The sequence below is a fragment of the Lentzea sp. NPDC036955 genome (assembly GCF_055608005.1).
Genome location: NZ_JBVJRC010000012.1, coordinates 1 through 222,355, shown reverse-complemented (window position 1 = coordinate 222,355; position 222,355 = coordinate 1). Strand labels below are relative to the sequence as shown.

Here is a 222,355-nt window from a genome sequence, read left to right as displayed (position 1 = left end):
GGCGGCGCCCAGCAGGAACGTGAAGAGCACCGTCGTGATGCCCAGGATCGCACCGACGGAGATGATGATGCCCAGGGCGGGCAGGCCGATGTCGGCGAAGGCCGTGGCGAACGCGGACTCCGCGTCGACGTCCTTGTAGTTGACCATGCCGGTGAGCACGAGGCAGGCCAGCACGTACAGCACCATCGACACGGCGAGCGAGTAGATGATCGCCTTCGGCATGTGCTTCTGGGAGTCCTTCGACTCCTCGGCGGCCGTGGACATCGCGTCGTAGCCGAACACCGCGAAGAACACCGTCGCCGCACCCGTGAGCGCACCCGAGATGCCGAACGGGAAGAACGGGTTGTAGTTGTCGGTGTTGATGTGGAACGCGCCGACGACGACGACCAGCGCCACCACGGCGATCTTGAGGTACACCAGCGTGGTCTCGAAGCGCGCGGCGTTCTTCATGCCCTGGTTCAGCACGAACGCGATCAGCAGGCACAGCAGCACGGCGAACAGGTTCACCTTGTACGTGCCCGCGGCGACGCCGTCGGCCTCGGTGCCCGGTGCGCCCAGCATCCACTGCGGCAGGTGGACGTTCAGCAGCGACAGCAGCTCGGTGAAGTAGCCGGAGATGCCGATCGCGACCACCGCCACGATCGCGGTGTACTCCAGCAGCAGGTCCCAGCCGATGAACCAGCCGACGATCTCGCCGAGCACCGCGTAGCCGTAGGTGTAGGCGCTGCCGGCCTTGGGGATCAGGCCCGCGAACTCCGCGTACGAGAACGCCGCCGCCGCGCTCGCGATACCGGCGATCAGGAACGACACCAGCACCGCGGGACCGGCTGTCTTGTTCGCGACGGCACCGGCGAGCGAGAAGATGCCCGCGCCGATGATGCCGCCGATGCCGATCGCGGTGAGCTGCCACAGGCCCAGCGTTCTGGTGAGCCCGTCGCCCCTGTCCTCGGCGATCCGGTCGATGGGCTTGCGCCGGAAGACGCCCTGTGTGGTCATTGCCTAGCTCCCTTGAAGAGTGGGTCCGGGCGAACCTATTCGGGACCACTGTCACGCGGTTTGTCCGAACCCACCAATCAGGGAACCGATTTTTGGCTTCCGGTGCTGTTTACGGCCTGCTGAACACGATCTTTCCGGCGGTCTCGCCGTCCAGCATCGCCCTGAAGCCCTGCTCGGCGTCCTCGAACCGCAGCTCGGCGCCGATCTGCGGCCTGAGGTCGTTGAGCGCGCAGAACCGGATCAGGTCGCCCAGCTCCTCGCGGGTGCCCATGGTCGAGCCGACCACGCGCAGCTGCAGGAAGAACAGCCGCTGCAGCTCGGCCGCCGACGCGTCACCGGACGTCGCGCCGGAGATGACGACGATGCCGCCGGGCTTGAGCGCCTTCATCGAGTGCGACCAGGTGGCCTTGCCGACGGTCTCGAACACCGCGTCGACCCGTTCCGGCAGGCGGGCACCGGACTCGAAGGTGTCATGGGCGCCGAGGGTCTGCGCCAGAGCGCGCTTCTCCTCGGTGCGGCCGGTGACCCAGACGCGGAACCCGGCCGCGCGGCCGAGCTGGATCAGCGCGGTCGAGACACCGCCGGACGCGCCCTGCACGAGCATCGTCTGACCGGGGCGCAGGCCCGACTTCACGAACAGCATCCGGTACGCGGTCAGCCACGCCGTGCCCATGCACGCGGCCTCGGCGAACGTGAGGTCCGCCGGCTTGGGCAGTGCGTTGCGGGTGGGGACCACGACGTAGTCGGCGAACGTGCCCTGGTGCTTCTCGGTGAGCAGCGTGCGCTTCGGGTCGAGGGTCTCGTCGCCGTCCCAGCCGGGGTCGCCGATGACGGAGTGCAGCACCACCTCGGTGCCGTCGTCGAGGACGCCCGCGCCGTCGCAGCCCAGGACCATCGGGAACTGCTCGGGCTTGATGCCGACCCCGCGCAGCGTCCACAGGTCGTGCATGTTGAGGCTGGCCGCCTTGACCGCGACCCGCACCCACCCGGCGGGCACCTCGGGGTCGGGGCGCTCGCCGACGCGGAGCGAGGCCAGCGGGTTCTCGGGACTGGGTTCTGCTGCGTAAACGGCGAACATGGTTCGCAACATACCCAGCGGCGTCCCCGCCGACCGCCGTGACCCGGGTCACCAGGCTAGGCTCGTGCGGGTGGACGGGCTTTGGCAGTGGTGGGACGGGGTCGAGCTGTGGCTCGTGCAACTGCCCGTCGCCGTGCAGTTCCCCCTCGTGATGGTCGTGGTGCTGCCGCTGTGCCTGGGCGTGGCGCGGCTCGTCGACCGGGTGGCCGACTGGGGTGCCAAGAACCCGGCCTCCCTCGCACCCGAGCCGGAGGACGGGGCCTCCGATCCCGAGTCCGAGAAGGTCGCCGTATGAGTCCCGGTCGTCGCCTCACCGTCGCACTCGTCGGCCTGGTCCTGCTGGTCCTGGTCGGCTGGTTCGTGCGCGACGGCGCATCCGAGCCCGAACCCCGGTCGAGCGCGCCCACCAGCAGCGCGAGCAGTGCGCCCGGCACGGCACCCGCGGTGCCCGGCGCGCAGGAGTCCGGCCTTGAGGTGAAGCCGCTGTCGTCGCTGCCGCCCGAGGCCGCGAAGACGTACAAGCTGATCGGGGGCGAGAGCCCCATGCCGTACCCGAAGAACGACGGCGTGACGTTCGAGAACCGCGAGAAGCGGCTGCCGCAGCACAAGTCCGGGTACTACAAGGAGTACACGGTGCCGACGCCGGGCAGTCCCGACCGCGGCGCGCGCCGGCTCGTGACCGGGGACAAGCGCGAGGTCTACTACACCGGCGACCACTACGCGTCGTTCGTCGTCGTGGACGTGAAGAAGTGAAGCGGCACATCCTCGTTTCGGAGAAGAAGGCCGCCATCGGCGCCATTGCCGAGGCGTTGTCGTTCCCCTCCTGGTTCGGCCAGAACCTGGACGCGTTGTACGACAGCCTGACCGACCTGTCGTGGCTGCCCGCGGGGGAGTACGTGCTGGTCGTGCCCGCAGACCTGGACGCGTCCGTGTCCGAGGTGCTGCGCGACGCGGCGAGGCAGACCGCCGGATCAGGCGACCGGACGCTGCGGGTGGTTCGCACGGAACGGTGACCCGGCCTGCGCGAAAGACGCCGGGACCGCTTTCGCGCAGGGCGTCGTCGAGTGCGCCGCCTGGTTCTGATGTCCGACGTGTCAGTCCTCGGCCGGCACCCAGGACGGCTTGCGCTTCTCGCGGAACGCCGTGATGCCCTCCTGGCCCTCGGGACCGCCGAAGTGCTGCGCCGACAGCGCGAGCATGTCCGCGAACACCTCGCCGAGGTTCGTGGACCGTTCCTGCTGGAGCATCCGCTTGGTCGCGGCGAGCGCGCTCGGTGCGCCCAGCGCGAGCATGTCGGTGTAGCGGCGGACCTCGGCGTCGACGCCGTCGAGCGGCACCGCGGAGTTGAGCAGGCCGATCTCGACCGCGCGGGCGGCGTCGAAGGTCTCGCCGGTGAGGAACAGCTCGTGCGCGGCGCGGGGGAGCAGGCGCGGCAGCACCGTCACCGAGATGACCGCCGGCACCACGCCGATGCGGACCTCGCTGAACGCGAACGTCGCCTCGCGCGCCGCGACCGCGATGTCGCAGGCAGCGACGATGCCGACACCACCCGCGCGAGCAGGGCCGTTCAGCGCGGCGACGACCGGCTTGGGGCTGGTCCAGAGCTGGTCGAGGATCGCGGGGAACTCGTTGACGCCCTGGTCGCCGGCACTCGCACCGGCGGCCTCCTTGAGGTCCATGCCCGAGCAGAACACCGGGCCCGTGTGGGTCAGCACGACCACGCGCACCCCGTCGTCGGCGGCGGTCGCGGTCAGGTGCTCGCGGAGCTCCCGGCGCAGCTGCGCGGACAGGGCGTTGCGGTTGTGGGGGGAGTCCAGCGTGATCGTCGCGATGCCACGCCGCACCTCGTAGTGGACCAGCTCGTCTGCCATGGCGCTGACCTTAGCTGCCGAGTTTCGCCGCGGTGGAACGGCTGCGCGCGGCCCAGTACGAGTGGGCGAACCGCGTCAGTGCGCAGGTCTCCGTGGAGGACCTGCGCACTGACGCTCGACACGATGACCGAGCTGGTCGCTGCTACGTCCTGATGCCCGGCAGGGGGTGGGGCACCGGGGCGGTCAGCCGATCGTCGTGGTCGTCAGGACGGGGCTGGGGTCCGGGTAGCCCTTCGCGGCGGCGTTGACCGGGAACCCGAGCACCGACACGACGGCGGTGAAGGTGAGGCCGGGGGCGTCGTAGCTGCTGCCACCGAGCTTCGTGGTGATCGTGCCGGAGGCGCCGGCCTGCAGGGTGATCGTGACCACCGGCAGCTCGAACGCGGCACCGCCCTTGAGCGGACCGGGCACGGAGAGCACGACGTCGTTGCCGGACAGGGCGATCGCCGGCGTGCCACCCAGCCCGGACCCGCCGGACAGCGACGCGGACCGGAACTTCGAGCCGGCCGGCACCGGCAGCCGCAGCGCGAGCCCCTTGATCTCCCGCACCTGCCGCCCGGCCGCCTCGGACGGCACCTGGTTGGGCGCCGGGTCGACGGTGACCTTGACGACCCCGTTCGGTGCGACGGTGGCCGGTGCGGACGCGCTCACGCCCTGGTCGAGCGTGAAGTCCGACGTCTGCCCGACGGCGGTCGCCCTGAGCTTGAAGGTGATGGTCTGCGGAGCTGCTGACGCGTTCGCGGTGAACACCAGCATCGGTACCAGTAGCAGTGAAGCGACTCCGGCCAGCCTCATGGTCTCTCCCCGTTGAGTGGACGAGGGGCACTCCCAGCACGCGACGTGGTTCTCTGCCTACTCATGAGTAAGTTTCACGTCAACACCTCGCGCCGCACATCCCCCGAACGGCGCTGCGGACCCGATCTCGCGGCGGCGTCCGGAAGTGTCACCCGGAACGGCGAAGGGCGGTCTGCCGCAGCAGACCGCCCTTCGGTTCGTCTTCGCCCTAAGCGGAGCGGGCCACCGGCTGACGGGCCAGGGCCTCGTCGTACCGGTCCAGCACCAGCTGCGCCACCTCGACGTCGTCCCCCAACGGCCGCGCCACCAGCACGTCGGGTCCGGCCAGCGCCGCCACCTTGTCCGGCAGCAGGCCCGGTGCCAGGAACCACGACGCGACGGCGATGCGGCGGGCGCCGCGGGCCTTCAGCCGTTCCACGGCCTCGGGCACGGTCGGCGTGGCGATCGACGCGAACGCCGCCTCCACGCCGGCCCAGCCCGACTCCCGCGCCCACCGCCGGGCGACCCGTGCCACGGCCTCGTTGGCCGGTGCGTGCGAGGAGCCGGCGCCGGCCACGACCACGCCCAGGGACCGGTCGCCGAACGACACGCCGGCCTCCGACAACCGCCGCAGTGCCGCCGACTCCAGCCGCGGGTCCGGTCCGAGCACGTCCGCCACCTCGGCGGGCACGCGCGACTCGGCCACCGCGGCCGGCACGTCCACCCGTGCGTGGAACGCCTTGCCCAGCAACAGGGGGACGACGACGGAGGGCTCGCGCAGCACGTCGTGCAGCCGCGGGGCGCACAGGTCCAGGAACGCCCCGCGCACGTCGAGCTCCGGGCGCAGCGAGCGCACCACGTCCAGCAGCGCGTGGATCGACGCTGCCGAACGCGGGTCGCGGCTGCCGTGCGCCACGGCGATCAGCGGGGTCACAGCGCCCCCGTCAGGCCGCGGGCGCGCAGCACCGCGCGTTCCATCGGGCGGAACAGCAGCAGCTCGATGCCGATGCCCACCAGCAGGATCAGGAAGATCGCCGCGATCACCATGTTGATGTCGTTCAGCGACGACCCGTTGTGCAGGTACTGGCCGAGACCGGTGCCCAGCTGCGGTGACGTGGCGATGATCTCCGCGGCCATCAGCGAGCGCCACGAGAACGCCCAGCCCTGCTTCAGGCCCGCCAGGTAACCGGGCAGAGCGGCGGGCAGCAGGATGTGCCGGGCCGAGGCCAGCCTGCCCGCTCCCAGCGCGCGGCCGACCCGCGGCAGCAGCGGCGGGATCTGGTCGATGCCCGCCACCAGGCCGTTCGCGATCGACGGCACCGAACCCATCAGCACGACGAAGTAGATCGTCGACGGCGTCACGCCGAACCACAGGATCGCGGCCGGCACCCAGGCCACCGACGGCAGCGACTGCAGGCCGGTCAGCAACGACCCGATCGCCGCGCGCACCACCTTGACCTTGGCCACCAGCAGACCCAGCGGGGTCGCGATCAGCACCGCCGCGATGAACCCGAACACCGCGCGGTGCAACGAGGTCCACAGGATGCCGAAGGCCTCGCCGGAGCCGATCGAGCGCACCAGCTCGTTCCACACGTTGACCGGGGCCGGCAGCTGGAACTCCGGCAGGACCGCCGACGCCCACAGCGCCTGCCACACGCCGATGAGCAGGGCGAAGGCGATGATCGGCGGCACGCCGGTCTTCAGGAAGCGGCGCCACACCGGCGGTTTCTGCGTCTCGACGGGGACGTCGAGCGCGTCGAGGCCGGCGCCGACCTTGTCGAGCGTGTCAGGAGGCGTGGCCACTGATGACCTCTCGCAGGTGGGTGTTGATCTCGTCGAGCAGCTCGTCGCGCGAGTCCGCCACGTCCCACTCGCGCACCACGCGACCGGGGCGGGAGGACAGCAGCACGACCCGCTGGCCCAGCCGGACCGCCTCGCGCACGTCGTGCGTGACGAAGATGATCGCGGTGTTCGTGGTCTCCCACACCCGGATCAGCTCGGCCTGCAGCACGTCGCGGGTGATCGCGTCGAGCGCGGCGAACGGCTCGTCCATCAGCAGCAGGGCCGGGGAACCGTCCGCGGCCACGGTGGTGGACGCCAGCGCGCGGGCCAGCGCCACGCGCTGCCGCATGCCGCCGGACAGCTCGTGCGGGCGCTTGTCCGCGACGTCGCCCAGCCGCACCAGCTCCAGCAGCTCCAGCGCCCGCCGCTTGCGCGCCAGGCGGCCGACACCGGCGAACCGCAACGCCAGCTCGACGTTGCGGGCGGCGGTGAGCCACGGCATGAGCGCGGGCTCCTGGAACATGACGGCCGGGCGCGACGTGTTGAGCCGCAGCTCCCCCGCCGTCGCGCCGTCGAGGCCGGCCACGATGTTCAGCAGCGTGCTCTTGCCGCAGCCCGATGCGCCGAGGAGGCACACGAACTCACCGGGCTTGACCTTGAGGTCCACCCCGTCGAGCGCTACCACGGCCGAGCTGCCGTGGCCGAAAACCTTGCGGACCCCGGCCAGTTCGACGGCGGTGTCCACGGTGGACTGGAAAGTGGTCTCGAGCGTGGCGGTCATGTTCGGGTGCCTTCCCCTCGGCTTCGAAGACTACTTCTGGTCCAGTCCGGCTGCTTGCACCTGCGGCTTGCCCTGCGCCTGGAGCACCTTGTTCAGCAGCGTGAAGTCGGCGTACCCGGCGACGTTCGCGGCCTCCTTGGCCACGCCCGCGGTCACGGCGTCCTTCGCGAGCTGCGGGAAGTGCTTGGCCTGCGCGTCGGTGGTGAGCTCGATGTTGTCCCACGCGGCGTCGAGGATCTTGTCGCCGAGCTTCTTGGACGTGAGCTTCTCCAGGGCCGCGTTGGCGGTCTTCTTGGCCTCGTCCCTGTTCGCCTTCGCCCAGTCGATCGCGGCGACGTGGCCCTTCAGCACGGCCTCGACCGTCTCCGGGTGCTCCTGCAGGAACTTCGTCCGCACGATGACCACGGTGGTCGGGAACGCCCCGCCCTCCCACAGGGTCTTCTCGTCCAGCAGCACCTTGCCGCCGCCCTCGGCGACGATGCGCGCCGACCACGGCTGCGGCGCCCACGCGGCCTGGATGTCGCCCTTCTTGAACAGGTCGAGCGAGGCCGCGTTCTCCACGTTCTGCACGGTGACCTGGCCGGTGAGGTTCTTCTCCGCCAGGTACTTCTTCAGCGACACGTCCTGGGTGTTCGCGAGCTGCGGCGTGGCGACGACCTTGCCCTTGAGGTCCTCGATCGAGTTGACCTCGGGCTTCACGACGAGCTGCGCGCCACCGGACGTCGCGCCGGCGATCAGGCGAACGGCCTCGCCCTTCGACTTCGAGTAGGCGTTGATCGCCGGACCGGAGCCGATGTAGGCGATGTCGAGTGACTCGCCGAGCAGGGCGTTGACCTCGTCGGGGCCCGCGTTGAACGTCTGCGTCGTCAGCTTCGTGCCGCCCAGCTCCTTGGCGTACAGGCCCTTTTCGACGCCGATCAGCGCGGCGGCGTGGGTGATGTTCGGGAAGTACCCGAGGCGGACCTCGGCGGCGGCGCCCTTGGACTCGGCGGCGGGGGTGTCACTCGTCCCGGCGCGGCTGCACCCGGAGATGGCGGTCAAGGAGATCAGAGCGACGGCAAGGGCGGACTTGAGGTTCACGGCGGTGTGGCCTTTCAGGGACCGGGGGAGACGAGGGCGTGGTTGTCGGGGGTAGCGGTGCTACCCCCGGTACAGCTCTCCACGCCGTTCTCGAGCAGCGGCAGCGGAGCCCCGACCAGTCCGGCGGCGAGAGTGGAACCGTCACTCGCGTCGATCACCAGGAAGGACCCGGTGCGCCGGCTGAAGCTGTAGTCGTCCAGTGGAACGGGCTCTGCCAGGCGCAGAGCCACTCGGCCGATCTCGTTGAGCTCCAACGCGGCAGGGTGGTCCACACTGGACAGCGTCTGCTCGTCGAAGCGGTCGCGCAGGTCGGTGACCATCGCCTGCACGGTGCGCGTTCCGTGCTTGACGAGGACTCGGGCGCCGGGTCGCAGGGGCTTCTCCGCGAGCCAGCAGAGGGTGGCGTCCAGCTCGTCGGTGACCGTGGGCTCGTTGCCCGCCACCGAGATCAGGTCGCCGCGGGAGATGTCGATGTCGTCGGCCAGCAGCAGCGTGACGGACTGGCCGGCCGCCGCTTCGGCCAGTTCGCCATCTGCCGTGTCGATCTTCGTGACGGTCGAGCGCCTGCCGGAGGGCAGCACGACGACCTCGTCGCCCGGCGTGACCGTGCCCGCCGCGACCAGGCCCGCGTACCCGCGGTAGTCGAGGTGCTCGGCCGTGCGCGGGCGGATCACGTACTGCACCGGGAACCGGAACGGGGCGTCGTGCGGGTCGGGCTCGACCGGAACGGTCTCCAGGTGCTCCAGCAGGGTCGGGCCGGAGTACCAGGGCGTGTTCGCGGACTTCTCCACGACGTTGTCCCCGGCCAGCGCCGACACCGGGATCTCGACGACCGAGTCCTCGGTGTAACCCAGGGCCGTGGCGTGCGCGGTGAACTCCTTGGCGATGCGCGCGAACGTCACCTCGTCGTAGCCCACGAGGTCGATCTTGTTGACCGCCAGCACGAGCCGCGGCACGCCCAGCAGCGCGAGAACCGCCGCGTGGCGCCGGGTCTGCTCGATGACGCCCTTGCGCGCGTCGACCAGCAGCACCGCGAGCTGTGCGGTGGACGCGCCGGTGACGGTGTTGCGGGTGTACTGGACGTGCCCCGGTGTGTCGGCGAGGACGAACGACCGCTTCGGCGTCGCGAAGTACCGGTACGCCACGTCGATCGTGATGCCCTGCTCGCGCTCCGACCGCAGGCCGTCGACCAGCAACGACAGGTCTGGCGTCGCGAGACCGCGGTCGGCGCTCGCGCGGTGCACGGCGTCGAGCGTGTCCGCGAGCACGGACTTGGTGTCGTAGAGCAGCCTGCCCACGAGCGTGGACTTGCCGTCGTCCACGCTGCCCGCGGTGGCCAGCCTCAACAGGTCGCTCATCTAGAAGTACCCCTCCCGCTTGCGGTCTTCCATGGCGGCCTCGGACAGCCGGTCGTCGGCACGGGTCGCGCCGCGCTCGGTCAGCCGGGACGCGGCGACCTCGGCGATCACCGCGTGGATGTCGGCGGCGTCGGACTCGACGGCACCGGTGCAGGAGCCGTCGCCGACCGTGCGGTAGCGGACCACCTTGCGCTGCAACGTCTCACCCTCGCGCGCGGTGCCCCACGGGCCCTCGGCGAGCCACATGCCGTCGCGCAGGAACACCTCGCGTTCGTGCGAGTAGTAGATGTCCGGCAGCTCGATGCCCTCGCGCTCGATGTAGTTCCACACGTCGAGCTCGGTCCAGTTGGACAGCGGGAACACCCGGACGTGCTCACCGGCGCGGTGCCGGCCGTTGTAGAGGTTCCACAGCTCGGGGCGCTGGCGCTTCGGGTCCCACTGGCCGAACGCCGTGCGCAGGCTGAAGATCCGCTCCTTGGCGCGGGCGCGTTCCTCGTCCCGGCGGCCGCCGCCGAAGACCGCGTCGAACCTGTGCTGCGTGATGGAGTCCAGCAGCGGCACGGTCTGCAACGGGTTGCGCGTGCCGTCCGGGCGCTCCTCCAGGCGGCCGTCGTCGATCCAGTCCTGGACCTTCGCGATCTCCAGGCGCAGCCCGTGCCGTGCGACGACGCGGTCGCGGAACTCGATGACCTCGTCGAAGTTGTGCCCGGTGTCGACGTGCAGCAGCGGGAACGGCACCGGTGCCGGGTAGAACGCCTTGATCGCGAGGTGCAGCAGCAGTGTCGAGTCCTTGCCGCCGGAGAAGAGGATCACCGGCCGGTCGAACTCGCCTGCGACCTCGCGGAAGATGTGGACCGCCTCGGACTCGAGGCGTCCCAACGTGTCCAGAGCCAGTGTCATCCGTGCAACCCGCATTCCGTCTTCGACTGACCGGCCCACCGGCCGCTGCGGGCGTCCTGGCCCGGCAGCGGCTTCGACGTGCACGGCAGGCACCCGATGGAGGGGTACCCCTCCTGCACCAACAGGTTCTCCAGAACACCCTTCTCGTGGAGGTAGGCGTTGAACTCGTCGTCCGACCACGGCGCGATCGGGTTGACCTTGACCAGGCCGTTGCGCTCGTCCCACTGCACGATCGGCGTGCCGGCCCGCGTCGGTGCGTCCACCCGGCGCACCCCGGTCACCCAGGCGTCGTACTTCGCGAGCTCCCGCCGCAGCGGCACGACCTTGCGCAGGTGGCAGCACCGGGCCGGGTCGGTCTGGTGCAGCAGGCCGAACTCGCGTTCCTGGTCCTCCACCGACTGTTCGGCGGCGGCGTTCACGATCCGCACCTCCGGGTAGACGACACCGACGGCGTCGCGCACGCCGATCGTCTCCGGGAAGTGGTAGCCGGTCTCCAGGAACAGCACGTCGAAGTTCGGCTTCACCTGCGCGGCGAGGTCGATCAGCACGGCGTCCTGCATGTTGGAGGCGACGACGTAGCTGTCGCCGAACGTCCGCGCGGTCCACTCCAGCGCCTCGATCGCGGTGGCGTTGGCCAGCTCCTCCTGCGCGGCCTCGGCGACGATCTTGAGGTCTTCCTTCAGATCGCTCACTTCTTCACCTCCTGCGGCAGGTTGAGCCCGACGAAACTGACCTTGAAGACACGGCGGCACCCGGTGCACAGCCAGGCGTAGGCGGGTTCCTCCTGCGGGCGGAGGTCCTCATCGCCGCAGTAGGGGCAGTAGAACGGCGTCGCGCGCTCGCTCATCGCAGCGACCCCTCCTCGGCGCGGGCGACCCACTGGGCGAACCGCTCGTCGGTCTCCCGCTGCGCCACGAAGTTCCGCACCACGCGCTCGACGTACTCGGGCAGCTCGGCCGCGGTGACCTTGTGGCCGCGCAGCTTGCGGCCGAACCCTGCGTCGAGGCCGAGGCCGCCGCCCAGGTGCACCTGGAAGCCCTCGACCTGGTTGCCCTCGTCGTCGGTGACGATCTGGCCCTTGAGCCCGATGTCCGCGGTCTGGATGCGGGCGCACGAGTTGGGGCAGCCGTTGATGTGCACGGTGATCGGCGCGGTGACGCCGTCGACGATGTCCTTGAGGTTCGCTTCGAGCTGCGTGACGAGGTCGAGCGCACGGGCCTTGGTCTCGACGATCGCGAGCTTGCAGAACTCGATGCCGGTGCAGGCCATGATCCCCCGCCGCCACGGCGACGGGTCGACCTGCAGGCCGAGCTTCGCGAGGTCGCTCTTGAGCGCCGGCACCGCGGTCTCGGCGACGTCCAGCACGATGATCTTCTGCTGCGGCGTGAACCGGACGCGGCCGGAGCCCGCCCGTTCCGCGATCTTCGCGACCTCGACCAGGACCGAGCCGGAGACGCGGCCCGCGACCGGTGCGGCGCCGACGAAGAACAGGCCGTCCTTCTGCTTGTGCACGCCGATGTGGTCGAGCTGCTGGTCGAGGACCTCCGGCGCGGGGCCGTCGATCATCTTGCGCTTGAGGTACTCGTCCTCCACGACCTGGCGGAACTTCTCCGGACCCCAGTCGGCGACGAGGAACTTGATCCGTGCGCGGTGCCGCAGCCGGCGGTAGCCGTAGTCGCGGAAGACGGAGATGACCGCCTCCCAGACGTCCGGGACCTCGTCGAGCGGCACCCAGGCGCCGAGCCGCTTGCCCAGCATGGGGTTCGTGGACAGGCCGCCGCCGACCCAGAGGTCGAAGCCGGGCCCGTGCTCGGGGTGGTGCACGCCGACGAACGCGACGTCGTGGATCTCGTGCGCGACGTCCTGCAGACCGGAGATGGCGGTCTTGAACTTGCGCGGCAGGTTCGAGAAGCGCGGGTCGCCGATGTAGCGCTCGAGGATCGTGTCGATCGCCGGCTGGCCGTTGACCACCTCGTCCTGCGAGATGCCCGCGACCGGCGACCCGAGGATGACGCGCGGGCTGTCGCCGCACGCCTCCACCGTGGTGAGGCCGACGGCTTCGAGCTGCTGCCAGATCGTGGGGACGTCCTCGATCCGGATCCAGTGGTACTGGATGTTCTGCCGGTCGGTGATGTCCGCGGTGTCGCGGGCGTAGGTCTGCGAGATCTCACCGAGCACCCTGAGCTGCTGCGTGGTGAGCGCGCCACCGTCGCTGCGCACGCGCATCATGAAGAACTCGTCGTCCAGCTCCTCCGGTTCGAGGGTGGCCGTGCGGCCGCCGTCGATGCCGGGCTTGCGCTGGGTGTAGAGGCCGTACCAGCGGAACCGGCCACGCAGGTCGGCCGGGTCGATCGAGTCGAAACCGCCGTGGGCGTAGATGTTCTCGATGCGGGCGCGGACGTTGAGCGGGTTGTCGTCCTTCTTGCTCCGCTCGTTGGGGTTCAGCGGCTCTCGGTAGCCGAGTGCCCACTGCCCCTCGCCGCGACGCTGCTTGGCGCGCGGTGACGTCTGCGGCGAGACCATCGCCATCCTCCGGGGTTTCGAGGCGCTCGGTGCGCGTGCGAGCCCGGAGGTGCTTGTGGTGGGGGCGTCGTCAGCGCGCCGGGCGCCGACGGGAACAAATCAGCGCGCGGTCAGGCCGAACGACGGCACATCGCGCTGGAGACACGACGGAAGTCGACGTGGCGGCGGGCCACGAGGCGGACTCCAGTCGAATGCATGACCTCAGTGTGCATGCCGCCCAGAGCGTGGTCCACCGCCAACCGGATGCTGGGATTGACGAGCGGAGGTTGACATCCTAGGCTGGTTTCACTCCGTAATACTTCTGTCACCGACAGATACTTCCCCTGGTCGAACACCGCCATTCGGGCCGCGTAGGGGACACTGGGGGTCATGCCCTCCGCTTTGCCCGAAGGCGAGCCCGTGCCCGCCGACGGTTCGCTCCCGCCCTCCGCCCTCGCCGGTGTCGGCTCCCGCCCGTTCGGGGTCTACGTGCACGTGCCGTTCTGCGCGACCCGCTGCGGCTACTGCGACTTCAACACCTACACCCCCGGCGAGCTCGGCACGTCCGCCTCGCCCCAGTCGTGGCTGGAGGGCCTGCGCCGCGAGCTCGACCTGGCGGCCTCCGTGCTGGGGACGCCAGTGCCCGCCGAGACCGTGTTCGTCGGCGGTGGCACGCCGTCGTTGCTCGGTGCCTCCGGCCTGGCCGACGTGCTGGACGCGGTGCGCCGGTCGTTCGGCCTGGCTCCCGGTGCCGAGGTCACGACCGAGTCGAACCCGGAGTCGACGTCGCCGTCGTTCTTCGAGGGCATCCGCGCCGCCGGCTACACGCGGGTGTCGCTGGGCATGCAGTCCGCCGCCCGCCACGTGCTGCGGGTGCTCGACCGCAAGCACACCCCCGGCCGTCCGGTCGACGCCGCACGGGAAGCGCGCGCCGCGGGCTTCGACCACGTCAACCTCGACCTGATCTACGGCACACCGGGTGAGCAGCCGGCGGACCTGGCGGCGTCGCTGGACGCCGTGCTCGACGCGGGCGTCGACCACGTCTCCGCCTACGCGCTGATCGTCGAGGACGGCACCGGCCTCGCGCGCCGCATCCGCCGCGGCGACCTGCCGATGCCGGACGACGACGTGCTCGCCTCGTCCTACGAGCTGGTCGACGCGAAGCTGAGCGGCGCCGGGTTCTCCTGGTACGAGGTGTCGAACTGGGCCACCTCGGTGGAGGCGCGGTGCCGGCACAACGTCCTGTACTGGAAGGGCGCCGACTGGTGGGGCTTCGGGCCCGGCGCGCACAGCCACGTCGGCGGCGTCCGCTTCTGGAACGTGAAGCACCCGGCGCGGTACTCGTCGTTGCTGGCCGAGGGGAAGTCCCCGGCGGCGGGCCGGGAGCTGCTCACCGCCGAGGACCGCCGCGTCGAACGCGTGCTGCTGGAGCTGCGGCTCGCCGAGGGCCTGCCGGTCGACGTGCTGGACGCGGCCGGTCGCGAGGAGGCGGAGCAGGCGGTCGCCGACGGCTTGCTGGAGCCGTTCGACGACCGCTGCGTGCTCACCGACCGCGGGCGGCTGCTCGCCGACGCCGTCGTCCGCAGGCTGCTCCCGTAGCTAGCGGGCCACTGGCGGGGGATCAGCCGCCGATCGCCGCCTGTACCGCTGACAGGACGGCAGAGGCGTGCCGGGGTGTGCAGATGAGCAGGTCCGGCAGGTAGGGCTTGGGCCGGTTGTACTCCAGCGGTGAGCCGTCGATGCGGGAGGCGTGCAGGCCCGCCGCGAGCGCGACGCCGACGGGTGCGGCGGAGTCCCACTCCCACTGACCACCGGCGTGCAGGTAGACGTCGGCCTCGCCGCGGACCACCGCCATCGCCTTCGCGCCCGCCGACCCCATCGGCACGAGCTCGGCGCCGAGGGTGTCGGCGACGGGGGCCGCGAACTCGGGGGGTCTGCTGGCGCTCACCACGATCCGCAGCGGGCCGCTGGTCTGGGCGGCCGTGGTGCCGCCGGTCGTGTAGACGGCGTCCAGCGCGGGTTGGGCGACGGCGGCGTCGGTGATGCCGCGGCCGCGCTGCCACAGCGCCACGTGCACGGCCCAGTCCGCGTGGTCGGCCTGCCCGTACTCGCGGGTGCCGTCGAGCGGGTCGACGATCCACACGCGGTCGGCGGACAGACGGGCGGTGTCGTCGTCGCCCTCCTCGGAGAGCACGGCGTCGGCCGGACGGGCCTCGGCGAGGGCCTTGACGAGCAGCTCGTGCGACTGCTCGTCACCGGCCTTGCCGAGCTCCTTGCCGCGCAACGGTCCCCGGCGCAGCTCCTGCAGCAGTTGCCCGGATCTCTCGGCCAGCTCGGCGGCGAGCTCGACATCCGAAGTCATGGCACCTCCTCCTCGGTCAGCGGTTGCGCACGACGAACCCGATCGTCGCCGCGGCCGCCACCATGAACGCGATCAGGCTCAGCGCGATCGGCAGGCCGACCTCGCCGGCCAGGAACCCGATCGTGGGCGGCGCGAGCAGGATGCCCCCGTAGCCGAGCGTCGAAGCGACAGCCACCCCGTTCGGCCCACCGAGCTGACCGGCGCGGGCCATCGCCACCGGGAAGATGTTCGCGAGACCGAGGCCGGTCGCGGCCAGGCCGGCGAACGCCAGCGGCAGGCCGGGGGACAGCGCGGCGACCAGTGTCCCGGCGCACGCGAGCGCACCGCCGATGACGACGACCCTGGTCTGCCCCAGGCGTTCCAGCAGGCGGACACCGGACAGGCGGCCGACGGTCATGGTGCCCTGGACGACGGCGTAGCCCGCGGCGGCCAGGCCCTGGCTCGCGCCGAGGTCGTCGCTCAGGTGCAGCGGGACCCAGCTGTCGAGCGCACCCTGGCTGTAGGCCGCGCACAGGCCGATGAGGCCGAACAGCAGCACACCGGAGGTGAACTTCGGCAGCCGCAGGCCGGTGGCGCCGTCGTCGGCGTGCGAGCTGGGCAGCGGGTGCGCCAGCAGGACCCGGCCGAACCACGCCGTGATCAGCAGGCCGACTGGGGCGAGGAGCAGCATGTGTGCGGTGGGTGTCAGGTGCGAGGCCAGCAGGCCGCCGAGTCCCGCGCCGGCGAGGCTGCCGAGGCTGTTCGCCGCGTGCAGGCTGGGCATGACCGGGCGCTGCACCGCCTCGACGAGGTCGATGGCGACGCTGTTGACCGCCACGTCGATGCCGCCGTACGCGACGCCGAACAGCAGCAGCGACAGGCCGAGCGTCAGCGCCGAGTGCGTGAACGTCGGCAGCACGACGCTGACCGACAGCAGCGCGGCCGTGGCGATGGTGACCTGCCTGCTGCCGAAGCGCTGGCAGAGGCTGCCCGCCACGCTCATGGTGGCGACCGCCGAGCCGGTCATCGCGAAGAGCGCGAGGCCGAGGGCACCGGGTGTGGCCGCTGTCTGGTCCTTGATCGCGGGGATGCGCACCGCCCAGCCGGCGAAGAGGAAGCCGCCGAGCGCGAAGAACATGGTCACCGCGATGCGCAGCTGCACGAGTGCAGCCGGTGCCGGGTTCGTGGTCGTGGATAATTTGTTCATCGGTGGCACAAAATGAGTGTAGGGGCATGACGGAGACGAGGCCAAGGCTGAAGCGGGGGCACGCCGTCCTGGGGCGGGTGCTCTCGCTGGTGCACCTCGGGCAGGTCGCGACACGCGCTGACCTGACCGCTGAGCTGGGCGTTTCCCGCGCGACGACGGGTGCGGTGACCGCCGAGCTGGAGGCGCTGGGACTGATCCACAACGACACCCGTCCGGGGGCACCCGCTACGTCGCGTGGCCGGCCGTCGCACCGGATCGTGCTCGACCCGGACGGCCCGGTCGTGCTGGCGGCGCAGGTGCACGTGGACGGGTTCCGGGTGGCCGTCGTGGGCCTCGGCGGGGTGGTCGTGGCGACCGCGGCCGAGCGCTCGCCGGTCGGCGCCGATCCCGCGGACGTGCTGTCCGCCGTGGTGGGCGCGGGTGCCGAGCTGGTCGGGGGGACCGGCCGGCGGTGCGTGGGCGCCGGTCTGGCCGTGCCGTCCGCGGTGAGCCGCCCCGGCGGGACGGCGTTGAACCCGCTGCACCTGGCGTGGCCGGTCGGCGCGCCGGTGCTGGCCGTCTTCACCGAGCAGGTGCGACGGGCAGGGCTCGCGGTGCCGGCGTTCGTCGCGAACGACGTCAACCTCGCCGCGCTGGCCGAGCACCGGCACGGCGCCGGCCGGGGTGCCACGCACCTGCTGATGACCGCCACCGGGCACCGCGGTGTCGGTGGCGCGTTCGTGGTCGGCGGACAGCTCTACACGGGCAGTTCCGGGCTGTCGATGGAGGTCGGTCATGTCACGGTCAACCCCTCTGGTCGGTGGTGCCACTGCGGCAACCGGGGCTGTCTCGACGTGGAGACCGACCCGATCGGGCTGCTGGAGGCGGCCGGGCGCGAGGTGCGACCGGACGTCGCGCCCCTCGTCCAGGCCGAGGAACTGGTGCGGGACGGGCATCCCGCGGTGCGGGGCGTGGTCGAACGGCTCGCGGTCGGCCTCGCCGGGCTGGTGAACGTGCTGAACCCGGACCGGATCGTGCTCGGCGGGCTGCACGCGGCCCTGCTCGAACGCGATCCGCGGCGGCTGGCCGCGCTGGTCGCCGACCGCGGGCTGTGGGAGCGCAGCGTGCCGCTCGTGCCGGCGGAGCTGGCGCACAACAGCCTGGTCGGGGCCGCGGAGCTGGCGTGGCAGCCGGTGCTCGACGACCCGCTGGGGGTCCTGGGTTAGCACGGCACCCCCAGCGCGCTCGTCACGGACCGGGCCACCGCCGCGGCCTGCGCGCGGATCTCCGGGAACGCCGTCGTCTCCCAGAGGTTCCCGCGCCGCAGCGCACCGAGCGTCCACAGTGGAGCGCCACCGCGCACCCGGCCGTCCGGCAGCGTGTCGAAGCCGAGCCCGAGCGGTCCGGGGGTCGCGTGGCCGTCCGCGAGCAGGCCGGCGACGAGCGGGTCGGGGCAGCGCCGCACGTCGTGGCGCACGCCGGTGCAGTTGACGACGGTGCCCGCCGTGAGCTCGGTCCCGTCGCCCAGCCGCAGGACGACCCCGCCGGGGACCATCCGCACACCGGTGACCCCGGTGCGGTGGGTGCGCAGCTCTCCCGCGCGGCGCAGGCGGACCAGCGTCCGCGCGGTCGTGCCGGGCATGCGGTGCCGGTGGACCTCCCACGACCGCAGGTCCTCCGCGAGGAACCGGGAGCGGTCCGGCAACGGCAGCAGGTCCCACAGCCGCGCGGTGACCGGGCGGAGGCTGTCCAGCGCGGGCCGCCAGTCGCCGTGGCGCCGCAACGACTCCCGCACGTGCGCCGACACCACCCGGCGGACGTCGTCGAGACCGGTGCAGCCGGCGAGCTCCGGTGGCCGCATCGGTTGTGCCGGGCGGTGGCGGCGCGGCAGCAGGCCGGTGCGCGACACGGCGTGCACCACGCGACCGGGCCGGCCGAGCGTCATCGCGAGGTCGACGGCGGTCAGGCCGGTGCCGACCAGCACGACGTCGCGGTCGTCGCGGATGCGCTCCAGCGCGCCGGGAGCCCAGGGGTCCGGCACGAACGCGGCCGAGTCCGGGGTGCCGGTGGGCACCCAGTCGTCGCGGGTGCCGACCGCGCCCAGCGCGAGAACGGCGGCGTCGGCGGTGCGGAAGTCGCCCGCTGCCAACGAGATCCGCACGGCACCGGCGTCGTGGCCGATCCTCGTCGCGCGGTCGCGCACCACCCGCAGCCGGCCGGGGTGGCGGGCCGACACGCCGTCCAGGTGAGCGGCGAGGTAGGCACCGAACACCCGGCGCGGCACGAAGTCCGCCGCCGCCACCCCGGCCCACCGCGCGAAGTCACCGGGGTCGTCCTCCCGCGCGCTCATCTTCCCCGCGGGGACGTTGAGCAGGTGCCGGGGGTCGTCGGTGCGGTAGGCGACCCCGCGCCCGCGTTCCTCGGCCGGGTCGACCAGGCACACGGCGGCACCGCGCTCCAGCAGCCGGGCCGCTGTCGTCACCCCGGCCGCGCCCGCCCCGATCACCGCGATCACGCCGCGCCCACCCCGGCGGGCTGGGCGCACGACAGCGAGCGCACCAGGCTGAGCACCCCGAACCGGGAGCGCCCCTGCGCGGAGGCGGGCCGCACCACGCCGCTGACGAGCAGGCCGCGCACGAGCCGCGCGCAGGTGCTCGGCGGCAGACCGGTGGCGGTCACGGCGTCGGTGACCGACCAGGCGCTGTCGAGCAGCGACAGGCGTTCGAGCAGCACGCGTTCGGCGCCGTCCAGCGCGTCCAGACGTGCCGTGATGCGGTCGCGCAGGCCGTCGAAGAAGCCGAACGGGTCGTCGTTCACCTGGTCGCACAGGGCGTCCGGCTCGTAGACCGCGAGCCACTGCGCGACCGAGGCCAGCACCGCGGGGATGCCGTCGGTGCCGCGGGCGAGCCCGGCCACCGCGTGCAGGTTGGCGTCGGTGAGCCGGAAACCGGGACGGGACTGGCGCGCGTACCGGATGAGCAGCTCGACCGACGGCACCCGCGCGACCTCGGCCGGGTCGGTGTGGCGGTGCGGGACCGCCAGCGGACCCAGCGGGACCACGCGTTCGCCGGGCAGGCGCAGCGGGTCCGCCGCGGTGATCAGGACGCGCACCCGCGGGCAGTCCTGCAGCAGCGCCAGCGCCAGCTCCGGCCGGTGCGCGGTCCAGGAGTCCAGCACGACCAGCGCCGGTTGGTCGGCGATGATCTCGGCCAGCTCACCGGCACCGTGCCCGCGCAGGGCGTCGAGACCGGACCGCAGCACCGCGCCGAGCTGCGCGGGGGCGCGCACCGACGTCGGGTGCAGCGGGTCGGGCGAGGACCACAGCACCGCCAGTCCGTCCATGTCGTGCAGCGCCACCGCCACCTCCAGCGCGAGGCGGGTCTTGCCCACGCCGCCGAGGCCGGTGATCGTGACGAGCCGGTCGCCGCCCGAGCGCAGCGAACCGGCCAGCGCGGCCAGTTCCGCGCGCCGTCCGACGAGCGCGTCGATGGGCGAGGGAGGGGGCATCTCGCTCGTCGCGAACACGAAGCGCAGGTCCTCCGTGGTCACGCGCCGACCCGAGGCCTCCTCGATTTCCGTGTGTTCCCGACTGGTCAGTCCCAGCGCATTGGCCATGAGCCGCACGGTCTCCCTGCGGGGTTGCTGGGAGCTGCCGAGCTCGATGTCCCTAATCGTGCGCACGCTGACGCCCGACAGTTTCGCCAATTGGCGTTGCGTGAGGCGCCTATCTGTTCGGTATTTCCGGAACAGCAAGCCGAGTTGCCGTTGCGTTAAGGAATCCATGCAGACCAGACCCCCGAGTCGTCGGTTGTCGACAGAATGCCGGTCCGGTGTACCGCATCGATTCCGTTTTGGCTCCCCTCACGCTGTGCAACTCGTGGCTGGTATGTACGGGTGAATATTCCACTTCCGTGTTTAAAAGGAACTAATGAAGCTGAATCCAGCACAGGCGGTGCGCTGGGTCGGCATTCTGGGTGAAGTGGAATGATCACCGCTGACATGGGGGGCGGGTGTGGAATTTCGTGTGCTCGGCGCGTTCGAGGCGTGGTCGGGCGGGTCGAGGATCCCGTTGGGCGGTGCACGTGCCGAATGCGTTCTCGCGGTGTTGCTGCTGGAGCGCAACCGTGCGGTCATGGTCGAGCGGCTCGTCGAGGCCGCCTGGGGTGACCAGCCGCCGATGACCGCGGCGACCCAGGTCCGCAAGATCGTCGCGGACCTGCGCAGGCGGCTGCCGGGCGGTGCGGGGCTGATCGTCACCGACGGCGCCGGCTACCGGGCGGTGGTGCAGGACACCCAGACCGATCTCGGGCTGTTCGACCTGCGGGTGCGGCAGGCCCGCGAGGCAGAGGACGCCGCCGGGGTGATCGAGCACCTGACCGCCGCGCTGTCGCTGTGGCGCGGTCCGGCGCTCGCGGGCATCGACAGCCCGGTCGTCCGCGCGGCCGTGGCGGTGCTCGACGAACGCCGGATCGCCGCCGCCGACCAGCTGATGGAGACCAGGCTGGAGCTGGGCGCGGCGCGGGAGCTCGTCGCCGACCTGCGCGCGCTGCTGGACGAGCACCCGCTGCGCGAGACCACCCGCGGCCAGCTGATGCTCGCGCTGTACCGGTCGGGCCGGCAGGCGGACGCCCTGCGGGTCTACGAGGAGGGGCGCCGGCTGCTCGCGGACGAGCTGGGCATCGACCCCGGTCCGGAGCTGATGCAGCTGCACGAACGCATCCTGCGCAACGAGCCGGAGCTCGACACCGCCGTGCACGCGCCGCAGGAGACGGCGGTGCCGCAAGCGTTGCCGTACGACATGACCGACTTCGTGGGCCGGGTGGACGAACAGCGGCGGATCAGCGAGTTCGTCGGCGGCCGGGCCGGCCGGGGGCTGATGATCGTCGCGGTCGACGGGATGGCCGGTGTCGGCAAGACCTCGCTGCTCGTGCACATGGCGCACCGGCTCGCGGACGGCTTCCCGGACGGGCAGTTCTACGTCGACCTGCTCGGGTACGCCGTCGACCGCAAGCCCATGGACCCGGTCGAGGCGCTCGGGACGGTGCTGCGGCAGGCCGGTGTGCCGCGCGACCAGCTGCCCGACGACCTGTCCGCGCGGGCCGTGCTGTGGCGGATGCGCACGGCGGGCCGGCGGATCATGGTGCTGCTGGACAACGTCGTGGACAGCGCGCAGGTCAGGGCGTTGCTGCCGGGGTCGTCCGACGGTCTCGTGATGATCACCAGCCGGTCCCGGCTCACCGGTCTCGACGGCACGCTGTCGTTGTCGCTCGCACCGCCACCCGAGGAGGAGGGGCTGGAGCTGGTCCTCGGCATCCTCGGCGACGACCGGGTCGCCCGCGAACCCGAGGCGGCCCGCGACCTCGTCACCGCCTGCGACCGGCTGCCGCTCGCGATCCGGATCGCCTGCACCCGGCTGCACAACCGGGAGCGCTGGACGATCCGCTACCTCGTCGACCGGCTGCGGGACGAGGAGCGCAAGATGAGCGAGCTCGCGGTCGGCGACCGCAGCGTCGCGGCCGCGATCGGCCTGTCCTACGACGCGCTCGAACCCGGCCACCAGCGGGTGTTCCGGCTGCTCGGCCTGGTGCCCGCGACCGAGGTCGACGTCCACGCCGTCGCGGCGCTCGCCGACATGGCGCTGGGCAGGGCCGAGAGCGTCCTGGAGGACCTGCTGGACGTGCGGCTGGTCGTGCAGCTCGCGCAGGGCCGGTACGGCCTGCACGACCTGGTGCACAGCCTGGCCCGCTCGCTGGTGGGCCGGGTGGAACCGCCGGGGCTGCGCACGATGGCGGTGCACCGGCTGCTCGACTACCAGCTCTGCGCCGCCGGCGCCGCGGCCGACCTGCTGGTGCACCGCCGGGCCCGGCCCCGGCCGCGCTACCTGTACCCGCCCGCGCAGCTGCCCCGGTTGCGCACCAGGAACGACGCGGTGACGTGGTTCGACGCCGAGTGCGGCGGGCTGCTGGCCGCCGTGCGCGGTGCCGCGGCCGACGAGCTGCACGAGCACGTGTGCCACCTTTCCGAGGCGCTGCACCCGTACCTGCGGCTGCGCGGGCGCATGACGGACATGCTGTGGGTGCACGAACAGGCGCTGGAGTCCGCCCGCGCCACCGGTGACCGGACGCTGGAGGGACGGGTCCTGCACCGGCTCGCCACCCCGCACTGGCACTTCGGCCGGCTCGGTCAGGCCCACGAGTGCGCGGACCAGGCGCTCGCCATCGCCGTGGAGGACGGCGACGTGGTGCTGCGCCGGGCAGCAGAGGCCGCGATCGGCAAGCTGCTCAACGAGTTCGGCCGCTTCACCGAGGCGTTGCCCTACCACCGGGCCGCCGCGGAGGACGGGCACCGGCTCGACGTGTCCTGCGAGGTGGCCGTGCTGGTGGACTACGCCTCCGCGCAGGCCGCCGTGCACGACTTCACCGCCGCCCGGCTCACCCTGGACTCCGCGCTGCGCCTGGCGAAGGACAGCGCCTCGCCCGGCGACGAGGGCATCGTGCTCGCCCGCTACGCCGACGTGTGCCGGCGCGAGGGCAGCCTCGACGAGGCGGGGGAGCTCGGGTCGTACGCCTCGGCGTTGTTGCGGTCCCAGGGGAACCAGGCCCAGGCGGCGTGGGCGGCGAACCTGCTCGGGCGCGTGCACTACGACCGCGGCGAGCTGGACGTGGCGCTGGAACGGCACGACCGGGCCCGCAGGCTCGCCGAGGACACCGGGTTCCGGGTGGAGATCGCCCGTGCCCTCGACGGTGCCGCGCGGGTGCTGGCCGACCGGTCCGACACCGGTGGTGCGGCGGAGCGCTGGCGGATCGCGTTGCGGCACTTCGAGGAGATGGGGGTGCCGGAGGCGGCGGTGGTGCGGCAGGGGCTGGCCGCCGTCAGCTGACCGGCCCCGCCGCGGGTCACACCGCCTCGATCAGCCCGACCGCCGCCGTGCCGCCGCTGCCCTCCTCGACCAGCACGAACCCGCCGGTGGCACGGCTGTCGCGGTACCGGTCCGCCACCAGCGGGTCGGCGAACCGCAGCCGGATCGTGCCGATGTCGTTGAGCCCCAGCGACTCCGCGGGCTCGGAGCCGAACGTGCTCACGTTCAGCCGGCTCTCCACCGCCTCGACGACGGCCCGCGACTCGCTGGTGGTGTGCCGCACGACGTACCGCGCGCCCGGTTCCAGCGGGGTGCCGGTCATCCAGCACACGGTCGCCGCCACCGCGGAGGTGACGGTGCCGGGCGTACCGGTGCTGATCATCGCGCCGCGGCCGGCGTCGAGGTCGTCGGCGATGCTGACCACGACGGACTGGCCGGTCGTGGCGCAGGACAGCGGCCCGTCGTAGGTGTCGATCGCGGTGATCGTGGTCTGCCAGCCGCCGGGCTGCACCACCACCGGGTCGCCGACGTGCAGCGTGCCGGAGGCGACCCGCCCGCCGTAGCCGCGGAAGTCGCGGTGCTCCGGCGTGCGCGGCCGGATCACCAGCTGCACCGCGAACCGGCCACCGGGTGAGGGTGCCGGCGGCAGCACCAGGTCCTCCAGGTGCGCGAGCAGCGGAACGCCGCCGTACCAGGGGGTCTCGTCCGACGGGGTCACCACGTTGTCGCCGCGCAGCGCCGAGATCGGGATCGCGGTCCACGAGCTGTCGCAGACCCGCGCGAACTCGGCGACCACCTCGTCGAACACGTCCTCGCGGTAGCCGGCCAGGTCCATCTTGTTCACCGCCAGCACCACGTGCCGGATGCCGAGCAGGCCCGCGATGGCGGTGTGCCGCCGGGACTGCTCGGTCAGGCCGGTCCGCGCGTCCACCAGCACGACGGCGACGTCGGCGGTCGACGCCCCGGTCACCATGTTGCGGGTGTACTGGACGTGCCCCGGTGTGTCGGCGAGGACGAACGACCGCTTCGGCGTCGCGAAGTACCGGTACGCCACGTCGATCGTGATGCCCTGTTCCCGTTCCGCGCGCAGGCCGTCCACCAGCAGCGCGAGGTCGGTCTCCGCGTACCCGCGGCGCCGGCTCGCCGACGTCACGGCCTGGAGCTGGTCGGCGAGCACGGCCTTGGAGTCGTGCAGCAGCCGGCCGATCAGCGTGCTCTTGCCGTCGTCGACGCTGCCCGCCGTCGCTACCCGCAGCAGTCCCGGCATCAGAAGTACCCCTCCCGTTTGCGGTCTTCCATGGCGGCCTCGGAGGCGCGGTCGTCCGCGCGGGTGGCGCCGCGTTCGGTCAGCGTGCTCGCCGCGACCTCGTCGACCACCTCGTCCACAGTGGACGCGTCGGAGCGCACGGCGCCGGTGCACGTGGTGTCGCCGACGGTCCGGTAGCGCACGGTCTCGACGCACACCTCCTCGTTCTCGAATGGAGGTGTGAACGGGGTGACGGCGATGAGCATGCCGTCGCGCCGCACGACCTCCCGCCGGTGCGCGTAGTAGATGGACGGCACCTCGATGCCCTCGCGGCGGATGTAGCCCCACACGTCGAGCTCGGTCCAGTTCGACAGCGGGAACACCCGGACGTGCTCACCGGCGCGGTGCCGGCCGTTGTAGAGGTCCCACAGCTCGGGCCGCTGGTTGCGCGGGTCCCACCGGCCGAACTCGTCGCGCACCGAGAACACCCGTTCCTTCGCGCGGGCCTTCTCCTCGTCGCGCCGCGCCCCGCCGAGCACCGCGGTGAACCGGTGCCCGGCGATGGCGTCGAGCAGCGTGACGGTCTGCAGCGGGTTGCGCAGCTGGCCGGGCTGCTCGGTGACCCGGCCGCGGTCGATCGAGTCCTGCACGGAGGCCACGACCAGCTCGACGCCGAGCTCGGCCACCCTGCGGTCGCGGAACTCGACCACCTCGGGGAAGTTGTGGCCGGTGTCGACGTGCATGACGGGGAACGGGATCTTCCCCGGCCAGCAGGCCTTCTCGGCCAGCCGGAGCATGACGATGGAGTCCTTGCCGCCGCTGAACAGCAGCACCGGCCGGTCGAACGTCGCCACCACCTCCCGCAGGATGTGGATCGACTCGTCCTCCAGGTCGGCGAGCGCGGCCTCCCGGTCGCCCAGCCGGTGGTCCACCGCGGTCAGCGTCATCGCAGCATTCCCTTCTCGCACAGCAGGGCCACCACCGCGTCGGCGCTGTCGTCCACGGTGTTGCCGCGGGTGTCCAGCCGCAGCTCCGGTGCGGGCGGTGGCTCGTAGACGTCGTCGACCCCGGTCAGGCCGCGGATCGCGCCGGCGCGCTGCTGGGCGTACAGGCCCTTCACGTCCCGTTCGGAGCACTCCTCCACGGGCGTCGCGACGTGCACCTCGACGAACGGCGTGCCGCTCGCCTGATGGCGCCTGCGGACCTGGTCGCGGGCCGCGCGGAACGGGGAGATCACCGCGGCGAACACGAGCACGCCGTTGCGCGCCAGCAGGTCCGCGACGAACCCGATGCGGTCGATGTTGGCCTCGCGGTCGGCGCGGGAGAAGCCGAGGCCCGCGGACAGCGTCTGCCGCACCTCGTCCCCGTCGAGCAGCTCGACCCGGCCGGTCGGCAACCGGTCGGCCACCGCCCTGCTGAGCGTGCTCTTGCCCGCGCTGGGCAGGCCGGTGAACCAGACGGTGCCGCCGCCGTTGACGGCGAGCGGCGACGTGTAGCCGGCAACGTGCGTCACCTGTTCCTCCCGGAGGTGTCGGGACCGGTGAAGTGGCGGTCCGTGAAGGCGTTGGTGAACTTCCCGGCCGGGTCGTAGCGGTGCAGCAAGGCCCGGAAGTCCGGCATGCGCTCGTACTCGGCGGTCGCCACGGACGTCTTCGCCCAGTGCGGCCGTGGCGAGAACGGCGCGAGCTGCCGTTCCACGAGCTCCACGACCGGCAGCACGACCGACATGTCGGAGGTCCACGTGAAGTGGATGCTCACCGTCTCGCGGCCGTAGCAGGTGCTCAGCCAGAAGTCGTCGCGCGCCGCCGTGCGGACCTCGCAGATCTGCAGCGCCGGCCGGATCCGCTCGCGCACCTCGCCGAGCGCGCGCAGGGCGGCGACGGCGTCGGTCGCCGGGATCATGTACTCGGACTGCAGCTCGTCACCGGAGCTGCTCGGCGGCTGGTCGGAGCGGAAGTGCGGCAGCCGTTCGAACCACGGCCCCGGCACGCCGCCCTGGGTGGTGCAGCTGACCGGGTCCACGCCGTCGACCGGGTGCCGCGGCCCGTCGGCGGGCACGGCGGTGAACCACGACGGCAGCGTCGCCGGCTCGTCCACGCGTTCCTGCACCCACACCTGCGTGAGCACCGGTTCTCGCCAGTCGGTGAACAGGCACACGCTGTACGCGCACGACATGAGCTCGGCGAAGTGGTCGTCGAGCACCTCCAGCGGCAGGCCCTCGTACACGCGTTGCCGCACCTGGTAGGTCGGCACGAGGTCCAGCGTCAGGTGCGTGACCACGCCCAGCGACCCCAGCCCGACGACGACGCCGGCGAAGTCGGGGTCGTCGCGGCCGATGCCGACGACGTCGCCGTCGGCGGTCACCAGCTCGAGCTCGCGGACCGCCGCGGACAGCACCTGGTTGCGCACGCCCGAGCCGTGCGTGGCCGTCGCGACCGCCCCGCCGACGCTGATGTGCGGCAACGACGCCATCGCCGGCAACGCGAAGCCCGCCGCGTCCAGCCGGGGTGCCAGCTCGGCGTAGCTCAGCCCGGCCGCCACCCGCGCCGTGGCACGGGTGGCGTCGACGTCGACGACGGGCGGCAGGTCGGCCACCGACACCAGCACACCGGGGCAGTCGGCCAGGTCGTTGAACGAGTGGCGGGTGCCCAGCGCCCGCACGCGCCCGGCGTGCGCGACGGTCTTGCGCACCTGCTCGACGGTGGCCGGCCGCACGAACTCGGTCGCGGTGTAGTGGACATTACCGGCCCAGTTGCTGGTCACGGCCCCGCCTCCGCGTCTGCCGGGTCGCCCGCGGTGAGCTTCAGCACGACGCCCTCGTGGTCGCTCAGCTCCAGCGGTCGCAGCGTGACGACGCCCTCGCGGTCGGTCCGGGTGGACAGCTCGACCCGCCCGGCGGCGGCACCGGGCACGTCGAACGCCACCGGGTGGCCGGCGAAGTTCAACGCCACCAGCAGGTCGCCCCGCCGGTAGGCGAACACGTCCGCCGGGCTGTCCAGCGACACGTAGCCGCCGCGCAGCAGGTCCTCGCTGCCGCGCCGGTAGGCGATCAGCCGCCGGTACAGGTTGAGCAGCGACCCGGGGTCGTCCTCCTGTGCCTCGACGTTGACCACGTGCTGGTCGGCGGCCAGCGGCAGCCACGGCGTACCGGTGGTGAACCCGCCGGTGGCGTCCCACTGCATCGGCGTGCGCTGCCCGTCCCGCCCGTCCACGTCCTGCTCCAGGGCGGGCGGGGCGTCGGCCATGCCGATCTCCTCGCCGTAGTAGACGCAGGCGACACCGCGCAGGGTCAACATCATCATCGCGGCGACCGGGGCGTGCTCGGCCCCGTACCGGCTCACGGTCCGCGAGATGTCGTGGGTGGACAACGCGTAGGTGGGCACCGCGTCGGTCCGGGTGTGGGCGATCAGCCCGTCGACGCACGCGCGGAACGCCCTGGCGTCCCACGGCTGCTCCCAGAACGCGATGTGGAACGCCGTCTGCATCCCGTCGCCGCCGAAGTAGGTGGCGAGCCGGGCGTCGTCGCTGATCGGCACCTCGCCCAGCGCGAACCGGTCGCCGTACCCGTCGAGCACGACCCGCATGTCGCGCAGCACGTCGTGCACCTCGGGCAGGTCGAGGTTGCGCTGCCGCACCGAGGGGTGCGTGAAGTGCCGGCGCGCGTGGGCGACCTCCGGCGGGTTGTCGCGCAGCTGCGGGTCCTTCATCAGCCGGTGCGCGACGTCGATGCGGAACCCGTCCACCCCGCGGTCGAGCCAGAACTGCCACACCTTGCGGATCGCCGCGTGCACGTCCGGGTTGCGCCAGTTCAGGTCGGGCTGACCGGGCGTGAAGCTGTGCAGGTAGTACTGCCCGGTCGGCTCGTCGAGCCGCCACGCCGTGCCGCAGCGCTCGAACGCGCTGAGCCAGTTGTTCGGCGGGCCGCCGTCCGGTGCGGGGTCGGCCCAGATGTACCAGTCCCGCCGGGGGTTCGTGCGGTCCGACCGCGACTCCAGGAACCACGGGTGCCGGTCGGACGTGTGGTTCATGACGATGTCGACGACGACCCGGATGCCGCGCTCGTGCGCCGCCGCCACCATCGCGTCGAAGTCGTCCAGCGTCCCGTGGACGGGGTCGACCGACTCGTAGTCGCTGATGTCGTAGCCGAAGTCGGCCTGCGGTGACGGGTAGAACGGCGAGAGCCAGATCGCGTCGGCACCGAGCCGCGCCACGTGGTCCAGCCGGGCGGTGATGCCGGGCAGGTCGCCGATGCCGTCACCGTTCGAGTCGGCGAAGCTGCGCGGGTAGATCTGGTAGAGGACGGCGTCGCGCCACCACTGGCCGCTCATATGTCCACCTTCGTCATGCCTGCCGCGAAGTACCGGTCACCCCGCACGGCACCGGGCGGTGCGACCTCGTCGAGCAGGGCCAGCTCGTCCGCCGACAGCTCCACGTCGAGCGCGCCGGTGTTCTCCTTGAGCCGCACGGAGTTCTTCGTGCCGGGGATGGGGACGACGCCCTGGCGCAGCACCCACGCGATCGCGAGCTGCGCGACCGAGACGCCCTTGGCCCAGGCCAGCTCGGCGACCCGCGCGACGACCTCGTTGTTGTGCGCCAGGTTCTCCGGCTGGAACCGGGGGAGCTGCCGGCGGAAGTCGTCCGGCCGCAGGTCCTCGAACCGGCTGAACCGGCCGGTGAGCATGCCCCGTCCCAGCGGCGAGTAGGCGACGAACCCGATGCCCAGCTCCCGCAGCACGCCGAACAGCTCGGCCTCGGGGTCGCGGCTCACGAGCGAGTACTCGGTCTGCACCGCGGTCACCGGGTGCACGGCGTGCACCCGCCGGACCGTCGCCGGCGCGGCCTCGCAGATGCCCAGGTGCCGGACCTTGCCCTCCCGCACCAGCTCCGCCATGGCACCCCAGGTGTCCTCCAGCGGGACGCCCTTGTCGATGCGGTGCTGGTAGTAGAGGTCGATGTGGTCGACCCCGAGGCGCCGCAACGACCCCTCGCAGGAGGTGCGCACGTACTCCGGGTGGCCATTCACGCCGACGTTGTCGCCCGCGCCGTTCTTGAGGTTGCCGAACTTGGTCGCGATGACGACGTCGTCGCGGCGGCCGCGCACCGCCCGGCCGACCAGCTCCTCGTTGGTGTACGGGCCGTACATGTCCGCGGTGTCCAGGAACGTGACGCCGAGGTCGAGCGCCTCCAGCAACGTGCGCAGCGACTCGGTGTCGTCCCAGGTGTCGTAGAACTGCGACATGCCCATGCAGCCGAGGCCGAGGTCGGACACGACCGGCCCGTTCGCTCCGAGCGCGCGCATCACACCACCTCCACGGTCACGGCGGACCTGATGAGCCCGGCCCAGTCGGTCAGGTGCCGGTCGGGCAGGTAGCACTCGCTCACCCGCCGCCGGGCGCCCTCACCGAGCCGGCGCGCCAGCACCGGGTCGGTGAGCAGCCGCCGGATCAGCGCCGCCGTCGTGACCAGGTCGTGCGGGTCGTCGACGAGCAGGCCGGACTCGCCGTGCACGATCTGCTCGCGCAGCCCGCCGACCGCGCTCGCGACCAGCGGCTTGCCCTTCCACATCGCCTCGGTCGCGGTGAGGCCGAAGCCCTCGGCGATGCTCTTCTGCACCACCGCGGTCGCGTGCCGCTGCAACGCGTTGACCACCAGCGCGTTCTCCCGCAGGTCGGTCATCGGCAGGCAGAGCAGCTGGACGCGCCGGCGGTGCTCGACCGGCAGGGCCTTCCACTGCTCCACGCACTCGTCCCAGAACCGGTGGGCGTCCGGGTCGTCGGCGACACCGACGACGTCCGCGCCCGCCAGCGTGAGGCAGGAGTTCTCGACATCGGCGTCGAGGAACGCCCGCAGCACCCCGGCCATGTCCTTCAGCTCGTCCCACCGCGACACCTGCACCACCATCGGCACGTCGGCCGTTGGCGCGACCTCGCGGACGATGGTCGCCTTGTGCCGCACGGTGACCTGCTCGCCCACGGGCGGACGGATGGTCACCGGGTCCGCGGTGCCCGCGACGATCTCGGTGCGCCGCAGGATCGCAAGCGTTTGCTCGTCCGTGAGCTCCAGGTTCTTGGGGGCGCACGGGTCGATCGACGGCGGGATGATGTGCGGCCGCGGCGCCCAGTCCGGGCAGGCGTTCCGGGTGAGGAACACCGTGGCGTCGGCGTTCTCCACGAACCTGCGCAGGAACGCCCAGCCCTCCTCGGTGTGCTCGTTCGGTTCGTCCGTGCCGATGTGCCTGCGCCACACCGCCGTCGCACCGAGCCTGCGGGCGACGTCGACCAGACCGGCCGGCTGCGCCTCGTGCACGACCACCAGGTCGCCCGGCCGGATCCGGGCCGCGAGCGCGCCGCCTTCCCGCTCGGTCGTCGCGCGGTAGTGCTGCAGCTGCTCCGGTCCCAGCGGCTCGGAGTCGCCGGGCGCGCCGTACAGCCTGGTGCACAACCGCTTCGCGATGGCGAAGAACTCGGCGTCACCGTCGATGACCAGCCAGCGCGTGTCGATCCCGAGTGCGCGGGCCAGCGGCATCAGCGCGTGCAGCAGCTCGGCCACGCCGCCGCCCGCGGCCGTCGAGTTGACGTTCCACACGGTCCGGCCGTGCAGCGCCCTCGACGCCTCCTCCGCGGTGTCCCGCAGCGCTTCCATCCGTTCGTCGCCGAACACCTCCCGGTACGGGGTCAGCGGTGCGGCTCCTATCGCGACCTCATGCACGGGCCACCTCCTCGGGTGCGGCCTTCTTCTGCTGCTCGAAGCCCTCGGTGATCCACACGCCGGACCAGAACTCCGGGTCGGAGGGCAGGACCAGCTCGATCAGCGTCGGCCCTGTCTCCTCGGCGGCCACCTGCAACGCCTGCGCGAACGTCTCCAGCCGGGTGGCGCTGCGGTCGCGGTCGAGCCACTCGCCCAGGTCCACCCGCCAGCTGCGCACGCCCCACGCCTCGGCGATGTCGACGTACCGCATGCCCGCGGCGTTGTCGAGGTACTGGCCGTGGCCCGCGTCGAGCCAGCCCGACGGCCGCGACTGCTTGCGCAACGACACCGCGCCACCGTTGTTGCACACGATGAACGTGACCGGCGCGGACTCCTGCACGGCGGCCGCGAGGCCCTGCACCGAGTTCGTGAAGCCCTGGTCGCCCAGGGTGCAGAACACCTTCGCCGCCGGCTCGCCCAGCGCGAGGCCGGTCGCGATCGTGATGCCGCAGCCGACGAACCCGCCGTGCCCGCCGAACACCCGCAGCCCGTGCGGGAACTGGTCGTAGTCCTCGGCGAGCATGCCGCCGAACATCTGGCTGTCGTCGACCAGCACGGCCCGGCGCCGCGACCGCGCAGCGGCAGCGCCGATCGCCCGTGCCACCCCGGTGCGGATCACGGCGGCCTCCGCCGGCGGCGTCTCCCCCGCGGGAGCGGGCTCGTCGGAGAGCCCGGTGTACCAGCTGCCGTCGAGGTCGGGTGCCTCGTCGGTCAGCTCGCGCAGCGCGGCCACGACGTCACCGGCCACCAGCACGTCACCGGCTTCGAGGTAGCCGTTCTTCTCCACGGCCGCGGGCTTCGTGTTCACCGCGATCTTCGGGCAGTCCGGCAGCGGGCCGACCACCCGCGGGTACATGTTGCGGTCCTCCAGCGTGATCAGCAGGTCGGTCGTGTCGAGCACCGCGCGGTGCATCGGCGACTTCGGGTCGTACCAGCCGATGAACTCCGGCACGTCCGCGGTGTGCAGCCGTTCGAACAGCATCGGGCCGCGGCGGTACTTCACCTGCAGCACCGGTGCTCCGGTGCGGGCGCAGAACGCGGCCAGCGCGGCCTGCACGCCCCGGTGGGTCAGCGCGTAGTCGTCGATCAGCACCGCGGGCCTGCGGGCGACCGCGAGCAGCTCGGCCGCCCGGTTCAGCGCGCCCTCGTCGAACGCGGGCTGCTCGGCGACCGGGATGAGCGGCAGCGCCGTCAGCGGCAGCCACTCCGCCTCGGCCACGTCCTGCGGCAGCGCGAACAGCACCGGCCCGTGCGGGGCCTGGCGGACGTCGTCGATGGCCTGCAACAGCTTCGTGCCGAACTCCTCGACGTAGCCGCGCGGGTCGTCCTTCGGCACGGCACCGAGCTCGAACCACGACTTGGCGAAGTCGCCGGAGGCCGCGATCAGGTCCGGTTCGCCGTGCGGCGGCAGGAACGGCTGCGACCCGGTCGACGGCATGCCGACCACGGCCAGCGTGCCCATCTCGTTGCGGCGCAGGTCCGCCAGCGCACCCAGCGCGTTGGTGAGGCCACGCGCGCCGTGCAGGACCGCCGCACCGGTGCCCGCCTGCAGTCGGCTCGCGCCACCGGCCTGGAACAGCGACTCGCGGTCGCCGCGGCCGTTGACGAGCAGCCCGACCCGCGCCAGCGCGTCGCACAGCGCCAGCTCGGACGTGCCGGCGTAGGCGAACGCGACCCTGGTGCCGCAGCGGTGCAACGCGAGCGCGACGGCCTCGGCGCCGGTGAGCTTGACGTCGTCGTAGTCCGGGATCGCCGCCAGCACCATGTGCTCGATGGCGGACGCGGACCCGCGCAGCACGGCGGCGACGGCCTCGACGAACGCGTCGGTGCCGTGCTCCTGCACCAGGCCGAGGGTGAGGCCGTTGTACGTGCCGGTCGGGCGGCTCAGCAGCGTCCGCACGACGTCGGACACCGTGCCGCCGGAGTTGCAGGCGGTGCGGACCTCGTTGGGGTACAGGCCGAACCCGCTCAGCGCCTCGTAGTCGGGGTGACCGGAGACGACGCTGACGTCGAGCACCAGCGCGCTGTCCTGGTCGAGCTGGTCGAACGGGACGCCGTTGTCCTGGGCGAGCGTGACGTGCAGTTTGTAGAGCCCCGGCAGGTCCGGCACGCGGGTGCGGACGGGCACGCGGGTGACGGCCTCCGGCGGCAGCGACTGGGGGAGCGCCGACCGGATCGGCTGGGTGGGCACCTCGCTGCCGTCGGCGGCGGTCCAGCGGTGCACCACGCGCACCGGGAACGGCGGTGCCGGCGTCAGCACGCCCGCACCGGTGTTGCGCACCAGGCAGTCCAGCGTCAGCAGGCCACCCGCCTCCGCGTCGTCGACGACCGGGCCGTCCAGCGTGATCGAGGCGTGGCACTCGTCCTCGGCCAGCGGGTCGCCGACCGCCCACAGCCGCCGCGGCCGCACGCCGAGCCGGTCGAACATCTGCCACTGGCCCTGCTCGTGCACGCGGGTCTGGTTGGCGCCGAAGCCCTGCCGCGCGCCCTCTACGAGCGCGGCCGGTGCGAGCGCCAGCGCGTAGACCTCGCGGGCGGGCAGGTTCACCACGCCGAGGACCGACCAGTTCGCCCGGTCGACCACCGCGACCGCCGCCGTCTCGACCGAGGTCGCGGCGTGCCGGTGCGGGCTCAGGCCGACGAACAGGTGGTGGCCCGCGGCGACCAGGCCGCGCGGCCAGCCGGGCAGGGCGAGCCTGCGCTGCTGGGTGCGGTCGGTGTCGTCGATCTCGACCAGGTCACCGGTCGCGGAGTCGCAGACCAGCCACGTGCCGTCGGCGTAGTACGGGTTGTGCGGTGCCTTCAGCCCCTCCAGGACCGGTTCGCCGGTCTCCAGGTCGACCACGCGGCCGCTCGCGGGCTTGCCGTTCTCGTCCCAGCCGCGGCGGCGCAGGAACTCGCCGAACCCGCACACGACGGTGCGGTCGCCGTAGCGGGCGAGGCTGTTGAGGTGCCAGCTGTCCGCCTCGCCGGGGGCCTGCCAGCGCCACGCCACCTCACCGTCGGGGCCGACGCACTGCACCTCGTTCTGCATGGTCGCGGCGACCAGCACGTTGCCGTCGACGACGAGGATGTCGTGCGGCGTGGAGACGTTGTCGAGCCGGTGGTAGCGGCGCACCCCCGTCTCGTCGTAGACCACGAGCTCGGCGGGGCTCCCGTCGGCGCTCCACAGGCAGCGGTACAGCAGGCCCTCGCCGGCGCACAGGCCCGAGCTGGAGATCCGGTCGATCTCCTCCACGGCCTCGCCGATCGCGAACAGGCCACCGCCGATCGTGTGGTGCGCGTCGAAGCAGGACGCCAGCAGCCGGTGCCCGTCGGGCAACAGCCCGTCGAGCCCGATCAGCTCCGCGGTGCTCTTCCTGTCGGTCGTGAGACTCATCAGGACTCCTGCCTGTCTCGCGTGGTGGAAAGAACGGTGTCGGCGATCGCCTCCGGGTCGTCCCCGGTGTCGACGACGACGTCGAAGCCGCCGTAGGCCAGCACTGCCTCGCGCTCGGGGTCGGTGCCCGGCAGCGCGACCGCGCGGCGTTCGCCCTGGTGCTTCTGGATCTCCTCGACGGCCGCGGCGATGCGGTCGTGGTCGCGGCCCGCGACCGCCACGTGCGCGGCGGAGGCGGTGAGCCGTTCCGCGACGCCGATCGCGACGTCGTCCGGCAGACCCGTGACGAGCACGACCTGACCGGCCAGCCGCCCGTCGCGGGGGACCAGCTGCGGTTTCATCCGGATCAGCGGCCAGTACTCGTCGGCGGTGCTCTGCTCCTCGGTGAGCGTGACGTAGCCACCGGCCGCGTCGGCGGCGCGGATGACGGTCATCGTCTGTCCGAAGTGGTCGGCGCACAGCCGTGCCTTCGCCGCGTCCGGGCCGGAGCAGACGACACCGATGCCGGGCAGCACGACGACGTGCGGTGCGTCGGTGCGTTTGGTGGTGGGGAAGGAGATGTACCGCTCGAAGACCGCGTTGTACCACTCCTGGTGGCGTTTGATGCCGTCCTCGATGGACTCATCGGGTGCCGGCACGAGCGGTCGGTGGCCGGCGGTGACCACGTGGTCGGGGCAGCCGGGACCCACCTGGCTCAGCTCCGGCCCGCGGGCCGACGAGGCGAACGCGACCGCCTGCTCGCTGCGGTCCACGTGCAGGATCTCGCCGCCCAACGCCTTGCGCAGCACGGGAAGCACCTCGACGAGCACGTCCTCGGGGTGCTCGTGGCGCGGCACGACCTGGCCGCCGAGGTCGGCCGGCCGGCTGATCGCGCGGCGCAGCGCGGCGGTGGACCGGGCGACGGCCTCCAGCGAGTTGCGGTAGCACTGCTCGCTCGTGCCGGCCCAGGTGAAGATGCCGTGGTTGGCGAGCAGGACGAACCGCGCCCGCGGGCTCGACCGGATCTTGCGGCCCAGCTCGCGGGCCACGTCCACGTCGAACTGCCGGTAGTCGAACCAGATGGCCTCCTCGCCGAACTCCTCCTCGGCGTACTTGCGACCGTCCGGGAACGACGTGAGCGCGATGACCGCATCCGGGTGGCAGTGGTCGACGTGCTCGGCCGGGATGAACGCGTGCGTGAGCGTCTCGATGCCGGGCCGCTTCTGGCCGGGCCGCAGCCCGCTCGCGACCAGGAGGTCGACCATCTCGCGCTCGTCCATCGGACCGCCGTCGAGCACCGGCAGCAGGTCGTCCAGCCGCAGCACCGGGAAGTCCTCGTGCGTGGTCACCGCGCCGTCGCAGCCCCACGAGCTCATCCACAGCACCGCGGTGGGCTCGCCGAACTGGTCGGGCGCGACGCCCTTGACCGAGAAGTTGCCGCCGCCCTCCCTGGTGAGCGCCGGATCGGCGCCGACCAGGTGCGAGCGGTAGACCACCTCGTCCGGCCCGACGAGCGCGTCCGCGACGGCGGCGTCCCAGCGGTCCCGCGGCTCCGTGAACAGGTCGGCCGGCACGAACGGCAGCTCGCGCTCCGGCGTGCGCAGGGCGCCACCGCCGAACGAGACCTCACGGAAGTCGCGCACCACCGCGGCGGCACCGGCCGCGCGTACGGCGGCCTCGCGGTGCGGCGGTGCCAGCGCGACGCACGTGGCGCCCGCGGCGACCGCCGAGGTGATGCCGCTGTCGGCGTCCTCGAACACGACGCACCGCTCGACCGGCACGCCGAGCCGGTGCGCGGCGAGCGCGTAGCAGGCCGGGTCCGGCTTGCCGTGCTCCACGTCGGCGGAGGTGACCGTGACGTCGAACTCCAGCCCGAGCTGCCTCAGCACCGCCGCCGCCTTGTACGGCTCGGCACCGGTGACCAGCGCGACCGGCGTCCTGGTCGCGCGCAGCGACCCGAGCAGCGGCAGGACACCGGGGATCGTGGAGTAGTGCAGGGTCTCGTTGTTGACCCGCATCAGCTCGTAGACCTCGGGGTGGCGGTCCGCCGGGATCATCGGGAAGAGCTCGCGCAACGTGTGCAGCGCGCTGCGCCCGTACACGTGCCGGTCCAGGTCCGCCGCGCTGATCGAGAACCCGTGCGAGCGCGCCAGGTCCTGCCAGAAGTCGGCGACCGACGCCTCGGTGTCGACCAGCACCCCGTCCATGTCGAAGAGCACCGCCTCGAACACGGCTCAGCCCCCGTACTCGCCGGCGAAGGCCTGCTCGGCCTCCAGCGCGGCGGGGTGGGCGAGGACCTGGGTGAGCACGCCCAGCGGCGCGGTGACCGCGTCCGCGCCGTCGGCGAACGCCTGGGTGAACTGCCCGGCGTTCTTCACCGACGCCGCGACGATGCGGGTGCTCCCGCGCCGCAGCGCGGCGAGCCGGTGGACGAGGTCGTTGCCGATGCGCGGGTCGCGCCACGCGCGGTCGACGTAGGGGATCACGCTCGCCGCGCCGATCGCCTCGGCGATGATCATGGCGTTGGGCGACTGGGCCGCGGTCAGCGAGACCGGCACGCCCTCGCGCACGAGCCGTTGAGCGAGGACGGCACCGCCGGGGGTCGCCGGCACCTTGAGCACGATGCGCTCCGGTGCGAGCTTCCACGCCTGCAGCGCCTCGTCGAGCAGGTCGCCGTGCGCGCCCGTCGGCTGGTAGTACACCTCGGGGAAGTCGGTCGCGGCCAGCAGCTCGGCCGCGTGCGTGAGCGGGTCGGAGGTGACCTGGCGCAGCAGCGTCGGGTTCGTCGTGACGCCGGTGACGAAGCCGAGCGCTGCCGCGGCGGACACGTCGTTCAGATCAGCGGAGTCCAGCAGGACAGTCATGTGGATCGAAGCCCCCGTGTCGTCGGCAGGTGACTTCGAAGCTACGAACGGGCAGGCCCCTCTCCGGCGGTTCACGGCGGACCTGCCGCCCAACTGCCGCTCCCGCTGCCGTCCTACTTCGACCCGATGTCCAATACATTGGATATCGGCGCCCGAGCCGGCCTGAGGCCTGGTTGAGCCCGGTCACAGCAGCTTCACGGACGTGGCACCCCGCAGGAAACCGGCTGGGTAAACTCGGGAGCAGTGGGACACGGGAGGTGAACAGCGGTGAACTCCGATGAGCGTCGGTTCGAGGTGCTGCGCGCCATCGTCGCCGACTACGTGTCCAACCAGGAGCCCGTCGGGTCGAAGGCCCTGGTCGAGCGGCACAACCTGGGTGTGTCGAGCGCGACCGTGCGCAACGACATGGCCGCGCTGGAGGACGAGGGCCTGATCGCCCAGCCGCACACCAGCGCGGGCCGCGTGCCGACGGACAAGGGCTACCGCCTCTTCGTCGACCGGCTGAGCGAGATCAAGCCGCTCTCGCAGGCCGAGCGGCGGGCCATCCGCAGCTTCCTCGACGGGGCGCTCGACCTCGACGACGTGATGCGCCGCAGCGTGCGGTTGCTCGCCCAGCTGACCAGGCAGGTCGCGGTGATCCAGGTGCCGACCCTGTCGCGTGCGGCCGTGCGGCACCTGGAGGTGCTGCCCATCACACCGGCGCGGCTCATGCTGGTGCTGATCACCGACACCGGCCGCGTCGACCAGCGGATCGTCGAGCTGGGCGACGTCGTCTCCGAACAGGACGTGGCCGACCTGCGCGCGTCGCTGAACCAGGCGATGGCGGGCAAGAAGCTGTCCGACGCGAGCGCCAAGGTCGCCGAGCTGCCCGACGAGATCCGCCAGGACCTGCGCGACCCGATGCTGCGCCTCGCGACGGTGCTGATCGAGACGCTCGTCGAGCACCCGGAGGAACGGCTCGTGCTCGGCGGCACCGCGAACCTCACCCGCAACGTCGCGGACTTCCCCGGCTCGCTGCGCCAGGTGCTGGAGGCGCTGGAGGAGCAGGTCGTGGTGCTGAAGCTCCTGGCCGCCTCGCGCGACCCCGGCCGTGTCATGGTGTACATCGGGGAGGAGAACGAGGCCGCCGAGATGCGCAGCACCTCAGTGGTGTCCATCGGGTACGGCAGCCGCGACAACCCGCTGGGCGGCTTGGGCGTCGTGGGACCGACGCGCATGGACTACCCGGGAACCATGGCGGCCGTCCGCGCGGTCGCCAACTACGTCGGTGAGATCCTGACCGGTCGTTGAACCAGGACTTGTGCTGAAAGATGAACACGAAAGCGAACAAGGTGGCCAGGGATTACTACGGCATCCTCGGTGTGGCGCAGAACGCGACACAGGATGAGATCAAGCGCGCCTACCGCAAGCTCGCAAGGCAGCTGCACCCGGACGTCAATCCCAACGAGGAGGCCCGCTTCAAGGAGGTGACGGCCGCCTACGAGGTGTTGTCGAACCCCGAGAAGCGCCGCGTCGTCGACCTCGGCGGCGACCCGCTCGACTCCGGTGGCGGACGCGGCGGCGGTGACCCGTTCGCGGGCTTCGGCCTCGGCGACATCATGGACGCGTTCTTCGGCGCCTCGGGCGGCGGTGGTGGTGGCCGCGGTCCGCGCAGCCGCGTGCAGCCGGGCTCGGACGCGCTGATCCGCCTCGACATGACGCTGGAGGAGTGCGCCTCCGGCGCCAGCCGCGAGCTGACCGTCGACACCGCGATCCTCTGCGACCGCTGCCACGGCGCCGGCACCGCCGGCGACTCCAAGCCGATCCGCTGCGACACCTGCAACGGCCGCGGCGAGGTCCAGTCCGTGCAGCGTTCGTTCCTCGGCCAGGTCGTCACGTCCCGCCCGTGCCCGGTCTGCCGCGGCTACGGTGAGGTCATCCCCGACCCGTGCCAGCAGTGCGCCGGCGACGGCCGCACCCGCTCGCGCCGCACCATCTCGGTCAACATCCCCGCGGGTGTCGCCGAGGGCATGCGCGTGCGCCTCGCGGGCCAGGGCGAGGTCGGCCCCGGCGGTGGCCCCGCGGGCGACCTGTACGTCGAGGTCGAGGAGCACCCGCACGAGATCTTCGAACGCGACGGCGCCGACCTGCACTGCGTCGTGCAGATCCCGATGACGACCGCCGCGCTCGGCGCCACGCTGCCGCTGAAGACGCTCGACGGCGAGGAGGAGCTGCAGATCGACCCCGGCACGCAGCCCAACACGCAGCTGGTGCTCACCGGCCGCGGCATGCCGAAGCTGCGCTCCACCGGCCGCGTCGACGGCCGCGGCGACCTGCACGTGCACCTCGACGTCGTCGTGCCGACCAAGCTCGACGCGGCCCAGTCCACGCTGCTGCGCGAACTGGCCGAGCTGCGCGGCGAGAGCGAACCGTCCCTGTCGCACAACGGCAAGGGCGGCGGCGGTCTGTTCTCCCGCCTGCGCTCCTCCCGCGGCAACCGGTGACCCTGCCGGTCTTCCTCGTCCCCGCGCTGCCCTCGGGTGAGTCGTTCGTGCTGGACGGCCCCGAGGGCCGGCACGCGGCGACGGTCAAACGGCTGCGCGCCGACGAGGAGCTCGTGCTGTCCGACGGCTCCGGCACCCAGGTCCGCTGCGTCGTCGTGGCGGTCCTGGACAAGGACGCCCTGTCGCTGCGCGTCGTCGAACGCTGGACCGAACCCGAACCGGCCCCCCGCGTCGTCCTCGCCCAGGCGCTCGTGAAGGGCGACCGCGGCGAGCTCGCCGTCGAACTGGCCACCGAGGCCGGCGTCGACGGCGTGCTGCCCTGGCGCGCCGCCCGGTGCGTCGCCAAGTGGGAGGACGGCCCGCGCGGCGCCAAAGCACTGGGCCGCTGGCGGTCCACGGTCCGCGAAGCGGCCAAGCAGGCCCGCCGCGCCCGCGTGCCGTTCGTCGACGAACCGGTCAGCACCGCGCAGCTGGCACAGCGCGTGTCGTCCTCGGCGCTGACGCTCGTGTTGCACGAGAGCGCCACCGACCGGCTCGCCGATGTCGCACTGCCCACCGCAGGGGACGTCCTGCTCGTCGTGGGTCCCGAAGGCGGGATCACCCTCGACGAACTCGACGCGTTGCGATCTTCGGGTGCACGAGTGGTCCGATTGGGCCCAACCGTTCTGCGTGCATCTACCGCCGCAGCCGTTGCTCTTGGTGCCATCGGGGTGCTCACCCCCCGCTGGTGACCCCGATCACTCCCGGGATGAACACCCGATGGATTGGCTTGACGAGAGTTGTAGCGAATCCCAGGCCCTCGGGGTTACCCTTGTCCACAGAGGGGATGATTGGTCTATCCGGAAACGGAGTAGACGATTAGGCCCTTCTGCCCAAAAGACTCGCCGGACACCTCCCCCCTCGGTCCGGCGTCGGCGCCTCGCGGCGAAGCGACCCCCAGGCTTCGGACCGCGGGGCGCCTCCTTATTTCTCCCGCCTCGCGCGCTCGGCGCTGCGCGCCTTCGCCGCTCGGCGAAAGAAGGGTGTTTTTGGGGGCCGAGCCCCCAAACCCCAGCCGGGCGGCTTCGCCCCCGGACCCCCGGACCAGGTGCCTGCTGCCCTCATCTGCTGCCCCTCCTCTGCCGTCCCTCCTCACCCTCACCTGCTCTTTTTGGGCCTTCCCACCTGCCCTTTCCGGCTCGTTTCCCTCTTCGCTGGCGGCAGCCTTACCGTCCTGGCGATTGGCGTAGGTTCGGGTGTGTGCAGCGGATTGCTTACGGTGACCACCCCAGTCAGTTCGGTGAGCTTTACGTTCCTGCAGGGACTGCGGAGGGTGCTGTTGTCGTCATCCACGGTGGTTTTTGGCATCAGCGGTACGGGCTCGAGTTGGGGCGGCCACTTGCCGATGTGCTCGTGCGGCGCGGATTCACCGTGTGGAACGTCGAATATCGGCGCGTCGGCGGTGGCGGTGGGTGGCCGGTAACCGGACAGGACGTGCTGGCCGCCATTGATGCCGTCGACATCGGGCCCGTCGTGACATTGGGGCACAGCGCCGGGGGACACCTCGCCGTGTGGGCCGCCAAGCACAGCGACCGGGTCGTCGGCGCGGTCGCACAGGCCGCGGTCCTCGACTTCACCCGGCACATCACCGCACGGGCGCTGGAGCTGTGCACCGAGGAGCAGTTCGCCGAGGCGTCACCGGCTGCGCTGGTGCCGATCGGCAAACCGGTGGTGTGCGTGCACGGCGACCGCGACGAGGACGTGCCCGTGGAGCAGAGCACCGGGTTCTGCGCCGTGGAGCCGCAGGCGGAGCTCGTCGTCGTCGAGGGCGCCGGGCACATGGACGTGATCACCCCCGGCACGGCGTCCTGGCAGCGGTGCGAGGAGGCGGTCGTCCGGCTGGCGCGCGGCTGCTAGAAAGGGCCGGTGCCGAAGGTTGTCGACCACGAGGAACGCCGCCGCGAGCTGGCCGAGGCCGTCTGGCGCATCGTGCGGCGCGACGGGATCGACCACGCCTCCGTGCGGGCCGTAGCGGCCGAGTCCGGGTGGTCCAGCGGGTCGCTGCGCCACTACTTCCCGACGCAGGACTCGCTGCTGGGCTTCGCGATGGAGCTCGCCTACCGGCGGTTCCTCGCCCGGTTCGAGCAGATCGACCCCGCGCTCGGCAACCGCGAGCGCGTGGCGGCGATCGCCCACGAGATGCTCGCGCTGGACGAGGACCGGCGGGTCGAGGCGGCGGTGCTGCTGTCGTTCCTGCCGCGCGCACTGGTGGAACCGTCGCTGCGCGAGCTGGAGCGCTACGGCACGCGCGAGCTGTACAACGAGGTCGCGCGCGTGTTCGCCGCCGCGGCGGAAGCAGGCGAGCTGCGCGCCGGCGTGGTGCCGTTGAAGGCGGCCCGGAGGTTCATCGCGCTGGTCGACGGGCTCAACGTCCACCACCAGCTCGGGCCCGACGAGCTCACCGCCGAGGAGATGACCGAGGCGGTCGACGACCAGCTGGCCGCCCTGTTCCGCTGAACCCCGCTAGCGTGTGAGCGCATGGCCTGTTTGTTCTGCAGCATCGTCCAAGGCGAGATCCCGGCGACCGTCGTGCACGAGACCGCGACGACGCTGGCGTTCCGCGACATCCACCCCAAGGCACCCGTGCACGTGCTGCTGATCCCGCGCGAGCACGTCCCGCACGCCGTGGCACTCGACCGCGACCAGCTCGGCGACCTCTTCGCCGCCGCGAAGGAGGTCGCCGAGGCCGAGGGCGTCGCGGAGAGCGGCTACCGGCTGCAGTTCAACACCGGGACCGACGGCGGGCAGGAGGTCTTCCACGCCCACCTGCACCTGCTCGGCGGCAAACGCCTCTGACGAGGGGCCTTCCACCCGGGTGGCCTCGCCCCACGACCTCAGACCGTGTGCTTGCTCGAGCTCGACGACCTTCGTGCCGAGGTCGTCGAGTTCGCGATATATCGGATATCGGTGTGGTCAGCTCGCCCGTGTACTGCGGTTCCCGTCGAGTTCCCGCGTCACCCGAGTGCGTGCGAGGCGGGGGCGAAGTAGCGCGACCGGTCACCCGGCACGTCGTCGGCACCGCACACCATCAACGTGCACCCGCCGCCACCCTGCTCGAACCCCCGTCCCCGCAGGAAGGCCGCCACCTCGGCGTCACCGGTGTCCACGCGGACCCGGCCCGCACCGGCGGCCACGTCCACGAGCATCGCGCACGCGACCTCGGCCGACGGCGCGATCAGCGGCCCCACGGTCTCCCCGGCCGGGTTCGGCCGCGTCGCGACGACGCCGTCCGCCGACATCAGCACCCGGTACGGCGACGCCGGGTCGAGCAGCCGCTCCCACAGCAACGGCCGCGTGAACCCGCTCACCTCCTCGTCCAGTGCGGCGAGCACGGGCAGGTCCGCGGGCGTCGCCGGCCGCGTCCTCCCGCTCGCGGGACCGGCGAGCTCGCCCTGGAGCTCGACCGTTGCCCCGACGGGGTGAAAGCCGAGCCGCGCGTACAGCGGCTCACCCATGGCCGTCGCGAACAGCACCGAAGGACTGATGTCCAATACATTGGTCATGAGCTGAGTGCCGATGCCCCTGCGTCCCGCCCACGAACCCACCAGCACACCGCTGATGGCCTGCATCTGCGGGTACGGCGTCGTCACCGCGGTGCCGAGCAACCCGGTCTCGTCGAACGCACCCCACGCCGGCCCCAGCGCGAGCATCAGCTCCCACTGCTCGGGCGTCCAGGCCCAACCCCGGTCCGTGATGAGCTTCATGCAGTCGGGTACGTCGGCGACGGTCAGCCTGCGGATCTCCACAACCGGTGAGCACACACGGTGAGCAATCCGGTAGCCACTCATTTTCGGCCGGACTAGCATCGTGGCCATCAGATCCGAGCGACAGGAAGCAGGCCGGGGCCTCGTGGCCGAAGAAACACAGCAGAGCAACAAGGAAGGTCAGTCCCGGTTCGCCGTGCCCGACGGTGCGGTGCTCAGCCTGCTGGGGTCGCGCGACGAGAACCTCCGCCTCGCCGAGGAACTGCTCGACGCCGACGTCCACGTGCGCGGGAACGAGATCACCCTCTCCGGCGCCCCCGCCGACGTCGCCTTCGCGGAACGCGTGTTCACCGAGCTCGTCACCCTCGCGAGCCGCGGTCAGGCCGTCGACACCAACACCGTCCGCCGCACCGTCGCCATGCTGAGCGCGAACACGGACGAGTCGCCCGCCGAGGTCCTGAGCCTCGACATCATCAGCCGCCGCGGCCGCACCATCCGGCCGAAGACGCTGAACCAGAAGCACTACGTCGACGCCATCGACAAGAACACGATCGTGTTCGGCATCGGCCCCGCGGGCACCGGCAAGACCTACCTCGCCATGGCCAAGGCCGTCCAGGCCCTGCAGGCCAAGCAGGTCAACCGCATCATCCTGACCCGCCCGGCCGTCGAGGCCGGCGAACGCCTCGGCTACCTGCCCGGCACCCTGTACGAGAAGATCGACCCGTACCTGCGCCCGCTCTACGACGCGCTGCACGACATGGTCGACCCGGAGTCGATCCCGCGCCTCACGCAGGCGGGCACGATCGAGGTCGCCCCCCTCGCCTACATGCGCGGCCGCGCCCAGCCGATCTTCACCCCGGTGCTGACCCCGGAGGGCTTCCGGCCGATCGGGTCGCTCCAGGTCGGTGACCTGGTCATCGGCTCGAACGGTGAGCCGACGCCGGTGCTGGGCGTCTACCCGCAGGGGGAGAAGGACGTCTACCGGGTCACGGCCCAGGACGGTTCGTCCACCCTCGCGTGCGGTGAGCACCTGTGGACGGTCCGCACGGCGTCCGACCGCCGCCGCGACAAGCCGTGGCGGGTGCTCCAGACGAAGGAGATGATCGGCAATCTCCGTGCCGCGCACGCACGCCGGTATGAGCTGCCGATGCTCAGTGCGCCGGTGTGCCTGCCGGAACGCGAAGTGCCGATGGACGCGTACGCGCTCGGCCTGCTCATCGGCGACGGGTGCCTCACGGGCGCGACGACGCCGGCGTTCTCGACGGCCGACCCGGCTCTCGCCCTCGCCCTCCAGGTGGCATTGGAACCCGAGGTCGCGGTGGTCCGGAAGAACCGGGTCGACTACACGCTCAAGCGCGTCCGGCAGCCCGGCGACGTGGTCACCATCGCGAACCCGGTGACGAAGGTCATGCGCGAGCTCGGGCTGAACGGCACGCGCTCGCACACCAAGTTCGTACCGGAGGTCTACCTCCACAACAGCGCGGACGTGCGGCTGGCCGTTCTGCAGGGCTTGCTCGACTCCGACGGCGGTCCGGTCACCCAGGCCGAACGGACCTGCCGCATCCAGTACGTGACCACCTCGCCCCGCCTGCGGGACGACGTGGTCGGTCTGGTGCGTTCACTGGGCGGTGTCGCCTACTGGCGGTGCCGTCCCGCAGCCGGCCGCAAGCCCGGCATGGCCAAGGGCCGTGAGGTCGGGTACCGCCACGACGCCTACGTCCTGGACATCCGGCTGCCCGCGGGCGTCGAGCCGTTCCGGCTCGAGCGCAAGCGGGAGAAGTACCACGCCGCCGGTGGCGGTGGGCGTCCGATGCGCTTCATCGACAGCATCGAGCCCGCCGGTCGCACCGAGACGGTCTGCATCCAGGTCGCGGCGCAGGACTCCCTGTACGTGACCGAGGACCACCTGCTCACCCACAACACGCTCAACGACGCGTTCATCATCCTCGACGAGGCGCAGAACACGACGCCCGAGCAGATGAAGATGTTCCTCACCCGCCTGGGCTTCGGCTCCAAGGTCGTCGTGACCGGTGACATCACCCAGGTCGACCTCCCCGGCGGCCAGCGCAGTGGTCTGAGGGTCGTCCAGGAGATCCTCGACGGCGTCGACGACGTGCACTTCTCCGTGCTGACCAGCCAGGACGTGGTGCGCCACCGCCTGGTCGGCGACATCGTCGACGCGTACGAGAAGTGGCAGGTCGACCAGGACGCGCTGGACCAGAACGGGCGGCACCAGGGACCCGGTGCACGGCGGGGGAACCAGCGGCGGGGACGATAGGCGCCGTGAGCATCGAGATCGCCAACGAGTCGGGCGTCGGGGTCGACGAGGGTTCCATCGTCTCCGCCGCCCGCTTCGCGCTGGACCGCATGGGCGTGAGCCCGCTGGCCGAGCTGTCCGTCCTGCTCGTCGAGCTGGACGTCATGGCCGACCTGCACGAGCGCTGGATGGACCTGCCCGGTCCCACGGACGTCATGGCCTTCCCCATGGACGAGCTGGACTCGGCCCGCAGGCCCGACGCGGCGGGGCTCGGTCCCGCGCTGCTCGGGGACATCGTGCTGTGCCCGGCGTTCGCCAAGGACCAGGCCAAGAAGGCGGGCCACGGCCTGCTGGACGAGCTGCACCTGCTGACCGTGCACGGCGTGCTGCACCTGCTCGGCTACGACCACGCCGAGCCGGCCGAGGAACGTGAGATGTTCACGTTGCAGAACCGCATCCTCGCGGACTTCCGCGCGGCGCGGGACGAGGCCGAGCGGGCCGCGCACCAGCGCAGTGCGGATGACAAGGTGCTCGGCGCCGTCGGTCTCGACGAGCAGAAGCCGCTGCAGCACCCCGAAGAAGACTGATCGCGCCAAGAGAGACTGAGAATGAGCGAGAGCCCTGCCGGTCTCCTGCTGCTGGCCGTCGTCCTCGTGCTCGCCGCGGGCCTGTTCGCGTGCGCTGACGCCGCGCTGGGCACCGTGTCGAGTGCGCGGGTGGAAGCACTGCAACGGCAGGGCCGGTGGGGGACCGGCCAGCTGTTGCAGGTGCTCAACGACCGGCCGCGGCACGTCAACCTGTTGCTGCTGCTGCGGCTGTTCTGCGAGCTGTCCGCGACGGTGCTGGTCACGGGCGTGTTCCTGCAGTACGTCGAGGAGGACTGGCTCGCGGCGCTGTACTCGTGCCTGAGCATGCTGGTCGTGTCGTACGTGCTGGTGGGTGTCGGGCCGCGCACGATCGGCCGTCAGCACCCGTACGGCGTGAGCTTGGCCGCGGCGGGCACGGTCCGCCAGCTCGGCCGGGTGCTGGGGCCGTTGTCGAAGCTGCTGATCCTGATCGGCAACGCGATCACGCCGGGCAAGGGGTTCCGCGAGGGCCCGTTCTCCTCCGAGGTGGAGCTGCGCGAGCTCGTCGACATGGCGCAGGAGCGCGGTGTGGTCGACGAGGGCGAGCGGGAGATGATCCACTCGGTGTTCGAGCTGGGTGACACGATCGCCCGCGAGATCATGGTGCCGCGCACCGAGATCGTGTGGATCGAGCAGGCCAAGTCGCTGCGGCAGGCGCTCGCGCTGTCGTTGCGCACCGGCTACACCCGCGTGCCGGTGATCGGGGAGAGCGTCGACGACATCCTGGGCGTGGTGAACCTCAAGGACCTGATGCGGGCGACGCTCGCGGAGGACGAGAACCCCGAGCACGTCGCCGAGCTGATGCGGCCGGTGAGCTTCATCCCGGACACGAAGCCGATCGCGGACCTGCTGCGGGAGATGCAGCTGTCGCGGCGGCACATGGCGATCGTGGTCGACGAGTACGGCGGCACGGCGGGGCTGCTGACGATCGAGGACATCCTCGAGGAGATCGTCGGCGAGATCACCGACGAGTCCGACACCGACGACCGCCCGCCGGTGGAGCACCTGCCCGACGGGACGGTGCGGGTGAGCGCGCGGCTGCCGGTCGACGACCTGGACGCGTTGTTCGGCACCGAGCTCGACGACCACGAGGTGGAGACCGTCGGCGGCCTGCTCGCGCAGCGCCTGGGCCGGGTGCCGCTGCCCGGCACGGAGGCGGAGATCGCCGGTCTGCGCATGCGGGCGGAGGGCGGCAAGGACGAACGCGGCCGCATCAGGGTCACCACGGTGCTGGTGCGCCCGCTGCCCAACCAGGAGGAGAAGGATGACTGACGCCGGTGTCGACGGCCTGGGTGCCGAGGACGCGAAGCTCGTCACGCTCGCGCGGTCGGTGCGTGCGCGCAACGGTGCGGCGGAGGGTGCCGCGGTCCGCGACCTGGACGGGCGCACCTACAACGCGTCCACGGTGTCGTTGCCGTCGTTGCGGCTCACCGCTCTGCAGGCGGCCGTCGCGGCTGCGGTGTCGAGCGGTGCGGAGGGCTTGGAGGCGGCGGTCGTGGTGACCGACGCGGGCGGTCTGGACGAGGCGTCCGTGGCGGCGGTGCGGGATCTCGCGGCAACTGCGCCGGTTTTTCGTGCAACTTCGGCCGGAGAGGTCGCGGACGTGGTGCGCTGACCCCGTGGGCGGGGGAGCCCGCCTGGTACGAGGGGGAAGTGCGGATGAGACGTTTGACCGCTTTGTTCAGCGTGCTCGCGATCGCCGCGGGCACGCTGTTCCTGTCCGGGCCGGTGGCGCACGCGGCCTGGAGCGACTGGACCGGGCACGGCGGGCAGGTGTACGGCACGCCCGCCGTCACGACGTGGGGTCCCGGCCGGCTCGACGTGTTCGCCGTGGGCACCGACTACGCGTTGCGGCACCGGGTGTACGAGAACGGCCGTTGGCACGACTGGGAGTCGCTCGGCGGCTACCTCACGACCTCGCCGTCCGCGGTGGCGTGGGGTCCCGGCCGCATCGACGTGGTGGCCGGTGACGCCGCGGGCGGGGTGCAGCGGCTGGTCTACGACGGCGTGTGGCGCCCGTGGGAGACGCTCGACACCGGCACGTACCGCTACGGCGCGGCGATCTCGTCGCGCGGTCCCGGCCGGCTCGACCTGTTCACCGTCGGCCGCGGCGGCGCCGGGGACACCGGTCTGCACGTGAAGAGCTTCGCCGACGGCACCTGGTCGGGCTGGACCGCGCTGGGCGGCGACCTGGCCTCGACGCCAGCGGCGGTGTCGTGGGACGCGAACCGGGTCGACGTGTTCGCCAAGGGCGCCGACAGCTCGCTGCACCACACGTGGGCCGACAACGGCGTGTGGGGGTCGTGGGAGTCGCTGGGCGGGGGCATCGACCAGGCACCGGGTGTCGCGTCGTGGGCGCCCGGCCGGCTCGACGTGTTCGCCCGCGGCACGGACAACTCGCTCTACCACAAGGCGTTCGACACGGTCTGGCACGCGTGGGAGTGGCACGGCGGGGTGCTGTCGTCCGGTGCCGCCGCGGTGTCGTGGGGCCCGAACCGCATCGACGCCTTCGTGACCGGCAACGACAGCGCGGTGCACCAGAAGGCCTGGTCCTGACGGTCGTGTGCGGCGTGGAATAGCAGATCCCGGGACCGGCGACAACCCCGTTGCCGGTCCCAGGGACAATGGCGGGATGGATGGTTACCGCTCCGGGTTCGCGTGCTTCGTCGGCCGCCCGAACGCAGGGAAGTCGACGCTGACGAACGCGCTGGTGGGCACGAAGGTCGCCATCACGTCGAGCAAGCCGCAGACGACCCGGCACACGATCCGCGGCATCGTGCACCGCGAGGACGGCCAGCTGGTGCTGGTGGACACGCCGGGGCTGCACCGGCCGCGCACGTTGCTGGGTCAGCGCCTGAACGACCTGGTGCGCGAGACGTGGTCGGAGGTCGACGTGGTCGGCTTCTGCGTGCCGGCCGACCAGAAGGTCGGGCCGGGCGACAAGTTCATCGCCGCCGAGCTGGAGAAGGTCGCGAAGCGCACGCCGGTGGTCGGCATCGTCACCAAGACCGACCTGGTGTCGCAGCAGCAGGTGGTGGAGCAGCTGCTCGCGTTGCAGAAGGTCATGGAGTTCGCCGAGATCATCCCGGTGTCGGCGGTCGACGGCTTCCAGGTCGACAAGCTCGGTGACCTGCTGCTGGGCAAGCTGCCGGAGGGCCCGCCGCTGTACCCGGACGGCGACCTGACCGACGAGCCGGAGCAGACGCTGGTCGGCGAGCTGATCCGCGAGGCCGCGCTGGAGGGCGTGCGCGACGAGCTGCCGCACTCCATCGCCGTGGTGGTCGAGGAGATGCTGCCGCGCGAGGGCCGCGACGACCTGATCGACATCCACGCGTTCGTGTTCGTGGAGCGGCCGTCGCAGAAGGCGATCATCCTGGGGCACCGGGGTGAGCGGCTCAAGCAGGTCGGCACGGCCGCGCGCAAGCAGATCGAGGCGCTGCTGGGCACCCGCGTGTACCTGGACCTGCACATCAAGATCGCCAAGGACTGGCAGCGCGACCCGAAGCAGTTGCGCCGCCTGGGCTTCTGATGGCGAACCTGTACCGCGACACCGGGATCGTGCTGCGCGTGCAGAAGCTCGGTGAAGCGGACCGGATCATCACCTTCCTGACCCAGCGGCACGGCAAGCTGCGCGCCGTGGCCAAGGGCGTGCGCCGCACGACGTCGAAGTTCGGCGCGCGGCTGGAGCCGTTCTGCCACGTCGACGCGCAGTTCCACCCCGGCCGTTCGCTCGACATCGTCACGCAGGTGCAGACGCTCGACGCGTTCGGCGTGGGCATCGTGGACGACTACCAGCGCTACACGGCCGCGTGCGCGGTGCTGGAGACCGCCGACCGGCTCACCGCCGAAGAGGGCGAACCGGCCGTGCGGCTGTACCTGCTGGTCGCGGGCGCGCTGCGGGCGTTGGCGGCGGCTGAGCGCGATCCGTCGCTGGTCCTGGACGCGTTCCTGATGCGGGCGATGTCGTTCGCCGGGTGGGCGCCCGCGGTCAACGAGTGCGCGAAGTGCGGTGACCCCGGTCCGCACCGCGCGTTCAGCGTCCAGGCCGGTGGGTCGGTGTGCCCGAACTGCCGCCCGCCGGGGTCCGCGTCGCCGTCGAGCGACACGCTGTCGTTGCTGTCCGCGTTGCTGCACGGGCAGTGGGACGTGGTCGACGGGATTCCGCACCTGGCCCGCCGTGACGCGAGTGGGCTGGTCGCGGCGCACCTGCAGTGGCACCTGGAGCGGCAGCTGCGGTCGTTGCCGTTGGTCGAGCGCAAGGCCCGTGCCGACGAAGGCTAATGTGGCGCCTACCGACAACGGTTTTCGCCCGAGAGGATGCCTGGTCCAATGCTGCGTCGACGTCGTGCCGAGGCTGAGAAGCGCGTGCCGCGCCCGCCGGAGCCGCACCCGTCCGGCGCTGTGCCCCCGGCGATCCCGGCCGAGTTCGTGCCCAAGCACATCGCGATCGTCATGGACGGCAACGGCCGCTGGGCCAACCAGCGCGGCCTGTCCAGGGTCGAGGGCCACAAGCGCGGTGAGCAGGTCGTCGTCGAGGTCGCCAAGGGCGCGATCGAGATGGGTGTGAAGTGGCTGTCGTTGTACGCCTTCTCCACGGAGAACTGGCGCCGCAGCCCGGAAGAGGTCCGCTTCCTGATGGGCTTCTCCCGCGACGTGATCCACCACCGCACCGACGAGCTCGACGAGCTGGGCGTGCGGGTGCGCTGGGCGGGACGCCGGCCGCGGTTGTGGCGCAGCGTCATCAAGGAGCTGGAGGTCGCGGAGGAGCGCACCCGCGACAACGACCGGCTGAACCTCGCGATGTGCATCAACTACGGCGGCCGCGCCGAGATCGGTGACGCCGCCCGCGAGATCGCGCGGCTGGTCGCCGCCGGGCAGCTCAACCCGGAGAAGGTCGACGAGAAGACCCTCGCCCGCTACCTGTACCAGCCCGAGATGCCGGACGTGGACCTGTTCATCCGGCCGTCCGGCGAGCAGCGCACCTCGAACTTCATGCTCTGGCAGTCCGCGTACGCCGAGCTGGTGTTCCAGGACATCCTCTGGCCCGACTTCGACCGCCGCGACCTGTGGCGCGCCTGCGAGAAGTTCGCCGAGCGCGACCGGCGCTTCGGTGGTGCGGTCGACAAGCCCGACTCGGAGGTCTCGTGAACGCGACAGGTGACGCCCTGGAGTCCGCCCGCAAGGCGCTGGAGCTGTTCCACGACGTCGCGGTCGACGACGACGGCGCGCTCAGCTTCCGTCACGGCGACGTGCCGTGCGCGGTGCAGGGCATGGAGCTGGCCGACGGCCTGACCGTTCTCTCGCTGACGTGCGTCGTCGCGTGGGACCTGCCGGCCGACGCCGCCGTCTGGGTGGCGGAACGCGCTGGTCAGGGTCTCTTCGGCACGCTCGGTGTGATCGCGTCCCAGCGCGGTGTCGACGTGATGCTGCGGTACGCGTTCCCGGCGGACGGGCTCAAGCCCGAGCCGCTGAGCACGCTGCTCATGCTCGTCGTCTCGACCGCGTCGCAGGTGCGCGGCGAGCTGCTGTCCCGCTTCTCCTAGCTTTTCAGAAAGGAACCCCTTCCATGGGTGGCGTGATCATTTACGAGCCGGAAGAGGACTCCGAGGTCAACGAGTTCCCGTGGACGGTGACGTTCGAGCCGTCCGGCGGGGAGGAGTGGGACTCCTTCATCTGCGGGCCCTACGAGCGCGACCACGCGGTGGCGCTGGCCGAGGCCGTGGCGCTCGACGACACCGAGGGCGGCGTGCTGGCCGTCGTCGCACCGATGCTGCCGGCGCTGAGCGCGGCCGACGTCATCGCGACGATCGAGGACCTGCGTGAAGCCGCGGCCGAGGAGGACGAGGCCGAGGACGACACCGTCAACGGCACCGCGGTCGACTTCGACGACGAGGAGCTCGTCGAGGAGGAGGCCGAGTTCGCGGAGCCGCCCTCGCCCGAGGAGGTCCGCGCGGGCATGGAGCGCACCTACCGCAGGCTGCTGGACGCGGAATGACGATCACCGGCGAGATCCGCTCGCCGAAGCGCCGCTCCGGCCCGCCTCGGCTGAAGATCACGTCGTTGGAGGTGCTGTGCGGGGTGCTCGTCCTCGCACTGCTCTTCCAGTCCCGGCTCGTCGACCTGCTCGACGTGCCGAAGCTGCGCACCGCCTCGACGGTGTTCGTCGCCATCTGCGTGCAGGCCATGCCGTTCCTGGTGCTGGGCGTGCTGATCTCGGGCGCGATCGCGGCGTTCGTCCCGGCCTCGGTGCTGCGCAGGGCGCTGCCGTCGAAGACGGCGCTGGCGGTCCCGGTCGCGGGTGTCGCGGGCGTGGCGCTGCCGGGCTGCGAGTGCGCGTCGGTGCCGGTGGCGCGGCGGCTCATGCAGCAGGGCGTGGCACCCGCGGTGGCGCTGACGTTCCTGCTCGCGGCCCCCGCCGTGAACCCGATCGTGCTGGTCTCGACGGCGGTGGCGTTCAACGACACCCCGATGATGGTCGTCGCGCGGTTCGCCGGCTCGCTGCTCACGGCGATGGTCATGGGCTGGCTGTGGGTCCGCTTCGGCAAGGCCGAGTGGATCGCGGAGCGGGCGCTGGCCCGTATGAAGGACAACACCGGCGCCAACAGGTGGACCGTTTTCGCCGAGAGCGCGCGGCACGACCTGGTCGACGCCGGCGGGTTCCTCGTGCTCGGCGGCCTGTTCGCGGCGGCGTTCAAGACGTTCGTGCCGGTGGCCTGGATGGAGACCATCGGCGGCCAGATCGTGCTGGGCGTGCTGGTCATGGCAGTCCTGGCGGTCGTGCTGGCGCTGTGCTCGGAGGCCGACGCGTTCGTGGCCGTCGCGTTCTCCGCGCTGCCGCTGCTGCCGCGCCTGGTGTTCCTGGTCGTCGGCCCCGCCGTCGACGTGAAGCTGATCGCCCTGCAGGCGGGTGCGTTCGGCAGGTCCTTCGCCTTCCGCTTCGCACCCGCTACCTTCGTGGTGGCGATCTTGTGCGCGGTCCTGACCGGGGTGGTGCTGCTGTGAGGCGGGAAACCCAGAACATCCTGCTGGTCCTGCTCGGCGGTGCGCTGCTGAAGATCAGCTTCTCGGGCCTGTACCTGCGCTACGTGAAGCCGGGCCTGCTGCCCCTGCTGATCGCGGGCGGCGTGATCATGATCGGCCTGGCGCTGTTCGCGATCGTCCGCGACATCCGCGCGGCCAGGCCGGTCGAGGCCGCGGACCACGACCACGCCGAACACGGTCACGAGCACTCGTCGCGTTCGACGTGGCTGTTGCTGCTGCCGGTGCTCGCCGTGTTCCTGATCTCGCCTCCCGCGCTGGGCGGTGACGTCGTGGGCTCTGCCGCCGACACCAACCAGACGCAGCGCGCCCGCAACCTGCTCGGCGAGCTGCCCTCCGGTGACGTCATCCCGCTGTCGATGACCGAGTTCATCACCCGCACGGCGTGGGACGAGTCCGGCACGCTCGACGGCCGCAAGGTCAAGCTCACCGGCTTCCTGACCCGCGCGGAGGGCTCGACGTACGTGGCCCGCATCGCGATCTCGTGCTGCGCCGCCGACGCCCGCCCGCTCAAGGTGAAGCTGCTCGGCGACGTGCCGGCGCTGCCCGACGAGCAGTGGGTCGAGGTGACCGGCCGGGTGGTGCCGAAGTCGGCGTCGGAGCAGACGTCGTGGGTGCCGAGCTTCACCGTGGAGTCGTCCGACCCGATCGCCGAGCCAGCCGAGCCCTACGAGTCCTGACCGTCCGTTCCCGCGTGCACGCGGGGACCCTTCGTACCCCACAACGGTACGAAAGCTCCCCGCGTGCACTAAGCCGGTGGGCGAGTCGGCCGAGCCCTACGAGAGCTGAGCGGCCGTTCCCGAGTGCACGCGGGGACCTTTCGTACCCCACAACGGTACGAAAGGTCCCCGCGTGCACTGGGCCGGTGGGCTACTTGAGGCCCTTGGCGGTGCACTCCGCGCACGTTCCGAAGATCTCGACGGTGTGCGAGACCTCCGAGAAGCCGTTCTCCGCCGCCACCCGGTCCGCCCACTTCTCGACCGCGGGGCCCTCGACCTCGACGGTGCGGCCGCAGTGGCGGCACACCAGGTGATGGTGGTGGTGGGCGGAGCAGCGGCGGTAGATGGCCTCGCCGGTGTCCGTGCGCAGCACGTCGACCTGGCCCGCGTCGGCCAGCGACTGCAGGGTGCGGTAGACCGTGGTCAGGCCGATGCCCTCGCCGCGACGGCGGAGCTCCTCGTGCAGTTCCTGGGCGCTGCGGAAGTCGTCGAGCTGGTCGAGCAGGTTCGAGACGGCCGTGCGCTGCTTGGTGGACCTGAGTCCGGTCACAACTTCTCCTCGACGTGCGTCACAGCGTCTACCACTATGTGCGCCAGGTGTTCGTCCACGAGCCGATAGACGACCTCGCGGCCATGCCGTTCGCCGTGCACTACGCCCGCTGACTTGAGCACGCGCAGGTGCTGGCTGATGAGCGGCTGCGCGACGCCCAGCGCCTCGACCAGCTCGTGCACGCAACGGTCGTGTTCCTGCAGTTGGAGCACGATGGCGATGCGCACGGGAGCGGCGAGTGCGCGGAGCAGGTCGCCGGCCGCGGCCAGGGTCTGCGCGGAGCGCGGTGGCAGCGGTGCGGGGGCCGCGCGTTCGGGGGAGTGCTCGCCGTGCAGCTGGACGGTCATGGCGGCACACCTCACCTGGTAGGGATTTTCAGAACCAATTCTAGTGCGATGAGGACGAGTACCAGCAGGACCACCACGCGCAACGTGCGGTGAGCTGGGGAAAGAACCTTCCAGGTGGCGGCCAGGAGGGCGACGGCACCGACGATCAGGACGCCCAGCAGCACCGCGCCGACCGTGCCGCCGACCAGGACGCCCGTGACGAACAGGGCGAGCACGGCGAGGAACGCCACCGCCGGGCGCACGCGGGCGAGCGGGCCGTCGCCGGGCAGGAGAGGGCGCTTGGAGTTCACCGTGCCATCCTTGCACCGTGCTGCTCGTGTGCCGGTTCCGCGTGTCCGACCCAGAGGCGTTCACCGCGCGGGTGAGACGCGCCCTCGAGCTCCTGACCGCCCAGCCGGGATGTCTCAGGGGCACATTGGCGCGGTCCACCGACGAGGACGACCGCTGGGTGCTCACGGTGGAGTTCGAGTCCGTGGTCGCCTACCGGCGGGCGATGTCGCCGTTCCCGGTGCGCGAGCACGTGGTGCCGTTGCTGTCCGAGGCGCTGACCGACGAGCCCGCGATGTACGAGCCGACGCTGACCAGCACCGGCGGCGCGGTCGAGGAGCACACGAGCCTGCTCGCCGAGGACGCGTTCACGGTGCGGCTGGGCGAGGCGGCGGGCCCGGCTACGCCTCGGCGATAGCCCGCATCTCCTCGACCCACTCGTCGTGCGAGTCGTGGGGGAGCAGCTCCAGCGCCCTGCGCGCCGCCGCCGCGGCCTCCTCGGTGCGGCCCAGCGCGTGCAGCGTCTTGGCCTTGCCGCTCTCCGCGTACGCCTCCGGCGTCTTCTCGAACGCCTCCAGCGCCTCGTCGAAGCGGCCGTTCTCGAAGTAGTACCAGCCCAGGTTGTTGTGCAGCGGACCCAGCCAGCGGCCCAGCTCCGGGTTGCCCCCGACCAGCTCCAGGCCCTGCTTCGTCCACTTCTCCGGGTCGTCGACCAGCGACGCCATGTGCGCGGCGTCCACGGCCAGCGACAGGTCACCGCGGGTCTTGGCGAGGATGAACGCCGCCACGAACAGCGGTTGCGCCGCCTGCGGGTCACCGGCGGAGCGGTGCAGCCGGCCGCGTTCGAGCAGCACCCGCACACGGCCGGTGGAGTCGGGTGCGATCAGCGCCTCCGCTTCGTCCACGAGCGCGTGACCTGCGGCGAAGTTCTCCCGCAAACCCTCGGCGCGGGCGAGCTGGGTCAGCACCTCCGCCCGCTCGTCGTCGGTGCGCACGTTCTCCAGGAACGCGCGGAACCGCGCCTCGGTGCCGTCGAGGTCGGCGAAGTCCCACAGCTCCCGCAGCCGGTCTTCCATTCGTGCAGGGTAAGGCTCCGGTCGCCCGTTCGGGGCGCGACGTGACGGGCTAGGCTGTGGCCCCCGATTCTCATTCCCCCGTTGGAGTTCGAAGTTGGCCGCCGATCGCATCGAGACCGTTGTCAGCCTCTGCAAGCGCAGGGGGTTCGTCTACCCGTGCGGGGAGATCTACGGCGGTACCCGCTCGGCGTGGGACTACGGCCCCCTGGGCGTGGAGCTCAAGGACAACATCAAGCGCCAGTGGTGGAACTTCATGGTCCGCGGCCGCGAGGACGTCGTCGGCCTGGACTCGTCGGTCATCCTGCCGCGTGACGTGTGGGTCGCCTCCGGTCACGTCGAGGCGTTCGTCGACCCGCTGATCGAGTGCGAGTCGTGCCACAAGCGGTTCCGCGCGGACACCCTGTCCGAGGAGTACGCCGAGCGCACCGGCAAGGAGGTCGCCGAGGGCGACGTCTCCGACGTGCCGTGCCCCAACTGCGGCGTGCGCGGCAAGTACACCGAGCCGAAGATGTTCAACGGCCTGCTCAAGACGCACCTCGGTCCGGTCGAGACCGAGGAGGGCCTGCACTACCTGCGCCCGGAGACCGCGCAGGGCATCTTCACGAACTTCCTGAACGTGCAGACGACCTCGCGCAAGAAGCCGCCGTTCGGCATCGGCCAGATCGGCAAGTCGTTCCGCAACGAGATCACGCCGGGCAACTTCATCTTCCGCACCCGCGAGTTCGAGCAGATGGAGATGGAGTTCTTCGTCGAGCCCGGCACGGACGAGGAGTGGCACCAGTACTGGATCGACGAGCGCACCCGCTGGTACACGGAACTGGGTGTGTCGAAGGAGAACCTGCGCCACTACGAGCACCCGAAGGAGAAGCTGTCGCACTACTCGAAGCGGACCGTCGACATCGAGTACCGCTTCCAGTTCGGCGGCCAGGAGTGGGGCGAGCTCGAGGGCATCGCCAACCGCACCGACTTCGACCTCACCACGCACTCCAACGCCTCGGGTGTCGACCTGTCGTACTTCGACCAGGCCACGAACTCGCGCTACAAGCCGTTCGTCATCGAGCCCGCGGCGGGTGTCGGCCGGCCGATGATGGCGTTCCTGCTGGAGGCCTACACCGAGGACGAGGCCCCGAACGCCAAGGGCGGTGTCGACAAGCGCGTCGTGCTGAAGCTCGACCGCAGGCTCGCACCGGTGAAGGTCGCCGTGCTGCCGTTGTCGCGCAACGCCGACCTCTCGCCGAAGGCCCGTGACCTCGCGACGGACCTGCGCCGCAACTGGAACGTCGACTTCGACGACGCGGGCGCCATCGGCCGCCGCTACCGCCGCCAGGACGAGATCGGCACGCCGTTCTGCGTGACGGTCGACTTCGACACGCTCACCGACCTCGCCGTGACGGTGAGGGAGCGGGACACGATGTCGCAGGAGCGGGTGGCGATGGACCAGCTGGAGTCGTACCTGGCCGCGCGCCTGGTCGGCTGCTGAGCCGCACACGGGTTCCGCGGAGCGGGTCGGGCGTCGAGCCCGGCCCGCTTTCGCGTTGTCCGGGGGTGTTGTGCGCTCGGGCGGGCGACCGGGAACGGTGGGCCGGGTGGGTCGGGGCGGCGGTGGGCGCCGCTGACGCGGGTGGTTGACGTGCACGCCGTGCACGGTGGGATCGTGCTCGCCCACCTGGTGGTGCGCGGGTGCACCGGGAAGCGGCCCTGGCCGGAACCGGAACGGCTCAGCCGTTGACGCCGAGCTTCGCGAGCAGCGCGGTGGTCACGGCGTCGATGGCCTGGCGCGCGGTGGTCCAGGACCCGGTCGGGCTCGTGGTGAGGACGGCGACGGCGTAGCGGTCGTCGAGCACGCCGGCGCTGTGCAGGTAGACGTCGCTGGGCAGGTAGTACATCCAGCCCTGCTTGGCGTACGCGCCGGTGCCGCCGAGCAGGCCGAACGCCTGGTCGAAGCCGTCGGCCGCGGTGGCGGGCGCCGCGGACAGAGCCGTGACGACCGCGTCGCGCACCGGCGAGCTGAGGACGTACCGGTAGAGCCGCACCATGTCGTCGGCCGTGATGACGACCTCGCCCCACTGCGACGGGTCGTCCGGCGCGTGCGTGCCGGTGAGTCCGGCGGCCGCGGCGACGCGACCGATGGCGCCCACGCCGTCGAACCTGGTCCAGAGCACGTCCATCGCGCTGTCGTCGCTCGCGCTCAACGCGCGATGTATCAGTTCGCGGTCCGCGTCGGTCACGGGCTGCTGGAGCGCGTCCACCGCCAGCAGCAGCTTCGACAACGACGCCGAGTAGAACTGCTGCTCGCCCTGCTGCTCGACGAGCTGACCCGTCTTCAGGTCGAGCACCGCGACGCCGACGTCAGACGCACCGCCCGCAGCTACCGCCGCCGATATGTCAGCTGCTGATATATCGGATATCGCCGACGAACCCGTATCCGATATATCGCCGGTAGCTCCGGAGTCCGGGCTGATGTCCAGTACATCAGGTCCACGGAAAACTGATATATCGGATATCGGTTGGCCGTGGGCGAAGCAGGGCGCGGCGTCCGGGACCACGTAGACGGCCGCCGCGATGAGGACGATCAGCAGCCGGCGCACACCTCCAAGGTGTGCCTCACAGCAGGCGGGTGTCGAGCTTTTCCTCCTGTGCGGTTGCTGAAGAAACGTCCCTGGTCACGACGTACGCGCCGCTGCCGGGACGTTCCGCCACGGCCTCGACGAGCTCGGTGCCGCGGTAGAGCAGCCCGGCGCCGTCGTCGGTGCAGTAGGTCGTCGGCAGCACGCCCGCGGCCACCGCCTCGTGGACCTTGGGCCGGCGCTGCTCCTCGGAGTCGTAGTGCACGCCGTTGCCGTAGGGCAGCAGGCCGAGGCCGTTGGTGACGATGCGCAGGTCCGGTCCGAACGAGTCGGTCGCGCCGCCGGTGTGCCAGCAGATCGAGCCCGCGGAGACACCGCTGAGCACGACACCGGCCTCCCACGCCTTGCGGAACACCGGTCCGAGGCCGTGCACCTCCCACACCGCGAGCAGGTTCGCCACCGAACCGCCGCCCACCCACACGACGTCCTGCGCCAGCACGAACGACTCCAGGTCGTCGGTCGGCGGCATCGTGAACAGGTTGAGCACCGACACCTCGACGCCGGCGACGGCACCGGCCTCGACCACGTTGGCGTTCATCGCCCGCTGGTCGCCGCCCGCTGTCCCGACGTGGCAGAACCGCGGCTTGCGCCCCTGCACCCCGGACAGCTCCAGGGCGAAGTGGATCAGCTTGTTGAACTCGAGGTTGGTCCGGCGGCCGGAGCGGTAGCCCCCGGACGTCGCGAGGATGGTCGGCTGCTCAGCAGGCATGACGAAGATCCTCGCAGGGGCGTCAACGCGGGACCCCCGCCGTCTGGGAGCATGCTGGGTGTGCGGACGACCACCCTGAGACCACTCGCCAGGATTCGCCGGATCGTGTTGCGCCTCGTCTTCGGTGCGCTGGTCGTCGGGCTGCTGGTCGTGGGCGGCACGGCGGTCCGCGTGTGGCAGGTCGCGCGGGTGGACGACTGGACGAAGGCCGACATGGCGATCGTCCTGGGCGCCGCGCAGTACAACGGCGTGCCCTCCGACGTGCTCGAAGCCCGCCTGGGACACGCACTCGGGCTCTACCAGGAGGGCGTCGTCCGGTACATCGCCACCACCGGCGGCCGCCAGCCCGGCGACAACTTCACCGAGGGCCAGGTCGGCAAGCTGTGGCTGGTCGAGCGCGGGGTTCCCGAGGACCGGGTGCTGCAGGTAGGCGAGGGCGCGGACACGCTCGGCTCGCTGCGCGCCGTCGCGTCGGTCGCCAAGGAGCGCGACCTCAAGACCGCCGTGATCGTCAGCGACCCGTGGCACTCGCTGCGCGCCCGCACGATGGCCGAGGACGCCGGCCTGCGCGCGTGGACGTCGCCGACCAGGGTCGGCCCGAACGTGCAGACCCGCCAAGCGCAGCTGTTCTACATCAAGCGCGAGACCGGGGCGTTGCTGTACTACCGGCTGATGAAGGCGCACGCAGGCGTGTTCGACGAGCTCAAGCTCCCTAAGATCGGGTGATGGGATACACCGGCCACGACGCGGAGCGCCTGCTCGCGGAAGGACCCAAGAGCGCCGCGCTGCCGGGGGCCCGCACAGAAAAGCGCACCCCGTTCTCCCGCGACCGCGCCCGCGTCCTGCACTCCGCGGCGCTGCGCAGGCTCGCCGGCAAGACCCAGGTCGTCGGCCCTGGTGAGGGCTCCGAGGTCACCGGTGTGCCGCGGACCCGCCTGACGCACTCGCTGGAGGTCGCCCAGATCGGCCGCGGCATCGGCGAGGAGCTCGGCTGCGACCCGGACATCGTCGACACGGCCGGTCTCGCGCACGACATCGGCCACCCGCCGTTCGGGCACAACGGCGAGAGGGCGCTGAACGAGCTCGCGGGCCCGTGCGGTGGTTTTGAGGGGAACGCGCAGACGTTCCGCATCCTCGCCCGCCTCGAACCCAAGTCGCGGCACGGCCTCAACCTCACGCGCGCGGTGCTCGACGCGGCGACGAAGTACCCGTGGCCGCGCATGCCGGGCGTGGTGAAGTTCGGCGCGTACGACGACGACCTCGACGTGTTCGAGTGGATGCGCGCGGGCGCACCGGACCGGGCGAGGTGCATCGAGGCGCAGGTGATGGACTGGTCCGACGACGTCGCGTACTCGGTGCACGACGTCGAGGACGGCGTGCTGGCCCACCGCATCAGCCTCGCCGCGCTCGCCCGCCCCGACGAACGGGCCGCGATCGCCTCGCTGGCCGCGAAGACGTTCTCCGACGAGTCGGTCGCCACGCTGGAGGCCACCGCGCAGCAGCTCGTCGAGCTGCCCGTGATCGCGTACTTCACCGAACACGAGTACGACGGCTCGCTCGGCGCGCAGGTCGCGTTGAAGAACCTCACCAGCGAGCTGGTCGGCCGGTTCGCGAGCGCCGCCGTCACCGCGACCCGCGCCGTGCACGGCGACGGCCCGCTGACCAGGTACGGGGCCGCGCTGGAGGTCCCCGGCCAGGTCGCGGCCGAGGTGGCGCTGCTCAAGGCGATGGCCGTCCGCTACGTCATGAGCGACCCGGCCCGCCTGGCCATGCAGGCCGCGCAACGCGAGCTGATCACCGAGCTCGTCACCCGCCTGCTGCGGCGCCCGGAACTGCTCGACCCCGCGTTCCGCCCGGTGTTCGCCGCCGCCACCACCGACGCGGCCCGGCTGCGCGTCGTGGTCGACCAGGTCGCCCTGCTGACCGACGCGCAGGCCGTGGCCTGGCACCGCGCATCGGCGTAGCTTCGGGGGAACGGGAGACGGGTACCCACCGGGTCCGCGCACCTTGGAGGAGGGTCTTCGTGACCGATCAGGCCGACTTCGCACTGAACCTGCACCGCGTCGCCGTCCCTGATCCCGCCGAGACCGCCTGCTGGTCGCCGTTCTCCGTGGCCAGCGCGCTCGCGCTGGCCCGCGCGGCCGCCGCAGGGCCGACCCGCACCGAGCTCGACGCGCTGCTCGGGGACTTCTCCGACGCCGACTCGCTCGACGTGCCGGAGCTGTCCGTCGCGAACACCCTGTGGGCCGACGACGACCTGACGGTCGACCCGGCCTTCCCGCTGGCGGACTCGGTGCGCCGCACCGCGTTCTCCGACCCGCAGACCGTGCGCAAGCTCGTCAACACCGACGTCGCCGAGACCACCCGCGGCCTGATCCCCGAGCTGCTCGCCGCACCACCGCCCGCGGACGCCGCCGCGATCATCGTCAACGCCCTGTACCTCAAGACCGGCTGGCTGAACGCGTTCCCCGAGGCCGACACCGAGCAGCGCCCGTTCCACGCACCCGGCGGCGACGTCGACGTGCCGACCATGCGGGTCACCGAGAAGTTCCGCTACGCCCACCAGGGCGGCTGGCAGTCGATCGCGCTGCCCGCCGACTCCGGGATCGAGACCGTGGTCCTGCTGCCGGACACCTCGCTCGACCAGCCGCTCGACCCGTCCGTGCTCACCGCGGGCAGCCACGTGCGCCTCGAGCTCTCACTGCCCAAAGTGGACGTCCGGGCGCGGTTCAACCTCAAGGGAACGCTGCGGCGGCTCGGCGTCGAGCGCATGTTCACGCGCGAGGCCGACTTCTCCGGGCTCTCCCCGGACGAGCGGATGTTCGTCGACGACGTGGTGCACGAGGCGGTGCTGCGCCTGGACGAGGAAGGCCTCGAAGGCGCCGCGGCGACCGCGGTCACGTTCCGCACGGTGTCCTTCGAGATCCCGTCCGACCCGGTCGTGGTGACCGTCGACCGGCCGTTCCTGCTCGCCGTCCGCAACGCGCGGTCCGGCGCCGTCTACTTCCTCGCGCAGGTCGCCCGTCCCTGACCAGCCACCCGTGGGCACCATTCGCCCTGTAGGGCGAGCGTTTCGCGCGGCGAGATCATGATCTTGCCCTTACCGTTCTGGCATGACCCAGCACGGTGCCGGTGAGCAGTACGTCGTGCTCGCGGCCGCGGGCGCCACGCGGATCACCTGCTTCAGCGGCGTCACCATCCCGGTCCTGCTGCGCACCGAGTGCTACTCGAAGGCGCTGACGGCCGCGCTCGGGCTCGCACCCACGCCGGAGCTGCTGCGCGACGGCGTGCTGCCGCACTGCGTCTTCTTCATCCACGAGTACGCGCTGCGCACCGTCGTCGGCGGCAACCGGCTGATGGAGGACCAGGTCCTGCACCTGCTGTTCCACGCCCCGTCGATCAGGGTCGTGCCGGCCAGTGCGGGCGGGGCAGCGGCCATCGGGACCGACGTGGCGCTCATCCAGTACGCCCACGAACCTCCGCTCGTCTACCTGGCGAACTGGGTCACGGCCAGCGACACCGCGACCGTCGAACGGTGCGTGTGCGCCTTCCGCCGGTTGCACGACGTGGCGCTCGACAACGAACGCTCCCGCGACCTCCTCATGGAGTACGTGGCCGTCTACGACCGCTAGTTCGGGGTGTTGCGCCGCAGGAAGAGCCGCATCCCGTCCTCGCCGGGCAGCGCGCACAGCAGCAGGCGGACGTTCTGGTGCCGCACCGGGACCGCGCACGAGTCGCCCGCCAGCAGCGTTCCCGCCAGCAGGCCGGCCGACTCGTGGTCGATGTCCAGCACGAAGTCGTTGCTCATGAACTGGACCCTATGAGCTGCCAGGTCCACGACCCAGTCACCCAAAGGTGTCACATTCCGCGGAGCTGCCCCGTCCACCGGCCAGGACGAGGACCAAGGGGGTTCGCCGGTGGGGACGCCTGCCGGACCCCGGCACACTGGGAGACGTGGAGAAGATCACGCTCACCGGTGCGCAGGAGACCATGCTCGCCACGCTGTACGGCAGGGCCCTGGACAGCGAGCGGGCGGCCTCCGTGCTGCACGACGTGGAGGCCCGCCGCGCGGTCGACCGGATCGACTACGACTTCACCAGGACCGGCATGACCACCACCAGCGCCGTCGGCGTCGCCATCAGGGCGAAGGTGCTCGACGACTGGACCGCCGACTTCCTCCGGCGCACCCCGTCGTGCACCGTCCTGCACCTCGCGTGCGGCCTCGACACGCGCGTGCACCGGCTGGACCGGCCCGACACCGTGCGGTGGGTGGACGTCGACCTGCCGGACGTGGTGGCGTTGCGGCACAAGCTGCTGCCGGTGCCGACCGGCGAGTACCGGCTCGTCGCCGGGTCGGTCACCGACGACGGGTGGCTCGACGCCGTGTCGCCGGCCCGCCCGGTCGTCGTCGTGTTCGAGGGCCTGTCGATGTACCTCACCCGTGCCGAGGGGCACGCGCTGGTCCGGCGCGTCACCGAGCGGTTCGAGACCGGCGAGCTGCTGTTCGACGTCTACGGCACGTGGGGGATCAAGCTCCAGCGGCTCGTCCCGGCCGTGCGCAACGCCGGGGCGACGTTGCACTGGGGCGTCGACGACCCGCGCGAGGTCGAGGCGCTGCACCCCGGACTGACCACGGTGGACGCGCTGCGCAGCGTGGACCTGCCGCACCTGGGCGCGTTGCCCAGGTCCGGCAGGGTCCAGCTGAAGCTCGTCAGCGCGATCCCGAAGCTCCGCGACGTCGGGAAGGTGCTGCGGATGCGGTGGTGATCACCCGTGCGGCCACATCGTCAGCCTTCGACGACGAAGTCGAACTTGGCGGTGTACCGGTTGCCCACCAGCGGCCCGAGCGCGACCTCGCACTCGCGGTCGAGGTAGGCGTCGCGCCGGTTCAGCCAGGCCACGTTCATCCCGTACGCCCGCAGGTTGTCCGGGAAGAACAGCTGCGTGGTGAGGATCGGGCCGCCGCGGGCCTGCACCTTCACGTGGATGTGCGGGGTCCGGCCGGGGTAGTCCTTCGGGATGATCGTCTCCAGCACGTAGGCGCCGGAGGCGTTCGTGAACTGGTGGCCGCGCATCTTGAAGGTCGTGTTGTCGTACACGCCGCGGTCGTCGGCCTGCCAGAAGTCCAGCAGGGCGTTCTGGATCGGCGCGCACTTCATCGTGTACACGAACCCGGTGAGGCTCAGCACGATCCCGGTGACACCGGGCGTGCGCAGGTTCGTGCGCTGCGGGGAGTTGCGCTTGAAGTAGGGGCCTTCGATGTTCGACGGGGTGTCGTCGTCATCGACGCAGGTCGGGGTCAGGGGAAGAGGGGCGCTGCGCGCCGTCGTGGTGCCGGCGGCGGTCAGTGCGACCACGGCGGCCGCGCTGGTGGCGGTCGCCAGGAACGCCCGGCGGGTGGGGATCTCGTCGTGTTCGGGCATGTTCGGACTCCGGTGGTTGCAACCCGCGGCAGGGGGGCTTGGGCTGGCCAACTCGTCCGAACGTAAGCGGCGAAACGATCCAGGGACCAGTTGTGGTCCAGACCAAAAAACGCGGTCAGAACACCACGTGGGCGAGCTTGTCCGGGTTCGCCATGTCGTAGACCGCGTGCACCTTGCCGTCGTGCACGGCCATGGTGATCACGCGCCGGGACGCCTCGCCCGTCGTGGCCATGACCACCCCCAGCTCGCCGTTGACGAGCGTGGGCCGCAGCTCCGGCATGCCGTCCCGGTCGAAGCCGTACTTGCGCATGAGGCCGAAGAAGAAGCGGGCGATCTTCTCCGCGCCGGTGACCGTGTGGACCGCGGTGCGCGCCTTGCCGCCGCCGTCGCCGACCATGACCGCCTGCGGGTGCAGCAGGCCCAAGACGGCGTCGATGTCACCGCTCGACATGGCGTGCAGGAACTTCTCCAGCACCTCCTGCTGCTCGGCGAGCGCCGAGCGGGGCGGCGGTTCGGCACCGGCCACGGCCTTGCGCGCACGGGAGGCGTGCTGGCGAGCGGAGGCCTCCGAGACGCCGAGCACGTCGGCGATCTCGCTGAACGGCAGGGAGAACGCGTCGTGCAGCACGAACGCCACGCGCTGGTCGGGCGTGAGCCGGTCGAGCACCACGAGCGCGGCCATGCGCACGCCGTCCGCCTGCACGACCGACGCCAGCGGGTCGTCCGCCTCACCGGTCGTGAGCAGCGGCTCGGGCAGCCACGAGCCCACGTACGTCTCCCGGCGCACGGCCGCCGACCGCAGCCGGTCCAGGCAGATGCGGCTCACGACGGTGGTGAGCCACGCGCGGGCGTCGTCCAGACCCACGGCCTTGGCGAACTTCGGCCACGCCTCCTGCACCGCGTCCTCGGCGTCGGCGACGCTGCCGGTCAGCCGGTAGGCCACGCCGATCAGGTGCGTGCGGTGCAGTGCGAAGACGTCGGCCGCGGTCACGGGGTGCAGTCTGCCACTGCCGGATTTCGGCAGGCCGTAGACTCGGGGTGTGGCAGGACGCATCAGGGAAAGCGACATCGCGTTGGTGCGTGAACGCAGCCGCATCGACGAGGTCGTGGGCGACCAGGTGTCGCTCAAGCGGGCCGGCGGGGGAGCGTTGAAGGGCCTGTGCCCCTTCCACGACGAGAAGACGCCGTCGTTCAACGTGCGCCCGTCGCACGGCACGTTCCACTGCTTCGGCTGCGGCGAGGGCGGCGACGTGATCGCCTTCGTGATGAAGGTCGAGCACCTGTCGTTCGTGGAGGCCGTCGAGCGGCTCGCCGACCGGGCGGGCATCCAGCTCACCTACGAGGGCGGCGGCAACACGATCCAGCGCGACCGGGGCACGCGCAGCCGGCTCATCGAGGCGCACAAGGCGGCCGCCGAGTGGTACGCGGAGCAGCTCGCGACGCCCGAGGCCCAGCCGGCGCGCGAGTTCCTCGCCGAGCGCGGGTTCGACGAGGCAGCGGCGCGCCAGTTCGGCTGCGGCTACGCCCCCGGCGGCTGGGACAAGCTCACCAAACACCTGCTGGGCCGCGGCTTCGAGCTGGCGGAGCTGATCAAGTCGCAGCTGGTCAAGGAGGGTCGCCAGGGCCCGATCGACCGGTTCCACCGGCGGCTGCTGTGGCCGATCAGGGACATCGGCGGCGAGGTCGTCGGCTTCGGCGCGCGGCGGATCTTCGACGACGACCCGATCCAGGCGAAGTACCTCAACACCAGCGAGTCGATGATCTACAAGAAGTCGCAGGTGCTGTTCGGCCTCGACCAGGCCAAGCGGGAGATCGCCAAGCGCAAGCAGGCCGTGATCGTCGAGGGCTACACCGACGTGATGGCCATGCACCTGGCCGGCGTCCCGACCGCGGTCGCCTCGTGCGGCACGGCGTTCGGCACCGACCACATGAACGTGCTGCGCAGGCTGCTGATCGACGACGACGTGAACGGCGAGGTCATCTTCACCTTCGACGGCGACGAGGCCGGCCAGAAGGCGGCGCTGAAGGCGTTCGAGGGCGAGCAGCAGTTCTCCGCGCAGACCTACATCGCGGTGGCGCCCGACGGCATGGACCCGTGCGAGCTGCGGCAGGCCAAGGGCGACGTGGCCGTGCGCGACCTGGTGGCCCGCCGCACGCCGTTGATCGAGTTCGCCATCAAGGCCCAGCTGCGCTCCTACGACCTCGACTCGGTAGACGGCCGCGTGGAGGCGCTGAAGAAGATGGTGCCGTTCGTCGCGCAGATCAAGGACCGCGCCAAGCGCGACGGCTACGCCACGCGCCTGGCCTGGTGGGTGGGCTGGGACGACGAGGCCATGGTCGTGCGCCGGGTGCGCCAGGTCGCGGGCGGCAAGGCCCCGGCCGTGGCGCCGCGCGCGGACCCGAACCAGATGGCGCTGTCCGTCGACGTCGACGGCCCCGCGCGCCCGAACCCGCGCGATCCCCGCCTGGTGCCCGAACGCGAGGTGCTGAAGGTGGCGCTGCGGCTGCCCGAGTACGCGGGCCCGCTGTACGACTCGCTGCCCGACGAGGCGTTCACCGACCCGGCCTACGTGGCTCTGCACCGCGCGATCCGCGCGGCCGGCGGCGCCTCGTCCGGTCTGGCGGGCACGGCGTACCTGGACGCGATCTCGCAGAACTGCTCGCACGCGTCGGTGCGGTCGGTGCTGACGGAGCTGGCCGTGGAACCGCTGGCGGTCAAGCAGGACGACGAGTTCCGCTACGTGTCGATGGTCATCGCGCGCCTGCAGGAGGTGCAGGTGAGCAAGCAGATCGAGGACGTGAAGTCGCGGCTGCGACGCCTGTCCCCGATCAAGGACGCCGACGAGTACCGGGCGCTGTGGGGCGACCTCGTGGCGCTGGAGGAGTACCGCAAGGCACTGCTGCAGCAGAGCGCCGGGGTGCTGTAGATGGGCTTGTGGAAGCGGTTGTTCGGCTCCGGAGCGCCGGACGGGTTCGACGGGACGTTGGAGCCCGAGGAGACCGTGGTGGCGTGGGCCGCCGTCACCGGTGGCGGGCACCTCGTCGTGACGTCGCTGGGGCTGTGGGTGCCGGGACCGCGGCGGATCGGCTGGCACCTGGTCAGCAAGGTGAAGTGGGAGAGCTCGCTGCGGGTCGTGGAGGCCCGCGAAGCCGACGTCGTCGAGTCCGTGGTGCTGCTGGAAGACCTTGCGCCGCAACGGTTCGCGCTGGAGGAACCCGGCCGGGTGATGCGCGCGATCTCGCAGCGGGTCGAGGGGTCGATCCGGCACCGGGAACGCGTGGACCCGCCCGGGGTGTGGGTCCTGCAGCGGAAGGTCCCGGGACGGGACGGGTCGGTGTGGCAGGCCCGCGGTGACGCCGGGGTGGACGAGGCGGCGGTGCGGGCGGCGGTGACGGCGTTCGTCCAGAAGCAGCCGCGTTAGCGCTGCTCACGCGGGGCTGGCGCGCTAGCAGTACGCGTGTACTGTAAGCGGCATGTGGGATCCGGCGCAGTACCTGGCCTTCGCCGATCACCGGGCGCGGCCGTTCTACGAGCTCCTGGCGCGCGTGCGGGCGGAGTCGCCGCGGCGCGTGGTCGACGTGGGCTGCGGCCCCGGCAACCTGACGGTGTCGCTGCGCGAGCGGTGGCCGGGCGCCGTGGTCGAGGCGTTCGACTCGTCGCCGGAGATGGTCGAGGCCGCGCGGCGGGCCGGTGTGGACGCGCGGGTGGACGACGTCACGACCTGGGAGCCGCCGCCCGACACCGACGTCGTGGTGTCCAACGCGGTGCTCCAGTGGATTGCGTCACACCCCGTGATCGCGCAGAGGTGGGCGGCCGTGCTGCCCGAGGGGGCGTGGCTCGCGTTCCAGGTGCCCGGCAACTACGCCGACGCCTCGCACCGGTTGATCCGGGAGGTTGCGGGCGAGCGGCTGGCGCACGTCTTCCGGGCCGAGCAGCCGGTGCTGCAGCCGGTCGAGTACGCCGAGCTGCTGGCCGGCTGCTCCTCCGTGGACGCCTGGGAAACCACGTACGTGCAGCGGCTCTCCGGCGCGGACCCCGTGCTGGAGTGGGTCTCCGGCACGGCGTTGCGGCCGGTGCGGGCCGCGCTGTCCTCTTCGGACTACGACGCGTACGTCGCGGAGCTGGCACCGCAGCTGCGCGAGGCCTACCCGCGGCGAGCCGACGGCACGACGTGGTTCCCGTTCAGGCGGATCTTCGTGATTGCTCAGGTGTGACGACCGTCTCAGGTCACCGGCTGCCCGTTGGACCAGGTGGTGGTCTTCTCCTTGGTCCAGGGCGCCTTCTCCTTGGCGACGTGCGCGGCCTCGACCGACTTCTCCTTGGCGATGTGAGCCGCCTCGAACGCCTTGTCCTTGGCCGTACCAGCGGCTTTGCGCACGGTCGGGCTTTCGGTGAGCCGGTGCCAGGCGCGCACGATCTGGTCGTAGCGCTCCCGCCCGGCCTTCGCTCCGAGCACGTAGCCGACGGCCGCTCCGATCAGCATGGCCTTCATCATCCGGTTCCCTCCCGTAACAGGCCTGGTCAAGTGGTGTTCCTGGGCTAAACGGGGGGTGCCTGCAGAACCCGTTTCCAGCCTCATGTAGAGTTACCCACTGTCAGGAGGAACCAAGCCTGACGGAGACAACAGAACATTCCCCCATAGCTCAATTGGCAGAGCATGCGACTGTTAATCGCAGGGTTACTGGTTCGAGTCCAGTTGGGGGAGCTTCTCAAGACCCTGGTCATCCGACTGGGGTCTTTTGGTTTCGAGACCCATGCGTGACCTTGGGGCCATGCGCTTCGCGAACCTCCGCCGCATCACCTCGCTGGACCCGGTGGCCGACCACCAGGAGGTCCTGCGCATCTCCGCCGGCCTGGAGTTCCCGTGGGACTACCAGAAGGCGCTGGAGTTCGCGCTGTTCCGCACCTACTGCGTCCCCACGATCTCCGGTCTGCTGGAACGCACCGGCGAGTTCGAACGCCGCCCGCAGAAGCGCTACGACGACACCGCCGTGCTGATGGCCGAGCTCGTCGAACACGGCTACGACTCCCCGCGCGGCCGCGAGGCCCTGCGGGTCGTCAACCGCCAGCACGGCCGTTACGACATCTCCAACGACGACATGCGGTACGTGCTCGCCACGTTCATCTACGACCCGATCGACTGGCTTGCCCAGTACGGCTGGCGTCCTCTCTCACGCAACGAACAACTGGCCGCGTTCCACTTCTACCGCGCGGTCGGCGCGCGCATGGGCATCCGCGACATCCCCGCGGACTTCGCCGAGTACCGCGCGTTCAAGAAGGCCTACGAGGACCGGCACTTCGTCTACGCGCCCTCGAACCGCCGCATCGGCCAGTACACCCTGGACCTGTTCTGCTCGTGGTACCCGGCAGCGGTCCGCCCGGCGGTCGCACGGGCCGTGGTCGCGCTGCTCGACCCGTCGATGATCCGCGCGTTCGGCTTCACCGCGGCCCCGGCGTGGCTCAGCGCCCTCGGCCGCTTCGCCCTGCGCACCCGTGCCGCCGTGGTGCGCCACATGCCCGTGCGCCGCACGTTGAAGCTCACGAACGCCCGCAACCGCACCTACCCCGGCTACCCGAGGGGTTACCGGCCCTCGGACCTCGGCGCGAGCTCCAGCACCGCCCGCTGACCGTTCAGCACGAACCCCATCGCCCTCAGGAACTCGACGCCGGGCTCGAAGTCGCTGAGCCCGGCCTGCACCCGCGTGACCGCCGGGAACCGCTCGCGCAGCGCCCTGACCATCTCGCTGCCGATGCCCCACCGCCGCAGGTCGCCCGGCACCAGGAAGAACCCGATGCTCGCGTGCCCCGGCTCCGGGTGATCGACCACCAGGTCCACGAACCCGATCATGCCCTCGGCCTCGGCGACCAGCAGGTGCTTCTGCTCGAACGCGGCCCCCTCCGGCAACGCGTAGAACAACCCCTGCACGTCGCCGGGCCCGGACGGGTGCCCCGTGGTGGCCTGGAACCAGTCGTCGCAGGCGGCGAACAGCCGCAGCACCTCGGCCTCGTCCGCCGGCGTGAAGTCGCGGAGGGTCAAACGCACGCGTGCAGCCTATGTGGCGCTCGCCACGGGGGCGCGCAAGGCCTGATCGGCGTGATCGGTATCCTCCTTCACGCAGTGCGCAGCCGTGCGGACGGCCGCTGCGCGGGGGAAGTAGCTCAGTTGGTCAGAGCAGCGGACTCATAATCCGTCAGGTCGTGGGTTCGAGCCCCACCTTCCCCACCGGTTCGTCTGGCGCGGGTCCGCTGGCGCGGTCGGGTGCTGGTCAGCGCCGGATGGCGTGGAAGGTGGATGACTCCGTGGATGTCCTGGAACCGCGGGAGGAGCAGGTCGACGAGCTGGTGGCCGAGTTCGGTGACTGGGCTGCCGGGCGGGGGCTCGAGGTCGACCTCTTCGTCGTCGAGGCGGCGCTGGACGCACGGGTTCCGCACGTCGAGGTGCTCCTGCTCGAATGGTTCCCGCGGAAGGCCACGCTGGAGCGGCCGCACTGGTCGGGTGTGCTGACCACGCTGCACCACTGGGCCGACTTCCTGACCGCGACCCGCGGTGACGAGGCGTGGAACGGGGGCGAGCTGCACGCGGCGATCGACCGGAGCGCTCCGGAGTTCCTGGCCAGGATGGCGGACGAGCGCAACTACGGGCCGGCGAAGTTCTGGGCGACCCGGATGATCGAGCACGGCGTCGACCCCGAGGACGAGGACGACGTCCGCGACTTCCTGCTGGCGGTTCAGGCCGGTGCGGTCGAGTACGACGAGGACGTGCTGGCCGAGATCATGCGCAGGCACGCGGACGGCGGTGGAGCCGACCTGCTCCTCCCCGAGTTCGGCGGGGGTGCGCCGGGGCCGTTGCCGCCGGTGCCCGTTCCGCCCGATGGCGAGCTCGCGGCACTGGCGGAGGCCACCGGGGTGGTGACCCGGTTGCGGACGTTGGTGACGTGGGTGGGTGCCGGTCGTGCGGTGACGACCACGAAGCACCTGCTCGTGGCGGACGCCCGTGAGCTGGCAGTGCTGCTGGGACTGGACGAGCCGGGTGCGGAACGGGCGCGCGGCAGCGAGGACCTGCCGGAGGTGTCGCTGCTGGTGGCCTGGGCCAGGGCCGTTCGCCTGGTCCGGGTGGTCAAGAGCAGGCTCGTGGCGGTCAAGAGTGCGGCCGGCCTCCTGGACCGGCCGGTGGAGCTGTGGTGGCGGGCGTTCGAGGCGTACGGCGGGCTGGGGCCCGAGGCGTGCGCGCCCGCGAGCCGGCACGAGGCACCCTCTCCGCTCGGGCTGGCGCTGCGGGAGGTGCTGCTGGACCTGTGGCTGGGCCTCTACCCGGCAGGCGGGGCACCGGTACCGGTGGAGCTGCTGGCGGAGAGCGCTCACCACGCGGTGTCCGCGTGGTTCGAGGTCGGCGGGTTGCCGACCGGTGCCCGGGAGGTGATGTGGCGGCGGGATTTCGCCGCTGTGCTCGGGGCCCTGGCGGTGCTGGGGGTGGTCGAGCTGGCGGTGTCCGCGGACGCGGAGGAGCACGCCGAGATCATCGAGCTGTCCGGCAACGATGATCCCGACCTCACCCTCGCCCGGCTGACACCCCTCGGCCGGTGGGCTGTGCAGCGGGCGTTGCGCGCGGAGGGGTTCGACGCGCCGTCCGTGGAGGAGTTCGCGCAGTTCCCGCTGGAGGAGGTGTGCGAGGCGGTGGAGCCCTGCGCACCGGAGGTCGCCGAACCGGTCCTGGCTGCCTGGGTCGCGGCCAGGGACGCCGGGGAGGCGGCGGCCGAGCTCGCGGCGTTCTGCGTGGACGGGCCGTCCGCCGAGGTGCGGCTGCTGGCGTGGGCCGCGCTGGAGCACGCCGGTGCACCGGGTGCGGAGCAGGCCCGCCGGCTGCGCTCCGCAGGAGCGGTGCCGACCGAGTGGCCGGCCGTGGTGAGCTGACCTCCCGCCCGCAGCGCGGTGGGAGTCCACTGAGGACGGACCGTCCGCCTGACCAGGCCCGTCACCCGGCTCCATGCGGGCTCCAGGGCTTGTGACTACCGTGGTCCCGGTGCGAGTGGCGACCTGGAACGTGAACTCCGTCAAGCAACGCGTGCCGAGGCTCTTGCCGTGGCTGGACCAGCGGCAGCCGGACGTGGTGTGCCTGCAGGAGACCAAGCTGGCCGACGACGCCTTCACCGCCCTGCTCGGCGCGGAGCTGGAGCAGCGCGGGTACCGGGTCGCGGTGTTCGGCGAGACGCAGTGGAACGGGGTTGCGATCCTGTCGCGCGTCGGGCTGGAGGACGTGGAGGTCGGTGTCGCCGGTGCGCCGGGGTTCCCGCACCAGGAGGCACGGGCCGTGGCCGCCACGTGTGGTGGTGTGCGGGTGCATTCGCTGTACGTGCCGAACGGGCGTGAGCCGGAGTCGGACCACTACAAGTACAAGCTGGAGTGGCTCGCCGCACTCAGGGACGTGCTCGCAGCCGGGCCGGCGGACGCGCTGGTCTGCGGTGACATCAACATCGCCCCCGCGGACGCCGACGTGTTCGACCCCGACGCCTTCGCCGGGCACACGCACGTGACGGAGCCGGAACGGGCGGCGCTGCGGGCGATCGAGGCGCTCGGGTTCCACGACGTCGTGCGCGAGCGGTGGCCGGACGAGCGGATCTTCAGCTACTGGGACTACCGGGCCGGCATGTTCCACCGCGACCTGGGCATGCGGATCGACCTGGTCCTGGCGAGCGACGGGGTGGCGCCGCGGGCGAAGGCCGCGTGGATCGACCGGCACGCGCGCAAGGGCACCGGGCCGAGCGACCACGCGCCGGTCGTCGTCGACCTCGACGAGGCGCCGGACGGTGACATCGGGCCCGTCGTGCCGCCGCCGTCGGCTCCGGGCGCGAAGAAGAAGGTCAAGCTGCCCCAGGCGAAGTGAGCGGCAGGGCCACGGTGAACGCGGCCCCGCCCTCGGGTGCGGGGCCCGCCGTGATCGTGCCGCCCATCCGGGTGACCAGGCCGTGCACCAGCGCCAGGCCCACACCGGTGCCGACCGGGCGGGTCTGCTGGTAGCGGGCGTGCAGCACGCCGCGGTCGAACGCCACGGGGTAGTCCTCCGGTGCCAGGCCGGGGCCGCCGTCGCGCACCTCCAGCACCGACGACACCGCGAGCACGACCGGGCGGCCCGCGGGCGTCACGCGCAGGGCGTTCTCCAGCAGGCCGTCGATCACCTGGCGCAGCCGCCGGGGGTCCGCGCGCACCACCGGGGAGGCCGTGACGTCGACCGAGAACCGCACGCCGGCCGCGTGGCAGCGGGCGTGCCACACCTCGGCGGCCGAGCGGACCACGGGGACCAGCTCGACGGCGGCGAGGTCGAGGCGGAAGTCGTCGGCGCCCAGGCGGGCCAGGTCGAGCAGGTCGGACACGAGCCGGTCCAGCCGGCGGGCCTCGGACAGGACCACCGCGCCGACCGGGGCCACCTGCTCGCCGGTGACCACGCCGTCGGCCAGCGACTCGGCGAACCCGGTGACGGCGGTCAGCGGCGTGCGCAGCTCGTGCGACACCGACAGCAGGAAGTCGCGCTGCCGGGACTCGCTGCGCTGCAACGCGTCCGCGAGGTCGTTCACCGACCTCGACACCTCGGCCAGCTCGTACGGGCCGGACACCGGCACGCGCAGGTCCCGCCGGCCACCGCTCATCGCGTGCGCGACCCCGGCGACCCGGCGCAACGGCCGCGCCAGCACCGTGCCCAGCGCCAACCCGGCCACGCAGGCCACGACCAACCCGATGGCGAGCGCGAACAGGACGTTGCGGACCAGCGCACGCGCGTTGCCGCCCGTCTCGGTCTCCTGCACCAGCGCGAACCCGCCGCCACCGGACGGCCGCGCCTCGACCAGCAGCCGCCCGCTCGTCTTCGACACCGGTTTCCCGGTGAGGACCTCCTCGGCGTACACGGCGCGTGCGGCCCGCACGGCAGCCTTGTCCTGGCCGGACACCTCACCGGCCGCGGACACCGTGACGATCGCGATGCCCTGCCCCTCCAGCACCTGCTCGACCCGCCTGTTCGACACCTGGCCCGCGACGACGTCGGCCTGGTTCGCCAGGATCTCGCGGCTCACCTCGCGGGAGGTGCTCAGCACCAGGCGCGTGGACACGAACCCGGCGACGAGGACCGCGACGAACGCGACCCCCAGGCACAGCAACGCGATCCGGGTGGCGAGGTTCACGACGCGTCCGCCGAGTAGCCGACGCCGCGCACCGTCCGGATAGGACTGGAGACGCCGAACTTCGCGCGCAGCTGGGCGATGTGCACGTCGACCGTGCGCGTCCCGGCCGCGGACGAGTACCCCCACACCGCGCTCAGCAGCTGCTCGCGGGAGAACACCCGGCGCGGGTGCCGCATCAGGTGGGCGAGCAGGCCGAACTCCGTCGAGGTCAGGGAGACCTCGGCGGAGCCGGCCCACGCGCGGCGTTCCCCGACGTCCAGCCGCACGTCACCCACCCGCAGCGCCTCGGTGGCGGTCGCGGCGGGCGTGGCCCTGCGCAGCACCGTGCGGACCCGCAGCGCGAGCTCGCGCGGGCTGAACGGCTTGGTGACGTAGTCGTCCGCGCCGAGCTCCAGCCCGAGCAGCCGGTCGACCTCGTCGTCGCGCGCGGTCACGAACAGCACCGGTGTCCAGTCGCCCGCCGCCCGCAGCGCGCGGCAGACCTCGATGCCGCTCATCCCCGGCAGGCCCACGTCCAGCACGACCGCGACCGGCGCGAGTGAGCGGACCGCGGCCAGTGCCGCGTCCCCCGCTGCCTCCAGGTGCACGCCGAACCCGTCGCGCCGCAGGTAGAGGGCGACGAGCTCGGCGATCGCCGGTTCGTCCTCCACGACGAGCACCAGGCCACGTTCCACTGCTCACCCCGGTTGGTCGATCTCGGACTCGATGCTGTTCAGCGTCGATTCCACAGCATCGAGGTCGAGGGCCGGCTCCTCACCCCGGCACGCCGTCAGCGAGACCAGCAACGCGAGCGCGGCCACCCACCTCACTTGGCACCGCAGTGCTCGGACTTGAACCTCGCCACCCGCTCACCGGCCTGGCCGAGCCGCACGAGCTGGGCCGCGCGCAGCTTCACCCGCGCGTCCAGCACGTCCGCACGCGCCGTGTTGCCGGCCTTGCGCGCGTCGGCCGCCTTCTGCTCCAGCCACTTGGTCGAGCCGAGCGTCTCGGGCGTGCCGTTGATCCTGTCGGTCAGCGCCTTGACCTTGGCCTCGACCCGCGGCACGCGCTGCTCGCAGATCTTGCGCACCTTCTCCGGGCTGATCGTGACCGGTTCCTGGGCCGACGCGGTGCCCGCGCCGAGCAGCAGCAGTCCGGCCACGACCACGCCGATTCGTGAAATGTCCATGACGCAGAACGATGGCGGCCCGCCGTCAGAGGCAGGTCCGGCGGATGTTCGGGTTCTGCAAAGACCCGGAGGGGTTAGGCCGGGTGGGTGAAGGCGACGGTCTCGCCGAACGCGGCGGGACGGCGCCGGCTGTCCTGCGGCACGTCGAGCAACGCCCAGATGACGTGCCGTCCGCCCCCGGCCGGCGTCTCGCCCATGGTGAAGTTGCAGACGGCGATGGACGCGACGTTGCGCCGCATGGTGTTCCACTGCCTGAGGTCCAGCCGTGCGGTCGTGCGCACCGCCACGGACAACTTGTCACCACGCATGCGCAGCAACAACGAGACCGGCTGCTCGTCCTCGACGTGCGACACGAGCTCCACGGCCAGCTGCGGCGCCACGTCCAGCAACGCCTGCACGCCCCACCGTTCGCACGCGCGCTCGGTGATGCGCTCTGCCACATGCGGCGCACACCGGCACGTGGGCAGCACGGCGTCCACTCGGTCCTCGTGCTGCAAACGGGTCACGTTCGCGAGTGCGGCCTCTGTGGTGGCGTGCAGCGGGATGTGCCGCGGCAGACCGCGCGCCCCCAGCGTCGACCGCAACCGGTGGTCGCCCACGACGAGGCTCAGCGAGATGCCCGGCCAGCGCGCCGCCGACAGCCACACCACGTCGAACACCACGAGCAGCGCGGGCGACTCGGCCACGAGGCCGTCGAGCTCGACGACGACGCCGACCAGCTCCCTGGTGGCGCAGTCGAGCAGCACGTCCTGCACGCGCAGGTACGTGGACCAGTCCAGGCGGCCGGTGAAACGCACCACCAGCACGCCGTTCTGCTCCCGGAGGCCGACGTCGAGACCGTGCGCGGCGGTGTCAGCGGTCATGGTCCTTCCCTCCCCGGAACGCGGGCTCCCACCTCCCACACTGGCTGTCACGACCCGGTCGCCCTAGGGGGTAACTACCCGTGTTCCGGCGTTGGTACCTCCGGGGGACCGCGTTGCAGCGGCCGATCGCACCGACCTAGGGTGCGGTGTGGGCAGCGCACTTTCCCCGAGTCGCAAAGGCAACCTGCCTGCCGACACCACTGCTTTTGTGGGCAGGAAACAGGATGTCGCCGAGGTCAGGAGACTCCTGGCGGAGTCGCGCCTGGTCACCCTGACGGGGGTCGGCGGGGTGGGCAAGACCCGGCTCGCGCTGCGGGCGGCGGCCGAGCTGCGCCGGGCGTTCCCCGACGGCGTGTGGTTCGTGGAGCTGGGCGGGCTGAACGACCCGGACCTGGTCGTGCACACCGTGCTGGAGTCGTTGGGGGTGCACGACGACACGGTCCGCCGGCACCGGACCGTCCTGGTGGAACACCTGCGCGACCGGCAGGTGCTGGTGGTGCTGGACAACTGCGAGCACGTCGTCGGCGCGATCGCCGACCTGGTGGACGGGCTGCTGCGCGGTGTGCCCGGCCTGCGCGTGCTCGCGACCAGCCGGGAACGCCTCGGCGTGGACGGTGAGCACCTGTGGCAGGTCGCGCCGCTGCCGCGGGACCCGGCGCTGGACCTGTTCGCCGAACGCGCGGCCGCCGTCGAGCCGGGGTTCGCGATCACGGCGGCCAACCACGCCGCGGTGAGCCAGATCTGCGCGCTGCTGGGTGGAATCCCACTGGCCATCGAACTGGCCGCGGTGCGGTTGCGGGTGCTGACGCTCGACCACCTGCTGTCCAGGTTGGACGACACGTTCCGGGTGCTGGGCGACGGACGGCGCGGGGGCGACCCGCGGCACCAGACGCTGCAGGCAGCGGTGGACTGGAGCTTCCACCTGTGCACCCGCGCCGAACAGGTGCTGTGGGCGCGCGCGTCGGTGTTCTCCGGCACGTTCGACCTGGAGGCCGCGGAACGGGTGTGCTCCGGTGAGAGCGTGGACACCCACGAGGTCATGCGGTCGCTGGCCGGTCTGGTCGACAAGTCCGTGGTGGTGGCCGAGCAGCACCCGTCCGGCACCCGGTTCCGGTTGCTGGAGCCGTTGCGCCAGTACGGCTTGGACAAGCTGCGCTCCGCCGGGTGCGAGCAGGTGCTGCGCGAACGGCACCGCGACCACTACATCGAGTGGGCCCGGCGGCGCGAGGAGGAGTGGTTCGGCCCGGCCCAGCCGCGGATCTTCGCGCTGACCCACCTGGAGAACGCGAACCTCCGGTCCGCGCTGGACTTCTGCTTCTCCGCCGCCGGTGACCACTGCGTCCACCTCGCCGGCACGCTGTGGTTCTACTGGGCGGGCTGCGGGATGCTCGGCGAGGGCCGGCACTGGCTCGACCGCGCGCTCCAGACGTCCGCGACCGGCCCGGTGCGGGCCAAGGCCCTGTGGGTCAACGGCTACGTGGCCACGTTGCAGGGCGACATCGCCACCTCGGTGCGCATGCTCGACGAGTGCCGCGACTACGCGCGCACGGCCGGTGACGAGTCGGCGCTCGCCTACGCCACCCACCGACTGGCCTGCACCCACCTCGTCGGCGACGACCTGGACCTGGCCGACGAGCTGTTCGAGGAGGCCAGGAGGCGCTACCGCAGCCTCGGCGCGGTCAACAGCCACACCATGCTCGCGGGCATCGAGCTCGCGATCTCCGCTACCTTCCGCCGCGACTTCGCCACCGCGGAACGGCTCTGCGTCGAGGCGAAGGCCGTGGGCGAGGAGCACGGCGAGCTGTGGGCGCAGGCGTACGCCATCTACGTGCTCGCGTTGTGCGCGTGGGCCAGCGGCGACCTCGCGCGGGCGGACGCGCTGGGCCGCGACTGCCTGCGGATCAAGCGCACGTTCCACGACCTGCTCGGCATCGTGCTCGGCATGGAGGTGCTGGCCTGGATCGCCGCCTCGCAGGGCAACGCCCGGCGCGCGGCGACGCTGCTCGGTGCGACCAGCGAGATCTGGCGGTCGGTCGGCTACCCGATGTTCGGCTCCCGCTACTTCGGCACGCCGCACGGGGAGTGCGAGTCGGCGGTCGTCACGGCGCTGGGCGAGGCGGAGTTCCGGGTGGCGTTCCGGCACGGCATGGACCTGGAGCTGGAGGACGCGCTCGCGTTCGCCATCGGTGAGGAGCCGGCGGAACCGGAGCCGGTCGAGCCGCCCACCCCGTTGACCCGCCGCGAGCAGCAGGTGGCCGACCTGATCGCCGGCGGCATGTCGAACAAGGAGATCGCGGCCCGGCTGGTGATCGCGCGGCGGACCGCGGAGGGCCACGTCGAACGCATCCTGCAGAAGCTCGGGTTCACGTCACGGGCGCAGATCGCGACGTGGGTGACCGAACGCCGCACCTGAGCAGCACGGGGGCGCGTTAGTCGACGCAGGGGACGCCGTCGTTCGGTGGGGGTGGTGGGGGAGCGGTCGCCAGCTCGGTGACCTTCGCCCGCACCTTCTCCTGGTCGACGCGGTTCACGTCCTGCCCGCCGACGTGCGCGCCGCCCTCGACCGGCAGCGTGTCGAACCGGACCTCGGACGGCAGCTTCCCGGCCAGCTCGGCCAGGTCTAGGTCCGCGTCGAGCACCACGTCCTGCTTGGCCGTGTCGATCATCGCCGGGACCGCCGCCGGGTCCTTCAGCCGCCGTGCCACGGCCGACAGGAACGCCTGCTGGCGCCGGGTGCGGGCGAGGTCGCCGCCGGGCAGCCCGTGGCGCTGCCGCACGAACGACAGCGCCTGGCCCGCGTCGAGGTGCTGCGGGCCCGCCGGGAAGTCGGCGCCCGACAACGGGTCCGCCGTCGCGTTCCGCAGGCACACGTCCACGCCGCCGAGGCCCTCCGCGATGTGGAAGAAACCGATCAGCGAGATCTCCACGAGGTGGTCGATCGGCTGGTCGAGGAACGCCGACACGGTCTGCACCTGGGCCCGCCGACCGGCTTCGCGGCCCGCGCGTTCCAGCCGGCGCTTGTCCGCCATGCCCGCGGCGCGCAGCCGGTCCTCCTCGGCGATCTTCGCGCGCCCGTAGGCCTCCTTGACCTTGCCCTCACCGCCGGAGGCCAGCGGGACGAGGTTGTCGCGCGGCACGGACATCGCCACGGCCGGACCGGACGCCGGCAGGTGCAGCAGGATCAGCGTGTTCGCGTTGTACCCGCCCCGGTCGCTCTCGCCGGCCTGCAGCCGCCGCAGCACGTCGTCGGGCAGCGGTTCGCCGTGCAGGTCGAGCCGGGTGGTCAGGCCCATGATCAAGACGTTGCGCCCGGACACCGACCGCGGCGCGTCGGCGGCGATGGCGTGGGAGCGCTCCACCCCGGTCGAGATCGTGGTCACCGTCGACCACGCGACGCCCGCCACGACGAGCACCGCGGCGCACACCAGCACCCACGCCGTACGCAGGATCACGTGGCAGGCACGCCGGAAGCGGCCGGCAGAACTCATGAGATCCCCCATCCCCTCGACTATTCTACGTGCTCATGGGGGTGCAGCTGCCGGGTTTGGCGGCGCTCACGATGCTCACGGTGTTCGCCCAGGTGGGTCTCTGGGTGGACGGGGACAACCTCGGGTGGCCCTTCGGCGTCTGGCTGGTGGGGGGCGCCGTGGTCGCCTCGGCGCTCGTGCGCCGGGTGGGGTTGTGGACGGTGGCACCGGCGCCACCGGTCGTCTTCGTCGTCCTCGCCGCGGGCAACGCGGCGTGGCAGCGGCTGGCGACGGGGCAGTCGTTCTGGGGAAGCAGCGAGGAGGTCGCCGCGGCAGCGGTCCCGTGGTTCGTCAACGGGTTCCCGTGGCTCGCGGCATCGGTCGGCGCGGCCGTGGTGGTCGCGGTCGTCCGCACGGTTTCTGGGGGGAATCGGACATGCAGGTCTTCGTCGACGGCAACGGCGGCAGACGGGTAGTGGCGAAGCTGGTCAGCGTGACGCTCGCGGGCGGGCTGGTGGTGTTCGCCGCGGTGGTCGGCGGCACGCTGCTGGCGGTGTGGTGAGGCGCACGCCCCGGTTGCACTGGCTGTCGATCCTGCTCGGGCTCCTGGTGCTGCTGTGCGTGGTGTCGTTCCACGCCCACGCCGCGCTGAGACCCGAGCCGGTGCCCGCACCGCACGCGGTGCACGAGCTGCCCGATCGCACGATCGCGCTGGCGTTCCACGGCGGCCCTGATCCGAAGTGGACACCGCACCTGCTCGACGCGTTGCGGGAGGCCGACGTGAAAGCGACCTTCTTCGTGCTGGGCACGCAGGTCACCCGCAACCCGGAGGTGACGGCCAGGATCGCGGCAGAGGGGCACCGGATCGGCATCGACGGCTTCCGCACCGAGGGCGACTGGGTGAACCCGCTCGACCTCGCGTTCGCGCAGGCCGCGCTCGCCGACGTGCTGGGTGTCCACACGCGACTGGTCGGCGCGCCGGTCGAGGTCGACAGCGGTGACCGCGAGCACCAGGACATCGGCACGCTGGTGCGGATGTCGCTGGCGCAGGGCCGGGGCGTGGTCCGGCTGCACGACGACGGCAGCATCGGCGCGGACATCGCCCGGCAGCTGGCGCGCACCCCCGGCCTGCGGTTCGCGCAGCTCGGGGACGGCGTGACCGCGGCAGGCCCGGCCGAACGCTTCACCGGCGCCGTCACCGGGTGGGCGCAGCGCAACGGGGGTGCGGTCGTCGCGGTGATGGGCACGGCGATCGCCGTGGCGGCACTGCTCGGCATCCTGCGCACGCTGATGCAGCTCGGCCTCGCGCACACCGACCGCCGCCTGCGCCGGGAGAGCGAGCACGCGCCGCCGCCGTGGACAGCGCCACCGGTGTCGGTGATCATCCCGGCGTACAACGAGGCCGTGAACATCGCGGCCACCGTCCGGTCGATCGCCGCGAACGACCACCTCGCCGACGTGGAGGTGGTCGTCGTCGACGACGGCTCGACCGACGGCACCGCCGACCGCGCCGAGGAGCTGGGCCTGCCCGGCGTCACCGTCCTGCGCCAGGACAACCAGGGCAAGCCGGCCGCGCTGAACGCGGGTGTCCGCGCCGCCCGCCACGACGTGCTGGTGCTGCTCGACGGCGACACGGTCTTCGAACCGGACACGATCGGCCAGCTCGTGCAGCCGTTCGCCGACAGCGGGGTCGGCGCGGTGGCGGGCAACGCGAAGGTCGGCAACCGGCAGGGCCTGCTCGGTCGCTGGCAGCACCTGGAGTACTGCGCGGGGTCCAACCTGGACCGGCAGATCCTGCACGCGCTGCGGTGCATCCCGACCGTGCCCGGTGCGGTGGGGGCGTTCCGGCGGTCGGCGCTCACCGACGTCGGCGGCGTGCCGGAGCACACGCTGGCCGAGGACACCGACCTGACGATGGCGGTCACACGGGCGGGCTGGCGGGTGGCGTACCGGCCGCAGGCCAAGGCGTGGACCGAGGCGCCGGTGACCGTGCACGGGCTGTTCCGGCAGCGGTACCGGTGGTCCTACGGCACGTTCCAGGCGATGTGGAAGCACCGCGGCGCGTTGCTGGAGAACGGGCCGATGGGCCGGTTCGGGTTGCTCTACCTGCTGGCGTTCCACCTGCTGCTGCCGCTGCTCGCACCGGTGATGGACCTCTACGTGCTGTACGGGTTCATCGTCGCGGACGCGCCGCTGGCGTTCATCGTGTGGACCGTGTTCCTCCTGCTGCAGACCGCGAGTGCGGGATACGCGCTGCGGCTGGACGGTGAGTCGGTGAAACCGTTGTGGGCGTACCCGTTGCAGCAGGTGGTGTACCGGCAGTTGATGTACGCGGTGGTGATCCAGTCGTTGGTCACGGCCCTGCACGGAACTCAGCTCAGGTGGATGTCGGTCCGGCGCACGGGTCGGCTCGCGGACGCACCCGGCGGTAGCGTGGCCCGCACTTGAGACCGGAGGGGACCAGGGTGGGCCGCACGCCTCTCGACACGCCCGCACGGCAGCAGGAGGTGTTCGCCGCCGTGCTCCACGTGTTCGCCGACGTCGGCTACGCCCGGTTCAACATGGACCTCGTCGCGAGCCGCGCCAGGGCGAGCAAGGCGAGCCTGTACCAGCGCTGGCCGTCGAAGGCGCGGCTGATCGTCGACGCGCTGAGGGCGAACATGCCGGTGCTCGCCCAGCCGGACGAGGGCTCGTTCGTGGAGGACGTGCGGGCGATCATGCGGTCGTGGGGCGAGCCGAGGCCGTTCGACCTGACGGGGATCTTCCTCGGGCTGCTGGAGGGCAGTCGGCAGGACGCCGACCTGGTGCGCCTGCGCGAGGAGCACGTCGACCGCGTCTACACCGAGCAGCTGCAGGTGGCCGTCGTGCGGGCGAAGGACCGCGGTGAGCTGCCGCGCGACCTCGACGCCGACGTGCTCATGACGGCGCTGGTCTCGACGTTCGTGCTGCGGTCGGAGGAGGCCGACGTGGTCGGCGGGATCGTCGACGGCCTGCTGCGACCGCTGATCGGCAGGTCCTTCGCCACCGAACCACTCGTCAAGGAGTAGCCGCTGCGCTACGTTCGGTCGTGGATCCAAAAGAACAGATTTGTTCTGTTGAAGGGAACACCCGTGACCGAAGCTGCCGTCTGCCCCGTCCACCACGAACGCGACCACCCCCTCCAGTCGCCGACCGGCTTCGCCGACGCCGTCTCCGGCGGCCCGGTCAGGATGCTGTGGCCCAACGGCGTCGAGGCGTGGGTCGTCTCCAGCTACTCCGGTGTCCGCAAGGTGCTCTCCGACCCGCGCTTCAGCACCCGCAAGGGCGGTCAGCCGGAGATGCGCACCGACGAGGGCGAACCCGTCCTCGACGCCGACCAGCCGGGCAACATCAACGGCATCGACGGCGACGCGCACCTGCGCCTGCGCCGTCCCCTCTCGCGCGGGTTCATGGTCAAGCGGATGAACCAGCTGCGGCCGCGCATCCAGGAGATCGTCGACGAGCACCTGGACGCGATGGAGGCCAAGGGCGCACCGGCCGACCTGGTCACCTCGCTGTGCCTGCCGCTGCCGTCGCTGGTGATCGCCGAGCTGCTGGGCGTGCCGCCGGAGCACCAGGAGCTGTTCCAGGCCACCGCCGGCGACCTGTTCGGCAAGAACGGCTCCAAGGACGAGTACATCGCGCACGCGACCAAGCTCTCCCAGGTGCTCGCGCCGATCGTCGCCGCGAAGAAGGCTGCGGGCACGAACGACGACCTGATCGGCCTGATGGCCAACGACACCGACTTCAGCATGGAAGAGCTGATCTTCCTCTGCATCGGGCTGCTCGCGGCCGGGCACGAGACCACGTCGAACTTCCTCGGCCTGTTCACGCTGCACCTGTTCGAGCGCCCCGACCAGCTGGCGGTCCTGCAGCGCGACCCGAGCCGCGCCGACGTGGTCGTCGAGGAGCTCATGCGCTACACCGTCGGCTCCCTCGGCGGTCCCGGCCTCACCCGGCGGGCGACCGAGGACGTCGAGGTCGACGGCGTGCTGATCAAGGCCGGTGAGTGGGTGAGCGTGTCGCTGATGGCGAACCTCGACGAGGAGCTCTGCCCGCGCGCCGACGAGCTCGACCTCGAACGCGACGCCGTGTCGCACCTCGGGTTCGGCTTCGGCCCGCACCAGTGCCTGGGCGCGAACCTCGCCCGCGCGGAGCTGCAGATCGGCCTGCGGTCGTTGTTCGAGCGGTTCCCGAACCTGCGCCCGGCCGTGCCGGTCACGGAGCTGACCTACCGCAACGACATGATCACCTACGGCGCGGCAGAGATCCCGGTGGTGTGGTGAGCGCGGTCGTCCGGATCGACCAGACCAGGTGCATCGGGGCGGGCCAGTGCGTGCTCGCCGCACCGGACGTGTTCGACCAGCGCGACGACGACGGCATCGGCGTCGTGCTGGTGCCCGAGCCGGCGGCCGGTCTGCTGCCGGGGGTGCGTGACGCGGTGGAGAGGTGCCCCGCCCAGGTGGTGACCCTGCAAGAGTGACCTGATCGGCCGTTCCGGTGAGCCGTCGTCACCGGGAATGGATTCAGCCGCCGACCGCTGACACCTCGTTGGCCCCTTCCCGGTCATGCCGTCCGTCCAGAATCGTGAGCGCGGCCGCCACAACGTCGTGGCGGTCGCGCTCACGCCGGTCCAGGGAGCCGAAAGACCCTTCCCGACCAGGCCGGACAGCGAGATGGTGGCGGCGGCGCGGTGAGTACCGGCGGTGTGCGACGGGTACCTGGCGACAGGTGGCCGGCGCACGTCAGGAGGGCCAGCGATGTTCAACGGCGACGCAGTTCCCGTGCGCGTGGACAAGACCGACGCACGGCACGTGGAGGCACTGACCGGTGCGCTGCGGGCACTCGACCACGAGCACGGCGGCGGTGCCTGCCGCGACGCCTGCGTGGCGTTGCTGAACTGGGCGAACCCGCTGCTCGACACCGGGCCGTCCAGCCGGGTGCTGCACCGGTTGCAGGTGGCCATCGCCGACCTGCACAACCTGGCCGGCTGGGCGTCGTTCGACATGGGCCTGCTGGAGTCCGCGCACGTGCACTTCGGCCGTGCGATGGACCTCGCGCGCGCGTCCGGCAACAGCGCGTTGGAGGCCAACATCCTCTACCGCATGGGACGCGTGCACCTGCACTACGACCTCGCCGAGGACGCCTTGGCGTCGTTCCAGCGCGGACTGCCCATCGCACAGGCCAGCGGTTCCACCTTGGCCGTGTCCATTCTGCACGCCAACGAGGCGTGGGCGTTCGCGAAGATGGGCGCCGAAAAGCACGCCTTGCGCCAGTTCGCGCGCGCAGAAGAAGAGTTCGACCGTGCGTCCAACGAAGACGCACCGCCGTGGGCTCGTTTCTTCGACCAGGCCGACCTGGTGTCCATCGGCGGGATGGTGCACACGGAACTGGCGCGCACGTGCGACGTGAAGTACGGGCGGACCGCGATCCCGTTGCTGACGCGCGCGATCGCCTCCGGCGGTGAGGACGCGGCGCGCAGCCAGTCGTTCCGCCTGGCCGCGCTGTCGATGAACTACCTGCTGCAGAACGAACCCGAGCCGGCGCGCGCCGCCGGCGTCCGGGCGATCGAGGTGTCCTGGCCGATCCGGTCGGTGCGCACGCGGGACCGGATGCGGCCGTTGCGGCAGGAGGTCGAACGGCTGCGGGGCAACGAGGCCGCCGACGAGCTGTCCGCGCGGCTGGGGACGTTCATGTCGGCGTCGCGCGGCGCCGCCTGAGCGGAAGGCGTCGCCGGGCCCGAGGAGAGGTTCGGGCTTCGGGCCCGGCGACGGCAAGGCAGGAGCGGCACCCGGCTGGGGGCCACAGGAACCGCTCCCGGTCACGGGATCAGCGGCCGACGACAACGCGCCGGAGGCACCGGAGGTTGACCGCTTCCTGGGCGAGAAGCATCACGTCACCCGCTGACATTTCGCTGACACCCCGGGTTACCGGCTGGTTAGGATCTGCGCCATGCCGCGGTGGGAGTTCAAGGTTCTCGGATCGTTGCAGGTCCTCGACTCGGGCCGACCGGTGGAACTGCGCTCGGCCAAACAGCGCGTTCTGCTCGCCGCGTTGCTGATGAAGCCCAACGCGCCCGTGTCGTTCTACGAGCTGATGGAACACCTGTGGGGCGAGGAGCCTTCCGGTTCGGCGCGCGCGACGTTGCAGACGTACGTCATGCGCTTGAGGCAGTCGTTGGACGACTTCACGGACCGCAAGCTCGTGCGCACGTGGCCGACCGGCTACTCGATCCACGTCGGGGACGACCAGCTCGACCTGCTGACGTTCCAGCGGTTGCGCGCTGAGGCACGCCGGGCACCGGACCTGGAGACCGAGGCGCGGCTGCTCGGTGAGGCGGCGGCGCTGTGGCGGGGACCGGCGCTCGACCAGCTGTCGTCGCTGCGCGTGGAGCAGACCGACGTGCAGCGGCTCAACGAGCAGCGCTGGGAGGTGCTGGAGCGGCGCAACGACGCCGAGCTCCAGCTGGGACGGCACGACCAGCTCGTCGACGAGCTGCGGTCGCTGGTCGCGCACCACCCGCTGCGGGAACGCTTCTGGTACCAGCTCATGCTCGCCCTGCACCGCACCGGCCAGCAGGCGCAGGCGCTCGACGTGTACCGCAGGGCCGGCGAGGTGCTGGCGGAGGAGCTGGGCATCGACCCGAACGCCGAGCTGCGCGCGCTGCACATGGAGGTGCTGGCGGGGTCTTCCGCACCGGTGGCCGTCCAGGCGGGACCGTCGTGGCTGCCGCCCGCGGTCGGCGACTTCTCCGGCCGCGCGGACGAGGTGGCGCGGCTGACGACCGGGTTGCGCGGCGGTGGCACGTGGACGGTCACCGGGTCCGGCGGCGTCGGCAAGACCTCGCTGGCGGTGCACTGCGCACACCTGGTGCGCGACGCGTTCCCGGACGGCCAGCTGTACCTGAACCTGCGCGGCGGTGAGCAGAAGCCGGTGGAGCCCGCGGCGGCGCTGGACCGGTTGCTGCGCGGCCTCGGCGTGTCCGGCGGCGCGATCCCGTCCACTGTGGACGACCGGGTCGACCTGTACCGCGACCTGCTGTCGGACCGGCGGGTCCTGGTCGTGCTGGACAACGCGGTCAACGAGGCCCAGGTGCGGCCGTTGTTGCCGGGCACGACGTCCGGTGCGGCGCTGGTGACGTCACGGGCCGCGCTCGCGGGCTTGGAGGCCGCGCACGTCGTCCCGCTGGACGTGCTGCCGCCCGCGGACGCGCTGGGCCTGCTGCGGTCCGCGCTGGGGGACGTCAGGGTCGCCGCGGAACCCGGTGCCGCGCAAGCGATCGTGACCTACTGCGGGCGGCTGCCGCTGGCGTTGCGGGTCGCCGCGGCCCGGCTGGTCGCCCGCCCGCACTGGCAGCTCGCGAAGCTCGCGGGCCGCCTGTCCGACGAACGCCGCCGCTTCGACGAGCTCTCGCTGGGCGACCTCGACGTGCGCGCGTCGCTGGCCCTGTCCTACGACGGTCTCGACGAGACGCACCGCCGCGCGTTCCGGCTGCTGTCGCTGGTCGACACACCGGACTTCCCGGCCTGGGTGGCGGCGCCGTTGCTGGGCCTGGACCTCGACGACGCGGAGGACCACGTCGAGGCCCTCGTCGACGCCCGCCTCGTCGACTACGCGGGCCGTGACGCCCTCGGCCAGGTCCGCTACCGCCTGCACGACCTGCTGCGCGCGTTCGGCCGGGAAGCCGCCGACGAGGACCCGGCCACCGCGCTGAAGCCGTTGGTCGAACGCTGGCTCGACCTCGTCACGCGTGCCGACGCCGACCTTCCGCACCAGGGCGTCCGCCTGGCCCCGCGGGCGCTGGAGCCGTTCGACCTGGGCGACGCCGCCGAGTGGTTCGACGCGGAGTGGCTGAACATCGGGGCGGTCCTGACCCAGGCCGCCGCGCTGGGCCTCGGCGACCTGGCGGCACAGCTCGCGATCCGCTCGTCGGCGTTCTGCGACCTGCGGGCCCGCTTCGACGACTGGGAGCAGATCAACGACATCGGCCTCGCGTGCGGTTCGGCCGCGCTGAAGCCGGTGCTGCACCAGCAGCGCGGAATCCTGCGCGCCCGGCTGCACGACTACGCCGGCGCGTCGGCGGAGTTCCGGTCGGCGCAGGAGGGCTTCGCGGCGGCCGGGGACGTGTGGGGCGAGGCGTACGGCTGGTACGGCATGGGGTGGATGCACGAGTGGAGCGGCCGCTCGCGGGAGGCCCGCGCCGCGCACCGGGAGGCGATGACCCGGTTCGTGGCCGCCGGCAACCCGCACGGCGAGGTCGAGGTGCTGTGCTCGCTGGGCGCCATCGAACGCCGGGCCGGTGGTCTGACCGCGGCGCAGGACTACCTGGAACGGGCGCGGCGCGTGGCCGGGCAGCTGGGGGACGAGCAGAGCGAGCTGATGGCGACGCTGGAACTGGGGCGGCTGCACCAGTTCACCGGCGAGCTCGACCTGTCGGCGGCGTTCCTGCGGTCGTCGCTGGCCGCGGCGCAGAAGCTCGGCGACCCGGACATGGCGGCGAACATCCGGTTGTTCCTGGCCGACACCCTGGTGCGCTCCGGTGCCGTCGCACCCGCGCAGGAGCAGCTGACGGCGGCGTGGGAGTTCTTCGAGGAGCACGACGACCGGCAGGGGCGCATCTGGGTGTGGCGCCTGCGGTCCGGCCTCGCGGCTTCCGCCGACGAGGCGCTGCGACTGGCCGGGCTGGCGCTGAAGGCGGCGCGCGAGATGGACTCGCCGCCGGAGCTGGGGCGGTCCCTGCGGGTGATGGGCGACGCGCTGGAGCGGTGCGGGCGCGGCGACGAGGCCCGCGAGCACTGGCGGCAGGCGGAGGAGACGCTGACCGCGGCCGGGTTCCAGGCAGAGGTGGACGAACTGCGGCTCACGACGTCCTGATCCTGGCTCGACGTCGTCGTGGTGCGGCGCGGTGGTGCCAGGCGACGGGGCACGGATGTCGCCTGGCAGCTCCCAACGGCTACCGCGCGCGGATCAGCTGACCGTGATCGCGCCCGCCGGGCAGAGGCCGGCCGCTTCCTGCGCGGTGGCCTCGTGCGCGGCGTCGAGGTGCTCCTGCAGGAGCACCACCGTGCCGTCCTCTTCGTTCTGGTCGAAGAGGTCCGGGTCGGTCAGGACGCACATCCCCGAACCGCAGCACTTCGACTGGTCGACGGAAATCTTCATGCTCACCACGCTACTGGCAACGAGTGGACCCCGTAGATGCCCATGTCGGTCCGCAGCGGCACCTCCTCGGGCGCGACGTCGAGCCGCAGGTCCGGGAACGCCGCGAACAGCCGGCTGAAGCCGATCCGCATCTCGATGCGGGCGAGCTGCTGGCCCAGGCACTGGTGGATGCCGTGGCCGAACGCGACGTGGCCGGAGGCCGGGCGGCGCAGGTCGAGCTCGTCGGGGTTGCCGCCGAACTTCTCCGGGTCCCGGTTCGCGGCCGGCACGTGCATCACCACGGTGTCACCGGCCTTGATGAGGTGGCCGTCGATCTCCACGTCCTCCAGCGCCGTGCGCGACGGTCCGAAGTGGATGATCGACAGGTACCGCATCAGCTCCTCGACGGCGTTGTCGACCACGTCCGGCTCGTCGCGCAGGATCTTGAGCTGGTCCGGGTGCTGCAGGAGCGTGAACGTGCCGATGCCCAGCATGTTCGCCGTGGTCTCGTGGCCGGCGAGCAGCAGGAGCAGCGCCATGTTCGACGCCTCCTCGTCGGTCGGCTCACCCGTGGCGATCAGGTCGCTGATCATGTCGTCGCCGGGGTTCGCCTTCTTGCGCTCGATCAGCTCGCGCATGAACTCCTGGATGCGCGCGAACGCCGCCATGGACTCCTTGACGGGGGTCTCCAGCGACAGCATCTTCGCGGTGTCCTCCTGGAAGCGGTGCCGTTCGTCGTAGGCGACGCCCAGCAGCGCGCAGATCACCAGCGAGGGCACCGGCAGCGCGAACTCCTTGACCAGGTCGGCCTTCCCGCCCAGTGAGCGCATGTGCGCGATCTGGTCGTCGACGATCTGGCCGATCCACTCGGACAGCTGGTTCATCCGCCGCACGGTGAACTGGCCCTGGAGCATCTTGCGCAGCCGGGTGTGGTCGGGCGGGTCCTGGCTGAGGAACAAGCCCGGCTGGACCTTGCGGTTCTCCGGTGGAGCCTCCCCCTGGAACCGCAGGTCCAGCAGGTGGTGCTCTTCGGGGCGGTTGGTGAACTTGGGACTGCCCAGCACCTCCCGCACCTGGTGGTGACCGGTGACCAGCCAGCCGAGGTGGCCGTCGGCGAACTTCAGCCTGCTGATGCGGGCCTTCTCGCGGATGGCGGTGATCTCGGCGGGCGGGTCGAACGGGTTCTGGCGGGTGGTCGGCAGTTGTTCGGAGATCAGTTCGGTCATCTCGCACACCTCCCAGTGCTCAGTAGAGGACCTGTTCCGAAGCTACAGAACTTTCACGACTCCGTGAAGGTGAATTGAGGATCACGGTGCGCCACCGGTCGAAATCTGTCCGCATCTGCCGGTCGTGGGTCGCGACGGCCACGGCGGCCCTCGTCCGCAGCAGCGCCTCGGTCAGCTCGTCGACCAGTGCGATCGACAGGTGGTTCGTCGGCTCGTCCAGCAGCAGCACGTGCGGACCGGCGCTCAGCGCCACCGCCAGCGCCAGCCTCCTGCGCTGACCGGTGGACAGGAGCCGGACCGGCCGCGCGACGTCCCCCGCCGTCAGCAGCCCGAGCTCCGCCACCCGCGGGCAGACCTGCGCCGCGGTGGCGTCCTCGTCCTCGAACGACGACTCCTGCGCGAGCAGCGCGACCCTGCCGACGTGGTGCACCGTGCCGCGAGCAGGCGCGAGCCGACCGGCGAGGACGCTGAGCAACGTGGTCTTGCCAGCCCCGTTCGGGCCGGCGACGAGCAGCTTCTCGCCCGCGCTGAGCGAGATCGGCTCGTCCAGCACCAGCCGTCCCGGCACCTCGAGCGGCGTCGCGTGCAGCAGGTCGCCGCTCGCCGTCAGCTCCGGTGGCGTGAAGCGCAGCGGGGGCGGGGGAGCGGCCACGCGCTGGTCGTCGAGCTCCTCCAGCCTGCGGGCGACGGTGCGCATCTTGTTCGCCGCACGGGTGCCGCGCTTGTGCTTGAACGCGCCCTTCGGCGGCCGCCAGGCGTCCTGCAACCGGCTCTGCGCGCGTTCGACCCTGTCGGCCAGCTCGTCGTGCTCGGCGGCCTCCTGGGCGAACCGCTGCTCCCAGCGCTGCCGTTCGGCGCGCTTGGCCTCCTTGAACGCCCGGTAGCCGCCGCCGTGCAGGCGCACCTCGCCGTCCGGCGTCGGGTCCAGGTCGAGCAGCTGGGTGCAGACGTCGTCGAGCAGCGCGCGGTCGTGGCTGACCAGCACGGTCACGCCGGGGTGCTGCCGCAGGCGCTCGGTGAGGAACCCCAGTGCCCCCGCGTCCAGGTGGTTCGTCGGCTCGTCGAGCAGCAGGACGTCGGCGCGCTCGGCCAGCAGGCACGCGAGCCGCACCCGGTAGCGCTGCCCCACCGACAGGGTCGCGAGCGGCGTGGCCCTGTCGTGGTCCGCGTCGAGCGCCTTGAGCGCGATGCCGGCCCGGCGCTCGGCGTCCCACGCCTCGACGTCCTCCGCGTGCGCCAGCGCCCGCTCGTAGCGCGGCTCGTCGAACGGCTCCGCCGCACTGTCCAGTTCGGACAGTGCGAGCCGGCTCACGCGCAGCGCCTCGTCCAGCAGGTCCCCCACCGTCTCCCGTTCCTGGAACGGCATCTCCTGTCGCACCAGGCTCAACGAACCGTGCCGGGTGACGGTTCCCTGGTCGGGTGCGAGGTCGCCGGCGAGCAGGCGGAGCAACGTGGTCTTGCCACGGCCGTTCTCACCGATGATGCCGAGGCGCTGCCCGGCGGAGACCTTCAGCGAGACACCGTCGACGACGGGACCGCTCTCATAGCCCTTGGTGAGGTCTTGGGTCGTCAGATGAACATGCGAACGCATGCCGGATCCTCTTCTGGGTACGCGAAATCAGGACGTGTGGCTGGGCGACACGTCCTGGCTCAGAGGTAGAAGACCCCGTACCCGAATCCCATGGGACCCACGCTACCTACGGTCGCAACGCCTTTTCGACGGCCCGGCGCAGGTCCTGGCGGCTCTCCTCGGTGCCCGGCTCCGGTCCCGACGTGCTGCCGCCACCGACGAGCCGGTAGAAGAGCAGGCCTTCGAGGAACGCCATGATGTGCCCGCCGGACGCCTCCGGGTCCTCGTGACCCAGCGCCCGCGCGAGCTCCGTCGCCCGTTCCCGCGGGGAGTGCGCGAGGATCGAGCGCAGCTCCGGGTGGTGCGTGGCCTCCAGCATCGCCGCGTACCGCGCGAGCGTCCGGTTCCGCTCCACCAGCCAGGTGTCGACCGTCCTGGCGAGACCGCCGGCCAGGTCGTCCCGGTCGAGGACGACCTCCTCCTGCTCCTTCAGTGCGAGCCGTTCGACGAACCCCTCCACCAACGCCTTGCGGGTGCGGAAGTAGGCGCTCGTCGACCCCTCCGGCAGCCCGGCCTGCCGGTCGACCGCGCGGTGCGTGAGGCCCCGCATGCCGGAGGTCGCCACCAGGTCGATCGCGGCGTCGGTGATCAGGTCCCTGCGCATGTGCTCCCCGTCATCTCTACAGCTGTAGTCTACAGGTGTAGTGTCCTCTACACCTGTAGAGGAGAGTGGCCGTGAAGGCGATCGTGGTCGGTGGCGGTATCGGGGGACTGGCGGCAGCGGTGTCGTTGCGGCGCGTGGGCTGGGAGGTCGAGGTCCGCGAGCGCGCCGCCGCGTTCGGCGAGATCGGCGCCGGGGTGGGGGTGATGCCGAACGCGCTGCGGGCGCTGTCGTGGATGGGGTTGGAGGACGAGGTCCGGCGGCTGGGGACGCCGCGGGTGTCGGGCGGCGTGCGCGCGTCGGACGGTCGTTGGCTGGTGCACCTGCTCGACGTCGGCCAGGAGAAGATCATCGCGATGCACCGCGCCGACCTGCACGGCGTGCTGCTGCGCGCGTTGCCGCCGGAGGTCCTCTTCACCGACTCCGAGGTCACCGGCGTCGAGGACCTCGACGCGGACCTCGTGGTGGCGGCGGACGGCATCAACAGCCGCCTGCGCGCGCAACTGTTCCCCGACGTGCCGGGACCGGTGTACGCGGGCGCCACGGCGTGGCGGGGAGTGGCACCGGGTCCCTTCGAGCTGCCGATCACGCAGACGCTCGGTCCCGGCGGCGAGGCGGGCGTGCTGCCGCTGGGCGACGGCCGGGTCTGCTGGTACCTCGCACGGGTGGCGCCGGCCGCGGCCGACCTCGACCCGGTGGAGCTGTTCGGCGGCTGGCACGACCCGATCCCGGACCTGGTGGCGTCGACCCCGGCCGTGGTCCGGCACGACGTCCACCACCTGCCGCCGCTGCGGACGTTCGTGTCGGGCCGGGTGGCGCTGCTCGGGGACGCGGCCCACGCGATGGTCCCGTACCTGGGGCAGGGCGCGTGCATGGCGCTGGAGGACGCCGTGACGCTGGCGGCCTGCGGCGGTGACCTGGCCCGGTACGACGCCGTGCGACGGCCGCGCACGCAGGCGGTGTGGCGGGGGTCGCGGACGGCCGGGCGGTTCGGGATCGAGCTGCGGTCACCGGTCGCGGTGTCTTTGCGCAATCTCGTGTTCCGCGCGGTTCCGGCGGCGGTGGCGGTGCGCGGCATGGCCCGCTTTTCGTCATGGGAGGTGCCCGCGATGCCCACGCCCGTGGGTTCACTCGACCGGGTCGAACCGGGCGGTGACGTGGATCACTGATAAATGTTCGGTTGCGGCGAGATAACGGTCGAAGACCATTCTTTGTCGCAGGCATCGTCACCCGGTTGCGGTATCAAGTACTCGCTGAGCGTGTCGGATGCGGTCCAATGATCCAACCGGTGTAGCGCGAGAGGCGGTTTTCGCCACACGAAAGCGGCGATACGGTGCCTCGCCATGACCCCCGTCCCGACTGATGTGATGCCCCGTTCCCTCACGGCGTTCCCCCCGGCGCCGGGCGAGACCGCCGGCGAGCTCGACATCGCCGAGGTGGAGGACTTCGTCCGCCTGCACCACGCCGAACACCCCGACCTGGGTCCGGTCGAAGCCCGGCTCGCCGAGGTGCACGCCGAGATCGCGGCGACCGGCACCTACCGCCACACCGCCGCCGAGCTGACCTTCGGCGCACGGGTGGCCTGGCGCAACAGCTCCCGCTGCATCGGCCGCCTCTACTGGCGGAGCTTGAAGGTGCGCGACCTGCGGGAGCTGTCCGCCCCCGCCGACGTGGCCGCGGAGTGCGTCGAACACCTCCGCGTCGCCACGAACGAGGGGAAGATCCGGCCGGTCATCTCGATCTTCTCCCCGGCCGAGCCCGGCATGCCCGCCCCGCAGGTCCTCAACGAGCAGATCATCCGCTACGCCGCCTACCGCGGGCCCGACGGCGGGGTGCTCGGCGACGCCCGCAACCTCGCGCTCACCGAGCTCGCCGTCGAGCACGGGTGGCAGCCGCCCGCCACGCGCGGGCCGTTCGACGTGCTGCCGCTGCTGGTCTCCTGCGAGGGCCACGAGCCCGCGCTGGTCGAGATCCCCGCCGACGCGGTGCTCGAGGTGCCGCTGTCGCACCCCGACCTGCCGTGGCTCGCCAAGCTCGGCGTGAAGTGGCACGCGGTCCCGGCGATCAGCAACATGCGCCTGCGCATCGGTGGCATCGACTACCCGTGCGCCCCCTTCAACGGCTGGTACATGGGCACCGAGATCGGCGCCCGCAACCTGGCCGACCACGACCGGTACGACCTGCTGCCCTACCTCGCCAAGCGGATGGGCCTGGACATGTCGTCGGAGGCGACGTTGTGGCGCGACCGGGCCCTCGTGGAGCTCAACCGCGCCGTCCTGCACTCGTTCGCCCAGGCCGGTGTCACGATCACCGACCACCACACCGAGTCGAAGAGGTTCCTGACGCACCTGGAGAAGGAGGAGGCCGCCGGACGTTCCTGCCCCGCGGACTGGTCCTGGATCGTGCCGCCCGTGTCGGGCGGGCTGACGCCGGTCTACCACCGCTACTACGACACCGGTGAACTGCTGCCGAACTTCTTCCCCTCGGCGGCCCCCGGGAAGTGCCCTGTCGCACACTGACCACGTGCAGCTCGCCAGAAGCCTGACCCTCACCGACGCCGTCTTCGTCGGGCTCGGCTCGATGATCGGCGCCGGTGTCTTCGCGGTGTTCGCCCCGGCCGCGGCGGCCGCCGGGTCCGCACTGCTCGTCAGCCTGGTGATCGCGGGCGTGATCGCCTGCTGCAACGCGTTGTCGAGCGCCTGGCTCGCGGCGCGGTACCCGCGCTCCGGCGGCACGTACGTCTACGGCCGGGAACGCCTCGGGCGGGTGTGGGGCGACCTGGCCGGGTGGGCGTTCGTGCTCGGCAAGACGGCGTCGTGCGCGGCCATGGCGCTGACCGTCGGCACCTACGCCGGCGCACCGAAAACCGTTGCCGTGGCGGCGATCGTGGCGCTGACGGCGCTCAACCTGACCGGTGTGCAGAAGTCCGCGCTGGTCACCAGGGCCATTGTGGTCGCGGTGCTGCTGGTGCTCGTCGCGACGACCGTGACCGCGCGTGAAGCCGTGCAGCCGGCGGAGTTCCTGTCCGCGGGAATCCTTCCCGCCGCCGCGCTGCTGTTCTTCGCGTTCGCCGGCTACGCGCGCATCGCGACCCTCGGAGAGGAGGTCAAGGAACCGGAGCGAACCATTCCCCGTGCCGTGGTCATCTCGTTGGCGATCACGCTCGTCGTGTACGCGGCCGTCGCGGTCACCGCATTGAGTGCGCTGGGCAGCGACCTGGCCACGAGGACGCTCGCCGACGTGTCACCCGCGCTGGCGCCGGTGATCCGGGTCGCCGCCTGCCTGGCCGCGCTCGGCTCGCTGCTGTCGTTGCAGCTGGGCGTCAGCCGGACCGCTCTGGCGATGGCGCGCGACCGCAGGCTGCCGGGTCTGCTCGCGGACCTGCGCGCCGCCGAGGTTGCCACCGGCCTGGTCGCGATCGTGTTGGTGCTCACCGTCGACGTCACTCGGGCGATCGTGTTCAGCTCGTTCTGCGTGCTGCTCTACTACGCGATCGCCAACGCCAGCGCGTGGACGCTCGGTAAGCGGTTCGTGCCCGCCGTTGGGCTCGTCGGGTGCCTCACCCTCGCCGGTGCGGTGCTCTGGCAACTGTGATGTGGCCCAGGTCACCTTTGATCGCGTAACGTGCGTACGGTGAAAGTGGGAACGCCCGCAGAGTCGCGGCCCGCCGAGCGTCGCGTCGCCTGCGTACCGGAAACGGTGTCGTCGCTGGTCGATGCCGGTCTGACCGTGCACGTCCAAGAAGGTGCGGGGCGCCACGCGCACGCTCCCGACGCCGCCTACCGGGCGGCCGGGGCGACCGTGACGTCCGAGGACCCGACCGCCGAGTCCGACGTCGTCGTGTCCGTCCAACCGCTGACCCCGGAGCAGGCGTCCCGGCTGAAACCGGGCGCCGTCACCATCAGCTTCCTGCAACCCGCCACCGACCAGGACCTGATCCGCGTGTACGCCGAGCGACGGGTCACGTCCTTCAGCTTCGACCTCCTGCCCCGCGTCACCCGAGCCCAGAGCGCGGACGCGTTGTCCTCGCAGGCCCTGGTCTCCGGCTACCGCGCGGTCCTGGTCGCCGCCGAACGACTACCGCGCTTCCTGCCGATGTTCACCACCGCGGCGGGCACCGTCCCCCCGGCCAAGGTCCTCGTGCTGGGCGCCGGGGTGGCGGGCCTGCAGGCCATCGCGACCGCACGCCGCCTCGGCGCCGTCGTCGAGGCCTACGACGTGCGCAAGGCCGCGGGCGAGGAGGTCCGCAGCCTCGGCGCGAAGTTCCTGGAGCTCGACCTGGAGACCCAGTCCGGCGTCTACGCCTCCGTGCAGTCCGAGGAGTTCCTGGAACGCCAACGGGAACTGATCGGCGCGCACGTCGCCGCCTCGGACGTCGTCATCACCACGGCCGCGATCCCCGGCCGCAAGGCGCCGGTGCTCGTGACCACCGACATGCTCAAGGCGATGCCGCCCGGTTCCGTGCTCGTCGACCTGGCAGCGGAGTCCGGTGGCAACTGCACCGACACCGTTGCCGGGGAGGAGAACTGGGTCGGCGAGGTGCTGGTGCACGGCGTGCGGAACCTGCCGTCCTCCATGCCCGTGCACGCGAGCCGCCTGTACTCGCGCAACGTCCTCAACCTGCTCAAGCTGATGGTCGTGGACGGCGTCGTCCTGCCGGACCTCGACGACGAGGTGCTCGCCGGCTGCTGCGTGACCCACGACGGCCGGATCCGCAAGGAGTTGCCGTGATCGACCTGCTGACGATCTTCGTGCTGGCCGTGTTCGTGGGCTTCGAGGTGGTCTCGAAGGTCTCCACGATCCTGCACACGCCGCTGATGTCCGGCGCCAACGCCATCCACGGCGTGATCCTGGTGGGCGCGATCCTCATCACCGGGTCCGCGGAGAGCACGCTGGAGCTCGTCCTGGGGCTGCTGGCGGTGTTCCTGGCGACGGTGAACGTGGTGGGCGGGTTCGTGGTGACCGACCGGATGCTGGAGATGTTCAAACGATGACCGTCCAGCTGATGTACCTCGTCGCCGCGCTCTGCTTCATCCTGGCGCTGAAGGGCCTGAGCTCGCCGAAGTACGCGCGCTACGGCAACTTCATCGGCGCGTTCGGCATGCTGGTCGCCGTCGTCACCGCCTACGTCCACGGCGTCGTCCACAACGGACTGTGGATTCTGCTCGCCGTCGCACTCGGTGTGGTGGTGGGCATACCGGCCGCGCGGTCGGTGAAGATGACCGCCATCCCGCAGATGGTGGCGCTGTTCAACGGTGTCGGTGGCGCCGCCGCGGCACTCGTGGCGCTGGCCGAGTTCTTCGCGGTGCCCGACCCTGGGTTCCTGTTCAGCCTCGCGACCGTGCTCACGGTGCTGATCGGCTCGGTCAGCTTCTCCGGCTCGGTGGTGACGTTCCTGAAGCTGCAGGAGCTGATGACGACCCGCCCGGTGCTGCTGCCGGCCGGTCAGCAGCTCGCGATCGCGGCCGCGGTGTCGTCGATCGCCCTGTGCGCCTTGGTGGTCAGCTCCGAGTCCGGGCTGCTGCTGTGGCTCCTGGCGGTCGTCGGGCTCGCGCTCGGTGCGTTGTTCGTGCTGCCGGTCGGTGGCGCGGACGTGCCGATCGCGATCTCGCTGCTCAACGCGTTCACCGGCCTCGCGGTCGCGGCGTCGGGCTACGTGCTGGCGAACACGCTGCTGATCGTCGCGGGCACGCTCGTCGGCGCGTCCGGCACGATCCTCACCCGGCTGATGGCGCAGGCGATGGGGCGGTCGCTCACGAACATCCTGTTCGGGGCGTTCAAGACCGCAACCGTTGCGGCGCAGGGAGAAGAGCAGCGGCCGGTCAAGTCGGGCACGGTCGAGGACGTCGCGATCCTGTTGGGGTACGCGAACAACGTGGTGGTGGTGCCCGGTTACGGGCTCGCGGTCGCCCAGGCGCAGCACGCCGTGCGTGAGCTCGTGGCACAGCTCGAACAGCGCGGGGTGTCGGTGGCGTACGGCATCCACCCCGTCGCCGGGCGCATGCCGGGGCACATGAACGTGCTGCTGGCCGAGGCCGACGTGCCGTACGAGCAGCTCAAGGAGCTCGACGACGTCAACCCCGGCATCACGTCGGTGGACGTGGCCGTGGTGGTCGGCGCGAACGACGTGGTGAACCCGGGAGCGCGCGACGAGCCGTCCAGCCCGATCTACGGCATGCCGATCTTCGACGTGGACCGCGCGAAGTCCGTGGTGTTCATGAAGCGGTCGATGCGGCCGGGGTTCGCGGGTGTGGACAACGAGCTGCTGTACAACCCGAAGACGACGCTGCTGTTCGGTGACGCGAAGGACTCGCTCACGAAGCTGCTGGCGGCGGTGAAGCAGTTGTGAGGAGCTCGGTCACCTCGTCGGCGGTCAGTGCGGGCAGCAGTCCGATCACCCCGTCGGCGCCCAGTGAACGCCAGCGGTCGGCCTCCTCCGCCGTGTGCACCTCGTCGACGCCGAACCGCACGCCGAGGCCGTGCACGGTGGTCACGAGGTCGCGCATCGGCTGGAGCAGCGGCGAGCCGGGGCCCGGTGCCGGTGCGCGGGTGATCACCGAGCGGACCGGCACCTCGGCGAGCACGGCCAGTTCGTCGTGGCCGCCGCGGAAGCCGTCGAGCGCGACGACGATGCCGCTGTCGTGCAGCACCAGCGCGTTGTCGTCGCCGGCCAGCACGGAGGAGATGTCGAGCGCGATCCGCAGCCGTTCCGGGGGCAGGCCGGTCTCGTCGAGGGCGCGTTTGACGTCGGCGACCAGGTCCTCGTCACGGGACTGCAGGGCACCCAGTGCGACGTGCAGCGTGGGAGCGCGCTCACCGAGCTTCGCCACCCAGGCCGCGGCCTGCCCGCACGCTTCGCGCAGCAGCCACCGGCCCAGCGGCAGGGACAGGCCGGTCGAGTCGGCGAGCGCCATGGTGTCGTTGTGGCTCAGGTCGTCCCAGTGCAGGCGGGCGACGGCGCCGAGCAGCTCCCGGGTCTCCAGGTCGTGCACCGGCGCGTAGACGATCTTCAGCTCACCGTGCTCCCAGGCGCCGGGCATCGACGCCGCCAGCGCGTACCGGCCCCGCCTGCGCGCGTCGTCGTGCGGGTCGTGCAACGCCCACTGCCGTTTGCCGCGCGCTTTCGCCTGGCGCAGCGCGGCGTTCGCGCACCGCATCAGCTCACCCGCGGTCGCGAACGCGGGCGGCCGGTCCACCACGCCGATGCTGGCCGACAGCGCGATGCCGTGGTCGTCCACGAAGGTCGGTTCCGCGAGTGCGTCCTGGATCTCCTCGACGGTCGTGGTGACGGTGTCGGAGACCGTCAGCAACGCGAACTCGTCGCCGCCGATCCGGGCCAGCACGGCGTGCTTCTCGCCGGCGAGCTTGCCGAGCCGGTTCGCGACGATCTTGAGCAGCTTGTCGCCGGTGTCGTGGCCGAGACCGTTGTTGACGACCGAGAACGCGTCCAGGCCGAGGTGGTAGAGCGTGACCTGGTCGGTGTCGAGGCGGCGTTCGACCTGCGTCACGAAGTGCTGTCGGTTCGACAGGCCGGTGAGCGAGTCGTGCAGCAGCTGGTGGTCGAGGCTGCGCTGCAACAGGTGCAGCTCGCTGATGTCCTCGACCATCGTGACGTGGTGCGTCGGCTCGCCGTCCGCGTCGCGCAGCACCGACACCGCGAGGTGCACCCACACCGGTTCGCTGTCCACGCGGATCAGCTTGCGCTGGTCGCGGAAGCGGTCGACGTGCCCGTCGCGCACCTGCCGGTACGACGCGCTCAACGCGGCCAGGTCGTCCGGGTGGTAGAAGTCGGTCAGGTCGCGCCCGTGCAGGTCCGCGCCCGACTCCAGTCCGATGATCTCGGCCAGCGCGTCGTTCGCCTCGACGCAGCGGCCGTTGAAGTCCGTGATCACGATGCCCAGCGCGGCGGAGTCGAACACCTCCTGGAACCGCGCCTGGCTGACCTTGAGCGTGCGCTCGACCCGCTGTTTGGCCCGCACGATCGCGACCTTGATCTGCTCCTGCTGGTCGAACGCGTCCATCCGCATGGCCTGCGCGTACGCCGAGCTGAGCTGGGCGAGCACTGGCAGGCCGAAGGTGGGGGAGAGCAGCTCGATCGTGACGCGCAACGACTCCGGGCCGGTTGCGTGCAGTGACACCAGCCGTTTCGCAACCGCTTCGGGGGAGTCGGCCAGCGTGTGCAGCGCGTCGAGCAGGGTCTGCTCGATCTCGGCGTGGGACAGCGGGATGTACGCGGTCGACGTCAGCGCGTGCATCCAACGGCGGGCGAGCTGCGGAAGTTCCATCCTGTGCACAGAGCGTACGGATTCGCCGCCGCCGGGCCAACATCGACGAGCAGGGGAGCCGGCCCGGCCGGCCCCTCCCGGCCAGGCCCGCCGGTCCGGAACCGCTGGTTCAGACCTTGCGCCCGACCGCCGCGTAGATGCCCGCCTTGTCCGGGTCCTCGGTGTTCGTGCCCTCCGGGCGCCACAGCGGCAGCGGCACGATGCCCGGCTCGACCAGTTCGAAGCCGTCGAAGAACGCCTCGACCTCACTGCGGGTGCGCGGGTGCATCGGGTTCTGGCTCTTCTTCATGACCTCGACGATCCCGGCCATCTCCGCGGGCTGGAGGTCTTGCGTGAACTGGGAGAACGCGAGGTAGCTGCCCTCGGGCACGGCGTCGCGGTAGGTGGCCACGACCGCCCTCGGGTCCGCTTCCGGTGGCACGAAGTGGAAGACGCCTACGGCCAGCACGCCGACGGGCCGCGTGAAGTCGATCACGCCGCTCTCCCGCGCGGCCTTGAGCACCGCGACGGGGCTGGTCAGGTCCTCCTGCACGATCGCGGCGCGCGGGTCGCCCTCCAGGATGAGCTGGCTGTGCGCGACCGCGACCTCCTCGAAGTCCACGTACAGGACACGCGAGTCCTGGTCGGCCTTCTGCGCGATCTCGTGCACGTTGCCGACCGTCGGGATGCCGCTGCCCAGGTCGAGGAACTGCCGGATGCCGTTGTCCATCATGAACAACACGGCCCTGCGCAGGAACGCCCTGTTCAGCCGCGCGATCGTGCGCGCGTTCGGCTGCGCCTTCAGGAACTTCTCCGCGAGCGCCCGGTCGGCGGCGAAGTTGTGCCCCCCGCCGAGCAGGTAGTCGTACAGGCGCGCGGCACTCGGCTTCCCGGTGTCGACGTTCTGCGGGACCCAGCTCACCCGTTCAGACATGCGCCCAGGCTACTGAGGCACCACCGGCGAGCGGGAGGGGTAGCGCCCCGAGGCGCCCTTTCGGCCTAGCGGAAACCGGTGCCACTACTGGAACGCGTTGATGAGCAGCGACGCGACGGCGACACCCAGCGCGGTGCCGAGTCCGCGCGCGACGTTGACCATCCCGCTGCCCACACCGGCCTGGTGGTCCGGCAACGCGCCCATCACCCGTCGCGTGCACGACGGCGCGATGATGCCCAGCCCGATGCCCGCCGCGAGCAGCTGCACCACCGGCGGCACCGGCATGAGCACCGCCACGGCGGCGATCAACGCCCCGGTCCTGGCACCCGGCCGGTGGATGAGCGTCGCGGCGACCGCGAACCCCAGCGGCAGCGCGGCGATCGTGAGCCCTATGTGCGCCAACGGTTGTTTCATCGTGAACGGCAGCAACGTCATCGGCGCGAACAACGCCGCGTAGGTCAGCCCGACGCCGAGCAGCCCCGGCAGCACCGCGAGACCGGGCCTGCCGCGCTCTTCCCGCGTGCTCCTGGTGCGGGGCAACAGGTAGTGGCCCGCGATCATGGCGACGACGCCGATGGGCACGTTGATCGCGAACACCGCCTGCCACCCGTGGTGCTCGACGAGGTACCCGCCCAGCAACGGCCCCGCCGCGAGCCCGGCCGCCTGCGCCGCGGCCTGGATGCCGAGCGCCTTGCGCCGCAGCTCCGGCGGCACGTTCGTCGTGACCAGCGCGACGCTGTTGGCCTGCAACATCGCCGCGCCCGCCGCCTGCGCGATCCTGGCACCGACGAGCAGCTCGAAGTTCGGCGCGTACGCGCACGCCACCGACGCGGCCGTGAAGAGCGCGAACCCGTAGATGTAGACGATCTTGCGCCCGGCCCGGTCGGCGATCCTGCCCATTGGGACGAGCAACGCCACCAGCGTGACCAGGTAGCTGATCGAGACGATCTCCGGGTCGTGCCCGAAGTGCTCTGCCATCGCGGGGAACGCGAGCGTGACGATCGAGGCGTCCAACTGCCCCATGAACGCCCCGAAGCACACGGTCGCGATGACCAGCCAACGCGCTTTCGGCCACTGCGCGATCCACGCCGGCCTGGGGGACTCCGTGACGAACCAGTTCATCGTGGTCAGATTATATCTGACACAGAGCTATATCCCCGCGTTCAGTAAGATTTCCGCATGTCAGACGAAGCCCGCACGCTCACCGACGTCGTCACCCGCCTGCGCCGGGCGCTGCGGACGAGCATCCGTGCGGACTGGCCGTGGGAGTCCCTGCCGATGGCGCAGGTAGAGCTGCTGCAAACCCTCGCGGAACGCCCCCCGATGAAGGTCGGCGACCTCGCCGCGTCGCTGCGGCTGGCCCCCAACACGGTCTCCGGCCTGGTGTCCCAGCTGATCGACTCGGGCCTGGTCGTCCGCGGCGCCGACCCCAGGGACAGGCGGGTAGCACGGCTATCCGTCTCACCCCGTGGACACGAACAGCTGCTCGTCTGGCAGCGTGAGCACGAGAAGCGCATCGGCGCCGCACTGGGCAAGCTGGAGTCCTCGGAACGGGAGGACGTCGTGCGCGCGCTGAAGGCCCTGGACCACCTGGTGGAGCACCTTGCCGAACCGTCCTGACCCCCGGTTCGTGGCCCTGGTGTCGCTCGGCGGCGGACTCGGCGGCGTGGCGCGCTACGGGATGTCGGCGTTCGTGCCCGGCGCACTGGGGCTGTTCGTGATCAACGTGCTGGGGTCGTTCCTGATCGGCGTGCTCATGGGCACCGCGCCGCGGCCGTTGGTCCGCGCGTTCTTCGGCGTCGGGTTCCTGGGCGGGTTCACGACGTTCTCGTCGTACGCGCTGGCGGGACGGCCTTTGTTCCTTCTGCTGACGCCGATTTGTGCTGTGGCTGCGGCTTTCGTCGGGGTGCGGGTGACGCGGTGACGGTGCTCGCCGTGTTCGTGGGAGCGGCTTTGGGTGCGCCGGCCCGGTACCTGGTCGACTGGGCGGTGAAGGAGCGGGCCGGGTCGGCGTTCCCGTACGGCACGTTGGTCGTGAACGTGCTGGGGTGCTTCCTGATCGGGTTCTTCGTGGGGACGGCGTGGATGCCGCTCCTCGGGGTGGGGTTCTGCGGTGGGCTGACGACGTACTCGACGTTCAGCTACGAGACGGTGTCGTTGCTGGAGCAGGAGAAGTACCGGGCGGCGCTGGTGAACGTCGCGGTCAGCGTCGTGCTGGGGGTGGGGGCCGCGACTCTGGGGCTGGCGCTGGCACGCTGAACGTTCCCGGCCTCCTCCGCGCCCACGATGCCGTCGGCGGCACCGCGACCGTTTCGCGCAGGAGGCCGGGCGGAGCTCAGTCCTTCAAGCGGGACAACACGTCCGGCAACGACCCGGAGTGCACGACGCCCAACCGCTGCGTCGCACGCGTCAACGCCACGTACAGGTCGGAGGCCCCGCGCGGCGACTCCTCCAGGATGCCCGAGGGGTCGACCACGACCACCGAGTCGAACTCCAGCCCCTTGGCGTCGGTCACCCCCAGCACCACGACCTGCGCGTCCTCCAGCTCGCCCGTCGACGAGTTCGCGACCTCCGACACCACGGCCGCACCCACCGACGGCAGCAGTGCCGCGGGAACGATCACCGCCACCTTGCCGTCGCCCACGGCCGCGACCTCGGACGAGATCAGCGCCGGGACCTCGGAGGCGTACGACGACACCGACGCGACCCACGGCGGCACACCGGTGTCGCGCACCGAAGCGGGCGGCACGAGAGAAGGGTCCACCGACGCGAGCACGTCCGCGGCCACCTCCATGATCTCGGCCGGGGTGCGGTAGTTGACGGTGAGCTCGGTGAGGCGCCAGCGGTTCTGCACGTACGGGGACAGCACGGAGTCCCACGACAGCGCGCCGCCGACGTCGCCGGTCTGGGCGATGTCGCCGACCACCGTCATGGACTTGCTGGGGCAGCGGCGCATCAGCGTGCGCCACGCCATCGCGGACAGCTCCTGGGCCTCGTCCACGATGATGTGGCCGAAGGTCCAGGTGCGGTCGGCCGCGGCGCGTTCGGCCGCGGTCTCGTAGCGGTCCACGCCGTGGCGTTCGGCCAGCCGGTAAGCGTCCATCAGGTCCGTGGCCATCAGGATGTCCGGGTCGGCGTCGTCCTCCAGGTCGAGGATGTCGAGGACGCCCTGGGCGTACTCGATGGCCTGGCGGCGCTGGCGTTCGGCGCGGGCCTTGGCCTCCGTGTCGTCCTCGCCGAGCAGTTCCGCGGCCTCGTCGAGCAACGGGACGTCGGCCGGGGTCCAGTCGTCCGAGGTCCGCTGCAGCAGGTCGCGTTCCTCGCGGGTGAACTTCGACATCGCGCGGTTGCGGCGCTTCGGGTTCGCGTACAGCTCGGACAGCAGCGAGAACGGCGTCAGCACCGGCCACAGCGCCGAGATCGCGGCCTGGACCTCCTCGGACTCGCGCAGCTCGCGGCGGATGTCGTCCACGTCCGCCTTGTCCAGCAGGTGCCCGCCGAGCTTGGCCGCCACCATGCCGCCGAGCGTCGAGATGATCTCGCGTGCGAACGTGCGGCGGGCCTCGTTGTGCGGGCGGCGGGTGCGGCGGGCGCGGCCGCGGGCGTCGGAGATGGCGCGGCGGTCCAGGCGCAGCACGTCGTTGTCGAAGCGGATGTCGAAGAACGGCGGGGCCTCCTGGCGGTCGCGGATCGCGGCGGCGATCACGTCGGCCATCTGGACGCGGCCCTTCAGCGTCGCGACCTCCGGCGACTCCCTGCCCACCGCCGTGAGGCCGGGGAACAGCTCGCCGACGGTCGAGAGCAGCACGCCGGTCTCGCCCAGCGAGGGCAGGACCTGGCTGATGTAGCGCAGGAACGTGGTGTTCGGCCCGACCACGAGCACGCCGCGCTTGGCCAGCTGGCGGCGGTGCGTGTAGAGCAGGTAGGCGGCGCGGTGCAGGGCCACCGCGGTCTTGCCGGTGCCGGGACCGCCCTGCACGACGACGACGCCGTTCAGCTCGGACCGGATGATGACGTCCTGCTCGGCCTGGATCGTCGCGACGATGTCGCTCATCTGGCCGGTGCGGGAGGCGTTCAACGCGGCCAGCAGGGTCGCCTCGCCGGTCAGACCCTCGTTGCGGGACGGCTCGACCGAGTTGATGTCGAGGACCTCGTCGTCGAGGCCGATGACCTTGCGGGAGCGCGTGCGCAGGTGCCGGCGGCGGCGCACGCCGTCGGGGGAGGCGGCGGTCGCGAGGTAGAACGGGCGGGCCGCGGGGGCGCGCCAGTCCATCAGCAGCGGCTCGTATTCCTTGTCCTCGTCGAAGAGACCGATTCGGCCGATGTAGAACCGGTCACCGTTGTGGAAATCGAGCCGGCCGAACGCGAGGCCGTTCTCGACCGCGCTGTACTGCGCCAGCTGATCCGTGTACATCGCGACGGAGGTGTCGCGCTCGGACCGCATCTGGTGCGTGCCGCCGGTTTGTCGCAACGATTGTGCGAGTCGTTTCGACGTCTGTTCGCGGAGGTCGTCGAGCCGGCCGTACAACATGGCCACGTATTCCTGCTCCGGCTCCATTTCGGCCGACCGGAGGTCATCGGAGGGGCTTGACAACGTGCCTCATTTCTCGATACCCTGCGACGTCAGGTTTTATCCTGAATCGCATTCTCCTGCCCGCACTCCGTCGTCTGAGCGCAGACTGGCTAATCTACACGCATGTCCGCGTGGTGCAGGTAGGCCTTCCGCAGCAGTGTGGTCAGTGCGACCCGCTCGGGCTCGGTCAACGACGCCAGCAGCTCCTCCTCGTGCGCCCGCGCCGCCTCCAGCCGTTGCCGCAACGCCTCGCGCCCGGCCGCGGTGATCGACACGGTGAACCGCCGCCGGTCCCGCACGTCACGCCTGCGCTGGGCGAACCCGCGGCCCTCCAGGTCGTCGAGCACCGACACCAGGTCACTCGGGTCCATCCGCACCTGCTCGCTGATCCGCTTCTGCGCGACCGCCTCCTGCTCGGCCAGGCAGGCCAGCACCGTCACCTGGGGCCCGCGCAGCTCCCCCCGGCCCAGCCGCCGCGCCTCGCGCACCAGCTGCAGCATCAGGTAGCTGGGCAGACGCAGGAGCTGATCGATGCTCATCACTTCAGCATAGGAAAGATCCGTCACACGATCGTGGATTGCGCAGCGTGGTCGACACCCCCGGACGAGGGCCGCACGGGTGAGCATCGGGGTGACGTTTCTCCACGGAGCACCGCGGGACGGCAAGGTGGGGGTATGACGCGCGCGGAGATCGTCCGGCTCGCCCGCTGCGTGGTGCGCCGGCCCCGGTGGCAGCTCGCACTCGCGGTGCTGCTGTCGGCGTGGCTGCTCGCCTGGGTCCTGGGCCAGCTCGCCGCCCACCCGCCGACACCGCTCGGCCTGCTCTCCTGGACCGGCCTGCCCCTGCACGTCGCGACCGCCTGGGCGCAGGACCGCGCCGACGTCCTCGCCTGGCTCGCCACCCTGGGCGGTCTGAGCTGGGCGGCGACCACCGAACAGGGGCAGCTGCCCGCCCTGGCCGGCTGGTTCGCGGTGCTCGTCGCCGGTGAGGCGGCCGGGTACGAGCACGCCGTGCAACGGGCGATGCTCAGCATGCTCGTGTTCCTGGCCGTCCTCGCCGTCGTGTCGCTCACCGGGCGGCGCGCGTTCGTCGTCGACCGGGTCGCCGTCATGCCCAGGGACGTGCTGAGGGCCGCGACCACCGCCGCCGTGCTGACCGCCGTGGTGCCGCTCATCGCGCCCGGTGTGGCGCTCACCCGCCTCGTTCAGCCCTACGTGACGAAACCGCCGCGGCCGCTGAGGTCGGTTGAGGCGCCGCTGCTGCGGGAAACCGGGTGAGGTGAGCGACTACCTCCCTCCGCCCGCCCCGCCGCGCAGCGCGCTGACGCTGCGGCTGTGGCTCGCCGGCTTCGGGCTGGTCTTCAACTCGGTCGCCGGGTGGCTGGCCCTGCGCGCCGACCTCGTCTGGCTCGCCGTCGTGCTGTGGCTGCTCGCCGTCGTGTGCCTCGTCGACCTCGCCTGGGTGGCCCGCCGCAAACGGCGCGGAGATCCCGGCTGAGAACTGCCGGGAACCCGTGCTTGGGCTTCGGCCGTCCGATGGATGAAGATGTCGTTGTGCATGAAGATCCGGCCAGGGGCAGGTTGGCCAGGGTGATGCGTCGGCAGCCGGTGCAACAACGCGGTGCGGCCACCGTCTCCGCGATCCTGGACGCTTGTGCGAGCCTGCTGAACGAATACGACTACGACGACATCACCACGGCGCGCATCGTCGACGTGGCCGGAGTGCCCATCGGTTCTTTCTACCAATACTTCCCGGACAAGCGGTCCGTGGTGCACGCGCTCGCCTTGCGCGGTATGGAGGCATATCTGAGCGAGGTCGAGGAACTGTTCTCCAGCGACCTCATCGCGGACACCTGGCGCGAGGCCATGACCCAGGTCGTCGCCGTCTACATGCGGATGCTGGCGGAGCTGCCGGGCTTCGGCCGGGTGCGGTTCAGCGACATGCTGGACAGCCACCGGCTCGACTCCAGCGTCGACCAGTACGAGCTGATGGCCGAACGGCTCGCCGAGATGTTCGTCAACCGCTTCGGAGCGCACGGCGACGCACCGGTCATGCTGACCTTCCGCATCGCCGTGCAGACCGCGGACGCGTTGTTCAAGCTGGCCGAACGGGTCGACCCCGACGACCGCGCGTACGTGGTCGGCACGGCGAACGAGCTGCTCACGGGCATGCTCGGCGGCGTGCTGGAACCTCAGAGGCCGTAAGCCTCCAGCATCCGCAGCCACACCTCGCTGATCGTCGGGTAGGCGGGCACCGCGTGCCACAGCCGGTCGACGGTCACCTCGCCGACGATCGCGATGGTGGCGGCGTGCAGCAGCTCGGCCACGTCCTGGCCGACGAACGTGACACCGACCAGGGTGCGGGTGCGCTCGTCGACGACCACCCGCGCCTTGCCGCTGTAGCCGTCGGCGTGCAGCGACGACCCGGCGACCGCGATGTCGAGGTCCACGACCTTGACATCGCGTCCGGCCGCCCGTGCCTCCTCCGCGGTGTGCCCGACGAAGGCCACCTCGGGGTCGGTGAACACGACCTGCGGCACCGCCACGTGGTCGGCGCTGGCCTGGCCCGCCGACCACGGCTCCGGCTCGGAGCCGCGCGACCGCTCCAGGATCGCCGACCCGACCGCCCGGCCCTGGTACTTGCCCTGGTGGGTGAGCAGCGCACGCCCGGTGACGTCACCGGCCGCGTACAGCCACCGCCCGTCCACGCCGGACACGAGACCGGTGTCGTCGATGCTCATCGGCTTGCCGTCCTTCGTCGCCGGCACCCGCCCGGTCGCGACGAGGATCTCCGCGCCCCGCACGACCCGGCCGTCCCGCAACGTCAGCGCGCCCGGCTCGACGGCCGCGGCGCGCGCGTTCAGCAGCACCTCGACCCCGTCGGCCCGCAGGCCCTCGGCGACCAGCGGCCCGACGAAGTCCTCCATGCGCGGCAACGGGCGGTCGCCCGACACCACGAGCGTCACCTTCGACCCGAGCCGCGCCCACGCCTGCGCCATCTCGACACCGACCACGCCGCCGCCGAGCACCACGAGCGACTCCGGCACCGCGCGCGCCGACGTGGCCTCGCGGGACGTCCACACCGGAGTGTCGTCAATGCCGTCCAGCGGCGGCATCTTCGGCACGCTGCCGGTGCACACCACCACGGCCAGCCGCGCCCGGTGCACCTCGCCGCCGACGGTGACCTCGCGTTCGCCGGTCACCTCGCCGTCACCGCGCAGGACGGTGATGCCGACCGACTCGGCCCACTGCACCTGACCCGCGTCGTCCCAGTCGGACGTGAACGAGGTGCGCCGCTCCAGCACCGCCAGCGGGTCGAGGCTGCCGCCGACCACGCCCTTGACCCGCTGGGCGGCCGCGAGCGCGTGACCGGAGCGCAGCAACGCCTTGGACGGCATGCACGCCCAGTACGAGCACTCGCCGCCGACCAGCTCCTTCTCGACCATGGCGGTGGACAGGCCACCGGCGGCCGTCCGCCAGGCCACGTTCTCACCCACGGGGCCACCACCGATGACGATGACGTCGAAATCCATGGCGCCACACTAGAACGGTTCTAAGTGAGCCACAGGAGGCAGAACGTGTGCCCGACCGGGTCGGTGTAGACGCGGTAGTTGTCGGGGTTGTCGCGCGCGAGCAGCTTGGCCCCGAGCGCGAGCACCTGGGACTCGGCGAGCTCCACGTCCTCGACCAGCACGTCGAGGTGGAACTGCTGCGAGCCGTGCGGGTCGGGGAACACCGGCGGCACGTACTCGGGCGCGCGCTGGAACGCGATCCGCGTGCCGCTCGCGACGACCACCACCCAGTCGGGGTCCTCGCTGCCGGCGAGGCGTTCGCCGCCGAGGAGCTTCTCGTAGAACGACGCCAGCTCGGAGGGGTCGGGGCAGTCGACCACCACGGAACGAAGTTGTCCGATCATGCCCTCCACCCTCTACCGGGAGGTGGGCAGCCGCAACGCCTGCTTGGCGATCGGGTCGAGCGCGGCGTCGCCGGCCCCGCCGGACCACACCACGAACGCCAGCTGGACGTGGCTGCCCTTCACGCCGCTCGCGAACGTCGCGTTCGCCAGCGGGTTGCCGTCCGGCGCGTTCACGCCACCGGAACCGGGGGCCGCCACGATCGCGTGGAACGCCTTGGCGCTGGGGGCGTCCATCACGTCGAGGTCCGCGACCAGCACGGACGCCTTGCGGCCGTTGACGGTCGTCTCGTAGGTGGCGCGCTGGACCCGGCCGCACTCGTTCGCCACCAGCCAGGCCTTGACGTCGCCGAACGCCTGCGCAGCGCAGTCCTCGTCCTGCTGGGCGTCTCGGGGGACGAACGTCGTGCCGTCCACGACCACCGTCGTCGGGCCGGGCGGCGGCGTCTCCGTGGCAACGACCTGCGGGTCACCGCCGGGCAGCGCCACGACCAGCCACACGAGCAGGACCAGCACGAGCAGACCGGCGCCCGCGAGGTAGGGCCAGCGCAGCTTGACCGGCCCGCGCCTGCCCACCGGCGGTCGCACGCCGATCTTCGGGATCAGCATGGTGCTGGCGGAGGCCAGGTCGGGGGAGACGGCGTCGGAGAAGCCCTCGCCCAGCAGCGACGCGGTGTCCGGCGGCGTGCCGGTGGTCTGCAGGACGGCGAGCAGCTTGGCCGCGTGCTCGGCCGAGCACGGCACCGCCGACGTGGCCAGCTCGCGTGCCGCGGTGAGCAATGTGGACGGTTTGGGGTGCAGCACCCGCACACCGCGGTTGAGGTCCGCGGAGGGTTGCACGACCTGGCTCACGAACGGGCCGACCGCGACGACCGTGCTCACCGGCAGCGGTTCGGCGCGCATGGCCTGCAACCGCTGGGCCACCGCCGTCGCCGCCGCCACGGCCTCGGTCGCCGGGTTCGGCATGCCGTCCTGGCTGACCAGCGGCCAGCCGTCGATCGTCCACGTCCCGCCGAGCGGGGCCTCCAGCTTCACGGCGGGGTCGGGCAGGTCCACGCCCACGATCACCAGCACGCCCTTGGGCAGCACCACGACCGCGTCCAGCGGCACCGGGCAGTCGGGGGGCTGCACGCCGGTCAACGCGACCCCGCCGAGCACCTCCGTGCCCGCGCCGCACGCGGTGAGGGCAGCGCGGACGTCCGCCCCGATGGCCGAGGGTTCAGCGCCCAGACGGATCAACCGCACGAGTCCCCACCTTTCCGCACGGGGGCACACCGTAGCGCTCCGGGGTCGTTCACCTGCGGCCAGTCGAGACGTTGCGTGACACCCGTCACCGGAAAGTGGATCACTCGTTGGATGGATTACCTGCCTATGTTCACGGAGGGTCCAGTTGCAGACGTGCTGCACTGCTCGCCGTGGTGCCCGTGGCCGCCGCCTCCCCTGTCGCGGTGGCCACGACAGGTCGTCGGCAACTCCTGGGCCGTCCGGTGGCGGGGCGTTCGACCCTGGCCCGGTGACGGTCAAGCCGCAGCACGGTCCCGCCCTGCTCGACCTGGGCACGTCCACCACGATCGTCACCGCGGTAAACGCGCTGGAGATCACGATCACGCATCGCTCGACAGTGGAGATCGGGACTTAAGACCTGTATCTGACCCGGTCGGGTGATGATCGAGCTGGTTCTTATGGCGGACATGCCTCAAGTCGAGGCAGAATGCAGCGAACGGGTTCCACGGTGATCACCTCACTCGGCAAAGGCGTAGGGGAAGACGTCCCTCGTCGAGTAGCGGAGGTCAGCAGTGAGCACCCGTGGCAGCACCAGTGGCGTGGTCTACGTCCACTCGTCGCCGTCTGCGGTCTGTCCGCACGTCGAGTGGGCGATCTCGGGCACCCTTGGCGAACGAGTGGACCTCAGGTGGGCAGCGCAACCCGCGGCACCAGGACAGTTGCGCGCTGAATGTGCGTGGGCCGGTGACGCCGGTACCGGCGCGAAACTCGTTGCTGCGCTGCGCGCGTGGCCGATGCTCCGTTTCGAGGTGACCGAGGAACCGTCCCCAGGTCAGGACGGAGAGCGCTTCTGCTTCGCGCCCGTGCTGGGGTTGTGGCACGCGCGCACTTCGGCGAACGGCGACATCGTCGTGAACGAGGACCAGCTGCGTGCGCTGGCCGCACGCTCCCGCGGCGGTGAGTCCTTCGCGCACGGTGTCGACGAGCTCCTCGGCGCGGCGTGGGACGACGCGCTGGAACCGTTCCGCCGTGCCGGCGACGGCGCGCCGGTCACGTGGCTGCACCGCGTCGGGTGAGCGCCCGGCCAGTCCTGAGTGGACCCCGCTACCGGTTGGGCAGCGGGGTTCGCTCGTGGTGGGTGGGGTCCCAGGCGAGCATCAGCCTGCCGTAGGTCGGCGAGGTCTCCAGAAGCTGCTCGTGCGTGCCCAGAAGAGGCGCGCCACCGTCCATGACCAGCACCCGGTCCGCCCGCAACGCCGAGCTCAGCCGGTGTGCGATCACCACGAGGACGCCCTTCCTGGCCGCGAACGCGCGCTCCACCCGCGCCTCCGCCGCCGGGTCCAGGTGCGAGGTCGCCTCGTCGAGGATCACCACCGCCGCCGGCGTCGCGTGGACCCGTGCCAGCGCGAGCAGCTGCGCCTCTCCGGCGGACAGCCCTTCGCCCGCGTGGCCCAGCCGTGCGTCCAGACCGCCCAGCCGGTCAAGAAGTGGTTTGGCCCCAACGCTTTTCACCGCCGCGAGGAGCTCGGCGTCGGTGGCCTGCGGCGCCAGCAGGGCGAGGTTCTCGCGCACGGTCCCGGTGAACAGGTAGGTCTCCTGCGGGATCAGCGCGATCGCCTGGTGCCGGACCGACGGCACCACCCGGTCCACCGGCCGCCCGCCGAACAGCACCTCGCCCCGGTCCGGTGGCATCAGACCGGTGAGCAGACCGGCCACAGTGGACTTGCCGATGCCCGACGGCCCGACGACGGCCAGGTGGTCGCCCGGTCCGATGCACAGGTTCAGGTCCTTCACCACCGGCACGGCGTCCGGGCTCCAGCCGAACGTGACGTCCCTGAGGGTGAACTCGCAGCTGACGGGCACCTCCACGCCGTCGTCGCCGGTCTGCCGCGGCGCCGCCTCCTGAAGTCGTTTGAGTGCGACCATCAGCCGCATCACGACGGTGCTCGTGGTGCGGGCCAGGCCGTGCAGCGCCGGGTTGACGCTGTTGGTCAGGTAGACGACCGCCGCCAGCACCGCGCCGGTGGTGAGCTGACCGGACGCCACCAGCGGCGGTGCGAACGCGACGAGCAGCACGACCGGTGCGAAGCCGCCGAGAGCGATCACGGTGGCCCGCAGGGCGTTCGCCCAGGCCACCGCGACCGTCGCCGCCGCCTGCTCGTCGGCCTGCGCCCGGACGTCCGCGAACGCCTCCTGCTCGGCCCGGCACGCGGCGACGTCGCGCAGCCCGGTGAGCACCCCGCCGGTCGCCTCCGCGGTGCGTTCCTCGGCCATGACCGCGTTGCGCTGCCGTTTCGCCAGTGACGGCAGCAGGAACCCGAACAGCACCAGCGCAGCGACGATCGGCAGGACGACGAGCCAGACCAGCGCGGCCGCGGTCGTGGCGAGCCCGACGAGCGCGGCGACCGTGGTGACCAGCAGCGCGCGGGCCTGCACGAGCACGCCGGCGGTGGCGTCGCGGACCACCTCGACGTGACGGGTGATCATCGCGACGGCGCTGGCGTCCGGGGTGCGGCGGTGCGTCCGGTTGTTCAGCACGCCCTTGACGACCTGCGTGACCAGGGCGTCGCGCATGGGCTCGACGACGTCGCCGAGCCGGGCGAACACCTGGCGCTGACCGAGCGCGCCGGCGACGGCGAGCGCGGCGAACGCGAGCAGCCACAGCAGCCCGGCCACCGGGCGGCCCGCGGCGAACCCGCTGTCCACGGCGGTGCCGACGAGCTTGCCGCCGAAGAACGCCGGGATGCCCTCCAGTGCGGACCAGGCGAGCAGGACGAGCACGCCGCGGCGGTGCCCGGCCAGCGTGGAGAGGTAGAAGCGCATCACTCGCCCCCGGTGAACACGGCGCGGTACTCCTGGTCGTCCCACAGCTCCTGGTGGGTGCCGGTCGCGCGCACCCGGCCGTTCTCCAGCCACACCACCAGGTCCGCGCGGGCCGCCGTCGCCGGCCGGTGCGTGACGACGACGCGGGTGCGGCCGGGCAGCGCGGTGGTGAGCGCGTCGTCCACCCTGGCCTCGGTGACGGTGTCCAGGCTGGCGGTCGCGTCGTCCAGCACGAGCACCTCGGGATCGCGCACGATCGCACGCGCCAGGCCTATCCGCTGCGCCTCACCGCCGGACAGCGGGGCGTCGGCGACCGGCGTCTCATACCCGTGAGGCAGCCGCACCAGCACGTCGTGCACCTGGGCGGCGACGGCGGCGGCGCGGACCCGCGCCTCGTCCGCGTCCGTTCCGTAGGCGATCGAACGACCGATCGTGGTGCCCAGCAAGGCGGGTCGCTCGAAGGCGTACCCGACGCCACCGGACCGCGCGACCTCACCGGAGTCCACTGGGGATAGTCCGCCGAGCACGGCGGCCAGCGCGGACTTGCCCGCGCCGGAGCTGCCCACGACCGCGCAGAACGCGCCGGCCGGGACGACGAGGTCGACGTCGTGGAGTGCGCCGTCGACGCTGACACCGCGCAGTTCGAGTGCCCCGCCGAGGGGGGCGCGGGCGAAGGGGCGGTGCGGTGGCGGGGTGTCGAGCACCTCGGCGATCCGGCCGGCGGAGGCGCGGGTGCGTTCCAGCACGGTGAGCTGGGTGATCTGGCCGACGATCCCCATGCCCAGCGCGGCGTAGCCGAGGGCGGCGAGCACGTCACCTGCGCTCAGCCTGCCCTGCAGCACCCCGAACCCGGCGGCCGCGAGCACCGCGACCTCCACGGCGGGCAGCAGGAGCCCGGCTCGCCACATCATCCTGGCCTGGGTGCGCCACATCCCGGCGCCCGCCGCGGCGAGCCGGGGGAGCGGCTGCAGCACGCGGCGCGTCTCGCGGTCGGCGAGACCGGCGGCGGAGATCGTGCGCAGGCCGGACACGGAGTCGAGCAGCCGGGCCGAGACCTCGCCGGAGACCTCCTGGTAGGTCAGCACGTCGTCGGCGGTGAGGCGCAGGTGGGTGCGGATCAGCAGGCCCGCCAGCGGGGCGCTGACCAGGAACACCGCGGCGAGCCGCCAGTCCAGCAGCGCCAGCGCGACGACCGAGCCCACCGACGACACGACGCTGACGAGCAGGCCGATGACCGTGACGGCGACACCGCCCGCGTTGCCGCAGTCGCCCGTGACGCGGCTGACGGCGTCGCCGTGGGCGAACGGCGCGGGGTGACCGATCGTGAGCAGCTGCCGGGACAGCCGGTGGCGCAACCACGCGGTGCCGCGGGCGGTGATGCTCGCCGCGAGCACGATCCCGATCGCGTCGCCGACGATTTCGACCGCGGCCAGCACCAGCAGGAACAGGATCGTCGCGAGCACGAACCGCCCGCCCAGCGCCATGTCGACGGCACCGGCCAGCGCGGCCGGCAGCAGCAGACCGGCGGCGGTGGTGACCGCGGCGTTGAGGAGCAGCAGCCACGGCCGGTAGTCGCGCTTGACGGTGGAGAACAGCAGAACGTCACCGGGTTTGGTCATCGCTGTTCCTCCCGAGGGCGTCAGGGCGCATCATGAGCGAGGGCCCGACAGCTGGCCGGCTGCCGGGCCCTGCAGGTGGCGGATGAGCGGCATACTTCGCCTATGCCGCTCATCGGCCGGGGTAGCTCAGTTGTGGAACAGCTCAGCAGGCCAGCAGGCTGACGGTGCTGTGCGAGCAGGGGAGCAGCAGCGAGGCGTTGGACGCGGTGGTCGAACCGCCGCCACCGCCGCCGGAGCCGCCGCCCGCCAGCACGTTGGCCGGCGCCTCGGGGGTCTCGAGGTCCTGCATGTCGAGGATGAAGCCCATGACGGTCTCCTTGCTAAGAGGGATCTTGCTGGATCACTGCTACCGGTCCGCGAGGACCGGGGTCTGGGTCCTCCCCAGGAAGGGGAGGGGAGCGCGGCCGTCCACAGTGGACGCGATGGCGAGCAGGACGCCCACACCGCCGGTGGTGAGGTCCATCGACATCCGGCGCAGCTGCACACCGGGGAACGCGAGCCCGCCGCCGAAGCGCACGGCGTGCCAGCCCAGTGCCCGCAGGTGCTGCCGGATCGAGCGCTCGTACCGCTCGTCCGGGCGGTGGCGCGTCGCGTGGGCGAGGGTGGCCAGCTGACCGGCCCTGCCCAGCGTCAACGCCGGTTGGATGACGAACTCGCTGGTGCAGGCGTCGAGCAGGCCGGGGAGCTGCTCGACGCACGGGCGTTCCGGTGCGATGGCGGCGAGCTCGGTGAGCACGAGCGCGATGCCCGCACCGCCGATGCCGACGTAGGGCAGCGACCGGAAGTTGCCGTCCCGCACCTGCAGCGAACCGTCGAGCGCGACCATCGTCTCCGCCAGGTCGCGTTCGAGCGCCTGCTCGGCGAGGTCGAGCCAGCGGTGTTCGCCGGTGCGGTCGAACATCCGCAGGAAGAACAGCGCCGGACCGGACCAGCCGTGCAGCAGTCCCGCCCGCGCCTTGCCACCGGGACCCGGTGCGTCGGCGAGCTGCCGCGCGAGCCGTTCGGCCAGCACCTCGGCCTGCTCCGCGAAACCGTGGTCGTGCCGGGAGTCGGCGAAGTGCAGCAGGTTGAGCCCGATGCCGGACAGGCCGGCGCTCAGCCCGTGGTCCTGCGTGGTCGCGACGAGCGGCGCGTAGCTCTCGACCAGCTCGGCCGCGAGGTCGTGGTGGCCGAAGTTCTCCAGCACGTGGGCGATGCCGTGCGCGCCGACGTAGAACCCGGGCTGCTTGGGCGGTTCCCTGCGGACCGACGCGATCAGCCAGTCCTCGTGCTCGGGGTACCGGCCCTCGCCGCTCACGTCGAGCGCGTGCAGCACACCCGCCGCGCCGTAGGCGAACCCGGCTCCGCCGACCTCGAACTGCTCGATGTCGCCGGGGAACAGCCGGTCCTTCCGCTGCGGGGTGGCGCTGTGCAGGATCGCGGTCGCGATCTCCTTGCGCACCAGCGTCCAGTCCGGTTCCTCGTCGTCGAACGCGGTGAACGCCGGATCCGCCGGCGGGTCGACCCGCGGCCGGAGGACGTCGACGATGCCCCGGCAGTACTCGTCGTCGAGCCCGAAGCGGTCCCGCACCACCCGCACGTGCTGGTCGAGCTTCGCGGGCGAGAGCTCCAGGACCGCGTTGAGCGGCAGGAAGATCCACAGCTTGAGCGCGGCCAGCGGGTAGGCGTCGATGTCGAAGCCGTCACGGTCGGCCGGTGCCTGGAAGCCGGGGGCCCCGAGCGTCGGCCGGTGCAGGTCCTCGATCGTCGACGACAGCTCGAAGTCGATCAGCGAGACCTCGTCGTCCTCGTCGACCAGGACGTTCATGGTGTGCAGGTCGCCGAAGACGACGCCGCGTTCGTGCACCCGCGCCACCAGGTCCTCGACCTTGCGCACGAGGGAGAGCGCGCGGTCCCGGTAGGCGGTGACCTTCTCGTCGCCGGCTTCCTTGTGCGTCAACGGGTAGTTCATCCCCAGCCACTGGCCGAGCGACCGGCCTGGCATGAACTCCATGGCGACGAACAGGTGCTCCCACTCGGTGAAGCGGTCGTACACCGCGGGAACGCCCCGCACGCCGGCGAGCCGGGTGAGCACCTCGTACTCGCGCTCCAGCCGTGCCACCGCGTCGCGCCCCTCGCGGTCGAGCCCGGCGTGCGGCCGCGCCTCCTTGAGGACGACCTCCCTGCCGTCGCTCTTGCGGGTCGCGAGGTACACGCCGCCACCGTTGGAGAAGTGCAGCGAGCTCTTGATCCGGTAGGGGAACTTCTCCGGGTCACCGGCGTTGCGCTCCGCGAGGTGCGGCGCCAGGAACTCCGGCAGCTCCACCCACTCCGGCAGGCTGAACACCGGCTTGCGCTGGTCGGCCACGAGCTCGCCGCCCGGCCCCTCGATCGCGAGCACCTGCTGCCCGTCGACCTCGAGCCACTGCTCGGAGAACCCGCCGTAGCGCACGTACAGCGGCCCCTTGCCGTAGCGCAGGTCGCTGAGGATGTACGCGCCGTGCTGCCCGTCGAGCACCGCGGCGAGCTCGGTCAGGACCTGCTGCAGCTGCTCCGTGCTCGTCGGGTAGATCGTGATGAGCTTGCCGCTGCCCTCACGGGGCGCGTACTTCGAGTTGCGCGCCAGCACGATCGAGACGGTCTGCAGGTACTTGAACGGGATCCGCCGCTCGACGCAGTAGTCGAAGGTCGCCTTGAGCACCGCGGTCGCGTTGTCCAGGCCGGCCGAGACGTGGATCTTCCACCCCTGCTTCGGCAGCTGCACCCCGTGCGGGTGCAGGTGCCGCCAGACGTTGCGCTCGGCCTGCACCCAGCCGTCCGGAAGAGCGGGCAGCTGGTGCGCGAAGTCATCGCCCGGGAGGCCGCTTTCGGTGCTGCTCTGCAGATCGTAGAACCGCCGATCCGCGAAGCAGAACGCCTCGTATCTGAGATCCACCGAATTACCTCCCTCACTGTTTCGCAATTCCGTTGACGCCGCATATTCCCGCACATTTTCGAAGCTATGGCCAATCCGCCATTAGGGGCATATGGGTAACCCGTTCGTGTCCGAAAGACCGGGGGTTACCGGCGCGTATGTTGCTCAGAGTAAAGAGGTTTGGAGCCAGATCACCCGGTTGAGAGGTTTCTGATCGATGAGTCAGCATCGCTTGCCGGGCACCTCGCTAAACGGCACCAGCGCGTTCTTTTAATTGCGAAGCGCTGACCTGCGGTATTCCACACGGTTCGCGACGTATAGTTAGGGGTGGGCAACGGTCGGACACGGCCCGTGTCCCTTGGGCTGTCCGGGTGAAGCCGAAAATCGCGACATATGCGCGTTTGATGCGGCCGAATGGCGGTAGGGTTACCCCCGAAGGAACTCATTCGGAGTATGGGATTGGTCATCAACTTTTTATGTGCCAATCATTGTCTTGCCACATGCAACCGTTGATCACGGCACAATCTCAACTTTCGAGTGAATCTTTCTTTCTGGTGTAACGGATCACCGCACGCGTGCGACCCGTGATCACCCCCGGTGCGCGGGGTCTAGGCTTCCTCGGGTGGGGAGCGCAGCGAGTCGCTGGCTGGTGCCGGCCGTCGTGGTGATCACCGGTGCGGCCGTCGCGGCCGGGATGGTGGGCAGGGCCGTGTACCTGCGCCCCGCGGAGGCCTCGGGAGAACCCGCCGTCGCCTCCTCCGCAGGGCAGCTGCCCGGATCGCCGGAGGTGCGGCTCAGCGCGGACTCGTTCACCCACCCCGACCGCCAGCAGGTGCAGTCGGTGCTGCAGCGGTACTTCGACGCCATCAACGCCCGCGACTTCCGGGCCTGGTCGGCCGCGGTGTCCTCCCGCCGCGCGTCTCAGGCGGTCGAGGAGACGTGGCGGGCCGCCTACGAGACCACCCGCGACGGTGGTGTGGTCGTGCAGCGCATCGAGTCCGACGTGGTCGGGCGGCGGGTGCGGGCGCTCATCTCGTTCGTGTCCACGCAGGACGTCGCCAAGGCCCCCGTCGCGTTGCCGGAGGGGTGCATCCGGTGGCGGGTCGTGTACGTGGTGGTGCGGGAGGGCGGGGAATGGCGGGTGGACGAGGCCCCGGAGAACCGGACGCCGCAGATGGAGCGGTGCTAGCGGCTCGTCGCCGACCTCCACCGTTCGAGGGTTCCCGCTGACTCGGCTGCCCGACGGCTCCCGGCAGCACGTCCGCGAGTGCCACCGGCTCGCGCTTGCCCACCCACCGGCCGCCACCGGCCGAAGCCGAGAAACGGCAGCGCCCCGGTCGCCGAAGCGGACCGGGGCGCTGCGCACAGCGGGAACTAGACCGAGGTGAAGGCCAGTGCCACGTTGTGACCGCCGAAGCCGAACGAGTCGTTCACGGCAGCGTCGAGCTTGATCTTGCGGGGCTCACCGGCCACCACGTCCAGCGTGACCGCGGGGTCCAGGTTCTCCAGGTTCAGCGTCTGGGGAACGATGCCGTCGCGGATCGACAGGACGGTGATGATCGCCTCCACCGCGCCCGCCGCGCCCAGCAGGTGCCCGAGGGCGCCCTTCGGGGCGGTGAGGACCGGGTGGTCGCCGATGGCCTTGCGGACGGCCACGGTCTCCGCCACGTCGCCCACCGGGGTGGAGGTGGCGTGGCAGTTCACGTGACCGACGTCGGACGGGTCGATGCCGCCGGACCGCAGGGATGCGGCGATGGCACGCGACTGACCGACGCCCTCGGGGTCGGGGGCGGTGATGTGGTAGCCGTCGGCGGAGGTGCCGATGCCCGCCAGGCGGCCGTAGATCTTGGCGCCGCGGGCCTCGGCGAACTCGCGCCGTTCCAGGACCATGACGCCCGCGCCCTCGCCGAGGACGAAGCCGTCGCGGGCCGTGTCGAACGGGCGCGAGGCCTTCTCCGGCTCGTCGTTGCGGGTGCTCATGGTGCGGGCCTGGGAGAAGCCGGCCACCGGGATGGCGGTGATGCAGGCTTCCGCGCCGCCCGCCACGACCACGTCGGCTTCGCCGGCCTTGATCATGCGGTAGGCCCAGGCGATGGCTTCCGCCCCGGACGCGCAGGCCGAGACCGGTGCGTGCACGCCCGCCTGCGCCTTGAGCTCCAGGCCCACGTGCGCGGCCGGGCCGTTCGGCATCAGCATCGGGACGGTCAGCGGCGACACCTTGCGCAGGCCGTGCTGCTCCAGGAGGTCGTCCTGGGTCAGGAGGGTGATCGCGCCGCCGATGCCCGTGCCGATGATGACGGCGAGGCGCTCGCGGTCGACGGTGTCGTCGTCGTGGCCCGCGTCGGCCCACGCCTGGCGCGAGGCGACGATGGCCACCTGCTCCGAACGGTCCAGGCGCCGCGCCTCGACGCGGGGCAGGACCTCGGTGGGGTCGACGACGAGCTGCGACGCGATCTTCACCGGCAGGTCGTACTTCTCGACCCAGTCGTGGGTCATGGGGCTGACCCCGGACCTGCCTGCCAGCAACGCGTCCCAGGTGGACGTCACGTCACCACCGAGCGGGGTGGTGGCACCCAGCCCGGTGATGACGACGTCGATGTTCGAACTCATGCGTTCTTGGTGATGTAATCCACCGCATCACCAACGGTCTTGAGGTTCGCCAGCTCGTCGTCCGGGATCTTCACACCGAACTTGTCCTCGGCCTGGACGGCGATCTCGACCATCGACAGCGAGTCGATGTCGAGGTCGTCCACGAAGGACTTGTCAGCGGTGACGTCGTCGGCGGCCACACCGGCGACCTCTTCGACGATCTCGGCAAGACCGGTCAGGACGTTGTCGCTCACTGAAGTTCCCTTTCGATTGACACACTCTGGAAAATCACGGGCACCGGACCACCTGTCCCGCGTAGGACAGTCCTGCGCCGAACCCGACCATCAGCACCACGTCTCCGCTGGAGATCTCGCCCGCCGACCGCATGTGGTCCAGTGCCATGGGGATCGAGGCCGAGGAGGTGTTACCGGATTCGACGATGTCTCGAGCGACCTTCAGGTCCTCGCGCGCACCATTCTTGCGCAGGCGCTTGGCGATCGCTTCGATGATCCTGAGGTTCGCCTGGTGCGGGACGAACACGTCCACGTCGGACAGTTCGACACCCGCCAGTTCGGCTGCGCGGATCGCCACCGGGGCGACCTGCGTCGTCGCCCACCGGAAGACCGCCTGGCCCTCCTGGTGGATGAACGAGTCGCGGTCGTCGATCCTGATGACCTCGGACATGGAACCGTCCGAGCCCCAGGCGACGGGGCCGATCTCGTTCGCGTCACCGGCGCCGACCACGACGGCACCCGCGCCGTCCGCGAAGATGATCGCGGTCGAGCGGTCGTCCTGGTGGGTCCAGTCGGTGAGCTTCTCCGCGCCGATGACGAGGATGTTGCGCACGGTGCCGGCGCGGACGATGTCCGCCGCGGTCGCGACGGCGTAGCAGAAGCCCGCGCACGCGGCGTTGAGGTCGAACGCGGCCGCGGCCTGGATGCCGATCCTCGTGGCGACCTGGGCGGCGGCGTTCGGGATGGTCGACGGCATGGTGCACGTCGCCACGATCACGCCGCCGATGTCCTCCGGCGTCAGGCCCGCGTCCTCGATCGCCTTGGTGCCCGCGATGACGGACATGTCGACGACGCCCTCGTCCTTCGCCGCGACCCGGCGGTTGGCGATGCCGACGCGCTCGCGGATCCACTCGTCGGAGGTGTCCATGCGCTGGGCGAGGTCGTGGTTGCTCACCACGGTCTCCGGCTGGTAGCTGCCGAGACCGAGGATGCGGCTGCCCGCGGCAGCCTGCGGGGCCTCGAAGGTCGTCACTGAGTCTCTCCCGCGGTGACGAAGAGCTCAGCGACCTTCTCCAGCTGGTCGGGCGTCTTCAGGGCGAGGGTGGCGGTGCCCTTCATCGCACGCTTGGCCAGACCCGTGAGCGCGCCGGCCGGCGGCAGCTCGACGGAACCGGTGACGCCCTTCTCGACGAGGGTGGCCTGGCAGACGTCCCAGCGCACCGGGCTGGTGACCTGGGACACCAGGCGGCGCAGCACCTCGGCGCCCTCGGTGACGACGGCGCCGTCCTTGTTGGACAGCAGCGGCAGCGACGGGTCCTGCGTGACGACTCCGGCGGCACGGGCGCGCACGGCCTCTTCGGCGGGCGCCATGTACCGGGTGTGGAACGCGCCCGCGACGGCCAGCTTGCGGACCTTCGACGTGCTCGGCGGGTTCTCCGCGAGCTCGTCCAGCGCGGTCCGCGGACCGGCGGCGACGATCTGGCCCGCGCCGTTGCGGTTGGCGGGCACGAGACCGAGCTCCTCCAGGCGGGCGAGAACCTCCGGCTCATCGCCGCCGAGCACCGCGGCCATGCCGGTCGGCTCCAGCGCGCACGCCTCGGCCATCGCACGACCGCGCACGGCGGCCAAGGCGACGGCGTCATCGGCGCTGATCACGCCGGCCATCGACGCGGCGGCCAGCTCGCCGACCGAGTGGCCCGCGACGACGACGTCGGCGGGCAGTTCGAGGCGGCGGCGCAGCTCACCGAACGCGAGCAGCGCGAGCGCCACGACCAGCGGCTGGGTGATGGCGGTGTCGACGATCTCCTCGGCCTCCGCGGTGGTGCCGAGCCGCACCAGGTCGAGACCGGTGAGGTCCGACCACGTCCGCACCTGCTTCTCCGCCCCCTCCAGTTCGAGCCAGGGGGTGAGCATGCCGGGCGTCTGGGACCCTTGGCCGGGCGCGAGGAGTGCGATCACGTCGATTACTAAAGCCGGTCGCCCCGCCGGCGCCCCATGCCGGAAAGGACGAAGTACGGCGATCGTATTTGTAGAGACCCTACAAAAGTGTCCTCGCGATGCGCCGGGCGTGACGTCACCGCAGCTCAGCGGGGTACCAGGTCGTTTGGCCCTCACTCCACCGGATGTGTGCGAACTCCGTCACAGGAGGCGGACTACCACAGCCCCCGGGAGCGGGCAAGTCGCCCTACAGACAAAGCGACGCGAAGCACAAGTGCGTCTCGAGCGTCATGTGCATTTCTTCCCGTCATTTCCTGAACGCGCCGAAGGCGATATCTGACCGTGTTCGGGTGCACGAACAACCGTTTCGCGCACGTCTCCAGCACGCCGCCGACCTCCAGGAACGCGTCCACGGTCTCCAGCAGCGCACCGCCGGCGTCCTCCAGCGGCCGCGCCACCCGGTCGACCAGCTGCCACTCCGCCTCGGGGTCGCCCGCCAGCGCGCGTTCGGGCAGCAGGTCGAGCGACCGCACCGGCCTGGGCGCCGCGGGCCAGCCGACTACCGCGCGCAACCCGCTCAGCGCGTCGCTGGCGCTGCGGTGCGCCTCGGACAGCGACGACACGGTCGGTCCCGCCACCACCGGGCCCTCGCCGAAGCCCTCGGCGATGCGGCCCAGCACGTCCTCGCCGGTGTCGGTCGGCCCGCCGAGCACGACCACCAGCCGCGAGCCCTGCACGCTGAGCAGCACCGGGCGGCTCGCCCGCGCCGCCTTGCTGCGCACCGAGTAGACGATCGTCGGCGGGTCCTCCCCGCCGGGGTTGCCGACCAGCACGGTCGCCTCTGCCGCCGGGTCCCAGCCCAGCGCGGCGGCCCGCGACAGCAGCGACTCCTCCGGATCACCGCGCACGATGCCGTCCACGACCAGTGCCTCCAGCCGGGCGTCCCACGCACCGCGCGCCTCGGCCGCCGTCGCGTACGAGGTGGCGGCGGAGAACGCGATCTCCCGGCCGTACCGCAGCACGCCCTCCATCAGCAGCGCGCGCTCGGTCTCGTCTGCGGCCATCGCCGGCATCTGCTCCTCGAACAGCTCCAGCGCTATCCGGACCAGCTCGACGGTCTGGCGCAGGCTCACCCAGCGGGAGATGTCCTTGGGGGCGCTGCGGAACGCGTCCGCGGTCAGCCGGATCGCCTGCTGCCGGTCGTGCAGCCACTCGACGAACCCGGCCACGCCGTTCTGGATCAGCAGCAGCACGCTCGCCCGCTGGTCCGCCGGCATCCGCGCGAACCACGGCAGGCGCCGCTCCATCTCGGCGACGCTCGCGGTGGCGAGGTTGCCGGACGCGCGCTCGATCTTGCGCATCGTGCGCGGCGACAGGACCGGAGGGTGCACCTCCTCCTTCGTGTTCTCGGAAGTCGGGCTGCTGGTCATGTCCGCAGCCTATGCCGTGGCGGCGGACATCACCGGAACAGGTGACACAAACCCGTGGCGGCGCCTGAGCGGCCATACCTTCGGGCACCAGATGGTCTTCAGTTCGTCCGGCGCGGAGGTTTCGTCTTGCACAGGTACCCGGCACTCGCCCTCGGGGTCGTCGCGGTCATGGCCGTGGGCACGGCCGCGTCCGCCGACCCGCCCGACCCACTGGCCGAGCTCGTCGCCCAACCGGTGAAGTGGGCGCCGTGCACGGGAAAGCTGACCGAGCTGGAGTGCGCGACGCTCGTCGCGCCGCTCGACTACACCAAGCCGGGCGGCGACCGGATCAACCTGACGGTCAGCCGCAAGAGGGCCACGGCACCGGAGCGCCGCCGCGGTGTCCTGTTCACCAATCCGGGTGGACCTGGCGGGTCCGGGCTCGGCCTGCCGCAGTTCCTGGCCAAGTCCGACCTCGTGCAGGTCTACGACCTGATCGGCATCGACCCGCGCGGCGTCGGCGGCTCGACCGCGCTGAACTGCCGCACCGCGCCCGCGATCGCCGAGCCCGAGTCCCGGCCCGCGGACTCCGAGTTCGGCAAGTGGGCGGCCGAGGCGCGCGAGGCCGAGGAGGCCTGCCAGCGCTCCGCCGGCGGGATCAGGCAGTTCGTCAGCACCCCGAACACCGCGCGGGACATGGACCTCGTGCGCGCGGTGCTCGGCGAGCCGAAGATCAACTACCTGGGCTACTCCTACGGCACGTACCTGGGCGCGGTGTACGGGACGCTGTTCCCGGACCGGCTCGACCGCAGCGTCCTCGACAGCGCCGTGCATCCGGAGTGGATCTGGCACGAGCAGTTCCGCCAGCAGGCCGTGGCCTACCGGCGCGACGCCGAGGCGTGGGCGGCGTGGGTGGCGGAGCGCAACGAGAAGTTCGCGCTCGGCAAGTCCCCGGCCGAGGTGCTGGCCGCGGTGGAGTCGGTCGCCGCCAAGCTGCACGCCACGCCGGTCGAGGGCCACACGCGGTCGTCGTTCGACGGCGCCATGGGCGTCGGGTCCCGCTACCGTCCTCTGTGGACCGACCTGGCCGACATCGTGGCGAAGCTGAGGTCGGGCGACCAGCCCGCGAACGCCCAGGGCGCCCAGGCCGCCCAGCTGCTGGCCAGGACCGGGCTGCAGGAGCTGCGCTCCGGTGTGTTCGACACGGTGACCTGCGAGTCCGACTGGCCGACGGACCTGGACACCTACTACGAGGACATGCGCACGTTCCGCGAGCGCTACCCGTACGGCTACGGCATCATCCGCGCGGCACCGATGACCTGCACGTTCCGCTCGTTCACCCCGCCGGAGCCGCCGGTGCGGCTCGCGCGTGCGGGTTACCCGGTCGGCATCGTCGTGCAGGCGGAGGGCGACACGCAGACGCAGTACGCCGGCGGCCCGGCGATGGCGAGGCGGCTCGGGCACAACCTGATCACCGTCCTCGACGAGGGCAAGCACGGCCTCTACAACGGCGGCAACACCTGTGTCGACCGGAAGGTCAACCGGTACCTGATCGACGGCGCCCTGCCCGGCAGCAGCTCCGAGTGCCTGGGTGACCCGCGCCCGAACGTGCCGAAGGACGGCTCGGGAACCACGGCGGAGGCACCCGTGCTGTCGGCCGAGCACATCCAGCAGTACCTGGACGGCCGGGGCCTGAGCGCCCTCCCGTAGGAGACCCGGAAATGTGGAAGCGCCCGACACGGAGCGTGTCGGGCGCTTCCCTCTCCCCGGTCCCCACCGGTAGTTCCACTCTGGACTGTATTACGACAAAAATCCACGTCAGCCACCCTTTCGTGTCACAGTGTCGCTGTTGCTGAGTGGTCTGATCCGCGAAACGATCACCTGGTCGGAGCTTCACTCACCGCAACTTCGTTCTAGGAGGGCCCGTGGGCTCGCAAATCACCGAGGGCCTGGGCCAGGCGTGGGCGATGGTGGCCACGTTCGTGCCGAAGCTGCTCGGCTTCCTGCTCGTCCTGGTCATCGGCTGGTTCATCGCCAAGGCGCTCTCGAAGGGCGTGAGCTTCCTGCTGAAGCGCGTCGGCTTCGACAAGCTCGTGCAGCGCTCCGGCCTGACCGGTGCGCTGAAGCAGTCGTCCATGGACGCGACCGGCCTGATCGCCAAGATCGTGTACTACTTCGTGCTGCTGATCGCGCTGCAGCTGGCGTTCGGCGTCTTCGGCGCCTCGAACCCGGTCAGCACGCTGCTGAACGAGGTCATCGCGTACCTGCCGCGCATCGTCGTCGCGCTGGTGCTGGTGATCGTCGCGTCGGCGATCGGCACCGCCCTGCGCGGCCTCGTCACCGGTGCGCTGGGCCAGCGCTCGTACACCCGGCTGCTGGGCAACATCACCTACGGCTTCGTGATCGCGCTGGGCGTCATCGCCGCGCTCAACCAGCTCGGCATCGCCGTCTCGGTGACCATGCCGGTGCTCGTCGCCGTGCTCGCCACCGTGGCCGGTGTGGTCATCATCGGTGTCGGCGGCGGTCTGGTCCGCCCGATGCAGGCGCGCTGGGAGGGCTGGCTGAACCGCGTGCAGGAGGAGGCGCAGACCCGGTCGCCGATGCCGCGCGCGTCGCAGGAGGTGCCGGCGAACGTCAGCGGCCGGATGGGTGACGCCCCCACCCCGCCGTCGGGCACGCCGATGTCCGACCGGTAGTTCCCACCTGCTGGAAAGGGGCCTCGCGCAAACATCACGCGCGGGGCCCCTTCCTCGTGTTCTGACCGTTCTCCAGCTGTCGTCCAGCGCGCGGCCCGACGCTCGTCCCCACCCGAACTACCCGCTGCCGCGGTGGAGGACCCATGAAAGCTCTTGTGCTGTCCGGAGGTGCGGGGACGCGGATGCGCCCGGCCGGGTACCCGCTGCCGAGGCAACTGGTGCCCATCGCGAACAAACCGGTGCTGGAGTACGTGCTGGAGAACCTGCGCGACATCGGCATCACCGAGATCGGTGTCGTCGTCGGCGAGAACGGCAGCGAGATCATCGAGATGTTCGGCGACGGCGCCGTGCTGGGGGTCTCGCTCACCTACCTCGACCAGGACTTCGCGCTGGGCGTCGCGCACTGCGTGAAGATCGCCCGGCCGTTCCTCGGCGACGACGACTTCGTGCTGTACCTGGGGGACTACGTCCTCACCGACGGCATCGGGCAGATCGCCGACGAGTTCGCGCGGCTGCGGCCGTCCGCCCAGGTGCTCGTGGACAAGGTGGAGGACCCGCGCCTGTACGGCGTGGCGGAGGTCGACGAGAACTCGCGCGTGACGCGGCTGATCGAGCACCCGCGGGAGCCGCGCAGCGACCTCGCGATGATCGGCGTCTACTTCTTCACGCCCGCGATCCACGTCGCGATCGACTCGATCGAGCCGTCGTGGCGCGGCCAGTTCGAGATCACCGACGCCCTGCAGTGGCTCGTCACGCACGAGCGCGACGTGCGGGCGCGGATCTACTCCGGGTTCTGGAAGGACACCGGCAAGGTCGAGGACGTGCTGGAGTGCAACCGCGAGCTGCTGATGGGGCTGCGCGGCGACGTCCAGGGCATCGTCGACGACGAGTCGCGGCTGATCGGTGACGTCGTGGTGGAGGAGGGCGCGCGCGTGGTGCGGTCGTGCATCGTCGGGCCCGCGATCATCGGTCCCGGCACGCTGGTCGAGGAGTCGATCATCGGCCCGTACGTGTCGATCGGCGCGGACTGCCGGATCACCGAGTCCGGCGTGGCTGACTCGATCGTGCTCAGCGAGGCGTCGGTGCACAACGTGTCCGGCATCGAGACGTCGCTGATCGGGCGCCGCGCACGGGTCGGTTCGGCGGGCCGCCACCGGCTGGTCGTCGGTGACGGCGCACACGTGGACGTGGCCGCCGCCTGACCAGCCCACCCCTGCCTCTCCCGGCATCTGCAAGTACCACCAACTCAACGTCAACCAGCACTTTTCTACTGCCAACAGCGCCGCCGGCCACCCGTGGACACAGGGCTGGTTCGTTAGACGACGAACAGGTTGGTGGTAGTCGGCGGCGATTTGATCATGTGTTGGTGGTACTTGCAGATGCTCTCGTCAAGGGGGTCAGCACAGCCAGTCGCGAAGGCGGTCGGCCTCCTGGCCGACCGCCTTCTGCCGGCTCTTCGGCATCCGGTCGAGGTAGTCGACGGTGACGCCGCGGTCCTTGCCGATCGACCAGGTGGCGACGACGTAGCCGTCGACGAGGACGGTGGGCTTGCCGCCGATGACGACGCCGAGCCGGTCGTCGGCGATGACCCTGCGGCGGTCGGCGTGGGCGAGCAGGATGTTGTCGAACTCGGGCAGGAACCGCACCGGCAGCTCGGTGTCCGCGCCGGGGCGTGGGGCGTCGGGCAGGTCGAAGAGCTCCTTGCCCGCTTCGGTGCGGAACGTCACGAGCTGTGGCCGCAGCTGGTCGAAGACCTCGCCGAGCCGGGTGGTTCCCGACCACTGCTGGGCGTCCATGACGGTCGCCGGACCGAACGCCCGCAGGTAGCGCAGGACCAGCTCGGTGCGCGGCACGGCCCGCTGCGGCTGCCCGAGCCAGTTCTCGACGGTCGTGCAGACCGCCCTCCCGCTGGTGTGCCAGAGGCCGCGGGGCGGGACCTGGACGAGGGCGAGCTTGTTGCGCAGGACGTTGCCCAGGACGGTGTGCTCGCGGTCGGGCCAGCGCGCCTGCAGCAGCTTGCCGGCGTCGGCGGTGCCCATGGCGGTGTCGTCGAGGATCTTACGGCCGGCCTCGGCGATCTCGTCGAAGTCGAGGCCCCGCAGCCGTTTCGCGAACGGGCCGCTCTGCAGCTCGCGGTCGAGCTTGAGCTGGGTGAGCGGGCGCAGTCCGAGCGCGTCCCGTGCGCTGACCAGGTGGATCGTGCCGCGCATGAGCAGCATGCGGACGGCCTGGCGACCGGTGAGCAGGTCTTCGAGCTCGGCGGGCCGGAAATCCTCGACCCTGCTCCACAGGCCGACGTAGGGCGACTTCGGTTCCTGCGCCTGGACGCCGAAGAGGTGCTCGATCGTGGCGAGCGCGCTCGTCTCGGCGCGCTCGCGCAGCAGCTGGCGTTCGATCAGTGCCCTGTTGAGCGCGTCCTGGCTCAAAGTCCCCATCGGGACAGGTTATGCCGGACGAAGGCGAATCCGGTGCCGTTCTCGCGTTCCCCGTCGTGGACGACGAGCAGGTTCAGCTTGCCGAGCACGACGTCGGCGCCGTCGGAGTGCTCGACGTCCTCGACCCGGAAGTCCTTGAGCGGCTTCATGTCGGCTTTGCGGTACACGACGAACCGGGAGTCGCCCTGGCTGGAGGCGAGCAGCACGTCACCGGCGATCGCGAGCCCCTCGGCGTCGGCTTCGAGCCACCTGCCGCCGAAGCCGGGGTCCGGGCCGTCGGCCACGCACTCCTCGGTCACCGGGTCGTACTTCTGCGGCGCGCCGAACGCGCGGACCCTGTCGACGAGCTGCGGCGTGCCGAAACCGTTGGCGCGCAACGGGATGCGCCAGATCCCGACGTCCTCCTGGGCTGCGTAGAGGGTGCCGGTGGCCTCGTCGACGACCATGCCCTCGACCTGCGGGCCCTCACCGGGCTCGCCGCAGACCGTCCAGCGCGTGCCGTCGGGCAGGGTGAAGGTGTCCGGCAGCTCCAGGGTGGACACCTTGCGGGTGTCGTACCGCGCGCCCTTGACGACGTGCAGCAGCGCGATGCTCGTCTCGTTGCGGCGGCTGGTGACGACGACGTCCGTGCCGTGCACCCGGCCCGCCGCGAGGCCGTAGGCGGTGTGCTGCTCCTCGACCTCGGCCTCGGTCTTCGCGAACACCGGCCTGGTCGCCGGGTCCGTGACGTCCCTCGCACCGCGTTCGTCCACTTGGAACACCCGGATGCGGTCGCGGCCCCGGTCGCTCACGAACGCGAGGTTCCCGAGCACGTCGACGTTGTTGTACCGGCCGGGCTTGGCCCCCGGCGCCGGCGGCAGCGGTGCCGGGCTCACGCCGATCGTGCGGCCGTTCAGGTCGAACGCCGCCAGGCCGCCTTCCTTGAGCGTGCCCAGCACCACACTGCGTTCCGGGTCGCGCGGGTTCACCCAGATGGCCGGGTCGTCCGCGTCGGCGGGCTCCTCGAACGTCCGGGTGACCACCGTCGGTGTGATGACGGGCGTCGCGGCCGGAGTGAGGAACAAAGGCACGAGCGCCAGTGCTAAGGAGGATGACATGGTGGCAAGGTAGGAAACACCGGTATACGGCGACTGAACCACGGGGGAACAAGCCGTGTGGTACGAGATGGGACTGACGATCTTCGGGCAGAAGATCGCGTACACCGAGCTGGTCGGGCAGGTGCTGGCACTCGCCGTCGTCTTCCTGGCGCAGCGCCGTTCACTCCTGACCTGGCCGGTTCAGCTCGTCTCGGTGGCGCTGCTGTTCACGGTCTACCTGTCCTCGCACCTGGGCGGGCTGGCCACGCGGCAGGTCGTCGTCGGGCTGATCGCGCTCTACGGCTGGTACGCGTGGGTGCGCCGGCGTGACCCGGTGTTCGGCGTCGTGGTGCGCAAGGGCTCCTGGCTCGAACGCGGTGTCGTCGCCGGCGTCTTCGTCGTGGGCACGGTCGCATTCGCGCTGCTCCTGGACGCGCTGGACGCCTCGTGGGCGCCGTGGCCGGACGCCGCGATCTTCGTCGGCACCGTGCTCGCGTTCGCGCTGCAGGGGCTGGGGCTGGTGGAGTTCTGGCTGGTGTGGCTGGTGGTCGACGCGGTCGGCGTGCCGCTGCAGATCCAGTCGGGCCTGTACTTCAGCGCGTTCGTCTACGTGATCTTCGCGGGCCTGGTGGTCCACGGTTTCATCGACTGGAACCGCACCGCCCGCCGGTTGACACAGGCGGCAAAGTCTCCCCTATGAGGGGACTGATCGCGTTACTCGCCGCACTGTCGTTGCTGGTCACCGTCCCGGTCACCGCCGCGGCGGCTCCTGAGCCGCGCACCGGGTTCGAGCTCACCGGCAGGTGGACCACCGAGTCAGAGGAACAGGCCTACCTGCGCTCGCTGGGCCTGCCGCTCACCCGGATCGGCACCACCCTGCAGGGCCGTCCCGTGCAGCTCGTGCGGGTCGGCCCCGCCTCGGCCCGCACCGTGGTGCTGTTCATCTGCTCCCAGCACGGCGACGAGCCGGCGGGCCGCGAGGCGTGCCTCATCCGCATGCGCTCCCTGCCGCGCACCGGCCCGGTGACCTACCTGTTCGTCCCGAACGCCAACCCCGACGGCCGCGCCCTCGACACGCGGGGCAACTCCTCCGGCATCGACGTCAACCGCGACCACCTGCTGCTGCGCACCGCCGAGGCCCGCGCGATGGCCGCCGTGATCCGCGACTTCCAGCCCGACGTCATCCACGACCTGCACGAGTTCGGCCCGACCGCGCCGTACTACGTGAAGGACGTCCTCTGGCTGTGGCCGCGCAACCTCAACGTCGCCCCCGGCGTGCACGACCTGTCCGAGACGCTGTCCCGCTCGTACGTCCGCCCGTCGGTCGAGGCAGCCGGCCGCACCTCCGGTGTCTACGGCATCTACGTCGACCCGGTGACCGGTGAGCCGATCCGCCAGGTCGCGGGCGACGGCCAGGAACGCATCCTGCGCAACACCGGCGGCCTCAAGCACGGCATGGGCCTGCTCGTCGAGACGAACGCCGACGGCACCCCGGCGTTCCGCGTCGACTCGCACCTGAAGGCCCTCGACGGCACCCGGTCGTTCGTCCGCGAGAACCGCTCGGCCATCGAGTCCGCCAACGCCGCCTCGCGTGCCGTGCGGTCCGGGCCGGTGTACTTCGGCGGCGCCGACAACCAGGCCCCGGACCCCTCGGACGTGCTGGCCACCCCGCCGTGCGGCTACGTCGTGACCGGCGCCCAGTACTCGGAGTACCGCGACGAGCTCGAGCTGCACGGCATCAAGTCGCAGTACCTGCGCGGCGGCGACCGCATCGTGCCGCTGAAGCAGGAGGCCCGCGCGCTCATCCCGTTGCTCCTCGACGCCCGCGCCGACCAGCCCCTGTTCGCCGCCCAGCCCGTCGCCCAGTGCCAGTAGCTCGCTGACCAGCGGTTACTCACCCTGTTGCAAAAGACGTTTGCGGACGTCCGCAAACGTCTTTTGCAACAGGGGACGTGCCGGTGAACTGATATATCGGTCGCGAGCTACTGCTGCGTCGTGGTCGGATGCCCGTCGTGCGAGTCGAGCAGTACAGCTACTTCGCCCTCACGAGCGACACCGTGCCTGCCGCCGAGATCACCCGGCGGCTGGGCCTGGAACCGGATGAGGTGTTCGTCCGCGACAGCGAACAACCCGAGCACGACCTCCCGCGGCGCCACGTGTGGAAGCTCGTCCACCGAGGCCCCGAACGCCTCGACGAGCAGGTCCAACTCCTCGTCGACCGCCTGCTCCCGGTCCGTGACGAGCTCGTCGAGCTCACCGCGGTATCCGATATATCAGCGAGCTTCGTCTTGGTGCGGCACGACGGCGACGGCGGGCCGTTGCGCGAGCTCACCACCGACCTGACGGCGAGCGCGGAGCAGAACCTCGCCGAGCACGCCTGCCACCTCCACCGCCACCTGCCGGGCGCGACCGTGACGCGGACCGGCGACCTCCTCGTCGCCGACAGCGGCCTGACCGACGACACGTTCAACATCGTCGCCACCGCCCGCTTCACCCCGGCCACCGCCGCCACCCGCGTCGCGGAGACGGTGGCGGCGCTGAAGGCGACCGGCCGCCCGTTCTCCTGGTGGGTCGGCCCCGCCACCACGCCACCCGATCTCGCCACCCTGCTCACCCAGGCCGGTCTGACCGCGGCCGAGACCGAGGCGGCGATGTGGGCGGAACTGCCGGACGACCTCCCCGAACCCCACGCCGACGGCCTCGACCTCCGCCGCGTCACCACCGAGGCCGAGCTCGCCGACTACGCCACCGTCCTGGCCGCCAACTGGACCCCGCCCGCCGCCACGGTCCGCGAGTTCTACGCCGCCACCGCCGCGCACGCGTTGCGCAGCCAGGCCCGCTACCTCGTCGGCTACGTCGGCGGCCGGGCGGTCTGCACCGCGGAGGTGTTCCTGCACGCGGGCGTCGCCGGCGTCTACAACATCGCCACCCTCGCCACGGACCGCCGCCGCGGCTATGGCGGCGCGATCACGCTGGCCGCCTTGCACACCGCACGCGCCGAGGGGTACCGCATCGCCGTCTTGCAGGCGTCGGAGGAAGGCGAGCCGGTCTACCGCCGACTCGGGTTCACGGTCGCGGGCCGGTTCACCGAGTACGCCGTCGACGGAGGCGGGGACGCCGGCCGCTGAGCGGCCCGTGGATCTCCAGCCGCACCCGTTCGCGGTGATCGTGTGGGCGGGGACGGCTCCGGTCGCCACGGTCGCGCTGAAACGGCCGGAGGGCCGTTCCACGCGAAGTGGAACGGCCCTCCGGAGGACGAAGACCTACGCGAGACCCGCGTCCGACGTGGACGGCCCCGCCGCCTGCACATCGTCGATCTTGTACTTGCGCGCCGCCTCGACGACCTTCGACCGCTCCACCTCACCGCGCTTGGCCAGCGCCGCCAGCGTCGCGACGACGACCGACTCCGCGTCCACCAGGAAGTGGCGGCGGGCGGCCGGGCGGGTGTCGGAGAAGCCGAAGCCGTCCGTGCCCAGCGTCGTCATGTCGGTCGGCACGTACGGGCGGATCAGGTCCGGGATCGCCGACGCCCAGTCGGACACGGCGACCACGGGGCCCTGCACGTCCTTCAGCACCTGCGTCACGTACGGCACGCGCGGCTCGGCGTCCGGGTGCAGCAGGTTGTGGCGGTCGGTCTCCACGGCCTCGCGGCGCAGCTCCGAGTACGACGTGGCGGACCACACGTCCGCGGAGACGCCCCAGTCGTCGGACAGCATCTGCTGGGCCTTGAGCGCCCACGGCAGGCCCACGCCGGAGCCGAGGATCTGCGCGCGCGGACCGGGCGTCGCCGGGCCGTCCTGGTACTTGTAGAGGCCCCGCAGCAGGCCCTCCACGTCCAGGCCCTCCGGCTCGGCCGGCTGCACGTACGGCTCGTTGTAGACCGTCATGTAGTAGAAGATGTTCTCGGCGTTCTCGCCGTACATCCTGCGCAGACCGTCCTTGACGATGTGCGCCACCTCGAACGACCACGCCGGGTCGTACGCGATCACGGCCGGGTTCGTGTGCGCCAGCAGCAGCGAGTGGCCGTCGGCGTGCTGCAGGCCCTCACCGGTCAGCGTCGTGCGGCCCGCGGTGGCACCGAGCACGAAACCGCGCGCCATCTGGTCCGCCGCCGCCCACAGACCGTCACCGGTGCGCTGGAAGCCGAACATCGAGTAGAAGATGTAGATCGGGATCATCGGCTCGCCCTGCGTGGCGTAGGACGTGCCGACCGCCGTGAACGACGCCGTGGAACCCGCCTCGTTGATGCCCTCGTGCAGGATCTGGCCCTGCTCGGACTCCTTGTAGGCGAGCATCAGGTTGGCGTCCACCGAGGTGTACGCCTGGCCGTTCGGGTTGTAGATCTTCTGCGTCGGGAACATGGAGTCCATGCCGAACGTTCGTGCCTCGTCCGGGATGATCGGCACGATGCGCGGGCCGATCTCCGGGTCCTTCGCGAGGTCGCGGACGAGCCGGACGAACGCCATCGTCGTGGCGACCTCCTGCTTGCCGGAACCGCGGCGCACGCCCTCGTAGACCTTGTCGCCCGGCAGCACCAGCGCCTTGGACTTCGTGCGGCGCTCCGGCACGAACCCGCCCAGCTGACGGCGGCGCTCCTGCATGTACTGGATCTCCGGCGAGTCCTGCCCGGGGTGGTAGTACGGCGGCAGGTACGGGTCGGCCTCGAGCTGCTCGTCCGTGATCGGGATGCGCAGGCTGTCGCGGAAGCCCTTCAGGTCCTGCAGGGTCATCTTCTTCATCTGGTGCGTCGCGTTGCGGGCCGCGAAGTGCGGGCCGAGCGAGTAGCCCTTGATGGTCTTGGCGAGGATCACGGTCGGCTGACCGACGGTCTCGGTCGCCGCCTTGTACGCCGCGTAGACCTTGCGGTAGTCGTGGCCGCCGCGCTTGAGGTTCCACACCTCGTCGTCGCTCATGGCGTCGACGAGGGCCTTCGTGCGCGGGTCGCGGCCGAAGAAGTGCTCCTTGACGTACGCGCCGTCGTTCGCCTTGTAGGTCTGGTAGTCACCGTCGGGCGTGTTGTTCATCAGGTTCACGAGCGCGCCGTCGCGGTCCGCGTGCAGCAGCGCGTCCCACTCGCGGCCCCACACGACCTTGATGACGTTCCAACCGGCACCGCGGAAGAACGACTCCAGCTCCTGGATGATCTTGCCGTTGCCGCGCACCGGGCCGTCGAGGCGCTGCAGGTTGCAGTTGACCACGAACGTCAGGTTGTCGAGCTGCTCGTTCGCCGCCAGCTGCAGCAGGCCGCGCGACTCCGGCTCGTCCATCTCACCGTCGCCGAGGAACGCCCACACGTGCTGGTCGGAGGTGTCCTTGAAGCCGCGGTCGTGCAGGTAGCGGTTGAACCGCGCCTGGTAGATCGCGTTCATCGGGCCGATGCCCATCGAGACCGTGGGGAACTCCCAGAAGTCCGGCATCAGCCGCGGGTGCGGGTACGACGGCAGGCCGCCACCGGGACCGGCGTGCGAGTACTCCTGGCGGAAGCCGTCGAGCTGGTGCTCGGACAGGCGCCCCTCCAGGTACGCGCGGGCGTAGACGCCGGGGGAGGCGTGACCCTGGATGAAGATCTGGTCGCCGCCACCGGGGTGGTTCTTGCCGCGGAAGAAGTGGTTGAAGCCGACCTCGTAGAGCGACGCGCTGGACGCGTACGTCGAGATGTGGCCACCGACACCCACGCCGGGTCGCTGCGCGCGGTGCACGGTCATCGCGGCGTTCCAGCGGATCCACGCGCGGTAACGGCGCTCCACCTCCTCGTCACCGGGGAACCACGGCTCCCGCTCGGTGGGGATGGTGTTGACGTAGTCGGTGCTGATCAGCGAGGGCATGCCGACCTGGTTCTCGCCCGCGCGCTCCAGCAGCCGCAGCATCAGGTACCGAGCGCGTTGCTGTCCGCCACCCTTGAGGACCTCGTCGAACGACTCGAGCCACTCGGCCGTCTCTTCGGGGTCGATGTCCGGCAGGTGCGCTGCCAGGCCGTCGCGAATGACACGTACCCGCTCGGGGCCTGTGTTCTGCGGGCTCAAGGTGTCTCCTCGGCTTCGTTGGCGGTACACGCGCTGGCCCGGAAAACCGTGCCACGCGCTCCTATCGTTGTCCTTGCGCGACGACTTCGTCACCGCTACTGATCGGTAGTTCTGGATCGTGTCGCTCACGCGCGCGCGATAAGAGGTATGTAGAGCATGCCTGGTGCCAGTCTAAGCACCTTCACAGGGGTCCCCCACACGGCGTGTCACGTGGTCAACAGTTGCGCCGGGGGTAGCCGACAGTGTTCGCTGTCCCGTGTAGTGGACCATCCGGCGACAGTCTTCACGGGCTGTCGCCCTTGCGTAGTTGGAGGAGTGAAAACCGTGGTCGCCGCGGAAGACGCCGGCAAGATCGGCGTCGCCGAGAAGCTCGGGATCGAATCGGGCATGGTCGTCCAGGAGATCGGCTGGGACGAGGACGTCGACGACGCCCTCCGCGCAGCGGTCGAAGAGCAGATCGGGGCCGACATCCTCGACGAGGAGGCCGACGAGACGGTGAACGTCGTCTTGCTCTGGTTCCGGGAGGACGATGGCGACCTGGTGGACTCCTTGCTCGAAGCCACCAACCTCCTGGCAGAGGACGGCATCATCTGGGTGCTGACCCCGAAGACGGGCCGTACCGGCCACGTCGAGCCGAGTGACATCGCCGACGCCTCCGGGACTGCGGGCCTCTCGCAGACCTCGAACATCAGCGTGGCCGACGACTGGGCCGGCACGAGGCTGGTGTGGCCGAAGTCCGCCAAGGCCAAGCGCTGACTCGAGCACGGCCCGCATAGGCTGTGACCCACGGGCGGTTGTCACCCGTCCGTGGTTCAGTCGTGTGTCAACCGGAGAGGTCTTCCTTCATGGCGGTCGAGGTCGGTTCACAAGCCCCGGACTTCACGCTCAACGACTACAACAAGCAGCCGGTGACGCTGTCGTCGTTCCGCGGCTCGAAGAACGTGCTCCTGGTCTTCTACCCGTTCGCCTTCAGCGGCACCTGCCATGGCGAGCTGTGCCAGGTGCGCGACGAGATCGCGGCCTACGAGGACGAGAACGTCCAGGTGCTCGGCGTGTCGGTCGACAGCGTGTTCGCCCTGAAGGCCTGGGCGACGCAGGAGGGCTACTCCTTCCCGCTGCTGTCGGACTTCTGGCCGCACGGCGCCGTCGCGCAGGCCTACGGCGTGTTCAACGACGCGGTCGGCATGGCGGTGCGGGGCACGTTCCTGGTCGACACCGGGGGTGTGGTGCGCTTCGCCGAGGTCAACGGCCCCGGTGAGGCCCGCGATCAGGAAGGCTGGAAGAAGGCCGTAGCCTCCTTGAAGGCATGATGTACCTGTCCGGCGCCGTGGTGGCGGCGGGCGGCACGGGCGTGTAGCTCAGCGGAAGAGCACTCGGTTTACACCCGAGCGGTCGCAGGTTCGAACCCTGTCGCGCCCATTTCACACGGGGCGAGGTGCGTTGGCGCACCTCGCCCCGTTCTTCTGCCGGTGGCGCAACTTCGATCGTGATGGCATCTGGAACCGGCCAGGTCGGTGCCGTACTTTTACGGCCTGTCGGGGACGTTTGGGCCCACCACCTCCGAAGGACGACGACTCGTGAAGCGCAGGGGCAAGACGCCGCGGCCCGACCTCGGCACCGTCACGCAGGAGCAGGTGAAGCTGCTCGCGCTGGTCGAGCAGGGCGGGGTGCACCGCGGCGCTACCAGCTGGTACCTGGAGCACCGGCCCGCGAAGCAGTGGGACGCCGAGGCGCTGGAGGTCCTGCGGCTGCGCGGCTGGATCAGCTGGGTGAAGCCCGACCGCGCGATCGACCACGGCATGGCCGCGCCGGTCGACATCACGCCGGAGGGGCGGGTGGCGTTGCGGCACCACCTGCCCGACTGGGTGCTGGGGCGCAGGGCGATCGCCGCCTCGCCGCCGCGGCTGCCCGCGGTGGAGACGATCGGCGTGTTCGACGCACTGCGGTGACCGCGGGTCCGGGGAAGACGGAGAGGCCATGACGAACCTGTTGACCGGCGGCGAGCTGCGGGCTCGTGAGCACCACCGCATCGAGGACGAAGCGCGCGCGTCCGGGCCCGTGCACCCGGTGACGCTGCCGAACGGCGTGCGCCTGCAGGTCGTCACCGTCGGGCTGGAGCTCACCCGCAGGCTGCTGACCGACCGGCGGCTGTCGAAGGACAGCGACGCCTTGCAGCGGGAGATGAAACGCCAGCTCGCCGCGCTCGGCAGCACCCAGACCGAGTTCGCGGGGCTGTTCGGGCCGAGCATGCTCAACAGCGACAACCCGAAGCACGCCCGGTTGCGCGGGCTCGCGGCCAAGGCGTTCACCTGGCCGGCGGTGCAGCGGCTCGCCCCGCGCGTGGAACAGGTCACCGCGGAGCTCGTCGGCGCGCTGCCGGTGGGGGAGGAGGTCGACGTCGTCGCTGCGGTCGCCGTGCCGGTGCCGTTGCACATCATCGGCGAGGTGCTCGGTGTGCCCGAGGGTGACCGTGCGCGCGTGCGGACGTTGATCGAGACGATGATGTCGATGGAGCCGGAGGTGTCGCAGCCGGCCAGCGACGCGCTGGGCGGTTACTTCCACGCTCTGCTGAGCGGCGGCGGCCTGGACGAAAGCTCGCTGTTCGGTGCGTTGGTGGCAGCCGACGACGACGGCGACCGGTTGACCCACGACGAGCTCATGGCGATGGCGTTCCTCCTCGTAGTAGCGGGCCACGAGACGACGGCGGGTCTCATCACCAACGTCATCCACGACGCGGTCGACCACGGCCTGTGGGAGCGGGTCGCGGCCGAACCCGAGTTGGTGCCGGTGCTCGTCGAGGAGACGCTGCGGCAGAACTCGCCGGTCCGCAGCGCCACGCACCGGATCACCACCGAGCCGGTCGAGATCGGCGGTGTGGTGGTGCCGGAGGGCACGCTGCTGCTCATCAACCTCGGCGCAGCCGGACGCTGCCCGGTCGCGCACGAGGACGCCGCGCGGTACCGGGTCGACCGGGCGGCGACGGGGCACGCGTCGTTCGGTCACGGCCCGCACTTCTGCCTGGGGTCGGGGCTGGCGCGGCTGGAGACCGAGACCGTGCTGCGGCAGCTCACCGCACGGTTCCCGCGCGCCCGGTTCGCCGGCGACGGGCCGCCGGCCGTGACGCACAACGACATCATGGTCAGCGTCCGTGAGCTTCCCGTCGTGTTCGGCGGTCCACACGGGACGGACACCGGTCCGGCCGAGTGGAGCAGCGCAACGGGTTCTCTGTCGTAACGGGCGTGCGAGAGCCGCGACAGCGTTCAGCGGGGGATTAGGGGACCAACCCCCAATGCGGCTGACCAGGGCTATCCCCGAGTCCAACCGGGACGTAGCTTCCCCTCATGTCACTGCGCACGTTCGCCGTCGTGGTCGGTCTTGCGTTCCTCCTGGGTGGGAGCGCGATCTTGTTCGTGGCGCTGGCCGTCGAGTCGCCGAGCGGTGCGCTCGTGCAGTGCGGCAACGGCCTGGGCATCGGCTTCGACGAGTCGGCCGCCGCCGCGATGGGATCGGCCTATGTGGACATCTGCGGTGACCTGCGCCTGCGTCGGCTGTACTGGGCGCTGCCCGTCATCGGCGTGGGCGCCCTGCTGCTGATCGGCTCTTTGGTCGCTTCCCGCGACGCTACTCGCCGGTAAGGTCGCGGCATGACGTGGATGGTCTACGGAGCCAACGGGTACACCGGCCGGCTCATCGCCGAGCTCGCCGTCAAGCGCGGCGAACGACCGGTCCTCGCGGGCCGCTCCGCCGAGAAGGTCGAGCCGATCGCCGCCGCCCTCGGCCTGGAGCACCGCGCGTTCGACCTCTCGCAGGCCCGCGCGCACCTGGAGGACGTCGACGCCGTCGTGCACTGCGCCGGCCCGTTCGCCCACACCGCGACCGCCATGGTCGACGCGTGCCTCAAGACCGGCACGCACTACCTCGACATCACCGGTGAGATCGACGTCTTCGAGTCCATCGCCCTACGCGACGCCGACGCGCGCAAGGCCGGCATCGTGCTGCTCCCCGGCGCGGGTTTCGACGTCGTCCCCACCGACTGCGTGGCCGCGATCCTGAAGAACGCCCTGCCGACCGCGACCCACCTCGACCTCGCGTTCGTCGTCGGCGGGGGAGCGAGCGCGGGCACCACGAAGACCTCCGTCGAGGCCGCCGCGGTCGGTGGCCGCATCCGCGAGGACGGTGCGTTGAAGAGCGTCCGCATCGGACACCGCAGGCGCACCGCCTACTTCCGTTCCGGCCCGCGCGAGGTCGGCAGCATCCCGTGGGGCGACGTGAGCACCGCCCACCGCTCGACCGGCATCCCGAACATCACGACGTTCACCCTCGTGCCCGGCGCGCTGGGACAGCTGCAGAAGGTGTTCGCCCCGGTCCTGCAGGCGCCGTTCGTGCAGAACGCCGCCAAGACCGTCGCCGCCAAGGTCAAGGGACCCGACGAACGCAAGCGCGCCACCACCCGCGCCGAGGTGTTCGGCGAGGCCTGGGACGCCTCCACCAAGGTCGACTGCGCCCTCACCACCCCGAACGCCTACAGCCTCACCGCCGACTCCGTGCTGCGCGCCATCGGCAAGGTCGCCGGCGTCGCCCCCGGCGCCCACACCCCGTCGAGCGCGTTCGGCGCCGACTTCATCCGCGAGCTCGACGGCGTCGTCGTCGGTGAGGTCCGCTTCAGCTAGCTCCCCCGGTCTGGCCAGCTCGAAGCTCACCGATATATCAGCTGCACGCAAAATACGTTTGCGCACGTCCGCAAAAGACTCATTGCAAAGGGGTCAGCGAACAACAGCGCCCAACCGGTACATCGGCGTGAGATGCCGATATATCAGTTGGGCGCTGTCGTCGTGGAGCTGAGGGTCAGCGGGGCGCGAGCAGGCTCGTGATCTCCTGCGAGGCCGACACGGTGAGCAGGTGCTGGAGGTTCTCCGGCAGCTCTTCGCCGCGCTTCTGCTTGGCCTGCGCGTACAGGCGGCCGGCGCGGTAGGAGGAGCGGACCAGCGGTCCGGCCATCACACCGAGGAAGCCGATCTCCTCGGCCGTCTCCTTGTGCTGGACGAACTCCTCGGGCTTCACCCAGCGCTCCACCGGGTGGTGCCGCGGCGACGGGCGCAGGTACTGGGTGATGGTGATGATGTCGCAGCCCGCGTCGTGCAGGTCGGCGAGCGCCTCGGTGACCTCCTCCGGCGTCTCGCCCATGCCGAGGATCAGGTTCGACTTCGTGACCAGGCCGAACTCGCGGGCCTTCGTGATCACCTCGAGGGAGCGCTCGTAGCGGAACGCGGGACGGATGCGCTTGAAGATCCGCGGCACCGTCTCCAGGTTGTGCGCGAGCACCTCGGGACGGGACTCGAAGACCTCGGTCAGCTGCTCCGGGACCGCGTTGAAGTCCGGGATCAGCAGCTCGACGCCCGTGCCGGGGTTCATCTCGTGGATCTGGCGGACGGTCTCGGCGTACAGCCACGCGCCGCCGTCGGCCAGGTCGTCGCGCGCGACGCCGGTGACCGTGGAGTAGCGCAGGCCCATCGCCTGGACCGACTCGGCGACGCGGCGGGGCTCGTCGCGGTCGAGGTCGGCGGGCTTGCCGGTGTCGATCTGGCAGAAGTCGCAGCGCCGCGTGCACTGCTCGCCGCCGATCAGGAACGTGGCCTCGCGGTCTTCCCAGCACTCGTAGATGTTGGGACAGCCGGCCTCTTCGCAGACCGTGTGGAGGCCTTCGCGTTTGACCAGACCCTTGAGCTCCCGGTATTCGGGGCCCATCTTCGCGCGCGTCTTGATCCAAGACGGCTTCTTCTCGATCGGCGTCTGGCTGTTGCGGACCTCGAGCCGCAGCAGCTTCCGACCCTCTGGTACCACAGTCACCACCTCACCCTACGCTGCGCCCCCGCGTGTCCGGCGTCACGCACGTCCGACGGTGGGACGCCGTGCCGGACGCCGGGTGGAGCAGCCTCGTTGTTCACGATCTGTTGTTCATGCGAGTCGTGTCGACCATGAACAACGCGCCGCGCCGAGACTGTTCCTCGCCCGGAGGTGACGACCGGGTAGCCGGTGTCCTCCGACTCCCCCCAAGCGGGGGCACCGGCCCGGCCCTTCCCGCCTACGGCAGGTCGGGGGTGATTCCGGTCAGCTTGACGGTGAGGTCCCAGAGGCGGCTCGCGGCGAGGTCGTCGCGAGCCGCCGGGGTCATCCCGGCGATCGCGGGGTGGCCGCGCAGGCCGTTGAAACCGCCTGGCCCGTAGTAGAGGCCGCCGTGCGCGTCCGGTGAGGTCGCCGCGTAGAGCTGCGGCAGCGCGCCCATCTCCACCGACTGCGAGAACAGGTGGCTGAGGCGGCCGCCGAGGCGCATCACCGACGACCGGTGCGCGCTGGCCATGTTGTTGGTCAGCTCGGTGGCCGTCATGCCGGGGTGCGCGCCGATCGACGCCACGTCCGGGCAGCGGCGGTCCAGCTCGCGTGCGAACAGGATGTTGGCGAGCTTCGACTGGGAGTACGCGGCGGCGGCGTGGTACGAGCGGTGTTCCCAGTTCGGGTCGTCGAAGTTCATGCGGCCGTACTTGTGCATGATCGACGCCACGGTCACCACCCGCGCGCCTGGCCGTTGCCGCAGCACGGGGAGCAGCAGGAACGTCAGGGCCGCGTGGCCGAGGTGGTTGGTGCCGAACTGGCGCTCGAAGCCGTCGGCCGTCCGGCCGAGCGGGACGGCCATGATGCCGGCGTTGTTGACCAGGACGTCGAGCGTGCCGACCCGGTCGGCCGCGGCGCGGACGGAGGCCAGGTCGGCGAGGTCGAGCGGGAGGACCTCGGCGGACCCCCTGACCTGGCGCCGGGCCGCCTCACCGCGTTCGGTGGAGCGGCAGCCCATCAACACGTGGGCGCCTTTGTCCGCCAGCACCTGGGCGGTGCGCAGGCCGAGACCTGAGTTCGCACCGGTCACCAGCACGGTGCGGCCGGTCTGGTCGGGGATGTCCGCGTCGGTCCAACGACTCATGGGGTCATTCCTACCGCCCGGTAACTGCCGAGCGGAAGGTGGGCGTCGAGTACCGCTCGCAACACCGGCTCGTCGGCCGCGAGCTCCGCGGTCACCCGGTCCTCGTCGACGGGGCCGTCGAGCGCGGCGGCCTCCATGCGCGCGGTCAGCTTGTTGTGCCAGCGGTGGTCGAGCGCCAGCAGCAGTTCGTCGAGCGAGGAGAACACGTCCGGATCCACGATGAGCGGCGCGGACGGGTCGCGACGGGCGTCGTGCAGCACGGCGTCGAGCGCGTCGCGGCGTCGGTAGTGATCGGCCCAGGCCATGGTTCGTACCCCCGGTTTCTCGCATACCTTCGGTATGACACGACCATACCACCGGTACGTACCGCCGGTATGTGAGCTACGTTTCGTCCGTGCGAAACCGACGGGCCGAGTACTCGGAGTCGACCAGGCAGGCGCTGGTCGACAGCGCGGTCGACCTGTTCACCAAACGCGGCTACGCCGGCACGTCACTCGACGAGGTCGTCAAACGCGCACGTGTGACGAAAGGCGCGCTTTACCACCACTTCAGCGGCAAGCAGGCGTTGTTCGAGGCGGCGTTCGCGCAGGTCGAGACGAAGTCGATCGAGCCGCTGGCGGCTCTGGTGACCGGCGAGGGCGAACCGTGGGACATCGCGGTCGCCGGGTTGCGCGCCTACGTCCGCAAGTGCCTCGACCCCGAATACCAGCGGATCATCGTGCACGAAGCGCCGGTGGTGATGGGCTGGGAACGCTGGCGCGAGGCGGAGGAGCACTTCAGCTTCGGCCTGCTGCGCACCGCCGTGCAGCTGCTCGTGGACGCCGGTGAGATCGAGGAGGCGCCGGTGGAGATCATGGCGCGGCTGCTGTTCGGGGCGCTGTCCGCGGGCGCGAGCACCATCGCCAGCTCGTCCGACCCGAAGCGCACGGGCCGCGAGGTCGAAAGCGCGATCCTGCGGGTACTGGAGGGACTGCGCAAGAAGTAGTCGAGTTCCGCCCTAGCGGCCCGGCGCAACGTCGATCACCACGCGGACAACGAGGTGGTCAGCATCATGATCGAACCGGTCAACACGCGCCTGGGACTCGACGGCAAGCTAGCGCTGGTGACGGCGGGGACCCACGGGCTCGGTCTCGCCATCGCGAGCAAGCTCTGCGACAACGGCGCCCACGTCATCCTCACGACCTCTGCCGACGACGTCGACCTGGAGCGCGCGAAGCTCGTGCTCGCGGGCAAGCCCGGCTCGGTGACGGTCACCCAGCTGGACATCACCGACGAGCACTCGGTGCGCCTGCTCCTCGACCGGGTCAAGGAGGAGCGAGGTCAGCTCGACGTGTTCGTGCACCACGCCGTCTCGCCCGACCTCACGCCGTTGCTCAACGTCGTGGAGCCGCTGGCCAAGGCCTTCGTCGACGGCGGGCGGGTGGTCGTCGCCGGCTACACCGTGACACCGGTGCACGGCGTGATCCGCACACTCGCCCTGGAGATGGCCTGGTACCGGGTGGCCGTCAACGCCGTCGTCACCACCGTCGTCGACAACGGCCCCATGAACATCGACCCCGACCTGGTCGACCGGCTCGCCATCAAGAGCCCGTCCGGGCGGGTGACCCTGCCGGAGGACATCGCGAACGCGGTCGCATTGCTGTGCACCGACGAGGCCTCCTGGATTCAGGGTCAAGTCATCACCGTTGACGGCGGACTCGAACTGCTGGAGCGGTGGGGCGAAACGCGCTGATCTTCGCGAGGCGCATGCTCCACCGGTCCGCTCGGGTGCGACTCGAGCGGACCGGTTCGCGTTTCGGAAACCGAGCGAGGAGTGAGCGCCCGGTGACCCGCGGTCATCTGGCGATCGGCAATATTAATTGCTCATAGCGCATTCGGAGTAACGCTGGCCGCAATGGGTCCCGATGCTTGTCCTGCATGGTCACCGAGTGTAAAACTCGAAATGGTGACCTGGGGGCAACTAGGGGGTCGGATGATCAGAGTGCTGCTCGCCGAGGACGTGCAAATGGTCCGGGGCGCTTTGGTCGCTTTGTTGAATCTCGAACCGGATATTGAGGTCGTCGCGTCCGTCGCGACCGGTGACGAAATCATCGCGGCGGTGGAGAAGAACAAACCGGACGTCGCGGTGCTCGACATCGACCTCCCCGGCATGGACGGCCTTTCCGCCGCCACCGTCATCCACGACACCGCCCCCGACACCCGGACGCTGATTCTCACGAGCCTCGGCCGGCCGGGAACGCTGCGCCGCGCGTTGAACGCCCGCGTCAACGGTTTCATCCTCAAGGACGCTCCCGTCAGCGAGCTCGCGGACGCCATCCGCGGCGTCTCCGTAGGCCGCAGGGTGATCGACTCGCAGCTCGCCCTCTCGGCGTGGGACACCGACGAGTGCCCGCTCACGCCGCGAGAGCTCGAGGTGCTGCGGCTCGCCTCCGACGGCGCCGACGCCATGGAGATAGCCACGACGCTGTTCCTGTCCGTCGGCACCGTGCGCAACTACCTGACGGCCGCGACGGCCAAGCTCGACGCCCGCAACCGGGTCGACGCCGTCCGCATCGCCCGCAAGTCCGGCTGGTTCTGACCGGACCCGCTCTGACAGCTCACCCTTTGCAATGACTCTTTGGACGACGTCCGCAAAAGACCAGTTGCAAGGGGTAGCTGTCCGAGGCGAGCTACTGAGGCGAGCTGCCAGCGGTGAGCTGCCCGGCGTTGAGCTGCCTTTGCAACGAGTCTTTGGACGACGTCCGCAAACGAGTCGTTGCAAAGGGGCAGGTCGGAGGGGTGTGAGGAGCGCGGCTGGAGAGCTGGGCGCAACTGATATATCGGTGTAGCTACACCTGAGGGTGTGCGTTGGCGCGGGCCGGGACGCACGGGATCGCGGCGTGCACGTGGAACGAGCCGTCGCCGGTGTGGCGGGCGGTGAAGGTGCCGCCGGCGGCCTGGACGCGCTCGGCCTGGTTGCGGACGCCGTTGCAGTCGAGCGAGGTGGAGCGGACGGCGGCGCCGTCGTTGACGACGTCGAGCAGGACCGTGCCGCCGCGCTGGTGGACGCCGATGGTGCAGGTGCTGGCGTCGCTGTGGCGCAGGACGTTCGTCACGGCCTCGCAGAGCACCGCGGACAGCACGGTCTCGATGGCCTCGGGCAGCGGGTCGTGGTCGAGCTCGACGCGGACGTCGATGTCGGAGGCCGCGAGCATCGCCTTGGCGGAGTTCGAGATGTCCGCGAGCGAGAGCGGGCGGTAGGCGCGGGCCAGGGAACGGACGTCGGCCAGGGCGTGGTGGGTGATGGTGAGGATCTCGCTGATGTGCTGCTTGGCGTGGTCGGGGCTGTCGGCGACGATGCGGTGCGCGAGCTCGCTCTTCAGCTTGATCGCGCTGAGGCTGTAGCCGAGCAGGTCGTGCAGGTCGCGGGCCACGCGGAGGCGTTCGGCGGCCACGGCGGCGACGGTGGTGTCGACCGCGTCCAGGGGCAGCGGGTCCGGGGGTGCCGCGACGGGGGCGGCGGGGACCGGGCGGTGCGTCGCGAAACCCGTGGCCAGGCCTGCCAGCAGCAACGCGGTCGCGGCGGTGGCCATCATGGCCTCGCCGTGCGCTGCCTGGGCGAGACCGGTGGCGATCACGGTCAGGATGAACAGCGACCAGCCGAAGAACGGGCGCAGCACGACCAGGGCGTTGCCCGCCACCAGGCCCGCCACGCCCGCCCAGGAATGCCCGAACGCGACGTGCGGCAGCACCAGCAGCAGGGCCTGCGCGGCCAGCACCAAGTGCCTGCGGAGTACCGACAGCTGCCCGAAATAGGTCAGTTGCAGTACGACGAGCAGTGAGAAATCAATGGCCGAGACCACCAATTCGGGGGTGTCGCCGGCGAGCAGCAGAGCGCGGGTCAGGTCCGTCAGGCAGACACCGGCGAACAGGGCGACGATGACCGCGCGGTATCTCGGTATCGCAGGCGATGCAATCAACGTGCCCCCCAAGAGCAAACCGCCCAAGAGCAGACGCAGCACTCTCGTGATCACGACGTGCGCTCAGGCCCGAATACTAGACAGACCAGAGCAGTCAGGTCTGACTTACTGTATCGGTGCAGATCGTTGTTTCGCATTGACTCGCAGCTCAATTTCACGCGAAAGGACCAGTATTTTCGGCAACAGTCACCGCATGTGTTCGCGTGCTTACCGGACGGATCTGTTTGGGTTCGTTTGAGCATATGAATTTTTCACGTCGGCCGCAGTAGTTCGCCATCCGAGAGTCGTGGCGGGATACGTGGCGTGCGATAGCCCCGCTCAGGTGAACTTGGTGGCACGACCAAGTCGACCGCCGCTGTCAGGGGAGGATCCAATGGAGATCAAGGTTCTGGGACCGCTGGAGGCACGGGAGAACGGCGTCTCGATCGCGCCGAGCGCGGTGAAGCCCCGTCAGGTGCTCTCGCTGCTGGGCCTGCAGGCCGGGCACGTCGTCACGGTCCCGACGTTGATCGAAGAGCTCTGGGGGATGACACCGCCGCGCAGCGCGCTCACCACGCTGCAGACCTACGTGCTGCAGGTGCGGCGGCGCATCGAGGCGGCCATGCCGGGCGAGGGTCCCGGTGTCGCGAAGAACGTCCTGGTCACCCGGTACGGCGGCTACATGCTGGACGTGCCGCCGGAGGCCGTGGACGTCCGCAGCTACGAGCGGCTCGCCACCGCGGGTCAGCGCGCGTTCGAGATCGGTGACCTGGAGTCCGCCTCCCGGCTGCTGCGCAACGCCGCCGACGTGTGGCGCGGCCCGGTGCTCGTGGACGTGCAGATCGGCGTGCGGCTGGGCATGGAGGTCACCCGCCTGCAGGAGAGCCGCCTGGGCGTGCTGGAGACGCGCATCGAGGCCGACCTGCAGCTGGGCAAGCACCAGTCGCTGCTGAGCGAGCTGTCCGTGCTCACCGCGCAGCACCCCATGCACGAGAACCTGTGCGCGCAGTACATGCTCGCGCTCTACCGGGCCGGCCGGCAGTGGAAGTCGCTGGAGGCCTACCAGGCGCTGCGGGACACGCTCATCGAGGAGCTCGGGCTTGAGCCGTCCGAAAGGCTGCGTCAGTTGCAGCGGGCGATCCTGAGCTCCGAACCGTCGCTCGACAAGCCCCTGTCCCCTCGCCAGCTGGAGCGTCAGCTCGCGGGCTGAACCCCCGTCGGGAGCACATCGTGGAGACCACCGGTGCAGGTGCGTTGATCAAAGCGCTTGAGGACGTGGGCTGCGAGGTGATCTTCGGGATGCCCGGTGGGGCGATCCTGCCCGCGTACGACCCGCTGTTCGACTCGAAGATCCGGCACGTGCTGGTGCGGCACGAGCAGGGCGCCGGGCACGCCGCGCAGGGGTACGCGCAGGCCACCGGGCGGGTCGGGGTGTGCATGGCGACGTCGGGTCCGGGGGCGACGAACCTGGTCACGCCGATCGCGGACGCCTACATGGACTCCGTGCCGATCGTGGCGATCACCGGCCAGGTCAGCCGGTCGGTGATCGGCACGGACGCCTTCCAGGAGGCGGACATCCGCAGCATCACGCTGCCGATCACCAAGCACAGCTTCCAGGTGCACGACCCGGCCGACATCCCGCGGGTGGTGGCCGAGGCGTTCCGGCTCGCCGCCACCGGACGGCCGGGACCGGTGCTGGTGGACCTGCCCAAGGACGTGCTGGCCGCCACCACCACCTACACCCCGCCCAAGCCCGTCGCGCAGTCCCGCCCGGCGCTCTCGCCGGTGCAGGTCCGCACCGCCGCCCAGCTCATGGGCACGTCGAAGCGCCCGGTGTTCTACGTGGGCGGGGGAGTGGTCCGCTCCGGTGCCGCGGCGGAGCTGCTCAAGCTCGCGAACTCCACCGGCATCCCGGTCGTCACCACGCTGATGGCGCGCGGCGCGTTCCCCGACTCGCACCGCCAGCACCTGGGGATGCCGGGCATGCACGGCACGGTGCCCGCCGTCGCCGCCCTCCAGCGGGCCGACCTGCTGATCGCGCTGGGGACCCGGTTCGACGACCGGGTCACCGGGTCGCTGCCGCACTTCGCCCCGCACGCCGCGGTGGTGCACGCCGACATCGACCCGGCCGAGATCTCCAAGAACCGCAAGGCCGACGTCGGCATCGTCGGCGACTGCCGCGACGTGCTCGCCGCCCTCAACGCGGTCGTCTCCCACGTCCCCGACCTCACCGAGTGGTGGGCCTACCTCGACGGCCTGCGCACCACCTACCCGCTCGGCTACGACCACCCCGAGGACGGCGCGCTCGCACCGCAGTACGTCATCGAACGGCTCAGCACGCTCGCCGGCCCCGAAGCGATCTACACCTCGGGCGTCGGCCAGCACCAGATGTGGGCCGCCCAGTACGTGCGCTACGAACGCCCCGGCTCGTTCATCAACTCCGGTGGCGCGGGCACGATGGGGTTCGCCGTGCCCGCCGCCATGGGAGCGCAGACCGGCGCGCCCGACCGCACGGTGTGGGCGATCGACGGCGACGGCTGCTTCCAGATGACCAACCAGGAGCTCGCCACCTGCGCCGCCGAGGGCATCCCGATCAAGGTCGCGATCATCAACAACGGCAACCTCGGCATGGTCCGGCAGTGGCAGACCCTGTTCTACGAGGGCCGGTACTCCAACACCCGGCTCGGCACGCACGACCGGCACCCCGACTTCGTCAAGCTGGCGGAGGCGCTGGGCTGCGTCGGGCTCCGCTGCACCACGCAGTCCGAAGTGGACGACGTCATCCTGGAGGCCATGTCCGTGCGGGACCGGCCGGTCGTCATCGACTTCGTGGTGGGGCAGGACGCCCAGGTCTGGCCGATGGTGCCCGCCGGCACCGGCAACGACGAGGTCATGGCCGCACGAGGAATCCGCCCCCTGTTCGACGAGGAAGAGTGATGACCAGACATTCGCTGTCCCTGCTGCTGCGCAACGACCCCGGTGCGCTCGCCCGGATCGTGGTGCTGTTCTCCAGCCGCGGCGTCGAGGTCGAGTCGCTGAGCCTCGGCCCCGCCGAGCGCGGTGAGCTGTCGCGCCTCGACGTCGTGGTCGACCTGCAACCCGGCCGCACGCCGGCCCAGCTCATCAAGCAGCTCGGCCGGATCGTCGACGTCAAGAGCGTCGTCGACCGCACCCACGCCGAGGCGCTCGAACTGGGCGCCTGAACAACGGAGAATGGCCGCCCCGAACCTGCGGGGCGGCCATTCTCCGTTCCTGCGCCGGGGTGCCTCAGGCCGCCTTGGGGACGTGGCGGTCGACGACGCCGGCGTACTTCTCCAGCGTCTCGCCGGGGGACGGACCGTCGAGGGCCTTGTGGATGCTCTCGGCGATCTCGCCGTGGCGGTGCAGGTCGGCGTGCGTCAGCGTGACCTTCGTCGTGGCCGGGCCGACGACCTCGAAGTCCACCTTGATGAACGACGCCTTGTCGTCCTCGAAGATCGGCTGCCAGTAGGGGCCGACCCGCCACGTCATGACGAGGCGCTTCGGCGGGTCCCACTCGGTGATGGTGCCCCAGGCGATCTCCTCGCCGTCAGCGCCGCGCTCGAAGTAGCGGCCGCCGACGAACGGCTCGATCGTGATGGCCTGCCGGTCCTTGACGAAGACGTGCGACTCCGGCCACCACTCGATCGGCCGTCCGGCGAAGATCGCGAACGCCTGCTCGATCGTCGCCTCGACCGTCACCGACTTGGCGACATCGGGAGTTGAGGCCATGTGGCCCTCCTCGCGGGGTTGGGTTGCGGGTGATGTCGCTGTTCACCGTGACCGGTTTGTCTCAACCGCCGATCGAACCGAGGTCGAACCAGGACGGCTCGACCGGATGTCCAGTGCCGCCACCCATATTCGCGGTAGCGAAACCCGGCAGACCGAGGAGTTGTCGTGTCCCCAGCCAGTGTTGCCGCCTCCGTTGCGGTCTACATCGAGGTCCAGACGTTCTACGCCCGGCAGATGCGGCTGCTCGACGCGTTGGACGTGGAGGGCTACGCCCAGACGTTCACCGAGGACGGCGTCACCGACCACGCCCACCGCGGCGAGAAGGTCGAGGGCCGTGCCGCCCTGATCGCCGGCGCCAGCGCCGCGCTGCCCCGCTACAAGGGGGTCGCCGTGCGGCACTGGAACGACCACTACCTGGTCGAGGAGGTCGACGAGAACACGCTGAACGTCAGCTACGCCTCGCTCGTCACCCGCACCACGCTGGACGGCCAGGTGTCGTTCGAGCCCACGTTCTCCATCGAGGACGTGCTCGTGCGCATCGACGGACAGCTCTACACCAGGTCCCGCACGATCCACCGCGACCTGCCCGTCCAGGCCGCGTGACCTGCACACCCAGGAGGTGACGAGGTGACTGCTCAACAAACCGGGCTGGCCGCCGCCGCGGAGAAGGTCAAGCTGATCGCCGCGGAGCACGCGGTGCAGGCCGACACCACCCGCGAGCTGGCCCCCGAGGTCGTGGAGGCACTGCGCGACGCCGGGTTCGCGCGGCACTTCGTCGCAGCCGGGCGCGGCGGCTCGCAGGGCACGTTCGCGGAGCTGACCGAGGCCGTCATCACCGTGGGGCAGGGCTGCTCGGCCGCCGCGTGGTGCGCGTCGCTGTCGGCGTACTCGTCCCGGTTCGCCGGGCTGCTGCCCGAAGAGGGCCACGACGAGATCTGGGCGTCCGGCCCGGACACGTTCGTCGTCACCGGCCAGCCGCCCATGGGCAAGGGCACGGTCGTGGACGGCGGCCACCGGCTCAGCGGCCGGTGGACCTACGTCAGCGGCGTGGACTTCGCCGACTGGGCGCTGCTGTGCGGCATGGTCGGTGACGAGGGCCGCTTCTTCGCGGTGCCGCGCGGCGACCTCACGGTCCTCAGGACGTGGGACAGCGTCGGGATGAAGGCGACCAGCAGCCATTCCGTCGTGGTGGACGACGTCTTCGTGCCGTCCCACCTGTCGCTGAACCGCGCCGACCTGCTCACCGGCACCAGCTGGTCGCCGGTGCCGAGCCACAACGTCCCGTTCCAGGCGGTCGGCGGCCTCACGTTCGTCGCACCGGCCGTCGGAGCGGCGATGGGAGCGCTCGACGCGTGCGTCTCGGTGCTGTCGGGGAAGAAGCAGTCCGTCACGTCCGCGGTCGACCTGGTCCGCGCGTCCGGTCAGGTCGAGTCGGCGAAGCTGCTCGTGGAGCAGAACGCCAGGGTGCTCGACGACCGCGAGTTCACCCCGGCCGCGATGGCGCGCAACGAGCGCAACGTCGCCTACGTGGCCGAGGTCCTGGTCGACGCGACCGGTGGCCTGGTGCGGGCCGCCGGCACCGGTGGCCTCGCGGAAGGTGGTGCGCTGCAACGGTTCTGGCGCGACGTCGTGAGCTGCTCCAGCCACGTCGCGCTGCGGTACGAGACCGCGTCCGTGCGCACCTACCCGGCGTCGCTCTTCGGCTGACGCCGGGAGAACCGGCCCCGGCGCCACTGCGCGGCGCCGGGGCCGCAGGCGTGCCGTCGTTCCGCTCCGCCGCGACCTGACCGGGACTCAAGCGGAGGGGATCACCCTGGTAGCTCGACCGGCAGTCGTCGTTTGGAGGCAGGAGGTGGGACCTCGTTCAACAAGACCGGCTCTCCAGCCACGACGAGTCCTGACCCACCCCCTGCCGTGCGCAGCGGAACATCAGTCATCTGAGGAGAAATCGTGACCTCCACCAACACCAACCCCGACCTGGAGTCGCCACCGGCGGCTGCCGCTGCGCAGGCGGCTGCGGTCGTCGACGCGCCGGCGGCCGACCCGCGCCGCTGGATCGCGTTCATCATCATGACCGTCGCGACGTTCATGGACATGCTGGACGGCAGCATCGTCAACGTCGCACTCCCCGCGATCCAGCACGGCATGGGCGCGAGCTTCGTGCAGCTGCAGTGGATCACCGCGGGCTACGTCTTCGCGTTCGCCCTCACACTGATCACCGGCGGTCGCCTCGGTGACATCTACGGCCGCCGCCGGATGTTCCAGCTCGGCGTCCTCGGCTTCGTCCTCACGTCGTTCCTGTGCGGCATCTCGATCAATCCGGAGATGCTCGTGGCCTCCCGCCTCGCGCAGGGCCTCGCGGCCGGCCTGATGGTGCCGCAGGTCATGTCGATCATCCACGTCACCTTCCCCGACAAGGAGAAGGGCGCGGTCTTCGCCATCCAGGGCACCATCGGTGGTCTCGCGGCCACGATCGCGCCGCTCGTCGGTGGCCTCCTGGTCGCCTGGAACGTCTTCGGCTGGGACTGGCGGACGATCTTCCTGGTCAACGTCCCGATCGGCATCCTCGGCTACGTGCTGGGCTGGAAGTACATCAACGAGTCGAAGGCCCCGAGCCGCATCCGCCTCGACCTCGTCGGCGTCGTCCTCGCGACCGTCAGCCTCACGGCCCTGCTGTTCCCGCTCACCTTCGGCCGCGAGCTGCACTGGCCGGCCTGGGGCTTCGTGCTGATGGCCGCCTCCGTCGTCGGCTTCATCGGCTTCGTCGCCTACGAGAAGGCCAAGCAGCGCAAGGACGGCATGCCGCTCGTGCCGCTGAACCTGTTCAAGTCCCGCAGCTTCTCCGCGGCCCTCGCGCTGATGCTGGGCATGTTCAGCTTCACCGGCATGTTCATGCTGGCGCTCTACCTGTACCTGCAGGAGGGTCTCGGCTTCTCGCCGCTGCGGACCGGTGTCACGCTGCTGGCGTTCTGCATCGGTGCGTTCATCACCGCGTCGGCCTCGGTCATCGCGCTGGTGCCGAAGTTCGGCCGCGCCGTCCTGCAGGTCGGTGCCGTCGTGATCGCCGTCGGTGTCGCGGTGCTGCTGTTCTCGGTCAGCCCCGACGTCACGAGCTGGGGCCTGGTTCCCGGGCTGCTGCTCATCGGCCTCGGCTTCGGCATGACGGCCACCCCGATCGCGCTGTTCGCACTGCAGGAGGTGCCGCACGAGGACGCGGGCGCGGCCTCCGGCCTGATCAACACCAAGCAGCAGCTCGGTTTCGCGGTCGGCATCTCGGTCGTGACGCTGGCGTTCTTCTCGCCGCTGGCCTCCCACGGCGCGACGAACACCGAGGCGCTGGCGCCGCAGTTCCGCCAGGAGATCGTGGCGGCCGGTGTCGCGGACGCCCGCGCCACCGAACTGACCGCGGCCTTCCAGACCTGTGCCACCTCGACGTTCTCCGGTACGCCGGACGCGGCGGCGTGTGGTGCGGTCCAGGCGGACCCGCAGGCCAAGGCGATCGCCGACAGGTTCTCGCACCAGGCAGCCGGTCAGTCCTTCACGGACGCGTTCCGCACCACGCTGTACGTCGGCTTCGGCTTCGCGGCCCTCGCGCTGCTGCTCGCCTCCTTCCTGCCGCGCTGGCTGAAGCAGGAGGAGTGGGGCGCTCCCGCCGAGGACGGTGCCGCCGAAGGCGCTGAGGAACCCGCCAAGGCGTAGTTCCACCCGCTGTCGCAATGGGCCCCGGACCACCCGTCCGGGGCCCTCTGCTGTGAGCACGCGGGGGCCCCGCGTGCCTCCTGGGGGAACGCGGGGCCCCCGCGTGCACGAGAACAGGCCCCCACACGGGTGGTGGGGGCCTGTGGGGTGACGGGGTGTGACGGGGGGTCAGATGCGGAACGCGGCGCCCTCGACGTCGACGGGGCCCTGCCACGGGGTGCCGTCGTTCATGTTGATGTAGGTGTGTGCCTTGGTGCTGAACTTCTTCTTGTTCGCGCTGATCTTGCCCAGGTGGCTCGCGTTGATCGAGCCGACCGGGTTGCCGTTCTCGTCGCGGTGCGCGTGGTGGGTGATCCAGAAGCTGAACTGGCCGTCCTTCGCCGCCGTCCAGACGCCCCGGCCCTCGAGGTGGTCGGGGTAGCCGGGCTTGGTCTCGCAGTGCAGCTGGTAGTCGGCGGTGAAGTCGCAGAACAGCGGCGTCAGCAGCGGCGGCTGTTCGATGTGGATGGTGACGGTGAGGTCCCAGCGGCCGACGAGCGCGTTCTCGTAGCTGGGCTTCGCGGTGGCACCGGCGGCGGCGACGACGGGTACTGCCAGCGCACAGGCGGCCACGGCGGCCATGGCCTTCTTGCGGACGTTCATGGGGGACGCCTCCGATGAGGTGGGGCAGCGGACGCGCTGAGTGTTGTTCGCGCAGCTCAAGCACCCCTGTAGCGCCAGTTGTGACCCGAGGCGGCTTCGAGGCGGGTTGCGGAGGATGGCACAAAGCGAGAGGAGCTGGGGCATGTCTGCATCGGTGACCGACGCGTTCCGCTGCCGGGCGGCCAGGACGCCCGACGCGGTCGCGCTGTCCGCGGGACACGACGTCGTGACGTACGCGGAGCTGGACAGGTGGTCCGACGCGCTCGCCGGCGAGCTCGTCGAGGCCGGTGTGCGGTCCGGCGACCGGGTGGCGGTGTGCCTGGAACGGTCGGCGCAGCTCGTCGTGGCACTGCTCGGCGTGCTCAAGGCCGGCGCCGCGTACGTGCCGATCGACCCCGAGGACCCCGAGGCGCGGGTGTCGATGATGCTCGCCGACGCGCAGGTGTCCGTCGTGGTGGGCCGGTTCTCCGCCGGGTTCACCACGCTGAAGGTGCCGCCGCGCGGGTCGAGGTCCACTGTGGACGCACTCCCGGTCGTGGCACCGGAGGACGTGGCGTACCTGATGTTCACCTCCGGCTCGACGGGCCGGCCCAAGGCGGCGATGGTGGAGCACCGCAACATCGCGAACCTCGTCACCGCGCCGAACTACCTGGAGATCACCGCACAGGACCGGTTCCTCCAGCTCGCCACGGTGGCGTTCGACGCCGCCACGTTCGAGATCTGGGCCGCCCTGCTCAACGGCGCCCGGCTCGTGCTCGCCCCACCCGGTGTGGTGCAGGCGGAGGAGCTCGGCGACCTGCTGCGCACCAACGAGATCACCGTCCTGTTCCTCACCGCGGCGCTCTTCCACCGGCAGATCGACGTGGACGTCGACGCGTTCAAGGGCCTGCACACGGTCATGTCCGGCGGTGACGTCCTGTCCGTGCCGCACATCCGGCGGCTGCGGGAGGCGCTGCCGACCGTGCAGATCATCAACTGCTACGGCCCGACCGAGACCACCACGTTCGTCACCTGCCACCGCGTCGGCGCGGACGAGGACCTCGGCGGCACCCTCCCGATCGGCAGGCAGCTGCAGAACACCGACGTCGTCATCGTCGGCGACGACGGGACACCGGTGCCCGACGGCACCGCGGGCGAGCTGTGGGCGGGCGGCGCCCAGGTGGGCCGCGGCTACTGGCAGCGCCCGGACCTCACCGAGGAGCGGTTCGTGCGCGGCAGCTGGAACGGCGTGCGCTACTACCGCACCGGTGACCAGGCCCGGCGGCGCCCGGACGGCGTCGTCGAGTTCCTCGGCCGGATGGACGACCAGTTCAAGCTGCGCGGGTTCCGCATCGAACCGGGCGAGGTCGAGAACGCGCTCACCGAGCACCCGCAGGTGCGCGCCGCGGCGGTGGGCGTGCGCACCCACCCCAGCGGTGACCGCAGGCTGGTGGCGTGGGTGGTGCCCTCCGGCGAGGGGATCGACAAGCGCTCGCTGCGTGCCCACATGCGTGCGAGCGCACCGGAGCACATGGTGCCGGCCGGGTTCGTCGTGGTGGACGAGCTGCCGATCACGAGCAACGGCAAGACCGACCGCAAGGCGCTGCCGGAACCGGACTGGAGCTCGAAGGCGCTCTACGTCTGAGCGGCTCAGGACATGCGGAAAGGGGCGGGCTCGCAGGGAGAGCCCGCCCCTTTCGACGCGTCCGCTAGAGCCAGGACGGGACTTCCAGGATCTCCAGCACCGCGGCGGTCCAGACGTAGCCGGCGCCGGAGGACTGCAGGACGACCAGGTCGCCCGGCTTCGGGTCGCGCTCGGCCAGCACGTGGTCGAGGCCGATCGCGATGTCCGCGGTGCCGACCATGCTGTACTGCTTGGCCCAGTCGTAGGTCGTGGAAGCGCGGTCGACCCCCAGGAGACCGCAGATCCCGTGCGTGACGATGGTCTCCGCGAGCTGCTGGTGCAGGAAGAACCGCGCGTCCGCGAGCTCGATCTCCGCTTCGTACAACGCCATCTTGAGCGAGTGCCGCACCCCGCCGCCGATCCGCGCGATCATGTCGTCGAGGTCGACGTCGGCGTTGCGCAGGAAGTCCTCGACACCGCTGTTGAGCTGCAGGGTCCGGCCGTCGAGGAACGGTCCGGTGGTCCACGGCTGGAACCCGCGCGACATCTGCTCCAGGGTGGAGTCGGCGTGGGAGTGGATCGAACGGACCCGCGCGAAACCGGAGCGGTTGGACAGCACCAGCGCCCCCGCGCCGTCGCCGTTGACGTTCTGCTCCTCCGACGCCCACCGGTCGAAGTACGGCAGGTGGAACGCGTCGCCCGCCGTCACGAGCGCGGCCGAGGTGTCGCGGTGCGACGACAGGTACGACGCCGCGAGGTCCACCGCGGCCATGAAACCGTTGCAGCCCTGCTTGACCTCGAACGCGGGCCCGGTGCCGCCGACGGTGTTGGCCTGCACGTAGCTCGCCGGCGTCCAGAGGTCGAGCCCCTGGTGCGACAGGGAGGCGTGCACGGTCAGGCCGAAGTCCAGCGGGCTCAGACCGGAGCGCTCCACGGCTTCCAGACCGGCTTTCGCCGCCATGACGGGACCGGTCTCACCCGGAGCGGCGACGCGCAGCTCCCGGTAGCCGTTCATGGCCTTCTTCTCTTCCGTGTACCGGCCGGCCGCGATGGCGTCGTCCACCGTCTCGACCTGCTCGGGCAGGTATGTGCCCACGCCGGCGATGTACAGGTCATTCCACCGCATGTCGAACTCCTAGGCTGCCTGGTCCAGCTGCTTGGCGACGGCGCGCGCCGTCGGGTCCTCGTAGAAGCTGCGCAACGGGACGCGGACGCCGTACCGCTCGTGGAGCTGCTTGACCAGCTTCGACGCGAGCAGTGAATGGCCCCCCAGGTCGAAGAAGTGGTCCTGCGGCTCGATCCCCGGCACTCCGAGCACCTCCCCGAACAGGTCGCAGAGCTCTGTCTCCCGATCTGTCACGGCGTCCTCCCTGTCAGCCCTTGAGTAATGAGAACTTTGCGTTGCCCGGGTTGAGATGGGCTTGGGCCGCAACGGAAAACACCGCGTTCGAGCCGTTCTGGAGTTTGCGCCGAGGGAAGTCGTCCACGGTTGCGCGCGTCCGTCGCAAGCAACCCGGGTTGGGAGCCACACAGATGCAGACGTTCACTCCGAAACGGTCGACCGCCCTCGTGCGCGCAGCAGCGGTCACAGCCGTGGTGCTGCTCGCGTTAACGGGCCTGACCACGGCCGCGAACGCGACGGGCTGCACACCGGTCGGCAGCTGGACCGGTCACGTGACCCGCACGGACGGGGACCACCCGACCAAGCTGGTGTTCAAGGCCAACGGCAGCGTGTTCCTCACCAACGAGCAGAACACCACCACCAAGGGCTCGTGGTGGTGGACCGGCGCCACCACGTTCCACTACAAGTTCCGCGGGGAGAAGGTCTACGACGAGAACGGCGCCTACTTCGCCTACGTCGACTTCGACCAGGACGCCGTCCAAAGCGGACCGAACGGCTTCACCAGCTCCGGCCCGTCGACGTTCTTCCTCGCCGACGGCACGAACCTGGGCACGTCGGCCATCACGTTCACGATGGCGCGGGTCTGACGCGCGGCCGGAGCCGGGGCAGGTCCGCCGCCCCGGCTCCGGCACGGGGTCACACCAGGAACGAGGCGTGCTCCTCCACCCACTGGCGGAACGTGCGGGCCGGCTTTCCGGTGATCCGCTCGGCGGTCGCGCCGGTGTCCGCAGGGACACCGACCGCGGCCTCCCACTGGTTCAGCAGCGAGGTCAGCACGGGCGGCGGCACGAAGGCGCTCATCTGCGCCTCACCCTCCTCGCGGGTCAGGCCGTTGACCACGAGCTCGCGGCCGAGCACCTCACCGACGATCTCCAGCTCCCGCCGGAACGTGAGCGACTCCGGCCCGGTGAGGTCGACGACCTCGTCCTCCAGCTTCTTCTCCGTCAACGCGACCACGGCCACGTCGGCGATGTCGTCCTCGTGCACCGGGGCGACCTGCGCCTCGGGGAAGACCTGGTCGATCGTGTCGCCGGCCTGCAGCGCGTAGCTCCAGCCGAACGCGTTGCTCATGAAGGCACCCGGCCGCAGGATCGTGTAGGTCAGGCCCGACGCGACGACGGCCTCCTCCACGACCTTGTGGTGGTGTGCCAGCGGGTCCTCGTCGGCGCCCGGGAGGCCGACGGTGTTCGACGACAGCAGCACGACGCGCTCGACGCCCGCCTTCTCGGCCTCGTCGAGGAACTGCGTGATGCCGTCCGGCTCCGCGTAGAGCAGCACCTTGGAGACACCGGCGAGGGCCGCGACGAACGTCTCCTGGTCGGTGAGGTCGAGGGTGACGGTCTCCACGCCCTCGGGGACGTCGAGCTCCGCGGGGTTTCGGCCGGACGCGCGGAGGCTGTGACCCGCCGCGTAGAGCCGCTGGAGCACGCGGCGGCCCACGTTGCCGCGCGCTCCGGTGACGAGGATGGTCATGGTTGATCTCCAGAATGGGGATGGTTCGCCTGGATGGCCGATCACGCTCAGCGTCCACTCGGTCACTCGAACCGCGCTGGACCGGGGTTCAGGCCACCACTCCTAACGTGCGGAAACATCCCATGAGCGTGAGGAGCGCACGGTGGTCACCTTTCCCGTTCCCGGATCCAGCTACCGCGGTCCGGCGCCGGAGTTCGCGCGGTTCCGCGCGACGAGCCCGGTCGTGCGCCTGCCCGCCGCCGGTGGCGGCCACTGCTGGGTCGCCACCACGCAGGACGCGGTCCGCGCCGTTCTCGACGACGTGCGGTTCTCCCGCGCGGCGTCCTACGAACCGGGCGCGCCGGTGTTCCCCGGTCTCTTCCAGGCACCGCCAGGCATGATCATCTCCCTCGACCCGCCCGTGCACACCCGGCTGCGCGACCTGGTGTCGCAGGCGTTCTCGGTGGACCGGGTCGAGTCCATGCGACCGAGAATCCAGCAGCTGGTGGGAGAGTTGCTGGACCGCGCCGACGACGAGGCCAGGCAGGGACCGGTCGACCTGCTGGGGACGTTCACGTTCCCGCTGGCCATCACCGCGATCAGCGAGCTGCTCGGTGTGCCCGCCGCCGAACGCGACACGTTCGCGCGGCTGATCCGGGAGTTCGCCGCCGTGGACGCACCGGAGGTCGCGGCCGCGGCGGGGGAGCAGCTCGGCGAGTACATGGCGGCGCTGGTGTTCGGCAAGCTGCGCGCCCCCGGCGACGACGTGCTGTCGGCGCTGACGCAGGTCCGGATCGGCGACGACGGCCTGGCGGTCGACGAGCTGATCGGCCTCGGCTACACGCTGCTCGGCGCGGGCGGCGACTCCACGGCGTGCCACCTCGCCAGTTCGGTGCTGACCCTGCTCGGCCACCACCGCGACGGGTGGGTGCGGCTGGGCGGGCACCCGGAGGAGGTGCCGGCCGCGGTCGAGGAGCTGCTGCGCTGGATCGCGTTGTCCACCAACGACACCACCGGCCTGCCGCGGATCGCCGCGGAGGACGTCGCGTTGTTCGGGGTCACGATCCCCAAGGGCGACGCGGTGTTCGTGTCGACGAGCTCGGCCAACCGCGACGAGACCCTGTTCGCCGACCCGGACGTGCTCGACCTCACCCGCACCGGCAACGCGCACGTCGCGTTCGGGCACGGCATCCACCGCTGCCTCGGCGCCCCGCTGGCCCGCATCGAGCTGACCGCCGCGCTGGAGGAGCTGACCCGGCGCTTCCCGGCCGCCCGGCTCGCGGTGCCGGAGGAGGAGCTGCGGTGGCAGCGCGCCGACATGAACCACCGGCTCGTCGAGCTGCCCGTGGACCTGCACGGCAAGGGTTTCTGACACACGAAGAACGGCCCCCGGAAAGCTTTCCGGGGGCCGTTCTCGTTGTGCGGCTACTTCTTGCGGGGTACGGCGAGTGCCGCCAGCGCTCCGCAGAAGGTGAAGACGCCCGCACCGAGCAACGCGAGCCCGTACCCGGACCCGAGCGAGTGCCGCAACGGTTCACCGGCGGCCAGCAACGAGTCCGCACGGGCCGACGACATCGTCGCGAGCACGACCAGGCCGATCGCGCTGCCCATCTGCCGGATCGTGTTCAGCAGCCCGGACGCGAGGCCCGCCTGCTCGCGCGGGACACCGGACGTGGCGGCGTTCGTGGTCGCGTTCAGCACCGCGCCCATGCCGAGGCCCAGCACCGTCGTCGGCACGAGGATCGTGCCGAGGAACGTCGACGTCTCGTCCGCTGTGGACACCCACAGCAGGCCGGCGGTCGCCGAGAGCAGCCCCGCGAGCAGCACCGGCCGCGGTCCGATCCTCGGGACGATCCGCGCCACGCCGAACCCGCCCAGCGCGATGCCGATCGACAGCGGCAGGTAGCCGAGGCCGGTCGCGAGCGCGCTCAGCCCCATCACCTGCTGCAGCACCAGGGTGAGGAAGTAGAAGGTGCTGAACAGGGCCGCGATCGCGAAGAACGCCACGACGTTCGTCGCGGTCACCGAGCGGTTGCGGAAGATGCCGAGCGGCATCAGCGGGTGGGCCGACACCGTCTGCTGGCGCAGGAACAACGCGAACAGGACCACGGAGAGCGCGAGCGACCCGGCGACCTGCCAGGAGCCCCAGCCCAGCTCGTGCGACTGCGCGATGCCGTAGACCAGTGCCATCAGGCCGATCGTCACGGTGATCGCACCCGGTACGTCGAGGCTCTTGCGACCCCCGTTGCTGGGTGTCTCCGGCACGGCGCCGCGGATCATCGACACCAGTGCGATGCCGAGCGGCACGTTGATCAGCAGCACCCACCGCCAGCCCAGCGACTCGGTGACGATGCCGCCGAGCAGCACGCCGACCGCGCCACCCGTGCCGGACACCGCGCTCCACCAGCCGAACGCCTTCGCGCGGGCGGTGGGGTCGGTGAACGTGGTGCCCAGGACCGTGAGCGAGGCCGGTGCCATCACGGCCGCGCCCAGGCCCTGGAAGCCGCGGGCCGCGATCAGGGTGCCGGGCGAGGTCGCCATGCCGCCGACGGCGCTCGCGACCGTGAACAGCGCGGCACCGAGCAGGAACACCCGGCGCTGCCCGAACAGGTCGGCGAGCCGCCCGCCCAGCAGCAGGAAGCCGCACACCGCGATGGTGTACGCGCTGTTCACCCACTGCAGGTCGTGCCGCTCGAACCCGAGGTCCTCGTAGATCGAGGGCAGCGCGACGTTCATGACCGACGCGTCCAGCACGTTCATGAACTGCGCCAGGCAGCACACCGCCAGAACGAGCCCGAGCTTGGCACCGGGCCTGTTCAGCGTCGCCGTCATGCGCGCACCAGCCGGAAGAACGTCCGCAGCTCCTCGACCAGGACGACCGGGTTCTCCAGCGCGGGGAAGTGACCGCCGGACGGCATCTCCCGCCAGTAGCGCAGGTCGGTGAACCGGTGCTCGGCCCACGCCCTGGGCATCCGCGCGTCGGCGGGGAACACCGAGAACCCGGTCGGCACGGACACCTGCGTCAGCGGCGACTTGTTGTAGCTCTCCCAGTACAGCCGGCCCGAGGACGCGGCGGTGGCGGTGAACCAGCACACCGACACCATGTCGAGGATCCGGTCGCGGGGGATGATCTTCTCCGCGTCACCGTCGTGGTCGCTCCAGGACCAGTACTTCTCGCCGGCCCAGCCGAGCTGGCCGACGGGGGAGTCGGTGAGCCCGTAGGCCAGCGACTGCGGCTTGGTGTTCATCACCGCCGCGTACGCGGACTCCTTCGCGGCGAACTCCTTGAGCGCACCCAGGCCCTCGTAGTCCCGTTGCGTCAGCTGGACCTCCGCCTCGGGGGCGGACGCGAACGGCATGACGAGGTGGATCGCCTCGACGTGGTCGGGCGCGATGTGGCCGAGGATGCCCGTGATGAACGAGCCCCAGTCGTTGCCGTGCGCGTAGAACCTGTCGTAGCCGACGCGCCCCATCAGCGTGACGAGGGAGGCGGCGATCTTCTCCAGCGTCCAGCCGGTGCCGGTCGGCTTGTCGCTGAAACCGTAGCCGGGCAACGAGGGCGCGACGACGTGGAACGCGTCGGCCGGGTCCGGCGGGTTGGTGAGCGGCTCGATGACGTCGAGGAACTCGGCGACCGAACCGGGCCAGCCGTGTGTGAGCAGCAACGGCTTCGCGTCCGGGTGCGGGGAGCGGGCGTGCAGGAAGTGGATCCCGACACCGTCGACCTCGGTCTTGAACTGGGGGACGGCGTTCAACCGGGCCTCGGTGGCGCGCCAGTCGTAGACGTTCGCCCAGTACTCGGCCAGTTCCTTGGCGTAGGCCAGCGGCATGCCCTGCGACCAGTCGTCCACGGTCTCCGCGTCCGGCCACCTGGTCGCCGCCAGTCGCCGGGTGAGGTCCGCCAGTTCGGAGTCGGGAACCTCGACCCGGAACGGCACGAGTGCAGTGTCCATGGCGCGAAGGTAGGGACGAAACCTCGAACCCCGGTCGACATCCGGGTTTCGAGCCGCCTTCGAGGTGCGCGGAGCAGGGTTCGGCGCGAGGCCAGGCCGAAATTTCCCGGAGGTGTCCCGTGCTGCCCCTTGAACTGGACGAGGAGTTCCCGTTCAGCGGTTCCTCCTACCGCGGCCCGGACCCGAAGTACGACGAGCTGCGCGCCACGTGCCCCGTTGCCAAGGTGCGCACCAACACCGGCACGCCGACCTGGGTGGTCACCGGCTACTCCGACGTCCGCGCCGGGCTCGCCGACCCCAGGCTGAGCCGCGCGTTGACGTGCGCCGAGGGTGCTCCCCAGGTCGGCGGCGCCATGACCACCACCCCCGAGATGATCATCTCGCTGGACGGGTCCGAGCACTCCCGGCTGCGCAAGCTCGTGATGGGCGCGTTCACCGTCCGCAAGGTCGAGGCGATGCGCGCGGGCGTGCAGAAGGTGTGCGACGAGCTGCTGGACGCCGTCGAGCTCGACGGCGGGCCGGTCAACCTCGTCGAGAAGCTCTGCGTCCCGTTGCCGCTCACCGTCATCGGTGACCTGCTCGGCGTGCCCACCGAGGACCTGAAGATCTTCGAGACCGACGCGCGGGCGTTCGCGACGTTCGACGAGAACGACCCGGAGGCGCCGATGCGGGCGTTCGGGCGGCTCGCCGGGTACGTCATGGGCCTGATCGCGCAGAAGCGCGAGAAGCCCGGCCAGGACATGCTGTCCGACCTGATCTCCGCGCGGGACGACGACGACAAGCTCAGCGAGCAGGAGCTGGTGACGTTCGCGTTCACGCTGATCGGCGCCGGCTTCGACACGGCAGCCAACCAGATCTCCAACTCGGTGCTGGCGCTGCTGCACGACCACCCGGACACCTGGCGGCGCCTGGTCGCCGACCCGTCGCTGATCCCGGCGGCCGTCGAGGAGCTGCTGCGGCACGTCAACCTCTTCGCCACCGACACCACCGGGTTCCACCGCATCGCGGCGGAGGACCTGGAGCTCGGCGGGCAGAGGATCGCGAAGGGCGACGCGGTGTTCTTCGTGCTGTCGTCGGCGAACCGGGACGCCGCGGTCTTCGAGAACCCCGACGTGCTCGACATCGACCGCGCCACCAACCCGCACATCGCGTTCGGGCACGGCGTGCACTACTGCCTCGGCAAGCAGCTGGGGCGCATGGAGATGGCGATCGCCATCGAGGGCCTGACCCGCCGCTTCCCGGACCTGCGGCTCGCCGTGCCGTACGAGGACCTGAAGTGGCACCAGGGCGAGATCAACCACTCACTCGTCACCTTCCCCGTCACGTGGGGGCTGGAGAACCAAGGAGAGTCATGAGCATCCCCGAGAAGCAGTGGGAGGTCAGGCTCGCCAAGCACGTCGAGGACGACCTGACCCCCGAGCACTTCGACCTCGTCGAGGTGGCCGTCCCCGAGATCGGCGACGGTGAGGTGCTGGTGCGCGTCGGCTACGTGTCGGTGGCGGCCGCCTTCAAGGAGTTCATGCGGGCCGACTGCCAGATCCCCGGCGTGCCGCCGTGGAAGGTCGGCGAGCCCGCCGGCGCCGGTGGCGTGGGCACCGTGGTGAAGTCGAACAGCCCCGACCTCGCGGTCGGCGACCTGGTGCAGTCGTTCGGGCCGTGGCAGGAGTACTGGTCCGGGCCCGCGCAGCAGTTCATCAAGCAGAACCCGCACCACGTGCCGTCACCGGTGTACTTCCTGTCGCAGGGCCCCACCGCCTACTACGGCATGGCGACCATCGCGCAGGCCGGTGAGGGCGACGTCGTGTTCGTCACCGGCGCCGCCGGCGGTGTCGGGTCGCTCGCCGGGCAGATCGCGAAAGCCCGCGGTGCCAGGGTGATCGGCTCGGCCGGCTCGCAGGCCAAGGTCGACTGGCTGGTGAACGAGCTGGGCTTCGACGCCGCGTTCAACTACAAGGACGGCCCGGTGGCCGACCGGCTGCGCGAGCTGGCACCGGACGGCATCAGCGTGTTCTTCGACAACGTCGGCGGCGAGCAGTTCGAGGCGGCGGTCCAGGCCGCCCGCCCGCACGCCCGGTTCGCGCTGTGCGGTGCGCTGGCCAACCAGGCCGGTGGCTCGGCCGAGCACCCGCGGCTCGACCTGATGACGGCCATCACGAAGCACCTGGAGATCCGCCCGTTCGCCTGCTACCACCTGCCGGAGCAGATCCAGGACTGGGTGGTCCACTTCGGACAGTGGTTGCAGGAGGGGAAGTTCGTCTTCCCGCACACGATCGTCGAGGGCGGGGTCAAGGCGGCGCCGCAGGCGTTGCTGTCGCTGCTCTCCGGCGCCTACACCGGGAACGTGACGGTCAGGTTCTCCTGATCGCGGTGATCCTGACGTGCGCCGTACGGATGGTGCTGCCATCCGCACGGCGCACTGTCGTGATCCCGGTGCTGACGAACGCGTCACCGCTCAGCACGGCGTCCTGGGCGATCTCGACGGTGCCGGGCGGCTCGGCCATCTCCTCGGTGATCCGGTAGGAGAACGTGCCGGGCCCGGTCGCCGTCCAGGTGCCGGACCCCGTGCCACCGCCCAGGAGCGCGGCCGTGCCGTCGTCCGCGAAACCGAGCTCGCTGAAGGACTCGCCACCCGGCCGGCCGACCCGTGCGCGCCATCGTCCCGTGATGTCCATGCCCCACAGGGTTTCCGTCACTGCTGGACCTGGACTCAAGGAACACCGAGCAGGGTTGGCGGCGACTGCTCTTACAGGAGAGAAAGAAGCTGGAGGCGTCATGTCGGACGCACCATTTGCCGGACAGCAGGTCGTCGTGACGGGTGGGGGAACCGGCATCGGCCGCGCGGCGGCGCTGGCGTTCGCCGACCTCGGCGCCGCGAACGTGATCATCACCGGCCGCCGCGAGAACCGGCTCACCGAGGTCGTCGCGCTGCACCCGGCCATCACCGCCGTGGTCGCCGACGTGACCACCGAGGAGGGCGCGCAGAAGGTCGTCGACGCCGTGAAGCTCGGTGGCGGCAAGGTCGACGTGCTCGTGCACAACGCCGGGATCTTCCGGTTCACCCCGGTCGCCGGTTTCGACCTCGGCACTGCCCGCGACGTGCTGGAGACCAACCTGGTCGGCCCGCTGGTGCTGACCGCCAAGCTGCTGCCGCAGCTGACCTCGCCCGGCGGCAGCATCGTGTTCGTCTCGAGCAACGCGGGCCACATCGCCGTGCCCGGCGGCGGCGTGTACGGCGCCAGCAAGGCCGCCGTGGACAGCCTGGTGCGCAGCTGGGCGCTCGAGCTCGCCCCGCAGGGCATCCGCGTCAACGCGGTCGCGCCCGCCGCCGTGCGCACCGAGGTCTACGCGGCCAACGGCCTGAGCCCCGAGGAGGTCGAGGGCTACTTCGGCTTCCAGGCCTCGCAGACCCCGCTGGGGCGCACCGGTGAGGTCGACGACGTCGTCCCGTGGATCACCCGCTTCGCCGAGCCGGCGAGCTCGTGGGTGACCGGTCAGATCATCACGCTCGATGGCGGCGCTGACCTGGCGTGAGCCAACCCGAACCAGGAGGAACCGAAAGATGACCAGCAGCGCCACCGAGCCCGGTGTGGACACGTTCCCGTACAAGCGCCAGTGCCCGTTCACCCCGCCCGCGCAGTACGCGCAGATGGCGGAGGAGGACGTCGTCGAGGTCACGCTGACCGGGTCCGGCCTGCGGATCTGGACGATCAGCGGCTACCACACGATCAAGCAGCTCCTGACCGACCCGCGGATCAGCGCCTCCCGCAAGCACGACAACTTCCCGTTCTACTTCATCGCGCCGCCGGAGTTCCGCACCGAGACGTCGTTCATCGGCTACGACAACCCCGAGCACACCAAGACCCGGCGCAAGGCGGCGGTGACGTTCACCAACCGCCAGGTGAAGCGGCTGCGCGGGCGCATCCAGGAGATCGTCGACGAGTACATCGACAAGATCCTCACGATGACGCCGCCCATCGACTTCCACCGCGAGTTCTCGCTCGCCGTGCCGATGACGGTCATCTGCGAGCTGCTCGGCATCCCGCAGGACGAGCACGACTTCTTCATCGAGCACGGCACCTGCCTGCTGGGCGGGCACTCGACACCCGAGCAGCGCCAGGCGGCGATCGTCGAGGTGAACGCCTACGTCGACAAGCTGATCACGTTGAAGGAGCAGGAGCCCGGCGAGGACCTGCTGTCCAGGGCGATGGCCGAGTACGCGGCCTCCGGCGAGGAGTACACGCGCCGCGACCTGTTCAACATGATCCGCCTGCTGATGAACGGCGGCCACGAGACCACGGCCTCGATGCTGTCGCTGGGCACCGCGGCGCTGCTGGAGCACCCGGAGGAGCTGCAGAAGCTGCTCGACGACCCCGAGGGCATGATCGAGCCGGCCGTCGAGGAGCTGGTGCGCATCGCGACCATCGGTGACACCGCCATCCCGCGCGTCGCGCTGGAGGACATCGAGATCGCCGGCAAGACCATCAAGGCCGGCGACGGCATCCTGTGCCTGGGCCTCAACGGCAACCGCGACCCGGAGGTCTTCCCGGAGCCGGAGAAGCTGATCCTGGAGCGCGGCACCCGCAAGCACCTCGGGTTCGGCCACGGCCTGCACCACTGCATCGGCGCCGACCTCGCGCGGCTGGAGATGCAGCTGGTGTGGACGACGCTGTTCCAGCGCATCCCGTCGCTGCGCCTGGCGAAGCCGTTCCTGGAGATCCCCCGCAAGGAGGGCGCCGTGATCTACGGCCTCTGGGAGCTGCCGGTCACGTGGGACCTGCCCGCGGAGGACTGACCGCACGCGAAAGGGGCCCCGCTCACGAAGAGCGGGGCCCCTTTCGCGTTGCTCAGTCCTTCGGGATGTCCGGGCGCCGCACGTGCCCCGGGATCCGGGTGTGCTTGCTCCGCGGGAGCACGCCGTCGACGAGGTAGTCGTCGACCAGGGCGTCGAGGACCTCGTTGCCCGCCAGCGCGTACACCTCGTGGTCACCGGAGTCCTCGATGACGACCAGCGGGTGGTCCAGCAGCGCGGCGAGCTCGACGCCGCCCTCGACGCGGTCCATCGGGTCGCCGTCGGCCTGCACCACCAGGCCCTTGGGGTAACCGGGCTGCGCGAGCTCCGTCGGCGGTTCGAGGCTCTCGAACGTCCGGAACGCACCGACCCACGGCTGCGCCCGCAGGACCCCGTAGCCGTACGGGTGCGTGGCCCGGTGCTTGCGGACGTCGGCGTAGTAGACCTCCAGGTCCTGCGGCCAGTACGTCTCCAGCGTGATGGCCTCCAGCACCCCGACCCGCAGGTCGCCCTCGGAGTCCTGCGGCCGCCACGTGCCCTGCCCGACGATCAGCGTCTTCGCCTTGTCGAGGTTGCCGTCGCCGAGCGCGGTGTTCAGGTCGCCGATGAGGTAGCCCAGCGAGTCCCACTGCGCCCGGTCCGTGGCCCTGGTGCCGACCGCGCCGTCGAGCAGCGTCCTGAGGTGCACCTGGCCCTGCTCGTCGAGCGCCGCCACGACCTTCTCGACCTCGGCGATGACGTCCGCGGCGTTCGTGCCGAGGTGGAAGTGCCCGTCGCGCTCCGCTGTCCACTCCGCCCACAGCTCGACGTTGCGGTAGACCGCCTCCGCCTGCGTGACGAACTGCTGGCGCCAGGTCCACTGCGGGTTGATGCACGAGTCGAGCACCGTGCGGTCGAGGTGCTCGGGGAACATCGTCCCGTACACCGCACCGACGTACGTGCCGTACGCGTAACCGACGAACGAGATCTTCTCCTCGCCCAGCACGACCCGGACCAGGTCCATGTCGCGGGCGGTGTTGCGGGTCGTGATGTGCGGCCGCAGCTCCCCGCCCGCCTTCTGGCAGCCGAGCTCGCGCAGCCGCATGTCCTCGGCCAGCTGCTCGAACAGCGAGTCCGGCGGCCGACTGTCGAACGGCGCCTTGGGGATCGTGACCTCGCTGTAGAGCTTGGTCGACTCGCCGTACCCGCGCGGGTCGAACCCGATGAGGTCGTAGGCGGACCTGAGGCGCGCCCCGAAGTGCTTGATCAGCCCCAGTCCGTCACCACCGTCGCCGCCGGGACCGCCGTTGACCGCGAGCAGCACGCCACGCCGCCGCGCCGGGTCGGTGGCCTTCAGCCGGGCGAGCGCGATGGTCAGCCTGGGGCCGTCCGGGTCGGAGTAGTCGCGTGGCACGACGACCGTCGCGCGTTCAAGGCCGTCCTCGAACGGCGGTGACCAGTTCACCTGCTGGTCGTAGAACTCCCTGAGGGGCACGGTGGAACCTCCGCGTGTGGGTGTGCGCCGACACCCCAGCGTCGCAACAGGTCCTTGAACGCCAGCGGAGCAGGAGCGTTCAAGGTGACCTCCACCGGGCGCACAGCGCGACCGCCCAAGGTGGAGCACGTCCGGCGAGCCGCAGATCCGTGGGAGAACTGCCATGCCAAAGATCACTTACGTAGCGCACGACGGCGTCGAGACCGTCGTCGACGTTGCCCAGGAAGACACCGTGATGCGCGGCGCGGTTCTCAACGGTGTCAAGGGGATCGTCGCCCAGTGCGGCGGCGGCGCCTCCTGCGGCACGTGCCACGTGTACGTCGACCCGGAGAACACCAAGCCGTTGGCGCCGATGCACCAGGTCGAGGACGAGCTCCTCTACTTCACGGCCTGCGAGCGCAGGGAGAACAGCCGGTTGAGCTGCCAGCTCCCGGTGACCGAGGAGCAGGACGGGCTCGTCGTGCACATGCCCGAGAAACAACTCTGAGGCCGAGCAGCAACCCCGAGGGAGAGAAGAGCATGAGCAAGCGACGGGTCGCCCTGGTCACGGGCGCCACCAGTGGGATCGGCCTCGAGGTCGCGCGCAGCCTCGGTCAGCAGGGGCACGCGGTGTTCGTCGTGGCCCGCACCGCCGAGAACGTCACCACCACGGTGAAGCAGCTCAGGGAAGAGGGCTGCGAGGCCGACGGCGCCGCAGCCGACGTGACGTCCACAGAGGACATCCGCGGCGCGGTGCGGAAGGCCGTCGACACGTTCGGCCCGGTCGAGATCCTCGTCAACAACGCGGGCCGCGGCGGCGGTGGAATCACCGCCGAGCTCGACGAGGACCTGTGGCTGGACGTCATCGACACCAACCTCAACGGCGTCTTCCGCTTCACCAAGGAGGTGCTGAGCACCGGCAAGATGGTGGAGCAGAGCTGGGGCCGGATCATCAACATCGCCTCCACCGGCGGCAAGCAGGGCGTCGTGTTCGCCGCGCCCTACTCGGCCTCCAAGCACGGCGTCGTCGGCTTCACCAAGGCCGTCGGCATCGAGCTCGCCAAGTCCGGCATCACCGTCAACGCGGTGTGCCCTGGCTACGTCGAGACGCCGATGGCCGGCCGGGTCCGCCAGGGCTACGCCAACCACTGGGGTGTCAGCGAGGACGAGGTCCTCGAGAAGTTCAACGCCAAGATCCCGCTGGGTCGGTACAGCACGCCGGAAGAGGTCGCCGGTCTCGTGACGTACCTGACGACGGACACCGCGTCCTCGATCACCGCGCAGGCGCTCAACGTCTGCGGCGGGCTGGGCAACTACTGACATGCGCGGCGAGTCGGTAGTCGTCGTCGGGGCCGGGCAGGCGGGCTGCCAGGTCGCGGTGTCCCTGCGCGAGCAGGGGCACCGCGGCCCCATCACCCTCATCGGTGACGAAGCCCAGAAGCCCTACCAGCGGCCCCCTCTCACGAAGACCTACCTGGCGGGGGAGACCGACCTCGCCGGGCTGGTGCTGCGGCAGGACTCCTACTACGAGGACCACGGCATCCAGCTCGTCACCGGCGAGCGGGTGCTGGGCGTCGACCGGTCCGCACGGGTCGCGGTGCTGGGCTGTGCGCGCACCATCGGCTACGACCACCTGGTGTTCGCCACGGGGGCGCGACCGCGGCCGTTGTCCATCCCCGGCGCCGAGCACGTGCTGAACCTGCGCTCGGTCGCCGACGCGGACGTGCTCCGGCAGCGGCTCGACGGGCAGGTCGGGCTCGACGTCGTCGTCATCGGCGGCGGGTTCATCGGCCTCGAGCTCGCCGCCGTGGTGCGCAAGCTGCGCCACGAGGTGACCGTCGTCGAGACGCAGCCGCAGGTGATGCAGCGCGCCGTCACACCGGAGACCGCGCGGCAGCTCGTCAACCGGCACCGGTCGGAGGGCGTGCAGGTCCTGACCGGCCGGGGCGTCGCCGCCGTCCGGGAGGGCCTCGTCGAGCTGACCGACGGCACGGTGCTGGTGGCCGACCTGGTCGTCGCCGGCATCGGCGTCCTGCCCAACACCGAGGTCGCGCAGCGCTCCGGGCTCGCCACCGACAACGGCATCGTGGTCGACGCGCACCTGCGCACCGTCGACCAGCGCGTGCACGCCGTCGGTGACTGCGCCCGGTTCGCCAGCACGCTCACCGGCGGGCTCACCCGCCTGGAGTCCGTGCAGAACGCCACCGACCAGGCCACCTGCGTGGCCGGGGCGATCCTGGGCAGCGCCGAGCCCTACACCGCGCTGCCGTGGTTCTGGAGCGACCAGTACGACGTGAAGCTGCAGATCGCGGGCCTCACCGAGGGCCACGACCGCGCGGTCACCGTCGGCGACCCCGCGGAGGGCCGGTTCTCGGTGTTCTGCTTCCGCGGCGACAAGCTGGTCGGTGTCGAGGCCTACAACAAGCCGATCGACTTCATCATGGCCCGCAGGGTCCTCGAGGGCGGCAACACCCTCACCCCCGAGATCGTCGCGCGGCCCGGGTTCGACCTGCGCGGCAGCCTGCAGCGGGCGGCGTGAGCCGTGCCGTCCGCGGACCCGTCACAGCCAGCCGGCGTCGTCGGCGATGCGGATGGCGTCCACCCGGTTGCGGGCGTTGAGCTTGGTCATGGTCGTCGTCAGGTAGTTGCGCACCGTGCCGACCGACAACGACAGCGCGGTCGCGATGTCCGGCGCGTCGGCACCGTTGGCCGCGAGCCGCAGCACCTCCAGCTCGCGGTCGGTGAGCGGGCACTCGCCGCGGTCCCACGCGGCCAGTGCCAGCTGGCTGTCCACGACCCGTTCCCCCGCGGCGACGCGGCGGATCGCGTCGGCGAGCTCACCGGGCGGCGCGTCCTTCAGCAGGAAACCGTCCACCCTGGCCGCCAACGCCCGCCGCAACGTCCCCGGCCGGCCGAGCGAGGTCAGCATCAACGTCCTGACCTGTGGCATCGACTCGCGGATCGTCGCCGCGGCACTCAGCCCGTCGAGGATCGGCAGGTCGATGTCGATCACGCAGACGTCCGGGCCGTGCTGCCGCACCGCCGGCACGATCTTGTCGCCGGAGCTCACCTCGGCCACGACCTCGATGTCCGGTTCGAGGTTGAGCAGCGCGATGAGAGCACCGCGCACCATGTGCATGTCCTCCGCGAGCAGAACCCTGATCATCGCGCCCCTCCGCGCGACACCATATCCCCCGGCGTTCATGTCGCGCTCCACGCCACATCAAGGCCACCCGGCAAGGGTGAGGACAGCTGCCTTGCGAAGGGATGCGCCATGGAACGCAGCGTCAACGTGACAGTCGTGTACTACTCCTCGACGGGAACGATCCACCGGCTGGCCACGGAGATGGTCGAGACGGCGGAGAAGCACGGCGCTGAGGTGCGGCTGGTGCGCGCGGCGGAGCTGGCGCCCGCCACGGTCGTCGAGTCGCGGCCCGCCTGGAAGGCGCACCTGCTCGACACCGCCGACGTGCCGATCGCGGCCGTCGACGACGTGCTGTGGGCCGACGCCGTCATCCTCGGCACGCCCACCCGCTTCGGCAACGTCTCGGCGCAGCTCAAGCAGTTCATCGACACCCTCGGGCCCGCGTGGTTCAGCGGCCTGCTCGCGAACAAGGTCTACAGCGCGTTCACCTCGGGCGGCAGCACCCACGGCGGCATGGAGACCACGCTGGTGTCGATCTACAACATGGTCTGCCACTTCGGCGGGATCATCGTGCCGCCCGGTGGCGACTTCAACCCCTACGGCACGTCCCACGTGCTGGGTGCGGACAACCGGCCGGTCTGCGACGTGACGTTGCGGGCGGCCGGGGTGCAGGCAGAACGCGTCGTGCGGGTCGCCCGCGCGCTGAAGGAGGTCTGACCGCGGTGCGAGTGAAGGACATCTTCGTCAGTGGCAGCGGGGTGCGCCTGCCCGCGACGCTGTCGGTCGCGGACGCGATCGCGTCGGGGGAGTGCGAGCCGAAGCTCGTCGCGCGCACGGACGTCGAGTCGGTGGCCGTGTCCCCGACCGAGTCGGCGGCCGAGATGGCGGTCGCCGCCGCCCAGGTCGCGCTGGAACGGGGCCGGTCGGGACCGGCCGACATCGACCTCATCCTGCACGCCACCACCTACCACCAGGGCCAGGACCTGTGGCCGGTCGGCTCCTACATCCAGCGCGAGACGGTCAGGAACTCCTGTCTGGCGCTGGAGATCCGGCAGATGTCCAACGGCGGCATGGCCGCGCTGGACCTCGCGGTGTCCTACCTGGCGGCACGACCGGGCCGCGACGCCCTGCTGACCACGTCGGACCGCTTCTGCCTGCCCGGCATCGACCGGTGGCGCACCGACCCGGGCACCCCGTACGGCGACGGCGCTTCCGCGATCGTGCTGACCAGCAGGGGCGGGTTCGCGCAGGTGCTCTCGCTGGCCATCAACGCCGACTCCGACCTCGAACCGCTGCACCGCGGCGACGTGCCGTTCGGGCTGGCGCCGTTCTCGCACCGCATCCCGGTGGACTTCGAGGAGGCCAAGCACACGTTCAGCCGCGAGTTCGGCCTGTCCTACGGCATCAACAAGGCCAACGCCGGTCAGGCCAGGGTCGTGGAGGAGGCGCTCGCCGACGCCGACATGAAGCTCGGCGACGCCGACTGGGTGATCCTGCCGCACTTCGGCCGCCGCCGGCTCGACGTGAACTACCTGCGCCCCTACGACCTCGAACCGGAGCGCACCACGTGGGAGTGGAGCCGCACGGTCGGGCACCTCGGCGCCGGTGACCAGTTCGCGAGCCTCGACCACCTGGTGCGGAGCGGCAAGGCGACGTCCGGTCAGCGGATCGTCATGTTCGGCGTGGGCGCCGGCTACAGCTGGGGCTGCGCGGTCCTGGAGATGCTGTGACCGGCAGCCGGACCCCGGTGAGCTTCCAGTAGACGCGCTGTCCTCGGCGGGTGACCTGCACGCAGGTCACCCGCCGATCGCATGTCCGCTCGTTCCGGTGCGGCCGCGGTGGCCGAGGTGATCAGGTGCCGAACGACGGGAGACCGAGCGGCGGGCCGCCTCAGCTGACCGGCAGCGGGATCTCCGCGCGCAACCGGAACTTCTGGTCGGGCAGCAGGCCCGCGTGCAGGTCACCGCCGAGCGCGCGGACGCGGGTGGTGAGGTTGCCGATGCCGCTGCCGTCCCGCGACCTGCACGCCGTCTCCGGGATGCCGTCGTTGACGATGTCCATCCGCACCAGCTCCGGCGAGCTCGACAGCACGATCTCGCAGTGCTCGGCCTTGCTGTGCCGCAGCAGGTTCGTCACGCCCTCGCGCAGCACGGTCGCGAGCGTCACCTTCACGTCCTTGGGCAGCTTGTCGCACGCGTCGATCCGCACGGTGACCGCGATGTCGGCCGCGGTCAGCAGCGCCTGCGCCGACTGGGTCTCCTCGTCGAACGACAGCTCGCGGTAGCTCAGCGCCACCGACCGCACGTCCGCGAGCGCCTGCCGGGAGATCTCCAGCACCTCGGAGAGCTCCTGCCGGGCCCGGCCGGGGTCGAGGGTGACCAGCCGGTGCGTGAGCTCGCTCTTCAGCGTGATCGCGGAGAGGCTGTAGCCGAGCAGGTCGTGCAGGTCGCGTGCGAACCGCAGCCGTTCCTGGGCGACCGCCGCCGTGGCCAGCTCCTCGCGCGCCTCGTGCAGCTCGGTCACCATCGACCGCAGCCGGGTCAACGCGTAGAGCACCAGTCCGTGGTTCGTCGCGGCGATGATGCCGTACGCCACCCAGGCACCGGTGAACCCGGTCGCGGTGTAGACGAAGTACTGGCCGCCGACGACCGCGAGGAACGCCGCCCAGCCGTACGGGCGGGGGAGCAGCAGCGCGGCCGACCCCGCGAGGAAGCCCGGCACGCTCATCAGCGCGTTCCCGTACAGCAGCACCGGCACGTACACGCAGACGGCCAGGCCGGCGAGCACGGCGACGGTGCTCGCGAGGTTCAGCCGCTTGTGCGGACGGCCCACGACCGCCACGACCAGCCCGACCACGCCCGCGGTGCCGAGCACCTCGGCCGCCATGCCCGGCAGCCCGATGCGCGGCAGGTCGAACGCCACCTGCGCGAGCGACATCAGGCCGTAGCCGACCACCACCGCCGTGAACAGCACCTGCGCGAACCGGGTCGCCATCGGCGTTCCGGCGAACCTGCGGGTCCGCGACGGTTCCTCCGGCCGCGGCTCGGCCGGCACCTCGGCGTGCAACCGGTGGGTGCCGGCGTCCACCTCGGCGCGCAGCGACCCGCCGATCGCCGTGGCGCGGGTGGCGAGGTTCGCCAGGCCGCTGCCGCGGTCGGTGCCCACCTCGGCGGGGGCGCCGTCGTTGACGATGTCGATCGACACCACCGGCCCCGTCCCGGAGACGGTGATGGTGCAGCGGGTGGCCTCGCTGTGCCGCAGCAGGTTCGTCACGCCCTCGCGCAGCACCGTGGCGAGCACGGTCCGGGAGCGCGGGGACAGCTCGGCGAGGTCGGTCTCGATGGTCGTCGCGACGCCCGCCGCGGTGAGCACGGACCGCGCCGACTCGATCTCGTCGGCCAGCGACAGCTCGCGGTAGCTCGACGCCACCGCACGAACGTCCGCCAGCGCCTCGCGGGCGATGCCCAGCACCTCGGCCAGCTCGCGCAACGCCCGTTCGGTCTGCTCGCCGATCAGCCTGCGCGCCAGCTCCACCTTCAGCGTGATCGCCGACAGGCTGAACCCGAGCAGGTCGTGCAGGTCCCGCGCGAACCGCAGCCGCTCCTGCGACACGGCGAGCTCCGCGAGCTCGGACCGGACCGTCTCCAGCTGCTTGACCAGCGACGGGAGCCGTGACAAGCCGTACACGACGAGGCCCGCGACCAGCGGTGACAGCACGTAGTAGGCCAGCGAGGAGGGGCTGTCGACGTAGGCGGCCTGGATCGCGCCGTTGCTGAGCGCGACCACGCCGAAGACGACCCAGCGCACCCGGCCGGGCAGCACCAGCAGCGCACTGCCCGCGAAGAACCCCGGCATGCCGGCCCAGGCGGAGTGCAGCAGCGGCATCGGCGCGTACACCAGCGCCGCCATCGCCCCGAGCGCCAGGTAGGCCTTGCCGGAACGCAGGTTCGCGCTCGGCCGGGAGAACACCCGCAGCTGCAGGAACCCGATGGCGAGCAGGCAGGCGAGCGCACCCGCGGTCCACGCCGGCTCCACACCGGTCTGCAGGACGGAGATGAACGCGTTGCCCAGGTAGTTGGCGAAGACCACGCTGATGACGACGTACGCCAGACGACGGGACACCGATGAGCGTTCCAGTCGTTGCGTCACAGCGGCTCCCACACGAGGTTCGGGACGCGGCCATGATACGGGCGGGACCTGTGCGGGTCCCGGGTTCCGGCTCGCCGATCGGAGCAACATGACCCGTTCAGCCCTCTGTCGCGACCACGAGCCCCGCACCGGCCAGGTAGGCGACGACGTCGGCGACCAGCTCCGCGTCGACCTGCAGCGCCTCCGCGACCTCCACGACGGTGCTGTCGGCGGCGAGCAGGGCCTTCGTGATCTCGGTGGCCGGCGCGCTGTGCAGGATCACCTGGTAGGGCTGACCGGGGCACGCCAGGGCCTGGTCGCCGTTCAGCCGTTCGATCTCGGTGCCCGGCCGCACGCCCACGACCGCGCGCTCACCGAGGTGCGGGAGCGTGAACACCGCGTCACCGGTCACCGCCACGACGGACAGGATCGGGCCGGCACCGTCGTTCAGCCCGAGCGACGGCACGACGCAGCCGCCCAGCTGGTCCAGCGTGCTCTTGAGCTTGCGCCAGATCAGGCACGGCCCCGAACCGGTCTTCCAGCGCACGAAGTTGTCGTGCAGCGCCGAGATGTTCTCCAGCGCGACCGGTCCGAGGCTCATCCGGTGCAGCGCCTCGCGCACCAGCGGACTGGTGTCCGCGAGCTCGATGGCGCCCCACCGGCCGTGCACGGTCAGCGTCTCGCTCCCCTCGTCCACGAAGGCGTCCTCCAGCAGCGACCACAGCGGGCGCCCGGACGGGACGTGCGACTGCGTGGTCACCACGGCGCCTCCGCTCTGCAAGGTGCTCACATGAACAAGGGAATCGGGTTGAGCTCGTCGTAACTCCTGGGCCGGGCCAGTCGTCCCAGTTGTACAGGTACGTCGTAGAGCCGCCCTTGAGCGAACCTCGACCAGAAGTGCCGCAGTCCCGGCACGACCACCCGCACCACCGGGAGTCCCACGTCGGGACGGGTCTGGTCGAGCACGAGCAGCTCCATGCCCTTCGCCTCCAGCACGTCCTGGATCGCCCGGATGTCGTCGAGCAGGTCCGGCCGGTGGACGTAGGTGTGGAACCGCGGTGCGCGGGCCGGTACGTCCGGGTCCGGTGCCAGGTAGGGCTGCTCGGCCAGGCGCGCGGTCTCGAACCAGCGCCGCATGTCGACGTCGAACCGGCACATGTCGACCGGGTCGCACACCATCGGCATGCACTGGTTGAGCTCGGTGAGCGCCCGGCGCGCGGCCAGCCGCGGGTCCAGGTGCGCGCCGCAGCCGAACATGATGTCCTCGCGCGGCCCGCTCGTGCGGCGGGACACCGCGACCATGGTGGGCACGCCGAGGTCGGAGGTGACGTCGAGCAGCCACACCTCACGGCCCAGGCCCGCGTGCACCGCGCGCAGCTCGTCGATCCACGGGTCGCCGAACGCGTCCAGGTCCATGCCCGGCACCGGCGTGCGGTTGTACCACCAGATCGACACGGCGTCGCGTTCCACGAGTTCCAGCAGGCCTTGCAGCACCGCGTCCTCCACGCTGCTGCCCGCGGCGCAGCCGTTGGAGTTGGACGTGACACTCGGCGGACAGGGGGCGCCGAAGTAGAGCAGGCCGGTGGGCAGGAACCTGTGGCGCTGACCGGTGAGCGACCACAGCGGCGTCCAGTCCATCACCTCGTCCTCGTCGAACGGGGCGGTGACGTGCTGGAACGACGAGTGGTCCGCGTTCCACTCCTGCCGGGTCGCGTACTGGCGGGGGTGGTAGAGCTGCACCGCGTCGGGGTGCAGCGCGGCGGTGCCGAGCGAGCGGTAGCTGCCGCGGACCGCGGCCTCCTCGCCGAAGTACGCGCCGCTGCGGCGTTCCACTGCCTCGCACAGCGCGCCGACCTCGGCGTCGAGCGGCGTCACGCCCTTGCCGCCGCTGTCCGCGCGCAACGCCGACCGCAGGCCCTCAAGGCCCTCGCCGGCCGCGGCGATGTTCGTGCCGGACTGGTAGGAGTTGAAGAACGCGGGCCCCGTCTCGTTGCGCCGGATCTCCTTGATGATCCCGGTGACCGGGCCGACCAGGTGCCGGTAGGTGTCGAGCACCTCCTGCGGCGACGACGACCGGTGGCCGCCACCGTCGCAGGAGCGCTTCACGCGGCTGAACAGCTCGACCGGCTCGAACGTCCTGCGCGCGACGATCCCGGGGTCACCGCAGCCCTGGCACTGCGGGCGGGCCCGAACCTCGTGCTGGGTGACCTTCATGGTCAGGCTGTCGTAGCTCCAGATGGACCGCTGCTCGGGTGGCCGCAGGCCGGCGAGCCACTTGGTGGCCTCGACCGCGGCGGTCTCCAGCGCCATGTGCACGAGCGACGGCAGCCCGATGGCCGGGCGCGGCGCGGGACCGGTCTGCCCGCAGCGGGCCCGGATGTGGGCCTCCGCCTTGCGGTTGGCCGACAGCCGCACGGCCAGGCAGCGCCAGCACGGCCCGTCGCCGGGGGTGAAGAACGGGCCCACGCACACCTGCGCGCCGACCGGTTTGACCAGCAGCCACGGGATGCCCGCGGCGCGGTGGGCCGCGTCGATCTCGCGCAGCTCCGGTGCCAGGTAGTCCGCGCAGACGACGACGGTCAGGTCACCACCGCCCGGGGTGATCGCGAGTCCGTTGCGCTGCAACGCCCGTTCGAGCGGCTCGTGGTCGATGTCGCCGACCGCGACCACGGAGACGAGCGACGTCGTCGTCGCCGCCACCGCGTCACACGGGTCGAGGCCCGCCGCGTCCCAGTAGGCGAGCGCGGCCTCGGTGCCGGCCGAACCGTCCTGGCCGCCCCGCCTGCTGATCAGGCCGGCGGCGGTGAGGCGCTCGAGCATGCGCGCCACCTTGTCGGCGGTCAGTTCGGCGGGGACGTCGCGCAGCAGGCCCGCGAGGTCGCGGGTGCCGTCGAGGAGGTGGGCGAGCGTTTCGACGTGGGTCCCCGCAACAGCGGTCACCCCTGACTCGCCGATCAGGTACACCGCCTCACCGCGCACGATCTGCGGCTGGAGGTGTCGTTTGAAACCGATCTTCTCGTCGCCCGGTTCGGCCAGCTCGTGTCTCATGCCGCGAGGACCTCGTCGTAGGCCGTGTACTGGCTGCCGACGACGCAGGTGCCGCTGCTGCAGCAGCTCCAGATGATGATGTCCATCGAGGCCTCACGGTCGAACTGGTAGATCTTCATGTCGTCGGAGTCGTCGGTGGCGGGACTGACGGAAGCCAGGTGCTCCACGGTGGCGGTGGCGGACATCTGCATCTCCGATGTTTGCGAGTCGGCTGATGTGGGTAATCATGCGGACCTGCGGTAATGGGTCGGTAGTTACCGGCTAATGCGCAGCGGTATGAAGTTTTCATACCCGTCACGGGTCGAACTCATCTGAGATCGGGGACCTCCGCACTAACGCCCGCGCGTTGGGCCGAGCAGACTAACGGTGTGCTCGGAACCGAAGGAGGGGTCGCGATGCAGATCAAGGTCCTGGGGCCCGTCGAGGCCAAGGTGAACGGTCGCTCGGTGACGCCCACCGCGGCCAAGCCGCGGCAGGTCCTGGCGCTGCTCGCGCTGCACTCCGGGCAGGTCGTGTCCGTCCCGACCCTCATCGAGGAGCTCTGGGGCGACCGGCCGCCGCGCAGTGCGCGCACCACCCTGCAGACCTACGTCCTGCAGCTGCGCAAGCTCATCGGCGACGCACTCTCCGCCGACGGTGCGAACGCCGCGAAGGAGGTGCTGGTCACCCGGTACGGCGGCTACCTGCTCGACGTGCCGGAGGAGGCCGTCGACGTGCACGAGTTCGAACGCCTGGCCCGCGCCGGCCAGCAGGCGAGCGAGGTCGAGGACTTCGCCTCCGCGTCCCGGCTGCTGCGCCAGGCGCTGGAGATGTGGCGCGGCCCGGCCGTCGTCGACGTGCGCCCCGGCATGCCGCTGAGCATCGAGGTCGTGCGGCTGGAGGAGGCCCGGCTGGGCGTGCTCGAGGCGCGCATCGACGCCGAGCTGCGGCTGGGCAGGCACAAGTCGCTGCTGAGCGAGCTGTCCGTGCTGACCGTGCAGAACCCGATGAACGAGAACCTGTGCGCGCAGTACATGATCTCGCTGTTCCGGGCCGGCCGGCAGTGGCAGGCGCTGGACGCGTTCAAGGCGCTGCGCAACACCCTGATCGAGGAGCTCGGCGTCGAGCCCTCGTCCCGGCTGCAGGGGCTGCAGCACGCCATCCTCACGTCCGACCCGCGGCTGGACAGCGCGGAAACCCGCCAGTTGCAACGACTTCTGGCCTGAGTGTCGTTCCAACGGCCCCCGTCACCCTGTGACGGGGGCCGTTTTTCGTTGTGCGGCAACAACTTCTTCGAGGACATCTCCAGCGGTGCACAGCCGCGCGCTGGCAACCTCACTGGTGGGCGCGCGGAAACCGCCCGCTGGAGGAAAGGAAGCTAGCCGTGAGCGCACTGAGCATCGAGGGCCTCAAGGAGATCCTCAACGAGGCCGCGGGCGACGACGACTCGTTCAAGCAGGGCCAGGACATTCTCGACATCCCGTTCCTCGAGCTGGGCTTCGACTCGCTCGCCCTGCTGGAGACGGTCGCGCTGATCAAGCGCAAGCACGGGGTCGCCATCGCCGACGACGAGATGGCGTACCTGGAGACACCGCGTCAGCTGCTGGACAAGGTCAACGGGCAGATCGCGGCCTGACGCCGGCGACTCGGATACGGAGACGGACATGACGCACACCACCACGCACACGGTCATGATCGGGGCTCCCGCCAAGGTGGTGTACGACCTGGTCGCGGACGTGACGACCTGGCCGTACATCTTCGGACCCACGGTGCACGCCGAGGTGTTCGAACGGGACGGCTCGACCGAGCGGTTGCGGTTGCACGCTTTCGCCAACGGTGACGTGCGCACGTGGACGTCCCGCCGTGAGCTGGACCCGGCGAACCTGCGCATCGAGTTCCAGCAGGAGCGCTCTGCCGCACCGGTGAAGACGATGGGTGGGGAGTGGCGGATCGTCCCGATCGCCGACTCGGCGACCCGGGTCGATCTGCTCCACCACTTCACCGCGGCGCAGCCCGAGGCGGTCGACCTCATCCTGACCGCCGTCAACAACAACAGCGACGCCGAGCTCGCCGCCCTCAAGCGGGCGGCCGAGTACGGCGACGACTACGACAAGCTGGTGCTGTCGTTCTCCGACAGCATCACGATCCACGCGAGCCGCAAGGACGTCTACGAGTTCCTGTACCGGTCGGACCTGTGGCCGCAGCGCCTGCCGCACGTCGCCCGGCTGGACCTCACGGAGGCCGTCACCGGTGTGCAGTCCATGGAGATGGACACGCGCAGCCCGGACGGGTCGATCCACACCACGCACTCGGTGCGGGTCTGCACCCCGTACGACGGCATCGTCTACAAGCAGACGCACACGCCGCCGATCATGGCGGCGCACGTCGGCCGGTGGACGTTCCGCGACATCGGCGACGGTGTCGAGGCCGGGATCGAGGCGACCTCGCACCACACGGTCGTCATCCGGTCCGAGGTAGTTCCCGAGGTGCTGGGAGCGGACGGGACGATCGAGCGCGCCCGAGAGCTGATCCGCCACGCGCTGGGCACCAACAGCCTCACGACCCTCCGGCACGCGAAGGAATTCGCCGAGAACGGATGACAGGGGTGACGTGATGAGGTTGGCTGGCGCGGACTTGCTCACCGCCGCTGCACGCGCTGCGAGCCGCAACGGGCTCTACGTGGTCTCCACGTACCTGGAGAAGGCCGCGGTCGAGCACCAGCGCAGGGGTTGCCCTTCCGACGTGGGGCACTGCGCGTACGAGATCGAGGCCTCCCGAGTGCTGTTGTCGGGGTTCTAGATGGAGCTCTACGACATCTCGCTGCGCCGCGCCGGCCGGTCCACCTCGGACGGGCTGGTCGCGGTGCGGCGCCTCGACGCGCTCGGCGTCGCGTTCGTCGACGGAGGAAGACCCACCCGGTCGTTCTACCGCCGGGCGGCCGTCGAGCTCCGGTTGCGGATCGCCACCCTCATCGCGTCGGGCGGTGCGGAGGACCTCGACGCACTGCTGGCCGCGGAAACACCCGCGGTGGCGGTGGTTGTCCAAGGGCACGGCATTTCGGTGGTCCGGGACGCCGTGCGTCAGCTCGTGCGCGCCGAACGACGAGTGGTCGTGGAGGCGCGGGACTTCTTCGACGGCTGGCTGACCGACCCCGAACACGCGTTGGAGGTCGTGCTGTCGGCCGCGGAGGCTGGGGCGGAAACCGTGTTGCTGCACGACACAGCGGGCAAGCTGTGGCCGGACCAGATCGGCGAGATCATCTCCTCGGTCGCGGAAACCGGTGTGCCCCTTGGATTTGGTTGTCACGACGACGGCGCGGCGGCCGCGAAGCAGCTGTTCGCGGCCGATGCGGGGGCCGGCCTCGTACAGGGGTCCTACGCCGTCGTTCGAGGTGGCCTCGATCGGGCCGTTTCACCATCGGTTCATTCGGCAGAAACAGGTGTCGCTCCCGTGCCCTGTCCGAGATTGGAGCAGACCGTGTCCGCACAGAAGGCGATTGGAGGTGTCCGATGAGTCGTCGCGCCGTCATCACCGGGGTGGGCGTGGTCGCACCTGGTGGCATCGGAACGAAGGCGTATTGGAAACTGCTGTCCGAAGGGCGTACGGCGACTCGCAACATCACGCACTTCGACGCGTCTCCGTACCGCTCCCGCATGGCGGGGGAAGCAGATTTCGACCCAGTGCGCGAAGGCTTGACGCCGCAGGAGATCCGCCGGCTCGACCGGGCCGCGCAGTTCGCGGTCGTCGCGGGTCGTGAGGCGATGTCCGACTCCGGCATCGAGTTCGACCAGCTCGACCCCGGCCGCATCGGTGTCTCGCTCGGCACCGCAGTCGGCTGCACGACCTCGCTGGAGCGCGAGTTCATCGTCGGCTCCGACCGGGGCAAGTACTGGGAGGTCGACCAGTCCTACGCGGTCCCGCACCTCTACGACTACTTCACGCCGTCCTCGATGGCGACGGAGCTGGCGTGGACGGTCGGTGCCGAGGGGCCGGTGTCCGTGGTCTCCACGGGCTGCACCTCCGGTCTCGACTCGGTGGGCTACGCGGCCGAGCTGATCATGGAGGGCTCCGCGGACGTCGTCGTCACCGGCGGCACCGAGGCCCCGCTCTCCCCGATCACCGTGGTGTGCTTCGACGTGATCCGCGCGTCCAGCACCCGCAACGACGACCCGACAACGGCGTGCCGGCCGTTCGACAAGACCCGCGACGGCCTGGTGCTGGGCGAGGGTTGCGCGATCATCGTGCTGGAGGAGCTGGAGCACGCCCGTGCCCGCGGCGCCCACATCTACGGTGAGGTCGCCGGCTTCGCCTCGCGGTGCAACGCCTACCACATGACGGGCCTGCACCCCGAGGGCATCGAGATGTCCGACGCCATCAACATCGCGCTGAAGCAGGCACGGTCGGACGCCACGGACGTCGGCTACATCAACGCGCACGGGTCGGGCACCAAGCAGAACGACCTGCACGAGACAGCGGCGTTCAAGCGCTCTCTCGGTGCGCACGCCTACAAGACCCCGGTCTCCGGCTTCAAGTCGATGATCGGGCACTCGCTGGGTGCGATCGGGTCCCTGGAGATCGTCGGCTCGCTGCTGGCGTTCGAGCAGGACCTCATCCCGCCGACGGCGAACCTCCACGAGCAGGACCCGGAGTGCGACCTCGACTACACGCCACTGGTGGCGCGTGAGAAGAAGGTCGACACGCTCCTGACCGTGGGCAGTGGTTTCGGTGGGTTCCAGAGCGCCATGGTGCTCAAGAAGGTGGAAGGGGCAGGCCGGTGACTCGGGCGGTGGTGACGGGAATCGGCATCGCGTCGCCGAACGGATTGGGGCCGACCGCGTACTGGCGGGCGACCCTGCACGGTGAGGCGGCGATCAAGCCGATCACCCGGTTCGACAGCGCGAACTACTGGGCGAAGATCGCCGGCGAGGTGCCCGGCTTCGAGGCAGGGCGGCACCTGCAGGGTCGCCTGCTGCCGCAGACGGACCACATGACGCGGCTGACACTGGTCGGCACGGACTGGGCGTTGCGTGGTGCGGGTGTGCAGCCGAACGACATCCCCGACACCGACATCGCGGTGATCACCGCGGCGACGGCGGGCGGGTACGAGTTCGGGCAGCGCGAACTGCAGAAGCTGTGGCACCAGGGCCCGGAGTACGTCTCGGCGTACCAGTCGTTCGCGTGGTTCTACGCGGTCAACACGGGGCAGATCTCCATCCGGCACGGCACGCGCGGTCCCGGCGCGGTCGTGGTGTCCGAGCAGGCCGGTGGCATCGACTCCATCGGTCACGCCCGCCGGCAGCTGCGCAAGGGCGTGCAGCTCGCGCTGACCGGCGGCATGGACTCCTCGCTGTGCCCGTGGGCGTGGGTCGCCCACCAGGCGTCGGGTTGCCTGTCGCGCAACAACAACCCGAAGCGCGCCTACCTGCCGTTCGACCGCGACGCCTCCGGGTACGTCGCCGGTGAGGGCGGTGCGATCATGGTCGTCGAGACGCCGGAGTCGGCGGCGGGACGGCCGGGGACGCGCATCTACGGCGAGATCGTCGGGTACGCCTCGACGTTCGACTCGAAGATGCCGTCGCGGGAGCCGGGGCTGAAGCGCGCCGCCGAGCTGGCGCTGCGCGACGCCGGCATGGACGCCTCGGAGATCGACGTGGTGTTCGCCGACGCGGCGGGCATCCCGGAGCTCGACAAGGCGGAGGCCGACGCGATCAAGGCCATCTTCGGGCCGTACGGCGTGCCGGTGACGGCGCCGAAGACCATGACCGGCCGCCTCTTCGCCGGTGGCGGGTCCCTGGACGTGGCCTCGGCGATCCTCTCCATCTACTGGAGCGCGATCCCGCCGACCGTCAACGTCGAGAACCCGGTGCCGGAGTACGAGATCGACCTCGTGATGAACGAGGCGCGGCACGGCAAGGTGAAGGCCGCTCTGGTGCTCGGGCGCGGCAAGGGCGGCTTCAACTCCGCCATGGTGGTCCGCGAGTACAGGTGATGTCACCCGCACAGGGGTCGTGAGGTCTTCCTCGCGGCCCCTGTCGCTTTTCTGGAGGCTTTCTGTGGACGTAGCACTGATGTTTCCCGGGCAGGGGTCGCAGTACCCGCGGATGGCGGCGTCGCTGTACGGCACCGAACCGGTGTTCACCGCGGCCGTCGACGAGGTGGTCGAGCTGTTCGGCGAGGTCGGGTCGGTGGCCTGCGCGGACTGGCTCGCCGGCGACGACATCGACCACGTGTCCCGCGCGCAGCCGCTGCTGTACGCGGTCGACTACGCGCTGGGGCGCCTGGTCCTGTCGTGGGGCGTGCGACCGGTCGCGCTGATCGGGCACTCCGCCGGCGAGGTCGTCGCGGCGACCCTGGCCGGGGTGTTCACGCTGCCCGATGCCGTGTCGCTGGTGCGCGACCGGGTCGTGTCGGCGGTGTCGATCCCGTCCGGCGGGATGCTCGCCGTCGCCGCCTCCGAGGCCGACCTGCTGCCGTACCTGGAGGGCGACGTTGCCATCGCCGCGGTGAACTCGGCGCGGCAGACGATGCTGGCCGGGCCCGACGAACCGCTCGCGCGGGTGCGGGCGAGGCTGGAGGCCGATGAGTACGTCGTCGTCACCGTGCCGGCCACGACCCCGTTCCACAGCCCGGCGATGCAGCCCGCCGTCGACGAGGCGCTGGCCGCGTGGACCGTGTCCCCGCGCGCGCCGCGGCTGCCGCTCTACTCCGGGTACACGGGCAAGCTGATGACCGAGGCCGACGCGTCGTCCGCGCGGTTCTGGACGCGGCAGCTGACCGACGCCGTGTACTTCGGGCCGGCGCTGAACGAGCTCGTGGCGATGCACGACGTGCTGCTGGTGGAGGCCGGTCCCGGGCAGACGCTGACGTCGTTCGCGCGGCGCACGAAGGCCGTCCGGTCGGGCGCCTCGGCCGTGCTGCCGCTGCTGGACGCCGCGGACTCCGTCGAGACCGCCCGCGCCCGCCTCGCGTGACAACGGTTCCCAAGACGTAAAGGGCCGCCCTCTCCCGGAGTGACTCCTGGGGGAAGGGCGGCCCTTTGGCGGCGTTCAGTCGATCCCGCGGACGATGTGGTCTTCGTTCTCCGGTGGCCATATTTCGTTGTTTTCCATACCTTTCACGGTAGGTATGGTGATTCAGCTCTCACTTGAGAGCTAGTCGTCGAGAAGGGCGACGGCCCTCGTCCAGCCCGCGCCGGCACCCTTGATCTTCACCGGGAACGCGACGACGGTGAAACCGAAGTCCGGCAACGCGTCCAGGTTCGCGAGGCGTTCGATCTGGCAGTACTCGCGGTCGCGGCCGGCGAAGTGCGCGGGCCACAGCACGCCCTCGTCCCCGGTCGCCAGGTAGCGCTTCACGATGTCGGGGAACGGCGCGTCGAGGCTGAACGCGTCGGTGGCGATCACCTTGACCCCGAGGTCCAGCAACAGGTTCGTGGCAGGGCCGTCGAGCCCGGTGTAGTCGGTGAAGTAGGTCTGGGTGCCCGCGTGCTCGGCAGCACCGGTGTCGAGGATGACGACGTCCATCGGCTTGGGCGTGTAGCCGATGCGGGCGAACTCCTTCTCCAGCACCTCGGGGCCGATGACGCCGGTGCCGTGGCCGCGCACGTCGAGCTTCACGCCGGGGTTGTGGAACCACTCCAGCGGCATCTCGTCGATGTGGCGCGGGACGCCGGTGCCGTAGGTGGTCTTCGAGCCGTAGTGGCTGGGAGCGTCGACGTGGGTGCCGGTGTGGGAGGTGAGGCTGATCCGGTCCAGCGTCAGGAACTCCGAGTCCCGCAGCACGGAGACGTCGAACTCGATGCCGAGCCGCGCCTTCAGCTGCTCGGCCATGTGTTCGGCACCCTGGGCGGCCGTGAGCACCTCGTGCGTCACCGGGTCCGCTTCGTACGCGGATGCGTCAATGGGGGAAGACAGATCGATGATGCGCATGCCGACGAGCCTGGCGGGCGTTCCTTGAGCACGTCTCAAGACGCGGTGTGCATGGTCTTCGCAGGTGTCCGGTCCGATTGGGGAGTGCCTCGCGATGATCACCTTCGTCAACCGCTTCAAGCTCACCGGCGAGCCCGAGGAGTTCGAGAAGGCCTTCGACTCCACGGCCGAGTTCCTGCGCGCCCAGCCCGGTCTGGTCAAGTACACGCTGTCGCGCCAGCTCGACGAGCCGACCTCCTACATCAACATCGCCCTCTGGGAGAGCGCGGACGCCCTGCGCGCGGCGCTCGCGCACCCGGACTTCGGCAACCACGCCAAGGCGATGCGCGGCCTGGCCGAGTCGCAGGGCGCCATCTTCGGCCCGCGGCTGTCCTTCGACGCGCCCGTCGCCGAAGCGGCCTGATGAACCCGTTGCAGGGCCTGCGGGTCGTCGAGTTCGGCGGCATCGGGCCCGGTCCGCACGGCGCGATGCTGCTCGCGGACCTCGGCGCGGAGGTCGTGCGCGTCGAGCGCCCGTCCGGCGGCCTGTCCGTGGTGCCGGACGCCTCCCGCGACTTCCTGTTGCGCGGCAGGCGTTCGGTGACCGCGGACCTGAAGTCGGCCTCGGGCAGGTCCGAGGTGCTGTCGCTGATCGCCTCGGCCGACGTGGTGGTCGAGGGCTTCCGGCCCGGTGTGCTGGAACGGCTCGGGCTCGGCCCGTCCGACTGCCTCGCGGTCAACCCCGGTCTGGTCTACGCGCGGATGACCGGCTGGGGCCAGGACGGCCCGCTGGCCCAGCGCGCAGGGCACGACATCAACTACCTGTCGGTGACCGGGGTGCTGCACGCCATCGGCAAACCACCGCTGAACCTCGTCGGTGACTTCGGCGGCGGCTCGCTGTACCTGGTGCTGGGCGTGCTGGCGGCGCTGTGGGAACGCCAGCGCACCGGCCGCGGCCAGGTCGTCGACGCGGCGATCGTCGACGGGGTGGCCTCGCTCGCGCAGATGATCTGGTCGATGAAGGCGCAGTCGGTGTGGACCGACGCCCCCGACGCGAACCTGCTGGACGGCGGCTGCCCGTTCTACTCGCTCTACGAGTGCGCGGACGGCGGTTCGGTGGCGGTGGGGTCGCTGGAGCCGCAGTTCTACGCGCTGCTGCTGGCCGGGCTCGGGCTGTCGGGCGAGGACCTGCCCGCGCAGCTCGACCGGGACGGGTGGCCGTTGCTGCGCAAGGCGTTCGCGGAGGTGTTCCTGAGCCGGACCCGCGACGAGTGGGCCGACGTGTTCGCCGGCACCGACGCCTGCGTGACACCGGTGCTGTCGCTGGAGGAGGCGGCGTCGCACCCGCACCTGGTGGCGCGCGGGGTGTTCACCCCGGACGGTGCCGCCGTTCCTGCGCCGCGCTTCTCCGCCGACTAGGTTCGGGATGTGGAACTTCGCATCTTCACCGAGCCCCAGCAGGGGGCGAGCTACGACGACCTGCTCCGGGTGGCGCGGACCGCGGAGGACGCCGGCTACGGCGCCTTCTTCCGCTCCGACCACTACCTGAAGATGGGCTCGGCCGACGGCCTGCCCGGTCCCACGGACCCGTGGATCACGTTCGCGGGCCTGGCCAGGGACACGTCGACGATCCGCCTGGGCACGCTGATGACCGCCGCGACGTTCCGCTACCCCGGCCCGCTCGCCATCAGCGTCGCCCAGGTCGACCAGATGTCCGGCGGCCGCGTGGAGTTCGGCATCGGCGCCGGCTGGTACGAGGCAGAGCACACCGCCTACGGCATCCCGTTCCCGGCGCTGGGGGAGCGCTTCGAGCGGTACGAGGAGCAGCTCGCCATCATCACCGGCCTCTGGGAGACACCGCTCGGCGGCACGTTCTCGTTCGAGGGCAGGCACTACTCGCTGACCGACTCGCCCGCGCTGCCCAAGCCCGCTCAGGAGCAGATCCCGGTGCTGGTCGGCGGCACGGGCGCCCGCCGCACCCCGGCGCTGGCCGCGTCGTACGCCACCGAGTTCAACCTGCCGTTCACCGGCATGGACAAGGCGGTCGAGCAGTTCGCCCGCGTCGACGCCGCCTGCGCCGAGATCGACCGCGACCCGGCGGAGATCATCCGTTCGGTCGCGCTCGTCGCGTGCGTCGGCCGCACCGACGCCGAGGTCGCCCGCCGGGCCGCCGCCATCGACCGCGAGCTTGACGAGCTGAAGACCGACGGCCTCGCCGGCAGCCCGGCGGAGGTCGTCGACCGCATCGGCCGCTGGCGCGAGCAGACCGGGATCCAGCGCGTCTACCTGCAGGTGCTGGACCTGGCCGACCTCGACCACATCACCGAGATCGCCGCCGACGTAGCTCCACAGCTCACCTGATATCCCATATATCGCGTACGGGACATCAGCTCAGAGCTGCGCGCACTGCTGCCGGCATCGGCAGCACGTAGCTCGCGAACCGCCACCGGTATCCGATATATCGCAGCTGCAGGCCGGGGTCGTCGAGGTAGCGCTGCTCCAGGCCGCCCTGACCGAGCACGAGCGTGAGCCCGCGCCCGAGCATCGACGGCGAGTCGAGCTCGAACCGGTCGCGCAGCACGTCGGCGGCCGCGTGGTCACCGAGCTCCAGAGCAGCCCGGCGCACGGCTTCGACCGGCACCATCAGGTTCTGCTCGTCAGCTCGGACGCCGTCGCGATGTGCGATGTCCAATACATCGAGTGCTCTCTGATGAGCTCCGCCGTCGAGGCCCAGGTAGTACTGCTCCCAGTCACCGACGCGCACCTCGCCGCTCCAGGCCCGCACGGGCGCGGCCACCGCCGCCGCGCCCGTGCTCGCCCACAGTCCCGATGATGCGAATGCCGTGACACCGGCAGCCGTGAACAACTGGCGTCGGGAAAGCTTCACGACGCACCCTCCTCCGCAAACCCGCGGCCCGCGCGGGGCTACGGAATGCTAGCGAAGGTGATACCCGGAGCGACGGGTCCAGAGCGGGCCAAAGTGCGGTCCGTCAGGGGGAGCGTGCCGTCGAGCGCGGCCAGCACAGCGTCACGGGCGAGCGGCAGGACCTCGGCGACGGTGACGTCGCGGCCGAGCTCGTGCGACAGCGACGCGACCCCCGCGTCCTTGATGCCGCACGGGATGATGTCGCCGAACGCGTCGAGGCTCGCGTTGCAGTTGATCTCGAAGCCGTGCATGGTCACGCCGCGCTGCACGCGGATGCCGATCGCGGCGACCTTGCGCTCCGGGCCGCGGTCGTCGGCGGGCAGCCACACGCCGCTGCGGCCCTCGACCCGGCCGGTGTGCACGCCCAGCCGGTCGCACACCTCGATCAGGCCCTGCTCGACGCGCCGCACGTAGTCGACGACGTCCATCGGCTCGGCCAGCCGGACGATCGGGTAGCCCACGAGCTGGCCGGGGCCGTGCCAGGTGATCTTGCCGCCGCGGTCGACGTCGACGACCGGGGTGTCGCCGCCGACGGGCCGTTCCTCGTCGAGCGTGCGCCGACCGCACGTGTAGACCGGCGGGTGTTCGAGCAGCAGGAGCGTGTCAGGGCCGGTACCGCCGGCACGCGCCTCCGCGATCTCCTTCTGCAGGTCCCACGCCGCCATGTAGTCGATGAGGCCCAGCTCACGGACGACGACGGGGTCTGGCGAGGTGCGGCACGAGTTCACGTACCGACGTTACCAACCCCAGCGCGAGGCCGACCAGGATGCCGACCCCCGTCACACCCAGCACCGCGCCGATGACGTCGGTCACCCAGTGCATCTCCAGCACGATCCGCGCGAAGCCCGCCACCAGCACCGCGAGCACCGCCCACAGCACACCCCGGCGGAACAGCACCACCAGCGTGAACGCCACCGACGCCACCGCCACCGTGTGCCCGCTCGGGTAGCTGGGCAGGTGGTACTCCAGCGGCCGGACGCGGTCGAACAGCCACCGCGTCAGCACCGTCGCCGAGCAGAGCGCGTGCAGCGCGAGCGCCTTCCACAGCCGGGTGTCGCGCCGCCGCCACGCCAGCACGGCGAGCACCGCCGCGAACGCCCACCCGATCGTCGGCCCCAGCACCAGGCTCACCGCGAACGCCACCGCCCGCAGCCACTCCGGCCGCGGCAGGGCGTCGTGCACCCACACGTCGAGCCCGGTGACCTCGGGCAGTCCGAGCAACACCCAGGAGATCACCAGCACGGCGCCCAGTGCGCGCGTCATGCGACCGCCGCGTTCAACGCCGCCGGCAGCGCCGGGTGCAGGAACGTGAACCCGCGGCTCTCCAGCACCTTCGGCGTCAGCCCCGGTCCGGTGAGCAGCAGCTCCTCCGCCATCTCGCCACCGAGCAGCGCCTTCAGCGCGAACGCGGGCACCGACCACGGCGCAGGCCGGCCCAGCGCCGCCGCCACGGCCCTGGTGAACTCGGCGTTCGTCACCGGCGCCGGCCCGGCCACGTTGACCGGCCCGCGGACGTCGTCGTGCTCGACCACGAACCGGTAGGCGGAGACGACGTCGTCCAGCGACACCCACGGGAAGTACTGCTCACCCGACCCGAGCTTGCCGCCGAGGAAGAGCTGGAACACCGGCTTCAACCGCCCGAACACCCCACCGGTGGGGGAGATGACGACGGCCGTGCGCATCAGCACGACCCGCACGCCGGCCTCCTGCGCCACCGCCGTCGCCGCCTCCCACTGCTGGGTCAGCCGCGACATGAACGTGTGCCCGGCCGGGGCGTCCTCGTCGGCGAGCCGCGACCCGGTGTCGCCGTAGAAGTGCGCACCCGACGAGCTCACCAGCACCGGCACCCCGTGCTCGACGACCGCCGCCGACAGCACCTCCGCCGGCACGATCCGGCTGTCGTGCAGCACCTGCTTGCGCGCGTCGTCCCACCGCTTGTCGCCGATGCCCGCGCCGCAGAGGTTGACGACGGCGTCGACGCCGTCGAACGTGCCGTCGTCGACGCGGCCGGCGTACGGGTCCCAGCCGCGCTCGTCCGGCGCGGCGGCCCTGCGGCGCACCAGCCGCAGCACCTCGTGACCGGCGGCGCGCATCGACGCCACCAGGCTCGTTCCGATCAGGCCCGACGATCCCGCGATGACAACTCGCATGCCTGAATCGTTCCGCAGACGACCAGCCGCTGCACAGTGGCGGCAAATGTGCTGAAGGCCACCCCGGACGAACCAGGATGGCCTTCAGCTACGAGCGATGTGCGATATATCAGAGGCCGAGGTCGGCCTCGAACGAGCCTTCCTCCAGGCGGTTCTTCACCGTCGTGAGGAAGCGGCCCGCGTCCGCACCGTCGACCAGGCGGTGGTCGTAGGTGAGCGCGAGGTACATCATCGAGCGGATCGCGATGGTGTCGTTGCCGTCCTCGTCGGTCAGGACGACCGGGCGCTTCTTCACGACGCCGACGCCCAGGATGCCGACCTGCGGCTGCTGGATGATCGGGGTGTCGAAGAGCGCGCCGTTGCTGCCCAGGTTGGTCAGCGAGAACGTGCCACCGGTCAGCTCGTCCGGCGTGAGCTTGTTCGACCGCGCCCGCGCGGCCAGGTCACCGATCTTGTGGGCGATGCCCGACAGGTTCAGGTCACCGGCGTTGTGGATCACGGCGTTGAGCAGGCCGCGCTCCGTGTCGATCGCCAGACCGAGGTGCTCGGCACCGTGGTAGGTGACCTCCTTGCGCTCCTCGTCGATCGACGCGTTGAGCACCGGGTGGGCCTTGAGCGCCTCGATGGCGGCCTTGGCGAAGAACGGCAGGAACGTGAGCTTCGCGCCCTCCCGCGCCTCGAACGCCTTCTTCGCCTGGTTGCGCAGGCGGGCGATCTTGGTGACGTCGACCTCGAACACCTGGGTGAGCTGGGCCGACATCTGCAGCGACTCGCGGGTGCGCTGCGCGACGATCTGACGCAGGCGCGGGAGCTTCTGCACGGTGCCGCGCTTGCCCGAGTCGTCGGCCGCGGCCGGGGTGGCGGTGCGGCCGGCGGGAGCGGCGGCGGCCGGAGCAGCGGCGGCGGGCGCGGGAGCCGGGGCCTTCTTGGCCTCGACCGCGGCCAGCACGTCCTGCTTGCGGATGCGGCCACCGACACCGGTGCCCTTCAGCGAGCCCAGGTCGATGCCGTTCTCCGACGCGAGCTTGCGCACCAGCGGCGTGACGTACGGCGTGCCGTTGGCGTCGTCGCCGGAGGTGGCCGGAGCCGACTGCTGCGGGGCGGCCTGCGGGGCCGGTGCCTGCTGCTTCGGTGCCTCTTCCTGCTTCGGCGCCTCCTGCTGCTGGGCGGGAGCGGGTGCCTCCTCCTGCTTCGGCGCGGGGGCTTCCTGCTCCGGCTCCGGCTTCGACTCCGGTGCGGGCGCCGACTGGGCCGGGCTGCCGGAGCCGATGACGGCGAGCTTGCCGCCGACCTCGACGGTCTCGTCCTCACCGGCGGTGATCTCCAGCAGCGTGCCGGCGACCGGAGAGGGGATCTCGGTGTCGACCTTGTCGGTCGAGACCTCGAGCAGCGGCTCGTCGACGTCGACGCTGTCGCCGACCTGCTTCAGCCAGCGGGTGACGGTGCCCTCGGTCACGGACTCGCCGAGCGCGGGCATCGTGACGTCGGTGCCCTCGGCCGAACCACCGGACTGCGCCGGGGCCGCGGGCGCCTCCTGGGCCTCCTCGGAGGGCTGCTGCCCGGAAGGCTGCGTCTGCTGCGGCTCCTCCTGCTCGGGAGCGGACTCCTGCTCGGGAGCCGGGGCCGAGTCGGACGAACCGCCGTCACCGTCGCCGATGACCGCGAGCTCGCCGCCGACCTCGACGGTGTCGTCCTCCTGGGCGACGATCTTCTGCAGGACGCCCGCCGCGGGGGAGGGGATCTCGGTGTCGACCTTGTCGGTGGACACCTCGAGCAACGGCTCGTCCACCTCCACCCGGTCGCCTTCCTGCTTCAACCACCGGGTGACCGTGCCCTCGGTGACACTCTCACCGAGTGCGGGCATCTGGACGGAGAAGGCCATTGTTCGCTGACTCCTCGTGCTCTCGTGTGGCTGACTTGGATGGGAAGCGGTCAGCCGTGCACGTGCAGCGGCTTGCCGGCCAGGGCGAGGAACGCCTCGCCGAGGGCTTCAGTCTGGGTCGGGTGGGCGTGGACCAGCGGGGCCACGTCGTCCGGGTAAGCCTCCCAGCTGTAGATCAGCTGGGCCTCACCGATGAGTTCGCCGACGCGCTCGCCGACCATGGTGATGCCGACGACCGGGCCGTCGGGCGCCTTGACGAGCTTCACGCCGCCGGCGGTCTTGAGGATCTGGCTCTTGCCGTTGCCCGCGAGGTCGTACACGAACGTCTCGGCGGAGCCGTACTTCTCCTTCGCGGCGGCCTCGGTGAGACCGACGGAGGCGACCTCGGGCTTGCAGTAGGTGACGCGCGGGATCCCCGCCTCGTCGATCACCTTCGGGTTCTGGCCCGCGATCTCCTCGGCCACGAAGATGCCCTGCTGGAAACCGCGGTGCGCGAGCTGCAGGCCCGGCACGATGTCGCCGACGGCGTAGACGCCCGGCAGGTTCGTGCGCAGCCGCTCGTCGGTGACGACGAACCCGCGGTCGATCGTGATGCCGGCCTCCTCGTAGCCGTGACCCGCGCTGTTCGGGCCGCGGCCGACCGCGACGAGCAGCAGGTCGGCGTCGAGGACGTCGCCGTTCTCCAGCGTGACGGACACGCCCGAGTCGGACTGGGTGGCGCCGGTGAACTTCACGCCGGTCTTGAACTTGATCCCGCGCTTGCGGAACGCGCGCTCCAGCTGCTTGGAGGCGTACTCGTCCTCGGCGGGCACCAGCCGGGGCAGCGCCTCGACGATGGTGACCTCGGCGCCGAACGACCGCCACACGCTCGCGAACTCCACGCCGATGACGCCGCCGCCCAGGACGACGACCTTCTCCGGGATGAAGTCCAGGGTGAGCGCCTGGTCGCTGGTGATCACGCGGCCGCCGATCTCCAGACCGGGCAGGCTGCGCGCGTACGAACCGGTCGCGAGCACCACGTTCTTGCCGGTGTAGCGCTGACCGTCCACCACGACGGTGTTCGGGCCGACGAACGTGCCGGCGCCCTCGACGAAGGTGACCTTGTTGGCCTTCGCGAGTCCCTGCAGGCCCTTGTAGAGCCGCGAGACCACGCCGTCCTTGTACGAGTTCACGCCGGCGATGTCGATGCCCTCGAGCGAGCTCTTCACACCGAACTGGTCGCCTTCGCGGGCGTTGTCCGCGACCTCGGCCGCGTGCAGCAGCGCCTTGGTCGGGATGCAGCCGCGGTGCAGGCACGTGCCACCCAGCTTGTCCTTCTCGACCAGGACGACGGACAGGCCGAGCTCGGCCGCGCGGAACGCGCAGGCGTAGCCACCCGAACCACCGCCGAGGATGACGAGATCGGCGTTGGTGGCCGACTCCAGTTCCGGCGAAGTCACTTCGGATCTCCTCGGGATTACTTACTACGCGCGGGTGCGCGCGAGGTACGCGGCCATCTTGTCACTAGTTGCCGGAGCGTGGTGATCCGGCATGGGCCACCCGGCTGGCTTTCTGATCATTCACCTACTCATGACACCCCTTCCTGGCACCATGGTGGAGGGAGTCGCAGGAGGTGCCCGATGGGGCTGTTCGACCGTTTCCGCAGGAAACCACGTCCTGGAGTGCTGCGCACCGCGTCCAACCAGGACACGAGCCACCTCGAGGAGTGGACGAGGAGCCGTCAGGGGGTGGAGGCCTACGTCGAGCCGAAGACCACGGTGACCGAAACCACTGTGGTCCTGGTCGCGCACGACGGCGAGTGGACCCGCCGCCGCGTCGCGAGCACCGACGCCGCCCGCTCGTTCGCCCGCAAGCACGGCATGCCGATCTACGACGCGGGCATCGTCGGCTACCCCAAGCGCATGCGCGACTACACCGCGCGCCAGAAGAAGCTGGGCAACGGCTAGCACGCCTCGCTCGCCGTCGCCCGCGCCGTGCAGCGGCCTGCCGCCTCGACCTCGACCAGCCGGTGCAGGTGCTCGGCGAACGCGGGGTGGCCGGTGAGCCCGTCGGTGACCTCGGCCCAGAACTCGTCGAGCAGCCGTTCCCGGTCCTCATCGGACATCGGGGCGAGCCCGTGCGGCACGGCCCTGCGCGCGACGTCCCCGATGGGGTGGGAGCCCGGTTTCACCGCACCGTCGGCTCATGCCGCACCGGGAAGTTCACGCTCGCCGCGATGAAGCACATCGAGTGCGCCTTCTCGTGCAACGCCTGCGCGGTGGCCCGCATCTCCGGGTCGGCCACGGTCACGACCGGCTTCAGCAGGACCTCGGTGAAGCGGCCCGACCCGTCCGGGTGCTCGGCCATGGTGCCGCCTGCCTGGTCGCGGTAGTCCGTCACGACCACCCCGTTGAGCGACGCGAGGTGCAGGAACCACAGCATGTGGCACTGCGACAGCGACGCGAGGAGCAGCTCCTCGGGGTTGTAGCGCGCCGGGTCGCCGCGGAACGCCGGGTCCGACGACCCGGGGATCGTCTCCTTGCCCGGTGCCCGCACCTCGTGCGCGCGTTCGTAGGCCTTGTAGCCGGCGGTGCCGCTGCCGGTGTTGCCCGTCCAGACGACCTCGACCTCGTAGCGATGCGTCCCCATGCGGAAATACTCCTCTCCTCGGGCGGTGTGCCCAAACCCGGCGAGAGGCGTGTCCCCACACGCGGTCCCGCGACCGTCCACGCTGGACGATCGCGGGACCCGGTCACCTCAGCCGTTGGCCGCGATGTCGGCGAGCACCGCCGCGATCGTGCGGACCGGGACGCCCGTGCCGCCCTTGGAGGTGTAGCCGTAGGGGCCGCCGGTGTGGAACGCCGGGCCGGCGATGTCGATGTGCGCCCACTGCACGCCCTCGGCCACGAACTCGCGCAGGAACAGGCCCGCGGCGAGCATGCCGCCCCACCGGTGACCGGTGACGTTCGCGAGGTCCGCGAGGCGCGAGTCGAGGTCGGCGCGCAGCTCCTCCGGCAGCGGCATGGCCCACGCCGACTCGCCGACGGCGGTGCCGATGCGGGCGACGCGGTCGCGGAACTCCTCCGAGCCCATGACACCGGACGTGCGCTTGCCCAGCGCCACGACCTGCGCGCCGGTCAGCGTCGCGGTCTCGATCAGGTAGTCGGGGCCGTCCTCGCAGGCGCGCACGATCGCGTCGGACAGGATCAGCCGGCCCTCGGCGTCGGTGTTGAGCACCTCGACGGTCTTGCCGCCGTACATGGTGAGCACGTCACCGGGGCGGTAGGCGTCGCCGGAGGGCATGTTCTCCGCCATCGGGATCGAGGCGATGATCTCCAGCGGGTACTTGAGCTTCGCGGCGAGCACCATCGAGGCGACGATCGCGGCGGCACCGGACATGTCCGAGGTCATCTCGTCCATGCCCGCGGCCGGCTTGATCGAGATGCCGCCGGTGTCGAACGTGATGCCCTTGCCGACCAGGGCGACCTTCTTGGTGGCCTTGGCACCCTTGTAGGAGATGCGCACGAGGCGCGGCTGGCGGGTCGAGCCGCCGCCGACGCCCAGGATGCCGCCGAAGCCCTGCTTCTTCAGCGCCTTCTCGTCCAGCACCTCGACGTCGAGACCGGCGGCGGTCGCGAGCTTCGCGGCGCGGTCGGCGAACGAACCGGGGTAGAGGTCGTTCGGCGGGGTGTTGATGAAGTCGCGTGCGATGGCGACCGACTCGGCGATCGCGACGGCGGCCTTCAGCGCGGCCTTGTTCTCCTTGGAACCGGCGGCGTGCAGGTCGACCTTCACGACCGCGGCCTCGCCCTTGTCCGACTTGTACTCGGTGAACGAGTACGCGCCGAGCAGGGTGCCCTCGGCGGCGGCACCGACGTGCAGCGCGCCCAGGGTGTTCACGGCGCGCTTCTTGCCGGCGAGCGCGCGGGCGGCGACACCGGACGCGCGGCGCACCTGCTCCTCGCCCGCGGTCTTGCCCAGGCCGACGGCCAGGACGAGCGGGGCGGAGATCTTGCCGAACGTCGGCACCTTGACGAGCTCGTCGGCCTTGCCCGTCGCGCGCAGGGTGCCGAGCACCTCGAGCAGCGCGCCGTCGAACGCGGCGTCGACCGCTTCGGCACCGGGCGCGAGCTCCAGACCGTCCGCACCCTGCAGGGTGCCCACGACGACTGCGTCCGCGGCGGTGGTGCTCAGGTCACCTTCGGTGAGGGCCAGCTTCGGGGCTGTCACGTGCTGCTCCATGGGGTTGTGCGTGGTATGTGTGCTCGGAATCGTGACCTATGCTAAAGGTCGGAGTGCGCCGCCAATGCCGAGCCCCGCCTCGTTCGGCGGCAATCCGTGACGTTGACAGTTGCTAAGAGTGTCCGAACCGGGCGTGTTCGCCCGATCCGTGCGTCATTCGACCGGGTGGTTACGGCCTGATGCCCCATCTGCGAATGTGTACCCCGTGACCCACACGCCTCGCGAGATCGCAGCGGCGATCGCGCTCGGTCTGCCCGCGGTGCTCGGTGCGGGGGTCTTCGCCGGATTCGCTCCCGCCGCAGGTCTTGCGGGCTGGTGGCTGCTCCCGGCGCTGGCCATCTCCGCGGCAGCCGCCCTGTGCTCGGCCTTCTCGACAGCGGACCAGTCCCGTGCCTACCCCGACGTCGGCGGCGGTTACGGATACGTACGTGCTCAGCTCGGTGTGTGGCCCGCACGGATGACAGCGAGCGCGCACCTGCTCGGCCGGTGCGCGATGGCGGCGGCGGTGGCGGTGATGTTCGGCGCGTACGTGGTGCCGGACCAGCCGCTGGCCGGTGCGCTCGTCCTCGTGGCGGCCACGGCGCTGCTGGGCGCGGCCGGGTTCCGCTGGGACGTCGGCGTCAGCACGGCGGCCGCGGTGGTCGTGCTCGGCGTGCTGGTGCTCGTGGCCGTGGCGAGCTTCGCCATCCCGCCGGTGCCGTCGGCGGGGGAGACGGGCAGCGCCAACGAGCTCGTCGGTGCCGCCGGCCTGATGTTCGTGGCGTTCACCGGCTTCGAGCGCGTCACCGCCCCGCACCGCGGTGAGCGGCCGCACCCGCCGGGTGTGCTGCGGATCGCCATCCCCGTCCTGGTCGGACTGCCGTTCGCGGTGTACCTGGCCGTGGGCGCCGGTGTGCTGCGTCAGCTCGGCAGCGCGCGCCTCGCCCTGTCGCCCGCGCCGCTGCGGGACGCGCTCGTCGCGGCGGACGCGGCGGCGCTGGTGCCGCTCGTGCAGATCGCCGCCGCGGTGGCCGGGGTGACCGCGTTGCACTTCGTGCTCGCGTCGGCGCACCGGACGCTGACCGGGCTGGTGGAGGACGGCGACCTGCCGGGCCGCCTCAAGCCCGCGGTGCTGTCGGTCGTGGTCGTGGCCGCGTGCGCGCTCGCGGTGGTCGTCATGCCGTTGTCGATCGCGCTGGGCGTGGCGGCGTGCGCGACGCTCTTCTACTACGCGTTCACGAACGCGTCGGCGCGCGTGTTGCTGCAGAACGACCGCACGTGGCCCATGCGCACCGCCTGCCTCGGGCTCGGGCTCTCCGTGCTGCTCGCCATGAGCACGCCGGTGCCCGCGCTGCTCATCTCGTTCGCGGGAGTGGGCGCCGGCACGGGGCTGATCGGCGCTACAGCGTCGCTGAGAGGAAGACGAGCAGCGTCACGGCGACACACGCCACCAGCCCGTACACCCGGCCGTTCGTAGAGGGCTTGTCCTTGCTGATGCCGTAGTACCCGGCGAGGAAGAAGACGGCCAGGAACACGGCGCCCACGACACCGCCGGCCCCGCCGAGCACGTAGCCGTCGAGCAGCGTCAGCCCGGTGCCCAGCACGAGCAGCGCGGCCTGCAGCACGGTGCGGACGTCAGCACCCTTCGAAGATCGTTCCTGCTCGGTCATGGTCGGGGACTCTAACCGGTGTGACTTAGTAGGACGTCCGAGTTTTGGGAAGACGATTTTCCGTATCCCGACCTGCGTATTACCGTGCTCACATGACGAGCGCGTTGCCTTTCACCCGGACCTCCCACCCGCAGCCGGCGACCCCGGAACGCGTAGCGGAGGTGCTTGCCAAGCCGGGCTTCGGGCAGCACTTCACCGACCACATGGTGACGATCCGCTGGAACCGCGAGCAGGGCTGGCACGACGCAGAGGTCGGCCCGTACTCCACCCTCGCACTGGACCCCGCGGCAATGGTGCTGCACTACGGCCAGGCGATCTTCGAAGGGCTCAAGGCCTACCGGCAGCCCGACGGTTCGATCGCGTCCTTCCGCCCTGAGGCGAACGCCGAGCGCTTCCGCGCGTCGGCCCGCCGCATGGCCATGCCCGAGCTCCCCGACGAGCTGTTCCTCGAGTCGGTGCGGCAGATCCTCGCCGTCGACGGCCACTGGGTGCCCTCGGCGCCCGAGGAGTCGCTCTACCTGCGGCCCTTCATGATCTCGACGGAGAAGGGACTCGGCGTGCGACCCTCGTCCGAGTACCTCTACGTGCTGATCGCCTCCCCCGCCGGCTCCTACTTCGCGAGCGGCGTCCGCCCGGTGAGCGTGTGGCTCTCGACCGAGTACGTCCGCGCGGCCCCCGGTGGCACCGGCGCGGCCAAGTTCGCCGGCAACTACGCCGCGTCCCTCGTGGCGCAGGCGCAGGCCGCGGAGAAGGGGTGCGACCAGGTCGTCTGGCTCGACGCGGTGGAACGCCGCTGGGTCGAGGAGATGGGCGGCATGAACCTGTTCTTCGTCTACGGCGACAAGGTCGTCACCCCCGAGCTGACCGGCACGCTGCTGCCCGGCATCACCCGGAGCTCGCTGCTGCGGCTGGCGTCCGACCTCGGCCTGACCGTCGAGGAACGGCGCATCTCGACCGACGAGTGGGAGAAGGCGAACGCCTCCGGTGAGCTCACCGAGGTCTTCGCGTGCGGCACGGCCGCCGTCATCACCCCCGTCGGCCACGTCAAGCACGCCGGTGGCGAGTTCTCCATCGCCGACGGCGGCACCGGCTCGGTGACCATGAAGCTGCGCGAGCGCCTGACCGGCCTGCAGCACGGCCACGTCGCCGACACCCACGGCTGGATGACGGTGCTCGGCTAGGTCCCCGTCCTGGTCAGGTCCCCTACCCGGAGACGACCAGCACGACGAGCAGTGCGAGTTCGGCGGCAGCACCGAGCACATCACCGGTGATGCCGCCGAACCGCCGCACGGTGTGCCGCACGAGCAACCACACCAGCAGGGCCGCGACGACGACGGCGACGACAGCGCGCACCCCGAGCGGAACCGCCGCGACGGCGAGCACCACCCACGTGCCGGCGACGACCGCCGGGTGCTGCGTGCCCGCGACGAGCGCGCCGAGCCCCTCCGGCCGAGCCGCGGGCACGCCGCGCAGGCAGCAGATCCCGAACGCGGCCCGGCTCACCGCGAACGCCAGCAGCACCGTTCCCCAGTGGGACTGGGGCAGCGCCGCTGCCTGAGCTCCGAGCACCACGATCAACGTGACGACGCCGAACGGCCCGGCGCCGCCGTCCTTCATGACCTTCAGCGCCCGCTCGGGCGGCCCGTAGCAACCGAGGCCGTCGGCGACGTCGGCGAGCCCGTCGACGTGCATGCCGCGCGACACCAGAGCTACGACGCCGACGACCAGGAACCCAGCCACCAGCGCTGATATATCGGATATCGCGAGCAGCTCCAGCACACCAGCCGCGAACGCGCCGAGCAGCAGGCCAACGACCGGTGCCCAGCTGATGGCCCGCCGAGCCGCGACGCCGTCGACGGCGTCGACGCGGATCGGCAGGACCGTCAGCCAGGAGAGGGCGAGCTTCACTCAGCCGGTTCTTCGCGGCTCGGTTCCCGGCGGCTCAGCTCTGCGTCGTCGTCATCGTCGACACCGTCGAGCTGCTTCTCCAGCACGTGCTGGTCCTCGCGGGCCGTGACACCGGCGCTCTCGAACGTCGCCATCTCCGCGAGCACCTTCACCGCGGCGCTGAGCAACGGCAGCGCCGCCACCGCACCGGAGCCCTCGCCCAGTCGCATGCCGAACTCCAGCAGCGGCTTCAGGTTCAGGTGCCCCAGCGCGATCGCGTGCGCGGGCTCGGCCGACTCGTGCCCGGCGACCCACCACTCGCGCGCACCCGGCGCCAGCTCCTCGGCCACCACCGCGGCCGCACCGACGACGACGCCGTCGAGCACCACCGGGGTCTTGCGCACCGCCGCCTGGGCCAGGAACCCGGCCATCGCCGCGATGTCCGCGCCACCGGCCGTGGCCAGCAACGCCACCGGGTCGCTGATCACCAGCCGCGCCCGGCGCAGCGCGTCGCGGATCGCCGCCGTCTTGCGCATCCACGCCTGGTCGTCGATGCCGGTGCCGCGGCCGACGACCGCGACCGGCTCCGACCCGGTCAGCGACGCGATCAGCACCGCCGCCGGCGTCGTGTTGCCGATGCCCATGTCGCCCGCGACGAGCACATCGGCGCCCGAGTCGACCTCCTCGTCGGCGACGGCGCGACCGGCCGCGATGGCCGCCTCGCACTGCTCGCGGGTGAGCGCGTCCTCGCGGTCGATCGACCCGGACGAGCGCCGCACCTTGTGCGCGCTGACCGCGGCGGGGGTGTCGGAGTCGACGGCCATGTCGACCACGCGCACGGTGGCTCCCGCGACCTGCGCGAGCACGTTCACCGCGGCGCCGCCGGTCAGGAAGTTGGCGACCATCTGCCCGGTCACCTCGCTCGGGTACGCCGACACGCCCTGCGCGGTGATGCCGTGGTCGCCCGCGAACACCACGACCCGCGGCCGCACGAACGGCTTGGGCGGCACGACGCCCTGGCACGCCGCGACCCACATGCCGAGGTCCTCCAGGCGGCCGAGCGAGCCGACCGGCTTGGTCAGCACCGCGTGCCTGGCCCGCGCCTCGCGCAGAGCGGTCTCGTCCGGCGCCTCCACCGGCGGGAACTCGGTGCTCACCTGGTCACTCCTCATCGCAGTCTCAGCGGGATGCCGGCGACGAGCAGCAGCACCTCGTCGCACACCCCGGCGACGCGCGCGTTGAGCGCACCGAGGTGGTCGCGGAAGAGCCTGCCAGAGCGCGTCGACGGAACGACGCCGAGGCCGACCTCCGCGCTCACCAGCACGAGCCGCGCCCGGCAGGTGGCGATGGAGCCGACGAGCTCGTCGACGGCGCGTTCGACCGCGCCGATGCCGTGGCCCTCCCACGCGCCGGCGTCGTCGAGCGCGCCCACCAGCCACGTCGACAGGTCGTCGACCAGGATCGGCGGGTCGTCGTACGACGTCGCGGTGAGCAACGCCGACAGGTCACCGGACGCGGGCGCCTCCACGGTGTGCCAGGTGGACGGGCGGCGGGCGACGTGCTTGGCGATGCGCGCGTCCCAGTCCGGGTCGTCGGGGTAGCGGCGCGCCGTTGCGACATATGTCACGGTCGCGTCCGTGAGCAGGCCTTCCGCGTGCGCGGACTTGCCCGAACGGGCGCCGCCGAGCACGAGCGTTCTGGTGGTCAAGGGTTAGCCTTCGTCCATGGAGTTCCGCTGGCGCTACCAGGATGCACAGGGCCGGGACGTGGCCGGCCCGGACGTGGTGTTCGCCGACCAGGCGGAGGCGGAGGAGTGGTTCAGCGCCGGGTGGCGTGACCTGCTCGACGCCGGGGTCGAGCAGGTCACGCTCCTGCGCGCGGAGTCCGAGGTGTACGGCCCGATGAGCCTGCACCCCGCGGGCTGAGGATCAGCCGGCTGCGGTGAGCCTCGGGTCGTCCGTGACGACGCCTTCGAGCACGCCGTCGATCTTCTTCAGCACCTCGTCGTCGAGCTCGACGTCGACCGCCTTGACGTTCTCGACGACCTGCTCCGGCCGCGAGGCGCCGATGATCGCGGACGCGACGTTCGGGTTCTTGAGCACCCACGCCACCGCGAGCTGCGCCATCGTGACGCCCACCTCGTCGGCGATCGGCTTGAGCTGCTGCACCGCGGTCAGCACGTCGTCGCGCACCCAGCGGGCGATCATCTGCGACCCGCGCTCGTCGGCCAGCCGCGAGCCCGCCAGCGCCTCGGCACCCGGCAGGTACTTGCCGGTCAGGACGCCCTGCGCGATCGGGGAGAACACGATCTGGCTGATGCCCTCGCGCTCGCACACCGGCACGACCTGCGGTTCGATGACGCGCCACAGCATCGAGTACTGCGGCTGGTGCGACACGAACGGCACCTTGAGCTCACGGGCCAGCGCGGCACCGCGGGTGATCTGCTCGGCGGTCCACTCGGAGACACCGACGTAGAGGACCTTGCCCTGGCGGACGAGGTCGGCGAACGCCAGCATCGTCTCCTCCAGCGGCACCGAGTGGTCGTACCGGTGGGCCTGGTAGAGGTCGACGTAGTCGGTCTGCAGGCGCTTCAGGGAGGCGTTGGCCGACTCCATGACGTGCTTGCGGCCCAGGCCGCGGTCGTTGGGACCGCCGGGGCCGGTCGGCCAGTAGACCTTCGTGAGCAGCTCCAGGGACTCGCGCCGTTCGCCCTTGAGCGCCCGGCCGAGCACCGACTCCGCCGCGGTGTTCGCGTAGACGTCGGCGGTGTCGAAGGTCGTGATGCCGGACTCCAGCGCGGCCTTCACGCAGGCGTGCGCTTGGTCCTCCTCGATCTGCGAACCGTGCGTGAGCCAGTTGCCGTAGGTGATCTCGCTGACGCTCAGGCCGCTGCGGCCAAGACGACGGAACTTCATACATCGGAGCTTAGTCCGAGTTCCTTCGGCTTGCTAATGAACTTCGGGAGCGTCCCAGACCAGCGTGTACCGCCAGAACAACCGCGTGCGCACGCGCGCACCGGGCGTGCTCTCCCGCGCCGCCGCGCGGATCTCGGCCAACGTCGGAGCGGTCCACACGACCGGCATCTCCGAGTCGTGCGCACCGGTGCGCTGACCGGTGGCCCACTTCGCGATCCCGACGAGCGCGTTCGCGGGCAGCGCGACGGCCTCCACCACCAGCTCGGCCTTCGTGGCGAGCGAGTACAGCCCCACGACGACCAGCCGCCCGCCCGGCGCGGTCAGCCCGGCCAGCCGCGCGAGCCCCTCGCGCAACGGCAGGTGGTGCAGGCTCGCCTCGGCCGTGACGACGTCGAACCGCCCCAGGTCGTGCGTGAGGACGTCGCCGTGGACCCACCGCACGCGCGTGCTCGTCGCACTGGCGCGCTCGACCATGCGCTCGTTCGCGTCGATCGCCGTGACGCTCCGCGCGTCGACCGACCGGGCGAGGTCACCGAGCCCGCAGCCCACGTCCAGCGCCGACCCGGCCCCGGACGGCAACTGCCGGAGCAGCCAGCGGCGGTACCACGCGTTGTGGTCCCACCGCAGCCGCTCCGGCAGTGACAGCCGGGCCACCTACTTGACGGCGTCGCCGGGGCCCACGCGCGGCTTGGGGATGCGCAGCTTGCGCAGCTGGCTCGCGCGGATGAACGCGTACCAGCCGATCGAGATGCCCTTGATCGGCTCGGTCGGGAACTTCGCCCGCACCCGCTTCGTGACGATCCGGCCGAGGACGAAGCCCTCGATGATCATCGCGATCAGCATGAACGTCGTCGCCAGCGTCGCGTACCGCTGCACCGCCAGCGACGGCGTCAGCAGCGCCACGAACACCAGGATCGCGAGCGGCATGAACAGGCCCATGAGGTTGCGGCGCGAGTCGACCAGGTCGCGGATGTAGGCCTTGACCGGCCCGCGGTCGCGCACCGGCAGGTACTTCTCGTCGCCCGCCATCATCCGCGCACGGCGGTCGGCGGCCGCGGCACGGCGCTCTTCCTTGCTCACCTTGTTGCCGCGCATGCGCTTGAACGCCTCGCGCTGAGTGCGGGGCGGCGGCGGGACGGGACCGCTGCGCCTGGCCTGCGCTTCCCGGCGCTTCGGCGTCGCACGGCCCTTGCCCGCGGTCCGGTTCCGGTCGAGCGGCTCGGCGAGCTCGGCCTCCGTCGCGGGTGCTTCGGTGGCGGTGGCGGTGTCGTCGGAGTTGCGGCGCAGGAACCTCACGGCACCAGGGTAGGGCAGTGGTTCTTCTGTACCTTTCGCGAGGTGCGCGTACTCATCGCCCCGGACTGCTTCGGCGGCACCCTGACCGCCCGCGAGGCCGCCGACGCCATCGCCACCGGCTGGCACGAGGCCAAGCCGGACGACGTCGTCGTGCGGCGCCCGCTCGCCGACGGCGGCCCCGGCTTCGTCGAGGTCCTGCACGCCGCACTCGACGGCGATGTCCAACACACCACCGTCACCGGCCCACTCGGCACGCCGGTCGAAGCACGCTGGCTGCGGCACACCCACGACGGCAAGCGCACCGCGTACGTCGAGTCGGCGGAGGCGTGCGGCCTGCACCTCGTGCCGGCCGAGCTGCGCGCCGCGTCCTGCGAGACCGCCACGACCCGCGGCGTCGGCGAGCTCATCGCGGCAGCTGCGGCTGACAACGATGTCATCGTCGTCGGCCTCGGCGGCTCCGGCACGACCGACGGCGGCGCGGGCATGCTCGCCGCGTTGGCCGACGCCGCCGTCGAGCTGACCGATATATCGCTGGTGGCCGCGTCGGACGTGGAGAACCCGCTGCTCGGCCCGCACGGCGCCGCCCGCACGTTCGGCCCGCAGAAGGGCGCGTCCCCGGAAGCCGTGGAACGCCTCGAAGCCAAGCTCGCCGCCATGGACGTCCTGAAGCCCGTATCCGATATATCAGGCGCCGGAGCTGCCGGAGGTCTCGGCGCCGCCCTGCTCACCCTCGGCGCGACCGTGCGGTCCGGCGCCGGCCTCGTCCGCGAGCTCACCGCCCTCGACGCCGCATTCGACACCGCCGACCTCGTCGTCACCGGCGAGGGCAGCTTCGACTGGCAGTCCCTGCGCGGCAAGCTCATCACCGCCGTCGCCGCCGGAGCAGCCGACCGCGCCGTCCCCTGCATCGCCATCGCCGGCCAGGTCAGCGTCGGCCGCCGCGAGATGGCCGCCGCCGGCGTCCAGGACGCCTACTCCGTCTCCGAGCACGTCGGCTCCGTGCAAAAATCGATTGCGGACGCCCGCAAAAGTCTCGTTGCAACGGCACGGCACGTGGCCCGGCAGTGGTCGCACTGACCCGCCGACTGATATATCGGTCGGCGTCGTCGCTGGTGGCTGGAGGGTGGCCCACGTGACGTTCGACAAGGGGCCGTGTTGTGGGACCATGGAGAGCGGAACAAAGCGGGGAACGCCCGTGTTGTTGAAGGGCGAACCGCCCGCAAAGGACCTCTTAGGAGAGCCATGACGACCGCTCAGGATGCCGCTTCGACCTCCGAGGCGCCGACCCACGGCGTGACGCTGACCGATGCGGCCGCCGTCAAGGCCAAGGCGCTGCTCGACCAGGAGGGCCGCGACGACATGCACCTGCGCATCGCCGTCCAGCCCGGTGGTTGTGCCGGCCTGAAGTACCAGCTGTTCTTCGACGAGCGCACGCTCGACGGCGACGCGATGGTGGACTTCAACGGCATGAAGGTCGCCGTTGACCGCATGAGCGCCCCGTACGTCGAAGGCGCCGTCATCGACTTCGTGGACACGATCGAGAAGCAGGGCTTCACGATCGACAACCCGAACGCCGGCGGGTCCTGCGCCTGCGGCGACTCGTTCCACTAAGGCGATCAACGCGCGAGGCCGCGTTCCCGCACGACGGGAACGCGGCCTCGCGCTGTGTGGACCTGCTGTCCGGGCTCCGAGCGATCAGACGCCGTACTCGGCCAGGCCCTCGACCTGGCTCGTGCTGCGGTCGTCGATCAGCCAGGCCGCGGCCGCCCGCGGTGCGGGCAGGGGGTGCTCGGGGTGGGTCAGAGCGAAGGGGAGCTGCGCGCAGTCGTCGATCAGCTCGGTCATCGTGGTCGCCTCGGGGATCGTCACCGCTCGACCGTATGTCGGTGCTGTGACCTGCGAAAGCCCTACCAAACAGTAGTCTTCGCGGCTGCACTCGTCCGGGTCAGCCGCGCGTCGAGCAACAAGAAAGTGAGGGCCGACTGGTGCCGGTAGCCGTGTGCGGCAGCATCGCGACCGACCATCTCATGCACTTCCCCGGCCGGTTCGCGGACCAGCTGGTCGCGGAGCGCCTCGACCGGGTGTCGCTGAGCTTCCTGGTCGACGACCTCGTCGTCCGCCGCGGCGGCATCGGCGCGAACATCGCGTTCGGTCTCGGTGTGCTGGGGATGCGGCCGGTGCTCGTGGGCGCCGTCGGCAAGGACTTCGACGACTACCGCTCGTGGCTGGAACGGCACGGCGTCGACACCTCCGGCGTGTACGTCTCCGAGGTCGCGCACACCGCGCGGTTCGTCTGCACCACGGACGACGACATGTGCCAGATCGCCTCCTTCTACGCCGGCGCGATGGCCGAGGCCCGCAACATCGAGCTGGCCCCGATCGCGAACAGGGTCGCCGACCTCGAGCTCGTCGTGATCAGCCCGGACGACCCCGCCGCCATGCTCCGCCACGCCGAGGAGTGCCGTCAGCGCGGCTACCGCTTCGCCGTCGACCCGTCGCAGCAGCTGGCCCGCATGGACGGCGAGCAGGCGCGCACGTTCGTCGAGGGCGCCGAGTACCTGTTCAGCAACGACTACGAGTGGGAGCTGCTGCTCCAGAAGACCGGCTGGACCGAGGCCGACGTGCTGTCCAGGGTCGGCCGCCGGGTCACCACCCTCGGCGCCAAGGGCGTGGAGATCGTCGACCGCGACGGCTCCTCGCTGCACGTGCCCGCCGTCCCCGAGGTCGCGAAGACCGACCCGACCGGTGTCGGCGACGGCTTCCGCGCCGGGTTCCTCGCCGGCACCTCCGCGGGCCTGGGCCTGGAACGCGCAGCTCAGCTCGGCTCCCTGATCGCCGTCGAGGTCCTCGAGACCGTCGGCACGCAGGAGTGGAAGCTCGAGCGCGAGCCCGCCCTCGCCCGCATCCGCGGCGCGTTCGGCGGCGAAGCGGCTGAGGAGATCGCCCCGGTCCTGCCATGATCGGACAATGGGGACGTACCTGTTAGGCGACTCCGGTGAGTCGCTCGACCCGCAGTTCGACGCGCTGAGCTCCCTGCTCGACGCGGGCACCTTCGCCCGCGTCGAGCGGCTCGGCATCACAGACGGCTGGCGCTGCCTCGAGATCGGTGGCGGTGGCGGATCGGTGGCGAACTGGCTCGCCGACGTCGTCGCCCCGTCCGGGCACGTGACGGTCACCGACCTCGACGTCTCGCGGCTGCGGGAGCGTGACAACGTCACCGTCCTCGAACACGACGTGGTGTCCAACATATTGCCGGGCAACGCGTTCGACCTGGTCCACGCCCGCGGCGTGCTCTTCCACCTCCCGGCCCGCGACCTCGTCCTGCGCAAGCTGCGCGACGCGCTGCGCCCCGGCGGCTGGCTCGTGCTCGACGAGTTCGACTGCCTCCCGCTGGAGGTCCTCGCCGCCGCCGCCCCCGACGACGCCAAGCTCATCATGCGGGTGAAGAACGCCCTGCTCACGCTGCTCGACCAGGCCGGTGCCGAGCTCGCCTGGGGCGCCCGCGTCGAACGCGCGCTGCAGGACGTCGGAATGCACGACGTCAGCGGCTCCCGCGAGGTGCAGGAGTGGCAGGGCGGCTCGTCGGGCTGCCGGCTGCTCGCCGCCAGCGCACGCCAGGCCCGCGCGAAACTCCCGCTGTCCGACGACGAGCTCGACCGCTACCTGGAGCTCATGGCGGCACCGGAGACCGTCGTCAGCTCCTACGCGATGTGCAGCGCACAGGGCCGCCGGTAACCACCGCCGAACGAAAGGGCCCCTCCGCGGAGGGGCCCTTTCGCGTCCTGGCTAGAGCTTGACCGGGTAGTGCGGCTCCGGCACCACCGGCGTGATGCGGTTCTCGACGAAGATGCCGTGCCAGATCATGAACACCAGCAGCGCCCAGATGCGGCGGCTGTGGTCGAGCACGCCCGACCGGTGCTCCTCGATCAGCCGCAGCACCGCCTGCTTGTCGATGTACTGGTCGGTCTGCGACGCGCGCACGTGCTCGACCGCCCAGTCGTGCATCTCGTCCTTGAGCCAGTGCCGGATCGGCACCGGGAAGCCGAGCTTGCGGCGGTTCAGCACGTGCGCGGGCACGATGTCGCGGATCGCCTTGCGCAACGCGAACTTCGTGGTGTCCTTCGTGATCTTCAGCTCGCTCGGGATCTGCGAGGCGATCTTGAAGACCTCCGGGTCCAGGAACGGGACGCGCAGCTCCAGCGAGTTCGCCATGGTCATCTTGTCGGCCTTGACCAGGATGTCGCCGCGCAGCCAGGTGAACAGGTCGACGTGCTGCATGCGCGTGACCGGGTCCCAGTGCCGCGACTCGCGGTACGGCTGGGCCGTCACGTCCCTGTGCGAGGTGTTCGGGTCGTACGTGCGCAGGACCTCCCGCAGCTGCGGGTCGAGGAAGATGCGCGCGTTGCCGTAGTAGCGCTCCTCCAGCGTCAGCGCGCCCCGGCGCAGCAGGTCCTTGCCGCGCACGCCCTGCGGGATCTTCGTCGACACCTTGCCCATCGCCTTGCGCAGCGCCCCCGGCACCTTCTCGAACGCCGACAGCGACAACGGCTCGCGGTAGATCGTGTACCCGCCGAACAGCTCGTCCGCGCCCTCACCGGACAGCACGACCTTGACGTGCCGGCGCGCCTCCCGCGCGATGAACCACAGCGGCACCAGCGCCGGGTCCGCCACCGGGTCGTCGAGGTACCAGGTGATCAGCGGCAGGGAGTCCATCATCTCCTGCGGGCTGACCGTGCGCACGACGTGCTTCACGCCGATCAGCGCCGCCGACTCCGCCGCCACGTCGACCTCGGAGAAGCCCTGGCGCTCGAACCCCGTGGTGAACGTGATCAGGTCCGGGTTGTGCTCCTTGGCCAGCGCCGCGACCACGGTGGAGTCGATGCCGCCGGACAGGAACGAGCCGACCGTCACGTCCGCGCGCATGTGCTTGGCGACCGAGTCGCGCAGCGCGGCGGTGATCTCGTCGTACAGCGCGTCGGCCTCCGCCTCGCTGCGGACGGTGCGCACCCGGAACTCGGCCGGGAAGTACCGCTCGAACCGCGGCGCCTCACCGGGGACCAGCGTGAACGAGTGACCGGACTCGACCCGGTGGATCGAGTCGTGCAGCGAGTCGGGCTCCGGCACGTACTGCAGCGTCAGGTACTGCTGCAGGCCCTTCACGTTGAGCTGCGGGTTGATGGCCAGCGTGCGGGAGATCTCCAGCAGGATCTTCTTCTCGCTGGAGAACGCGACGCCCAGCGCCCCCTGCGCCCAGTACAGCGGCTTGATGCCGAACGGGTCGCGGCCGCCGAACAGCACCCTGCGCTCGGCGTCCCAGATGATGAAGGCGAACATGCCGCGCAGCTTCGAGATCGCCGCAGGGCCGAAGTAGTGGTAGGCGGCGACGATCGTCTCGGTGTCGCCGTCGGTGTGGAAGACCGCGCCGTGCTTCTCGGTGAGCTCGGCGCGCAGCTCCAGGTAGTTGTAGACCTCGCCGTTGAAGTTGATCGTGTACCGGTTCGGCGACTCCGGCGGTCCCCAGGTCAGCGGCTGGTGGGAGTGCTCGATGTCGATGATCGCCAGGCGGTTGAACCCGAAGACGACCTCGTCCACCCGCCGCGTGCCGCTCTCGTCCGGGCCGCGGTGCCGCATGCAGCGCAGTGCGGACTCCACCGCCGGGCGGGCGCTCTCGGCCTCGTTCTCGCTAGGGCATACAAGTCCTGCCAGGCCGCACAAGGCTCTCGCACCTCTCAGAAATACGAAGGGGGAAGTCCCCAGTATGCCGAAAGGGCTCTGTGTGACCGAAACTGCACCGCAGCGGCGGTGCCCCCGAGGGGTGAGCCCTCCCGCGCTGGGCTACGCTCCCGCTTGATCCGTTGGCATGGAACGAGGAGGCGGGCGAGCAGTGGGCCTGAAGGAGGGCACCAGGGCATCCCGGCTGGCGAAAACCGCTGGCCTGGTGGGCCTGGTCGGTATCGGGGCCACCGGTTGCTCCACGGACGAGGTGCTGCGCTTCGGCTGGCCGGTGGCCGTCACGCCGCAGGCCGAGAAGATGCGCGAGCTCTGGACCTGGTCCGTGATCGCCGCGCTCGTCGTCGGCGTCATCGTGTGGGGTCTGATCCTGTGGTCGGTGGCGTTCCACCGCAAGAAGTCGGAGGAGCTGCCGCGTCAGACGGCGTACAACCTCCCGCTGGAGATCGTGCTCATCGTCGTGCCGACGGTGATCGTGGCGGTGCTGTTCTACTTCACGGCCGTCACGCAGAACTACGTGACGGACAAGTCGGGCAAGCCGGACGTGAACGTCGACGTCATCGCGTTCCAGTGGAACTGGGAGTTCCAGTACCCGGACCACAAGACCGAGGCGGGCAACGTCGTCAGCACGGTCGGCACCTCGGGTGAGGTCCCGATCCTGGTGCTCCCGGCCGGCAAGCGCGTCCAGTTCACCCTGGAGTCGACGGACGTCATCCACTCGTTCTTCGTGCCGGAGTTCCACTTCAAGCGGGACGTCTTCCCGGACCCGAAGAAGAACAACCAGGACAACGTCTTCCAGATCGACGAGATCAAGCGTCCCGGTGCGTTCGTCGGCCGGTGCGCCGAGCTGTGCGGCTCCTACCACGCGGTGATGAACTTCGAGGTCCGCGCCCTGGAGCAGGCGGACTTCGACAAGTACATCGGGTTCCGCAAGGAGACGAACGAGAAGACGGGCAAGCCGTACACCACGGCCGAGGCGCTCGCCAAGGTGGGCTGCAAGGACTGGTGCTCGCCGCTGGCCACCACGACCACCCCGTTCAACACCGACCGGACCGCCCGTGAGGCGTCCGGCGCGGGTCAGAAGTAGGGACGCCCCGCGATGAAGATCGAAGCTCGCGTATTCGACCTGGTGATGGCCTTCTCGTTCCTGATGGCCGTCGTCTACGGCTACTGGACGCACCAGGCGACCGGCGCGGTCGAGCCCGCCGGCACGGTGGCGCTCGCGCTCACCGGTGGTCTGGCGCTCATCGTCGGCACCTACTTCCGGTTCGTCGCCCGCCGCATCGAGGTCCGTCCCGAGGACAACCCCGAGGCCGAGGTCTCCGACGGTGCCGGTGAGCTGGGCTTCTTCAGCCCCGGCTCGTACTGGCCGATCGGCCTCGCCGCCGCGGCGGCGACCGCGGGTGTCGCGGTGGCGTTCTGGCACGTGTGGCTGCTCGTGATCGCGATCATCCTCGTGCTGATCACCGTCGGCGGCCTGGTGTTCGAGTACCACACCGGACCCAACCACGACTGATATCCGATATATCGGATATTTGCTCTACCGAGGCCCCCTCTGTTCGCGGAGGGGGCCTCGGTCGTGCACGGCGTCCCGCATCTCGCACGAAGGCCCTCCCGTCGCTGTGCTCGCGCCAGCGGGGGAGGGCCTTCGACATGGTCCCTGCGACGGCCTCAGCGGGCCGTGAGCGGTCTAAGCGGCGACCGGGGTCTTCTGGTACGCGTCGACGTACTCCTGGCCGCTCAGGTCGAGGATGCGGTAGATGATCTCGTCGGTGACGCTGCGCAGCACCGGCAGCGACTCCTGCATGCCGTCGTAGCGGCTGAAGTCGAGCGGCTCGCCGAACCGCACGGTCACCGGGACGACCTTCGGGAACCGGCTGCCGACCGGCTGGACCTTGTCCGTGCCGATGATGCCGACCGGCACGACCGGCGCACCCGACTCCAGCGCCATGCGCGCGACACCGGTGCGACCGCGGTGCAGCATGCCGTCGAGCGAGCGGGTGCCCTCGGGGTAGATGGCGAACGCGTCCCCGCGCGCCAGGACCTCCGCCGCCGTGTCGAGCGCGGCACGGGCGTCACGGCCCTTGCCGCGGTGCACCGGCACGTGGCCCAGCGACGAGAAGAACCAGCGGGACATCGCGCCCTTGACCCCGGTGCCGGTGAAGTACTCCGCCTTCGCCAGGAACGACACGCGCCGCGGCACCACCATGGGGATCACGACGCTGTCGATGAAGCTGAGGTGGTTCGCCGCCAGGATGACGGGGCCGTCGGTCGGGACGTTCTCCAGACCGTCGACCACCGGGCGGTAGACCATGCGGGCTGCGCGCGCGACGACGTGCTTCATCACCGGGTAGAGGACCATGGCTCCAGCATTCCAGGTGGCGGTTGCCGCCGGGTTACCACGTGGCGCGCATCTCCGGGCCGTCACTCGCACGGACTACGCCACTGCGGCAGCCGCACCGGCCCGGTCACGCGCCGAACGCGCCGCGTGACCGAACCGGGTGGTCTCAGCCCTTCAGGGACGTCGAGAGCTCCACCCAACGGCCCAGCAGCGTGCTCGCCGCACCCGAGTCGACCGCCTCGGCGGCACGGCCCAGCGAAGCCGCCAGGTCGGCGTGCAGGTCGCCCGAGAACCCGCCGTGCGCCGCGATGGCGCCCGCCGCGTTCACGAGCACCGCGTCGCGTACGGAACCCGTCTTGCCGGCCACCAGGTCGCGGACCACCTGGGCGTTGACCGACGCGTCGCCGCCCTTCAGGTCCTCCTCGCGCGCGGGCTGCACACCCAGCACCGCAGGGTCGATCCGCTCCTCGCGCACCTCGCCGTCCTGCGCGAGCCACGCCGACGTCGTCGTGGTGGTCGTGATCTCGTCGAGGCCGTCGTCACCGCGCACGACCAGCGCCGTGTTGCGGCGGCGTGCGAACACCCCCGCGATCAGCGGAGCCGCGACCGCCCGCGCGCAACCGATCAGGCCGACCTGCGGCTGCGCCGGGTTCGTGAGCGGCCCGAGCAGGTTGAACGACGTCGGGATGCCGATCTCCCGCCGCACCGGGCCCGCGTGCCGGAAGCCGGGGTGGAACACCGGCGCGAAGCAGAACCCGATGCCCAGCTCCGCCACGGTCGCCCGCACGCCCTCCGGCGGCAGGTCGATCGCGACGCCCAGTGCCTCCAGCACGTCCGCCGTGCCGCACTGCGACGACGCCGCCCGGTTGCCGTGCTTGACCACCGGGACGCCCGCCGCGGCCGTGACGATCGCGGCCATCGTCGAGATGTTCACCGAACCGGAATGATCGCCGCCGGTGCCCACGATGTCGGTCGCGCGCACGCCCACGTCGAAGCGGCGGGCGTGGCTGAGCATCATCGTCGCCAGGCCGTCGACCTCCTCCGGCGTCTCGCCCTTCGCGCGCAACGCGACGACGAACGCCGAGATCTGCGCCGGCGTCGCCTCGCCCGACATGACCCGGTCCATGCCCCAGGCCGTGTCGTCGGCGGTCAGGTCGACACCGTCGAGCAGGCGGTTGAGCAGCGACGGCCAGGTGCGCTCGCCCATCGCGGGCTCAGCCCCTGACGACGGGAACAGCCGAGCCCCGCAGCACCTCTGCCACGGTCTCGGCGGCGGCCAGCGGGTCCAGCGGGTGCACCAGCACCGCGTCGGCCTGCGACCAGGTCGCGAGCCACCGGTCGTCCTTGCGGCGCACGGCCACGACGATCGGCGGGCAGTTCGTGATCTCGTCCTTGAGCTGGCGGGACAGGCCCATGCCACCGGTCGGCTGCGCCTCGCCGTCGAGGATCAGCAGGTCGACGGTGCCGTTGTCCACCTCGTACAGCACGTCGGCGATCGCGCCGGCCTCGACGTAGTCCACGCGGGGCAGGTCCGGCGCCGGGCGGCGGCCGACGGCAGTGATGATCGTCTCACGCACCTCGGGTCGGTGGCTGAACACCAGGATCTTCGTGGTCTGCGTGCTCATCTCTCGATCCTCCACTGCTACTGCTGACTGGGTCGTGAAGAAAGTGACCAAGGTCGCGGCGATGCTATCGGGCCGGTTGCAGGGCGTCCCACCCCAGGGCGTCACCGCCGAGCCGCTGCGCCAGCGACGCCATCCGCGACCGCTCCTGCGCGCAGTGCAGCGCGTCCAGCTTCTGCACCCGGCTGATATGCGATATATCACCGGCGACGAGCACCCAGCCGTCCGGCTCCAGCAGCTTCCGCGCGCGTTCTACCTGGTCAGGCGGGATGCGGACGTGGTGCCGCAACACCGCGAGCTCGTCGGCCCGCCACCGCGGCGACCGCGCCAGAGCGGCCGAATCGGCCTCCACGACGTCGAACGCCTCGACGACCACGACGAGGTCCGGATCGTTCAAGGACAGCACCGGTTCGTCCCGCCGGTGCAGCAGTTCCCGCAATCGGCCCAGCAAGCCCATCCCTTTGACCTCCTCCTGGGTCACGCGCCGTGTGACCCAGCCGACCCATGATCCGCCCAGGACCCGATGGGCGGGCGGAAATAGCGCAGGCAATAATGCTGCTCGTGACCACGGCAGCGCCTTCAATCGGCCAGCGCGTGCACTCGCTGAACCGCCCGAACATGGTCAGCGTCGGCACGATCGTCTGGCTGTCCAGCGAGCTCATGTTCTTCGCTGGCCTCTTCGCCATGTTCTTCACGGTGAAGGCCCAGAACGAGGGACCTTGGCCCCCGCCTCCGACCCACCTGAACGTCCCCTACGCGTCGGTCTTCACGATCATCCTGGTCGCGTCGTCCTTCACCTGTCAGTGGGGCGTGTTCGCAGCGGAGCGCGGTGACGTCTTCGGTCTGCGTCGCTGGTACATCGTGACGCTGATCATGGGCGCGATCTTCGTGGGCGGCCAGGCGGGTGAGTACGTCGAGCTGGTCGAGCACGGCACGACGATCCCGTCGTCGGCCTACGGCACCGTCTTCTACCTGACGACCGGCTTCCACGGCCTGCACGTCATCGGCGGTCTGATCGCGTTCGTCTACCTGTTGATCCGGACGAAGCTCAGCAAGTTCACGCCGGCTCAGGCCACCTCCGCCATCGTCGTGTCGTACTACTGGCACTTCGTCGACGTCGTGTGGATCGGCCTGTTCGCCATCATCTACATCGTGCCCTGACCCAGTCGGCACACAGCCAAGCCACGAGCTCCCGAACTGACAGCAAGGGTTGCCGCACACCATGACCACCACTACGAAACGCCCCCGCGGCGCCCGCACGAAGCTGCGCCGCCGGGTCGCCGGCCTGCTCGCACTGGGGTTCGGCCTGCTGAGCGCCGGCCTGCTGTTCACCGCGTTCGCGCCCACCGCGCAGACCGCGCAGGCACAGCAGCAGGACGCCCTGGTCCGCCAGGGCGAGCAGATCTACCTGAACACCTGCCAGAGCTGCCACGGCAGGTCCCTGGAGGGTGTCGAGAGCCGCGGGCCGAGCCTCGTCGGCGTCGGTGACGCCGCGGTCTACTTCCAGACTTCCTCCGGCCGCATGCCCATGGCGCGGCAGGAGGCGCAGGCCATCCGCAAGCCCGCGAAGCTCTCCCCTGAGGAGATCAACGCGCTGATGGCCTACATCGACGCCAACGGCGGCGCGGGCCCGAAGAAGCCCTCCGAGTCCGGCGAGGCCCTGCGCGGCGACAACCCGGCGCGCGGTGGCGAGCTCTTCCGCCTCAACTGCGCCAGCTGCCACAACTTCACGGGGCGTGGTGGCGCGCTGTCGTCCGGCAAGTTCGCGCCGGCGCTCGACGGCGTCACCGAGGACCAGATCTACACGGCGATGCTGAGCGGCCCGCAGAACATGCCGAAGTTCGGCGAGCGCCAGCTCACGCCGGAAGAGAAGAAAGACATCATCGCGTACGTCAAGTCGGTCACCGACGGGAACAACAACTCCGGCGGTAACGCCCTGGGTGGGTTCGGACCCGTCTCCGAGGGCTTGATCGCGTTCATCGTGGGCATCGCCGCGCTCATCGGCGTGACCCTCTGGATCGGAGCCAAGGCATGAGCGGCGACAAGCCGACCGAGCTGCCCAGCGAGGCAGAGCTCGCGGAGATGAGCCGGGACGACCTCGTCAAGCTCGGCACCAGGATGGACGGCGTCGAGCTCGTCCACTACGAGGAGAAGTGGCCGGTCGAGGGCACGCGCGCCGAGCGCCGCGCCCAGCGCCAGGTGGCCATCTGGTTCCTGATCTCGGCGCTGTCCGGCCTCGCCTTCCTCGGCGTGTTCCTCTTCTGGCCGTGGGAGTACGAGTCCCCGTCCAACGCCGAGGGCCACCTCCTGCACAACCTGTACAACCCGCTGATCGGCCTGTTCCTCGGCCTGTCCGTGCTGGGCCTGGGCGTCGGCGCGCTGCTCTACACCAAGAAGTTCCTCCCCGACGAGCTCGCGGTGCAGCAGCGCCACGACGGCCCGTCGACCGCGGTCGACCGCGCCACCCTGGTGGCCGAGCTGTCCGACGCGGGCCAGCGCAGCGGCATCGGCCGCCGCAGCCTGATCAAGCGCACCGCCGGTCTCGGCGCGGGCGTGCTGGGCCTGGGCGTGGCCGTCGTCCCGCTGGGCGCGCTGGTCAAGAACCCGCACTCCGACAGCGAGACCAAGAACTCGCTCTGGCACACCGGCTGGAAGGCGGAGAAGGGCGAGAAGGTCTACCTCCGCCGCCACACCGGCAACTTCCACGAGGTCTCCCTGGTGCGTCCCGAGGACGTCGAGCCGGGCGGCTTCGAGACGGTCTTCCCGTTCCGCGAGTCCGAGCGGAACGACGAGCACGCACTGGTCGCCGCCCTCAAGCGGGCCGACGCTCCGGTCATGCTCATCCGCATGCGGCCGAACCAGGCGATCACGAAGCGCGCGGGCCAGGAGGACTTCAACTACGGCGACCTGTACGCGTACTCGAAGATCTGCACGCACCTGGGTTGCCCGACCTCGCTGTTCGAGCAGCAGACCGGTCTGCTGCTCTGCCCGTGCCACCAGTCGCAGTTCGACGTGTTCGAGTACGCCAAGCCGCGGTTCGGGCCGGCGACCCGTCCTCTCCCACAGCTTCCGATCACTGTGGACGAAGAGGGATACTTGGTTGCCCGCAGTGACTTCATCGAGGCTGTGGGTCCGGCGTTCTGGGAGCGTAAGTCATGAGTGCCATCACCACGCCGACGAAGCCGGCCAACGCGGCCGCGCGCGTCGCAGGGGCGGCGGCCAACGCTGCCGATGAGCGGTTCCACGCGGCCTCCGGGTTGCGCAAGCAGCTGAACAAGGTGTTCCCGACGCACTGGTCGTTCCTGCTCGGTGAGATCGCCCTGTACAGCTTCATCGTGTTGTTGTTGTCGGGTACGTACCTGGCG

At 71.0% G+C, this 222,355-nt stretch carries 227 protein-coding genes, 3 tRNA genes and 4 pseudogenes (1 of these 234 cut by a window edge); 124 read left to right on the top strand and 110 right to left on the bottom strand.

Annotated elements, in window-relative coordinates; all coding sequences use genetic code 11:
- On the bottom strand, positions 1-996 hold the 5' portion of the coding sequence (locus tag ACZ7CF_RS36260; protein WP_360397125.1) for an amino acid permease. 423 nt of this gene lie to the left of the window's left edge; the window shows 996 of its 1,419 coding nt (coding positions 1-996); its start codon is at positions 994-996; the stop codon falls past the left edge of the window.
- Between the two features lie 109 nt (positions 997-1,105).
- Complete coding sequence (locus ACZ7CF_RS36255; protein WP_470371893.1) at positions 1,106-2,074, bottom strand: zinc-binding dehydrogenase; 969 nt, start codon at positions 2,072-2,074, stop codon at positions 1,106-1,108.
- A 70-nt stretch (positions 2,075-2,144) separates the two neighbouring features.
- Here ACZ7CF_RS36255 and ACZ7CF_RS36250 point away from each other — a divergent pair, with 70 nt between their 5' ends.
- The 3 genes from ACZ7CF_RS36250 to ACZ7CF_RS36240 are packed head-to-tail and all read left to right on the top strand — an operon-like array spanning position 2,145 to position 3,087.
- Positions 2,145-2,369, top strand: coding sequence for a hypothetical protein (locus ACZ7CF_RS36250; protein ID WP_360397127.1), 225 nt, complete (start codon positions 2,145-2,147; stop codon positions 2,367-2,369).
- Positions 2,366-2,827: a guanyl-specific ribonuclease gene (locus tag ACZ7CF_RS36245; protein WP_360397128.1), complete on the top strand. Its 462-nt coding sequence runs from the start codon at positions 2,366-2,368 to the stop codon at positions 2,825-2,827. The genes ACZ7CF_RS36250 and ACZ7CF_RS36245 overlap by 4 nt, the downstream gene beginning before the upstream one ends.
- Complete coding sequence (locus tag ACZ7CF_RS36240; RefSeq protein ID WP_360397129.1) at positions 2,824-3,087, top strand: barstar family protein; 264 nt, start codon at positions 2,824-2,826, stop codon at positions 3,085-3,087. Before ACZ7CF_RS36245 ends, ACZ7CF_RS36240 begins: the two co-directional genes overlap by 4 nt.
- 81 nt (positions 3,088-3,168) lie before the next feature.
- Here the strand turns inward: ACZ7CF_RS36240 and ACZ7CF_RS36235 are convergent, their stop codons facing one another.
- The 11 genes from ACZ7CF_RS36235 to ACZ7CF_RS36185 all read right to left on the bottom strand — a co-directional run bounded on the left by ACZ7CF_RS36235 (position 3,169) and on the right by ACZ7CF_RS36185 (position 13,143).
- Positions 3,169-3,945 (bottom strand): enoyl-CoA hydratase-related protein, encoded by a 777-nt coding sequence (locus ACZ7CF_RS36235; RefSeq protein WP_470371892.1) that lies wholly within the window; start codon positions 3,943-3,945, stop codon positions 3,169-3,171.
- 183 nt (positions 3,946-4,128) lie between these two features.
- Entirely contained in the window at positions 4,129-4,740 is a 612-nt protein-coding gene (locus ACZ7CF_RS36230) for a cyclase (protein WP_470371891.1), read from the bottom strand.
- Positions 4,741-4,948: 208 nt separating this feature from the next.
- Positions 4,949-5,653 (bottom strand): sirohydrochlorin chelatase, encoded by a 705-nt coding sequence (locus ACZ7CF_RS36225; protein WP_360397132.1) that lies wholly within the window; start codon positions 5,651-5,653, stop codon positions 4,949-4,951.
- Positions 5,650-6,522 carry an ABC transporter permease gene (locus ACZ7CF_RS36220; RefSeq protein ID WP_360397133.1) on the bottom strand — a complete coding sequence of 291 codons (873 nt, stop codon included), beginning with the start codon at positions 6,520-6,522 and terminating at the stop codon, positions 5,650-5,652. Before ACZ7CF_RS36220 ends, ACZ7CF_RS36225 begins: the two co-directional genes overlap by 4 nt.
- Positions 6,506-7,282, bottom strand: a complete 777-nt coding sequence (locus ACZ7CF_RS36215) for an ABC transporter ATP-binding protein (protein ID WP_360397134.1) — start codon at positions 7,280-7,282, stop codon at positions 6,506-6,508. Before ACZ7CF_RS36215 ends, ACZ7CF_RS36220 begins: the two co-directional genes overlap by 17 nt.
- A 30-nt stretch (positions 7,283-7,312) precedes the next feature.
- Positions 7,313-8,323: an ABC transporter substrate-binding protein gene (locus ACZ7CF_RS36210; protein ID WP_360397135.1), complete on the bottom strand. Its 1,011-nt coding sequence runs from the start codon at positions 8,321-8,323 to the stop codon at positions 7,313-7,315.
- A gap of 53 nt (positions 8,324-8,376) precedes the next feature.
- A complete protein-coding gene (locus ACZ7CF_RS36205) occupies positions 8,377-9,720 on the bottom strand; it encodes a sulfate adenylyltransferase subunit 1 (RefSeq protein WP_360397136.1) in 1,344 nt (447 codons plus the stop codon).
- The gene (cysD, locus tag ACZ7CF_RS36200; RefSeq protein WP_360397137.1) at positions 9,721-10,620 is read right to left on the bottom strand and encodes a sulfate adenylyltransferase subunit CysD; all 900 of its coding nucleotides are present in this window, start codon (positions 10,618-10,620) and stop codon (positions 9,721-9,723) included. It abuts the gene before it with no gap.
- Complete coding sequence (locus ACZ7CF_RS36195) at positions 10,617-11,312, bottom strand: phosphoadenylyl-sulfate reductase (RefSeq protein WP_360397138.1); 696 nt, start codon at positions 11,310-11,312, stop codon at positions 10,617-10,619. The genes cysD (ACZ7CF_RS36200) and ACZ7CF_RS36195 overlap by 4 nt, the downstream gene beginning before the upstream one ends.
- Positions 11,309-11,467, bottom strand: coding sequence for an Insertion element protein (locus ACZ7CF_RS36190; RefSeq protein ID WP_360397139.1), 159 nt, complete (start codon positions 11,465-11,467; stop codon positions 11,309-11,311). The genes ACZ7CF_RS36195 and ACZ7CF_RS36190 overlap by 4 nt, the downstream gene beginning before the upstream one ends.
- The gene (locus tag ACZ7CF_RS36185; RefSeq protein WP_360397140.1) at positions 11,464-13,143 is read right to left on the bottom strand and encodes a nitrite/sulfite reductase; all 1,680 of its coding nucleotides are present in this window, start codon (positions 13,141-13,143) and stop codon (positions 11,464-11,466) included. Before ACZ7CF_RS36185 ends, ACZ7CF_RS36190 begins: the two co-directional genes overlap by 4 nt.
- A 369-nt stretch (positions 13,144-13,512) precedes the next feature.
- On the opposite strand from ACZ7CF_RS36185, the gene hemW reads away from it, so the two are divergent.
- Positions 13,513-14,721 carry a radical SAM family heme chaperone HemW gene (gene hemW / locus ACZ7CF_RS36180; protein WP_470371890.1) on the top strand — a complete coding sequence of 403 codons (1,209 nt, stop codon included), beginning with the start codon at positions 13,513-13,515 and terminating at the stop codon, positions 14,719-14,721.
- Positions 14,722-14,743: 22 nt separating this feature from the next.
- On the opposite strand, the gene ACZ7CF_RS36175 is transcribed toward hemW, so the two are convergent.
- Complete coding sequence (locus tag ACZ7CF_RS36175; RefSeq protein ID WP_360397142.1) at positions 14,744-15,484, bottom strand: 3'(2'),5'-bisphosphate nucleotidase CysQ; 741 nt, start codon at positions 15,482-15,484, stop codon at positions 14,744-14,746.
- Positions 15,485-15,500: 16 nt separating this feature from the next.
- Complete coding sequence (locus ACZ7CF_RS36170; protein ID WP_360397143.1) at positions 15,501-16,670, bottom strand: MFS transporter; 1,170 nt, start codon at positions 16,668-16,670, stop codon at positions 15,501-15,503.
- A gap of 26 nt (positions 16,671-16,696) precedes the next feature.
- On the opposite strand from ACZ7CF_RS36170, the gene ACZ7CF_RS36165 reads away from it, so the two are divergent.
- The gene (locus ACZ7CF_RS36165; protein WP_470371889.1) at positions 16,697-17,875 is read left to right on the top strand and encodes an ROK family protein; all 1,179 of its coding nucleotides are present in this window, start codon (positions 16,697-16,699) and stop codon (positions 17,873-17,875) included.
- Here ACZ7CF_RS36165 and ACZ7CF_RS36160 read toward each other — a convergent pair.
- Both ACZ7CF_RS36160 and ACZ7CF_RS36155 read right to left on the bottom strand, forming a co-directional pair.
- Positions 17,872-19,164, bottom strand: coding sequence for an FAD/NAD(P)-binding protein (locus ACZ7CF_RS36160; protein ID WP_470371888.1), 1,293 nt, complete (start codon positions 19,162-19,164; stop codon positions 17,872-17,874). The genes ACZ7CF_RS36165 and ACZ7CF_RS36160 overlap by 4 nt on opposite strands.
- Positions 19,161-20,432, bottom strand: a complete 1,272-nt coding sequence (locus ACZ7CF_RS36155; RefSeq protein ID WP_470371887.1) for a helix-turn-helix domain-containing protein — start codon at positions 20,430-20,432, stop codon at positions 19,161-19,163. Before ACZ7CF_RS36155 ends, ACZ7CF_RS36160 begins: the two co-directional genes overlap by 4 nt.
- A 319-nt stretch (positions 20,433-20,751) precedes the next feature.
- Here ACZ7CF_RS36155 and ACZ7CF_RS36150 point away from each other — a divergent pair, with 319 nt between their 5' ends.
- Positions 20,752-23,529, top strand: coding sequence for an AfsR/SARP family transcriptional regulator (locus tag ACZ7CF_RS36150; RefSeq protein ID WP_470371886.1), 2,778 nt, complete (start codon positions 20,752-20,754; stop codon positions 23,527-23,529).
- Between the two features lie 16 nt (positions 23,530-23,545).
- Here the strand turns inward: ACZ7CF_RS36150 and ACZ7CF_RS36145 are convergent, their stop codons facing one another.
- The 10 genes from ACZ7CF_RS36145 to ACZ7CF_RS36100 are packed head-to-tail and all read right to left on the bottom strand — an operon-like array spanning position 23,546 to position 37,723.
- Positions 23,546-24,775 (bottom strand): sulfate adenylyltransferase subunit 1, encoded by a 1,230-nt coding sequence (locus ACZ7CF_RS36145; protein ID WP_470371885.1) that lies wholly within the window; start codon positions 24,773-24,775, stop codon positions 23,546-23,548.
- On the bottom strand, positions 24,775-25,701 hold the full coding sequence (cysD, locus tag ACZ7CF_RS36140) for a sulfate adenylyltransferase subunit CysD (protein WP_360397149.1): 927 nt from the start codon (positions 25,699-25,701) through the stop codon (positions 24,775-24,777). Before cysD (ACZ7CF_RS36140) ends, ACZ7CF_RS36145 begins: the two co-directional genes overlap by 1 nt.
- The gene (gene cysC / locus ACZ7CF_RS36135) at positions 25,698-26,267 is read right to left on the bottom strand and encodes an adenylyl-sulfate kinase (RefSeq protein ID WP_360397150.1); all 570 of its coding nucleotides are present in this window, start codon (positions 26,265-26,267) and stop codon (positions 25,698-25,700) included. The genes cysD (ACZ7CF_RS36140) and cysC overlap by 4 nt, the downstream gene beginning before the upstream one ends.
- Positions 26,264-27,517, bottom strand: a complete 1,254-nt coding sequence (locus ACZ7CF_RS36130) for an FAD-binding protein (RefSeq protein ID WP_470371884.1) — start codon at positions 27,515-27,517, stop codon at positions 26,264-26,266. Before ACZ7CF_RS36130 ends, cysC begins: the two co-directional genes overlap by 4 nt.
- On the bottom strand, positions 27,514-29,082 hold the full coding sequence (locus ACZ7CF_RS36125) for an alpha-amylase family glycosyl hydrolase (RefSeq protein WP_470371883.1): 1,569 nt from the start codon (positions 29,080-29,082) through the stop codon (positions 27,514-27,516). The genes ACZ7CF_RS36130 and ACZ7CF_RS36125 overlap by 4 nt, the downstream gene beginning before the upstream one ends.
- Positions 29,079-30,053 (bottom strand): aldo/keto reductase, encoded by a 975-nt coding sequence (locus ACZ7CF_RS36120; protein ID WP_470371882.1) that lies wholly within the window; start codon positions 30,051-30,053, stop codon positions 29,079-29,081. The genes ACZ7CF_RS36125 and ACZ7CF_RS36120 overlap by 4 nt, the downstream gene beginning before the upstream one ends.
- Positions 30,053-31,462 carry a glycosyltransferase gene (locus ACZ7CF_RS36115; RefSeq protein WP_470371881.1) on the bottom strand — a complete coding sequence of 470 codons (1,410 nt, stop codon included), beginning with the start codon at positions 31,460-31,462 and terminating at the stop codon, positions 30,053-30,055. Before ACZ7CF_RS36115 ends, ACZ7CF_RS36120 begins: the two co-directional genes overlap by 1 nt.
- Positions 31,455-34,880 carry a DUF4915 domain-containing protein gene (locus tag ACZ7CF_RS36110; RefSeq protein WP_360397155.1) on the bottom strand — a complete coding sequence of 1,142 codons (3,426 nt, stop codon included), beginning with the start codon at positions 34,878-34,880 and terminating at the stop codon, positions 31,455-31,457. The genes ACZ7CF_RS36115 and ACZ7CF_RS36110 overlap by 8 nt, the downstream gene beginning before the upstream one ends.
- Entirely contained in the window at positions 34,880-37,090 is a 2,211-nt protein-coding gene (locus ACZ7CF_RS36105; RefSeq protein ID WP_470371880.1) for an HAD-IA family hydrolase, read from the bottom strand. Before ACZ7CF_RS36105 ends, ACZ7CF_RS36110 begins: the two co-directional genes overlap by 1 nt.
- Positions 37,091-37,093: 3 nt before the next feature.
- The gene (locus ACZ7CF_RS36100) at positions 37,094-37,723 is read right to left on the bottom strand and encodes a transaldolase family protein (protein ID WP_360397157.1); all 630 of its coding nucleotides are present in this window, start codon (positions 37,721-37,723) and stop codon (positions 37,094-37,096) included.
- 267 nt (positions 37,724-37,990) lie between these two features.
- On the opposite strand from ACZ7CF_RS36100, the gene hrcA reads away from it, so the two are divergent.
- The 6 genes from hrcA to ACZ7CF_RS36070 are packed head-to-tail and all read left to right on the top strand — an operon-like array spanning position 37,991 to position 43,041.
- Entirely contained in the window at positions 37,991-39,013 is a 1,023-nt protein-coding gene (gene hrcA / locus ACZ7CF_RS36095; protein WP_360397158.1) for a heat-inducible transcriptional repressor HrcA, read from the top strand.
- A gap of 41 nt (positions 39,014-39,054) precedes the next feature.
- On the top strand, positions 39,055-40,206 hold the full coding sequence (gene dnaJ, locus ACZ7CF_RS36090; protein WP_360397446.1) for a molecular chaperone DnaJ: 1,152 nt from the start codon (positions 39,055-39,057) through the stop codon (positions 40,204-40,206).
- Positions 40,203-40,937, top strand: a complete 735-nt coding sequence (locus ACZ7CF_RS36085) for a 16S rRNA (uracil(1498)-N(3))-methyltransferase (RefSeq protein WP_360397159.1) — start codon at positions 40,203-40,205, stop codon at positions 40,935-40,937. Before dnaJ ends, ACZ7CF_RS36085 begins: the two co-directional genes overlap by 4 nt.
- A gap of 28 nt (positions 40,938-40,965) precedes the next feature.
- Positions 40,966-42,102, top strand: a complete 1,137-nt coding sequence (locus tag ACZ7CF_RS36080; RefSeq protein WP_470371879.1) for an alpha/beta hydrolase family protein — start codon at positions 40,966-40,968, stop codon at positions 42,100-42,102.
- Positions 42,103-42,111: 9 nt separating this feature from the next.
- Positions 42,112-42,702: a TetR/AcrR family transcriptional regulator gene (locus ACZ7CF_RS36075; protein ID WP_360397161.1), complete on the top strand. Its 591-nt coding sequence runs from the start codon at positions 42,112-42,114 to the stop codon at positions 42,700-42,702.
- Between the two features lie 21 nt (positions 42,703-42,723).
- The gene (locus ACZ7CF_RS36070) at positions 42,724-43,041 is read left to right on the top strand and encodes an HIT domain-containing protein (protein ID WP_458433869.1); all 318 of its coding nucleotides are present in this window, start codon (positions 42,724-42,726) and stop codon (positions 43,039-43,041) included.
- A 158-nt stretch (positions 43,042-43,199) separates the two neighbouring features.
- On the opposite strand, the gene ACZ7CF_RS36065 is transcribed toward ACZ7CF_RS36070, so the two are convergent.
- Positions 43,200-43,991: a GNAT family N-acetyltransferase gene (locus ACZ7CF_RS36065; protein WP_470371878.1), complete on the bottom strand. Its 792-nt coding sequence runs from the start codon at positions 43,989-43,991 to the stop codon at positions 43,200-43,202.
- Between the two features lie 103 nt (positions 43,992-44,094).
- Here ACZ7CF_RS36065 and ACZ7CF_RS36060 point away from each other — a divergent pair.
- The 14 genes and pseudogenes from ACZ7CF_RS36060 to ACZ7CF_RS35995 form a co-directional block, all read left to right on the top strand.
- A pseudogene (locus ACZ7CF_RS36060) lies at positions 44,095-44,787 on the top strand (PhoH family protein); the annotation flags it as partial.
- Positions 44,776-45,588: pseudogene (locus ACZ7CF_RS36055) on the top strand (LAGLIDADG family homing endonuclease); the annotation flags it as partial. The pseudogenes ACZ7CF_RS36060 and ACZ7CF_RS36055, both read left to right, overlap by 12 nt.
- Positions 45,589-45,870: 282 nt before the next feature.
- Positions 45,871-46,227: pseudogene (locus ACZ7CF_RS36050) on the top strand (PhoH family protein); the annotation flags it as partial.
- 5 nt (positions 46,228-46,232) lie between these two features.
- A complete protein-coding gene (gene ybeY, locus ACZ7CF_RS36045; RefSeq protein WP_360397165.1) occupies positions 46,233-46,793 on the top strand; it encodes an rRNA maturation RNase YbeY in 561 nt (186 codons plus the stop codon).
- 21 nt (positions 46,794-46,814) lie between these two features.
- The gene (locus ACZ7CF_RS36040) at positions 46,815-48,104 is read left to right on the top strand and encodes a hemolysin family protein (protein ID WP_360397166.1); all 1,290 of its coding nucleotides are present in this window, start codon (positions 46,815-46,817) and stop codon (positions 48,102-48,104) included.
- Positions 48,097-48,447, top strand: coding sequence for a cytidine deaminase (locus ACZ7CF_RS36035; protein ID WP_360397167.1), 351 nt, complete (start codon positions 48,097-48,099; stop codon positions 48,445-48,447). Before ACZ7CF_RS36040 ends, ACZ7CF_RS36035 begins: the two co-directional genes overlap by 8 nt.
- Before the next feature lie 44 nt (positions 48,448-48,491).
- Positions 48,492-49,388, top strand: coding sequence for a PLL family lectin (locus ACZ7CF_RS36030; RefSeq protein ID WP_360397168.1), 897 nt, complete (start codon positions 48,492-48,494; stop codon positions 49,386-49,388).
- A 76-nt stretch (positions 49,389-49,464) separates the two neighbouring features.
- Entirely contained in the window at positions 49,465-50,361 is an 897-nt protein-coding gene (gene era / locus ACZ7CF_RS36025) for a GTPase Era (protein WP_360397169.1), read from the top strand.
- Positions 50,361-51,113 (top strand): DNA repair protein RecO, encoded by a 753-nt coding sequence (recO, locus tag ACZ7CF_RS36020; protein WP_360397170.1) that lies wholly within the window; start codon positions 50,361-50,363, stop codon positions 51,111-51,113. Before era ends, recO begins: the two co-directional genes overlap by 1 nt.
- Positions 51,114-51,161: 48 nt before the next feature.
- Positions 51,162-51,980 (top strand): isoprenyl transferase, encoded by an 819-nt coding sequence (locus tag ACZ7CF_RS36015; protein WP_360397171.1) that lies wholly within the window; start codon positions 51,162-51,164, stop codon positions 51,978-51,980.
- Positions 51,977-52,375, top strand: coding sequence for a YbjN domain-containing protein (locus ACZ7CF_RS36010; RefSeq protein ID WP_360397172.1), 399 nt, complete (start codon positions 51,977-51,979; stop codon positions 52,373-52,375). The genes ACZ7CF_RS36015 and ACZ7CF_RS36010 overlap by 4 nt, the downstream gene beginning before the upstream one ends.
- Positions 52,376-52,407: 32 nt before the next feature.
- Positions 52,408-52,827: a hypothetical protein gene (locus tag ACZ7CF_RS36005; RefSeq protein ID WP_458433863.1), complete on the top strand. Its 420-nt coding sequence runs from the start codon at positions 52,408-52,410 to the stop codon at positions 52,825-52,827.
- Positions 52,824-53,834 carry a permease gene (locus ACZ7CF_RS36000; protein ID WP_458433862.1) on the top strand — a complete coding sequence of 337 codons (1,011 nt, stop codon included), beginning with the start codon at positions 52,824-52,826 and terminating at the stop codon, positions 53,832-53,834. The genes ACZ7CF_RS36005 and ACZ7CF_RS36000 overlap by 4 nt, the downstream gene beginning before the upstream one ends.
- Positions 53,831-54,550, top strand: coding sequence for a TIGR03943 family putative permease subunit (locus ACZ7CF_RS35995; protein ID WP_470371877.1), 720 nt, complete (start codon positions 53,831-53,833; stop codon positions 54,548-54,550). The genes ACZ7CF_RS36000 and ACZ7CF_RS35995 overlap by 4 nt, the downstream gene beginning before the upstream one ends.
- Before the next feature lie 190 nt (positions 54,551-54,740).
- On the opposite strand, the gene ACZ7CF_RS35990 is transcribed toward ACZ7CF_RS35995, so the two are convergent.
- The 3 genes from ACZ7CF_RS35990 to ACZ7CF_RS35980 are packed head-to-tail and all read right to left on the bottom strand — an operon-like array spanning position 54,741 to position 55,776.
- On the bottom strand, positions 54,741-55,139 hold the full coding sequence (locus tag ACZ7CF_RS35990; RefSeq protein ID WP_360397176.1) for a Fur family transcriptional regulator: 399 nt from the start codon (positions 55,137-55,139) through the stop codon (positions 54,741-54,743).
- Positions 55,136-55,486, bottom strand: a complete 351-nt coding sequence (locus ACZ7CF_RS35985; RefSeq protein ID WP_065913762.1) for an ArsR/SmtB family transcription factor — start codon at positions 55,484-55,486, stop codon at positions 55,136-55,138. Before ACZ7CF_RS35985 ends, ACZ7CF_RS35990 begins: the two co-directional genes overlap by 4 nt.
- A gap of 11 nt (positions 55,487-55,497) precedes the next feature.
- Complete coding sequence (locus ACZ7CF_RS35980) at positions 55,498-55,776, bottom strand: hypothetical protein (protein ID WP_360397177.1); 279 nt, start codon at positions 55,774-55,776, stop codon at positions 55,498-55,500.
- A gap of 17 nt (positions 55,777-55,793) precedes the next feature.
- Between ACZ7CF_RS35980 and ACZ7CF_RS35975 the strand changes: the two genes are divergently transcribed.
- A complete protein-coding gene (locus ACZ7CF_RS35975) occupies positions 55,794-56,171 on the top strand; it encodes an antibiotic biosynthesis monooxygenase family protein (protein WP_360397178.1) in 378 nt (125 codons plus the stop codon).
- Here ACZ7CF_RS35975 and ACZ7CF_RS35970 read toward each other — a convergent pair.
- Positions 56,155-56,829 (bottom strand): tetratricopeptide repeat protein, encoded by a 675-nt coding sequence (locus tag ACZ7CF_RS35970; protein WP_360397179.1) that lies wholly within the window; start codon positions 56,827-56,829, stop codon positions 56,155-56,157. The genes ACZ7CF_RS35975 and ACZ7CF_RS35970 overlap by 17 nt on opposite strands.
- A gap of 94 nt (positions 56,830-56,923) precedes the next feature.
- Between ACZ7CF_RS35970 and ACZ7CF_RS35965 the strand changes: the two genes are divergently transcribed.
- Positions 56,924-58,309: a glycine--tRNA ligase gene (locus ACZ7CF_RS35965; protein ID WP_360397180.1), complete on the top strand. Its 1,386-nt coding sequence runs from the start codon at positions 56,924-56,926 to the stop codon at positions 58,307-58,309.
- A 238-nt stretch (positions 58,310-58,547) separates the two neighbouring features.
- Here the strand turns inward: ACZ7CF_RS35965 and ACZ7CF_RS35960 are convergent, their stop codons facing one another.
- A complete protein-coding gene (locus ACZ7CF_RS35960; RefSeq protein WP_360397181.1) occupies positions 58,548-59,417 on the bottom strand; it encodes a serine hydrolase in 870 nt (289 codons plus the stop codon).
- A 16-nt stretch (positions 59,418-59,433) separates the two neighbouring features.
- A complete protein-coding gene (locus tag ACZ7CF_RS35955) occupies positions 59,434-60,165 on the bottom strand; it encodes a Type 1 glutamine amidotransferase-like domain-containing protein (RefSeq protein ID WP_360397182.1) in 732 nt (243 codons plus the stop codon).
- Between the two features lie 51 nt (positions 60,166-60,216).
- Between ACZ7CF_RS35955 and ACZ7CF_RS35950 the strand changes: the two genes are divergently transcribed.
- The 4 genes from ACZ7CF_RS35950 to ACZ7CF_RS35935 all read left to right on the top strand — a co-directional run bounded on the left by ACZ7CF_RS35950 (position 60,217) and on the right by ACZ7CF_RS35935 (position 63,797).
- Positions 60,217-60,891, top strand: coding sequence for a YdcF family protein (locus ACZ7CF_RS35950; protein WP_360397183.1), 675 nt, complete (start codon positions 60,217-60,219; stop codon positions 60,889-60,891).
- On the top strand, positions 60,891-62,129 hold the full coding sequence (locus ACZ7CF_RS35945; RefSeq protein WP_458433857.1) for a deoxyguanosinetriphosphate triphosphohydrolase: 1,239 nt from the start codon (positions 60,891-60,893) through the stop codon (positions 62,127-62,129). Before ACZ7CF_RS35950 ends, ACZ7CF_RS35945 begins: the two co-directional genes overlap by 1 nt.
- A 59-nt stretch (positions 62,130-62,188) precedes the next feature.
- Positions 62,189-63,196 (top strand): serpin family protein, encoded by a 1,008-nt coding sequence (locus ACZ7CF_RS35940; RefSeq protein WP_360397185.1) that lies wholly within the window; start codon positions 62,189-62,191, stop codon positions 63,194-63,196.
- An 82-nt stretch (positions 63,197-63,278) separates the two neighbouring features.
- Positions 63,279-63,797, top strand: coding sequence for a Scr1 family TA system antitoxin-like transcriptional regulator (locus tag ACZ7CF_RS35935; RefSeq protein WP_360397186.1), 519 nt, complete (start codon positions 63,279-63,281; stop codon positions 63,795-63,797).
- On the opposite strand, the gene ACZ7CF_RS35930 is transcribed toward ACZ7CF_RS35935, so the two are convergent.
- Positions 63,794-63,973, bottom strand: coding sequence for a hypothetical protein (locus ACZ7CF_RS35930; protein ID WP_030472123.1), 180 nt, complete (start codon positions 63,971-63,973; stop codon positions 63,794-63,796). The genes ACZ7CF_RS35935 and ACZ7CF_RS35930 overlap by 4 nt on opposite strands.
- A 146-nt stretch (positions 63,974-64,119) precedes the next feature.
- On the opposite strand from ACZ7CF_RS35930, the gene ACZ7CF_RS35925 reads away from it, so the two are divergent.
- Positions 64,120-64,932, top strand: a complete 813-nt coding sequence (locus tag ACZ7CF_RS35925) for a class I SAM-dependent methyltransferase (protein WP_360397187.1) — start codon at positions 64,120-64,122, stop codon at positions 64,930-64,932.
- Between the two features lie 20 nt (positions 64,933-64,952).
- Here the strand turns inward: ACZ7CF_RS35925 and ACZ7CF_RS35920 are convergent, their stop codons facing one another.
- Both ACZ7CF_RS35920 and ACZ7CF_RS35915 read right to left on the bottom strand, forming a co-directional pair.
- Positions 64,953-65,588, bottom strand: coding sequence for a dioxygenase family protein (locus tag ACZ7CF_RS35920; RefSeq protein ID WP_360397188.1), 636 nt, complete (start codon positions 65,586-65,588; stop codon positions 64,953-64,955).
- A gap of 115 nt (positions 65,589-65,703) precedes the next feature.
- A complete protein-coding gene (locus tag ACZ7CF_RS35915) occupies positions 65,704-66,588 on the bottom strand; it encodes a sigma-70 family RNA polymerase sigma factor (protein WP_470371898.1) in 885 nt (294 codons plus the stop codon).
- A 40-nt stretch (positions 66,589-66,628) separates the two neighbouring features.
- Between ACZ7CF_RS35915 and dnaG the strand changes: the two genes are divergently transcribed.
- Genes dnaG through ACZ7CF_RS35900 form a run of 3 tightly spaced genes read left to right on the top strand, consistent with a single transcriptional unit; the run spans position 66,629 to position 69,803 of the window.
- A complete protein-coding gene (gene dnaG / locus ACZ7CF_RS35910; protein ID WP_360397190.1) occupies positions 66,629-68,515 on the top strand; it encodes a DNA primase in 1,887 nt (628 codons plus the stop codon).
- Positions 68,516-69,010 carry a hypothetical protein gene (locus ACZ7CF_RS35905; RefSeq protein ID WP_470371876.1) on the top strand — a complete coding sequence of 165 codons (495 nt, stop codon included), beginning with the start codon at positions 68,516-68,518 and terminating at the stop codon, positions 69,008-69,010.
- Between the two features lie 52 nt (positions 69,011-69,062).
- Complete coding sequence (locus ACZ7CF_RS35900; RefSeq protein WP_470371875.1) at positions 69,063-69,803, top strand: trans-aconitate 2-methyltransferase; 741 nt, start codon at positions 69,063-69,065, stop codon at positions 69,801-69,803.
- A gap of 8 nt (positions 69,804-69,811) precedes the next feature.
- Here ACZ7CF_RS35900 and ACZ7CF_RS35895 read toward each other — a convergent pair whose 3' ends face one another.
- Positions 69,812-70,072, bottom strand: a complete 261-nt coding sequence (locus tag ACZ7CF_RS35895) for a YtxH domain-containing protein (RefSeq protein ID WP_360397193.1) — start codon at positions 70,070-70,072, stop codon at positions 69,812-69,814.
- Positions 70,073-70,221: 149 nt separating this feature from the next.
- Here ACZ7CF_RS35895 and ACZ7CF_RS35890 point away from each other — a divergent pair.
- Together ACZ7CF_RS35890 and ACZ7CF_RS35885 are read left to right on the top strand one after the other, a co-directional pair.
- Positions 70,222-70,294: transfer RNA gene (locus ACZ7CF_RS35890), tRNA-Asn, on the top strand.
- A 67-nt stretch (positions 70,295-70,361) separates the two neighbouring features.
- The gene (locus tag ACZ7CF_RS35885) at positions 70,362-71,216 is read left to right on the top strand and encodes an oxygenase MpaB family protein (protein WP_470371874.1); all 855 of its coding nucleotides are present in this window, start codon (positions 70,362-70,364) and stop codon (positions 71,214-71,216) included.
- Here ACZ7CF_RS35885 and ACZ7CF_RS35880 read toward each other — a convergent pair.
- Complete coding sequence (locus ACZ7CF_RS35880) at positions 71,171-71,632, bottom strand: GNAT family N-acetyltransferase (protein ID WP_470371873.1); 462 nt, start codon at positions 71,630-71,632, stop codon at positions 71,171-71,173. The genes ACZ7CF_RS35885 and ACZ7CF_RS35880 overlap by 46 nt on opposite strands.
- Positions 71,633-71,737: 105 nt before the next feature.
- On the opposite strand from ACZ7CF_RS35880, the gene ACZ7CF_RS35875 reads away from it, so the two are divergent.
- From ACZ7CF_RS35875 to ACZ7CF_RS35865, 3 genes are all read left to right on the top strand, one after another.
- Positions 71,738-71,812, top strand: a tRNA-Ile gene (locus tag ACZ7CF_RS35875).
- Between the two features lie 77 nt (positions 71,813-71,889).
- Positions 71,890-73,500 (top strand): hypothetical protein, encoded by a 1,611-nt coding sequence (locus ACZ7CF_RS35870; protein ID WP_470371872.1) that lies wholly within the window; start codon positions 71,890-71,892, stop codon positions 73,498-73,500.
- Positions 73,501-73,609: 109 nt separating this feature from the next.
- Entirely contained in the window at positions 73,610-74,470 is an 861-nt protein-coding gene (locus ACZ7CF_RS35865) for an exodeoxyribonuclease III (protein ID WP_470371871.1), read from the top strand.
- Here the strand turns inward: ACZ7CF_RS35865 and ACZ7CF_RS35860 are convergent.
- The 5 genes from ACZ7CF_RS35860 to ACZ7CF_RS35840 form a co-directional block, all read right to left on the bottom strand.
- On the bottom strand, positions 74,448-75,758 hold the full coding sequence (locus tag ACZ7CF_RS35860) for a HAMP domain-containing sensor histidine kinase (RefSeq protein WP_470371870.1): 1,311 nt from the start codon (positions 75,756-75,758) through the stop codon (positions 74,448-74,450). The two genes, ACZ7CF_RS35865 and ACZ7CF_RS35860, sit on opposite strands and share 23 nt — an antisense overlap.
- A complete protein-coding gene (locus tag ACZ7CF_RS35855) occupies positions 75,755-76,432 on the bottom strand; it encodes a response regulator (protein WP_458433843.1) in 678 nt (225 codons plus the stop codon). Before ACZ7CF_RS35855 ends, ACZ7CF_RS35860 begins: the two co-directional genes overlap by 4 nt.
- A 3-nt stretch (positions 76,433-76,435) precedes the next feature.
- Positions 76,436-76,558 (bottom strand): hypothetical protein, encoded by a 123-nt coding sequence (locus ACZ7CF_RS35850; RefSeq protein ID WP_470371869.1) that lies wholly within the window; start codon positions 76,556-76,558, stop codon positions 76,436-76,438.
- Between the two features lie 5 nt (positions 76,559-76,563).
- Entirely contained in the window at positions 76,564-76,926 is a 363-nt protein-coding gene (locus tag ACZ7CF_RS35845) for a hypothetical protein (RefSeq protein WP_360397201.1), read from the bottom strand.
- A gap of 74 nt (positions 76,927-77,000) precedes the next feature.
- Positions 77,001-77,789 (bottom strand): STAS domain-containing protein, encoded by a 789-nt coding sequence (locus ACZ7CF_RS35840; protein ID WP_360397202.1) that lies wholly within the window; start codon positions 77,787-77,789, stop codon positions 77,001-77,003.
- 208 nt (positions 77,790-77,997) lie between these two features.
- On the opposite strand from ACZ7CF_RS35840, the gene ACZ7CF_RS35835 reads away from it, so the two are divergent.
- The gene (locus ACZ7CF_RS35835) at positions 77,998-80,202 is read left to right on the top strand and encodes an ATP-binding protein (protein WP_470371868.1); all 2,205 of its coding nucleotides are present in this window, start codon (positions 77,998-78,000) and stop codon (positions 80,200-80,202) included.
- Positions 80,203-80,218: 16 nt separating this feature from the next.
- Here the strand turns inward: ACZ7CF_RS35835 and ACZ7CF_RS35830 are convergent, their stop codons facing one another.
- Positions 80,219-81,241, bottom strand: coding sequence for an LCP family protein (locus ACZ7CF_RS35830; protein WP_470371867.1), 1,023 nt, complete (start codon positions 81,239-81,241; stop codon positions 80,219-80,221).
- A 71-nt stretch (positions 81,242-81,312) separates the two neighbouring features.
- On the opposite strand from ACZ7CF_RS35830, the gene ACZ7CF_RS35825 reads away from it, so the two are divergent.
- The 8 genes from ACZ7CF_RS35825 to ACZ7CF_RS35790 all read left to right on the top strand — a co-directional run bounded on the left by ACZ7CF_RS35825 (position 81,313) and on the right by ACZ7CF_RS35790 (position 90,148).
- Positions 81,313-81,732, top strand: coding sequence for a DUF6542 domain-containing protein (locus ACZ7CF_RS35825; RefSeq protein WP_470371866.1), 420 nt, complete (start codon positions 81,313-81,315; stop codon positions 81,730-81,732).
- Positions 81,693-81,818 carry a hypothetical protein gene (locus tag ACZ7CF_RS35820; protein ID WP_360397206.1) on the top strand — a complete coding sequence of 42 codons (126 nt, stop codon included), beginning with the start codon at positions 81,693-81,695 and terminating at the stop codon, positions 81,816-81,818. Before ACZ7CF_RS35825 ends, ACZ7CF_RS35820 begins: the two co-directional genes overlap by 40 nt.
- Positions 81,815-83,704, top strand: a complete 1,890-nt coding sequence (locus tag ACZ7CF_RS35815) for a glycosyltransferase (RefSeq protein ID WP_470371865.1) — start codon at positions 81,815-81,817, stop codon at positions 83,702-83,704. Before ACZ7CF_RS35820 ends, ACZ7CF_RS35815 begins: the two co-directional genes overlap by 4 nt.
- 17 nt (positions 83,705-83,721) lie before the next feature.
- Positions 83,722-84,303, top strand: a complete 582-nt coding sequence (locus ACZ7CF_RS35810) for a TetR/AcrR family transcriptional regulator (RefSeq protein WP_360397208.1) — start codon at positions 83,722-83,724, stop codon at positions 84,301-84,303.
- A 63-nt stretch (positions 84,304-84,366) separates the two neighbouring features.
- Positions 84,367-85,560, top strand: coding sequence for a cytochrome P450 (locus tag ACZ7CF_RS35805; protein WP_458433833.1), 1,194 nt, complete (start codon positions 84,367-84,369; stop codon positions 85,558-85,560).
- Complete coding sequence (locus ACZ7CF_RS35800) at positions 85,557-85,757, top strand: ferredoxin (RefSeq protein ID WP_458433832.1); 201 nt, start codon at positions 85,557-85,559, stop codon at positions 85,755-85,757. The genes ACZ7CF_RS35805 and ACZ7CF_RS35800 overlap by 4 nt, the downstream gene beginning before the upstream one ends.
- 277 nt (positions 85,758-86,034) lie before the next feature.
- Positions 86,035-86,994, top strand: a complete 960-nt coding sequence (locus tag ACZ7CF_RS35795) for a transcriptional regulator (RefSeq protein WP_470371864.1) — start codon at positions 86,035-86,037, stop codon at positions 86,992-86,994.
- Positions 86,995-87,226: 232 nt separating this feature from the next.
- Positions 87,227-90,148 (top strand): AfsR/SARP family transcriptional regulator, encoded by a 2,922-nt coding sequence (locus tag ACZ7CF_RS35790; RefSeq protein WP_470371863.1) that lies wholly within the window; start codon positions 87,227-87,229, stop codon positions 90,146-90,148.
- A gap of 93 nt (positions 90,149-90,241) precedes the next feature.
- On the opposite strand, the gene ACZ7CF_RS35785 is transcribed toward ACZ7CF_RS35790, so the two are convergent.
- The 4 genes from ACZ7CF_RS35785 to ACZ7CF_RS35770 all read right to left on the bottom strand — a co-directional run bounded on the left by ACZ7CF_RS35785 (position 90,242) and on the right by ACZ7CF_RS35770 (position 93,872).
- On the bottom strand, positions 90,242-90,433 hold the full coding sequence (locus ACZ7CF_RS35785; protein ID WP_470371862.1) for a ferredoxin: 192 nt from the start codon (positions 90,431-90,433) through the stop codon (positions 90,242-90,244).
- Positions 90,434-90,435: 2 nt separating this feature from the next.
- Positions 90,436-91,638 carry a cytochrome P450 gene (locus tag ACZ7CF_RS35780; protein ID WP_360397213.1) on the bottom strand — a complete coding sequence of 401 codons (1,203 nt, stop codon included), beginning with the start codon at positions 91,636-91,638 and terminating at the stop codon, positions 90,436-90,438.
- Between the two features lie 19 nt (positions 91,639-91,657).
- A complete protein-coding gene (locus ACZ7CF_RS35775; protein WP_470371861.1) occupies positions 91,658-93,229 on the bottom strand; it encodes an ABC-F family ATP-binding cassette domain-containing protein in 1,572 nt (523 codons plus the stop codon).
- A 106-nt stretch (positions 93,230-93,335) separates the two neighbouring features.
- A complete protein-coding gene (locus tag ACZ7CF_RS35770; RefSeq protein ID WP_470371860.1) occupies positions 93,336-93,872 on the bottom strand; it encodes a TetR/AcrR family transcriptional regulator in 537 nt (178 codons plus the stop codon).
- Positions 93,873-93,943: 71 nt separating this feature from the next.
- On the opposite strand from ACZ7CF_RS35770, the gene ACZ7CF_RS35765 reads away from it, so the two are divergent.
- The 6 genes from ACZ7CF_RS35765 (at position 93,944) to ACZ7CF_RS35740 (ending at position 100,218) form a co-directional block, all read left to right on the top strand.
- Positions 93,944-95,038, top strand: coding sequence for an FAD-dependent monooxygenase (locus ACZ7CF_RS35765; protein ID WP_470371859.1), 1,095 nt, complete (start codon positions 93,944-93,946; stop codon positions 95,036-95,038).
- Positions 95,039-95,212: 174 nt separating this feature from the next.
- Positions 95,213-96,388 carry a nitric oxide synthase oxygenase gene (locus ACZ7CF_RS35760; protein WP_458433828.1) on the top strand — a complete coding sequence of 392 codons (1,176 nt, stop codon included), beginning with the start codon at positions 95,213-95,215 and terminating at the stop codon, positions 96,386-96,388.
- Positions 96,389-96,392: 4 nt separating this feature from the next.
- Positions 96,393-97,463, top strand: coding sequence for an APC family permease (locus ACZ7CF_RS35755; RefSeq protein ID WP_470371858.1), 1,071 nt, complete (start codon positions 96,393-96,395; stop codon positions 97,461-97,463).
- Between the two features lie 39 nt (positions 97,464-97,502).
- Positions 97,503-98,600 carry a Re/Si-specific NAD(P)(+) transhydrogenase subunit alpha gene (locus ACZ7CF_RS35750; RefSeq protein ID WP_470371857.1) on the top strand — a complete coding sequence of 366 codons (1,098 nt, stop codon included), beginning with the start codon at positions 97,503-97,505 and terminating at the stop codon, positions 98,598-98,600.
- Positions 98,597-98,863 carry an NAD(P) transhydrogenase subunit alpha part 2 gene (locus tag ACZ7CF_RS35745; protein ID WP_053737731.1) on the top strand — a complete coding sequence of 89 codons (267 nt, stop codon included), beginning with the start codon at positions 98,597-98,599 and terminating at the stop codon, positions 98,861-98,863. The genes ACZ7CF_RS35750 and ACZ7CF_RS35745 overlap by 4 nt, the downstream gene beginning before the upstream one ends.
- Positions 98,860-100,218, top strand: coding sequence for an NAD(P)(+) transhydrogenase (Re/Si-specific) subunit beta (locus tag ACZ7CF_RS35740; RefSeq protein WP_470371856.1), 1,359 nt, complete (start codon positions 98,860-98,862; stop codon positions 100,216-100,218). Before ACZ7CF_RS35745 ends, ACZ7CF_RS35740 begins: the two co-directional genes overlap by 4 nt.
- Here the strand turns inward: ACZ7CF_RS35740 and ACZ7CF_RS35735 are convergent.
- The 3 genes from ACZ7CF_RS35735 to ACZ7CF_RS35725 form a co-directional block, all read right to left on the bottom strand.
- Positions 100,184-102,154, bottom strand: coding sequence for a diguanylate cyclase domain-containing protein (locus ACZ7CF_RS35735; protein ID WP_470371855.1), 1,971 nt, complete (start codon positions 102,152-102,154; stop codon positions 100,184-100,186). The genes ACZ7CF_RS35740 and ACZ7CF_RS35735 overlap by 35 nt on opposite strands.
- A gap of 109 nt (positions 102,155-102,263) precedes the next feature.
- A complete protein-coding gene (locus ACZ7CF_RS35730; protein WP_470371854.1) occupies positions 102,264-103,067 on the bottom strand; it encodes an SAM-dependent methyltransferase in 804 nt (267 codons plus the stop codon).
- An 84-nt stretch (positions 103,068-103,151) separates the two neighbouring features.
- The gene (locus ACZ7CF_RS35725; protein WP_360397222.1) at positions 103,152-104,189 is read right to left on the bottom strand and encodes an MFS transporter; all 1,038 of its coding nucleotides are present in this window, start codon (positions 104,187-104,189) and stop codon (positions 103,152-103,154) included.
- Between the two features lie 57 nt (positions 104,190-104,246).
- On the opposite strand from ACZ7CF_RS35725, the gene ACZ7CF_RS35720 reads away from it, so the two are divergent.
- Genes ACZ7CF_RS35720 through crcB form a run of 3 tightly spaced genes read left to right on the top strand, consistent with a single transcriptional unit; the run spans position 104,247 to position 105,326 of the window.
- Entirely contained in the window at positions 104,247-104,687 is a 441-nt protein-coding gene (locus tag ACZ7CF_RS35720) for a MarR family winged helix-turn-helix transcriptional regulator (RefSeq protein WP_360397223.1), read from the top strand.
- Entirely contained in the window at positions 104,671-104,991 is a 321-nt protein-coding gene (locus ACZ7CF_RS35715; protein ID WP_360397224.1) for a CrcB family protein, read from the top strand. Before ACZ7CF_RS35720 ends, ACZ7CF_RS35715 begins: the two co-directional genes overlap by 17 nt.
- Positions 104,988-105,326 carry a fluoride efflux transporter CrcB gene (gene crcB, locus ACZ7CF_RS35710; protein WP_458433824.1) on the top strand — a complete coding sequence of 113 codons (339 nt, stop codon included), beginning with the start codon at positions 104,988-104,990 and terminating at the stop codon, positions 105,324-105,326. The genes ACZ7CF_RS35715 and crcB overlap by 4 nt, the downstream gene beginning before the upstream one ends.
- Before the next feature lie 76 nt (positions 105,327-105,402).
- Here crcB and ACZ7CF_RS35705 read toward each other — a convergent pair whose 3' ends face one another.
- Together ACZ7CF_RS35705 and ACZ7CF_RS35700 are read right to left on the bottom strand one after the other, a co-directional pair.
- Positions 105,403-107,661 (bottom strand): HelD family protein, encoded by a 2,259-nt coding sequence (locus ACZ7CF_RS35705; RefSeq protein ID WP_360397226.1) that lies wholly within the window; start codon positions 107,659-107,661, stop codon positions 105,403-105,405.
- An 89-nt stretch (positions 107,662-107,750) separates the two neighbouring features.
- A complete protein-coding gene (locus ACZ7CF_RS35700; protein ID WP_360397227.1) occupies positions 107,751-108,179 on the bottom strand; it encodes a MarR family winged helix-turn-helix transcriptional regulator in 429 nt (142 codons plus the stop codon).
- A gap of 135 nt (positions 108,180-108,314) precedes the next feature.
- On the opposite strand from ACZ7CF_RS35700, the gene ACZ7CF_RS35695 reads away from it, so the two are divergent.
- The 3 genes from ACZ7CF_RS35695 to ACZ7CF_RS35685 all read left to right on the top strand — a co-directional run bounded on the left by ACZ7CF_RS35695 (position 108,315) and on the right by ACZ7CF_RS35685 (position 109,844).
- A complete protein-coding gene (locus tag ACZ7CF_RS35695; RefSeq protein ID WP_360397228.1) occupies positions 108,315-108,917 on the top strand; it encodes a hypothetical protein in 603 nt (200 codons plus the stop codon).
- Position 108,918: 1 nt separating this feature from the next.
- On the top strand, positions 108,919-109,137 hold the full coding sequence (locus ACZ7CF_RS35690; RefSeq protein WP_360397229.1) for a DUF6343 family protein: 219 nt from the start codon (positions 108,919-108,921) through the stop codon (positions 109,135-109,137).
- A gap of 95 nt (positions 109,138-109,232) precedes the next feature.
- Positions 109,233-109,844, top strand: a complete 612-nt coding sequence (locus tag ACZ7CF_RS35685) for a TetR/AcrR family transcriptional regulator (RefSeq protein WP_360397450.1) — start codon at positions 109,233-109,235, stop codon at positions 109,842-109,844.
- Here the strand turns inward: ACZ7CF_RS35685 and ACZ7CF_RS35680 are convergent.
- The 3 genes from ACZ7CF_RS35680 to ACZ7CF_RS35670 are packed head-to-tail and all read right to left on the bottom strand — an operon-like array spanning position 109,832 to position 112,797.
- Positions 109,832-111,172 carry a dihydrolipoyl dehydrogenase family protein gene (locus ACZ7CF_RS35680; protein ID WP_470371853.1) on the bottom strand — a complete coding sequence of 447 codons (1,341 nt, stop codon included), beginning with the start codon at positions 111,170-111,172 and terminating at the stop codon, positions 109,832-109,834. The genes ACZ7CF_RS35685 and ACZ7CF_RS35680 overlap by 13 nt on opposite strands.
- Before the next feature lie 20 nt (positions 111,173-111,192).
- The gene (locus tag ACZ7CF_RS35675) at positions 111,193-111,555 is read right to left on the bottom strand and encodes a VOC family protein (protein WP_470371852.1); all 363 of its coding nucleotides are present in this window, start codon (positions 111,553-111,555) and stop codon (positions 111,193-111,195) included.
- 12 nt (positions 111,556-111,567) lie between these two features.
- Positions 111,568-112,797, bottom strand: a complete 1,230-nt coding sequence (locus ACZ7CF_RS35670) for a hypothetical protein (protein WP_458433821.1) — start codon at positions 112,795-112,797, stop codon at positions 111,568-111,570.
- Positions 112,798-113,065: 268 nt separating this feature from the next.
- Between ACZ7CF_RS35670 and ACZ7CF_RS35665 the strand changes: the two genes are divergently transcribed.
- Positions 113,066-113,191, top strand: a complete 126-nt coding sequence (locus ACZ7CF_RS35665) for a hypothetical protein (protein WP_470371851.1) — start codon at positions 113,066-113,068, stop codon at positions 113,189-113,191.
- A gap of 157 nt (positions 113,192-113,348) precedes the next feature.
- Entirely contained in the window at positions 113,349-113,852 is a 504-nt protein-coding gene (locus ACZ7CF_RS35660) for a DUF3145 domain-containing protein (protein WP_157529558.1), read from the top strand.
- Between the two features lie 28 nt (positions 113,853-113,880).
- Here the strand turns inward: ACZ7CF_RS35660 and ACZ7CF_RS35655 are convergent, their stop codons facing one another.
- The 4 genes from ACZ7CF_RS35655 to lanKC form a co-directional block, all read right to left on the bottom strand.
- Positions 113,881-115,599 (bottom strand): ABC transporter ATP-binding protein, encoded by a 1,719-nt coding sequence (locus tag ACZ7CF_RS35655; RefSeq protein ID WP_470371850.1) that lies wholly within the window; start codon positions 115,597-115,599, stop codon positions 113,881-113,883.
- Positions 115,599-117,218, bottom strand: a complete 1,620-nt coding sequence (locus ACZ7CF_RS35650) for an ABC transporter ATP-binding protein (RefSeq protein ID WP_470371849.1) — start codon at positions 117,216-117,218, stop codon at positions 115,599-115,601. The genes ACZ7CF_RS35655 and ACZ7CF_RS35650 overlap by 1 nt, the downstream gene beginning before the upstream one ends.
- Positions 117,219-117,360: 142 nt before the next feature.
- Positions 117,361-117,525: a SapB/AmfS family lanthipeptide gene (locus ACZ7CF_RS35645; RefSeq protein WP_154697009.1), complete on the bottom strand. Its 165-nt coding sequence runs from the start codon at positions 117,523-117,525 to the stop codon at positions 117,361-117,363.
- Between the two features lie 39 nt (positions 117,526-117,564).
- Entirely contained in the window at positions 117,565-120,132 is a 2,568-nt protein-coding gene (gene lanKC, locus ACZ7CF_RS35640; RefSeq protein WP_470371848.1) for a class III lanthionine synthetase LanKC, read from the bottom strand.
- 601 nt (positions 120,133-120,733) lie between these two features.
- On the opposite strand from lanKC, the gene ACZ7CF_RS35635 reads away from it, so the two are divergent.
- Positions 120,734-121,300 (top strand): hypothetical protein, encoded by a 567-nt coding sequence (locus ACZ7CF_RS35635; RefSeq protein ID WP_360397243.1) that lies wholly within the window; start codon positions 120,734-120,736, stop codon positions 121,298-121,300.
- 185 nt (positions 121,301-121,485) lie between these two features.
- Here ACZ7CF_RS35635 and ACZ7CF_RS35630 read toward each other — a convergent pair whose 3' ends face one another.
- The 5 genes from ACZ7CF_RS35630 to ACZ7CF_RS35610 form a co-directional block, all read right to left on the bottom strand.
- A complete protein-coding gene (locus ACZ7CF_RS35630) occupies positions 121,486-122,721 on the bottom strand; it encodes a beta-ketoacyl-[acyl-carrier-protein] synthase family protein (protein WP_360397245.1) in 1,236 nt (411 codons plus the stop codon).
- On the bottom strand, positions 122,718-122,954 hold the full coding sequence (locus tag ACZ7CF_RS35625; RefSeq protein ID WP_360397247.1) for an acyl carrier protein: 237 nt from the start codon (positions 122,952-122,954) through the stop codon (positions 122,718-122,720). Before ACZ7CF_RS35625 ends, ACZ7CF_RS35630 begins: the two co-directional genes overlap by 4 nt.
- Before the next feature lie 34 nt (positions 122,955-122,988).
- Positions 122,989-123,966 carry a beta-ketoacyl-ACP synthase III gene (locus tag ACZ7CF_RS35620; RefSeq protein WP_458433817.1) on the bottom strand — a complete coding sequence of 326 codons (978 nt, stop codon included), beginning with the start codon at positions 123,964-123,966 and terminating at the stop codon, positions 122,989-122,991.
- Complete coding sequence (locus tag ACZ7CF_RS35615) at positions 123,963-124,892, bottom strand: ACP S-malonyltransferase (protein ID WP_470371847.1); 930 nt, start codon at positions 124,890-124,892, stop codon at positions 123,963-123,965. The genes ACZ7CF_RS35620 and ACZ7CF_RS35615 overlap by 4 nt, the downstream gene beginning before the upstream one ends.
- Positions 124,893-125,086: 194 nt before the next feature.
- Positions 125,087-126,301, bottom strand: a complete 1,215-nt coding sequence (locus ACZ7CF_RS35610; protein WP_360397253.1) for a PucR family transcriptional regulator — start codon at positions 126,299-126,301, stop codon at positions 125,087-125,089.
- 126 nt (positions 126,302-126,427) lie between these two features.
- Between ACZ7CF_RS35610 and ACZ7CF_RS35605 the strand changes: the two genes are divergently transcribed.
- The 3 genes from ACZ7CF_RS35605 (at position 126,428) to ACZ7CF_RS35595 (ending at position 130,178) form a co-directional block, all read left to right on the top strand.
- Positions 126,428-127,990, top strand: coding sequence for an alpha/beta hydrolase (locus ACZ7CF_RS35605; RefSeq protein ID WP_360397255.1), 1,563 nt, complete (start codon positions 126,428-126,430; stop codon positions 127,988-127,990).
- A gap of 215 nt (positions 127,991-128,205) precedes the next feature.
- Complete coding sequence (locus tag ACZ7CF_RS35600) at positions 128,206-128,976, top strand: mechanosensitive ion channel family protein (RefSeq protein WP_360397257.1); 771 nt, start codon at positions 128,206-128,208, stop codon at positions 128,974-128,976.
- A 143-nt stretch (positions 128,977-129,119) separates the two neighbouring features.
- Positions 129,120-130,178, top strand: coding sequence for a glucose-1-phosphate thymidylyltransferase (locus ACZ7CF_RS35595; RefSeq protein WP_360397259.1), 1,059 nt, complete (start codon positions 129,120-129,122; stop codon positions 130,176-130,178).
- Positions 130,179-130,373: 195 nt separating this feature from the next.
- Here the strand turns inward: ACZ7CF_RS35595 and ACZ7CF_RS35590 are convergent, their stop codons facing one another.
- Both ACZ7CF_RS35590 and ACZ7CF_RS35585 read right to left on the bottom strand, forming a co-directional pair.
- Positions 130,374-131,411, bottom strand: a complete 1,038-nt coding sequence (locus tag ACZ7CF_RS35590) for a winged helix DNA-binding domain-containing protein (RefSeq protein WP_470371846.1) — start codon at positions 131,409-131,411, stop codon at positions 130,374-130,376.
- On the bottom strand, positions 131,399-132,508 hold the full coding sequence (locus ACZ7CF_RS35585; protein ID WP_470371845.1) for a phytase: 1,110 nt from the start codon (positions 132,506-132,508) through the stop codon (positions 131,399-131,401). Before ACZ7CF_RS35585 ends, ACZ7CF_RS35590 begins: the two co-directional genes overlap by 13 nt.
- 67 nt (positions 132,509-132,575) lie before the next feature.
- Between ACZ7CF_RS35585 and pnuC the strand changes: the two genes are divergently transcribed.
- The 3 genes from pnuC (at position 132,576) to ACZ7CF_RS35570 (ending at position 135,615) form a co-directional block, all read left to right on the top strand.
- Positions 132,576-133,187, top strand: coding sequence for a nicotinamide riboside transporter PnuC (pnuC, locus tag ACZ7CF_RS35580; RefSeq protein WP_360397452.1), 612 nt, complete (start codon positions 132,576-132,578; stop codon positions 133,185-133,187).
- Positions 133,184-134,362: a M14 family zinc carboxypeptidase gene (locus ACZ7CF_RS35575; protein WP_470371844.1), complete on the top strand. Its 1,179-nt coding sequence runs from the start codon at positions 133,184-133,186 to the stop codon at positions 134,360-134,362. The genes pnuC and ACZ7CF_RS35575 overlap by 4 nt, the downstream gene beginning before the upstream one ends.
- Positions 134,363-134,490: 128 nt before the next feature.
- On the top strand, positions 134,491-135,615 hold the full coding sequence (locus ACZ7CF_RS35570; RefSeq protein WP_470371843.1) for a DUF4279 domain-containing protein: 1,125 nt from the start codon (positions 134,491-134,493) through the stop codon (positions 135,613-135,615).
- A 135-nt stretch (positions 135,616-135,750) separates the two neighbouring features.
- Here the strand turns inward: ACZ7CF_RS35570 and aceE are convergent, their stop codons facing one another.
- Positions 135,751-138,510: a pyruvate dehydrogenase (acetyl-transferring), homodimeric type gene (gene aceE, locus ACZ7CF_RS35565; protein WP_470371842.1), complete on the bottom strand. Its 2,760-nt coding sequence runs from the start codon at positions 138,508-138,510 to the stop codon at positions 135,751-135,753.
- 324 nt (positions 138,511-138,834) lie between these two features.
- On the opposite strand from aceE, the gene ACZ7CF_RS35560 reads away from it, so the two are divergent.
- The 7 genes from ACZ7CF_RS35560 to ACZ7CF_RS35530 all read left to right on the top strand — a co-directional run bounded on the left by ACZ7CF_RS35560 (position 138,835) and on the right by ACZ7CF_RS35530 (position 143,180).
- Positions 138,835-139,266: a DUF3052 domain-containing protein gene (locus ACZ7CF_RS35560; protein ID WP_360397271.1), complete on the top strand. Its 432-nt coding sequence runs from the start codon at positions 138,835-138,837 to the stop codon at positions 139,264-139,266.
- An 89-nt stretch (positions 139,267-139,355) separates the two neighbouring features.
- Complete coding sequence (locus ACZ7CF_RS35555) at positions 139,356-139,820, top strand: peroxiredoxin (protein WP_458433808.1); 465 nt, start codon at positions 139,356-139,358, stop codon at positions 139,818-139,820.
- 37 nt (positions 139,821-139,857) lie between these two features.
- A tRNA-Val gene (locus tag ACZ7CF_RS35550) sits at positions 139,858-139,929 on the top strand.
- Between the two features lie 158 nt (positions 139,930-140,087).
- Complete coding sequence (locus ACZ7CF_RS35545) at positions 140,088-140,459, top strand: hypothetical protein (RefSeq protein ID WP_360397275.1); 372 nt, start codon at positions 140,088-140,090, stop codon at positions 140,457-140,459.
- A 28-nt stretch (positions 140,460-140,487) separates the two neighbouring features.
- On the top strand, positions 140,488-141,744 hold the full coding sequence (locus tag ACZ7CF_RS35540; RefSeq protein ID WP_458433803.1) for a cytochrome P450: 1,257 nt from the start codon (positions 140,488-140,490) through the stop codon (positions 141,742-141,744).
- 107 nt (positions 141,745-141,851) lie between these two features.
- Positions 141,852-142,145, top strand: a complete 294-nt coding sequence (locus tag ACZ7CF_RS35535; protein WP_470371841.1) for a hypothetical protein — start codon at positions 141,852-141,854, stop codon at positions 142,143-142,145.
- A gap of 9 nt (positions 142,146-142,154) precedes the next feature.
- Positions 142,155-143,180, top strand: a complete 1,026-nt coding sequence (locus tag ACZ7CF_RS35530) for a saccharopine dehydrogenase family protein (protein WP_360397281.1) — start codon at positions 142,155-142,157, stop codon at positions 143,178-143,180.
- Positions 143,181-143,355: 175 nt separating this feature from the next.
- On the opposite strand, the gene lipA is transcribed toward ACZ7CF_RS35530, so the two are convergent.
- From lipA to ACZ7CF_RS35515, 3 genes are all read right to left on the bottom strand, one after another.
- Entirely contained in the window at positions 143,356-144,357 is a 1,002-nt protein-coding gene (lipA, locus tag ACZ7CF_RS35525; protein WP_360397283.1) for a lipoyl synthase, read from the bottom strand.
- Between the two features lie 235 nt (positions 144,358-144,592).
- Positions 144,593-145,483, bottom strand: coding sequence for an oxidoreductase (locus tag ACZ7CF_RS35520; protein ID WP_470371840.1), 891 nt, complete (start codon positions 145,481-145,483; stop codon positions 144,593-144,595).
- The gene (locus ACZ7CF_RS35515) at positions 145,480-145,788 is read right to left on the bottom strand and encodes a hypothetical protein (protein ID WP_360397287.1); all 309 of its coding nucleotides are present in this window, start codon (positions 145,786-145,788) and stop codon (positions 145,480-145,482) included. Before ACZ7CF_RS35515 ends, ACZ7CF_RS35520 begins: the two co-directional genes overlap by 4 nt.
- 89 nt (positions 145,789-145,877) lie before the next feature.
- On the opposite strand from ACZ7CF_RS35515, the gene ACZ7CF_RS35510 reads away from it, so the two are divergent.
- The 3 genes from ACZ7CF_RS35510 to ACZ7CF_RS35500 all read left to right on the top strand — a co-directional run bounded on the left by ACZ7CF_RS35510 (position 145,878) and on the right by ACZ7CF_RS35500 (position 148,061).
- Entirely contained in the window at positions 145,878-146,468 is a 591-nt protein-coding gene (locus ACZ7CF_RS35510) for a TetR/AcrR family transcriptional regulator (RefSeq protein WP_360397289.1), read from the top strand.
- A gap of 66 nt (positions 146,469-146,534) precedes the next feature.
- A complete protein-coding gene (locus ACZ7CF_RS35505; protein ID WP_360397291.1) occupies positions 146,535-147,215 on the top strand; it encodes an SDR family NAD(P)-dependent oxidoreductase in 681 nt (226 codons plus the stop codon).
- A 240-nt stretch (positions 147,216-147,455) separates the two neighbouring features.
- Positions 147,456-148,061: a response regulator transcription factor gene (locus ACZ7CF_RS35500; RefSeq protein ID WP_360397293.1), complete on the top strand. Its 606-nt coding sequence runs from the start codon at positions 147,456-147,458 to the stop codon at positions 148,059-148,061.
- A gap of 250 nt (positions 148,062-148,311) precedes the next feature.
- On the opposite strand, the gene ACZ7CF_RS35495 is transcribed toward ACZ7CF_RS35500, so the two are convergent.
- Entirely contained in the window at positions 148,312-149,442 is a 1,131-nt protein-coding gene (locus tag ACZ7CF_RS35495; RefSeq protein ID WP_458433801.1) for a sensor histidine kinase, read from the bottom strand.
- Positions 149,443-149,815: 373 nt separating this feature from the next.
- Here ACZ7CF_RS35495 and ACZ7CF_RS35490 point away from each other — a divergent pair, with 373 nt between their 5' ends.
- Genes ACZ7CF_RS35490 through ilvN form a run of 3 tightly spaced genes read left to right on the top strand, consistent with a single transcriptional unit; the run spans position 149,816 to position 152,624 of the window.
- Complete coding sequence (locus tag ACZ7CF_RS35490; RefSeq protein ID WP_360397297.1) at positions 149,816-150,631, top strand: AfsR/SARP family transcriptional regulator; 816 nt, start codon at positions 149,816-149,818, stop codon at positions 150,629-150,631.
- A 20-nt stretch (positions 150,632-150,651) separates the two neighbouring features.
- Positions 150,652-152,358: an acetolactate synthase large subunit gene (locus ACZ7CF_RS35485; RefSeq protein ID WP_470371839.1), complete on the top strand. Its 1,707-nt coding sequence runs from the start codon at positions 150,652-150,654 to the stop codon at positions 152,356-152,358.
- Entirely contained in the window at positions 152,358-152,624 is a 267-nt protein-coding gene (ilvN, locus tag ACZ7CF_RS35480) for an acetolactate synthase small subunit (protein ID WP_470371838.1), read from the top strand. Before ACZ7CF_RS35485 ends, ilvN begins: the two co-directional genes overlap by 1 nt.
- A 64-nt stretch (positions 152,625-152,688) precedes the next feature.
- On the opposite strand, the gene ACZ7CF_RS35475 is transcribed toward ilvN, so the two are convergent.
- Complete coding sequence (locus tag ACZ7CF_RS35475; RefSeq protein ID WP_360397301.1) at positions 152,689-153,171, bottom strand: SRPBCC domain-containing protein; 483 nt, start codon at positions 153,169-153,171, stop codon at positions 152,689-152,691.
- Positions 153,172-153,336: 165 nt separating this feature from the next.
- Between ACZ7CF_RS35475 and ACZ7CF_RS35470 the strand changes: the two genes are divergently transcribed.
- From ACZ7CF_RS35470 to ACZ7CF_RS35460, 3 genes are all read left to right on the top strand, one after another.
- Positions 153,337-153,774, top strand: a complete 438-nt coding sequence (locus ACZ7CF_RS35470) for a nuclear transport factor 2 family protein (RefSeq protein WP_360397303.1) — start codon at positions 153,337-153,339, stop codon at positions 153,772-153,774.
- A gap of 24 nt (positions 153,775-153,798) precedes the next feature.
- Positions 153,799-154,878 carry an acyl-CoA dehydrogenase family protein gene (locus ACZ7CF_RS35465; protein ID WP_458433799.1) on the top strand — a complete coding sequence of 360 codons (1,080 nt, stop codon included), beginning with the start codon at positions 153,799-153,801 and terminating at the stop codon, positions 154,876-154,878.
- Between the two features lie 243 nt (positions 154,879-155,121).
- Positions 155,122-156,870, top strand: a complete 1,749-nt coding sequence (locus tag ACZ7CF_RS35460) for an MFS transporter (RefSeq protein WP_360397309.1) — start codon at positions 155,122-155,124, stop codon at positions 156,868-156,870.
- Between the two features lie 168 nt (positions 156,871-157,038).
- Here the strand turns inward: ACZ7CF_RS35460 and ACZ7CF_RS35455 are convergent, their stop codons facing one another.
- Complete coding sequence (locus ACZ7CF_RS35455) at positions 157,039-157,512, bottom strand: hypothetical protein (RefSeq protein WP_360397311.1); 474 nt, start codon at positions 157,510-157,512, stop codon at positions 157,039-157,041.
- A 142-nt stretch (positions 157,513-157,654) separates the two neighbouring features.
- On the opposite strand from ACZ7CF_RS35455, the gene ACZ7CF_RS35450 reads away from it, so the two are divergent.
- Positions 157,655-159,136 (top strand): amino acid adenylation domain-containing protein, encoded by a 1,482-nt coding sequence (locus tag ACZ7CF_RS35450; RefSeq protein ID WP_360397313.1) that lies wholly within the window; start codon positions 157,655-157,657, stop codon positions 159,134-159,136.
- Positions 159,137-159,200: 64 nt separating this feature from the next.
- Here ACZ7CF_RS35450 and ACZ7CF_RS35445 read toward each other — a convergent pair whose 3' ends face one another.
- On the bottom strand, positions 159,201-160,241 hold the full coding sequence (locus ACZ7CF_RS35445; RefSeq protein ID WP_360397315.1) for a ketoacyl-ACP synthase III family protein: 1,041 nt from the start codon (positions 160,239-160,241) through the stop codon (positions 159,201-159,203).
- A gap of 9 nt (positions 160,242-160,250) precedes the next feature.
- Entirely contained in the window at positions 160,251-160,475 is a 225-nt protein-coding gene (locus ACZ7CF_RS35440; RefSeq protein WP_360397317.1) for an acyl carrier protein, read from the bottom strand.
- A 173-nt stretch (positions 160,476-160,648) separates the two neighbouring features.
- Here ACZ7CF_RS35440 and ACZ7CF_RS35435 point away from each other — a divergent pair, with 173 nt between their 5' ends.
- A complete protein-coding gene (locus ACZ7CF_RS35435; protein ID WP_470371837.1) occupies positions 160,649-161,104 on the top strand; it encodes a hypothetical protein in 456 nt (151 codons plus the stop codon).
- 49 nt (positions 161,105-161,153) lie between these two features.
- Here ACZ7CF_RS35435 and ACZ7CF_RS35430 read toward each other — a convergent pair whose 3' ends face one another.
- Positions 161,154-161,990 (bottom strand): NAD(P)H-binding protein, encoded by an 837-nt coding sequence (locus ACZ7CF_RS35430; RefSeq protein ID WP_470371836.1) that lies wholly within the window; start codon positions 161,988-161,990, stop codon positions 161,154-161,156.
- Between the two features lie 142 nt (positions 161,991-162,132).
- Between ACZ7CF_RS35430 and ACZ7CF_RS35425 the strand changes: the two genes are divergently transcribed.
- A complete protein-coding gene (locus ACZ7CF_RS35425; RefSeq protein ID WP_470371835.1) occupies positions 162,133-163,341 on the top strand; it encodes a cytochrome P450 in 1,209 nt (402 codons plus the stop codon).
- A gap of 53 nt (positions 163,342-163,394) precedes the next feature.
- Here ACZ7CF_RS35425 and ACZ7CF_RS35420 read toward each other — a convergent pair whose 3' ends face one another.
- On the bottom strand, positions 163,395-164,801 hold the full coding sequence (locus ACZ7CF_RS35420) for an MFS transporter (protein WP_360397325.1): 1,407 nt from the start codon (positions 164,799-164,801) through the stop codon (positions 163,395-163,397).
- Positions 164,798-165,922, bottom strand: a complete 1,125-nt coding sequence (locus ACZ7CF_RS35415) for an epoxide hydrolase family protein (protein ID WP_470371834.1) — start codon at positions 165,920-165,922, stop codon at positions 164,798-164,800. Before ACZ7CF_RS35415 ends, ACZ7CF_RS35420 begins: the two co-directional genes overlap by 4 nt.
- Before the next feature lie 119 nt (positions 165,923-166,041).
- On the opposite strand from ACZ7CF_RS35415, the gene ACZ7CF_RS35410 reads away from it, so the two are divergent.
- Complete coding sequence (locus tag ACZ7CF_RS35410; RefSeq protein ID WP_470371833.1) at positions 166,042-167,277, top strand: cytochrome P450; 1,236 nt, start codon at positions 166,042-166,044, stop codon at positions 167,275-167,277.
- A complete protein-coding gene (locus tag ACZ7CF_RS35405; protein ID WP_360397331.1) occupies positions 167,274-168,284 on the top strand; it encodes an NADP-dependent oxidoreductase in 1,011 nt (336 codons plus the stop codon). Before ACZ7CF_RS35410 ends, ACZ7CF_RS35405 begins: the two co-directional genes overlap by 4 nt.
- Here the strand turns inward: ACZ7CF_RS35405 and ACZ7CF_RS35400 are convergent.
- Entirely contained in the window at positions 168,271-168,615 is a 345-nt protein-coding gene (locus ACZ7CF_RS35400) for a hypothetical protein (RefSeq protein WP_470371832.1), read from the bottom strand. The two genes, ACZ7CF_RS35405 and ACZ7CF_RS35400, sit on opposite strands and share 14 nt — an antisense overlap.
- A 79-nt stretch (positions 168,616-168,694) precedes the next feature.
- Between ACZ7CF_RS35400 and ACZ7CF_RS35395 the strand changes: the two genes are divergently transcribed.
- Both ACZ7CF_RS35395 and ACZ7CF_RS35390 read left to right on the top strand, forming a co-directional pair.
- Complete coding sequence (locus tag ACZ7CF_RS35395; RefSeq protein WP_360397335.1) at positions 168,695-169,453, top strand: SDR family NAD(P)-dependent oxidoreductase; 759 nt, start codon at positions 168,695-168,697, stop codon at positions 169,451-169,453.
- A 28-nt stretch (positions 169,454-169,481) separates the two neighbouring features.
- Positions 169,482-170,714, top strand: coding sequence for a cytochrome P450 (locus ACZ7CF_RS35390; RefSeq protein ID WP_360397337.1), 1,233 nt, complete (start codon positions 169,482-169,484; stop codon positions 170,712-170,714).
- 52 nt (positions 170,715-170,766) lie between these two features.
- Here the strand turns inward: ACZ7CF_RS35390 and ACZ7CF_RS35385 are convergent, their stop codons facing one another.
- Positions 170,767-172,185, bottom strand: coding sequence for an alpha/beta fold hydrolase (locus ACZ7CF_RS35385; RefSeq protein ID WP_360397339.1), 1,419 nt, complete (start codon positions 172,183-172,185; stop codon positions 170,767-170,769).
- Positions 172,186-172,348: 163 nt separating this feature from the next.
- On the opposite strand from ACZ7CF_RS35385, the gene ACZ7CF_RS35380 reads away from it, so the two are divergent.
- From ACZ7CF_RS35380 to ACZ7CF_RS35370, 3 genes are read left to right on the top strand one after another with little or no spacing between them, the layout of a single operon-like run.
- Positions 172,349-172,672 carry a 2Fe-2S iron-sulfur cluster-binding protein gene (locus ACZ7CF_RS35380; RefSeq protein WP_360397341.1) on the top strand — a complete coding sequence of 108 codons (324 nt, stop codon included), beginning with the start codon at positions 172,349-172,351 and terminating at the stop codon, positions 172,670-172,672.
- A 32-nt stretch (positions 172,673-172,704) separates the two neighbouring features.
- The gene (locus ACZ7CF_RS35375) at positions 172,705-173,484 is read left to right on the top strand and encodes an SDR family NAD(P)-dependent oxidoreductase (protein ID WP_458433787.1); all 780 of its coding nucleotides are present in this window, start codon (positions 172,705-172,707) and stop codon (positions 173,482-173,484) included.
- 1 nt (position 173,485) lies between these two features.
- Positions 173,486-174,703 (top strand): NAD(P)/FAD-dependent oxidoreductase, encoded by a 1,218-nt coding sequence (locus ACZ7CF_RS35370; protein ID WP_470371831.1) that lies wholly within the window; start codon positions 173,486-173,488, stop codon positions 174,701-174,703.
- A 21-nt stretch (positions 174,704-174,724) separates the two neighbouring features.
- On the opposite strand, the gene ACZ7CF_RS35365 is transcribed toward ACZ7CF_RS35370, so the two are convergent.
- Positions 174,725-175,330 carry a response regulator transcription factor gene (locus ACZ7CF_RS35365; protein ID WP_360397347.1) on the bottom strand — a complete coding sequence of 202 codons (606 nt, stop codon included), beginning with the start codon at positions 175,328-175,330 and terminating at the stop codon, positions 174,725-174,727.
- 108 nt (positions 175,331-175,438) lie between these two features.
- Between ACZ7CF_RS35365 and ACZ7CF_RS35360 the strand changes: the two genes are divergently transcribed.
- Positions 175,439-176,026 carry an NAD(P)H-dependent oxidoreductase gene (locus ACZ7CF_RS35360; protein ID WP_360397349.1) on the top strand — a complete coding sequence of 196 codons (588 nt, stop codon included), beginning with the start codon at positions 175,439-175,441 and terminating at the stop codon, positions 176,024-176,026.
- Between the two features lie 5 nt (positions 176,027-176,031).
- The gene (locus ACZ7CF_RS35355; RefSeq protein WP_360397351.1) at positions 176,032-177,039 is read left to right on the top strand and encodes a ketoacyl-ACP synthase III family protein; all 1,008 of its coding nucleotides are present in this window, start codon (positions 176,032-176,034) and stop codon (positions 177,037-177,039) included.
- 160 nt (positions 177,040-177,199) lie between these two features.
- On the opposite strand, the gene ACZ7CF_RS35350 is transcribed toward ACZ7CF_RS35355, so the two are convergent.
- The 4 genes from ACZ7CF_RS35350 to ACZ7CF_RS35335 form a co-directional block, all read right to left on the bottom strand.
- A complete protein-coding gene (locus ACZ7CF_RS35350) occupies positions 177,200-179,458 on the bottom strand; it encodes a sensor histidine kinase (RefSeq protein ID WP_470371830.1) in 2,259 nt (752 codons plus the stop codon).
- Positions 179,459-179,555: 97 nt separating this feature from the next.
- Entirely contained in the window at positions 179,556-180,227 is a 672-nt protein-coding gene (locus ACZ7CF_RS35345) for a hypothetical protein (protein ID WP_360397355.1), read from the bottom strand.
- Positions 180,224-182,485 (bottom strand): TOMM precursor leader peptide-binding protein, encoded by a 2,262-nt coding sequence (locus ACZ7CF_RS35340; protein ID WP_458433783.1) that lies wholly within the window; start codon positions 182,483-182,485, stop codon positions 180,224-180,226. The genes ACZ7CF_RS35345 and ACZ7CF_RS35340 overlap by 4 nt, the downstream gene beginning before the upstream one ends.
- A complete protein-coding gene (locus ACZ7CF_RS35335; protein WP_360397359.1) occupies positions 182,482-182,670 on the bottom strand; it encodes a hypothetical protein in 189 nt (62 codons plus the stop codon). Before ACZ7CF_RS35335 ends, ACZ7CF_RS35340 begins: the two co-directional genes overlap by 4 nt.
- Positions 182,671-182,880: 210 nt before the next feature.
- Between ACZ7CF_RS35335 and ACZ7CF_RS35330 the strand changes: the two genes are divergently transcribed.
- The 8 genes from ACZ7CF_RS35330 to ACZ7CF_RS35295 all read left to right on the top strand — a co-directional run bounded on the left by ACZ7CF_RS35330 (position 182,881) and on the right by ACZ7CF_RS35295 (position 189,435).
- Positions 182,881-183,690, top strand: coding sequence for an AfsR/SARP family transcriptional regulator (locus ACZ7CF_RS35330; protein WP_360397361.1), 810 nt, complete (start codon positions 182,881-182,883; stop codon positions 183,688-183,690).
- Between the two features lie 158 nt (positions 183,691-183,848).
- Positions 183,849-184,100 carry an acyl carrier protein gene (locus ACZ7CF_RS35325; RefSeq protein ID WP_360397363.1) on the top strand — a complete coding sequence of 84 codons (252 nt, stop codon included), beginning with the start codon at positions 183,849-183,851 and terminating at the stop codon, positions 184,098-184,100.
- A gap of 28 nt (positions 184,101-184,128) precedes the next feature.
- The gene (locus ACZ7CF_RS35320; RefSeq protein WP_470371829.1) at positions 184,129-185,064 is read left to right on the top strand and encodes an aromatase/cyclase; all 936 of its coding nucleotides are present in this window, start codon (positions 184,129-184,131) and stop codon (positions 185,062-185,064) included.
- A gap of 13 nt (positions 185,065-185,077) precedes the next feature.
- Complete coding sequence (locus ACZ7CF_RS35315; RefSeq protein WP_360397367.1) at positions 185,078-185,263, top strand: hypothetical protein; 186 nt, start codon at positions 185,078-185,080, stop codon at positions 185,261-185,263.
- Positions 185,264-185,977, top strand: coding sequence for a beta/alpha barrel domain-containing protein (locus ACZ7CF_RS35310; RefSeq protein WP_360397369.1), 714 nt, complete (start codon positions 185,264-185,266; stop codon positions 185,975-185,977).
- Entirely contained in the window at positions 185,974-187,242 is a 1,269-nt protein-coding gene (locus ACZ7CF_RS35305; RefSeq protein WP_360397371.1) for a beta-ketoacyl-[acyl-carrier-protein] synthase family protein, read from the top strand. Before ACZ7CF_RS35310 ends, ACZ7CF_RS35305 begins: the two co-directional genes overlap by 4 nt.
- Entirely contained in the window at positions 187,239-188,453 is a 1,215-nt protein-coding gene (locus ACZ7CF_RS35300) for a ketosynthase chain-length factor (RefSeq protein WP_360397373.1), read from the top strand. Before ACZ7CF_RS35305 ends, ACZ7CF_RS35300 begins: the two co-directional genes overlap by 4 nt.
- 79 nt (positions 188,454-188,532) lie before the next feature.
- Positions 188,533-189,435, top strand: a complete 903-nt coding sequence (locus ACZ7CF_RS35295) for an acyltransferase domain-containing protein (RefSeq protein ID WP_470371828.1) — start codon at positions 188,533-188,535, stop codon at positions 189,433-189,435.
- Between the two features lie 180 nt (positions 189,436-189,615).
- Here ACZ7CF_RS35295 and ACZ7CF_RS35290 read toward each other — a convergent pair whose 3' ends face one another.
- On the bottom strand, positions 189,616-190,392 hold the full coding sequence (locus tag ACZ7CF_RS35290; RefSeq protein WP_360397377.1) for a cyclase family protein: 777 nt from the start codon (positions 190,390-190,392) through the stop codon (positions 189,616-189,618).
- Positions 190,393-190,486: 94 nt separating this feature from the next.
- On the opposite strand from ACZ7CF_RS35290, the gene ACZ7CF_RS35285 reads away from it, so the two are divergent.
- From ACZ7CF_RS35285 to ACZ7CF_RS35275, 3 genes are read left to right on the top strand one after another with little or no spacing between them, the layout of a single operon-like run.
- Entirely contained in the window at positions 190,487-190,795 is a 309-nt protein-coding gene (locus tag ACZ7CF_RS35285; RefSeq protein WP_360397456.1) for an antibiotic biosynthesis monooxygenase family protein, read from the top strand.
- Positions 190,792-191,790 (top strand): CaiB/BaiF CoA transferase family protein, encoded by a 999-nt coding sequence (locus ACZ7CF_RS35280; RefSeq protein WP_360397458.1) that lies wholly within the window; start codon positions 190,792-190,794, stop codon positions 191,788-191,790. Before ACZ7CF_RS35285 ends, ACZ7CF_RS35280 begins: the two co-directional genes overlap by 4 nt.
- A 9-nt stretch (positions 191,791-191,799) precedes the next feature.
- On the top strand, positions 191,800-192,732 hold the full coding sequence (locus ACZ7CF_RS35275) for an LLM class F420-dependent oxidoreductase (protein WP_470371827.1): 933 nt from the start codon (positions 191,800-191,802) through the stop codon (positions 192,730-192,732).
- A gap of 25 nt (positions 192,733-192,757) precedes the next feature.
- Here the strand turns inward: ACZ7CF_RS35275 and ACZ7CF_RS35270 are convergent, their stop codons facing one another.
- From ACZ7CF_RS35270 to lpdA, 6 genes are all read right to left on the bottom strand, one after another.
- Positions 192,758-193,258, bottom strand: a complete 501-nt coding sequence (locus ACZ7CF_RS35270; protein WP_360397381.1) for a hypothetical protein — start codon at positions 193,256-193,258, stop codon at positions 192,758-192,760.
- A gap of 38 nt (positions 193,259-193,296) precedes the next feature.
- Positions 193,297-194,025 (bottom strand): lipoyl(octanoyl) transferase LipB, encoded by a 729-nt coding sequence (gene lipB / locus ACZ7CF_RS35265; protein ID WP_360397383.1) that lies wholly within the window; start codon positions 194,023-194,025, stop codon positions 193,297-193,299.
- Positions 193,982-194,560, bottom strand: coding sequence for a phosphatase PAP2 family protein (locus tag ACZ7CF_RS35260; RefSeq protein WP_360397385.1), 579 nt, complete (start codon positions 194,558-194,560; stop codon positions 193,982-193,984). Before ACZ7CF_RS35260 ends, lipB begins: the two co-directional genes overlap by 44 nt.
- Complete coding sequence (locus ACZ7CF_RS35255) at positions 194,557-195,447, bottom strand: TIGR01777 family oxidoreductase (protein ID WP_470371826.1); 891 nt, start codon at positions 195,445-195,447, stop codon at positions 194,557-194,559. Before ACZ7CF_RS35255 ends, ACZ7CF_RS35260 begins: the two co-directional genes overlap by 4 nt.
- A 109-nt stretch (positions 195,448-195,556) precedes the next feature.
- Positions 195,557-197,329: a 2-oxoglutarate dehydrogenase, E2 component, dihydrolipoamide succinyltransferase gene (gene sucB / locus ACZ7CF_RS35250; protein ID WP_360397389.1), complete on the bottom strand. Its 1,773-nt coding sequence runs from the start codon at positions 197,327-197,329 to the stop codon at positions 195,557-195,559.
- Positions 197,330-197,379: 50 nt separating this feature from the next.
- Positions 197,380-198,768 (bottom strand): dihydrolipoyl dehydrogenase, encoded by a 1,389-nt coding sequence (lpdA, locus tag ACZ7CF_RS35245; RefSeq protein ID WP_458433776.1) that lies wholly within the window; start codon positions 198,766-198,768, stop codon positions 197,380-197,382.
- 180 nt (positions 198,769-198,948) lie between these two features.
- On the opposite strand from lpdA, the gene ACZ7CF_RS35240 reads away from it, so the two are divergent.
- Positions 198,949-199,275, top strand: coding sequence for an oxidoreductase (locus ACZ7CF_RS35240; protein ID WP_360397393.1), 327 nt, complete (start codon positions 198,949-198,951; stop codon positions 199,273-199,275).
- Here the strand turns inward: ACZ7CF_RS35240 and ACZ7CF_RS35235 are convergent.
- From ACZ7CF_RS35235 to ACZ7CF_RS35225, 3 genes are all read right to left on the bottom strand, one after another.
- Positions 199,272-199,499: a hypothetical protein gene (locus ACZ7CF_RS35235; protein ID WP_470371825.1), complete on the bottom strand. Its 228-nt coding sequence runs from the start codon at positions 199,497-199,499 to the stop codon at positions 199,272-199,274. The two genes, ACZ7CF_RS35240 and ACZ7CF_RS35235, sit on opposite strands and share 4 nt — an antisense overlap.
- The gene (locus tag ACZ7CF_RS35230; protein ID WP_458433774.1) at positions 199,496-199,957 is read right to left on the bottom strand and encodes an OsmC family protein; all 462 of its coding nucleotides are present in this window, start codon (positions 199,955-199,957) and stop codon (positions 199,496-199,498) included. The genes ACZ7CF_RS35235 and ACZ7CF_RS35230 overlap by 4 nt, the downstream gene beginning before the upstream one ends.
- Before the next feature lie 108 nt (positions 199,958-200,065).
- A complete protein-coding gene (locus ACZ7CF_RS35225; RefSeq protein WP_360397399.1) occupies positions 200,066-201,538 on the bottom strand; it encodes a leucyl aminopeptidase in 1,473 nt (490 codons plus the stop codon).
- Between the two features lie 217 nt (positions 201,539-201,755).
- On the opposite strand from ACZ7CF_RS35225, the gene ACZ7CF_RS35220 reads away from it, so the two are divergent.
- Entirely contained in the window at positions 201,756-203,006 is a 1,251-nt protein-coding gene (locus ACZ7CF_RS35220; RefSeq protein WP_470371824.1) for an APC family permease, read from the top strand.
- On the opposite strand, the gene ACZ7CF_RS35215 is transcribed toward ACZ7CF_RS35220, so the two are convergent.
- Entirely contained in the window at positions 202,930-203,199 is a 270-nt protein-coding gene (locus tag ACZ7CF_RS35215) for a hypothetical protein (protein ID WP_360397403.1), read from the bottom strand. The genes ACZ7CF_RS35220 and ACZ7CF_RS35215 overlap by 77 nt on opposite strands.
- Positions 203,200-203,291: 92 nt before the next feature.
- On the opposite strand from ACZ7CF_RS35215, the gene ACZ7CF_RS35210 reads away from it, so the two are divergent.
- Entirely contained in the window at positions 203,292-204,380 is a 1,089-nt protein-coding gene (locus ACZ7CF_RS35210; RefSeq protein WP_360397405.1) for a branched-chain amino acid aminotransferase, read from the top strand.
- 22 nt (positions 204,381-204,402) lie between these two features.
- Here ACZ7CF_RS35210 and cobS read toward each other — a convergent pair whose 3' ends face one another.
- Genes cobS through cobU form a run of 3 tightly spaced genes read right to left on the bottom strand, consistent with a single transcriptional unit; the run spans position 204,403 to position 206,794 of the window.
- Entirely contained in the window at positions 204,403-205,107 is a 705-nt protein-coding gene (gene cobS, locus ACZ7CF_RS35205; RefSeq protein WP_470371823.1) for an adenosylcobinamide-GDP ribazoletransferase, read from the bottom strand.
- Positions 205,104-206,258 carry a nicotinate-nucleotide--dimethylbenzimidazole phosphoribosyltransferase gene (gene cobT / locus ACZ7CF_RS35200; RefSeq protein ID WP_470371822.1) on the bottom strand — a complete coding sequence of 385 codons (1,155 nt, stop codon included), beginning with the start codon at positions 206,256-206,258 and terminating at the stop codon, positions 205,104-205,106. The genes cobS and cobT overlap by 4 nt, the downstream gene beginning before the upstream one ends.
- A complete protein-coding gene (cobU, locus tag ACZ7CF_RS35195) occupies positions 206,255-206,794 on the bottom strand; it encodes a bifunctional adenosylcobinamide kinase/adenosylcobinamide-phosphate guanylyltransferase (protein WP_360397411.1) in 540 nt (179 codons plus the stop codon). The genes cobT and cobU overlap by 4 nt, the downstream gene beginning before the upstream one ends.
- Before the next feature lie 16 nt (positions 206,795-206,810).
- Between cobU and ACZ7CF_RS35190 the strand changes: the two genes are divergently transcribed.
- Positions 206,811-207,011 (top strand): hypothetical protein, encoded by a 201-nt coding sequence (locus tag ACZ7CF_RS35190; protein ID WP_360397413.1) that lies wholly within the window; start codon positions 206,811-206,813, stop codon positions 207,009-207,011.
- A 3-nt stretch (positions 207,012-207,014) separates the two neighbouring features.
- Here ACZ7CF_RS35190 and ACZ7CF_RS35185 read toward each other — a convergent pair whose 3' ends face one another.
- From ACZ7CF_RS35185 to ACZ7CF_RS35175, 3 genes are read right to left on the bottom strand one after another with little or no spacing between them, the layout of a single operon-like run.
- Positions 207,015-208,001: an aldo/keto reductase family protein gene (locus ACZ7CF_RS35185; protein ID WP_470371821.1), complete on the bottom strand. Its 987-nt coding sequence runs from the start codon at positions 207,999-208,001 to the stop codon at positions 207,015-207,017.
- Between the two features lie 33 nt (positions 208,002-208,034).
- Complete coding sequence (locus ACZ7CF_RS35180) at positions 208,035-208,655, bottom strand: class I SAM-dependent methyltransferase (protein WP_470371820.1); 621 nt, start codon at positions 208,653-208,655, stop codon at positions 208,035-208,037.
- Complete coding sequence (locus ACZ7CF_RS35175) at positions 208,656-209,297, bottom strand: DUF3043 domain-containing protein (protein WP_360397419.1); 642 nt, start codon at positions 209,295-209,297, stop codon at positions 208,656-208,658.
- A 42-nt stretch (positions 209,298-209,339) separates the two neighbouring features.
- On the opposite strand from ACZ7CF_RS35175, the gene ACZ7CF_RS35170 reads away from it, so the two are divergent.
- Positions 209,340-210,374 (top strand): glycerate kinase family protein, encoded by a 1,035-nt coding sequence (locus ACZ7CF_RS35170; protein ID WP_470371819.1) that lies wholly within the window; start codon positions 209,340-209,342, stop codon positions 210,372-210,374.
- A 165-nt stretch (positions 210,375-210,539) separates the two neighbouring features.
- Complete coding sequence (locus ACZ7CF_RS35165) at positions 210,540-210,908, top strand: HesB/IscA family protein (protein ID WP_053737629.1); 369 nt, start codon at positions 210,540-210,542, stop codon at positions 210,906-210,908.
- A gap of 84 nt (positions 210,909-210,992) precedes the next feature.
- On the opposite strand, the gene ACZ7CF_RS35160 is transcribed toward ACZ7CF_RS35165, so the two are convergent.
- The gene (locus tag ACZ7CF_RS35160; protein WP_360397423.1) at positions 210,993-211,166 is read right to left on the bottom strand and encodes a hypothetical protein; all 174 of its coding nucleotides are present in this window, start codon (positions 211,164-211,166) and stop codon (positions 210,993-210,995) included.
- 158 nt (positions 211,167-211,324) lie between these two features.
- Between ACZ7CF_RS35160 and ACZ7CF_RS35155 the strand changes: the two genes are divergently transcribed.
- Entirely contained in the window at positions 211,325-212,257 is a 933-nt protein-coding gene (locus ACZ7CF_RS35155) for a carbohydrate kinase family protein (protein ID WP_360397460.1), read from the top strand.
- Positions 212,258-212,264: 7 nt separating this feature from the next.
- Positions 212,265-213,032 carry a class I SAM-dependent methyltransferase gene (locus tag ACZ7CF_RS35150; protein ID WP_470371818.1) on the top strand — a complete coding sequence of 256 codons (768 nt, stop codon included), beginning with the start codon at positions 212,265-212,267 and terminating at the stop codon, positions 213,030-213,032.
- A gap of 51 nt (positions 213,033-213,083) precedes the next feature.
- Here ACZ7CF_RS35150 and asnB read toward each other — a convergent pair whose 3' ends face one another.
- Entirely contained in the window at positions 213,084-215,012 is a 1,929-nt protein-coding gene (gene asnB, locus ACZ7CF_RS35145; RefSeq protein WP_360397427.1) for an asparagine synthase (glutamine-hydrolyzing), read from the bottom strand.
- Between the two features lie 169 nt (positions 215,013-215,181).
- Here asnB and ctaC point away from each other — a divergent pair, with 169 nt between their 5' ends.
- Together ctaC and ACZ7CF_RS35135 are read left to right on the top strand one after the other, a co-directional pair.
- On the top strand, positions 215,182-216,114 hold the full coding sequence (gene ctaC, locus ACZ7CF_RS35140; protein ID WP_360397429.1) for an aa3-type cytochrome oxidase subunit II: 933 nt from the start codon (positions 215,182-215,184) through the stop codon (positions 216,112-216,114).
- A 12-nt stretch (positions 216,115-216,126) separates the two neighbouring features.
- The gene (locus ACZ7CF_RS35135) at positions 216,127-216,543 is read left to right on the top strand and encodes a cytochrome c oxidase subunit 4 (protein WP_360397431.1); all 417 of its coding nucleotides are present in this window, start codon (positions 216,127-216,129) and stop codon (positions 216,541-216,543) included.
- Positions 216,544-216,717: 174 nt separating this feature from the next.
- On the opposite strand, the gene ACZ7CF_RS35130 is transcribed toward ACZ7CF_RS35135, so the two are convergent.
- The 4 genes from ACZ7CF_RS35130 to ACZ7CF_RS35115 all read right to left on the bottom strand — a co-directional run bounded on the left by ACZ7CF_RS35130 (position 216,718) and on the right by ACZ7CF_RS35115 (position 219,447).
- Positions 216,718-217,389 carry a lysophospholipid acyltransferase family protein gene (locus ACZ7CF_RS35130; RefSeq protein ID WP_470371817.1) on the bottom strand — a complete coding sequence of 224 codons (672 nt, stop codon included), beginning with the start codon at positions 217,387-217,389 and terminating at the stop codon, positions 216,718-216,720.
- Positions 217,390-217,534: 145 nt separating this feature from the next.
- Positions 217,535-218,575, bottom strand: a complete 1,041-nt coding sequence (gene trpD / locus ACZ7CF_RS35125) for an anthranilate phosphoribosyltransferase (RefSeq protein ID WP_360397435.1) — start codon at positions 218,573-218,575, stop codon at positions 217,535-217,537.
- A 7-nt stretch (positions 218,576-218,582) separates the two neighbouring features.
- On the bottom strand, positions 218,583-218,993 hold the full coding sequence (locus tag ACZ7CF_RS35120) for a hypothetical protein (protein WP_360397437.1): 411 nt from the start codon (positions 218,991-218,993) through the stop codon (positions 218,583-218,585).
- Between the two features lie 64 nt (positions 218,994-219,057).
- A complete protein-coding gene (locus ACZ7CF_RS35115; protein WP_470371816.1) occupies positions 219,058-219,447 on the bottom strand; it encodes a hypothetical protein in 390 nt (129 codons plus the stop codon).
- A gap of 95 nt (positions 219,448-219,542) precedes the next feature.
- On the opposite strand from ACZ7CF_RS35115, the gene ctaE reads away from it, so the two are divergent.
- The 4 genes and pseudogenes from ctaE to ACZ7CF_RS35095 form a co-directional block, all read left to right on the top strand.
- Positions 219,543-220,151 carry an aa3-type cytochrome oxidase subunit III gene (gene ctaE, locus ACZ7CF_RS35110; protein WP_285647246.1) on the top strand — a complete coding sequence of 203 codons (609 nt, stop codon included), beginning with the start codon at positions 219,543-219,545 and terminating at the stop codon, positions 220,149-220,151.
- Positions 220,152-220,212: 61 nt separating this feature from the next.
- Positions 220,213-221,025, top strand: coding sequence for a cytochrome bc1 complex diheme cytochrome c subunit (qcrC, locus tag ACZ7CF_RS35105; protein ID WP_360397440.1), 813 nt, complete (start codon positions 220,213-220,215; stop codon positions 221,023-221,025).
- Entirely contained in the window at positions 221,022-222,149 is a 1,128-nt protein-coding gene (qcrA, locus tag ACZ7CF_RS35100; protein ID WP_458433765.1) for a cytochrome bc1 complex Rieske iron-sulfur subunit, read from the top strand. Before qcrC ends, qcrA begins: the two co-directional genes overlap by 4 nt.
- A pseudogene (locus tag ACZ7CF_RS35095) lies at positions 222,146-222,355 on the top strand (cytochrome bc1 complex cytochrome b subunit); the annotation flags it as partial. The gene qcrA and the pseudogene ACZ7CF_RS35095, both read left to right, overlap by 4 nt.

Coding starts and splice junctions, on each gene's coding strand:
- ACZ7CF_RS36255 (WP_470371893.1), bottom strand. CDS start 2,074: ATGTTCGCCGTTTACGCAGCAGAACCCAGTCCCGAGAACCCGCTGGCC.
- ACZ7CF_RS36245 (WP_360397128.1), top strand. CDS start 2,366: ATGAGTCCCGGTCGTCGCCTCACCGTCGCACTCGTCGGCCTGGTCCTG.
- ACZ7CF_RS36235 (WP_470371892.1), bottom strand. CDS start 3,945: ATGGCAGACGAGCTGGTCCACTACGAGGTGCGGCGTGGCATCGCGACG.
- ACZ7CF_RS36230 (WP_470371891.1), bottom strand. CDS start 4,740: ATGAGGCTGGCCGGAGTCGCTTCACTGCTACTGGTACCGATGCTGGTG.
- ACZ7CF_RS36215 (WP_360397134.1), bottom strand. CDS start 7,282: ATGACCGCCACGCTCGAGACCACTTTCCAGTCCACCGTGGACACCGCC.
- ACZ7CF_RS36205 (WP_360397136.1), bottom strand. CDS start 9,720: ATGAGCGACCTGTTGAGGCTGGCCACCGCGGGCAGCGTGGACGACGGC.
- cysD (WP_360397137.1), bottom strand. CDS start 10,620: ATGACACTGGCTCTGGACACGTTGGGACGCCTCGAGTCCGAGGCGGTC.
- ACZ7CF_RS36190 (WP_360397139.1), bottom strand. CDS start 11,467: ATGAGCGAGCGCGCGACGCCGTTCTACTGCCCCTACTGCGGCGATGAG.
- ACZ7CF_RS36185 (WP_360397140.1), bottom strand. CDS start 13,143: ATGGTCTCGCCGCAGACGTCACCGCGCGCCAAGCAGCGTCGCGGCGAG.
- hemW (WP_470371890.1), top strand. CDS start 13,513: ATGCCCTCCGCTTTGCCCGAAGGCGAGCCCGTGCCCGCCGACGGTTCG.
- ACZ7CF_RS36175 (WP_360397142.1), bottom strand. CDS start 15,484: ATGACTTCGGATGTCGAGCTCGCCGCCGAGCTGGCCGAGAGATCCGGG.
- ACZ7CF_RS36170 (WP_360397143.1), bottom strand. CDS start 16,670: ATGAACAAATTATCCACGACCACGAACCCGGCACCGGCTGCACTCGTG.
- ACZ7CF_RS36165 (WP_470371889.1), top strand. CDS start 16,697: ATGACGGAGACGAGGCCAAGGCTGAAGCGGGGGCACGCCGTCCTGGGG.
- ACZ7CF_RS36155 (WP_470371887.1), bottom strand. CDS start 20,432: ATGGATTCCTTAACGCAACGGCAACTCGGCTTGCTGTTCCGGAAATAC.
- ACZ7CF_RS36145 (WP_470371885.1), bottom strand. CDS start 24,775: ATGCCGGGACTGCTGCGGGTAGCGACGGCGGGCAGCGTCGACGACGGC.
- cysD (WP_360397149.1), bottom strand. CDS start 25,701: ATGACGCTGACCGCGGTGGACCACCGGCTGGGCGACCGGGAGGCCGCG.
- ACZ7CF_RS36125 (WP_470371883.1), bottom strand. CDS start 29,082: ATGAGCGGCCAGTGGTGGCGCGACGCCGTCCTCTACCAGATCTACCCG.
- ACZ7CF_RS36120 (WP_470371882.1), bottom strand. CDS start 30,053: ATGCGCGCGCTCGGAGCGAACGGGCCGGTCGTGTCCGACCTCGGCCTC.
- ACZ7CF_RS36110 (WP_360397155.1), bottom strand. CDS start 34,880: ATGAGTCTCACGACCGACAGGAAGAGCACCGCGGAGCTGATCGGGCTC.
- ACZ7CF_RS36100 (WP_360397157.1), bottom strand. CDS start 37,723: ATGACTGTCCTGCTGGACTCCGCTGATCTGAACGACGTGTCCGCCGCG.
- ACZ7CF_RS36080 (WP_470371879.1), top strand. CDS start 40,966: ATGGATTGGCTTGACGAGAGTTGTAGCGAATCCCAGGCCCTCGGGGTT.
- ACZ7CF_RS36070 (WP_458433869.1), top strand. CDS start 42,724: ATGGCCTGTTTGTTCTGCAGCATCGTCCAAGGCGAGATCCCGGCGACC.
- ACZ7CF_RS36040 (WP_360397166.1), top strand. CDS start 46,815: ATGAGCGAGAGCCCTGCCGGTCTCCTGCTGCTGGCCGTCGTCCTCGTG.
- ACZ7CF_RS36035 (WP_360397167.1), top strand. CDS start 48,097: ATGACTGACGCCGGTGTCGACGGCCTGGGTGCCGAGGACGCGAAGCTC.
- ACZ7CF_RS36030 (WP_360397168.1), top strand. CDS start 48,492: ATGAGACGTTTGACCGCTTTGTTCAGCGTGCTCGCGATCGCCGCGGGC.
- era (WP_360397169.1), top strand. CDS start 49,465: ATGGATGGTTACCGCTCCGGGTTCGCGTGCTTCGTCGGCCGCCCGAAC.
- recO (WP_360397170.1), top strand. CDS start 50,361: ATGGCGAACCTGTACCGCGACACCGGGATCGTGCTGCGCGTGCAGAAG.
- ACZ7CF_RS36015 (WP_360397171.1), top strand. CDS start 51,162: ATGCTGCGTCGACGTCGTGCCGAGGCTGAGAAGCGCGTGCCGCGCCCG.
- ACZ7CF_RS36000 (WP_458433862.1), top strand. CDS start 52,824: ATGACGATCACCGGCGAGATCCGCTCGCCGAAGCGCCGCTCCGGCCCG.
- ACZ7CF_RS35985 (WP_065913762.1), bottom strand. CDS start 55,486: ATGACCGTCCAGCTGCACGGCGAGCACTCCCCCGAACGCGCGGCCCCC.
- ACZ7CF_RS35970 (WP_360397179.1), bottom strand. CDS start 56,829: ATGGAAGACCGGCTGCGGGAGCTGTGGGACTTCGCCGACCTCGACGGC.
- ACZ7CF_RS35955 (WP_360397182.1), bottom strand. CDS start 60,165: ATGCCTGCTGAGCAGCCGACCATCCTCGCGACGTCCGGGGGCTACCGC.
- ACZ7CF_RS35950 (WP_360397183.1), top strand. CDS start 60,217: ATGCTGGGTGTGCGGACGACCACCCTGAGACCACTCGCCAGGATTCGC.
- ACZ7CF_RS35945 (WP_458433857.1), top strand. CDS start 60,891: ATGGGATACACCGGCCACGACGCGGAGCGCCTGCTCGCGGAAGGACCC.
- ACZ7CF_RS35935 (WP_360397186.1), top strand. CDS start 63,279: ATGACCCAGCACGGTGCCGGTGAGCAGTACGTCGTGCTCGCGGCCGCG.
- ACZ7CF_RS35930 (WP_030472123.1), bottom strand. CDS start 63,973: ATGAGCAACGACTTCGTGCTGGACATCGACCACGAGTCGGCCGGCCTG.
- ACZ7CF_RS35920 (WP_360397188.1), bottom strand. CDS start 65,588: ATGCCCGAACACGACGAGATCCCCACCCGCCGGGCGTTCCTGGCGACC.
- ACZ7CF_RS35905 (WP_470371876.1), top strand. CDS start 68,516: ATGGGCTTGTGGAAGCGGTTGTTCGGCTCCGGAGCGCCGGACGGGTTC.
- ACZ7CF_RS35900 (WP_470371875.1), top strand. CDS start 69,063: ATGTGGGATCCGGCGCAGTACCTGGCCTTCGCCGATCACCGGGCGCGG.
- ACZ7CF_RS35895 (WP_360397193.1), bottom strand. CDS start 70,072: ATGCTGATCGGAGCGGCCGTCGGCTACGTGCTCGGAGCGAAGGCCGGG.
- ACZ7CF_RS35885 (WP_470371874.1), top strand. CDS start 70,362: ATGCGCTTCGCGAACCTCCGCCGCATCACCTCGCTGGACCCGGTGGCC.
- ACZ7CF_RS35845 (WP_360397201.1), bottom strand. CDS start 76,926: ATGGACATTTCACGAATCGGCGTGGTCGTGGCCGGACTGCTGCTGCTC.
- ACZ7CF_RS35840 (WP_360397202.1), bottom strand. CDS start 77,789: ATGACCGCTGACACCGCCGCGCACGGTCTCGACGTCGGCCTCCGGGAG.
- ACZ7CF_RS35825 (WP_470371866.1), top strand. CDS start 81,313: ATGGGGGTGCAGCTGCCGGGTTTGGCGGCGCTCACGATGCTCACGGTG.
- ACZ7CF_RS35820 (WP_360397206.1), top strand. CDS start 81,693: ATGCAGGTCTTCGTCGACGGCAACGGCGGCAGACGGGTAGTGGCGAAG.
- ACZ7CF_RS35795 (WP_470371864.1), top strand. CDS start 86,035: ATGTTCAACGGCGACGCAGTTCCCGTGCGCGTGGACAAGACCGACGCA.
- ACZ7CF_RS35790 (WP_470371863.1), top strand. CDS start 87,227: ATGCCGCGGTGGGAGTTCAAGGTTCTCGGATCGTTGCAGGTCCTCGAC.
- ACZ7CF_RS35785 (WP_470371862.1), bottom strand. CDS start 90,433: ATGAAGATTTCCGTCGACCAGTCGAAGTGCTGCGGTTCGGGGATGTGC.
- ACZ7CF_RS35780 (WP_360397213.1), bottom strand. CDS start 91,638: ATGACCGAACTGATCTCCGAACAACTGCCGACCACCCGCCAGAACCCG.
- ACZ7CF_RS35775 (WP_470371861.1), bottom strand. CDS start 93,229: ATGCGTTCGCATGTTCATCTGACGACCCAAGACCTCACCAAGGGCTAT.
- ACZ7CF_RS35770 (WP_470371860.1), bottom strand. CDS start 93,872: ATGCGCAGGGACCTGATCACCGACGCCGCGATCGACCTGGTGGCGACC.
- ACZ7CF_RS35760 (WP_458433828.1), top strand. CDS start 95,213: ATGACCCCCGTCCCGACTGATGTGATGCCCCGTTCCCTCACGGCGTTC.
- ACZ7CF_RS35740 (WP_470371856.1), top strand. CDS start 98,860: ATGACCGTCCAGCTGATGTACCTCGTCGCCGCGCTCTGCTTCATCCTG.
- ACZ7CF_RS35735 (WP_470371855.1), bottom strand. CDS start 102,154: ATGGAACTTCCGCAGCTCGCCCGCCGTTGGATGCACGCGCTGACGTCG.
- ACZ7CF_RS35730 (WP_470371854.1), bottom strand. CDS start 103,067: ATGTCTGAACGGGTGAGCTGGGTCCCGCAGAACGTCGACACCGGGAAG.
- ACZ7CF_RS35725 (WP_360397222.1), bottom strand. CDS start 104,189: ATGAACTGGTTCGTCACGGAGTCCCCCAGGCCGGCGTGGATCGCGCAG.
- ACZ7CF_RS35720 (WP_360397223.1), top strand. CDS start 104,247: ATGTCAGACGAAGCCCGCACGCTCACCGACGTCGTCACCCGCCTGCGC.
- ACZ7CF_RS35700 (WP_360397227.1), bottom strand. CDS start 108,179: ATGAGCATCGATCAGCTCCTGCGTCTGCCCAGCTACCTGATGCTGCAG.
- ACZ7CF_RS35695 (WP_360397228.1), top strand. CDS start 108,315: ATGACGCGCGCGGAGATCGTCCGGCTCGCCCGCTGCGTGGTGCGCCGG.
- ACZ7CF_RS35685 (WP_360397450.1), top strand. CDS start 109,233: ATGCGTCGGCAGCCGGTGCAACAACGCGGTGCGGCCACCGTCTCCGCG.
- ACZ7CF_RS35680 (WP_470371853.1), bottom strand. CDS start 111,172: ATGGATTTCGACGTCATCGTCATCGGTGGTGGCCCCGTGGGTGAGAAC.
- ACZ7CF_RS35675 (WP_470371852.1), bottom strand. CDS start 111,555: ATGATCGGACAACTTCGTTCCGTGGTGGTCGACTGCCCCGACCCCTCC.
- ACZ7CF_RS35655 (WP_470371850.1), bottom strand. CDS start 115,599: ATGCGCTTCTACCTCTCCACGCTGGCCGGGCACCGCCGCGGCGTGCTC.
- ACZ7CF_RS35650 (WP_470371849.1), bottom strand. CDS start 117,218: ATGACCAAACCCGGTGACGTTCTGCTGTTCTCCACCGTCAAGCGCGAC.
- ACZ7CF_RS35645 (WP_154697009.1), bottom strand. CDS start 117,525: ATGGGCTTCATCCTCGACATGCAGGACCTCGAGACCCCCGAGGCGCCG.
- ACZ7CF_RS35630 (WP_360397245.1), bottom strand. CDS start 122,721: ATGAGTTCGAACATCGACGTCGTCATCACCGGGCTGGGTGCCACCACC.
- ACZ7CF_RS35610 (WP_360397253.1), bottom strand. CDS start 126,301: ATGACCAGCAGCCCGACTTCCGAGAACACGAAGGAGGAGGTGCACCCT.
- ACZ7CF_RS35595 (WP_360397259.1), top strand. CDS start 129,120: ATGAAAGCTCTTGTGCTGTCCGGAGGTGCGGGGACGCGGATGCGCCCG.
- ACZ7CF_RS35590 (WP_470371846.1), bottom strand. CDS start 131,411: ATGGGGACTTTGAGCCAGGACGCGCTCAACAGGGCACTGATCGAACGC.
- ACZ7CF_RS35585 (WP_470371845.1), bottom strand. CDS start 132,508: ATGTCATCCTCCTTAGCACTGGCGCTCGTGCCTTTGTTCCTCACTCCG.
- pnuC (WP_360397452.1), top strand. CDS start 132,576: ATGGGACTGACGATCTTCGGGCAGAAGATCGCGTACACCGAGCTGGTC.
- ACZ7CF_RS35575 (WP_470371844.1), top strand. CDS start 133,184: ATGAGGGGACTGATCGCGTTACTCGCCGCACTGTCGTTGCTGGTCACC.
- ACZ7CF_RS35570 (WP_470371843.1), top strand. CDS start 134,491: ATGCCCGTCGTGCGAGTCGAGCAGTACAGCTACTTCGCCCTCACGAGC.
- ACZ7CF_RS35555 (WP_458433808.1), top strand. CDS start 139,356: ATGGCGGTCGAGGTCGGTTCACAAGCCCCGGACTTCACGCTCAACGAC.
- ACZ7CF_RS35540 (WP_458433803.1), top strand. CDS start 140,488: ATGACGAACCTGTTGACCGGCGGCGAGCTGCGGGCTCGTGAGCACCAC.
- ACZ7CF_RS35535 (WP_470371841.1), top strand. CDS start 141,852: ATGTCACTGCGCACGTTCGCCGTCGTGGTCGGTCTTGCGTTCCTCCTG.
- ACZ7CF_RS35530 (WP_360397281.1), top strand. CDS start 142,155: ATGACGTGGATGGTCTACGGAGCCAACGGGTACACCGGCCGGCTCATC.
- ACZ7CF_RS35520 (WP_470371840.1), bottom strand. CDS start 145,483: ATGAGTCGTTGGACCGACGCGGACATCCCCGACCAGACCGGCCGCACC.
- ACZ7CF_RS35515 (WP_360397287.1), bottom strand. CDS start 145,788: ATGGCCTGGGCCGATCACTACCGACGCCGCGACGCGCTCGACGCCGTG.
- ACZ7CF_RS35505 (WP_360397291.1), top strand. CDS start 146,535: ATGATCGAACCGGTCAACACGCGCCTGGGACTCGACGGCAAGCTAGCG.
- ACZ7CF_RS35500 (WP_360397293.1), top strand. CDS start 147,456: ATGATCAGAGTGCTGCTCGCCGAGGACGTGCAAATGGTCCGGGGCGCT.
- ACZ7CF_RS35490 (WP_360397297.1), top strand. CDS start 149,816: ATGGAGATCAAGGTTCTGGGACCGCTGGAGGCACGGGAGAACGGCGTC.
- ilvN (WP_470371838.1), top strand. CDS start 152,358: ATGACCAGACATTCGCTGTCCCTGCTGCTGCGCAACGACCCCGGTGCG.
- ACZ7CF_RS35475 (WP_360397301.1), bottom strand. CDS start 153,171: ATGGCCTCAACTCCCGATGTCGCCAAGTCGGTGACGGTCGAGGCGACG.
- ACZ7CF_RS35455 (WP_360397311.1), bottom strand. CDS start 157,512: ATGAACGTCCGCAAGAAGGCCATGGCCGCCGTGGCCGCCTGTGCGCTG.
- ACZ7CF_RS35450 (WP_360397313.1), top strand. CDS start 157,655: ATGTCTGCATCGGTGACCGACGCGTTCCGCTGCCGGGCGGCCAGGACG.
- ACZ7CF_RS35445 (WP_360397315.1), bottom strand. CDS start 160,241: ATGCGGTGGAATGACCTGTACATCGCCGGCGTGGGCACATACCTGCCC.
- ACZ7CF_RS35435 (WP_470371837.1), top strand. CDS start 160,649: ATGCAGACGTTCACTCCGAAACGGTCGACCGCCCTCGTGCGCGCAGCA.
- ACZ7CF_RS35430 (WP_470371836.1), bottom strand. CDS start 161,990: ATGACCATCCTCGTCACCGGAGCGCGCGGCAACGTGGGCCGCCGCGTG.
- ACZ7CF_RS35420 (WP_360397325.1), bottom strand. CDS start 164,801: ATGACGGCGACGCTGAACAGGCCCGGTGCCAAGCTCGGGCTCGTTCTG.
- ACZ7CF_RS35415 (WP_470371834.1), bottom strand. CDS start 165,922: ATGGACACTGCACTCGTGCCGTTCCGGGTCGAGGTTCCCGACTCCGAA.
- ACZ7CF_RS35405 (WP_360397331.1), top strand. CDS start 167,274: ATGAGCATCCCCGAGAAGCAGTGGGAGGTCAGGCTCGCCAAGCACGTC.
- ACZ7CF_RS35395 (WP_360397335.1), top strand. CDS start 168,695: ATGTCGGACGCACCATTTGCCGGACAGCAGGTCGTCGTGACGGGTGGG.
- ACZ7CF_RS35390 (WP_360397337.1), top strand. CDS start 169,482: ATGACCAGCAGCGCCACCGAGCCCGGTGTGGACACGTTCCCGTACAAG.
- ACZ7CF_RS35380 (WP_360397341.1), top strand. CDS start 172,349: ATGCCAAAGATCACTTACGTAGCGCACGACGGCGTCGAGACCGTCGTC.
- ACZ7CF_RS35375 (WP_458433787.1), top strand. CDS start 172,705: ATGAGCAAGCGACGGGTCGCCCTGGTCACGGGCGCCACCAGTGGGATC.
- ACZ7CF_RS35370 (WP_470371831.1), top strand. CDS start 173,486: ATGCGCGGCGAGTCGGTAGTCGTCGTCGGGGCCGGGCAGGCGGGCTGC.
- ACZ7CF_RS35365 (WP_360397347.1), bottom strand. CDS start 175,330: ATGATCAGGGTTCTGCTCGCGGAGGACATGCACATGGTGCGCGGTGCT.
- ACZ7CF_RS35360 (WP_360397349.1), top strand. CDS start 175,439: ATGGAACGCAGCGTCAACGTGACAGTCGTGTACTACTCCTCGACGGGA.
- ACZ7CF_RS35340 (WP_458433783.1), bottom strand. CDS start 182,485: ATGAGACACGAGCTGGCCGAACCGGGCGACGAGAAGATCGGTTTCAAA.
- ACZ7CF_RS35335 (WP_360397359.1), bottom strand. CDS start 182,670: ATGTCCGCCACCGCCACCGTGGAGCACCTGGCTTCCGTCAGTCCCGCC.
- ACZ7CF_RS35330 (WP_360397361.1), top strand. CDS start 182,881: ATGCAGATCAAGGTCCTGGGGCCCGTCGAGGCCAAGGTGAACGGTCGC.
- ACZ7CF_RS35320 (WP_470371829.1), top strand. CDS start 184,129: ATGACGCACACCACCACGCACACGGTCATGATCGGGGCTCCCGCCAAG.
- ACZ7CF_RS35315 (WP_360397367.1), top strand. CDS start 185,078: ATGAGGTTGGCTGGCGCGGACTTGCTCACCGCCGCTGCACGCGCTGCG.
- ACZ7CF_RS35310 (WP_360397369.1), top strand. CDS start 185,264: ATGGAGCTCTACGACATCTCGCTGCGCCGCGCCGGCCGGTCCACCTCG.
- ACZ7CF_RS35305 (WP_360397371.1), top strand. CDS start 185,974: ATGAGTCGTCGCGCCGTCATCACCGGGGTGGGCGTGGTCGCACCTGGT.
- ACZ7CF_RS35295 (WP_470371828.1), top strand. CDS start 188,533: ATGTTTCCCGGGCAGGGGTCGCAGTACCCGCGGATGGCGGCGTCGCTG.
- ACZ7CF_RS35290 (WP_360397377.1), bottom strand. CDS start 190,392: ATGCGCATCATCGATCTGTCTTCCCCCATTGACGCATCCGCGTACGAA.
- ACZ7CF_RS35285 (WP_360397456.1), top strand. CDS start 190,487: ATGATCACCTTCGTCAACCGCTTCAAGCTCACCGGCGAGCCCGAGGAG.
- ACZ7CF_RS35260 (WP_360397385.1), bottom strand. CDS start 194,560: ATGACGCGCGCACTGGGCGCCGTGCTGGTGATCTCCTGGGTGTTGCTC.
- ACZ7CF_RS35255 (WP_470371826.1), bottom strand. CDS start 195,447: ATGCGAGTTGTCATCGCGGGATCGTCGGGCCTGATCGGAACGAGCCTG.
- sucB (WP_360397389.1), bottom strand. CDS start 197,329: ATGGCCTTCTCCGTCCAGATGCCCGCACTCGGTGAGAGTGTCACCGAG.
- ACZ7CF_RS35240 (WP_360397393.1), top strand. CDS start 198,949: ATGGGGCTGTTCGACCGTTTCCGCAGGAAACCACGTCCTGGAGTGCTG.
- ACZ7CF_RS35230 (WP_458433774.1), bottom strand. CDS start 199,957: ATGGGGACGCATCGCTACGAGGTCGAGGTCGTCTGGACGGGCAACACC.
- ACZ7CF_RS35215 (WP_360397403.1), bottom strand. CDS start 203,199: ATGACCGAGCAGGAACGATCTTCGAAGGGTGCTGACGTCCGCACCGTG.
- ACZ7CF_RS35210 (WP_360397405.1), top strand. CDS start 203,292: ATGACGAGCGCGTTGCCTTTCACCCGGACCTCCCACCCGCAGCCGGCG.
- cobT (WP_470371822.1), bottom strand. CDS start 206,258: ATGAGGAGTGACCAGGTGAGCACCGAGTTCCCGCCGGTGGAGGCGCCG.
- ACZ7CF_RS35190 (WP_360397413.1), top strand. CDS start 206,811: ATGGAGTTCCGCTGGCGCTACCAGGATGCACAGGGCCGGGACGTGGCC.
- ACZ7CF_RS35185 (WP_470371821.1), bottom strand. CDS start 208,001: ATGAAGTTCCGTCGTCTTGGCCGCAGCGGCCTGAGCGTCAGCGAGATC.
- ACZ7CF_RS35165 (WP_053737629.1), top strand. CDS start 210,540: ATGACGACCGCTCAGGATGCCGCTTCGACCTCCGAGGCGCCGACCCAC.
- ACZ7CF_RS35155 (WP_360397460.1), top strand. CDS start 211,325: ATGCACTTCCCCGGCCGGTTCGCGGACCAGCTGGTCGCGGAGCGCCTC.
- ACZ7CF_RS35150 (WP_470371818.1), top strand. CDS start 212,265: ATGGGGACGTACCTGTTAGGCGACTCCGGTGAGTCGCTCGACCCGCAG.
- ACZ7CF_RS35135 (WP_360397431.1), top strand. CDS start 216,127: ATGAAGATCGAAGCTCGCGTATTCGACCTGGTGATGGCCTTCTCGTTC.
- ACZ7CF_RS35130 (WP_470371817.1), bottom strand. CDS start 217,389: ATGGTCCTCTACCCGGTGATGAAGCACGTCGTCGCGCGCGCAGCCCGC.
- trpD (WP_360397435.1), bottom strand. CDS start 218,575: ATGGGCGAGCGCACCTGGCCGTCGCTGCTCAACCGCCTGCTCGACGGT.
- ACZ7CF_RS35120 (WP_360397437.1), bottom strand. CDS start 218,993: ATGAGCACGCAGACCACGAAGATCCTGGTGTTCAGCCACCGACCCGAG.
- ACZ7CF_RS35115 (WP_470371816.1), bottom strand. CDS start 219,447: ATGGGCTTGCTGGGCCGATTGCGGGAACTGCTGCACCGGCGGGACGAA.
- ctaE (WP_285647246.1), top strand. CDS start 219,543: ATGCTGCTCGTGACCACGGCAGCGCCTTCAATCGGCCAGCGCGTGCAC.
- qcrC (WP_360397440.1), top strand. CDS start 220,213: ATGACCACCACTACGAAACGCCCCCGCGGCGCCCGCACGAAGCTGCGC.
- qcrA (WP_458433765.1), top strand. CDS start 221,022: ATGAGCGGCGACAAGCCGACCGAGCTGCCCAGCGAGGCAGAGCTCGCG.